A 230,686-nucleotide genomic window follows, 5' to 3' on the forward strand; every position below is an offset into this window, starting at 1 on the left:
GCCATTTTTTCTTTAAACACTTTCTTCCAGGCGTTTTTATAGGGTGTGTAGACTTTGTAGGGCGTGCCACTTAGCGTCAATATTTCGCTGCATTCAAACAGCACAGAATCCTTACATGTTGTGAAAATTAAACCTTTGCCATGTAGATATTCCTCTACTTCTTGGTCTCTGTTGCGCGCATAAGGCTCATAATCCCGGTTCGTGTACATGCCTTCCACCGCATACTCCTGCAACAGCTCTTTTATAACCTCCAGTGGCTTTCCATGCCGTACCAGTAAAGTGCTGCCCTGCTGCTCCAGCAGTTCGTGTAATTTTGCTACTGACTGGTGTATAAAGTCAACCCGTGCATCCTGCCTGTTCTCTAAGTTGTCCAGAATGTCGGAGTCAAATATAAAGAGCGGAAGCACCTTTTTTCCGCTTGTGAGGGCCTGGTATAAGCCAACGTTGTCATGAAGCCGTAAATCGCGGCGAAACCAGAAGAAAATCATCTTGTAGTGCGTAAGTAGAATGAATATTGGAAAAGGAGGGAGCAAAGGCTAAAACAGTTTTACCTTACTCATGCCACCGTCCACATGCAGCACCTGGCCAGTCATCCAGGAGGCATCGTCGGATAGTAGAAAAGTGGCAGACCAGGCCATATCCTGTGGCTGCCCCACCCGGCCAAGCGGGTGGCGCTTGCCGGCTGCTTCCGTTTTTTCCGGCGTGCTGAGCAGGGAGGAAGCAAGTGGCGTGTCTGTAAGAGAAGGGGCAATGGCATTAAACCGGATGCCTGCAGTGGCAAACTCAGCCGCTAGTGTCACGGTGAGTCCTTCTATAGCGCCTTTTGCGGTAGCAATGGAAGTATGATAGTGCATACCCAGTTGCGCCGCAACAGTGCTGAAAAGAACCACGCTGGCTCCCTCCGCTTTTTTTAGCCGGGGCATCACCGCTTTCAGCACCTGTATGGCTCCCAGCACGTTCAACTCTAGGTCATTTCTGAAATCCTCCGGTTGCAGGCGCTCAAATGGCTTTAGTTTAATACTTCCGGGGCAGTACACCATTCCATGCAATACATCCGGGAGTTCGCTGGTAAAGTTGTTGTCAAATTGCATGACATCTAGGGTAATATGTTTAAATCCTGCCTTTTCGGCTTCATCAGAATTTTTTCTGGATGCCGTGAGCACGTTGGCCCCTTTCGCTTTTAATTGGCGGGCGGTTTCAAGCCCAATGCCGGAGGTGCCTCCAATTACCAGAATATTTTTGTCTTTGAACGTCATGTTTCGCTCCTTTTCCCTTACAAAAACAGCTAATGCAGTTCAAACCTTACCAGGGCATAATTGTTCTCATAATATACTCATAACCCTATAAATAATATTTATCGTAGCTACAGGAGAAATCATCAGGCATGATAACGCATAAGGAAGATGCCTTACCACAATGCCTGCTGAAGGCACGAAAGCGGGTGCTGTAGAGTTATAATCGATAAATAAACATACCCGTGGTCAGAGAAATTAATTAAGATGGGATTAGTAAGAAAGGAAACGGCGGAGAAGATATCCTATCAGGAACTTGAAATTGCAACAGCAGCGACAGATCTACATTATAAGCTTGAACCAGGGTTAGAAAAGCGCTTTGGTAAAGTAGGTCGTAAGGCTTGCCTGCAGGGTGTGCGCAATCATCTGGCTTACCTGTCAGAAGCTATACTGGCCTCCAGTCCAGCACTTTTCAAAGATTACGTGACATGGGCGCAGGAAAAGCTGGCAGCCCGAAATATTCCTGCCAACGAGCTTGCTGTTAACCTGAACTGTGTGAAGGAGGTGCTGGCGCAGCGCCTGCCTATTGAGAATTACGTGATAGCGGCCAAGTTCATGAACAGTGCCCTGCTGCAGCTTGAAAAGAAGGTGACAAAACAATCGTCTTACCTCAGGGAAGATGCCCCTTACAGCAAACTTGCTTATGAATACCTGCAGCAACTGTTGGGAGGCGACCGAAGCAAGGCAAGCAAGCTCATTCTGAAGGAGGTGGAGGGCGGCGCCAGTGTGAAAGATATCTACCTCCATGTGTTCCAGCCGGTGCAGTATGAAATCGGCCGTCTGTGGCAGCAGGATAAGCTTTCAGTTGCCCAGGAACATTTCTGTTCAGCAGCTACCCAGCTTATTATGTCGCAACTGTACGCACATGTTTCTGGTTCAGAAAAAACCGGGCATAAACTGGTGGCTGCCTGTGTTACCGGAGACCTGCATGAAATAGGGCTTCGCATGGTATCAGACTTCTTTGAGATGGAAGGCTGGAATACTTATTACCTGGGTGCCAACACACCAAAAAGGAGTATCATTAAAACACTCCGCGAACATAAGCCTGACCTTTTGCTCTTATCTGCCACCATGACCTATCATTTACATGAGCTAACCGACCTGATTGCGTCTATCCAGGCTGACGCAGCGCTGAGCCAGGTTAAGGTAATGGTAGGAGGCTATCCTTTTAATGCTGCTACTAATTTATGGGAGGAAGTAGGGGCAGACGCCTGTGCAGCCGACGCAGCAGAGGCAGTTGAAAAGGCAAACATACTGGTTACAGATACTTCCGGGCTGGTACAAAAAAGAAAATCGAAGTGATGCTTTCCTTCTCCTCCTGTTTACATTTGTAAAGATAGATAAGGTTAACATTCCTGTCAAATAAACTATTTTCCTTTTAGTATACGTGAATCCAAATAGGTTTACAATGCCGCTCTGGAATTTCAAGGGATGATAGCCTGAGCAAGTGCTGAGAACAACAATCGAATTTCTTGTGAACGCAGCTCTTGTTTCTTTTATACCGAATGTATCCCCTTAATCTTACCTTGCCATTTCCTACAAAATAAATTATCAGATAACCTTTTCCCCATAAATCAGTTCTTATTATAGATTTGGAATTATGCTGCATGCATACTATATTTGAATGAAAGGCATGTGGGGAGGAAGGATAGCTGATCAATCGTCCTCATAATCAAGACCCATCATTTTATTGTAAGCTTGCTGCAGTTCAGAGAAAGCATGAAGATTTCCCTCTTGCCGGCTAATCCTCATTCCTTTTTTGTAGGTCTGCTCTGCAACATCGTTCTGCCCTAACTCCTCGTATAGCTTAGCAGCATGGTAATAGGTGCCGACGTAGTTCTCATGCTCCGTCAGTAGCCGCTCATAATAAGAAAGCGCTTTTTCCTTATCTGCCTGGCGGTATTCAGTAGCGATGGCGTACAATGTAAAAGGGTCGTTTGGGTCGTCTTCAAGAAACTTGAAGAGCTGCTTCAGTCTGCTTTCGTTCATTTCGGATTGACTATATTTTAATTAACTTCGCACAAATCTAAATTTAAAAAGCTAACATTTCTAACCATGAAAATATTAGTTTGCATTAGTAATGTACCGGATACTACATCCAAAATCAATTTCACAGCTGATAACAAGGAGTTTGATAAAAACGGCGTGCAGTATGTGATAAATCCTTGGGATGAGTATGCGCTGACAAGAGCCATTGAGCTGAAAGAAGCAAAAGGTGGCACTGTAACCGTATTAAACGTAGGAGAGGCCGATACAGAGCCTAACATTCGCAAAGCCCTTGCTATTGGCGCAGATGATGCCATCCGTGTAAATGCCTTCCCAAAGGATTCTTTCTTTGTTGCGCAGCAGATTGCAGCCGTGGCCAAAGAGAACAACTATGACGTTATCCTGATGGGGAAAGAGTCTATTGACTTTAATGGCTCACAGGTGCACAACATGGTGGGTGAGTTATTAGGTATACCTGCTGTGGTTCCGGCCTTTAAGCTGGATATGGTCGATGATACTACTGCCCGCCTGGAGCGTGAAATAGAAGGTGGTAAAGAGGTAGTGGAGGTAAAGCTTCCATTCATAGCCAGTGCTCAACAGCCTATGTCTGAGCCACGTATCCCGAATATGCGCGGCATTATGACAGCACGCACTAAGCCGCTGAAAGTGGTGGAGCCAACCGGTGCCGGCACAAAAGTGGAATACGTAAACTACAGCAAGCCTGAGAAAAAAGGCGGGGTGAAGATGATTGACCCTGAAAATGCTGGAGAGTTGATAAAATTCTTGAGAAACGAAGCTAAAGTACTATAATATATGTCTGTATTAGTATTTGTAGAAGGTCTTAACGGAGAGATCAAAAAGTCCTCTTTAGAGGCTGCAACTTATGGTAGCCAGGTGGCTCAGCAACTGGGTACTACTGCCACTGCCGTTGCTATTGGCGATGTGAAAGAAGATGCTCTTTCGCGCCTTGGAGAGCAGGGAATAGAAAGAGTATTGTACGATGGAGATGAGCGTCTGAACCAGTTTGTGGCGAATGCTTACGTAACCGTTATTTCGAAGGCTGTAGCACAGGAAAATGCGAGCGTACTAGTGTTTTCTAACTCTAACATCGGAGCAGCCATAGGGGCCAAACTGGCTGTGCGCCTGAACGGTTCACTGGCTACTAACGTGACGGCACTGCCGAAAACAGAGGGAGACAGCTTTATTGTGACGCGCGGGGTGTTCTCTGGAAAAGCATTTGCTGATGTGGCGCTTACAGGAGACCTGAAAATAATAGCCATCAAAAAGAATTCTATTGAAATAACTTCTGGAGGAGGCACTGCTACGGTAGACAAATTATCTGCTGAATTAACGGACGCTGATTTTTCAGAAAAGCCGAAAGAAACAGTGATGCAGGAAACCGACGGTGTGCTGTTGCCAGAGGCAGCGGTAGTGGTTTCCGGTGGACGTGGCATGAAAGGTCCTGAGAACTGGCACCTTATAGAGGACTTGGCTAAAGAACTGGGTGCTGCCACTGCCTGTTCCAAGCCTGTTTCTGATATGGACTGGCGACCGCACCACGAGCACGTAGGCCAGACCGGCATCACCGTAAGCCCGAACCTTTATATTGCTATCGGTATTTCCGGCGCTATACAGCACCTTGCAGGGGTTAACTCTTCTAAAGTAATTGTCGTTATTAATAAGGATCCTGAAGCGCCGTTTTTCAAAGCTGCTGATTATGGCATCGTGGGCGATGCGTTTGAGGTTGTTCCGAAATTAATAGAAGCCGCAAAGGCTTTAGATAAATAGAAAGAAGAAACTGTGGAGAAAATTCAGTTAGAGATACTTGGTCTCTCATCAAGCCAGTCACAGACGGGCTCTTTTGCACTTGTACTTGGGGAAAGGGATGGTAACAGGAGGTTGCCCATCATCATCGGGATGTTCGAGGCGCAGTCTATCGCTATTCAGATTGAGAAGATAAACCCGAACCGTCCCCTCACGCACGACCTGTTCAAGACTTTTGCCGAACAGATGGATGTCACTATCACAGAGATACTGATCTCTGACCTGAAGGAGGGAGTATTTTACTCGAAAATCATGTGTACGGATGGTACAAAGGAGTTTGAGCTGGACTCACGGCCTTCAGATGCCATCGCCATTGGCCTGCGTTTTGGAGTGCCCATTTATACGGTCGAGAGTGTGCTGTCGGAGGCAGGCATTATCCTGAGCGATCTGGAAGAAGATGAAGATGAAAACGATGAAATGACCATCAAAAGCACTTCATCCACTACTTCATCCAGTACAAAAGAGCCTTTGAACCTAACCTCTGTGGATGAGTTGAATAAGATGTTGAACGAGGCCCTTGAAAAGGAAGATTATGAAAGGGCTGCCAAGATACGCGACGAGCTGAACAAGCGAAACTGATTTAATCACGAAGTAACCTATACAAAAAGTCCTGAGCCGCGCCGGCTCAGGACTTTTTGTTTTATGAGTTATAAGGCTTACTTTTGGCAAATTTTGGCCCTCAGCATGTACGACATTTTTAGAGGAGTTATTGGGTTAGCTCTCTTATTAGCCATTGCATTCCTGTTCTCGAAAAACAAAAAGCGTATAGACTGGAAGCTGGTATGTTTCGGTTTGTTTCTCCAGGTTTTTTTTGGTGTTTTAGTTACCCAGGTGCCGCTAGTGGCTGATGGTTTCGCGGTTGTCAGCCGCGGTTTCGTAACATTCCTTGACTTCTCTCAGGCTGGAGCTCAGTTCTTGTTCGGCAACCTTGCCAATCCGGCAGAAAACGGAGGCTTGGGCTTTATCTTTGCCTTTAGCGTGCTTCCTACCATCATTTTTTTCTCCACTGTATCCTCCGGCTTATACTATATGGGTATCCTGCAGAAGATAGTATGGGGTATTGCCTGGGTAATGTCTAAAGGCATGCGCCTGTCCGGGGCAGAGAGCTTGTCTGCTGCAGGCAATATCTTTTTAGGACAGACGGAGGCTCCTTTGCTTGTACGGCCTTTCATCAGCAGGATGACCCGTTCGGAGCTCATGTGTTTGATGACAGGCGGTATGGCAACACTGGCTGGCGGCGTGTTGGCTGCCTATGTTGCCTTTTTAGGAGGTGATGATCCGGTTCAGAAAGCAATTTTTGCTGCACACCTGCTCACGGCTTCTATCATGAATGCACCCGCCGGAATTGTGCTGGCTAAGATCCTTGTGCCGGAAACAGAGCCGGAAAAGATTACTACTAAACTGGAGGTAAACGATGAGCAGTTAGGTGTTAACCTCGTGGATGCCCTTTCCCGTGGAGCCGCAGACGGTTTAAGACTTGCTGCCAATGTTGGGGGTATGTTACTGGCTTTTATAGCTGTAATTGCACTTGTGAACTACCTGCTGACGGATTTGATCGGTGTCTGGACAGGATTAAATGAATGGGTGATAGCCAGCACGAATGGTTCCTTCCAGGGCTTCTCGCTGCAGTACCTATTGGGGCAGATTTTCAGGATATTTGCCTTTATCATGGGGGTTCCCTGGGCAGATACGCTGCAGGTAGGTTCCTTGCTTGGCCAGAAGACAGCCATAAATGAGTTTGTGGCTTACCTCGATTTGGCTGAAATGAAGTCTGCAGGCACATTATCGCCTAAAGCGATAGTGATGGCCACTTACGCCTTATGTGGATTCTCAAACTTCAGTTCTATCGCCATACAAATTGGCGGAATAGGAAGTATGGCACCGAGCCAACAGGGAAATTTATCTAAATTAGGCTTTATTGCTTTATTGGGAGCTTCCTTAGCCTGTATGATGACGGCGACCGTTGCTGGTATGCTTTATGGCTTATAGCTTTACAGGATGGATATAGTAAAAGGCTCTCACTGCTGCAGTGGGAGCCTTTTATTCTTTTTTAGGAGACGCTGTACAATTCACTAGTTGGTACCACCCTGCTCTTCTTCAATTTTTTTCGCATCCCGCATCAGGCGGTTAGAGAATATAAACTCATTCAGCTCTTTCACATCCGTATCCAGGATATGGTCGCGGGTGCCTTCCCAAAGCTTCTTGCCTTTGTAAAGAAAGAATATTTTATCACCGATCTCAATTACCGAGTTCATGTCGTGGGTTACAATGATGGTAGTGATGCCATATTCTTCTGTAATCTCTTTGATCAGCTCATCAATCTTTAAGGCCGTCAGCGGGTCGAGGCCGGAGTTTGGCTCATCGCAGAACAGGTAGGTGCAATGGGGTGCAATGGCGCGCGCTATACCTACCCGCTTTTTCATGCCTCCACTTAGTTCAGATGGCATTTTTTTATTTGCTCCCTCCAATCCAACGCGCTTCAACACAGTATTTACGCGGTCCAGGCGCTCACTTTTTGGCATGTCACTCAACATAGTCAGCGGAAATTCAACATTCTTCTCCACTGTCATAGAGTCGAAGAGGGCAGAGCTCTGGAACAGCATCCCAATCTTTCTCCGGATTTCCTGCCTGATATCGAGTTTGTTGTTTGTAAAGTAAGTTCCGTCGAAGGTAACGCTGCCTAGATCCGGCTTTACCAGCCCTACAATACATTTCATCAGCACACTTTTTCCTGTGCCGCTGGCACCTAAGAGCAGGTTGGTTTTGCCTGTTTCAAAAACAGCACTGATGCCATCCAGCACTTTAACACCGTTGAAGGCTTTATGTATATTATGTACTTCTATCATGTTTTAAAAGCAATTAGAGAAGCGAACTGATAATGTTACAGCAGCAGATTAGCCAGTACAAAGTCAGCCAGCAGAATAGCTATCACGCTGTTCGTTACAGCTCCTGTACTTGCCCTACCCACTTCAAGGGCTCCCCCAGAGGTATAATATCCCTTAAAAGAGGAAATGGAGGAGACAAGAAAGGCAAACACGACTGATTTAATTAGTGCAAACAGCACGTTGTAAGGTATAAAGTCACTCCTTATACCTGATACGTATTCTTGAGGTGATATTTCTCCAGTCAGCACGCCAGCTACAAAGCCACCACCTATAGACAGAAACATGGCAAGAATCACGAGCATCGGAAAAACCAATAAGGCAGCTATTATTTTGGGTAGTACAAGGTAAGAGGTAGAGTTAATGCCCATTACCTCCAGCGCATCCACCTGTTCGGTTATCTGCATTGTACCCAGGCCACCTGCAATACTGGAGCCTACCTTACCGGCAAGTACAATAGAGGTGATGGTGGGGGCCAGTTCAAGAATTGTCATCTCCCTCACCATAAAGCCAATGGTGGAGCGTGGTATAAAGGCGTTGTCCAGGTTATAGGAAATTTGCACACTGGTTACCGCCCCAATGAAGGTAGACACGATCACTACAATAAAAATAGAGTTGATGCCTATCAAAATAGCCTCATCCATCGTGCGGTTAAACAGAATACGGGGCGATTCTCCCCGAAAGAAGAGGCTGGACATAAATAGTAAATACTTTCCGAAGTGTTGCAGCATAAAGGGTTGAAGGGCTGGTTAAATCATGCTATATAAAGATGATCTTAAGCAAAAATACTGTTAAATACCTATATTACGTACAAAATCCCAAAACATACTAAACTATAGATAGCAATGCAACAATACATTTTGGTAACAGGCGGCACAAAAGGAATTGGCAGGGCTGTCATAGAACAGTTTGCCAAAGAAGGCTTTCAGATAATCACCTGTTCCCGAAACGAAAAGGACTTGCAAAAGTTGAAGCTGGAGATTGAACAGAACTATACATTTTCCAATGTCTTTTACCAGGAAGCCGATCTCAGTGAAAGCAAATCCAGAAAGTCCTTCCTTGATTTTGTGAAGAAGCTGAACGTGAAAGTTGATGTGCTGGTGAACAACAGTGGCCTGTTCATACCAGGCAAGCTAACGGAAGAAGACGATGAAGCGCTGCCGTTTATGATACAGACCAACCTCTACAGCGCCTATTACTTAACAAAAGGAATAGTGCCTGACATGATTAAACGCCGCTCCGGCCATATCTTTAACCTTTGCTCTACGGCCAGTATCACCCCATACATTAACGGCGGCTCCTACTGCATTTCGAAGTTTGCCATGTATGGCATGACTAAGGTGCTGCGCGAGGAGCTGAAAGAGCATAATGTGCGGGTGACAGCTATACTTCCGGGGGCTACGCTGACCGCCAGCTGGGAGGGAGTAGACCTGCCACCAGAGCGTTTTATAAAAGCCGAAGATGTAGCGATGGCTATGTTCAATGCTTATGCTCTGTCTGATAACAGTTTGATAGAAGAACTGCTGATAAGACCACAGTTAGGCGATTTGTAGTTCAGGAATTGCTGACTGTCTCTATAAGCAAGCTGTTTTGAGGTAGCAGGATACCAGGTGCACTACAGGTACGGAACTTCATGTGTTGCTTTGTATAGCTTATTTAACTGACTGGAACCAAATATTATATAGTATGAAGAAGCTAAAGCTACTATTGTTATTGATGGCCTGCACTGCTTTATCATATGGGCAAAAGGTAGAGTTTGCCGGGCAGCTGAATACTGGAGTTGCGAAATTCGGCGGTGAATCAGCTGCCAGGACAACGGTTATTGACTACTATACCTTAGACAACTCCTGGAATCGAATCGGTAACCCTTTCGGAAAGAGATTTGCTCTTTCGTATGGCGCATCATTGCAGGTGCAACGGGTAACAGGCAACAATTTCGTGATTGGTGCACAGGCAGGGGCAGAGGTGTTGCGAAACAGAATCAGTATAGACAAAGTCTATGTACAGGATGCAGTCTATTCCAGCTACATTGAGTTGAAAGAAGTATCTGGAAAGTCTGTCGTGAAGAATAGTTTCATCAACGTGCATCCTTACCTGGGATACAGGAAAAGCATAGGTGCTGTGGACTTTGATGTTAATGTCGGGCCGGATATAGGCTTTGGCTTAAGCAGCAGTGAGAAAGCAGTGGCGATGACAGATGATGGAACAGAGTATACAATTGATAAAGAAAGAACAAAACCTGAAACAGATGTTCGGGCCCGGCTGGGTCTAGCTGCCTATTACCGTCAATTCGGCATTAGTACCAGCTAAGCCCATGGCTTCACGAATTACCTGGAAGGTTATGGTGGTGGTAACCATGGCTTGTATTCAAGGGCGATACGAGTCGGTTTGCTCTACAGGTTATAGTATGATGGCATTAGAAGTTTAAAATATATTTTGCTTCTCCCTGATAATAAGGTAGCTATCCGAAAGATGGTTTTCCTGACTGAAATCGGATGAAGCAACCATGCCCTATAACTCATTTGGCAGTATCAGTTGGTGCGCATGCTCCTGGTCTTCTAAACGGTAACTTAAAAGGGCGCTTGCAGGCCGGATAATTTTTTAGGAGGAAGGGAGATGAATTAAGGTAGAAGTGCAGAATCAGACTCAAGGTATCTCTTAAACTATAAATTGCTGATTAAGAAAATATAAAGCTATGGAATTGAAAGGTAAAATTGCAGTAGTAACGGGAGTTAGTCATGGCATTGGACTGGCAACGGTGAAGGCGTTGTTAGATAAAGGCATGGTTGTGGCTGGGTGGGGACGAACAGCCCCGAAACTGAAACATGAAAATTTTCACTTTTATGAATGTGATGTACGGTTTCCTGAGTCAGTCGACCAGGCCTTTGGTAAAACAATTGCCAAACTGGGTGTGCATGTGTCGGTGCTGGTAAACAATGCCGGCCTGGGTATACCTGCTAACTTCGAAGATCAGCAAATAGAAGACTGGCGAACCATGTTTGACACGAATGTACATGGCCTGTTTTACTGCACCCGCCTTGTGTTGCCTGGAATGAAGGAGCAGGAGGAAGGGCATATTGTTAATATTTCATCTATAGCGGGCACCACTGGGGTGCCGGGCATGTCGGGTTATGCCGCTACCAAGCATGCGGTGAAAGGCATCTCACATTCTCTCTACATGGAGGTGCGCGACTTTGGTGTTAAGGTCACCTGTATCTATCCGGGGTCTACTGAAACCAACTTCTTTGACAACATGGAAAGTTCTCCTGCAAGCCCGAACATGATGCGGCCGGAAGATATAGCCTCCACTATTTTGCACGCCCTGGAATCACACCCCAACTATCATCACGTGGATATAGAGGTTCGCCCGCTCATGCCAAAAGGGAAGCGCAAGAAATAAACGAAGAATGGCCCGGCTTTTGTAGCTTTGCGGTCTGGGTTGATAAAAAAGAGCCTGGAAGAGTAGGAGTAGGTGCGAAACCAGGTTCTTACTGCCACCTGTACCTTCTTTTTCTGTTCAGAAGGTACTAAATGGTAAAAGCTGTTTTAGCCTGCATGTTAAAAGGAATTGAGATACTAGCTTTCCTTTTTATGATTAAATGATTTGAAATTTAGCATTTTAGGCGTTGTCTGTTGAAGTAAAAAATCTCTTTAAAATCTACGGTGCCCAGCATGCGGTAGATAATATTTCTTTTTCGGTAGAGCAGGGCCAAATACTGGGTTTCCTGGGTCCGAACGGTGCCGGTAAATCCACGACCATGAAAATTGCGACCTGCTACCTCCCTCCCAGTGCAGGAACCATACTTGTTAACGGGCATGATGTGGTGCAGGACCCGATGGCAGTACGCCGTATTGTAGGTTACCTGCCCGAGCATAATCCGCTTTACCTGGATATGTATGTGCACGAATACCTTGCTTTTGTCGCCTCTGTCTATGGCCTGAAAGGTAAACGGGCAAAAGGACGGGTGCAGGAGATGGTGGAGCTGTGTGGCCTTGAGCTGGAGCAGGGGAAGAAGATTGGAGCCCTTTCCAAAGGCTACCGCCAACGGGTAGGGCTGGCACAGGCATTGGTCCACGACCCGCAGGTGCTGATACTGGATGAACCCACTACAGGTCTCGACCCGAACCAGATTGTGGAGATACGTTCGCTTATTAAGCGCATCGGGCAGAACAAGACGGTTATTTTCTCCACACATATTATGCAGGAGGTAGCCGCCATCTGTGACCGCGTCGTGATAATTAACAGGGGCAAACTGGTAGCCGACAGTGATGTGGCGAGCCTGCAGGCGGACCAAAGTAATGAAAAGGTGACCCTGGTGGAGTTTGAGCAAGCGGTAGAGGTGGAGTTGCTTCAAACGATTCCTGGTGTGCTGCGCGTAATACCATCAAACGGCTATACCTACCGTGTTACCTCCAGCCGGGATGCTGATATCAGGTCCAATGTGTTTAGGATAGCAGCGGAGCGTAACTGGCCTCTTGTAGGCTTACGACAGGAAGAAAATTCTCTAGAAAAGATATTCCAGCAATTGACCAAGAGTAGCTAAAAGTTGACAGACAAAAATTACGTGCGCGATATTAGATGTCCCTATGCTTTAACACATGCTGGCACTACAACTCGTGATTCGTAATTCGTAATTCGTAATTGAAAAAATGCTCTCCATACTTAAAAAAGAATTTAACGGCTTTCTAAACTCCCTCATCGCCTACATTGTCATCACGGTTTTTTTGGTGGCCATTGGCATGTTTATGTGGGTATTTCCTGAAAGCAGCGTGCTGGAATATGGCTTTGCCGATTTGCAGACACTGTTTAACATGGCTCCCTGGCTGTTCCTGTTCCTGATTCCGGCTATTACGATGCGTACGTTTGCAGAGGAAAAACGTGAAGGAACAATTGAGCTGCTCCTGACAAAGCCACTGACAGACTTGGAATTAATACTGGGGAAATACTTTGCCGCACTGCTGCTGGGTCTGTTTGCGCTGGTCCCTACTTTGCTGTATTACTATTCTGTTTATGAGTTAGGTAATCCGCAGGGCAACGTGGATTCTGCGGCCGTGGTAGGCTCTTATATCGGACTGATTTTCCTGGCAGGCGTTTTCGCTGCTATTGGTGTTTTTGCATCCTCCGTTTCCGACAACCAAATCATTTCATTCGTAATTGCAGTTTTTTTGTGCTACATCATCTACACAGGCTTCGATCTGATTGCTTCCATTCCTGTGTGGGGCAGCTACAGTTACCTTATTAGCCAGTTAGGCATATCCTATCACTATTCCTCCATCAGCAAGGGCTTAGTCGATTCAAGGGATGTGCTCTACTTCCTGAGCGTCATCGCGATAATGGTATTGGCGACTAAACTTGTCTTAAAGAGCAGAAAATGGTAGCAGTGCAAAATAAGAGCAGACGGGGGAGCGACATTCTGAAATTTATTTGTTGGATAGCAGGTATCATTCTGCTGAATGTGCTGGCGGCTAACTTTTTCTTCCGCATTGACCTGACAGAGGACAAGCGCTATACGATTGCTCCGGTTACGAAACAAATGCTGGGCAGCCTGGAGAACGAAGTGGTGGTGGATGTATACCTGGAGGGTGATTTTCCGGCTGGTTTCAAGCGGCTGCAGCAGTCGGTGCGCGAAACATTAGACGAGTTTCAAATCTACTCCGACGGCAACCTGCGCTTTAATTTTATAGATCCAAACGAGATTTCGGATGAGCAACAGCGGAATGAATTCATTACTAATCTGGCCAAAAAAGGCATAACCCCTACGAATCTTAGAGCGACTGAAGATGGCAAGCAGGTGGAGCGCCTGGTATTCCCAGGGGCCATTGTACGCTACAATGGCAAGGAAACAGCTGTAAACCTGCTAAAGGGAAACCTGGCCGCCTCGCCGGATGAACGCCTGAACCAGTCTGTGGAAGGGGTGGAGTATGAATTGGCCAGCGCTATCCGTAAAGTGGCTTTCCAGGGAAACAAAGTGATCGGCTACTTAACAGGCCAGGGAGAACTGGAGATGCAGCAGGTAACTGACCTGTTAGGCTCTTTACAGGAGTACTACCGTGTTGCCAGAGGTGAGTTGGGCGAAATTCCATCGCTGGAGGGGCTGGACCTCATCATTGTGGCGAAGCCTACTTCCCAGTTCACAGAGGCTGACAAGTACAAGATAGACCAGTTCATCATGAAAGGTGGTAAGGCCGTTTTCTTTGTGGATGCACTGAACGCCAACATGGACAGTGTGGGTGCAGGAGGGATGTTTGCAGTGCCTTACAACCTCAACCTCGAGGACCTGTTGTTCCGCTATGGCGTGCGCCTGAACCCGACCATGGTCATGGACCTTAACTCGGGCTTTATACCCTTAGTAACAGGATATGCCGGTGACCGGCCACAGACAGAAATGATCAACTGGCGCTTCTATCCCTTGCTGAATAACTTTAGCCAGCATCCTATAACGCGCAACCTTGATGCGGTTTATACAAAATTTGTTGGTACCATTGATACAGTAAAAGCGGAAGGAGTTAAAAAGACGCCGCTGGTATTTACCTCTCCATATTCCAGAATACTGGAGCCGCCGGTTCCAATCACGCTGGAAGAGGCACGGATGGAGGTAAAACCCGAACTGTTCCAGGATGGAGAGCAGCCTGTAGGGTATCTGCTGGAAGGAGCCTTCACTTCCCTGTTCCGCAACCGGCTGGCACCGGCTGGAGTGCAGGACACGAACGTAAAAGAGCAGGGAGTGCCTACCAAAATTGCTGTTTTCTCAGACGGAGATATGGTGCGAAACGAAATCAACTCGCGTACCGGGCAAGCCTATGAACTGGGCTTCGACCGTTATAACAACATCACTTTTGCCAACAGAGACCTTGCCATGAACACTATCCATTACCTGCTCGATTCAGAGGGGTTGATTAATGTTAGAAGCAAAGAAATTGTACTACGGCCGCTGGACAAGGTGCGCGTGCGGGAAGAGAAAACCTACTGGCAGCTGCTCAATCTAGCGGCTCCTATTGTGCTCTTAGGCCTGTTTGGTGTTAGCCGCTATTACCTGCGGAAGCGTAAATATGAACGCTTTTAAATTTTATACTGCTCTTACACAGCAGGGCACGAAAAAGGACCTGTGAAAGGCGTAGGAGAAATGCGAAATATTTATAACTTTGTCAGCATAACATTATAGGTAGAATAATGAAATTTATCGTCTCTTCATCTGCGCTTCTGAAGCAGTTATCCAGCATCAACGGAGTGGTCACTAACAACCCGGTCGTGCCAATCCTTGAGAACTTCCTGTTCGAGATCAACAACAGCACCCTTACCATCACAGCCAGTGACCTGGAGACATCCATGATTACAGAGCTGCCGGTAGAGGCGAAGGAGAACGGGCGTATCGCCGCTCCTGCTAAGATCCTGCTGGAAACACTGAAAAACCTGCCAGACCAGCCGGTAACTTTCACGATTGACGAGGAGACCTATACCATTGAAATTAGCTCTTCTAATGGCCGCTATAAACTGTCCGGTGAAAACGCTACGGATTTCCCGCGTGTGCCGGTTGTTCAGGGTGCCAATGCCATAGACATTCCATCAAATGTGCTGGCAAGAGCCATCAACAAAACAATATTTGCAGTAAGCAGCGATGAACTTCGCCCGGCCATGACGGGTATATTCGTGCAGCTGCGCCATGACAACGTGACTTTTGTTGCAACAGATGGCCACCGCCTGCTTCGCTACCGCCGCACGGATGTTGCTACAACCCAGGAAGCTTCTCTTATCATACCGCGCAAGGCATTTACGCTGCTGAAGTCTACGTTGCCCTCAGAGGCAGTGGCTGTAAGAATGGAGTTCAACCAGTCCAACGCTTTCTTTAGCTTCGATAATATCCGAATGATTTGCCGGCTCATTGATGAGCGTTATCCGGATTACGAAAACGTTATACCGGTTCAGAACCCGAACAAACTGGTGATAGATCGCCAGGATCTGTTAAGTTCAGTGAAACGTATCTCTATCTACTCCAATAAGACGACACACCAGATTCGGCTGAAGCTGAACGGCTCTGAATTGCAGGTATCTGCTGAGGACCTGGACTTCTCCAATGAAGCCAATGAGCGACTGGCCTGCCAGTATGAAGGGGAGGACATGGAAATAGGGTTCAACGCCAAATTCCTGATGGAGATGCTTAACAACCTTGACTCTGATGAGATTACCTTTGAGCTATCCACGCCAAACCGCGCCGGTCTGCTGATGCCAATCGTAAATGAAGACAGCGAAAACGTGCTGATGCTGGTAATGCCGGTAATGCTTAATAATTATGTTTAAGTAAGCCTGCATAAGGTTAACAATACTAAGTATATAACAAGAAAGGCGAGGAGTATTGCTCGCCTTTCTTGTTATACTAGGGTGATGCCATGTCTATTATAAATCACCGTACTACCTTCAACAGGAATTTTGTGTTGCAACTATAAGAGTTATACCGTTACATAAAGCTCCTTTCATAAAGCCTGGTCTTTTCTATTCGCCCACACGAATCAAAACAGATTCCAGTCTTTGGGTTGAGCGCCTAGGTTTAGGAGCCTTATAACTGGATATTTATAGGTGCTGCGGGAGCCGGCATAGCCTTGGCGCAGAAAAACTCCCAGCGCGATGCCTTTAAGAGGGCCCCTACCCCCACAACGAGGCCTCTCGGCCTAGAAAGCACATACTTAAACTATGGAAGTAGGTTTACCATCGTTGCATGAACTGAGTCTACGGTAGCTTAGACAGCATTCTTATGGAATACTATGTGCGTATTGGTATTACCTCTTCCTTTGCAACTGAATATAAACTGGAAAATGGTCACTATAGCCGCCGATGTATAAATTGCCAGAGTATGTTCGGTTCGGAGTATCCTTGTACTTCCCGAAAAGGAATTTACTAAAATCAGGAGCATGTATTCCGGCCGAGCCTCTTACGTACTGCAGTCCAGTATTATTTGTCAGCAACGACTTTGAGACCAGAATCTGGTCCAGCACCTTAAAATCCCCTTCGTTCGCGTAAGTACCAGCCCTATTTACAAAGGACAGGTAATGCGTGTTGAACAATTCTTCTTTATAAGCAGGATCTGGTCTTCCGGTTGCATTCAGTACCTCTTTCATGACGGCTGCGTCTGGTTCTGCATCAAAATCCCCTAACACAATAATTTTAGTGTTCGGATCAACCTTTTGCTGCTGCTCAATCTGCTGCCGGAGGGTTCTTGCTGCGTTTCGCAACCTGGTGTCGTCCTGCCTGCCAGAACGGGTCCTGTTGCGGGGAGGCCAGTGAGTGACATAGATGGTCACTGGTTCTCCCCTTAATTCCCCTTTAACCTGCAGGATATCACGGGATGAATAATTTCCTTCGCTGAATTTAATAGGAATAGCTTGTGTGGCAGTAGGTTTGAAATGCTTGGGCTGGTAGATGAGTGCAACATCCAGCCCCTGCTCGTCCGGCATATCGTAATGTATGACATTATAGTCGAATTTCTTGAGAGGGGACGTATTCACAAGCTCTTCTACCACTTGTTTGTTCTCTACCTCGCCCAGTCCTACTACCGCCGGGCTTCCTTTGCCTCCAATACCGGCTATAACGGAGGCTATGTTCTTAAGCTTCCTGTTATACCGTTCTTCCGTCCATTCTCTTTCGCCGGTCGGGGTATAGGCATCGTCTGCTGTCTTCGGGTCATTTTTGGTGTCGAATAACTTTTCAGTATTATAGAAGGCTATAGTGTAGAGCTTTCCTTTCTGCGTTGACAGTGGCGTTCTGGCACAACTGCCAAGGAGGATTAGGGTAAAAAAGAAGGAGAGGGTTTTAATTCCGTGGTGCATCGTGTAACTTTGTGCTCATATATTTGAATACGAATATTACGAGTTTCACACACTATAAAGTTTAAAAATTGATCAAATGAAAAAATCTGAAATATATTTTAGCATTGCCTTAGATGATAACCGCGTACCGGAAGCCATCAGCTGGCGTGCAACGGATGCGGGTGACAAGATCCATTTTGCCAAAGCAATCAACGTATCCCTCTGGGACAGAGATGAGGCGGGTACTATGAAAATTGATTTATGGACGAAAGACATGCCGGTAGATGAGATGAAGTATTTTTACATCGACACCATGGGAGCTATGGCACAAAGCATTGCTACCGCTACCAGCGACCAGGTGATGGCGAAGAAAATTCAGGCGCTATGCGAAGAACTGATGACGCATGTAGAGCAGCAACGGCAAAATAATGAGAACAAATAGCTGATAAGCAACAGGGCCGCCCCGATAACGAGGCGGCCCTGTTGCTTATATTTAAAATCTTGTGATTGTTTAGTTTGCACTAAGAGTGTTAGATCCTGTACCAGGAGTAGTAGTAGCAGTGGCATCACCGCCAGTGTCTGTTCCGTTTAACTTCGCAGTGTACTCTTTGTCCATGGCCGTATAGGCTTTACGATGGCCAAAGTAGTCGTTGTACTGCACGGTACTCAATACGTTTTCCAAAAAGCGGTCACGCTCCGCATACACTTCTTTGCTTAGTGCATCAATCTGTGCCTGATTGCCGGCATGGTTTTCTTCTATTGCTGTGATCTGCTCAGCAACCTTTAGGTTAATTTCTCTTATTTTTCCAGACTGGTAGTTGTTTAGTTGCAACCCACGAATCATCTGATCACTCAGGTGCTTCGCTCTTGAACTTGCCAAGGTGTTAGACGATTTATCACCGGGGGCTTTTGTGGCCATTTTGGATCCAGTGGCATTCGTCGCTAGAGTTGAACCAAACATCATACAAGCCATTACCAATATCTTTTTCATAAATTATGTCCTTCCTTTCGAATGTTTAGTTATCGTCTGTTTATATATACGTGTAACAGAGCAGTTTTGATAAGGCAGTGGCTGGAAAAGCAGTAAATAGATTCTACTGTGGCCACAGCAGGTATGAAAAGAATACAGACAATTAACCTCTATATAACAGGAAAGCCGCTCCTGATTGGGAGCGGCTTTCCTGTTATAGCTGGAAAAATTAAATCTTCTATCCTTGCATGGAAATTAGTTGATACTTAATGTTCTCGCTGCGGTATTGGCAGTTTCTGATGATGCTACCCCGTTACCAGCCCGAGCTTTGTCTGCGGCTTCACTCATGAATTTTCTATCAAGTGCTACCAGTGATTTACGGTCACCAAAGTATTCATTGTATTGTACCGTACTCAAAATATTTTCAAGCCTGGCATCCCGCTCAGAACAAACACCGTTACAAAGTTCATTTATTTTATCCTGATTACCTGCATACTGTGTTTCGATTGCTAACATACGCTTTGCTACATCAAGATTAATTTCGCTTACTTTCCTTGACTGATAGTTATTCAGGCCCAGGTCCCGAATCATCTCGTTCGAAAGATTTGTAGCTCTCTCCTGAGCCGAGATTACGGGTGTATCCTGTGCCGAGGCGGCAAAAGCACCACTGAATACCATGCAAGTCATTATCAATAGTTTCTTCATAATTTATTTCTTTCTATAGTTCTAGGTTCGTTCGGTTTATAAGTATCAAAACGCAGGTTGATGTGAAAAAATTCCAGCCTTTGTTGTATCACTTTAACGCTTTATATAGTGCAGATATTATGCCAAAAAAGCCAATTTTAGCTAAAAAAACGGCTTTTTCTTGTATTGCTAAACTTATTACTTACCACTCATTTTTCCACATCATAGACTCAACCGGCTTCATGGTTCGGTTGTTATATTTAGCGTCTTCTTTGGTGTTATAGTAGTTTTCAATGCCGCCTTTTACTTCAAAATATATCAGCTGCCCGATAGGCATGGCATAGTATACCCTCACCGGGTGCGAAACAGAAATTTCAAGCGTCCAGGTGTTACAGAAACCTACATCTCCTTTGCCTGCTGTGGCATGAATGTCTATACCCAAGCGGCCCACACTTGATTTTCCTTCGAGAAAAGGTACATGGGCATGTGTTTCTGTATACTCCAGCGTTACACCCAGGTACAGCGTTCCCGGCCTGAGTACGTATCCTTCTTCCGGGATTTCGGAAATGTCTATTTCATTATGCTTGCGGGCGTCCAATACTTCATCTTTGTAAGTGGCCAGGTAACGTCCCAAATGCACGTCGTAGGAGTTAGTGCCCAGGCAGTCGCGGTTAAACGGCTCTACCAGAATTGTCCCTTTGTCAATCTCAGCTAAAATCTGCTTATCTGTTAATATCATGGTGTGGCTAAAAAGTAGTCTGTAAAATAAGCAAATGTGCAGCTATAAGACAAGGTTTGCTGAAAGTTGCTGTGTAGTATGGTTGCATTCCGGCTGCTACAATGAGTAGCCCAATGCCAAAGACACCTCTGCAACCTGTATGAGGATACATGAAAAAGGAGCAGCACCTGTAGTGGTTGCTGCTCCTTTTTCATATTAATTCTACTTTTAAATTATACCTGATGCGCTTCCTGTAGGGCCTCCAGGTTTGCCTGTACGTACTGTTCTACAAGGTCTTCTGTTATAGCTGTAGATACAAACAGCGCCTCATACTGAGAAGGAGCGAGGTAGATGCCTCTTTGCAGCATACTGTTAAAGTAGCGCCCGAAAAGCGCCGTGTCAGATGTTTTTGCTGCGTCAAAGCCTGTTACCTGCTCCTGTGTAAAGAAGATGCTGAACATAGATCCGACACGGTTGATGGTATAGTTCAGGCCCAACTGCTGCATGTTCTGCTGCATTCCCGCTACCATGCTGGCAGTAATACTATCTAACTGGGTATACGTCTCCGGGTGTTCTTTCAGGTACGTCAGCATTGCCATTCCGGCTGACATGGCGATGGGGTTGCCTGATAGGGTGCCGGCCTGGTAAACAGGACCCGCGGGCGCCACGAAGTCCATTATCTCTTTCCGGCCACCATAGGCGCCAACAGGCATACCGCCTCCAATAATCTTGCCCAGCGTGCTCATGTCTGGAGTAACGCCATACAATTCCTGTGCCCCACCCGGAGCGAGTCTGAACCCTGTCATCACCTCATCAAAAATCAGCACGATGCCTTCCTGGTCGCACAGGTTGCGGAGGCCTTGCAGGAAGCCCTGCCGGGGTGTTACCAGCCCCATGTTACCGGCAACCGGTTCTATAATGATGGCAGCTACCTGGCCTTTGTTGGCGTCAGCGAGCATCTTCACAGCGTCCAGGTTGTTGTATGGTGCTGTGAGAGTATCGTTGGCAGTCCCTTTTGTCACGCCGGGACTATCAGGAACACCCAAGGTGATGGCACCACTGCCTGCGGAAATCAGGAATGAGTCGCCGTGGCCATGGTAGCAGCCCTCAAATTTTATTATCTTGTCACGGCCAGTATAGCCGCGTGCCACACGAATAGCAGACATAGTGGCCTCAGTACCAGAGTTCACCATGCGTACTTTCTCAATGCTCGGCACCATGCTCACAATCAGCTCCGCTATTTCAACCTCCTTGCGTGTTGGGGCACCAAAGGAGAGGGAGTAAGGAATTGCCTTCTGCACAGCCTCCTGCACCACTTCCGATGCATGCCCCAAAATCATAGGGCCCCAGGAATTTATCAGGTCCAGGAAACGGTTTCCATCTTCATCAAACAGGTAAGGTCCGTTGGCAGATACCATAAAACGCGGATTGCCTCCAACGGCTCTGAAAGCTCTTACAGGAGAGTTTACTCCACCTGGTATACTGTTTTGGGCACGTTTGAAGAGCTCGTTGCTAATTTCTGCTTGTATCATGTGTATCTTGTAGGTCAAAAAAACAATTTACTTAGAGAACCGGGTTTACCACCATAAGTTGCAGGTTTTCCAGCTTCGTTATAGGTACATACTGATTATCTGGCCTTACCTCGTTCCGGTTGTTCAGGTCTGTATAGCTTAAGCCAGGAAAAAATACGCCTAACTTCGTGCCGGACTGCGCCAACTGCTGATTAAACTGCGGACCATAGTTCTTCAGCATCGTGCCAAAGTGATACAGCATCTCAAAACCGGCATAAGCATATATAGAAGGCGGGAGGTTATACCGGCTGATGTACTGCTTCCTGAACCAGTCGTTGAGGGGGTTTGCCTTATTGAGATACTTCGGGCTGATGAAGTAGGCTTCCAGGTCGTCGAGCTGCCGCAGGGAAACCTGGTTGATATCCAGCCATTTGTCATAGGTGAGGAGGGGAAGCGTGCGCGCTGTGCCCTGCAGCAGGCTGGTAGCATTTACGGCTGCTGTCATCTTATCAGAGAAAACGGCCATGTGACCGGCATCCTGCAGGTTTAAGCCCCTGAAAGCAGCGGCAGTAGCAGCAGCCTGGCTTGAGTTGATCTTGTTAAAGGTTTTTACTTTACCTCCCAGCTTCTCGAAGTGCTCCCGGTAAAGGTTAGCAAAATGTGTGTCCTCTTTAGAGGCCTCGTATACTACTACAGCTGTTTTAGGAGAGAAGTTCTGATAAGCAAAAGTGGCCGCCTGCCTGGCCTGCGTTGCTATGGAAGACTCGAACAGGAACACATTGCCGTTGTCTTGCGCCATCTCCAGGTCCTGCGATAGCGGGTTGATGACGTTGATGTTGTTCTGAGCTGCAAAACGGGCCGCAATCTTTGCCGTTGATTTATAGATCGGGCCTATCAGGAGGTTCATCTGCTTCACCTCCGGCAGGTCCAGCACCCGCTTCACGCTCATGGTATCGGCACTGGTATCGTAGGTAAAGAGGTTAATGTCGATGCCCTGCTTCTGCAGCGAATCCTGCGCGAGCTTCATGCCGGCATACAAATCTGTCACAAACTGGCTTTTGCGGGCTGTCTGCTGTAAACCTTGGTTCAGCTGAAAGGGAAGGAGCAAGGCTACATTATAGCCCTGGCCACGCAAGGCACTTGCACTTAAATAACGGCTGCGGTCTAAGTTGTGTTTTGTTACAAGCCTCTCCAGCTTCTGTCGATCCTGCGGGCGGTACCAGCCCTGTATTAACTTGTCGGCATATACCTGAGCCACTGTTTTGTCATCATCGAAGCGCTGCAGCAGGCGTTCAAAGGCAGCTTTGTCATGGATTCTGTTCAGGTAAAACCGCTTCAGGCCCTGAGCGTCATTCTCCAGGGCAGAGCCCTTTAGCTCCTGCAGCTTGCTCAGGGCGCGTTCGTACGCTTCCTGCTCAAAAAGGACGTTGGCCAGCAGGTAATCTGCATCGGCCATACCGCTCCAGTTCGGATGCTCGTTCTGAAGCTGCTGCAGCATCTGGTAAGCCTCATCAGGCTTGTTGTTTTTTAAGGCAGCCAGGGCGTAGAAGTAGGAAGCTTCCGGGGCATAAAGGCTACGGGTGTCTGTAAGTGGCAGTAGTTCTGCCATTGCTAAATCGTACCGCTGCTGCTGCAGCAGGATTTTACCATTGTTGTAACTGGTGCTGGCATCCTGCACCTGCGCCTGCGCGGGCATAGCCAGTGCACTCAACAGCAAGAGGCCAGCTACTTTATTCCTAAAGCTTTGAATCATATTTATTGCTATCATAAAGGAGAAAAGACAAAAGAAAAGGTCCTGATAATGTGTCAGTTCTTTTTCCTTTGTCTTTGGTCTTTCTCTTAAACGTTATTCCCACTCAATAGTAGCAGGTGGCTTAGAGGAAATGTCGTACACTACGCGGTTCACTCCTTTTACCTTGTTTATAATTTCATTCGAAACATCTGCCAGAAAATCGTACGGTAAACGGCACCAGTCGGCTGTCATACCATCCACACTTGTTACGGCACGGAGCGCTACCACATGCTCATACGTACGCTCATCACCCATCACACCCACCGACTGCACAGGCGTCAGTATAGCTCCTGCCTGCCATACTTCGTCGTAGAGGCCGGCGCTTTTCAGGCTGCTGATAAAAATATGGTCTACCTGCTGCAGGATGTGCACCTTCTGCGGCGTAATATCGCTCAGGATACGGATGGCCAAACCAGGGCCCGGGAAAGGATGGCGGCCAATAATGGTTTCATCAATCTTAAGTGTTCTTCCTACTAAACGTACTTCATCTTTGAAGAGTGTGTTCAGTGGCTCCACTACCTGCAGTTTCATAAAATCAGGCAAGCCTCCCACGTTGTGGTGCGACTTGATGGTGGCAGATGGGCCGTTCACGCTCAGCGACTCGATGACGTCCGGGTAAATAGTACCCTGCGCCAGCCACTTTACGTCTTCTATCTGGTGTGCCTCGTCGTCGAATACCTCTATAAAGGTGCGGCCGATGGCTTTACGCTTCAGTTCAGGGTCTCTTAATCCTTCCAGAGCTGCATAAAACTTTTCTTTTGCATCAACACCCTTTACATTCAGACCCATGTGCTTATAAGAGTCAAGAACTGTTTCAAACTCATCTTTCCGCAGCAGGCCATTGTCAACAAAAATGCAGTACAGGTTCTTTCCAATCGCGTGATGAATCAGCATGGCAGCCACACTGGAGTCTACACCTCCTGATAAGCCCAGCACTACTTTATCGTTTCCTAGTTTCTCCTGTAACTGCGCTACAGTGGCTTCCACAAATTGCTCTGCTGTCCAGTCCTGCTGGCAGCCGCAGATGTGCACCACGAAATTTCGGAGCAGCGTTTTCCCTTCGTCTGAGTGTGTCACTTCCGGATGGAACTGGATGCCGTAGGTCTCCTGGCCGCGCAGTTTATAGGCTGCCACGCGCACACTTGGCGTGCTGGCGATGACCTCTATATTATCTGGTACCTCTTTTATGGTGTCACCATGCGACATCCAAACCACAGAACCCAGCGTCAGTTCCTTCAGCAGGCGGTCTGCGTTGTGCAGTTCGCTGAGGCGGGCACGGCCATACTCCCGAATGGTAGAAGGAGTTACGTCACCACCATGCTCATAGGCAATCAGCTGCGCACCGTAGCAAACGCCTAAAACAGGTTGTTTGCCCAGATAATGGCTTAAATCAATGGTAGGATGCTCTTCGTCGCGTACTGAGCAGGGGCTGCCCGAAAGTATCACGCCTTTCACCTCTTCTGTAAGGGGCGGCACATTGTTGTAAGGGTATATTTCGCAATATACATTTAGCTCGCGCACCCTTCTGGCGATAAGTTGGGTGTATTGGGAGCCAAAATCGAGAATGAGAATTTTTTCTGGCATGTGCAAAGGTAAGGTGCTTTTACAGTTTTTGCCAATTTAATTAGACAGAAGCGTCCCTGTTGGCTTTGCTTTGTTAAAATAGCACCCGGTAGGAGAGTGGTTTTGGGTTAATTAATGTAAAAGCGTAAGGCAGAGGGAACATTTTTTAAATTTTTATACTGGTTAATACCCCTGATTCTGAACGTTCTAGGGCTTTAGGTGCATGAAACAGAAATATTTTAACTATCAGGATTTGCACTGAATGACTTTTTGTGTAATTTTGCAACGGCAAATCGGCACGGCCAGCTCCTGCTGAACTCCCCCAGGACCGGAAGGTAGCAAGGGTAGGCGGTTGAGCGGCGCGATGTCGGTTTGCCACTTTTTTTTGCCCTTTCCGCAAGCTTTACGCTTTCTCCCAAATTTCCCTGCTTTACTTTCCTGATTGTCAATTAATGCGTTAGATTTGTAAGTAAATCAACATTCCAGCATTATGAAATTTTTTATCGATACTGCTAACCTGAATGACATACAGGAAGCATACGACATGGGCGTACTGGACGGTGTGACCACCAATCCATCCCTGATGGCGAAAGAAGGAATCTTTGGCCACGATAACGTGATGGCCCACTACAAGAAAATATGTGAGATTGTAGATGGCGACATCAGTGCTGAAGTTATCGCAACTGAATTTAATGAGATAGTGCGTGAAGGAGAGGCTTTAGCTGACCTGCACCCGAATATCGTGGTAAAAGTGCCAATGATTAAGGAAGGCATTAAGGCTATCCGTTACTTCAGTGATAAAGGCATCAAGACGAACTGTACACTTGTGTTCTCTGCCGGTCAGGCTTTACTGGCTGCAAAAGCAGGTGCAACCTATGTGTCTCCGTTTGTTGGCCGCCTTGATGATGTGTCCACCAATGGTCTTAGCCTGATTGAGCAGATTGTTCAGATATATGATAACTATGGCTATCAGACTGAGGTGCTTGCTGCCTCTGTTCGCCACGTGATGCACCTGGTGCAGTGTGCTGAAATCGGCGCCGATGTGGTTACTTGTCCTCTGTCTGTTATCACTGGTCTGCTGAAGCATCCGCTTACCGACAGCGGTCTGGCCACGTTCTTGGCTGACCACGCCAAAGGAAACAAGTAATTTTAATTACGAATTACGGATTACGAATTAAGAATGGGTTGTATAGCACACACATAACGCTTTATAAACCAATCTAATTCGTAATTCATAATTCTTAATTCGTAATTATCCAGATGTACATCATCAAAGTTAAAGGCAAGGCCAAAATTCCGGATTACATCCAGCTGCGTGACAGCAACTTTGTGCTGATTGCTTATTTTAGGTCTGACCGCCCGCTCAAGAACCTGGACCGCTATGGGCTGGAAGGGAAAGAAGATGCCCTGGCAGCCGTTATTGCATCGCTTGAATTCGGCAAGCTGCAGAAATTAGAAATTTAAGATTTTATGGATTTTTCCTCTAGCCCTGTAGTGTCGCTGCGCGATGTTGCTGTATACCAGGACGTAAACACCATTCTCAGCAATGTGAGCTTTGATGTTGACAAAGGAGAGTTCGTGTACCTTGTAGGGCGTACCGGAAGTGGCAAAAGCTCCCTGCTGAAGACGCTTTACGCTGACCTGCCGCTCCTGGCTGGACATGGATCTGTCGCAGATTTTAAACTAACAAAGCTTCCACGTAAGCAGGTGCCTTACCTGCGCCGTAAGATTGGCATCATTTTCCAGGATTTCCAGTTGTTGTTCGACCGCTCCGTAGCTGACAATCTTTCGTTTGTGCTGCGTGCGACGGGCTGGAAGGATAATTCCAAAATCAAGCAGCGCATTTCTGAAGTGCTGATGCGGGTAGGATTGGATTCTGCCGCAAACAGGATGCCGCACCAGCTTTCTGGTGGTGAGCAGCAGCGCATTGTTATTGCCCGCGCCCTGCTAAATGAGCCTGTTATTCTCTTTGCCGATGAGCCTACCGGAAACTTGGATCCGATGGTGGCAGATGGCATCATGAGCCTTTTCGCTGAAATAAACAACAGTGGCACGGCTATCCTGATGGCAACGCATAACTATGAAATCATTAACCGCTATCCGAAGCGCGTTTTGAAATGCATAGAGGGCAAAGTACTTGATTCAAAAGTGCAGGAATTTTCCCTGATAAACGGCTACCACTAAGTCTTTTCCTGAAGCTGAGGCTGCTTTTAATACTGTACAAAAAAAGCCAGGCAAATAAGAATTGACCTGGCTTTGGTATTTTTTGCTTTGTGACTATACGTTACCAATGTTTGCTTCTTCTCTTATCTGCAGGTAGCGGTTTTTGGCCTGCTGAATAGAGTTCTTTACAGGTGCCTGCAAGTCCCCTTCAATGGCTTGGTATCGGTTATTCAGGGAGTTCCACCAGCCTTCAATCTGGTTCCAGTCGCGTTGTTCGTACTCTCCAACGTTTTCTGAAAGCGTCGATATAAAGCGGTCGTATACATTGCCGATATTCTCAGCGGTAATATCACTCATATCCAAGTTTCTTATTTCTAAGCCGAGCAGGTCGCGGCGGAGTGTTTTACGCCTTTCCACTTCCTCATACTGCCGCTCACGGCGCTGAAGTGCCTGATTATACCGTTCGTCTAACGCCTCTACTTCGGCACGCTCTGTTTCATCCAGGTCCTCCAGGTTTTGAACAACTTCTCTGCGCTCATCATACATTTCCTGCAGGTTCAGCTTTTCAGTTTCCCAGCGCGAGTCATCTTCTGCAGATTGTTCCAGTGCCCGCATTTCAGTTTCTGTTAAGCTGTCCTGCTCAAACTCGGTTACATAGTTGCGGTATTCGGCAATGGCCTGTTCTCCTTCAGTAGCTGTCTCCGCTCTTTGTCCATCACAGGAGAATAGCAGGGGAAGGCAAAGGCACAATAACAAGTGTCTAAATTTTATCATAGTTTTCAGTTTTGTCTTAGGTTTTTTTAACGCGGTGCTGGTCTATGTGGTTACGGGGCCGTACTTCCTAAAGAAAAAGAGGCAGCAAAACCCGGATTAGTGTTTTACCCACCGGATAGTTAAGTTTACCTAAACGCATAACAGCCCAACCCACATGGAAGATATCAGAATGACAGCCACCAAAGCGCCTTATGCAAAGCTAAAGCAGGAGTTGGATGATGCCTTTAGTGCTGTTATGGAGAGCATGAACCTAGAGGAGGGGCCGCAGGCACAGCGATTTGCTGCATCTCTCGAAACTTATCTGCAGGTGCCCCTTGTGGTGCCCTGTGCCAGTGGAACGGAGGCGCTGCGGTTCGCTCTCTCGGTGCTACAGTTGCCAGCTGGCGCAGAAGTAGTAGTACCTGCTTTCGGGGATGCGTCCGTGGTGGAGGTGTTGCTGCAACTCGGATTAAAGCCTGCTTTTGCAGATGTGGACGCCGCTACCTTTACGCTTACTGCTTCCTCTGTTGAAAGCGTTTTGTCTCCTCACACAGCAGCAATTTTTGCCAGCCATCTTTTTGGCCAACCTGCTCCCATGCATGAACTGGTGCAGCTCGCACAGCAACATAAAAAATGGTTGATAGAAGATGCTACCCAGGCACTCGGGGCTGCCTGCGAAGGTCCGGATGATGTTCTGGTGAAAGCGGGTGCTATAGGGCATATCGGCCTGATGAGTTTCTTCCCGACTAAACCTATACTTAGTTCAGGTGAAGGAGGAGCTGTTATAATGCATGATAAGGAACTAACTGCCAAACTGCAAGGGAGAAATGACCGGCAGCATTTAGTTGAGTTTACTGACAGCCGACAAAGGCTTGGAGCTTTGGATGCCGCTATGCTGGATGTGAAGTTGAAGTATGTTGATGCTTTTAATGAGGGTAAAGAAAAGGTAGCCCGATACTATGATGCTGCTTTTGCTGATACGGAACTGGTACAGACTCCTTACCGTGCCTCCTACGGTTCGCACGTGTTTCATCAGTATACTATAAAGGTTACCCTGGATATAAGGGACGGGCTACAGGAGTATCTGAGTAATAATTTTATTCCAAGTGCAGTATACTACCCGGAGCCACTGCACCTGCTTGCCAATTTCGCACATCCTAGTTGTAAAGCGGGCGATTTTCCTGTTTCAGAGGAGCTTTGCAAAGGCGTGCTTTCGCTACCGATGCACACAGAACTGAAACAGGAACAGCTGGAATATATATGCCACCATGTGCTTGTTTACTTAACCCAGCTTGCTTGAAGATGTGCTTACAGGCTGATGCACAAGAAATCGCTGCCTACAGGTTATAGCCTCCATCCTGTCAGTCCATAAATTACCTTTCTCAGCCAGTCATTCATCTCAGGGTATATTTTTAAACCTATGCTCAGGCTACCGTAGATAGCAATAATCAGGAGAGAGCGCAACACCATATCTATAAATACATTCTGAAGAAAAGGAACCAGGTACGAAACACCCAATGCAACTGCCGCTATGACTACAACCTGAGCAGCAGCCCAGGAAAATGGTTGTATTCTATAGATGAACTGCACGAAGAACAGGCGGGTGACATTCATGAAGATATAGGAGAGCATAGAGGCAAAAGCTGCTCCGTTGATGCCGTAGCGGGGAATAAAATACCAGTTCGTACCGATGGTGAGTGCAGCCAGCACGATGTTGAAGCCGAGGTCCCAGCGGTACTTTTCAGAAGTCGCCAAAATTACACCGTTCAGACTGGTAGCCAGATCCACAATACGGGCAATGGAGAGAAAGAGCACCACGTATTTTCCGGCTCTGTATGTCTCCGGCATAAATGAAAAGAGGTTGTCAATATTCGCCCAGATGCCGATAAAGAGCAGCAGTCCCACAATCAGGTTCACCATGGTCACATGCCTGTACAGCTTTGCCATTCCAGCCATGTCGCTGTCTTTCCAGAAATCTGCCACCTGAGGAGAGGCAATTTTAAGTATGGACCTGGCTGGTACCAGAATAGCACTAGTCATGAAGAAGGCGGTGGTATATACGCCGTTGGCGCTCAAGCTGTAAGAGCTGATCATCACCTGGTCAACTGTGGTGATGATGGTCGTTGATAAGTTTCCTAAGAAAGTAAAGAAGCCGTAGTAGAGCATCTCCCGCATCGGGACAATGCGCAGGCCAGCCAGTGTGGGACGCAGGTAGAACTGCTTCAGCCAGATGGTATAAAAGAATAATCCCATTGCGCCGGCTGAGTTGAGGATAACGTACAGCAACACGAACTGCCTGAAATCCATAACACCTAATGCATAAACAGCTATCAGCAGTGTGGTAAGAATACGCAGCAGGAAGTCCTGCACGAATGAGGAAACGATGGTTTTGTACAAAGACCGCAGGTACGACGTGAACATGTTGTACAGCAGCGTAAAAAGCGCCAGCGGAATAATGTAGTAGTAGTATTCAAGTATCAGCGGCGATTTAGCCACATAGTATGTCACTACCAGCGGCTTCAGCAGCAGGTAAACCCCTGTTGCTACTGCAAAGCCGAGTACCGGTATAGACAGCAGCAGGAAAAGGAAACCATTGTGCTGCTTCGCTTTATCCCGGAAGTAGGGAAAGTAGCGGGTGCTCATGTTCACGAACCCCAGCGCAGAGAACTGCGCATACATCACAGATATGGTCAGCAGGAGGCGCGTGAGTCCTACCTCTGCTTCATCCAGGAAGTTAGGGAACAGCAGAATGGTGTTCACATAGCCGATTAAAATGCCGGCGTACGAGATGGCGGTGTTCCAGATTCCTTCGCGCTGTAATTTCCTCATTAACTCATATCAGAAAAGTAAAGGTAGCGGATTCTCACAATATAGGAGAAGGAACATGAGGGGAAGGCAGGTCGCAGAAGCTGTTACTTTACCACTTCAACCCAGCCTTTATAGACTTTCTGGCTGCGGCGGCTGGTAAAACAGTAATAGTAGGTGCCCGCTGACAAAGCTGATGCTGACCAGCTGTTGTCGTAATTGTCGTTCTGGTACACGGGCTTTCCCCAGCGGTTGTACAATTTTAATTGCAATGAGTTTGGCTCTACACCCTGCACCACGAAAAGATCATTTTTGCCGTCATCATTCGGAGTGATTATGTTTGGGATAACTGGGCATTCACCATTCGAAACTTTAACTTCCTTTACATAGCTGCAGTCGTTTATCGTGATGGTAACATAATAGGTTGCGGGTGTATATACAGTTATGCCTGGCGTAGACTGGCCACTGCTCCATTTATATACAGCACCTTCTGCCGTAGCATCGAGAATTACGGGTTCACCATAACAGGTAAAAACTTCTGTTGGAAGAGAAGTGACAGGTTCCATAGTGAAGGAGACCTGGATTTCGTCTTTTGCGGTGCAGCCTGCAGCATTGGTTACCTCAACAGTGTACGTTCCGCTCTTATTGACTTTAATACTGGAAGATGTTTCTCCTGTGTTCCATACAATTTTTCCAGTGCCTGTGTAGCTGGAGGTAAGTGTTGCAGTTGTACCAGAACATATTGAGGTGGGGCCACTTATTTCTACTGTTGGTGCAGCTTTACTTGTAGCGGCGAACTCACCATAGTTAGCAGATGAGTTATATAACATTATGGGTGACCCGGTAGTGTCTGCTACTAAATTCCAATTTGAGACTGTATTATCTGCCCTACGGTAAAGATTGCCTCCACAAGCCATACCATACTGCTTGAAGTATACCTTATATTTTTTGCTGGTGTCACCTACCTTAAATAAGCCATAGTATTCCCTTACCTCCTGTGGAGAACCGATACCATTTGTAGAAGCAGGAGGAGACTGAATAGAATACAGGTGAAAACCTTTTATAGCGGGATCAACCTTGAACACAGAAAAATTAGCATAGTCAGTAACCATTTCAAGAGAAGAATCCCACCTATTGGTATACCTGTAGACACTCTTGTCACCTATTGGTGCACCGGAAGGAACTGAAGCAACAGCCGGAGAGGTGTTAATGAGCTTCCCGTTCATTTTTAGGGGACTAGCATCAACAACTACGCCACCGGCAAGATTATCTAGCTTTAAATAAGCAACCAATCCCGGAGCATTAGCAGGTAGAGTTCTGCACATGTTCTGCCTAATTTCCTCTTCAGTGAGGGCTTTTTTCCAAAGTCTTACTTCATCTACCATACCTGTATAGTAGTGATTTCCCAAATACACGTAGTAGTAATTTCCTAACAAAAGTTTTTCATTGCTGTTTAAGACAGTGTTTGTATATCCCGTTACCAACTCATTTTGTAGTACGCCGTCTACATATATTCTCCAAGTCCCATTATGTACTACACCAGTTAAATGGTGCCAATTGTTATCCGCTACTATAGTAGTAGAGTATCCTGATATTCGATAGTTACCAGAGCCATCTCTACCTGCCAAACAAGCCTTTCCATTTTGAATCAGCAACTGAAAACCATTTTCTGTATCACGATCATATTTGCTTATTATGTGGTGATGCCCCATAGAGGTGGTCTTGATCCAAGCTTCCACTGTGACTTGATCTGTTATGCCCCTATTGGCGTTACTAAACTCTGCATATTCACTATTTCCACTTAGCTTTATAGCACCTAAAGCACCCTGCGCTGTGACCATAGAGGGTAAAAGCGTAATGAAAGTGAAGAGAAAAATGAAAATAGTAGAAGTTCTGTGATAGTTACTCATTTGTCTTTTATATTGACTGCCGAAGCCAAGATAAATAAAATATATAAATATTGGTATTTTATAACTGTAGAAAGGACTTGATTAAGTTCACTGCTATTTCTGAGCTTCTACCATCAAAGGCTGTACCGACAGTGGCGTTATAATATGTTGCTCTTCCGACCACATCTGGCCTGGAATGAATACGATCCTGCAGTAGTCGGAGAAGCACTTCGGAGTTTTCAGCTGTATCAACTAAGCCATGCTTGATATAGCCATAGTAGTCGGGCAAATTGTGAGAGGTGCTGAAGTCGAAGTAAATGGACCACACGTTTAGCAGCACAGCCTCCAGATGTATTCCAGATGTAGCGCTGATCTGTACATCTATCTCACGCAGGTATTCAAAAGTGGCAACAGTATGACTATCAGAGAGGCGTACTTTATCACTCAATGAAAGAAAAGCATTGAAATCACGTTTGTCACGGGGATGCGGGCGAACTAAAATCTGTAAATCAGGTAACCGCTTTGCAATTTGTTGCAGCAGTTTCTCCACCACATTAAGTTCATCCATGAGGTTGCATCCTATACCAATGGTGCTGATAATCTTGCTGCTGTTTCTATAGGGTACATATTTATCTGCTTTAGGCATACCCACCAGCTCCACTTGTCCCTGTACCGGACCGCAAAGCCTGTACTTGTCAAGCGAGTCCTGGCCTTCCAACAGGTTCAGGTTGAAGGAGAGCGGGGGAAAGATGGTGCTGACACTGGCGTGCTGTATGTATATAGTTTTAATGTTTAATGCTTTTGCTGCCAGTAGCATAGCGCGTGCATCTGCGTTATGGTCATTAGCAAAGATGATGGCAGCAGGAGAATATTTTTGTAATTTCCTGTAATACACTTCATAGAAACCTATGGCGTCGTAGAGCAAATCGAAAAAGCGGAGGGTATGCTTTTTTTTGTGTTTAAGAAAGTGCAGGAACAGGTAGGGAAACTTATAGTAGTAGAACAGCTTACGGCGCAGCGAGATCCTTTCGACTGAGGCTTTATATTTGCCAATGTGCTTACTCTGGCCAGCCACGAAAACGGTTTCAGGTAAACCCTGGTGCACAAACTGCAGGCTGTCGTAGTTGTTCTGACTCACCACATAAAGCCATACTTTTCCCAGTAGCTTTTCAGGGTTCTCCACCGACTGGAACAGGTTTCCGAATAACCGCAGAACGGTATAACCTGCCATGCGTAGCAGGCGCTGCAGTGAATTTAGAGGAGATGCTGCACTCTTAGCGCTTTCCGGCAGGTTGTAAAACCCTTCAGAAAAATGCATGTACAGGATGTTGCTATAGAGGGCGTACCATTGCTTCATGCATCACACCAGATCCCAGGACAGGGGAGTTCCCGCTTTTATATCCTGCTTTGCAATTTTACCTATCAGCCCCTCATAATACTTTGGAGCCAGCCCCAGCCCAGGACGAATGACGCGTATATTCGCCTCTGTAAAAGTCTCCCCTGCCTTCATATCTTCAGAAACATATACAGAGCGTTTAAAAAGGCGGCTCTTTTCCTCTGCCCGCTGTACCCCATACTGAATGTAGCCCAGTGCTTCCCAGGCCCTTTCAGTCTCTGTTACAAGAGAACGCAGTTCGGCAGGTTCCAGTGAAAAAGCCGCGTCCACGCCTCCGTCGGCTCTGCTTAGTGTAAAGTGCTTTTCAATTACAGTTGCTCCGAGGGCAACTGCTGCCACAGCGGCTCCTACACCCATGGTATGGTCAGAAAGCCCCACTTGTACACCAAATAAATCCCGCATATGAGGGATCGTTACTAAATTGGTATTTGCCGGCCTGGCCGGGTAGGTGCTGGTGCATTTGAGCATGATAAACTGCTCACAGCCAGCGCCACGCAATACACTTACTGCCTCGTCTAACTCTGATACAGTTGCTGCCCCTGTACTGATAATCACAGGCTTGCCCGTGGCCGCTACCTTGCGTATAAGCGGATGGTCTGTGTTTTCGAAGGAAGCAATCTTATAGGCTGGGGCGCCGAGTTCCTCTAACATGTCAACAGCCGTTTCATCGAAAGGGGAGGAGAAGGCTAAAATCCCACGCGCCCTTGCTTTTTCAAAAATTGGCTTGTGCCACTCCCAGGGTGTATAAGCTTCTTTATAAAGGTCATATAGTTCGCGGCCTTTCCATAACGAATCCTCATCCTCTATTGTAAAGGCACCAGGCAGCGTCATGGTATCGGCTGTATAAGTTTGCAGTTTAATGGCATCAGCGCCTGCGTTAGCAGCGGCATCTACAATTGCTAGTGCCCGTTCCAGCGACTGGTTATGATTACCCGACATTTCTGCTATAATAAAGGGCTTGTGGTTTGGTCCTATCATACGCCCGCCGATGCTTATTTCCTGTATCATACTTGAAGTCTATTTTCTGCCAGCTGCTAGGTCAACTGCAAAATGAAGCGGTGTGCCTGAGGGTGTTCCGGGTCTGGCTGTCCGTAATTGAAGCCCGCTTTTTCAAACGACCGAACAGAAGCAATGTTTTCGCGCTGCACCAACCCCTCTGCCTGCTCAATAGCAGGTAACTGTGCTTTAAGTGCTTGTAGTCCTTTCTGTAGTAAACGTAGCCCCAGACCCTGGCCACGAAAACCGGCATCTATCAGGTAGCTGATTAAGGCTCTTCCTTTACTAATGTTAAAGCGGATATGTGCAACAGGCTTTCCGTCTGCTTCTGCAATATACAGCAGGGTGTTCTCATCTTCCAGCACTGTGTTAAACCACAGCCTGTGTTTTTCAATGGTGATAGGGTTGGGGTTAAAAGAATTCTTGCGCACTTCCGGATCATTTGCCCACTCAAACAGCAGCAGCGTATCTTCCTCAGTAGCCTCTCTAAGGTATAAACCGGCACTGAGACTAAGCTTCCGGAACAACTGCTTCAAGCGTACGTCACTATGGCCGTCAAAGTGCTGCCGCTGTGTCTCAACCTGCTGATTAAAGTTTTTGCTTAGCCTGTTATTGTTCAGTATTTGGCTTGATTCCTGGTATTCATGGGCAATGCCGCTTTCAATCAGGAAGTTAAAGAGGCTTGCCTGGTTGTCGGCAGTTTGAAGGACAAAAAGAAGGCCTCCTACGGCAGCGTATTCATAGGCTACTCCGCTTGCAGAGGTAACAGCTACAGTACATTGCTGCATCAGGTCACGCATCTGCTCAGCAGGAAGGTTGTGGTGCAGGTTGATTTTCTTTTCTTCCTGTAGCCATGCCTGCAGTTCTACTAGGTATCGGTATGCTGCCCCCACTACTATCTCTATTCGAGCTATGTTATTGTTTTGAGCCAACTCCTTGGCTAGCTGTAGCGTTCGGTTCTTCGGGTCAGCTCCTCCCAGGCTCAGAAGTAAAGCAGGTTTACCTTGCTGTAATACTCTCACTTGTTTGGAAGCCTCCAGAAATGGAGGGCGCAGCAGCGCATACTTAGGCCCTAAAAGCAACCTGGTATAGGAGGCCACACTATACAAATGCGCTTTTACACCACCCGCCTGGTTAATAACCACTTCCGCTAAAAATTTGTAAGACTGGATATCATCTATGCAAACAAGTACACTTCCTTTCCCCTTGATACTTTCCTGATAAGCTGTATCAAAGTGATAACCGTCGAGCACCACCATTTCCGCGGCAGAAATATAAGCATCAAGCTCATGAATAAAACGTGTTTCAGAGGGTGCACACATCGGGAGAATGATAAGACCATGGCATGCCTTGCTGATTTGCAGCTGTAACTCTTTGCTTGGAGCCTGTACGGCAAACACACACTCAAACTCCTCCCTCAGCATGCAAACCAGCGACAGCGAACGCACAACATGCCCTAAGCCAATCTGGTTGTTGCCATCTGCCCTGAATATTATCCGACGCTTTTTACTCATATAATACCCTCTTTCATAGAATGGCTATACTTGATCTCTGCCAGCTTCCAGTCTGAAAGGTTATCTATGTCCTGAACTTCAAGCTCAGTTAGTTCTATGGCACCTGTGTTATCTGTAAAAAGCGCCTGCTTTTCCATAAATGTTTTCACGTTAAACCAGTAGAACTGACCTGCATCGTGAAAAGAAGCAGGTAAATCCTGGGAGCGGCTGAGTTGATGTTCTGGCCAGTTCATTCTTACCTTATGATTTTCGACTGAAAGGCTTCGCCAGATAGGGTAGCTGTACCGGATGATAGATAAAACAGTATCATACTGCCTTGCTTTTATCAGTTCGTAAGCTGCATTGATTGCTTTGACTTTAACAAGTGGCGCCGTAGGATAAAGGCAGCAGCCATAGGAAAAATTTTCTCCTGATGCAGCATATTCCTCCAGCACCTCTGACAGTACGGCTGCGGTGGTTGCTACATCATTGGAAGAAACACTGCTTCTGAAGAATGGTATTTTTGCACCATATTTTCTCGCTACTTCAGCGATTTCTTCATCATCGGTGGAAACCATCACTTCTCCAAAAAGACCTGATGCAAGGGCTGTCTCAATGGAATAAGCTATAATAGGCTTACCTAAGAATTCTTTGATGTTCTTGCGAGGTATACGTTTACTGCCTCCACGGGCCGGTATGATTGCGACACACTTCACTTTCCTATAAACTCTTTTACCTTTTGAATAACAAAAGCCTGTTCCTCCTGTGTCAGGGAGGGGTACATGGGCAGGCTGAGGCATTCTGCATAGTACTGCTCAGCTTCAGGGAAATCGCCTTTGCCGTGGCCCAGGCTGCGGTAGTATGGCATGGTGTGAACCGGTATGTAGTGCACCTGCGCAAAAATCTGGTGCTGGCGAAGGAAATCATACAGCCCCTTGCGGTCCTGTACCCGAATCACATAAAGATGATAAGCATGTCCTTTTTCACCCGCAGCGCCTAAGGCTGCTTGATTGATGTCTAAAATCCTAATGCCTTCTACTTCTTTAAAAGCCTCATCATAGATTTTAGCGATGCCTTTTCTCCTGGCCAATCCTGTATCAGCACGCTGCAGCTGCGAAATACCCAGCGCACAGAGCATATCCGGAATACGGTAGTTAAAGCCCAGTTCCTGCATTTCCATGTACCAGCCACCGTGGTTTTCCGGCATCTCGTCCGGGTCGCGGGTGATGCCGTGGGTACGAAGCCGCATTAATTTCTTGTAAAGCAGTTCATTATTGGTGGTAATCATTCCGCCTTCTCCGGTGGCAATGTGTTTTACCGGGTGAAAAGAGAAAATGGCTACGTCAGCATACTTTCCATTTCCGCACATTTGTTTTTCGTCCTTGCTGTCGTAGAAATAGCCACCTGGGGCATGGCAGGCATCCTCTATAATCCAGAGCCCATGTGCATCAGCCAGGGCTCTCAACTCTTCCATGTTCACCGGGTTGCCGGCAAAGTCTACGGGTATAATACCGCTGTAGTAGCCACGTGGCTGACTTTCCAGCAGCTGACGGACTTTGTCAGTATCCAGGAGTGCGGTATCCGGGTTGATATCAGCAAATTCTATTGTACCGCCGCAATAGCGCACGCAGTTGGCAGACGCCACAAAGGTGATAGGCGTTGTAATAACCCGCGACTCTTCGTTTACACCCAAAGCCAGCGTGCAGAGATGCAGGGCAGCCGTGCCATTTGAAACGGCCACTGCAAACTGAGCACCCACATATTCCGCAAAACTCTTTTCAAAAGCCGCAACTTTCGGTCCCTGAGTCAGGTAGTCTGACTGCAGCGTTTCTTTTACGGCTTCCATGTCAGCCTCTGTGATGTGCTGCCTGCCGTAGGGGATAGGCTTTTGAGGTATGTTTTCTGAAATCTGTGTCACGGGTGGTCGTTATTTTATATCCTGCTGCTTTACGTGTATCAGACACTAAACGCCGGGTCAACGTGCTGGCGTATTTCCTCACGCAGCTGCTCCACGCTAAGCCATTCTTCGTTCGTGCCTGAGTTATACTTGAAGCCTTCTTTTACCATCTTTCCGCCATGAGCCTTCAGGAAATCTTCCGTCGTCCAGGTAGGAGGGATGGCAGGAAGGATAACGTAGTATTTATCCAGTTCTACGGTGCTGAGAGAATCTGTTTCAGTTATCATCTCCTCATGCAGCTTTTCGCCTGGTCTCACGCCCACTACTTCCTGCCTGCAATCAGGACCTATCGCTTCGGCCATGTCGGTTATAACGTAAGAAGGTATTTTAGGCACGAAAATCTCCCCACCCCAATGATGCTCCAGAGCATGGAAAACCAGCTCTACCCCTTCTTCCAAAGATATATTGAAGCGCGTCATTTCCGGATGGGTGATCGGTAGTACACCCTCTTTTCTTTTCTTCATGAAAAACGGCACCACAGATCCCCGCGACCCGATCACGTTGCCGTAGCGGACAACAGAGAAACGGATATCGCGTTTGCCCTTCATGTTGTTTGCGGCTACAAACAGTTTGTCGGAGCACAGCTTTGTTGCCCCATACAGGTTAATGGGAGCGGCTGCTTTATCTGTAGAAAGGGCTACTACATCCTTCACCCCACAATCCAGTGCGGCATTGATGATGTTTTCTGCCCCCAGAATATTGGTCTTGATGCACTCCATTGGGTTGTACTCGGCTGCAGGCACCTGTTTCATGGCGGCGGCGTGAACAATAATGTCAATGCCTTCGCAGGCCCGCTTAAAACGCTGCCCGTCGCGCACATCCCCAATAAAATAGCGTATTGAATTGTACCTGCTATGGGGGAAAACCTGAGACATCTCAAACTGTTTCAGCTCATCGCGGGAAAAAATCACAAGTCGATTTATATGAGGGAAGCGGGCATAAACCATCTCCACGAACTTCTTGCCAAAGGAGCCTGTGCCACCTGTTATTAATATAGACTTGTTGTTTAGGTCTAAAGACATTCTGATATGTATGCTTTCTTTATACAACAGGTGTTTTCAATCACCTATTCAGCTGCAAGATACTCTTTTTTCAGCACTTCTTTTCTATGGTGCTGATGAGGCAGGCGGGTTATCTGCCCTCCATGAGCTGCTTTATTATCTGCGCCAGTTCTTCCGTGAGTGCCTGCCTGGAGTAACGGGCGTGGTTAATAGAGGGTAGATCCTGATTCGGGTTTATTTTCCAGGCGTTACTTACCTGTGTCATGTGGTCTACCATCAGGTCATAAGCTGTATAGTGGAAAAGGCGGCCGGCTCCGCACTCGTCAATAATGCGGTCGGTGTCGGAGTGAACGGGTCCCAAACAGACGATTGGCTTATTAGCTGCAAGATATTCAAACAGTTTTCCTGGTACGTTCGAGTAAAGTGTGTCCACATCTGCAATGGCCAGCAGCAGCAGCGTGCTTTCCATCAGATACCTGATGGCCTCCTCATGCGGGACATACGGCACAAATTCTGTTATACCCAGAATACCGGCTTTTTCTATTCGCTTCTTAACCCCATCTGATACCTGGCCCACAAAGCGCAGCTTGTAGTTTATCCCGCTATGCACCGAAAGCATGTGAGCCAGCACCTTCAGGAAAACATCAATGTTGTAGCTTTCCGTAATGGTGCCGACATAGGTAATAAGCAGTGTGTCCTGTGGCGGGTTGGAAGTTACCCTGAAATCTTCAGCATCATACCCATTCGGGATGACATGAATCTTGTTTTCACTAATACTCACCGGCTTGTTCAGGAAAAGGCGCTTGGTGTCTTCGCTGGTAACTATAATGGCATCCGCCTCCTCCAGTACCTCCTGCTCATACTTTTCGTCGAGGCGTTTGGCTAGGGCAGTATGGTGTAGCTGGTCGTAGTAATGTATATTGGTCCAAGGGTCACGTAAGTCTGCTATCCAGGGCAGGTTATACTTCTTCTTCAGTTTCAGGCCTATTAATTGTGTGGAGTGTGGTGGGCTGGTGGTAAGTATGGCTTTGAAAGAGCCATGCTGAAGTAGCTCTTCTGCTTTTCTCAAAGCATGTTTGTTCCAGCCGACACGTGCATCAGGTATAAACAGATTTCCACGTACAAATTTAAAGACCTTGTCTACCAGCGTATCTTTACCTTTCTGGTTTGCAAACCCGCTAAAGGGTATCTCTTTTTTGCCGGATAACTTCTTATAGTATTCGAAAGGCTCTGTGGTAGCTGTCCGGTATACCTTTAGCCCCTCCGGCACCTCTTTTTCAAAGGTTGGATCAAGAAGTGGGTAGGAGGCCTGTTTTTCATCCACAGTGAGAATGGTAGGCTGCACATTGAAATGGGGAAAATATTTGCAAAATTTTAATCCCCTTTGTACTCCAGGGCCACCGGAAGGGGGCCAGTAGTAAGAAATATATAATACGTCAGTCTTTTCGTTATTTTCCAAGGTAAATTCCTCTGCTTTGCTATCGTCTCAAATATAAAAATATTATTACGCACCTGCGCATTTGCTGTTTCTATATAAGTTTGCCTCCGCTGTGTGAGGATGTACAACTGAGCGGAATTGCTGTGACACGATTGGTGTTTATTCTATAAGCTCCGGTGGCAGCACCACAAGTATAGTATAAAACTGACAAAAACCATTTTTCAACTACTTTCAGTTGAACTTGTGATCAAGAATTCGTAATTAAAAGAGATAATGCTTATTTTTGTAAGTAAATCCAGAAATAGAGATGTTTGATAATTTAAGTAACAAATTAGACCAGGCTTTTAAAACACTTAAGGGCCAGGGAAGCATTACAGAAATCAACGTGGCGCAAACCATTAAAGAGGTGCGCCGTGCGCTCGTGGATGCTGACGTTAACTATAAAGTAGCCAAAACTGTAACCGATAAGATCAAGGATGAGGCAATGGGCCGCGATGTTTTAATCGCTGTGTCGCCGGGGCAGCTGATGGTGAAAATTGTACATGAGGAGCTGACAGCGTTAATGGGTGGTGAAAAGCAGGATATTAACCTGAAAGGTGACCCGGCTATTATTCTCATTGCAGGATTGCAGGGCTCGGGTAAGACAACCTTCACCGGTAAGCTCGCGAGTTACATCAAAAAGCAAGGCCGCAATGTGCTGGTGGCCGCCTGCGACGTGTACCGTCCGGCTGCTATAAATCAGCTGCAGGTGCTTGCAGGGCAGGTAGGTGTGGAGGCATATACTGAGCTGGAGAACAAAAATCCGGTGCAAATTGCCCTGAACGCCATTGAGCACGCCAAGAAGACAAATAAGAAAGTAGTCATCATTGATACCGCCGGCCGTTTGGCTGTGGATGAGGCAATGATGAAAGAAATAGCGGAGATAAAGAATGCTGTAAAGCCAACCGAAACGCTTTTTGTTGTAGACTCTATGACAGGCCAGGATGCGGTGAATACGGCCAAAACCTTTAACGAGCGCATCAACTTTGATGGCGTGGTGCTGACAAAGCTGGATGGTGACTCCCGCGGTGGTGCAGCCCTTTCTATCCGTGCTGTAGTAGAGAAGCCTATTAAATTTATCTCTACTGGTGAGAAAATGGAAGCGTTGGATCTGTTCTACCCGGACCGTATGGCCCAGCGTATTTTGGGTATGGGTGACGTTATCTCGCTGGTAGAGCGTGCGCAGCAGGCTTTTGATGAGGATGAGGCAAAGCGCATTAACAAGAAGATACGCAAAAACCAGTTCAACTTTGATGACTTCCTGACGCAGTTAGAGCAAATCAAGAAGATGGGTGACATCAAAGACCTTGTTGGTATGATACCCGGTGTAGGCAAGGCTTTGAAAGATGTTGAAATTGATGAAGGTGCCTTCAAACCGATTGAAGCTATTATTAAATCAATGACCCCTGCCGAACGCGAAAATCCGGATATGATCAGCGGTAGCCGGCGCCATCGTATTGCAAAGGGTAGTGGTACTGACGTGCAGCAGGTAAATAACCTGATGAAGCAGTTCAATGATATGCGTAAAATGATGCGTTCCATGAACAAGATGGCCGGTAAGCGCGGTGGCCTGGGTAACTTAGCTAATTTGATGAAGAAGTAATTCTTGTTCAGGAAACGTGTGAACATTATAAAGCAAAAGGGGCTGCACTTATGACAAGTACAGCCCCTTTTGTTTTACCTCAAAGGCAGGCATCTCCATTAGAAGTTCAGATTAAAAGGCTCAGCACAAATCTTTCTGGCCATCCACTTGAAAATGATTAGACGCTCCTCTCAATATCCTTTTTTGTTTTCGTTTTTCTCCCAGGCATCAAAGCCTTTTTTTGCTTCTTCCGGTAAGAGTTGTTGCATGGGTATTTTGCGTGCTTCTATCGGCTTTTCGATTTCATCATAGATGAGTGCGTCGTCAAAGCCAACGCGGGCGGCATCCTCGCGCGTGTTGCCATAGTACACATTCCTGAATCGGGCCCAATAGATAGCACCCAAACACATTGGGCAAGGCTCACAGCTGGTATACAGGTCACAGTCAGATAAGTCGAAGCTGCTCAACGCTGTTGATGCTTTACGAATGGCATCTACCTCGGCGTGGGCGGTAGGGTCATTTGATGCGAGCACATTGTTAAACCCACGTGAGACAATCTCTCCGTTTCGAACAACCACGGCTCCGAATGGTCCTCCAAATCCTTCTTCCATTTTTTCTACAGAAAGGCGAATAGCCTCTCGCATAAACTCTTTCCTATCCTTCATGTGCTTCCGTTTGGGTATGAATTACAGCAGGTTCTTTTAATTTAAAAATGAGCTAAAAATGCCATCAAATAGGTTCTTCTTTATTTACCTATCCATATACATCATCGTATCATTAAGAACCTGTCCTGCTTTTATACTGTGATTTTTCCATCTGTTTGCCTCCTATACGCAACACGGATAAACATGTGGCACCTTCTTTTGTGCCACCTAAAGATATTTCAGTGCAGGATACTGTTGCTATACTATAAATAATTGGTTGCTACGTGAGCGAATTTTATAAGAAGGGTAATTTCAGCCGGTAAAACCTGTAGAGCCAATACTGCTGGTGCTGTAGTCCTTGTCTGAATGATTCAAGTTTCCGGCAGCTGGTTGGCATTTATATTTAGTACATAACAGAGTCAAAAAAGCAGGAGAAACGGGAGATAAACGAGATCAGGTGCCTGAGTAGTTTGCAGGTAGGGAATATGGAGGGACCCGTAAAACTAGGCGACATGGCTTACAAGTGGCAAATCGGGAAGCAGAAATCACGTCAACTCACTCCAAGTCAACATGAATTTGGAGACCAGAAGCTGATTTTTGAACCGTCACCTCGAACGATTTTACTCAAAAATAGCTTACTCGGCACTTGTGCTTTTTATCGCATACTCGCCGTGTAAGCTACTACATCTTTGCGCTCTTCCTTAAAAGAGGTAGTTGAGTGGTGTTCTTCAACTATACTTGTTCTACGTGGCAAATCTTCAATAGTTTACGGTGCGCCTTTTTAACTATAGGCCATAAGTGATTTACCAACAGGGTTATAGCAAGACATTTAGCGTATAATATCTAATGAGGAAGCACTTGCGTATTTATGGCTGAGATTAAATTCGAACAAAAAAACAAAATCATGAAAAGAGAATTCAAGCTGTATTCGATGCTCACACTGTTTATTTGCCTCATGGCTTTTAGCAGTTGTACCACTACGAGAGAGCAGGAAATAGAAGATGAATTAGGCGAGTTCAGAACCTGGGTAAGCAAGGAAACCTCCCAACTAGCAAATAAAACCGAAGAAGACTGGAAAACCGCAAAAGAAGACTTCAGGATGCGCACGCAGGAACTCGACCAGAAAGAAGACCAGTTCACTGAGGAGCTGAAGGCAGAGTACCAGCAACTGAAACAGGAGTTTACTGAGGCTGACGAGTCTTATGAAGAGGTGCGTATGCAGGCGAGAAAGTCGGAGTGGGAGCGAAACCTCCTTGGCCGTTGGGCTGACAAGGCCACCATCAACGCAGCCAATGTACGGGAGGCTTACATTACCTTTATGGATAATGTGCGTGCGAAGAATGAAAACTGGACAGATGCCGACTGGGATATGGCAAAGTTAGTGCTGGAAGAGCTAAATGAACGGAAAAGTGAGATAGAGGGCAACATTGATACGGATACGGAGGTAAAAATCAAAGCTTTGCAAATGGAATTCCGCACACTGGAGACAGCTGCTGACATAACCGGAGATTAAACAATTATCCGACCCTCCTGGGCATTACCGTAAAGTATTGACTTCCCCTCCTGATGGCGGTAGCCACTATACCAGGCTAGCAGCGCATCAAATTGGTGCCAGTTTTGAGGTACTACCTTTAGTTGAAGATTAAAAAGGTCCTGCAGTGCCTCTGCGAAAACGGGGAGTGCTGCAGGACCTTTTTTGTAATCTGGCAGCTCTGGCAGCAACAGTCTGGCGAGTGCCGAGGGATACGTTTCTATTACGCCAACGCCCTTTTCTGCTAACTGTACCCGTAGCTTTATGGCTCGTGCCGTCAGGGCGCCGATAAACATAGGTGACATTGCCTGTAACTCGCGGTCAGCCTGGCGGTAAAAATAGTCGGAGTCAGGGTTGTGAGTTTTCTGTATATATACTTTGGGCAGCGTTAAAGGTGCATCCAGATAAAGTGTCTTAGGCTGTAGCTCCTCCACAAGTTCCAGTAACCATATATCTGAATCCTGCCCCTTAGCAGTTTGCCACACCTGTAGCTGTCCATTAATCAGCATGGCTGCCGCCGTGGTGCCTGCCAATTTTGCGCCAAAGTCCACGCCCATGTGCTGTAGCTCCTCTTCGCTCATCATTCTTTTCTTCCTGCATTGTGCCTGTAAATGCCAATTGAAACGTGGCATTTACATTTATTCTGATAAGATATTTACGAATAAAGTAGAAGTTCAACTTGAACAGTCAGGACATAAATTTAATACTCCGGCAGAAGGTATTTCTTCAGCTTCACAGTGAGTTGCTATATACTACCGTAAATGGTGTTGCCCTACCTTACTTTTCGGGAGAAAGCACAGCAAGCTTATGAGATGATGTAGCCGGAACCGGTTGAAGCCGATAGCTCTGAACCATTTTTTTATGCAGTGTTTCTGCTCCCCAATAGCCACTGGCTATGTTACGACGGATAGTATAAAGTGGCTTTTCATCGTCCATACTGTTGGCCAGTTGGAATGCTGCTGTAATGCCACGCTTCTCTAATTCAGGTATGGCTTCTTTATTCCAGAGCCCAAACGGATAAGCAAAATAGGTTACCGGTTTCCCGGTAATATCCGCCAGTACTTTACCCGGCTTCTCGACCTGCGTCACCCAAGCCTCACCTTTCAGTTTCTTCACGTTCTGATGATCCCAGGTATGGCTTCCTATGGCGTGTCCGCGATCTGACAGATCTTTAACCTGCTCTCTGCTCATATACCGCGGGCGGCCCAAAGAGACTGTCATCACAAAAAACACACCTTTGAATCCGTGTTTTTCCAAAGTCGGTGCAGCAACAGTATACTGGTCAAGGTTGGTATCGTCGAAGGTAAGCATGATGGGCTTCTCAGGTAAGGGAGCACCTGTTGTCAGGTATGCCATCAACTGATCAGGCACAATAGTGTGGTAACCGCTATCTGCCAGCATTTTCATGTGCTCTTCAAAGCGGGCAACGGGCACAATATAATCCTTGGCCTGCTTCGAATCAGAATCTTTCCAGTCACGGATCTGGTGGTAACAAAGGATGGGTACCTCTGGGCGTTCCAGAACTGTTTTAGCATCAACCTTTAGGTCTATAACCGGAACAACACTAGCAGAAGATGTCTCATTCACTTCGGGAGGAACAGTACTGGCTGCTGTGCGTGTGGCGTTCGTGTCGGGTGGTGTAGCGGCAGTTATTTTTTGTGTTTTAACCTCACCGCAGGATGTAAGAATGAAAGTAGCGGAGGCAGTAAATGTGCATAAAATGCGGGCGATATGCGTAGTCATATTATTATTGGAATATGATGTAAAATACGCATTTCTATATATCTGCAGCCTGATTCAGGAATAAAATTTTGATTTAATTTAGCTCTTCTACTATAAAAGCTCAGTTGTTTTAACACAAGAAGACAAGTAACTTTTATATAGTTCCGGCTGCTACTGTATGGTAAAGAGGGGCCTGCTGAAAATGTGCTTTGTGGCTGCTCAAACTCCCGCCTTCGCTTCAGTTGGAGAACATGCTATAATTGCGGGACTTGAAGAGTTCTGAGGTGATAACAGGGAGGGTTTGGAAGAATGGTTTCAGCAAAAAACTACTGAGATGTTATTACTTTCATACCATGCCCGAAGCAGACGCTTGTTTATACAAGTTATACCATATTGGTGCTGCCAGGCATGTGCAGAAAGCTGATGGTGAAATTTAGCTTTAACAAAGGGCTAAGAAATTAACTGATGCTTCAGTTGCTGTATTATTCTGAGGTGATGGTCAAAGTGATCCTGCAGAAATGTCAATGTTTGGGGTAATGTAAGAGGTCCTGCAAAAGGGTGCTTAAACAGACACTTATCCAGCAATTCATCAGGTGTTTCTGTCAGTACATCTTCTAAAGTAAACCGTACATCGTCCCACTCTTTTCGCAGGTCTGAAAGCACGGCTGTATCTGGAACAGTGGCTACAGGAGCAGGGGCTTTGTATTTGCGGCCAGACTGCAGCGCCAGCTTAAGCAGGAACGACTTAATGTAATTAGTAAAGGAAGAGGAGGCTAATTCCTCTTTTTTCCTCAGCTTATGTTGCACAAAGCCCATTGTTACTCTATCCACCAAAATCAGGTGTGCCACATGCTGGATTATTGACCATTTTCCTTCCTGGGTCTGGGTGTTCAGCAAACCTTCATCAAGCACTTCCAACTCATCCAAAAGCAGGTTTCGTGATTTCTCCAACCGAAGGTATTTCGCTTCAAGTTTTAAATTCATAAGCTCAATATGGCTATAAATCTCTGTACTCATGGTCTCGAAAGGTAAAAACATTGTTTAAAGCTACCGTTATTCTAGATAAAGTCAATGCAATATATAGTAAAAACTAACGTAGTATAATTGTATTTTATGAGTATTCACCAAATTCATGGTTTAGTGATTAATTGCATTATTAAAAAGCTATTTTAACTTAGAACATTTGTTCCGAACTTGCATCAAACCGACCTTACAAAATGGAAAAAGACCCTATAGGACTAGCTTTAGCAGATTATTTGAAAGGGGCGAAAGATGCTGAAGTGGTGGTTGCCAGTAACCTGACCGAGGATGATGTGATTCCGGTGCATTATCTTTTCCGAAGTCTAAAGGAAATGCCAAAGCTGGAGCTAATTGCATTGGAGGCCTGCAAGGGGGCTGTATTGGACGTAGGAGCAGGGGCTGGTAGCCATACCCTTGAACTACAAGCGCGTGGGCAGGAGGTAACGGCGTTGGATGTGTCGGCTGGGGCTGTAGATGTGATGCGGCAACGGGGAGTGAAGCAGGTGCTGCATCAGGATGTGCTTGCGCTGAAAGGACAACAGTATGATACGCTTTTGATGCTGATGAACGGTATCGGAATTGCAGGTACCCTGGTGGGGCTGGAGCACTTCCTGGAGCATGCTAAAAGAATTTTGAAACCAGGCGGCCAGATATTGCTGGAGTCATCTGATATTCTGTACATGTATGAAGACGAAGAGGGAGGCGTTTTGCTGGACCTGAACGCGGGATACTATGGTGAAGTAAAATATAAAATGCATTACAAAGAGGCGGAAAGCGGGTGGTTCGACTGGTTATTTGTTGATCCTGCAATATTGGAAGACTATTCCACTCAACATGGCTTCACTTTTGAAATTTTGTATGAAGGAGAGTTTGGTGAATACTTGGCATGCCTGGTTCTATCCGAAGTGTAGCAGCATTCCTTCCATTTTGACTTTCTTTATAGCTTGTTATACCATGACAGAATCGCCCTTCCCTTTTGTGCCCTACCATCCTGTATATTTAACAGAGGAAGAGACTCTGCAGCGCGTGCGGGAATTTTACCAGTTGATGGATAAGCGCCGCACAGTCCGTGACTTTGCAGAAAAGCCAGTTGCAAAGGAAGTGATTGAACAGCTCCTTCTAACAGCCTCCACTGCACCGTCTGGAGCACATAAGCAGCCCTGGACTTTTTGCGTAGTTGCTGATCCGTCACTTAAAAAGCAAATAAGGGCAGCCGCCGAGAAAGAGGAGTATGATTCTTACCATGGCCGCATGACGCCGGAATGGCTGGAAGACCTGGCGCCCTTAGGCACAGACTGGCAGAAGCCGTTTCTGGAAACTGCGCCTTACCTGATTGTGGTGTTCAAGAAAGCGTATGATTTTAGGCCGGACGGCACAAAGCGAAATAACTATTATGTTTCAGAGTCGGTTGGTATTGCCTGTGGTTTTCTGATAGCAGCCATTCAGCAGGCAGGCCTTGTAACCCTCACCCATACTCCTAGCCCGATGAATTTCCTTACAAAGCTGCTGAAGCGACCGGAAAACGAGCGTCCATTTTTACTTTTGCCTGTAGGTTATCCTGCCGATGCGGTACGGGTACCTGATCTGAAGCGGAAGTCCCTGGAGGAGGTGTCGGTATGGTATGATCAGAAGCCCTGTTAAAGCGTTTCCCCTTCATTTCATCGTTTATAAATTCACCTATCGGACATTGTGCCGTAATAGAAAAACTGATGCCTGCTGTTTATTCGCATTCAAGAAGCTTCAACAGGCGTGAATTTTAAATAGCTATTGCACATGAAACAGGGATTTTTAACAACTTGGGACATCATCAAGACAACCTTCAAAGAGTTTGCAGATGATAAACCCCTTGATTGGGCAGCCATCATTGGCTTTTATACTATCTTTTCCATGCCTGCAGTGCTGATTATACTTATCAGGATTGCAGGTGCCGCTTTTGGCGAGGAGGCAGTAAGGGGAGAAGTGGTGCAGCAGGTTGGCGGAATAATTGGCCGCAACAGCGCGAAGCAGATCCAGAGTATTATTGAGAACGCCAGCCAATCAGATTCAACAACCATCGGAACTATCATCGGTATTGCTACTATGGTTTTTTCTGCCACAACAGTTTTCGTGGCCCTGCAGGACTCCATCAATGCTATGTGGGAGGTAAGGGCGAAACCAGAGCGAGGCTGGCTGAAACTCATCATAGACAGAGTGCTTTCTCTGGCGCTTGTTGTGAGTTTGGGTTTCCTGTTGCTGGTGTCGCTTTCTGTAGACATTGTATTAGGTGTAATAGATGACTACCTGCGGCAGAAAGTGACAGGTGTAGCCGTCTATTTTATGACTGCCGCCAATGTTACTGTTTCTATTTTTATCAGCATTCTCATTTTTGCAGTTATTTTTAAAGTGCTACCAGATGCAAAGATAAGGTGGCGCAATGTATGGGTGGGTGCTGCTGTAACCGCAGTTCTGTTTGTGCTGGGCAAATTTGTTCTAAATATTTACTTTCAGCACGATCCGCTTACAGATTCTTATGGCGCCGCCGGTTCATTGGTGCTTATTCTGGTGTGGGTTTATTATGCCTCCGTTATTTTTCTGCTAGGAGCTGAGTTCACTCAAGTGTATTCTAAAGTGCACGACAAGGGCATCAAACCGCAGGAAAACGCAGTGAGAGTGCGCACAGAGGAGATAGAATCAGAAGATTAGGAACGGGTTGATGAATGAGATTAAAAAGCAAAAGCGAAGCTCTTTATAGGAGCTTCGCTTTTGCTTTAAGGAGCGAAACAGCTTAATTAAGCTTGCTTCTGATACATGACTTGTTTCACGGCGTCAATCGTGCGCTCTATGTTTGGAAGTGAGGCTTCTATCAAAGTAGGAGCGTAGGGAAGCGGTACATCGCGGCAGGTCACGCGCTTCACCGGGGCATCCATATAGTCAAAAGCATTGCTTTGGATGTGGTAAGCCAGTTCAGCAGAGATAGATGCCAGTGGCCAAGCTTCTTCCACCACTACCATACGGTTTGTCTTTTTAACAGACTCAATCAATGTTTTATAGTCGATAGGGCGTACTGTGCGCAGGTCAATTACCTCCGCATTCACACCGTCTTTCGCCAGTTCATCGGCAGCAGCGAGTGCTACTTTCATCATCTTGCCAAAAGATACGATCGTTACATCAGAGCCTTCGCGCTTGATGTCAGCAACGCCAATCGGTAGCAGATACTCTTCTTCAGGCACTTCGCCCTTATCGCCGTACATCTGCTCCGACTCCATAAAAATTACCGGATTGTTGTCTCTGATAGCAGACTTAAGCAGTCCCTTGGCATCATAAGGGTTGGATGGCACAATTACTTTTAAGCCTGGAGTGTTGGCATACCAACTTTCAAAGTTCTGAGAGTGCTGCGAAGAAAGCATACCGGCGCTACCAGTTGGGCCCCTGAAAACCATAGGAGCACTGTACTGGCCACCAGACATAGACATAATTTTGGCGGCAGAGTTAATCACCTGGTCAATCGCTACCAACGAGAAGTTGAAGGTCATAAACTCGATGATGGGGCGCAGCCCGTTTATAGCAGAACCCACTCCGATACCGGCAAAGCCAAGTTCGGCAATGGGTGTGTCGATAATGCGCTCCGGACCGAACTCATCCAGCATGCCCTGGCTTACTTTATAAGCTCCATTATAATCAGCTACTTCTTCACCCATCAGGTAAACGCGTTCATCGCGTCGCATTTCCTCTTGCATGGCTTCGCGGAGAGCTTCTCTAAATTGTATACTTCGCATATATAATCTTTTATGTCTTCTGTTCAGGAAGTAAAATTAAAAGAACTATGTCAATTTCCAATGTACTTGCTTGTTTTCTGCCCCTGCATTACAATTTGAATGCGTCTCTGAAAGATTCTTTCTTCCTGTAAGCATCGAACTCCGGATCTTCAAGCGCCTGCTCCATGTAAGCGCGATCTGCCTGTATTGCCCTGATCAGCCCGTGCTTCAGCAACGACTCGTTTTGCGTGCGTGCACCTATAACGGCCATGCTATAGTAGGCGAGGGCGTCGTCCGGCTTCAGTTCCAGGGCGCGGGTATAGTACCTTTCTGCACCCTCATAGTTCTCCTTCAGCATATAACTGAGGCCAAGATTCATGTTAGTCTGGTAGCTGTCGCCGGCATAGCGCAGGCTGGCAATCGCCTCGTCATACTGGCCAATCTCTATTTCCAGGGCCGCTTTATCGGCGAAAATCCGCTGGAGAACGGATTCTTCGGGGCCTAGTTTGATGGCAAAGTCATAATACTGGAGTGCCTCCAGCATATCGCCGCGCTGGTGGTAGGCGCTGGCCAGGCTGTAATACACATGTGGTGTAGGGTTACGGAAGCCGGCGAAGGAGAGGTTATGGATGGCTTTGTCCAGCAAGGCCTTCTTTGCCTCCGGCCTGTAGTCTTTGCGGGCCATCTCGTTGTAAACAACGCCCAGGTTATAGTAGGCAGGCCATTTATCTGTAGATTTAACAGCTGCCTCGTAGAACTTGCGCTTTTCCGCCAGTAGCGGTGTAAGCGTGGCTGCATATTGCAACTCTTCTTCCGTCAGTTGGTCTGCATCTGCTTTTTCCTCGGCTATTTTTTTGGCCAGGATATACAACTCATAATCAGTTTTACGGCTACGGTTGTAGTTCATTTCCACACTGGCTGTGCGAAGAGAGGGATAGATGTAGCGTTCGATGTAGCTGAAAGCCTCTGTCTGTTTCAGCCCACTAAGCTTTGCAATCTGGCTCTGATCACTACTGAGAATGGCAATGGCTTCCGCTTTTTCCTCACTTGGGAGGGCAGAGGCCTGCAGCCTCTGAAGCAACAGATCCAGGTCAGCCTTTTGTGCGCTTGTACGGATATCGACTTTCTTGCCGCTGTAATCAAGCGTCTTTATTTTTTTGCGATAGTAGTCCTCAAGGGACTCTGCCCGTTTTTCAGCCAGTTTGCTCCCGGACTCGTCCGGCGACTGGCTGGCTGTAATGGTGATGCTTTGCGCTTCAACATTATCCAGTACGTACTGGTCCAGCACCTGCAGCCTTGAGCCGAGGTTACTGCGGAGCTCTGTTTTGTTCTCCTCAAAAAAGAAGGCGAACTTAGCAGGCTGATTTGCCTTTTCTTTATAGGTATCGGGTATAAAGTCAAACTCATTATTGCGAACCAGCAGGAGTGGCGTTGTTACCAGCCCCGTAGCTACCTGCTTGTGATCCGTATAGCGAATATCACCGTCCTTGTTGTCGATGGCACGCCCCTGCACCATCAGGCGGCCTTCTTTCTTTTTAGGTGTATAAGGAAAGGAAAGCTGCCTGGTGATGGTAGGTTCGCCTTCTTCATAAATGAACTCCCCGAATTGGAAATTGTAAGTGGCAATATTTTCACGCTCCAGGCCATACTCATAGTAGATGTCAAGCTTGTAGGTTTGATTGTCTCTTACAAGCTTTTCCGGCACCTGCGCCCTCAGTTCAAAGTTAACCTGCTGGCCATTGGCTGCCAAGGGATTGGGTAGTGCCGTTACCTCCTGCTTTTTTTCGGCGGTTCTGACCATACGCTGCAATGTGCAACTGGAACTGCCAACACAGAGGGTGAACGAAAGGAGCAGAACTAAACTTTTATTCTTGTTATACTGTTGCATATCCTGATATATGCTTTGAACGTAAATAAAGTAATTAAAAACAATATCACTGTTCCGGTGTTACTTACTTTACAATTCAAGCGGGGTTGGTTTTGCTTTTGTAATACAAAGCGTAAATTAGTGATTTAAATTTAACGTAAATGAAGCGACTGCAATACTTTATCGAATCTCAGGCATTTGGCGTATGTACAATGCTGGGAGATAAGCTTGGCATTGCTACAAGTAGCATCCGCCTTTCATTTATATACCTGTCTTTTCTGACGATGGGCTCACCTGTGCTTATTTACCTGATGCTGGCTTTCTGGTTGAATGTGCACAAGCACTGGCGCCGTGAACGCAGTACCATCTGGGACTTATAACTCCTGGACTGTCCTTTTCTGCCTGATAAAATACTTCCAGACGATACTGCCTTTGTAAACGCCCGGAACGTTAGGGAAATTTCCTTTGTGCTGTTGCGCCTTCCTCTGTTTTTGCCAGTAGTGCCTGTGGCGCAGCAAATCAGCATGTGCGTCTAACACAGCCTGCGCGTCTTTCCTTTGCCCTGCTATTACCATACGCAATGCCGCAATCCAATCCAGCACTACACGTATAAGCATTGTTGTTAAAAACTCTTTTGAAGGTATGTTCTTATAAAGAAGGGCTAGACCATTTCTGAAATTCAGGTACGTTTTCCGTGGGTTTGATTTGTGCAGCGTTCCTCCGCCAACATGAAAGACCTGGCTGTGGCCGTTGTACATGACCCTGTAGCCGGCATTCTTGGCACGCCAGCAGAAGTCTATTTCCTCCATATGGGCAAAAAAAGCAGGTTCCAAGCCTCCCAGCGCATGGTATACATCTGCTCTTACAAACATACATGCACCCGTTGCCCAGAATATTTCCTGCACATCATTATACTGCCCCCTGTCTTCCTCCAGTGTCTCAAACAAGCGTCCCCGACAAAATGGATACCCTAAGGTGTCTAACATACCGCCTCCGGCCCCCGCATACTCGAAGTAACCCGGGTGCTGCCGGGCATTGATTTTTGGCTGGCAAACAGCGATGCGCGTATCAGCGTCCATCAATTCTATTATGGGCTGTAACCACCCTGCAGGCACAGACACATCAGAGTTCAAAAGCACGTAGTAAGTTGCATCTACCTGCCTGAGAGCCTTGTTATATCCTTCGCAGAAGCCATAGTTTTCTGGCAATGGAATAATGCGCACCTGCGGGAAGTGGTGCTGTAAAAAAGTGATGGAGCCGTCGGTGGAGGCATTGTCGGCTACTATTAGCTGGCAGCCCCCGCTGTGCTCCACTACCGATGGCAGAAACTCCTGTAAATACCGAAGCCCGTTCCAGTTAAGGATGACAATGGCTGTTTGAGAGGTATTATAGACCAAAGCTTCCTAAGTCTAAGCCAGGTATATTTGGCAATAGGCCTTCGGTATTTTTTTTCATTTCTTCCTGTGCACGTTCTGCGGCTGTGAGCATAGCATTGTTAACAGCGGCAACCACTAAGTCATTGACCATTTCACGGTCGCTCACATTCATAATGGTCTCATCAATCTCGATCTTCAGGAGTTTACGCTGCCCGTTTACTGTTGCCTTCACTAACCCGGCACCCGATTCAGCAGTAACGGTTATATCTTGTAGTTTGTCTTGTGCTTCCTTTAACTTGGCCTGGACTTCCTTCATTTTGCCCATCATGCCCATCATGTCAAACATAGTTTTTCTGTTTTGGTGAATGTATCTGTACGAGGTTCAGGCTGCTTTGCCTGTTGTTTCGATGCAAATATAAGCATATCAATGCTTATAAAATATTGTAGCCATGTATGGTGATGCTGCCACATTTAGCTGCCTTTTCTCAAGGGTCATGATTTTTTCCAGAAGAAATCATCTGGATAACAGCAACCCCCTTTTAACGCAGGAGAGTAATGGTGCCTGAGCGACGCTTTGTAGTACCAAAACTGTTGCGGGCTATAATTTCATATGCATATGCGCCAGTTTGTACTCTTTCTCCTTTGTAGGTTCCGTCCCAGCCAGCATCTGCTTCAGTACCTTTATAGATAACCTGCCCTAAACTATTATAGACCTTTATAGTATAGCTTTGGTATAACCTGCCTTTGATTGTGAATATATCATTCAGGCCGTCTCCGTTTGGGGTAAAGCCCGAAGGCACAACCAGCAGCAGATCCTGCTCCACAACAACCAGGTTAGAATAGGTAATTGCAACCCCATTTGCTGACGTTGCCCGGATACGGTAACGAAGCAGCGGCTGTTCATCACTAAGGGCTCTGTCGGTATAGGTGTTTCCAGTGGAGGTGTAGCTGCTGACAATGTTGTTGCTTTCATCCAGCAGTTCCACTGTATACTGCCTCACGTTCGTAGGAAAACCTTCATAACCAGTCCAGGTAAGCAACACGGCTGCACCGTTATTCTGCTTTTGCGCAGTTAAGAGAATAGGGCAGGAGACATTGCTGGTGGCGGAGGTGTTGCCGCAGGCATTTGTATAGGTGGCCCTGTAACATACCTGTTTCAAGTCAGCATTTTCGTCTGTAAAGGTTGCTTGTGGTGCCTGGCTTAAATACTGAAACGAAGCTCCTTCCATGCTTCTCTCCAAAACTACCTGCTGCGCAGTCTCTCCCTGTGGGAGCTCCAGGTTAAGCAGGACATTATTGTTCAGGTCAAAAGTGGTAAACAGGTAAGCTGCTGCTGGTAAGGTAGTAGATGTGGCCTGCACCTCCTGTCTGGCAGATACAGACAAACTGCCGTCTGAGGAAACACCCCTTATCTCATACTCATCAGGCTGTCCGCAGCTAACATCCGTGTCAACGAAAGACTGTGTGGAGGGTGGTAATGTGCGGAAAAGGGAGCCGTTTTTATATATTTCGAAAGTACCAGTAAAAGGCATGCTTTTCCAGTCCAAAGAAATCTGTTCGTTCCCTGAAGTGGCTTCCAGGGCAATCGAACTGACCTTGTTGGAGACAGGCAGACTAGTATTGCACACATCAACAGGCTTTACAAGATATTGCAAGCCTTCTGTAGTATTCACATTCTGGAGGGTATAGTTGAGGGAAGTCTGGGTCATGTTCTTCAGGGTATCTATTGTACCAAAGCTGTTCCCTTGCCACTGCTGCACAACATAACTGTACCCTGGCTGCATGTTCTGTAGCGCCAGTTGAATCTGACCGCTTTCTGCCTGCTGCACAACTGTCAGGTTGTGAATAAAAGGTTGAGGTGCGGGAGGCAATGTAATTACCTCTGTGGTACTTATGCCTGAGCATGTGCCTCCAATAAAATTCCCGATGACTGTAATAGTGTAAGTTCCCTGAGCACTATAGGTATATAATGTAGAACTCGTTGGCAGGGCACTTACTGGCGGCTGCCCGTCTCCGAAGTTTATCGTATAGCTGTCGAAACTGCTTTCGGTAATGTCAACTGACACGGTGCCGTTGGCGCAGCTTCGGGTACTAAAGACAGGAGATGGTACTTCCCGGACCTCGAACACCCTAGACACCGTGTCTGTTAAGGTATTACCCCCGTAATTAGCTATCTGCAGCACCCTATACCTTCCTGGTGTAGTATAGGTGTGGGTTTTAATGTTAGAGGATGGCGTTGGAATAGGAGACTCCTTTTTATAGTTGAAGAGGTAGTATTCGTTCTCATCCGGCACCTTGTCCCCGCAGTCCTGGAACCTTACCTGCTGGCCTACACATAGTACCTCCACTTCCTGACCCTGCTGATTATAGGCATTGAAGCACCTGTCGTTCTGTGCCCAGGAGGTAAAGGAGAAGAATAGGAAAAAGATGTACAGCAGGTGTTTCAAGTATGCGTGATGAGGGTGAAAAGAAACTAAAGATATAATGCAGCACCTGGGAATTTATTGTGTGGAATTAGTCAATGCGTACGGTTGGCTCATATAGCATCGGTTTATAATGAATAAGCCCTTAAAAAGTCAATGCTGGCTTTAATATCATTGTGCAGCACCCGATCAGTGGTAACAAAAGATACTTTTTCACGGTAGCGCGCCACCATCTCTTCCAGTACCTGAGAGGTTTTAAGTGGGCGTCTGAACTCCAGCGCCTGTGCAGCATTCATCAGTTCAATGGCCAGTATCCGCTCCAGGTTTTGTACTACCTGATATAGTTTCGTGGCAGCGTTTGCGCCCATGCTGACGTGGTCCTCCTGGTTGTTTGAAGAGGAGATGGAGTCAACAGAGGCGGGGGTACAGAGTTGCTTGCTCTGGCTCACAATAGAGGCGGCCGTGTACTGGCTTATCATGAAGCCTGAATTCAACCCTGGCTCTGCTATTAAAAACTCCGGCAGATTGCGGGCTCCCGAAATTAACTGATAGATGCGTCTCTCTGAAATGTTACCCAGTTCTGCCAGCGCGATGGCCATAAAGTCCAGCGTCAGGGCCAGTGGCTGCCCATGAAAATTCCCACCGGAGAGGACTTCATCTTCCTCCGGAAAGATATTCGGATTGTCTGTTACCGAGTTGATTTCAGTCAGGAAAACCTGCTCCGCGTATGCTAAAGCATCTTTAGAAGCGCCATGCACCTGCGGCAGGCACCGGAATGAGTAGGGGTCCTGCACATGCTGCTTTTCCTGCTGTGTCAATTCACTGCCTTCGAGCAAGTGGCGTACTGCCTCTGCTGTCTGTAACTGCCCCTTATGCGGGCGCAGGCGGTGTATAGGTTCTTGGAAAGGCTCCAGCAGCCCATCAAAAGCATCCAGTGAAAGAGCTCCAATCAAATCTGCCTGCTGCGACAACCGCCTTGCCTGCAGAAGGGCCAACACACCGTACGCAGCCATAAATTGTGTACCATTCAGCAGGGCTAATCCTTCCTTCGCTTTCAGCGCTACCGGTTCCCAACTGAACATATCCAGCACGTGCTCGCTGGCCAGTTTGTACCCTTGAAAGGAGACTTCGCCCATTCCGAGCAGGGGCAGGCACAGGTGCGCCAAAGGTGCCAGATCACCACTGGCGCCTAAAGAACCCTGCTGGTATACCACCGGGTAAATATCCCTGTTGTAAAAGTCAATGAGCCTCTTCACTGTTTTCAGCTGTACACCACTATGTCCGTAAGCCAGGGACTGAATCTTCAGCAACAGCATGAGTTTCACTACCTCCTGTGGCACTTCGCGCCCGGTGCCGCACGCATGCGACATAACCAAATTCCGTTGCAGTTGCTCCAGGTCTGTGTGAGATATCTTCTTGTTGCAGAGGGCGCCAAAGCCAGTGTTGATGCCATAGATACTCCGGCCGGGAATATTCACCTTCTGCTGCAGGTACTCGTGGCAATGCACAATGCGTTGCTCCGCCTCTTCTGACAAAGCCAATTTATGCTGCGCTGTCAGAATAACCTCAATTTTTTCCAGGCTAAGGTGCTGGTTGGAGATGTAATGAACATTTGCCATTCTCTTATTTCAGTAGGCTGATTATCTCATCAACTGTCACGTCCTGCTGCTCGCCTAATTCCATATTGCGCAGCTTTAACTTTCCACTGGCCATTTCTTCAGAGCCAATCAATATAACGTAAGGAATATTCTTTTGGTCAGCATAACCCATTTGCTTCTTCAGTTTGGCAGGTTCAGGATATAACTCTGATGCAATGCCTTCGTCACGCAGCCTCTGCAGTACTGGCAGCGCGTATTCTTCAGACTCTTTGTCGAACTGAACTATAAGCGCCTTTGTGCCAACCTGGCTACTTTCAGGGAACAGTTGAAGCTCTTCGATAACATCGTAGATGCGGTCTACACCAAAGGAGAAACCTACACCAGATACCCCCTGAAGGCCAAACATGCCCGTGAGGTTATCATAACGGCCACCACCGCTGATGCTGCCCATACTCACATTATTTACCTTCACTTCGAAAATACAGCCGGTGTAGTAGGAGAGGCCCCTTGCCAGCGTTACATCCAGCATCAGGCGCGGGTTACCAGATTCGTTCTGCGCAGTCAGCGCGCTACTATTCAGCCTGCTGAGGTAACGCCAGACATCATATAAATCCTTCAGTCCCCGCTGACCTTCTGCTGTTTCACCTAATATTGTTTGCAGCTGCTCTAAAATAGCCTTGTTACTTCCCTCTAATGTATAGAGAGGCTCTAGTTTAGTAACGGCCTCTTCTGAAATTCCACGCTCCAAGAGTTCTTTCCGCACACCTTCCTGCCCGATTTTGTCAAGTTTATCTATGGCTACGCAAATGTCTCCCTCACGCCCTTTTTCTCCAATCGCTTCCGCTATACCAGCCAATATACCTCTGTGGTTTATCTTGATGGTAAAATCCGTTAGCCCTATGGTTGTCAGCACTTCGTTTACCATTTGCACAATCTCTGCCTCACACAGCAGCGAATCGGTGCCCACCACATCGGCATCGCACTGGTAGAATTCGCGGTAACGCCCTTTTTGAGGACGATCGGCGCGCCATACAGGCTGTATCTGGTAACGTTTGAAAGGGAAGGTGATGTCATTGCGGTTCATCACCACATAGCGCGCAAAAGGCACCGTCAGGTCGTAGCGGAGGGCTTTCTCGGTAATTTTAGAAGTCAGGTGCTTGTGTCCCTGCTCAATATCTGAATGGTTTGTCTTAGCCAGAAAATCACCGGAATTCAGGATCTTAAAAATAAGTTGGTCTCCCTCATCCCCATACTTGCCTGTGAGCACCGACAGTTGTTCCATAGCGGGTGTTTCTAGGGGCAGGTAGCCAAACTTCTCAAAAGTGCGCCTGATGACGCTAAATATGTAGTTTCTCCTGACCACGACAGCCGGACCGAAATCACGTGTTCCTTTCGGTATAGATGGTTTTTCTTTACTCATGCTCATGCTGTTTTGCAGGCGCAAGTTACTAAAAGCTTAATTAATAATGTGAATGGGTATTTATTAGAAGTAGGAACATATCATAATCTACCTCCTTTTTCGTTTAGCTATAGGTTATAATGATAAGGTTAAAGCCTTCATGATAAAGTACAGATAAGAGCAGGGGGTATCAGCAACATCTAAAACTATTTGTAGATGAAGGGGGCTTTCAATATGCAAAAAATAAAGTTTTAACAATGAGTAAATATATTTTTTTAACTATACATTTATCACTTATTTTGGACCTTTAAAAGAAAGGATACAAAAGCAATTATTTATTTTATTGCTCAAGCAACCCTTGATACATGAACTGGGTCCTAGGTTTGGTGAAATAAAAGACACCTCATAGAGAAACGGTTTTAAATACCATGTTACATGAATATCACTGCCACAACCCAAACCAAACAAACAAACTTAGTTAAACCAGCTTTGTTGCAGAAGCTGCTCCTCTTCCTCTTTAGCAACAAGAAGTCTTTTGCTTTTGAAGTTACAGATAGGAAGTACCTGCTATTCACGGTTGACTTGTTGCTGATTTTGCTAGCAACCTTTATCTATAGCAGATCTTTTATATCACATTTAACGTTAGCAGAGGCTTTTCAGCAGTATTGGCCTTGGTTTATAGCCGTTACTGTCTACTGGAGCTTTTTCTCCTATGTGTTTGACCTTTATAACCTTGAGAAGGTTAATAAGTTTTACACCATAGTGAAAAACATTCTCATAGCATCTACACTAACAGTGGGGTGCTACTTGCTTCTGCCATGGTATACACCTGCGCTACCAGATTCCAGGCTATTTATATTTCTTTTTTATATCAATACAGTCTTGTCCCTCATCACCTGGAGGTATGTTTACACCCGGTTGCTCATCAGACCACTTTTTTTAAAGCGTGTAATCATTGTAGGCTCCGGTTGGCCAAGTCAGGCACTGATAGATGTTTTCGCTAACGGAGATATATTCAATTATCACCTGGGATATAAGGTTGTGGGGTTGCTAGATGAGACGGTTACTGGATCGAGCTATAAGGGTGTTCGCATACTTCAAAAAATTCATGACCTTCCAAGACTCATGAAGCGTTTGAAAGTAGATGAAATTATCGTGAGTGACTCCTTAAATGATGAAAGCAGCAATCGCTTTTTGCTTGAATTAACAAAGTGCCGCATGAAAGGTATAGATGTGACTTCGTTAAGCGATTTTTACGAAGAACTTACAGGGAGAGTACTGGTACATAATTCCGGAAGAGACTTTTATCTTTCTTTCCCTTATAACAACAAACATTTTAAAAATGCCTATCAGGTTTTCAATAGAGCCACAGATCTGGTATTCGGAATCTGTGGCGTAATGGCTTGCCTGTTTTTCCTGCCTCTTATTTACCTTGCCAATATGTTGTTTAGCAAAGGCCCGTTATTCTATTCACAGGAGCGGGTAGGGTTATATGGCAAGACCTTTAAGATTACCAAATTTCGTTCAATGGTAATTGATGCTGAAAAAGATGGCGCAGCCTGGGCTCAAAAGAACGATTGCCGTATTACACCCATAGGAAAAATTTTACGGAGATCACGTATAGATGAGTTGCCTCAAGCCTGGAGTGTGCTGAAAGGAGATATGAGTCTTATTGGACCACGGCCTGAGCGCCCTGTTTTTGTGGAGCAATTAAAGCAGGAAATTCCTTTTTACGACACGCGCCATCTGGCAAAGCCAGGCATCACTGGTTGGGCACAAGCAATTTATAAGTATGGTTCTAATACTGATGATGCTTTGATGAAGGTGCAGTATGACCTCTATTATTTGAAAAACAGGTCATTCTTGCTAGATATCAAGGTTATACTTAAAACCATAAGCGTGGTATTGCGATTTAAAGGAATGTAAACCAAAATTGACTATTATGAAAAAAGGAGCTAGTAATCTTTACTAGCTCCTTTTTTCATTCCTGATACTTCGTAGGGCGAATAGTAGAAGAAATAAAGAGCATTGAAGAGGGCATAAAATACTATCCCTTTATTTCCCTGTAGTACTGATTCTGTGAGAAAGGAGACAGAAATTATCAGTAAAAATATCTGGTATATGGTGTCGCCCCTACGAAAGGCCACTATCGAAGGGAGCAGCAGCGTCAACAATAAATAGAATGTGCCAATCAAACCAAGCATAACTCCTGTGTGGAGGTACTGGTTATGGGGGTTATAACCAAGCAGGCTATTAAGGTTTCTTTCTTCATAATGAATATCCAATGCATCCTGACCGTCTCCTGTGCCTACGCCAAATAAGGGATTCTGCTCAATTACCTCTATGGCTGTTCTCCAAAAGACCAGCCTCATCATCATGCCTGTTCCAGGATTATCGCTTTCGTAGGCTTTGCCTGCTAAGTTTATATCATTTGCAAAGCGGTGCTTTACTACGGGTACATAATTGACAATAGCAAAGAATATAAGTACCACCGTTGCACAGCCTGCTACTATACTATACCAGGATAAACGGTGCCAGACATGCTTTAATAGCAGTAATGGCAGAATAACGATGTATAAAACTATTGCTATTCGTGAGGCAAGGAAAAAAATTGAGATGGAGAGAAAAATGAATAGGAAGAGTTGCAGTGACATCCTTCGTCTGTTGAGCAAGAAGGAAGGTTGCAAGATTTGCTCCAGCAGTATACAAACAGCCAGCAGCAGATACATGGCTGCATAGGTAGGGTGCAGCCGCAACGGTGTTAAGAGTTCTGAGTATGTAATGTATTCCCATAAATCAGATGCTCCCTCATTCGCATTCTTAAACTTTTGTGTTGCCTCAAAGCCTCCATAGACAGAGAGTGTAGGAGGAATACCTTCTAGAAACCGATACACACCATGGCCTAAGCAATAAACAAGAGCTGCAACGCAGGATAGTATAAACCAGGAGTGCACCCTAGTTCTTAAATGAACATCTTTACTTACAGAACTGCTGGTCCCGATAATAAGTGGAAACAAGAGTAGCGACAACTTCTTCTCTAGGTCAAAAACACCTGCTGACAGGTTCTGGGTGTATAACAGGCTAAAGGCATGTAAAAAATAAAACCCTAAGAAAAGCTGTACCCAACTACTCTTTTTGAGTGCCTGCCATTTATATTGCCAGTTACCTTCATATACCCAAAGTAAAAGTATAATAATGCTGATGGTGCTGCTTATTTTTGTATAAAAAGGTAGAGAGGCTGCCAGTGCTGCCAAGCCATAGCCATAAAGAGTGGCAACTTTTTCTTCTTTTAACATCAGGAGGAGAGGTTAGCAAGTACAGCACTGTTGATTCTGTTTCGCTCTTTGTCAAAGAACCAGCCCCACTTATTAAAGTATATGCAGTTGCCGTGAACAGCATACCACAGCAGTTTAAGGCTTTTGTGAGAACCCTTCTCGAAATGATGGTATATAACTGCCTCCGGATAAAACAAAGTGTCAAATTGCTGATGCATTCTGCGGGAAAGGTCTGCATCTTCTGAATACATAAAGATCCGCTCATCAAACAAGCCAACCTTTTTCAATGCGGATGTTCTTAGAAACATGAAACATCCCGAAAGGTAAGGAACGCTCATCAGTTTGTTGTATCCTGTAAAGCGTAACTCAAAGGTGTGGTTGCTTTTCTCTAGTGTATCTTTGTTCCATTTCATAAAGCGCCTCAGGAAGAGATCTGAAGGAGAAGGTAGCAGCTTACACAGGTGCTGGATAGAACCGTCTGGATAAAGAACTTTGGGCATAACCAATCCTGCACCGGAGTGGGTTTGCATAAATACATATAGCTTCTCTAATGTACCGGCTTCGAAATATACATCTGGATTTAAAACAAGGTGGTATTCCGAAGAATCCATTACCAGGCGCATGGCAATATTATGTGCCGCCCCAAACCCTAAATTTGCATTGTTGAAGACATACGTGCAGCGTAAGTCTGCACAAATGTTTTTAAGTGCGTCAGTAGGGGAGTTGTCAATTATAAACAGGTGTACGGGCAATTCAGTGTTTAGAAAACTTTCTACTGCCTGCTGCAGTACCTCTCTGTTATTGTTATACGTTACAATGGAGGCTGTAATACTATACTTCACTTCCTATTAGCTTTTTGTAAGTTTCCAGATAGTTTAAGGCCATCGTCTGTGCTGTATAGCACCGGAAATATTTAGAACATATGTTTGTGGAATACTCTTTCCTGTTCTTTACTAATTTCTCAAAAGCCTGCTGCATACTATCTATATTCTCTAAAAGATAAAAAGAAACCTCTTTATCTGTGAAGGTTTCCTTAAAAACAGGTAAGTCAGATGAAAGGGTGGGCAAACCAAAAGCAGCAGCTTCTATCAGTGCAAGAGGAAATCCTTCTGACCTTGAAGTCATGGCATAGATATCAAAAAAACGGTAGTACCGAAAACCGTTGTGCCTATACCCCAGGAAAAGGCATCTGTCATGTACCTGCAACTTTATGGATAGATCAGTAAGAAATTTTTTTCTTGGCCCGTCACCAACAATTAAAAGTTTCAGTTCTGGATTCTGTGCCAGTAAGTATAGAGACTGGTCAATTCCTTTTCTATCAGTAAGTTCCGCAGCAGCACCAAGCAACAGCGAATTACCTTTGAAATTCATGATAACTTCTACATCTTCCTTCGAAATAGAAGCACTTTCTGCTTTGTTCACATTGCGTCCATTGTATATATGAGAGACTTTTTTGTTACCATAAAGGTTGAGGTAATAGTCTTTCATATGAGCTGAAAGCGCAACAAGTAGGTCATGTTTACTCAGCAAAAGTTTCCACAGCTTTGTAAATGTAAAAGAAATAATACCATTGTAGCTGTTCCTCAGATCTGCTTCAACATAATTGTGAAGGGTACTGATTCGTTTCCCTTTTATCTTCCGTTGGTGGAGGTATAAGTATGCATCTGGGCGGAGCATGTGGGAGTGCAGAATATCATATTTCTCAAAGTCAATGCTTTCGAACATGCTGATGCGGCGCGTGCTGCAACCCATTATTACTTCCTCTATTGGGTCAAAATAATAGACATCAATTTCGGCTAAGTTTTTAAGGTGAGAAACGATGTCTCTTACTACAATAACAGGTCCTTTATTGGCCAGAGATGGTAGGAAATAAGCTATTTTCAAGTGGTTCTGGTTTTGGTTTGAAAGCAAGAAGCAAACCTACTAAAAAGAAAAAATGGTATTCCGACATGTTAAACAAAAACATTCCAAACATCAGGTAAGCCCCAATTAACATGCCTAGTTGCTTTTTGAACAGCTTAAGCCATATAATTAGGAAGATGGCCGATAGCAACATGAAACCAACTAGCCCTTGTTCTGAAAGTATGTAAATGTAAAAGTTATGTGGGAAAGGAGTTTCCTCTCCACCTTCATAAAAATCAAAGAAGTTTTGTTCAAAGCCACTAAGACCCTGCCCTGTTAAAGGAGCATCAAGCCACATAGCAATGCCCATCTTCTGAAGCCCTAATCGCCCCTGCATACTTAGATCCTTATTCAGGCTAAGGCGGTCCATAAACATCTGGCTTAAGTCTAAGGCATAAACTAATATTACAGAAAAGATCAGTGTTATCAGTAAGGCTATGAGCAAGGATGGCTTTATTAGTCTAAAGCCCATGAAGTAGAAGAGGAGTATCGTGTTTACTAATATACCACTCCTGGAAAGAGAAACAATCGTCAGGAACCAAAGAAAAAACATGTACCTTCGGTTGAAGAACCTGTTTGACAGCACCATTAACAGTGAAATGGTGAAGGCGACCATATTTTTATCTGCATAGAGGAAACTTACCTTTAATGCACTGTAGAGTGCCCATACGCTTTTATCGGTCCCAATAGTGGTGTAGTAATAGAGGGAGTATACCGTGTCCAGAAGAATGGATATAATGGCTAGAAAAAAGAAGAACCTGATGGCCTTGTACTGCAAATCTGTACTTAACCTTTGGAAGAACAGATAGCCAAGAAACCCTACAAGAAATGACTTGATAACTCTGGCGTAATATAAAAGGAACTTCATGTTGTCAGGGACTTTAAAAATGCCGATCCCTTCGTAGAGAATAAAGGAAACACAGAGCCCTAATAAAAGGAGGTTGGAGACTTTTATCTTTGAAGAAAAGGAATAGGTAGCAGCTATCAGAAGCCCTATAACAATAGACACATCCGTAATGGCTATACCATATATCTTAGGGTTTTTGATAAATAAGGCGCCAAAGCACAACAGAATTATGATAAAATAACTTCTGTTGATTTTTACAACTGCATTACTATCGAATGAGGACTCCAAATTCTTCTGTTTACCTAATACATTCCAAAATCTAACTACATTTTTCTCATCGGAGAAAAATGCCTGCGGTAAAATTCATTTATGAAAGAAAGAGGAGAATTTTCCATTGATTCTGATGCTCTTCGGCGTAATACCTGCCAAAGATAAACAGCATGATGCTTTAAACTTGGCTTAAGAATTTCTTCCTTTGCTCTTTTTGTTTCTCTATAACTGTCAATCCAATTGGAGGAAAACCCTCCAAGCCTCATATTAGCAAGCGTCTTATTTACATAAATGAAAGGAACCCCTGCATGTAGTATTCTTAAGAGAAGGTGATAGTCCATTGCAAACTTATAACTGGTATCAAAAGATCCTAGCTTATGGTACACCTCCTTATCTATGAAAACGGTAGGATGATTGATAGTCATTTCCTGCTTAAGCAGGTTTGCATTGGGGGAAACATTCATCCCTCTGCTGCCATCTTCTTTCCAGTACTGTAAGTTACCGTGCAATACAATACCAGGCTTATACTTTGCTACAACTGAAGAAACTGCATCAGGCTCATACCAATCATCCGCATTTATAATACCAATAAGGTCACCTGTTGCAAAAGCAATTCCTTTATTGAATGCATCGCTTATACCTTTATCTGGCTCGCTTCTCCAGTAGGCTACTTTATCTTCATGTTTCTTTATGATTTCTAAAGTGTTGTCTGTTGAGCCACCATCTACTATAATATATTCTATGTTTTTGTAAGTCTGATTCAAAACACTTTGTATGGTATGTTCTAAATAGCTCTCACCATTATATACCACAGTTATGATAGAAACTACTAATCCATCTGATAAATTTCTGTTTGACTTAGATGGCTTGCTTAAACGGTAGCCTCCTTCTTTCATCTTTTGATTTTTATACTGTTACTGTAGAACCTGTACCTATGGGTAATCCTACAAAAAGTTTGTTTATCTAATTAAGCTCTGCTTGAGGCACCACTGAAGAACAAAAAACCCTGTCTGTACATTCAATCGAACCAGCAAATTGCAAAGGTATCGATGAAAACCAACGGAATCTAGCATGAAAGTAAATAAAGAGTCATTGTGACTTCTAGCAAGGTAGAGAGTGATAGGCTTATTCTCCAGAAGAATTCTTTAAAGAATTTATTGTGGAAATACTGTAGAAGCATTAAGGCCGCTCTACTATAGGATGAGCCACTACTAAAAATGTGTCTCTTTTTTCAGAATTACTTATCGTTGTTGTGAAGAGCTTTTTCTGTTCTACCCATGTCTTAAATTTGAGGCTTTTCAGAAATTGAATAAGTTTGATTTAAGCTCTAGTCAATTTTGGCTTCTTGTCCTCCGCTACATTTACCCTTTCTTCGACAATCGCTTTAAATTTCGTATTGAAATGACGCTGATTCCACTTCTGAAACTGTGCCAGTCCTTTTTCAGCAAGATCAAAGCACAGGGTATCATCTTCCCATAATAGCTTCATCTTAGAACTTATGTCCTGCACAGAACGCGGGTTAAAATAGAGCGCAGCATCCTGACTTTGGTCTATCATTCCGTAAATGCCAGATACTGCCATAGGACACTTCAATGCCATTGCTTCTAAGGGGGGAATGTTTGTTGGTCCAAAAAACGTAGGCAAAATCAGTGCTCTTGCACGCTTATATAAGGTGGGAATATATTTATCTTCAACATATCCTAAATGGAGTATGTTAGCCTCTAAGTCTAACTTTTTTACAATTGACATGGCTTTGCTATATCCGTTCTTTTTGCTGCCAACCAAAACCAGCTTTATGTCATTATATGTTTTCTTTACCTCAGATAAGGCATTGAAAAGATTATCATGGTTTTTATGTTCCCAAAATTGTGCAGGATAGAATAAAAATTTGTCTGGCAGTTGGTATTTTTCATTGAAGTCATCAGCCTCCTCCTCAAAAATATAAGGAGGAGCTACGTAAGGGAGAACGAAAATCTTTGATTTGTCAGTGCCATAGCTTTCTACAACCTGTTCTTTCCCGCATTCTGAATCCACTAAAACTGCCCCTGAATATTTTGCTATATTAGAAAAAAGCCTTTCCCTTAGTTGAAACTCTCCATTTTGAACTATTTCTGGGAAATCTTCATAACGGTGCATTAAATCATGAATGCTGGTTATAGCATTCACATCAAGTTGGTAGCTATAGTGGTCTTGTGTAGGAAAAACCCATAGATCACACTGCAGACTGTTAATGGTCTTATACAGGGAATGAACATATGGAGACATTTTTCTCCAGCTATTGAGAAAATAATTTCTTCCGACCCTGCTTATAAGCTTATCAACGTTACTGATGAAGACATACCTAGTTATAAAATTATATTGCTGTAGATAGTTTCGCCAGGCATCCTTGGTATAAATGACATAGACTTGATACTCCTCTTTTGGTAGACTTTCCAGCGCATCAATGATGGATTGATTGTACTGAAACACTCCACCTGAGTAGGGTTCGGAATCTAAGAATAAACCTATCTTCTTCATTTCTTCAACACAAAGCAAGCATTCCAAGAATTTAAGCCTGGTTCTTCTTCTTTCAGCCACTCGCTGAAATGGAGTAGATTAAAGTTTGCCTTTTCAAAATATAAATCAAGTTCAGGCTTGAACAAATACCGCATCCGGTGCTTTTCGGTTATCTCTGAGTATTGCCCTGTTTTTTTTTCTTTAATAATCATAGTATAATTTACATCAATCACATTTTCGTTGGGGTGCGACTGAGGCTGTGCAATTCTCTTGACTTCCAGATTTTCATTCTCCAAATGCTTTACTCTTACTACGGGCGGATCAGATAAAACACCAGGGCCATACCAGCAGTCGAAGATTAGTATTCCACCTGGCTTTAAATGGGTATAGGCTGTTTCAAAAGCACTTAGTAAATCTTCATTGGATGTCTGGTAGCTCATAACATGAAATAAAGCTAATACAACATCATATTCTCTGTTTAACTTTATTTCCCGGATGTCTCCTTCCACAAAATCTACGCTGCCTTTCAGGTTCCTTTCTTTAGCACTTTCTTTTGCTATATCAATCATGCCTGCCGACATGTCTACTCCGGTAACATCATAACCCTTCTCAGCAAAGATGTAGTCATGCTTTCCTGTTCCACATCCTAGATTCAAAATTGTCTCAGCGGTTTCATGGAAGCATTGTATAAAGTTAATGATGTAGTTTGCCTCTTTATCATACTCTTTGTCTTTATAGAGTAAGTTGTAATAAGCAGCATAATCTTTGAAAACAGGCATTTTTTATTTTTAAAGAAGTATTTGATTTATATTGAAGTTGCTTTATTGCACATTCTAAAAAAGAGCAATAGAAGAAGATTAAGATTGTAAAACCTCTTTCAGTTTTTCTGAGACCACAGCTATCTGTTCTTCTGTAATTGCTAACCCGCTGGGAACATAGAAACCACGCTCCGCTATATTTTCAGCTACAGGATATACTTCATCTTTAAACAAGCCCATCTTTTTAAAAACTGGCTGTAAGTGCATTGGATAAAAAAAAGGACGGGAACCAACACCTAAAGAAGCCAGCCGTTTCATAGCCTCTTCAGCATTATAGCCTTTTTCCTCATCCAGCACTATTCCGAACACCCAGTAAATGTTATCAGCATAGTCTGTCTTTCTTATGGGGGTTTGGATGCCGTTTGTTACTTCCAGCAGCGCGTGGTAAGAAGCTCCCATGGCACGTTTTTTCTGGACAAACTCCTCTAACCGCTCCAACTGTGCAAGTCCCAGAGCCGCCTGTAAGTTTGTCATCCTGAAGTTGAAGCCAAGTTCGTCATGGACGAACCTTTTTTCAGGTTTGAAACATAGATTCCGCAGGGATCTGCATTTCTCAGCCAGAATGGGATCATCAGTCAGTATCATTCCGCCTTCGCCGGTGGTGATGTGCTTGTTCGGATAAAAACTGAAAGTGCTTATGTCTCCAAACGAACCGCAAGGCTTACCCTTGTATGTCTGCCCATGCATCTCAGCAGCGTCCTCAATTACTTTTAATCCATGTTTGGAGGCAAGGTTCAGAATAGGATCCATATCAACTGGTAATCCATAGATGTGAACCACCATGATTGCTTTTGTTCTTTTCGTGATTTTTGTCTCTATCTGATTCACATCCATGTTCCATGTAAGCGGATCAGCGTCTACAAGCACAGGAACAGCTCCTGCTCTCACAATGGCAGCGGCACATGATATGATAGTGAAGGTAGGCATAATGACTTCGTCACCTTTTCCTATACCTAACGCTAAAACAGCAGCATCTAGAGCAACGGAGCCATTGCTCACAGCAATACCAAACTTTCTGCTTACCTGCTCGGCAACTGACTCCTCAAATTTTTTGATGAATGGACCTTCTGAAGATATCCAGCCCGTGTCTATACACTCAATCAAGTACTTCTTTTCATTGCCGTTAAGCAATGGTTCGTTTACTGGGATAAAAGCGCTCATTATTTATGCTTTAACTATTATTTCACTTACTGATGTTTTGAACCTCGTTTTATCGTGGTCTCCAGCGTAAGGTCCCTGCTTTACTTCTATCATCTCAAGTTCTTCCAGTACTTCAAAACCATGTCCGCCAGTTGCCAGTAGAATCACATCACCTGTCTCTAATATCCTGCTCTCTAAGTAATTCTGGTCATTATCGAAAAAGTCGACACGCAGCTTACCCTTTTTAATAAAAAGCACTTCCTGCGTGTAATGTACTTCTCTTGGAACAGGATTATGTACGTGAGGCTCTATAAGTTTTCCTTTCGGATGATGCATATAAGCCAGCTGTTGAGACAGTTCACCGGGAGTAAAGAAGTGGATACCTGGCTCATTGAAGTTGGAAGGTATAATGATGGCAAGTAACTGGTCGTTATATTCTATTTTTGAAATCATAGCTTGGTTCTTACAAGTATATTTTTTGTTTTGTTCGATGCACTTATTAGCAACTTCAGGATACTTTTATTCCTGTTCAAGGATCGGAAGAAAAAAGCCCAGACTCTGTGATTAGAGAAATTATCACGTGTGATTTCCTGTGAGATATCTGAAAAATTCTGTTCGATAGCTCTTAATGTTATCCAAATAATATCTAGCTGAAAATAAAGCTTTCCGAATTCAGAGATAATCTCTTCCTTAAACTTCTTTCTTATGGTGTAGTACCCTTTAATTTCTGCATAAATGTTTTTGGAAATGGTTGTGCCTTCGTGAAGATGATAAACAAAAAGTGGCTCTTTTAGATGAACAAAATTACACTGTTTAGCCAAACGTATCGTTGTATCCCACTCTTGGAATGACTTGATGTTGGTATCTAATAAGTTAATTCTTTCTAATGCTTTTTTCGAAGCTAAAATGGTTGGAAAAAGAGGGGCTGGTTGAAGTAACAGCTTTCTGTAGATGTCTTCACTGCTTCCCTCAATAACAGGAATATTGAAATCGTTGTATCTTTTTTGTGAGGTAATATACGTAATGCAGTTAGTATGAACCACTACGTTTTCATCAAAATCTAATAGTCTTAGAGCTTCAACCTGTTTTTTTAGTTTATCTTCTCTCCATTCGTCATCTGAGTCCTGAAAGGCGATCCAGTTTCCCTGCGCTCTTGTAATGCCTAAATTCCGAGCGGCCTGTGCACCTCCTTTAAAGCCCAGCGGCAGGAATTTAACCTTAGGGTTCTGATAAGATAAAATCAAACTTTCTATTTCATCTGTTGAACAATCGTCCACAATCAGAATTTCATGAGCAGGATAAGTTTGTTTCAAGATGGAGTCTATACAATACCTGATTGTTTTAGTTCTGTTATAGGTTGGTATAACAACAGATATTGAAATAAAGGAATCGAAGGACATCATAAAAGCTCTAACAGATTCTTTAATCGTCTTTTCTCAACAACCCAGCTGAACTCTTCCTGAAACTTCATTTTTGAGGCAGTACCAAATGCATGAATTAAATCCTTGTCATGTGCTAAATGAACTAACAGTCGAGCCATACCTTCTACATCTCCTTCTTCAACAAGAAAGCCGTTTATACCATTTTGAACAGCTTCGGGTATGCCTCCATGTAAAGTGGATATGACTGGTAAAGAATAGCTCATAGCTTCAAGTATAGCGACAGGTGTTCCTTCCTGATCACCAGAAACAGGATCAGTAATGCTGTGTTGTACAAAGATATCTGCTTCTTTCATTTTTTCCTTTACAAACACATTAGGTTTTTCATAATGTAAACTAACATTGTTTTGCAGGCTTTGCATGGTGATAAAATTCTCCACTTGGGGCAGCAGATCTCCTGTTCCAATATAATCGAGGTGCAAGTTCGGATAAATCTTCAATGCTATATTAAAAGCTTCTAACAGCTTTAAAGGCGCTTTTTTTGCTACCATTCTTCCTACTGCCAAACACTTAATTTTTTCCTCATTCTGGCGGAAGCTTTTCTGGAAATTAGCATCTTCGACTCCATAAGGTATAACATGAATAAGTTTTTCTTTTACACCTAACGCGATCAACTTGCCTTTCGTCAACTTATTCATAGTAATAATGCCATCAGCTTGGTTATATTTTAGGTATTCATTTCGCCAGAATGTATCCAAGAGTTTCTCTGATACATCATAACCATGAGCATGCCCAAAAAACTTTATATTTAGTTCTTTAGCAATTTTTAGCAGCCAAAGTGACTGATCAAGATATTCTCCTAGAATTACTTTTGTCTTGTTGACCAATAGAAAATCTTTGACGGCTTTTGTTCGGACGGGGTCAAGCAAACTCCTTCTATCGCCGTCGGAGATGGTTTGATAGAGTCTATTGAAAACTCTGTCTTTCAAAGGCATTTTAGCATCTAAATGAAATTTTGGCCGACTTGTATCCCAAAATAACTTGTGGTGCTGCGCTGCATATATAACTGATGTTCCTTCAGGACAAAGATCTAAAACATGTCTCTGAATAAACGTTTCAGAAGAGGCTCCCAGCACAGGAGTGAATACTGCTAAAGGATTATACATTAAATTTTCTTTCGTACAATTCCGCTTATACCTGTTATCATATTGCTTTCAATGAAATTGTCATCAACCTTATCGCTGCGTAGCAAAAGCTGGTAAAAGGGATATAATATAAAGTAGCCTATTCTTCTTCCAAAATATGGTATGTTGCTTCTCTTGAGCCATAACCCGAGCATTTGCGCTAAACTGGCATTCCAGCCTCCCAAACTTTTAAATTTCACAATTTCAAACCCATTTTTTGTAAATTCTCTCTCTAAAGCAAATGGAGTATACCGGAACTCATCATAAGGTACATCATGCAACGGCCACAGAAAAGGTACAGTGAAAAAGAGCACACCTCCAGGTTTTAATACTCTTTTGGCTTCAGACAGTAATTGGTTTAAATCAGGAACATGCTCAAAAACTTCTATAGCTATTGCACTGTCAATTGTTTCAGCATCTAGTGGAATAACATTACCATCCCAATACATGTCAGGCTTAACTGCACTATAATCATTATCTAAATCAAGCCCTATGTATTCATTAACATAAGGTTGTATGGTAGACTTATAGGGCATCTGCCCACAGCCAATATCTAAAAACGTTCCTCTGAAATGTACAGTGGCTTTCCTCAGAGCTTCATAGATTGACCTTCTTGTATGGTAAACATCAATCGTTTCAAAAGTTAATTCCAGATTTTCAAAATGATTCATTATCAGCTATTTGCTTAAGTGCTATTTTATCGCTTTTACCTATAAAAGGTGACCTTTTATAGGTAAAAGCAGGAAGTTAATACAGATAATTGACTTTATTGGTGGGAACAGTTACAAAAAAGCTATTTGTTTTTAAAGCTTATAAGTTCTTGGAACAGCGATCGGTTAAAAGAATAAATCAAGAAAATATAAACCAAACCGAAAATTGAACTGCCTAAAATTAACTGGTATAAAGCTTCTGAAGGGAACTGAATAAAAAATGAACACACAATTCCACTAAAGAAAACTGGCACCAGGGGGGCAGTGATTACTTTAATGTACTCAGAAAAAGATATAGATATGAGCGTTGAAATCAAATATCTATACAAAGGATATATGCCCAGAATAAACAGAATAATCAAAGCGAAGATTACTCCTGATACTCCCCAAAAGCTTCCAAGCCATATAGCTACGGGCATAATGGTGAAAAAGGATAAGTTCCAGTAAAAGGCCCAGTTCGCTTTTCCCCTGGCAATTAGTAAAGAGCCTATTGGATTGAATGTTGTCCGGATTAAAAAGTAGAGTGATAAGAGCCTGAAGAAATGAATTGCCTCTGTCCATTTCGCTCCATATAGAACTAAAATGATTGGTTCTGCAAGTATGAAGAATAATGCATAAATAGGAAAATTGATGGAGCATAGATACTCTAGGGTTTTTTTATATATTCTTCCTAAATAGTTTGTGTCGCTGCTGACCTTAGACATGATAGGTATGGTTACCTTGGTGATGATGGGATTTATTATGTCTATGGGTTTTATAGTAAGATTTTTTGCCAGCGTGTAGAAACCTAGCATTCCAGGCCCTAGAACTTTGCCGATGATGAGAGAGTCAAACTGAGAATTAAAGTAGTTCAAGGTGCGCTCTCCTATCTGAAAGGAGCCAAAGCTTATAAATTCTTTTATTTCCTGAAAAGAATAATAAAAAGAAGGAACATGGTACTTCCTTCCAAAATAAATCAACAACAAGCTGTTGAACAAAGATGAAAACAGGTAAGCGTATACAAGGGAGTATATCTTAAATCCATTGAAGGCTAAAATAACAGATATTAAAAAGCCAGTTCCTTGCGTTAGTATTGCAATTTTCGACAATATATCGAATTTCAATTCTTTAGACAGAAGGGCATAATATTGAATAGAAAAGCCGGAGCTTATAAAGGTGATAGAAGTAATAATGATGATCGGGGTTAACTCTTGTTCATCGTAAAATGCGGCAACAAGAGGACTGGCTGAAGATAGTATCACAAAAAGTAAAATGCCCGTAATGATGTTCAACCAATAAAGGCTGGATAGCTGCTGATGCGTTATATGTGGTTTTGAAATGATGGCATAGCTAATACCCATATCAAGAAATATTGATATAAAGCCCATAGCAATATTAGCTAGTGCCATTAAACCATAATCTTCAGGTGATAATATTCTTGCAAGTATAGCAGTCTGAATAAGTTGTATGATTACGGTAAGTCCAGTTGACAATGATGTCCATTTAACACCTCGAATTGCTTCTTTTTTAATTTCCATCTAGGTTACAGAGGATAACAAAGAAAAGTAAAATGATTATCTTGAAAAACAAGAATGGTACTTATAAGAAGCACTCATCATACAATATTCAACATTCTTAATTCATTAGGGCTTATGTTTTTGAAATGGGTTGTTCAACTTCTCGTTTTCCTTATGTGTTAAGTGCAACATAAAAAGAATATTTATCAAACATATAACTATAATAGATGCAGAGTTAAAAGCTAATGGTCAGTAGCTTTTTATATAGCAGAAAAGTGCTCAGAGAGTAAAGGTACAGCATTATTAGTAATTTATGTATGAAGAGCAGCAGGTCAAATTTCAGTTTAAATCAGTGCCTTTTGCTGATTTATTATATGATAGTACCATAGTTTGTTCGGGGCAAAAGTAGTAAATAAAATAAAATGTTATAACACTTTTATAGGCATGCAGCGCAAGACTTGTATATTTGCCAAAAACATAACATATGTATGATTTAGAGGAAAGGGACAGGCAAAGAATGTACAAAAATCAAGATGAAGTTGATTTGACGCACATTTTTAGACTGTTTGGCAGGTTCTTCCAAAAGATTGGGAACGGGATTCGATTTGCCATCATAGCCCTTTTTAGGCATTGGGTAGTAGTAAGTTTGATCCTGCTGGTAGGGCTTGGGTTTGGCTTTGCTGCTTATTACATGACGAAACCTTACTACACATCTTCCATGACCCTCGTTTTAGCAGATATCAGAAATGAGTTTGTTGAAAATCATCTGACCAATTTATCTGATATGATAAATGAAGGGAACATTTCTGCTATATCGGAAAGCTTGGATTTAGGTCCTGAAGCAGCAAAGGAAATAAAAGAGATGAAGTTTCTCAACTTGGATCAGGAAAGAATTAGTGAAGACAGCATTTTAAAGGGGTCTCCATTCATGATACAGCTTACATTATATAACAATGCTCTTTTTGAGTCAATGGAGCCGGCTTTAACTAACTACCTGGAGAATAACCGTTATTTTTCTAAGCAAAAGCTTATCAGGCAGCGAGAGGTAGAAAGCTTGATTACTAAATTAAAAGCACAGATAGAATCAATAGATAGTATTAAAACAACCGTAGTTTCTCCTAGGGGACCTGTTAACGGGTTTGTGTATGGTGAGCCCATTGATCCTACGAACCTGTACAAGGAAAGCATGACTTTATACCAGGAGCAGGTAAAGCTAGAGGCGGAGCTTGACCAACTGGATAATATTCAGGTAGTAAACGGTTTCACACCTCGGTTCAGACCTACAGGTCCCGACCTTTTAAAATTCCTTTTGATAGGTGGCGCTATTTCATTTATTATTGGTCTGATAGTAGCCTTGGTTTTAGAGTCCCGCAGGAGAAGCAGACTAGCCTACTAAGCAAATTATTTTAAAAAGAGAAGCCGCTGTCTTAACAAAAACAGCGGCTTCTCTTTTATTAATTAATGCCGTTTACTCTTCCTTCCGCGTCACCCAACTCAGGTTGTACAAATCCTTTCTGCGGTCTTTGAGATTGCGGACGCTACCGGCAGCGTTGAGGTCTTTCAGAAGGTCCAGGTCCAGGTCAGCAATCAGGGTCATCTCTGTGTTTGGTGTGGCTTCTGCTATTACTGCATCATGCGGGAAAGCGAAGTCAGAAGGGGAGAAGACAGCTGACTGGGAGTACTGGATGTCCATGTTTTCTACCTTCGGCAGGTTACCTACGCTACCCGTAATGGCCACATAGCACTCGTTCTCAATGGCGCGAGCCTGGGAGCAGAGGCGTACGCGCAGGTAGGCATTCTTGGTATCGGTCCAGAAGGGTACAAATAATATCTTCATATCCATGTCCGACAGCATTCGAGCTAGTTCAGGGAATTCCACATCATAACATATCAGGATGCCTATTTTACCAATGTCTGTATCGAAAATTTTCAGTTTATGGCCACCGCGCATACCCCAGTAATGCGACTCATCCGGGGTGACGTGTAGCTTGTACTGGCCATCGTACGTACCGTCGCGGCGGCAGAGGTAGCTCACGTTATAGAGCTTGTTATCGTAATACTCCGGCATACTACCGGAAATGATGTTGATGTTGTAAGAAAGCGCCAGGTGAATCATCCGCTCCCTGATTTCTTCGGTATACTCAGCCATACTTCTGATAGCCTCTGAAGGGGATTCTTCGTTGGTCAGGGCCATCAGCGGCGCGTTGAAGAACTCAGGGAACACCACTATGTCTGACTTATAAGAACTCACAGTGTCAACAAAAAACTCTACCTGCTGCATAAAGTCCTCCAGGTCTTTTACAGCGCGCATCTGCCACTGCACTATACCGATGCGGACTACTGTTTTGCGACCCCCAATAATTTCTTCCTTCTCCTCGTAGTACACGTTTATCCACTCCAGGAGCGTGGCATACGAACGTGATTCCTTGTCATCGGGCAGGTAGTTCTTGAGTATTTTGCGCACATGGAAGCCATTGCTGAGTTGGAAGGACAGCACCGGGTCAGACAGCTCTTTGTTACGGACCATCTCTATGTACTTGGCAGGCGTCAGTTTGTCAGCATAGTCTTTGTAGCCAGGAATACGGCCACCGGCGATGATGCCCCGCAGGTTCAGGTTTTCACAGATTTCCTTGCGTGCATCGTATAAACGACGGCCCAGGCGAAGGTTGCGGTATTCCGGGTGTACAAATACATCGATGCCATACAGCGTGGCACCATCCGGATCATGAGATTTAAACGTGCCGTTGTCAATGATTTGCTCGTAGGTGTGTTTGTCTCCGTATTTGTCGTAGTTTATGATTAAGCTAAGGGCTGCTGCTATGACGGTTCCATTGTCTTCAATGCAAATCTGCCCCTCCGGAAACTGCTTTAGCAGGTTTGAGAATTCTTTGCGGGTCCAGGCACCGTCTATATTGCGGTATACCAGGTTCATTATCTCTCTGACTTCTTTGTAATCTTTCAGCTCCAACTGGCGGAGCAGCAATCTATGTTCTGAACTTGTCTCGTTTTTTTCGCTCATGTGTGGGATTATGTCTCTTGTACTAGTAGTACCTTTATACGTGCACCAAGTATAGTTATGATATAATATAAACGGAGCAGTTTAAAGTACAAATGATTTGACATGTAAAATTAATGATTAAAAGCGCAGTATTTGGCTGCGCTTTCTGATGTGTTGCTTCACTGCTGCCAGTCTATACCTGTATCTCCGGTACATCTCCCTCTACAAGAAGATTACCGGCAGTAGCCGCTTTTATATCTTCCACACTCACGCCCGGAGCGCGTTCCAGTAGTTTGAAACCACCATCTACAACTTCCAGTACGGCTAGGTCAGTTACTATTTTCTTTACACAGTGTACTCCCGTTAAAGGGAGCGTACACTCCTTCAGGAGTTTGGAAGAACCGTCGCGAGCGGTATGCTGCATGGCCACAATGATATTTTTGGCTGAAGCCACTAAGTCCATTGCGCCGCCCATTCCTTTCACCATCTTGCCCGGAATCTTCCAGTTGGCGATGTCACCTTGTTCGGAAACCTCCATAGCTCCCAGAATAGTCAGGTCTACATGCTCCCCACGTATCATGGCAAAACTATCTGCCGAACTGAAAATGGCAGAGCCAGGTAAGGTGGTGATGGTTTGCTTCCCGGCATTTATCATGTCTGCGTCCACTTCCGCTTCTGTAGGGAAGGGGCCCATGCCCAGCAAGCCGTTCTCTGACTGTAGTACTACCTCTATACCTTCCGGTAGGTAGTTGGCCACCAGCGTCGGAATTCCAATGCCGAGGTTTACGTACATGCCGTTTTTTACTTCTTTCGCGATACGTTTCGCTATTCCGTGTTTATCTAAAGCCATTGATTTTCTTTTTAGATTAAGCCGTTCTGACAGTGCGCTGCTCTATTCGCTTCTCATAGTTTTCGCCCTGAAAAATACGCTGCACAAAAATACCTGGTGTATGAATCATGTTGGGATCGAGTTCTCCGGCTGGCACCAGTTCTTCCACTTCTGCTACCGTTATCTTTCCGGCAGTTGCCATCATCGGGTTAAAATTGCGGGCTGTGCCTTTAAAAATGAGGTTTCCGGCTATGTCGCCTTTCCATGCTTTTACAAAAGAAAAGTCTGCCCGAAGCCAGCTTTCCATTAGGTACATTTTACCATTAAACTCCCGGGTTTCCTTGCCTTCGCCTACTTCTGTTCCGAAGCCTGCAGGAGTGAAAAATGCCGGAATACCAGCACCGCCGGCACGTATACGCTCCGCCAGGGTTCCTTGCGGAATTAAATCCACTTCCAATTCACCTGATAATAGCTGGCGTTCGAACTCAGCATTTTCACCCACATAACTCGAAATCATCTTTTTTACCTGGCGCTTCTGAAGCAACAGGCCAATGCCAAAATCGTCCACGCCGGCATTGTTAGAGATACAGGTAAGGTTCTTTACTCTCAGGCGAAGCAGCTCCTGGATGGAGTTTTCCGGGATGCCGCAGAGGCCAAAGCCGCCTAGCATCAGGGTCATACCATCCTGTACGCCTTGCAGTGCCTCCTGCGCATTTTTTACTGTTTTATTTATCATAGGTTGAAAGCAGTTGTGTTGAAGGTAATTTATATATAAAAAGGGCCATATGAAACTTATCCCTCTTCGTTTTTTAGGTGAAATAGGTTTTGTAATGAGTAAAAATTGAAGCGTTATCTTCAAACGATATCGCTATGCACAAAAAAAGCAGCTGTTGTATCAGCCGCTTTCATGTTTTTTACTATGTGTTGATGTCTCAGATCTGAAGTATGACTGCTGTTGCCTCCCGGTCATTTGCCAATTGAGCCTTCAATGCTTCCAGGCTCTCGAATTTCTGCTCTTTTCGCAGCTGCTCTACAAATTCCACGGTTAAAGTTTCTCCGTAGATGTCCTGGTTAAAGTTTAGGATGTGTACCTCCAGGGTTAGCTGCTTCCCGTCTACAGTAGGGCGGAGGCCAATGTTCATCATGCCACCATATCGTGCCTCCTCTATTTTTACCCACACCGCATACACACCATGTGCCGGTATTAACTTATGGTTTCTGGGTAGTGCCAGATTTGCAGTAGGGTAGCCGATGGTGCGGCCGATTTTGTTGCCTTCCACCACCTCAGATGTAAACGTATAGTTGCGGCCCAGATAACGGTTCGCAGTATGAATATCACCGTCTTCCAAGGCTTTGCGTATTTTTGTGGAACTCACGCCAACGTCATCAATGTCCTGCCGCGGAATCTCCTCTACCTCAAATCCATACTGCGCAGCGCGTGCTTTCAGGTTTTCAAAGCTTCCTTCCCGGTTCTTGCCAAACCGGTGGTCATACCCAATCACCAGCACTTTGGTATTGATAGTTCGTACCAGCACATCTGTTATAAACTTGCGGGAGCTGGTGCGGGAGAACTCCTTTGTAAAAGGAATGATGAGCAGGTAATCTATACCGAAATTTCGAAGCTCCTCAATGCGCTCTTGGATGGTGGAAAGCAGCATCAGGTCGTTATCCTCCGGGAAAAGCACCAGGCGTGGGTGTGGCCAGTAAGTGATGACTACGCTTTGTCCATTGCTCTGCCGAGCACGCTCCATTACGCGTTTTAGAATTTTCTGATGGCCAATGTGCACGCCGTCGAAAGTGCCGCTGGTAACAACGGGGTAGCTGAGTTGCGGGAAATCGTTTATGTCACGAATTACTATCATCCGCCTCTATTTGCTTTTTTCTTATTTCCTGGATGTCTTCAATTGTAAGCGCATCAGCTAAGGAGTAGTCGCCAATGCGGGTGCGAACAAGAGACGCTAAATGAGCACCGCATCCCAGCTTTTGCCCCAGGTCGTGTGCAAGACTTCTGATGTAGGTGCCTTTGCTGCAGACAACCCTGAAGTGGACTTCGGCGCTTTCTTTCGCTGTAATGTCAAAAGCCTTTATCGTGATGGTTCGCGGCTTCAGCTCAGCTGACTTTCCTTTGCGGGCTAGGTCATAGGCTCGTTTGCCGTCTACCTGCACGGCAGAGTAGATAGGTGGTACCTGTTCTATTGTGCCGACAAACTTTGCTGCCGCCGCTTTTATTTCTTCTTCAGATAGGTGGCTGATATCCCTGGTTTCCGTTACTTCCGTTTCACGGTCATAGGAGGGGGTGGTTTGGCCTAAGCAGATGGTGCCGGTATATTCTTTTTCCTGCCCCTGTATCACATCAATGTGCTTGGTGTACTTGCCGGTGCAGAGAATGAGCAGGCCAGTCGCAAGGGGATCCAGGGTGCCGGCATGGCCTACCTTCTTCACCCGGATGGCGTTTCGCACTTTCTTTACCACATCGAAGGAGGTCCAGTCAAGCGGCTTGTTTATCAGTAGTATTTCACCAGCGGCAAAATCGTATTCCATTTTTATGCTTTTAAATCAACGCCCATGGCCAGCAATGCCAACAGCAGCACCCCCAAGGCAATACGGTAATAGCCAAACATCTTGAAGCCATACTTTGTCAGGAAGCTGATAAAAAAACGGATGGCCAGCATTGCCACAACAAAGGCTACAAAATTGCCAATCAGCAGCAGCTTGATGTCATAAGGTTGTAATACACCGAAACTGTCCTGAATCTTTACGAGGTCGAACCTGAGAAGGTCTGACAGTTCCAGCCCGAGCAGGTCTGTGATAAACTTGTAAGTAGCGGCGGCAAGCATGGTGGGTACAGCCAGGAAGAAAGAAAACTCGGCGGCCGCCTTGCGGTTTATGCCCTGTGTCATACCACCGATGATGGAGGCAGCTGAACGCGATACACCCGGGATCATGGCGATACATTGGAAGAAACCTATCACGAGCGCATTCTTATAGGAAATGGTATCATCCACAGCATGCTTGAACCACTTGTCTACATACAGGAGCACCACGCCCCCAATCACCAGCATCACCGCTGTGATTACCACGCTTTCCAGCATCGCATCAATTACATCGTTCAGGGCAAAGCCAATGACGGCGGCAGGCAGAAAAGCCAGCAGTAACTTCTGATAGAAAACAAAACTCTGCAGAAAGCGGCGCCAATACAGCACCACCACCGAAAGAATAGCACCAAACTGTATGTTTACTTCAAATACCTTGGTGATAGGAAGCTCACTGATGCCCATTAAACTGGCAGCGATGATCATGTGGCCGGTAGATGAAACAGGTAAAAACTCCGTAAGACCTTCAACAATGGCTAAAATAATAGCCTGCCAAATACTCATTTATTTCTGTGCTTTGTCCTTTGCCAGAATGGCGAATAATTCTACAACGAAACCTGCCAGTACAATGAGAGGGCCAAGCGTAATACCTAAGAAACCTAATCCGTAAGGTTCGGTGTCCAGAGTCATCACAAAGAAACCTATTGCAAGTAAGGCTATACCAACTAGCATCAGGATGTAATTTTTCCTGCCGAAGGCAAGAAGGGGTTTATTTTCTTCCATTATTTAATATAGTTCGTCTAGTGATAGGCGCAGGTACTTACGCACCGCCCTGTAAGAACTCATAAAGCCGATGATCAAGCCGATAACCACCAGGGCACCCATCAGAATATAAGTCTGTTCTTCGTCGCGCAGCAGCTGAAGTTCTGCCACCTCGCGGTAGGCATACTGCATGAGGGCAAAAAGCAGTACAGAGGCGATGATGCCGCTCATAATGCCCTGCCACACGGCACGTTTCAGAAACGGACGCTGAATAAAATAAGATGTAGCACCCACCAGTTGCATGCTCCTGATAAGGAAGCGCTGGGAGTAAAGCGCCAGCTTAATAGTATTGTTTATCAGTATAATGACCACCAGTACCAGGATTGCAGCAAAGGATAAGAGTACGATACTTATTTTCTGGATGTTGCTGTTAATGGATTCTATCAGGCTCTCAACGTACTGCACTTCGTATACCCCGTCAATTTCCTCCAGGTCCAGCTTAATACTTTTAAGGGTAGGGGAGCTGGAGTGTTCTGCATCGATGCGCAGTACATAGGCATCCCGCAGCGGGTTGTCTCCCAGGAACTCCATAAAGTCTTCGCCGGTCTCATCCAGGAATGCTTTAGCGCCCTCTTCTTTTGAAATGAAACGGACCTGGGCAGTATCTTCTTTATAGGCGATATATTCTTTGGCGGCAAATGTTTTTTGCAGGCGCACCAACTGTACCTCCGTCAGGTTACGGTCCAGGTATACCTGCATCTCAATGCTTTCCTTCACCCTCTCTGACAGTTTGCCTGCATGTATGAGCAGCAGGCCGAACAGGCCAATGACAAAAAGGGCAAGCGAAATACTAAACACCACCATGGTATGCGGATAATTGCCTAGTTTCTTCTTCTTAACGTGTTTTACTTTTGTTGCCATACCTGAACCCTTCCGTCGCAAAATTAGAAATATATTTTAAATAAGCAGGTGGTATGGTTTGTTTAACACAAAAGCCGCTGATTTATTTAGCGGCTTTTGTGTTAGAGTTCTAATCTCGGGTCAGAGTCCAGTATAATGCGGTCCCGCTCCATTTCCTGTTCGCGCAGGCGGCGTTCTCGCCTGTTGCTGCCGAAAAGTTCGCTGAGGCTGTTGAAGCGTTTCGTGTGTAGCAAACTTACACTCTGGCTTTTACGGATGCGGCCGGCTAAATCCGGTGTGGTGCTGTATTCCAGCCTGGCCCGTAGCTCTCCGCTTTGGGAAATGTAGTAATCCAGGGTCCAGTCACCGATATAGGCAGCGCTGCCTGCATCATCCTCACGTACCCCTCCGAATCCTGTCTCGTTTGTCAGGCGCAGGCGGCCATTGAAGAATGAATAACTCAGGCGCAGCTGTAAGGAAGCAAGCTGCTCCTGGCCGATACCGTCCAAACCAATATCTACCTCAAGGTTTGAGTCGATGGAGTTAAAGAGATTGTTTAACTGGCCGGAAAGTAAACTTCCTAAACTGCCGCCAACAGCTCCCGCGCCTATACTGCTGTCAAACGCCAGGGTACCCGTTGGGGACAGCCTTTGCAGTACGAGTAAACTGAAAACCTGACGGTTCAGCTCACTCGGGTCATTTTTGATGGCGTTTATGGTTCCCAACAGCAATGTCTGAATGTTCTGAGGCACTTCATCAAAGGAGAGACCTAGATCTATCTGCGGCGACAACAGTGGTCCTGTCAACTCTATCACTGCAGTGACCGGGAAGCGGCCGACCAGCGAAGAATTATCAAAGGCTGAAGTAGCCGCCGCAAGGCTGCTAAGGGAGGCCATCTGCGTATAATTTGCCGTAATGTCCATCACGCCGTTAATCGGATCTCCGTTCCAGACGATGGTGCCACCTGGCACGATGGCAAACTCTTTTGTTACCAGCCCTTCCAGTAGTTTCAGGTTATAAGCACCTTCCGTTATTTCAAAGCCGCCATACATGTTAAAATCGCCACGCGTATCAATCGTCATGCGAATTTCGCCATTGCCTGAGCCCCGGATGACGTCACCGGTGGTGCGGTCTATAATAATTTCGAAGTAGGCGTCATCTGTCACATCCAGCTCAAAGTTCATGTTGATGCCGGAAAGGTCAACGCTTTGGTTCTCAATCTCTATATCTACGCCAGTGCTGTCGGAAGGTGTCTTGTTCACAAACCTGATGAAGTCTTTGCGGGCTACGTCTGTCTGATAATCCAGGGGAAGTACAATGCGGGTATTTTCTTCGCTGCGGGCATCTACCTCAATATTCAGGTTCTCTACCGGGCCCAGCACACTGGCAGTGCCGGTGGCAAAGGCAGTACCATAGAAAAGCTCGTTCTGAGCCTCACTTGTGTTCAGAACCATGAAATTCCTGTAGCGCGCATTCATGTCAATTAGCATGTTAGCAAAGCCATCATGCGCTATACCACCTGTAACCGTAGCACTGTTTCCATAAATATCACTTAACTGTGCGTTTCGGAAGCTGATACTGTTGGGCCCGAAGTATATCCTGTCAGAGAAACGGTAGGTTGTATTGAGGTAGTCAAAAGTGAACTGGCCATTGCTTACCATGACAGAACCTTTTAGAACAGGGTAGTCAAGAGAGCCCAATATTCTGATTCTACCTTCCATAGAGCCTTCCAGGTCAGAAAAGAGCGAGGTAAGTATAGGTTGCACCAGTTTCAGGTTCGCCTGGTCCATCACGGCTAACAAATCCAGCTGGTCTTCTGCTGCCTTCGGATTATAGTTACCTGTTACAGAAAGCACTTTCATGTTGTTATGCTGTATACCGATATCCACCTCAGCCCTTTGCAGGGCATTGCTCCAGTCTGTCTTGCCCACTATATTCCCGATGTATACCTCGTCCAGGTAAAAGGAGTCCACCTGCACAGCGGCTGCCAGCAAAGAACGGTCGTAAATATCCTGTGCTACCACTTCTGCTGTTAACTCGCCTTCAATCTTCATTGAAAGGAGCGGGTTCAGGTTGTTCAACTGGAAGTTCTCCACGTTAAGCAGCAGCCGGCTATCCGGATTATCTGATAAAGTACCTTCTGCCCTGATAATCTGCTCCTTGTTCGTAAGCGCAAAGTTCTCAAATTCAATCCTTCGGCCTCCCTCACTAATGTACAGGGTATTGCCCGGCACAAAGGCCCAAGGACTTTGCTGGAGCGTGATGTTGGATTGGTCAAAGACTATCTGAATCTGGTTCTGCAAAAAGTTAAGGTCTCCCGTTATAACGGCCCTGTTATTTTGCTCGGGCTGCCGGATAGCCGTTGAAAAGTCGATGGTGCGCTCGCTCCAGATGCCTTCTACAAAAAAGTCCTCTGTTGCACCTGCACCCGGCAGGTCCTGCCGTTGAGAGGTGAACAGAGCTGCTGCCAGCACATCCGGGTTATTCTGCAGCTTAGACGTATTAAGTTCTATGCTGTTCCCGAACAAGGTATAGTCCTCATATTGAATAGTGTCTATGTCGGCGAACATTTGCAAAATAACAGTTGGGCCATAACGGAAAGAACCCTCTACGGTGGCGTTATCTGATAAGACCAGCTCAGGCAGGAACAGGTCCAGGAGCGGGTTCACTTCCTTCAGATTTATAGTGTAGGCTAAGGCATACTCAGCATCAGCATTGGCTGCCTTACGGTTATAATAGGCAGTTGTCGCCGCATCGTTACTTTCAAAGTTTAACTTGTATTCCTGCACCATGATTTTCAGGTCTTCGATCAACGTGGTATAGTCGAAGTTCCCCTCCACGCGCATCGCCAGCAGGTCTGAGTTCAGCAACAGACTTCTGTTTGCCGGAGTTATTTCTGATTGAATCAACACTGAATCTAAGGCCACCTGGTTGCCCTTATAGGCAATGTTGGCGCTGTCAAAGCTTGCTGTTCCTTCAAAGGAGTCAAGACTTAAGCCCTGGAAGTCTAAGTTGGCCTTTGCACTAACAATAAAGGGTTCTTTTGAAAGGTTAAGCGCCTGCAGGTCTACACGCTCCAGGTCAGCTGCCATGTTAAAAGCCTTTCTGCCGCTGGCAAGATTTACCTCTCCATCTGCCGAGAAAATGAGGTTGGGGTCGTTTATATCCACCTGACCTACAAATATTTGATTGCGGAGAACACCGTTTGCCTTTAAGTTCTGGTAATTATAGCCTGATAGCTGTACCTGGTTAACAGTGGCATTTACCTTTACGTTGGCATCTTTCAGAGTAAAACCAGAGCCTTCGAGGCGGCCACTCATCGATATGCTTTTTATCTGGTCTTCAGCATCTAACAACCGGCCAAGGTTGAATCCATTTGTCGTTACAAAACCATTATAGGAGGAGGAGCGGGTGTCATCATCTATCTTCAGGTTGATGTCCGATCTCAGTTTACCTAATGCAGTACTGAAGTCGCCGTTGGCTACGAAGTCGTTATAGAAACCCAGAAACCGTCCTTCTAAACTGACAGTACCTAGTCGAGCAGCCACTTCGTAAGCATCCTGCGGCAGAAACTGCTTTATGTCCCTGGCGTTGATGGTGGAAGGCTTGAGGCGCAGGTTAGCAAAGGTTTCTTTAAAATTAGGCAACCCGTCTGCGTTGATGCTCCCAACAATATGGGTGTTCTTACCATATTCCAGGTCCACATTGGTAGCAGAGAAGTTATTTGTTTTCCCCTTTAGCTCCAACGAGTTAACCAACAGGCTTTCATCGTATTCCTTTAGCTGAGGTGCAAAAATTGCGATGTCCTGAGAAAGCACGCGCGAATTCTTCAGGTTGGCTGTTATCGTCACGCTGTCTATAAACTGGCTGAAGTTTCCAATCCTGTTATAGTCGAAACGGAGGTAATTTTGCAGGTTGCTCTGCTCTACCTGCAGGTCCAGTTCATCCCACTCCCAGAAGGTAGGCGCATAGGTCATGCGGCTGTCGAGGTTGTGCAGCTGCGTGTTTGACCGTGTCTCGGTAGCTGTAAAATCACTGATTCTTACTTTAACGGTATCTTCCAGTTGTATCTGGCTAAACCTGCCGTAGACCTCGTCTAACGTCATGTGAGCATAGTCCAACCCATATTCCACACGGGGTTCATTAAAGTCGTCGTAGGTGAAGCGACCGTCCTTTACAATAAATTCGTTCAGTTGGAAGTTGAAGGGCTCGGATGGCTTCTGTGTAGTGTCTTTAGTGAAAAGATTGCTAAGCGCATTAAAGAAGGTATTCAGGTTAAGCGAGTCAGAGCCTTCATAGACAGCCAGGTTAGCGCGGGGCTGCTGTAGCTCAAGCGTATTTATTGTCAGGTTATTCGGGTTAAATATAGAGAAGGCGTCTATGTCTGCCTCAGCTCTGCAAATGTAGAGAAGCTCGTTGTTGAGGTAATCAAGCACCTTCACGTTTTCCAGCACCACGTTGCTGAAGAAGTTGATGTCTACCCGCCCAACTGTTACTTCGTGGTCCACAGCCTCAGAGAGATACGCCGCCACTTTCTGTGCGACTTTAGTCTGCACACCGGGAAAACGAATGGCCACGAAAACAGCAGCAAACAGCAACAAAAGGAACAGGATAAGCCCTAATACTATTTTTAGAATAGCTTTTCCTATAACTTTGGGGTAGTTTGTTGACTGTTCTGTTTCCAAAAGATGAATGAACCTACAATATTAGCAATAGAATCTTCCTGCGATGAGACCTCTGCTGCCGTGGTAAGCGGTGGTAAGGTCCTCTCGAATATCGTTGCCACGCAGGCCGTACATGAGCTATATGGGGGGGTTGTTCCGGAGTTAGCCTCCAGAGCCCACCAGCAAAATATTATACCTGTAGTAACCCAAGCTTTGCGTACGGCAAATGTAACAAAAAGTGATTTAAATGCAGTTGCCTTCACCCGCGGCCCCGGTCTTCTGGGAGCGCTGCTGGTCGGCTGCTCTTTTGCCAAGTCCTTTGCTCTGGGGCTAAACATACCGCTTATAGAGGTTAACCACATGCAGGCGCATATCCTGGCTCACTTTATTGATGAACCCACACCGCAATTTCCGTACCTATGTTTAACAGTTAGCGGTGGCCATACCCAGATTGTGCTCGTAAAAGACCACCTGGACATGGAAGTCGTTGGGCAGACAACAGACGATGCTGTAGGAGAGGCCTTTGATAAAACAGCCAAAATGCTGGGCCTGCCGTACCCGGGTGGTCCGATGCTTGATAAAACCGCTGCCAAAGGCAATCCGGATGCTTTTCAGTTCCCTGTGGGGAATATGCCCGGTTACAATTACTCCTTTAGCGGTATAAAGACTGCTGTGCTTTACTTCCTGCGTGATAAAACGAAAGTACAGCCTGATTTCGTGCAGGAAAACCTGGCTGATATATGCGCAAGCGTACAAAATACCCTTATAAAAACGTTACTCAAGAAGTTGGTGCAGGCATCAAAAGACCTAGGTATAAAAGAGGTAGCCATTGCCGGAGGTGTTTCGGCTAATTCAGGCTTGCGTCAGGCCCTTCAGGACTATGCCAGAAAGTACAACTGGAACGTATACATCCCCGCCTTTCAGTATTGCACTGATAATGCAGGCATGATAGCCATAGCAGCGCATTATCAGTATCTTAAAAAAGATTTTGCAACGCAATACGTTAGCCCGGAGCCAAGGCTAAAGATATGAGCTGGACTTACAGAAATAACCTGTAGCTGCCCACTGTATCTAATTACGCTAACAACGTAAGAGGATGTAAAGGAAAGCAGAATGCGCAGGAGACAAAACATCAATACAGAGGAATTGCCAGGTTCTGGCTCACAATAAGTTATAAATGGCGAAAGATAAAGACAGAATAAAAAAGCACGTTAACATTGTAAATCGCAAGGCTTCCTTCGAGTACCAGTTTATAGAGAAGTATACAGCTGGTATCATGCTGATGGGGACCGAAATCAAATCGATTCGGGAGGGACAGGTGAACATGGGGGAAGGCTACTGCGTGTTCCAGCGCAGTGAGTTGTGGCTGCACAATATGCACATTTCAACTTATACCGAAGGAACGCATTACAATCACGAGCCTACCCGCGCCCGAAAACTGTTGCTGAACAAAAGGGAGCTGCGAAAACTGGAGAACGGGGCGCAGGAGCAGGGGGTAACCATTATTCCGGTCCGTGTCTTTATCAGCGATCGGGGCTTTGCTAAAGTAGAGATTGCACTGGCACGAGGTAAGAAGCTGTACGACAAGCGACAGGACATTAAAGAGAAAGACGTTAAGCGCGAGATGGCCCGCAGCGGGTTTTAAATTTAAAGATGTAGAAGTTGATAGATGTGGTGCGCCTACTGATAAACATTATTAACATCTTCAATTTTAGAGTAATTTTCACATCTTCTCATTATCAAATCTTCAAATCAACAGAAAGTGGAACACGGAATTTGCATGCTGAGTCTGGTGCCCTTGCGTGCTGAAACATCTGACAGAGCAGAACTGGTATCGCAGCTTATGTTTGGTGAATGCTACCAGGTGATAAACACAGAAGGAAACTGGCTGCAGCTACAGCTGGCAACAGACGGATACAAAGGATGGATAGACTTCAAGCAGCATACTGCTGTTACACCTGAGTATTTCAGCAGGTGGAAAAGCAGCTCCCACGCACGTACCTTGAGCCTGCTGCAGTTCATCAGCATAAATGATTTTCAGGTTCCGGTTGGCATTGGCAGCTACCTGCCTTTTTTTGATGGCGGAAGTATACAGGTGAATGAGGTGCGGTATGGGTATAGTGGACCCGCTTCCGATACATCAGTTCTGCCGTCGAAAACGCAACTTGTAGAAGTGGCACTTAATTTCCTTAAGTTCCCTTACTTATGGGGCGGTAAGTCTATGTTTGGAATAGATTGCTCCGGCTTAACGCAGCAGGTTTTTGGTATCTGCGGCTACCAGTTGCCCCGCGACGCTTACCAGCAGGTGGCGCTTGGGCAGGAGGTGCACTTTGTGGAGCAGACCCAGCCAGGCGACCTTGCTTACTTTTCCAATGCAGAAGGGCGCATTACCCATATAGGCATTATGCTGGAGGGGCAGAAAATCATACACGCACACGGTGAGGTCCGGATTGATCAGCTGGATCATACCGGTATCTATAATGAGGGCCTGAAGCGGTACACGCACCAGCTCCGCATCATCAAAAGAATTTTACCTTCGAATGCTTAAAATTTTTTGTGAAGCTTGAAGATAATTAGGTAAATTATGCCGTACAAGTTGAGCATAAGCTCTTTAGTGCGGTCATGAAAGACAAAGTACTCATCCTTAACCAAGACTTCAGCGCCATTGCCATCTGCTCTGTGCAGCGGGCATTCCTGTTGGTGTACCTGGATAAAGCTGAGATGATTTCGAAGGCCGATGGCCATTTTCTGCATACCGTCAGCACCGTATATCCCATTCCTTCTGTTATCCGGCTGCAGCGTTATGTGCGTGTGCCTTACTATGGCATTGCCCTGAGCCGCCACAACGTGATGCGCCGCGACAATTACAGCTGCCAGTACTGTGGTGCAGTTAAAAACCTGACGCTGGACCACCTGCTTCCGCGTTCCAGAGGGGGCGAGACAGCCTGGCAGAACCTGGTAACCGCCTGCTCGCGCTGCAACTCCCGCAAAGGCGACAGAACACCCGAAGAGGCTGGCCTTAAACTTAAAAATCAGCCCAGAAGACCTTCACTGCTTAATTTCCTTCAACTACACCTGACACCCTCCAACCAGGACTGGAGCGTTTACCTTGGCCTGAAAGGGGAAAAAATGAGTTCGACGGATGCTTCCTGATGCCGATGATACTTATTCCCCAGCAGCAAATCAACCACTGGAAGTTTAGTTAAGTTATATGCCACAAAAGTAAGGGGTAGTTTGCAAAGCATTCATCTTGAAGACCATGCCTTGTTACCTGAAGCAGGAATTCTGCTGTTTCTGTACCTAAACAGTTCATTAAAAGCTTGTAACATTTAGGAACGATATAGCAATTTTCGTGTTTTATTATTACTTTTGCAGTTCATTCAAATGAATGGGGCCCAGGCAGGTGCCTGGGAGATGTTAAACTAAACCAAATCAGCTGATTGCTCTATGCTGGTGGCTACTCCAGAGCAGTATAAAGTATTATGAGTAATTCTCCAGACAATTTTGATTGGGACAAGATTGAGTCCCAGGGTTTCGGTTCAGGCTACAGCAAGTCTGAGAAGGCCGAAATGGAACAAATGTATGACGACACCCTGACAACCGTACAGGAACAGGAGGTTGTTAAAGGTACCGTTGTTGGTATCACTGATCGTGATGTGATCCTGAACATCGGTTTTAAATCTGATGGCCTGGTGCCTGTTTCAGAATTCAGGGACCTTCCTGACCTGAAAGTTGGTGACGAGGTAGAAGTATTTATCGAAGACCAGGAAGATCCGAACGGTCAGCTTATCTTGTCCCGCAAGAAAGCGAAAATCGTTAGCGCATGGGCTCGTATCTACGATGCACTTGAGAATGACAACATTCTGGACGGCGTTGTGAAGAGAAGAACAAAAGGTGGTCTTATCATGGATATCCATGGTGTGGAAGCCTTCTTGCCAGGTTCTCAAATCGACGTGAAGCCAATCCGTGACTTCGACGTGTTTGTTGGTAAGAAAATGGAAGTGAAGGTTGTGAAAATCAACGCCGCTTTCGACAACGTGGTTGTATCGCATAAGGTACTTATCGAGAAAGACCTGGAGCAGCAGCGTGCCGCTATCCTGAACAACCTTGAGAAAGGTCAGGTACTGGAAGGTATCATCAAGAACATGACAAACTTCGGTGTGTTCATCGACCTTGGTGGTGTTGATGGTCTGCTTCACATTACAGATATTTCATGGGGACGTATTAACCATCCGGAAGAAGTATTGAACCTTGACCAGAAAGTAAATGTGGTAGTTCTTGACTTTGATGAAGACAAGAAGCGTATCTCCCTTGGTATGAAACAGCTGACGCCGCACCCATGGGATGCTCTTCCTGCTGAAATCGAGGTTGGGTCTAAAGTAGAAGGTAAGATTGTTAACGTAGCTGACTACGGTGCATTCCTTGAGCTGATGCCAGGCGTAGAAGGCCTGATTCACGTTTCTGAAATGTCATGGTCTCAGCATCTGCGTAACCCACAGGACTTCATCAAGCAAGGAGATCAGGTGCAGGCAGTTGTATTGACGCTGGACAGACAGGAGCGCAAGATGTCACTTGGTATCAAGCAGCTTACAGAAGACCCTTGGACAAAAGAAAATGTGTTAACGAAATATGCAGTAGGCACCAAGCATACTGGTATAGTTCGTAACCTGACAAACTTTGGTCTATTCCTTGAGTTGGAAGAAGGTGTAGATGGCCTGGTACACGTATCTGACCTGAGCTGGACGAAGAAGATAAAGCACCCATCTGAGTTCGTGAAAGTTGGTGAGAACCTGGACGTAGTTGTTCTGGAGCTTGATGTTCCGAACAGAAGACTTGCCCTGGGCCATAAGCAACTAGAGGAGAACCCTTGGGATACTTTCGAGTCTGTATTCAACATCGGTTCTGTACACAGAGCTACTGTACTTGAGAAATCAGACAGAGGCGCTACGCTGGAGCTGCCATACGGCATAGAAGGTTTCGCTTTCCCGAAAGGTCTGACAAAAGAAGATGGTTCAACTGTTGAAGCAGGTGAAAGCCTTGACTTCAGAGTAACTGAATTCTCTAAAGAAGATCGTAAAATCATTCTTTCTCACACTGCTTCTCACTCAGAAGTTGATGCTGCAAGAACTGCCAGAGCTACTAAGAAAGCAACTCCTGGTGCTGCCCCTGCAGGTGGAGAGAAGAAAGCCTCTGCTCCAAAAGCAAAAACTGATGTAGACAAGTCAACACTTGGTGACCTGGATGCGCTGTCTGCTTTGAAAGAGCAAATGCTGGAGAATGAAAAAGAAGCAGGTGTTAAAAAATTAGAAGCTGCCGCTGCTAAAAAGTCTAACGAGACGGATGGCAACGAGGAAGCTGCTGATGATGAGACAAATGCTTAATTACTAGGCTGATTTTAGTATAGAAAAGCCCCGGGTAAACCAGGGCTTTTTTGTTTTAATACTCAAAAAACTGCTGTCATTGTTTGACAAGTATGTTTTTCTACGTATGTTTGCACTCCAATCGAACAACACGGTAACGTGGCCGAGTGGCTAGGCTCAGCTCTGCAAAAGCTGCTACAGCGGTTCGAATCCGCTCGTTACCTCAAGACCCTGCTATCCTTTAGCAGGGTCTTTTGTTTTACTTCCTGCTGCCTTTCTGCCTCCCTATGCATTTGCACAGGATTTCTTTTCTTTCACATGCCTGATTACCCGGTATAATCTTTTGTCACGTACTTCCGTACTCAATTTTACAATGACATGAAGCAAAACTGATATCACTCTGGCCGACAGACTTTGTTTCACCAGCTTCTGATAGAGATGGAAGACAACAGAGCGCAAGGCTTCGTGGTATCACGCTGAAAGAATAGTATAAGCAGGTAAAAGGCCAGCTTTGAATTGACAAACAGAAGTAGCAGACCCAGGCACCCAATCCATGAATATTGTAGACTTGCGCATTATGCGCGGACCAAACTACTGGTCAGTAAAACATCCTAAAATCATTGTCCTTAAACTGGAACTGGAAGAACTCAGCCAGAAACTCACAAATGATGTTCCTAACTTTCTCTCAAGCTTAAAAAAAATGTTTCCTGGTTTGCTGAAGCACCCCTCTGTAGAGGGTGTGGAAGGAGGCTTCTTCAAAACAGTGGAAGCAGGTACTACTTTTGCTCACATTTTGCAGCATGTGGCGCTGGAGCTTCAGACCATGGCTGGTATGGAAAGTGGGTATGGCAGGTGCTATCCGGCACATGAAGAGGGACACATGGTGGTTCTTTACTCTTACCAGGAAGAGCGCGCAGGAAAATATGCTGCCTATGCCGCTTTACGTGTCACGAAGGCCCTTGTGCAGGGCGAAAAATACAAGCTCAGCGATGACATCAGACGGCTGCACGAAATTCGGGAAGACGAGTTTTTTGGGCCAAGTACCTATTCTATTATTTCTGAAGCAGTAAGCAGAGGAATTCCCTATATTCGCCTGAACAGCCACTCATTGATACAACTCGGGTACGGCAGGTATCAGAAGCGGATTCAGGCAACGTTAACGTGTAAGACTGCTTTTTTTGCAGTAGAAATAGCCGGCGACAAAAGAGCAACAAAAGCTATTTTGGGTGAGTCAGGCGTTCAGGTGCCCAAGGGGACCACCGTTTACGATGAGGAAGAGCTAAAGAAAGCCGTTGACTGGTTAGGTTTCCCGATAGTAATAAAACCGCTTGACGGTAACCATGGAAAAGGTGCCACAATTAATATTAATAGCCTGAAAGAAGCTCAGAAAGGTTTTGCTGAAGCACGTAAATTCTCTTCCGGTATAATCGTTGAACAGTACGTCACTGGTTCTGACTTCAGGCTCCTCGTTATAAATGGCAGGTTTGTCGCTGCGGCCATGCGTACCCCTGCCATGGTAACGGGTGATGGCTCTTCTACCATCCGCCAGCTGATAAACCAGGAGAACAAAAACCCCAAGCGTGGTATAGGGCACGAGAAGCCGCTGACCAGAATTCAGATAGACAAGCATACACGAAGCTTGCTCAGGAGCCGGAACCTTACCACCGATTCTGTCCTTAAAAAAGGAGAGAAGCTTTACCTGAAGAGCACAGCCAACATCAGCACAGGAGGTACCGCAACCGATGTAACGGACCTTGTGGACCCATACAACATTCTGATGGCGGAGCGGATTGCCGGCCTTGTGGGGCTTGATGTATGCGGTATAGATGTGATGACTACTGACATTGCCATTCCACTGAACGAAACTAAAGGGGCTGTGCTGGAGGTAAACGCCGCCCCAGGTTTCCGGATGCATATATCACCAACCTACGGCTTGCCCCGAAATGTGGCAGAGCCTGTTGTGGATATGCTGTTCCCGCACAAGCAGCCGTTCCGTATCCCGATTATAGCGGTAACAGGTACTAACGGTAAAACCACAACAACCCGGCTGATTGCGCACATGGTCAAGTCGAATGGCTACCATGTAGGCTATACCACCACCGATGGCATTTACATTCAGGATAAGCTAATGGAGAAAGGTGATACGACCGGGCCATATAGTGCAGAGTTTGTCCTGAAGGATCCTACAGTGAACTTTGCCGTTTTAGAGTGTGCCCGTGGCGGTTTGCTCCGCTCCGGGCTAGGCTTTCAGCAATGCGATATCGGTATAGTGACGAACGTGAGTTCTGATCACCTGGGAATGCGGGATATCCACACACTGGAGGAACTGGCGAAGGTAAAAGCAGTGATACCCAAGAGCGTGAGCAAAGAGGGCTACGCTATCCTGAATGCAGATGATGACCTGGTATATGCGATGGCAGAGGGTTTAAAATGCAAAGTAGCGTTGTTCAGCATGGACGAGGAAAACCCACGTGTCCTGCAGCACATTGCAAGGGGAGGACTGGCGGCTGTATTCGAGAACGGCTATATCTCATTCTTTAAAAACAGCTATAAAATAAGGATAGACCGGGTTGGTGACATCCCGCTGACCTTTGGCGGCAAAGCATGCTTTAATATTGAGAATATTCTCGCGGCTTCACTGGCAGCCTATATTTCGCACTTCGATAAGGAAAACATCAAAACTTCGCTACGTACTTTTATACCCTCACCGGATAAAACACCGGGGCGCATGAATCTTTTCAAGTTCCCTGATTTTGATGTACTCATTGACTACGCCCACAATGTGGCGGGCATGAAAGCAATAGGGGAGTTTATAAACAGCCTGGATGTTTCTCAGAAGGTAGGAATAGTGGCAGGTGTGGGAGACCGCCGGGAAGAAGACCTGTATGAATTAGGCCAGGTAGTGGGGCAGCTTTTTGATAAAGTCATTGTGCGGCTGGACACGGACCTGAGGGGTAAAAAAGCAGAAGACATTACAGACCCTTTAATAAAAGGCATACATGAGAGTGGGCCGGAAATGAATCCCGAGCTCATTCCTCAGGAGATGCGGGCCATTGCGTATGCCTTAGAACACGCTTCACCTGGCTCTATCATCGCTATTTTTACTGAGGATATCACAGAAGCAGTGAAAATGGTAGAAAGCTTTAAGGTAATACAAGACAGGAAAGTCCTCTCTGAATGATGCTGTATACGCTTGAGCTTTGCCGGCTCCTTAATTTCAACACATAAGCTGCTGTTACTGTTTCTGATACATTAAAAAAACTAAAAGGCACTATATAAGAAAGGCCCTGCCAAATGCGGCAGGGGCCTTTCTTATGCAAACGAGCATCTTCTTTATTTCAGAACGAAAGAAGTTTTGCCAATCATAAAGCCATCAGTATACAGCTCCACAATGTGCTCTCCTTTTTTATAATCCGCGTTTTTGTCGTAGGTGAAGCTAAGCTGCTGCTGCGTGTTGTCGAAAACAAAATCGCGCTTGGCAGTGAAATACATATTCTCACCGTCAATCTGGAAAGAGCCAGAGCCTGTTGCCAGGTTATACAAAGCGGCGCCATCAGGTTCTATCAAACGCATGTAAACGGTTTTCGGCTCTTTAGGTGCAACGTCGTTCTTTGCAAGGTTAAACACCACCCGGATTTTGTCTACACGTCTGGCACGGAACTCATTGTCGTTGTCTTCTTTCTCTTTTCCACGCTGGTTGATGATGTTCACGTTCATGTTCTGGGCCTCTAATTTAGAAGCTACCTTCACTTTCTCACTCAGGTCGCGGTTGGTGGTCTTGACCGTGGTCAGGCTGTCAGACAGTTGGTTCTGGGTAGTCTTCAGTTCTGTATTCTCTGTGAACAATACTTCATTATCCTCCTTTAGCTTCGCTATTTCCTCGTCCTTCTGCTTCAGTTGTTGCTCGAAAGCAGTTGCTCTGTCCCGGAAGCGGCGCTGGTCAGACAAACTGTAGCTGCGTTTTCTGAAACCACGCAGTTCGTCCAGGTCAGCACCAATAGCAGCAATCTGGGTTTCCAGGGAGTCGTTCTCCAAACCCATTGCCTGCAGTTCCTGACTCTGACGCTCAAAGTCAGCCTTAAGGGCTTCATAAACTTTGATCTGGTTCTCCAGTTCGCTGTTTTTAACACGGATGATTTCGGCCTGCTCTTCCGTCTTCTCCTTTTTCTGGTAGTTCATGTAAATTAGAATACCATTAATACTGATAAGGACGACGAGCAGTCCACCAATCAAAAGCTTTCTGTTGCTTCGTTTTTCAGGTGTGTTAGCTGACATAATTTTTTTGTTGTTGTTTGTGTGAAATTTTAGCTTTATTCTCAATACAACTGATAGCTCACTTAGAGCAAGCGTCAAATATAAGGTTTTTGATTTATTAATCTAATCAGATGAAACAACAATTTAATGCCGCTTATTGGGAGCACCGTTACCAGTTAAATCAGACCGGTTGGGATGCTGGAGATGTAACGACGCCCCTCAAAGAATATTTTGATCAGGTAACAAACATGGATATACGTATTCTGATACCCGGAAGTGGCAACGGGTATGAAGCTGAGTATCTTTTCAGGCAAGGCTTTCGGCATGTATTTTTAGTGGATGTGGCGGAAGCGCCACTGCAGAACTTTGCCAAACGGGTGCCTGGTATTCCGAAGGAGCAGCTGCTGCAACAGGATTTCTTTTCCTTGAAAGGGAAATATGATTTAATAGTAGAGCAGACGTTTTTCTGTGCTATAGACCCTGCGCAACGTGCTGAGTATGCCTACCAATGTGCAGCTTTACTTCATAAGGGAGGTAAGTTGATGGGTTTGCTCTTTGATACAGAGTTTACACAAGAAGGTCCTCCTTTTGGAGGTAACCGGGAGGAGTATGCAAGTTATTTTAAACCATATTTCCATTTCCTTTATTTCAAAACAGCTTATAATTCTATTCAGCCACGGCAGGAGCGGGAACTGTTCATGCTGCTGCAGAAAATATAAAACGCTGGAACTCCACCACAACGAGATGCAAGGTGTTGCTGCTGAACATTTCACAGGGCTTAACTCGTAATTCTTAGCGGATAGTGTACCTTTGCAATGCCTATAAGCGATAAAAAGAATAAAACTATGTTCGATATACCAAAACTGAAACACACCAAAAGTGGCAACTTCTTTTTAATGGCCGGACCTTGTGCCATTGAAGGCGAGGATATAGCCATGCAAATTGCCGAACGACTTAAATTATTAACTGATTCATTGCAGATTCCGCTCATCTTTAAGGGCTCGTACCGCAAAGCTAACCGCTCACGCCTCGACTCATTTACAGGAATAGGGGATGAAAAAGCACTCCGGATTCTACAGAAAATCAGCCAGGAGTTTGATGTGCCTACTGTAACTGACATTCATGAGACTGAGGAGGCGGCTATGGCTGCTGAATACGTAGATGTGCTGCAGATACCTGCCTTCCTGTGCCGGCAGACTGATCTATTAATTGCCGCTGCCAAAACAGGAAAAGTAGTAAACATCAAAAAAGGACAGTTCCTGTCTGGTGCCGCCATGCGTTTTGCCGTTGAGAAAATAAATGATTCCGGGAACGATAAAGTGATTCTGACGGACAGGGGAAATTCCTTCGGCTATTCAGATCTTGTAGTTGATTTCCGGAACATACCTGAAATGAAGGCCATCGGTGCACCCGTGGTAATGGACGTGACGCACTCTTTACAGCAGCCCAATCAGAGTTCCGGTGTAACAGGGGGGAAGCCTGCTCTGATTGAAACAATTGCCAAAGCTGCTATTGCAGTTGGTGCAGATGGTCTTTTCATCGAGACACATCCGCAACCAAGCATTGCAAAGTCAGATGGTGCCAATATGCTCCCGCTGGATCAGTTGGAAAACCTGCTGAAGAAGCTTATACGCATCCGACAGGCTGTGCTGTAGCGTCTCGAGTAAAGGCACAGGAAGAAGGGCAAAAGAATCTTGTACAACCAAGTGTTAGATTCTTTTGCCCTTCTTTTTCCTAGGTAGCGCTTTTTAAAAACTTAAAATAAAGTGTTCTTTAGGCTGTGTTGTCCTGAAAAAAACCAATCCTACAAAAAACAGGTCTACCGTTTGCATTACCTGCGGGTGAGCCTTAATGTCTTTCCATGCCTGCTTCATTTCCCCTGACCAGTAAATGTCGTCCATCACAAATACACTATACTCGTGGTGCTTTGTGAGGCAGGTTTCAAAATACTGCATGGTGGGAGTGTAACGGTGGTTACCGTCGAAAAAGGCAAAATCCAGCTTTACAATTTTTAGCAGCTGCCTCTCCAAAGTATCATCCAGGTCGCCTTCGATGAGTTGAACCTGTTTTAGCCCCAAACGCTTAAAATTTTCGCGGGCTAACTTTGCTGTGACAGGACAGCCTTCGAAGGTATGGATGCTTGCCTGTGTGCGTGCTTCAGCTAAGTAGGAGGTGGTGATGCCAAGAGAGGTGCCTAGTTCAAAAATAGTCTCTGGCTGGAAGGAGTTTACCAACCTAAACAGCAATTGCCCATACTTGGGGGGCTTGGCAGAGGTTCGGGCAATTTCTTTTACTGCCCGTTGCCACTGTTTCAGGTTTTTGGATCCCGCTCCAAGGTCTGTCACCTGTAGCTTACGGTCATCCTGCAGCATTTTCTCCCGGAGCGACTCGACCCGATCATAGGCCGGGAAATGCCCGGTATGCAAAAGTACGTTACGGTATAAATCAAAAACAAAAGGAGAGTGGATTCCATGCAGCTTGAACGATCGTAACCGGTACAGCAGGTAATCAGCAGCTAATTGAACAGATGACACAAACAGGTTTTTGGGAGGCAGATACGGGCAGTAGAAAAGAGGCTCATTCAGAAGAATATTAAGATCTCCTTGTTCCTAATTTTCTAGCTGCTGTTCTATACTTAGTTTAGTTTATAAGGTACTACTAAAGTAAATTCCGGAATAGTGACGTGAAACTGCCGGCCATCAATCAATCGCTCCATCAGGTAGGTGCCGCGCATTTTCCCAATACCTGTCTTCAGGTTACACCCGGATACGTATTCATGCATCTCACCCGGTTCCATCACAGGCTGCTGACCTACCACACCTTCTCCCTCTACCTCGCGTACCACACCAGTGGCATCATGTATATGCCAGTGGCGGCGCAATAGCTTTACTGTAAACTCACTGTGGTTTTCGATTTTTATCTTATATGCAAAAACAAAGTGCTGTTGCACCGGACTGGAGTAGTCTGGCAGATAGTTGGCCGTAACCGTGATCTTTACTCCTTCAGTTGTTTTTGTATCCATGTTCCGTTGTTTTTTGTATACTACAAGAACCATTGCAGCGGCTGCAAGTTGCTTCAGTGGAAATATTTCCTATATTTTACTAACCCTCAAGCATGATAGCGCATGAATGTAAAGATAGAAGAAAGCTGGCAGAATGTACTGCAAGATGAATTTGAAAAGCCGTATTTCAATCAACTTGTTTCTTTTGTTAAAGACGAATACACTACACAAAAAGTTTATCCCGCGGGCAATCAAATATTTAATGCCTTTGAGAAATGTACCTTCGATAAGGTGAAGGTGGTGATACTGGGCCAGGACCCTTACCATGGTCCTAACCAAGCAAACGGTTTGGCTTTTTCTGTAAGCGACAAAGTGCGTATACCACCCTCTCTGCTTAATGTATTCAAAGAAATCAAAAGCGACCTTGGCAAAGAGATGCCTACCTCAGGAAACCTGGAGCGATGGGCAGAGCAGGGGGTACTGCTCCTTAATGCTACCCTTACTGTGCAGGCAGGCAAAGCAGGTTCACATCAGAAGAAAGGATGGGAGGAGTTTACTGATGCTGTTGTGGAGAAAGTGAATGATTTGAAGGAACACGTGGTCTTTATGCTGTGGGGAGCCTATGCTCAGAAAAAAGGTGCCTTTATTGATGAGGGGAAGCACCTGGTGTTAACAGCGGCACACCCTTCTCCTTTTGCTGCAGACAGGGGGTTTTTTGGGAGCCGCCATTTCAGCAAAGCGAATCAGTATTTGCGGGAGCATGGAAAAGAACCAATTGAATGGTGAAACCTGAAGCTTGCAACCTATAGGAAATGCAGGATAAAGAACCCATATTATTCGTTTTTTGCAAAGATCATACAGAAATAAAACTATGTTGAAGATATACCACAATAACCGTTGCAGTAAAAGCCGGCAGGCGCTGGAACTGACTAGGAATGCTGGCAAGGAGGTAGAGGTAATTGATTATCTAAAAACACCACCTACGGCTGCCGACCTGCAGGTTATTCTGCGAAAGCTGCACATGAAGCCAGATCAGTTAATCCGCAAGAACGAAGCGATCTATAAAGACAGGTTTAAAGGAAAGAACCTGACGGACGAGGAATGGATACAGGCTAAGGTTTCTTATCCTGTATTAATAGAGCGGCCGATAGTAGTGAAAGGAGAGGAAGCAGTAGTAGGCCGGCCACCAGAAAAAGTCCAGGAACTGTTATAGCAGGCTCCAAGTGCTTTAAGTTATACCAAACGCCTAAAATGTATTTTATAGGAATGTATTAAGCTACCGTAGCTGTAGTTCATCCAGGGTCATGCCTAATATTCTATAGCTGTTGCGCTGTGCTCTCCAGGCTGGAATAGCGGCCCTATATAAGAGGGAGGCCTCGTTCTGGGGGTAGTAGGGGCCCTCTTGGGCATCTCGCTGGGAATCTTCTCCGCCAGGGTGCCGCCGCTCCCACGGCACCTAAAAATCTCCCAATGCACTCTACTTAAAGACTGGAAATCATTCACTTCTTGCCAACGAAGAGAAAAAGCTTATTTTTGGAAGGAGCTTTAGGCAAATTGATATTATATACGGATTATTTAAAAGCCAAAAGCCAGAGACATGTGCTCTGGCTTTTGGCTTTTAAATAATTTCCTACTCTATTTTTTTAAACAGGCGGCTCCAGCGAATTCTGTCCAGGAAGCTGCCTTCCGGGTCAGTAGACATCCAGATCATGACAGCCTTACCGACCACGTGGTCTTCAGGTACATAACCCCAGTAGCGGGAATCAAGGGAGTTATGGCGGTTATCGCCCATCATAAAGTAGTAGTTCTGCTTAAAAGTATACTGGTTTACCTCCCTGCCATCTATAAAAAGTTTGCCGTCCTGTATCTCTGCGTTTTCGTTGCGCTCATACTCCAAGATAACCTTCTCGTAAAAAGGGAGTGTTTCAGGTGTAATGGCCACGGTTGCACCTTCCTGCGGGATATAGATAGGCCCATAGTTGTCTTTGTTCCACTCATATTTGCTTGGCATATGCGGGAACACCTCTGGATCTGCTTTGCCAGCTAAATCCTTGAGCAGTATGACTTCCTTGATGAAACTCAACTGGCCCATCTGGGCAGCCAGTTCCGGGGAAGCGTCTACCACATAGCCATTTTCATAAGGTATCACATCCCTGAGGTTAATGTTGCGGTCTTGGAAGAACTTCTCTGAAAGCTGTGTGTTCGGCACCAGCAGGTACTTGTACTGCAGGCCGGCAGGCGCCTCAACAGCTTTGCCGTTGATGTACACCTGCATGTCTTTTACCATCAGAGAGTCGCCAGGCAGACCAATGGCGCGCTTAATATAATTGGTGCGCAGGTCAGCAGGATGTTCTTCTTCCGGAGGATAATTAAATACCACCACATCGTTGTGTTTTACCTCTGAAAAACCCGGCAGGCGGTGAGGCTCCAACTGAATAGCATCTGAATAAGAGGGGATGTTGGTGCCCCAAATGGTTTGGTGCGTTAAAGGAACCTGTAGCGGCGTGATAGGAGTACGCGGACCGTAGTGCAGCTTACTTACAAAAAGGAAGTCTCCTACCAGCAGCGATTTCTCCATAGACGGAGTTGGTATAGTATAGGCTTCAAACGTTGCCCAACGAATCAAACTGGCTGCCACCACCGCAAACAGGATGGCATCGCCCCACTCGCGGGCAAAGCTTTTCTTTTTCTTAGGTGCCTTGGTTACTGGTTTCTTTTCCCAGAATTTCACATTCATCTGCAGGTGCTATAATTTACAGGTTAAGCATTTCCTTCATACCATACACCCCTTCGCGGCCGATAAGCCATTGTGCTGCCATGATGGCACCTTCGGCAAATCCAGCCCGGGTATGGGCGATATGGCTAAGTTCTATTTTGTCAACTTCAGAGGAATACGTAACAATGTGAGTGCCAACTACATCAGGTTCACGCTCTGAAACGATGTTTAATTTACTTTTTTCTTCCGGATTATCAGATACCCATCCCTCTAAATTTGTATAGCTGGATAGAATGCCCTCTGCCGCTGTGATGCCAGTGCCACTTGGTTTGTCCACCTTTTGCAAATGGTGCACCTCCTTCACAGAGACATCGTATTCTTTGTATGCCTGCATTTTGCTGGCCATGTATTCGTTGAAATGGAAGAACAGGTTTACACCTACGCTATAGTTAGAAGCATAGAAGAAGGCTCCATTCTGCTTCAGGCACAGCGCTACGGCTTCTTCAAATCTATCTAACCAGCCGGTGGAGCCGGATACCACAGGGATGCCGTGTGTCAGGCAGTAAGTAACATTACCAAAAGCAGATTCAGGGTGCGTAAACTCAATGGCTACATCTGTGTTCTCAGACGTGAAGTTTCTCAGTTCATCAGCATTATCATGGTCTATTCTGCCAATAATTTCATGGCCTTTCGCCTGGGCCATCTGCTCAATGGTTTTACCCATTTTGCCATAGCCAATCAGAAGAATTTTCATTTAGTTCGGGTGTATAAAGTAAAAGTTAAACCAGGTGACAGTGAGTTGGGAATGGTGGCAACAGGTATGATACCCGGCTGTATGCGCAAAGCCAGATTATCACTCACATCAAAATCCTTTAAGTGAGCATACACATAAGCTTCGGCAATTTGAAGGGCATGAGCGCCAATAGAAAGTAAAATAGTCAGGTCGCGGTTGCGGCGGTAATAATCGCGCCGGGCCTTCAGATTATTGTAGGCATAACTTCCAGGCGTTGTTCCATTGATGGCATTCAGTGACGGGAATTTCGGGTTGTTAGCATATTCATCTATCGTTGTGGTGTCACCATCCACGCGAAAAATGATAGCTTTTCTGTAACTCTGAAACTTGGTGTGGTTGTCTATCAGGAAGTAACCCAGAACGGCACCCATCGCATAAACAACAGGCACTTTCCAGTAAGATTTGTTATAGAACTGGCCTGCACCAGGCAATACAGCGGAGTACAGTGCTGCCTTCTCCCATTTGTCCAGATCTTTTAATCTGCCCAGAAAAAATCCCTTGCTATCAGCAAGAGAGTCGGGAGTGACAACGAGAACAGAGTCAGGACCCACCGTGATTACCTGTGCCTGTGCAGGAGCATAGCAAAATAATATACTCAACAGCAAGATAACAATACCGGTGTACAGCCTCATGTAGTGTTGTTAGTAGTTTAAAATATCAAGGATACGGTTCAACTCGTCCACAGATACAAAAGGAATTTTGATTTCGCCCTTGCCATCGTTATTTGCTTTCACCTGTATTTTAGTGCCGAACTGAGAGGACAGCCGCGTTTCAACATTCTTTAGTTCCCCATCATATTTATTGAACTGCAGCTTATGCTGTGGGTCTGGCTTCTTGTTGGCATTCTGAAGGTTACGTACCAGTTCCTCTACTTTTCGTACAGAGAGTTCTTTGGCAACTACTTCCTTGTAAACATCCAGCTGCTTCTCTACTGTATCGATATTAATGAGGGCGCGGGCATGGCCCATACTTATCATGTTGTCACGCAGTCCGATTTGGATATCAGGTGGTAACTTAAGCAAGCGCAGGTAATTGGTAACAGTGGTGCGTTTTTTCCCAACACGGTCTCCTAGTTCTTCCTGCTTCAGGCTACATTCAGATAATAAACGCTGATAGGACAGTGCAATCTCGATGGCATTCAGGTTCTCCCGCTGAATGTTTTCAATCAGTGCCATCTCCAGCATCTGCTGGTCGTCTGCCTTGCGGATATAGGCCGGTATGACAGTGAGCCCGGCAATTTTGCTGGCCTGGTAGCGGCGTTCACCGGAAATCAGCTGGTAGCTGTTCTGGTCTAGGTGCCGAACCGTGATGGGCTGAATAATGCCCTGAACTTTTATAGACTCTGCCAGTTCTTCCAGTGCAGTTTGGTCGAAGTGGGTTCGCGGCTGGAATGGGTTTGTCTGTATTTGATCTATGGCTATATCTGCGATGGTATTGACTTCGTTTAGAGTGGAAGATTCGGTTTTACCGGTGTACTTGTTGCCCTCTAAAAGAGAGCCCAGGCCCCTTCCGAGGCCACCAATGCGTTTAGCTGCTGGTTTTTTGTTGTCAGACATGTAAGGGTACTATTATTTAGCCAGCGCTACGCTGTTCTTCTCTGCAATCTCGCGGGCTAGGTTCAAATAGCTCAGGGCACCTTTGCTTTCTGCATCGTGCAGCAGGGCAGGTATACCAAAGCTTGGAGACTCGCTCAATTTTACATTTCTAGGAATGATGGTATCGAATACCATCTGCTGGAAGTGCGTTTTCACCTCTTCCACCACCTGGTTGCTCAGGCGCAGGCGTACATCATACATCGTCAGGAGGATGCCCTCAATGGCCAGGTCCGGGTTCAGGCGCGATTGGATGATCTTGATCGTGTTCAGAAGCTTGCCTAAACCCTCTAGGGCAAAGTACTCGCACTGCACCGGTATAACCACAGAATCTGCAGCAGTCAGCGAGTTTACAGTAATCAAACCCAGCGAAGGAGAGCAGTCGATGATAATAAAATCATACTTTTGCTTAAGGCTTTTAAGGGCTTCCCGCATCTTTTCCTCGCGGTTCGGCACGGTAATCATTTCTACTTCTGCACCCACCAGGTCGATGTGTGATGGGATGAGGTCGAGAAATTCGATGTTAGGCGACTGCAGAATAATATCCTCTATTTTCTCGTCTTCCACCATGCACTCATAGATGCTGCTGGTGATGGTAGCCGGATCAAAGCCAAGACCAGAGGTAGCGTTTGCCTGCGGGTCTGCATCAACAAGTAAAGTCTTGAATTCTAAAGCTGCCAGACTCGCCGCCAGGTTAATGGCGGTGGTGGTTTTACCAACCCCACCTTTTTGGTTAGCAACCGCAATTATTTTTCCCATTATCAAATCAGAGATTTATAGTTTGACCTATCTCCATCAAAATAAGTTCCTTGTCTACCATCTTCGCCACTTCCTTCACCTGGTCTTTATCTATTTTGATGTACGGGAAGGTATCATAGTGCATCCCGATAACGGTTTCTACCTGTACAAAATCAGCGGCTATCATGGCATCGTGTATGTCCATAGTAAAGTTATCGCCGATAGGAAGCAGGGCAAAGTCCAGATCAAACTGCTCAGGTATGAGCTTCATGTCGTAGGTTATAGCCGTATCGCCGGCAAAGTAAAAGGCCTGGTTTTCTGTTTCAACTACAAAGCCCGCTGCCACGCCACCGTTTGAACCGTCAGGCAAGGAACTGGAGTGCACAGCACTTACCATTTTAACTGTTCCAAAAGGAAGCGTTACCTTACCACCGATGTTCATTGGGTGCGTGTTCTCTACACCCTTGTTGCTGTACCAGGTGGCTATCTCATGTATGGCGACGATGGTAGCTTTGTTGTTATTGGCTATCTGCTCTGCATCGTGCACATGGTCCTGGTGGCCATGCGACAGCAGGATGTAATCTGCTTTGATGTCGTTAACGTCTATCTGGGAGGCAAGCTCATTAGGAGAAATGAAGGGATCAAACAAGATACGATGTTCATCTATTTCAAATAAGAAGCAGGATTGTCCGTAGTACGTTATATTCATTATTTCGCTTTTTAGAGTTTTCTTTATCTATGCAGGATACGTTAAACTTGCGCAAAGATACGTTATTTTACCCACAAAGACCTTTGCTATCCTCAACACAAGCTATATTTTTATACACATTCTGCGCGCTTTTTCTCCTGTACATAAGGTCTCAGGTTAGAAACGGAAAGCTACCTGTTTCGGTATAGTCTGCTCCAGGTATTCAGTTAAAAACAGGATGTTTACAGTTTTTTAAATTATATCGAACGTTGCATCGGCACCTGCCTGAACAGCAGGCAGATAACGTCTTTAGCTGGGAGATTGGCTTCAGGATTAAAGATATTTATTAGTATGTAAGACACAAAAGAGGCAGCTGAAATAATTCAGCTGCCCTCTTAGGTAATTCAGTTTTACTAATTAGTGCAAAACTTATTTGTTATCACGATCTCTTGTAGTATCGTTCTTTGGATTAATTTTATCTATATCCACGTCCTGCTTCTTCACAGTATCACGGATAGTTTCATCTCGTGTCGTGGTTTGCTTTCCAATATTAACTTCCTCTACTACACGTGCTTGCTTGTCTACCATGGGTACCTCTGCATGCTCAATAAACTCTTTGCTGCTATCTTTAAAAGTCGCCAAGTCTTTCTCGCTTGCTGGTCGGTTAACGGCATTACGCTCTACTCTTACGTGCTCTTCACGCAGACGAAGATGCTCTTCTACAGGCTTTTCAATAATACGGCTCCTTAACCGTACGCCACCTGTTTCTACCTCACGCTTTCCTACCTTCATTTCTTCCTGAACTACAGGTATAGAAGAGTTTATCCACTGGGCTCTCTTCTCTCGCGGCATAGATTTATACTTCTCTGCACGCTCGTCTACGTCAATAGCACCAAATTTATCAAGTAATTCGGCAGCGCGATGTGCCTGGTCTTTTGTCTCAGCATGTACTGTTACAATAGAACCGTGCTGGGCAACTTCAGAATACTTGTTCCTGTCTTCATTGTCTCCGAATAAAGAACCGAAGAAGCTGCTGTCGTTATCTGTTCTGTTTGTGTTAGCTGTAGTAGATGCTGTAGGGTTAGGCCTGTCTGCTGTTGTGCTAGCAGTAGTATCCCTGTTATCTTTTGCGCCTCTTACGGCGATATCAATTTTTTCTTCAGGTATGCCGTTTGACATTAACTGTTGTGCGGCCATTTGTGCGTCTACTCCATAATCGAATATTCCTATTACTGTCTGTGCTTTCATAGTTTGTGTATGTTTTGGTGGTACATCGTAAAGTCTGATTTTCAGACTTTGCTTGGGTTGTCGTTGTTTAAGTCAACCCGGCTTACTTTTACTTCTTCTTTACGAAGTATTATATGTTGATCTTCGTGGGTTTCGTGTCGGCGTTTCGTAACATGAAGTTCCTCTACCAGCTTCAGTCGTTTCATCACAACCAGCTCTTCTTTTAGTACAGGAATTATCATTACCTCACCCTCATATCTAACAGGAGGCGGCGGCGTGTCAACATACTGGTTTATTTCAACCCGCTCAACATTTACTTCCTCATGAACAGTCGGAACATCTACTATAACCTCTTCTTCGTGCACATCTTTTGTAACATGTACACTTCCGGTCTCTACAGTTTTCTTATCTATCCTTACCTGCTCCTCAACAACCGGAATCGTTCTGGAAGGCTGGCCGGCACGGGCATCTCGTTCTGCCATGTCGTGCTCCTTTGCCACCACATCAGGGTCTCTGACAACTGTTTTAGAGTTGCTGTTTCCTGATTCGCTTTGCCTGAGCTTCTGCTCAAACTCAGATTGTATTTTATCTGTCGATTCCTTCATTTTATTTAAGTATGGCCATATAATAATATAGCTTTGCCGAGTTTGTGTTTCTTAAACTGTCTCTATTTTTATACGGGGCTGTGTACTTATTGTTGGGAAAAATACGGAATCAGTCCAAATGGGAGCAGCAGGAGAGCGTGAACCAATGTTAATGTTACAGTACAATTTTAAAACTTTAAATGCAGTACTTATTCAAGCAAGAAATTTAGATAATACTGCCTTCAGCACTTGATTTATACTTTAAAAGATGAGCAAGAACAAAGGTGTCACGTCCGGCAGCAACTTGCCTCCATGCGAAACGGGAAAAGGGATACAAACGCCTTTAGTAGCTTTTAAACAGGGATTATACGTATTAATACCTAGGTCGCTTTTTGTCTTCAGCCAGTTCCCAAATAACCTGATGAAGCCACTCCTGAAACTGGATCAGCTGCTGCGGACCACCTTCCTCATGCTTCACACGCTTTACCTTTTTTCCAGACTCATAAAAGGTAAAGTAGGTGGAGGAGATGTCGCTCCAATTTGAGAGGTATCTATTTTGCAATTCTTTATAGTGCAGCAATGCCACTTTTTCTTTCAGTTGTTGCAGTTCGTATTCCGCCAGCTGAAGAATTAAAGTGTCTTGAGCGAGCGCGTTTTTGAACTCTGTAAACTGGATGCTGCCGTTTTCATATATGGTGGCATTGTAGGCTGGGCAGGTGCCAAAGCAGGGAGTTTTTTGAAACAACAACAGGGGTTTGGTTTCATCCGCTGATGCAAGGATTGTTTGTGCCTTGGATGTGCTGCATCCAGTTAGCAGCATCCAGAATAGTGTCAGGAATAAAGGCATAGCGTTACGTTTGATGAGTTGTTGTTGCATGCCTGTTATTTGCGCTGCTCTGGGAGCTTTTGGAATTTGTTTTCCTTAAACACGTATGCTTCCGGGGTGCAGTAGGCACATTCACCATAATTTACAGTAGAGTCAGGGGGATTGACGATGAACAGGCGGCTGTTGATGTTGAACTTTGCTCCGATGCTGCTCTGCAGCTTATCCAATATTTTTCCTGTCTCCCGATCAACCACATAATGCACCTGGCAGGTGGTGCCACAGCCTAGTGTTACCACAGTATACCTGCCTGCAAAATTAATACCTTCTTTCAGCCCCTCCGAAAGGGCAGTGCGGTAAGTACGGGTATCATCATGACTTCCTTCATCTAAAGGAGCTAATCTTCCCCGGTACATATCACCTACATCATAATTTCCGCTGTTCATGTACTCTTCCATCGTGATGCGGTAACCCTGGTAGAGTTCAAGGTTATGGCTGCCGGTGATGGGCATGGTAATGGAGTCCTCTGCCAGTTGTTCTGCCAGTTCAGGATGCGTGCTGGCAATAGACCCTTCTTCTGTATTAGACTGGCAACTGAAAACTGTTACCACACCTATCAGAAGGGCGGGCTTAATAAGTTTCGTTATTATGCTGTTCATAGTGCTTCTACATACGTAGTAAGGTAAGGGGATGGCAAATAAAAAAGCCTCTCCGCTTCCGGAAAGGCTTTTCTGCTGAGTTTATTGGTTTAGCTTATTTTTTTGCCTTGCGCTTTAGCTGCTTCTTTTCTTCTGATTGGCGCATAGCTTCCTGCATACGCTCTGCAAAAGAAGGACCGCTTGTTTTCTTCTTCTCCTTAATCTTGTGCTTGTTTTCTTCCAGTCTCGCTCTCACTTTTCCTTCATCCACAAACTTACGGATTGCAGCCTGCTGCCCGAATGTGACGATGTTCGATACGAAATAGTAGAAAGAAAGACCAGCAGGAAAGGAGTTCAGCACGAACATGAAGATAACTGGCATCAGGTAAGAGTAAAACTTCATTGGTCCCTGCATGGTATTCACTTGGTTGTTCGACCAGGTATAGAGGATGGTGGAAGCCGTCATCAGGAGTGTAAACATACTCACGTGGCTACCATAGAACGGAATCTCAAATGGAAGTCTCGCAAACACATCATAAGTAGAGAGGTCGTTTGCCCACAGGAAAGCCTCCTGGCGCAGTTCTATTGAGTTCGGGAAGAAGTTGAACATCGCGAACAGGATTGGAATCTGCAGCACCATCGGTATACAACCACTCATAGGGTTTACACCCATTTCCTGGTAGAGCTTCATGGTTTCCATCTGCGTCTTCTGCATGTCCCCGTCGTTACGCTCTTTTATGGCGTCAATCTCCGGCTTCAGCACCTTCATCTTCGCCATCGATACATACGACTTGTAAGTAAGCGGGAAGAGGATAGTCTTGATGTACAGCACCAGCAACATAATGATGATACCGTAGTTGGTCATGTAGTTCTCCAGGAAGTCAAAGGCAGGGATAATCAGCCATTTGTTCACATAAGAGAAAATGCCCCAGCCCAAGTCAAGGTTTCTGTCGAAGTCGTTGCCAATCTGCTTCAGAATATTGTAATCGTTAGGGCCGAAGTAGAACATGAATTCTCCCTTGCCAGACATCACATCCTGCGTTGGAATCAGAATCTGGGAAGCCAGCGTTTTGACAACGGTTGTGTCCGCTACGTCCACAGAGGTCTCCATTTTAGCTCCGGCAAACTGGTTGCCGGCTATAATACCCGCCGTAAAGAAGTTCTGCTTGTTGGCTACCCACTTCAGCGGTTCCTCTACGGTCATGGCTTCTGTTTCCTCAGAAATAGAAAGATAATCGTACCCTTCTTCTGTCGTCGCGAAATTGATGGTGGACTTAGCACGGTTCTGCTTCAGGTCACGCTCCAGCTGCTTTAAGCGGTCGCTCCACGTAAATGTCATGGTGTTGCCGCTTACCACGTTATCCAGACCTTCAAAGTTAAGCTTATAGCCCATCAGGAAGTTCTCTTCATAAAGCGTATACACCTGCTCAATGTACTGGCCGTTGCCCAGGTCTGCACGGAAAGCAAGTGTCTTTCCTTCAATACCGCCTTCTCCCTGTACTTCTTTTATCTCAGAAGGCTGAAAGTATAGGTCTGAAAGCTGAACTGTTTTACCATCTTTCGTGGTGAAGGTGATATCAGTATTGCTGCTTTCACTATCAAAAAGCACCAGCGGCTCGCCCTGATATGTCTTATAGTTCTTGAGAAGTACTTCTTCTACCTGCCCGCCTTTCGAGTTAAAGGTAACCTGAATGTTAGCATTCTCTAAGGCTACAGTGCTTGCCTCGCCGGTTGCGGCAGCGACAAAAGCACCCAGAGCTGATGCTCTGCGGGCCTGGGTCAGCGAGTCGTCTTCAACAACTGCTGGTTGCTGCAGTTGCTCTACCTTGGCTGTTTCTTGTTCAACCGCTAGCTGGGCTGGCTCCGGGCTCGAGAAGAAAAACGAGTAAGCCAGTAGCAAAACGGCAATCAATCCAAAGCCAATTGCTTGATTTCTATCCATTTACTAAAAATTGAAGTGTTATGTGTGCTTATTTAGATTTAGCGTGATTAATGGCCGCTTTTACAAACTTAACAAAAAGCGGGTGAGGGGCAAGGGCGGTGCTCTTTAGCTCCGGGTGGTATTGTGCGGCTACAAACCAAGGGTGGTGCTGCAGCTCAATTACTTCCACCAGGCCGGTGTCAGGGTTTATGCCGGAGGCAATCATGCCAGCCTGCTCAAAAGCTGCTAAGTACTCGTTGTTGAACTCATAACGGTGCCTGTGTCGCTCTGTAACCTTTGCCTTCCCATAAATAGAATAAGCCTTGGATCCTCTTTTTAGTTCACAGGTATAGGCACCTAATCGCATGGTGCCGCCCATTTGCTTCACTTGTTTCTGGTCCTCCATCATGTCGATGATAGGGTGCGGGGTGTCCGGGTACATCTCGGTAGAGGCGGCTCCCTCTAAGCCCAGTACGTTTCTGGCAAACTCCACAGCAGCACACTGCATGCCCAAGCATATTCCCATGAACGGTATATTATTCTCTCTTACAAAGCGGATAGCCTCTAACTTACCTGTAAAACCACGCTCCCCAAAGCCAGGTGCCACCAGTACACCATCCATATTCCGCAGCATAGTGGCCACGTTGTCGTTATTGATGTTCTCAGACTGGAACCACTTGATGTTTACTTTACACTCGTTTGCAGAGCCGGCGTGTACAAATGACTCTATAATAGACTTATACGCATCGGGGAGCTCCACATACTTACCAACCAGAGCAACATTTACCTCGGCGGTAGGGTTTTTCAGGCGACCCAGGAATTCTTTCCAGGAATCAAGGTTTAAATCTGACCTGTGTGGCAGCTTCAGCTTACTGATAACGCGTTCATCCAGCTTCTCTTTGCGCATCAGCAAAGGTACGTCGTATATGGTTTCAGCGTCCAGAGACTCAATAACGGCATTTGTTTTCACGTTACAGAAAAGGGCTATTTTCTTGCGCATTTCAGCAGGTATAGGGTACTCTGACCGGCAAACCAGTATATCCGGCTGAACACCAGCCTCAGACAACGTTCTCACAGAGTGCTGTGTCGGCTTCGTCTTCAGCTCGCCTGCAGCTCTCAGGTATGGCACCAGAGTCAGGTGAATGACAGCTGTCTCGTGCACACCCAGTTCCCAGCGCAACTGGCGCAAAGCCTCTATAAACGGCAAAGACTCAATATCACCCACACAGCCACCAATTTCTGTGATCACAATATCAAACTCGCCAGTTTGCCCTAAGAGCAGCATGCGGCGCTTGATTTCATCTGTAATATGTGGTATTACCTGGACTGTTTTACCTAAATAGGCTCCTTCACGCTCCCGCGTGATCACGGCATTGTATATGCGCCCAGTGGTAACGTTGTTTGCCTGTGAGGTAGGGGTGTTCAGGAAGCGCTCATAGTGCCCCAGGTCTAAATCGGTTTCAGCGCCGTCTTCGGTCACAAAGCACTCGCCGTGTTCGTAGGGGTTCAGCGTGCCCGGGTCGATGTTGATGTAAGGGTCAAATTTCTGGATTGTTACAGAGAAGCCTCTTGCCTGTAGCAGTTTAGCAAGAGAGGCTGAAATGATGCCTTTGCCAAGAGAGGATGTTACGCCGCCTGTAACGAATATATATTTAGTAGCCATAAGTTAGGGTAAGTCTTATGGACTGCAAAGGTACTGTATTTATTTGATTATCCTGACGAATTTCAAACAGAAGTGGGTCTCTTTAGCACATCTTTCTTATGATTTAAGCTGTTTCGTATTTATATGAATATAGCATACTTCTTATCAACAGGTTTTGTTTTAAGGATAATTGCCTCTTGCGTTGGAGCTTCCCTGGTATCGGCTACAGCCTGAGACATGTAGGCTAGTTCAACAAGAAGAACATTGTATGAAATAATATACACATCATAGCTCATGCTACTACAGCCCATGAAAAAAGTATAGCCCCGGCTAAACTGGCCGGGGCTATTAGGTAATAGTTTAACATCTATTTCTTACTAGCTTTTTGGGTCTAGAATAGCATCGATGCGAACCAAAGCATCCTGTAGGTGATACCTTGTCATCGTGTCTCTGGTCTTACCCAAAGAACTCTTAATCTGGTTGCGCAGGATATTCAGTTCACCACGCACCATCGGGCGGATATCTGACTGCGAAACGTTTATTGGCGTAGCACCCATAAAGGCACGTGCTCTGCCTGTCACTGCTGCAGGCTCTTCCTTCATCAGGTATTCCATGCGTTCGATGTAACCACGCTGCAGGTTTCGGCGATATATATCAATTGTCTTGCCGGACGAGATTTCGGACCAGATACCGGTGCGCAGGTCTGTCATCATCTCTGGCAGGGTATAGGTTTTGTCACCCATCATCGCCTGTGCCTCCAGTACACGCGCCATGCGGCCGGGCTCCAGCACGTTGTTCAGCACGTTCACCTGTGCGTTACGCACACGGTCTACTGTTCCAGCTGATTCTATTTTGCGCAGAATGTTTTCGTCCAGCATCCAAGTGGGAGTAGCAAAGCTTTGCTCATTCAGGAATCTCATGGCGCGCTGCTGCTTTTCTTTTGGCACCACGCTGTAGACGTTCCCTTTCTGATCGTAAGTTTTGTAGTTTTCATACACACCACCGATGTTACTGGTTACATGGCCCATATAGCGGTTCCACTGGCCCAGCACCTGCAGGTACATCTCCTCAAGGTCTGCGTAGTCTTTGTTGTCTTCCGCTGTCCAGGTAATCAGGTTCGGCACAATGCGCTTCAAGTTGGCTATACCGTAGGCGCTGGCCTTCATGGCATCATCGCTCAGGTCTTCTGTCTGGGAAGATGGGTCTGTTGGACGACCTGTCTGGCGCCCGAAGCGGTACATCGGGTCATTCTCATGTGCCTTTATCCAGGAAGCCAGTTTGTCCAGGTTGTCTGCTCCGTTTTTCTCAGGGAAATAAGTATAACCCCATTTCACCGCATACTTGTCGTACACACCTATTGCAGGCATCAGGGCCACACCTTTGTCTTCCGGCTGCGCCACATAGTTGAAGCGGGCATAGTCCATGATGGAAGGAGCCGTACCCATTGTTTTGGTAAACTCTGCATCACGCAGTTTCTCTACCGGGTAGGCGGCGCTGGAACCCATGTTATGCGGCAGGCCGATGGTATGGCCAACTTCGTGTGCCGCCACAAAGCGAATAAGTTCTCCCATCACCTCATCCTTAAACTTCACGCTGCGGGCATCTGGGTTCACTGCTGCCGTTTGTATGAAATACCAGTTGCGTACCAGGTTCATCACGTTGTGGTACCAGCCAATGTCACTTTCCAGTATCTCACCGGAACGTGGGTCATGCACATTAGGGCCATAAGCATTCTGCGTCTCAGAAGAGAAGTAACGTATTACAGAGTAGCGTACGTCTTCCGGGCTGAATTCCGGGTCTTCCTCAAAAGAGGGTGGGTCTTTGGCCACGATGGCGTTTTTAAAGCCGGCTGCCTCAAAGGCTTTATTCCAGTCCTCTACGCCCTGCTTCAGGTAAGGGCGCCATTTCATTGGTGTGGCCGGATCAATGTAGTATACAATCTGCTTCTTCGGCTCTACCAGTTCGCCACGGGCATAGGCAGCCTCGTCTTTAGGCTCCATTCTCCAGCGCACAATATATTTTCGGGCAGCAGCACGCTGTTCGTCTGTACCATAGTCTGTCTGGGAGATAGTGAAAAAGCCCACGCGCTGGTCATACTTACGGGCAGCCATAGGTGTTTTAGGTAGCAGCACCATCGAATGGTTCAGTTCCACGGAAATAGTACCCGTGGATGAATTTGAAGGAGCATCTGTCGCATCGTACGTCATCAGGGAACGCGCCTCGATGTTCAGCGGGAAACTCTTTACGCTTTCGATGAAAGACCGCTTGTCGTCCAGTTTTTTTACTTTATACTTTTCGCGGTTGTCTTTGTCCAGACCAAGGGCAGGCACATCTTTAGAGAAAAAGTCTGTTACCTCTACCACCTGTGTTCCCTCACCTAAGGCTTTGATATCGAAAGCCTGTATGACAGGAGCTAAGTTAGAGTTCTGTACGGAGCGGAAGATTTCAAGCGTATCGGCAGCCACGTTTTCAGTGGATACCACCCGTAGCAGCACCCGGTTGCCTTTTTTCTCCCAGCGCAGCATTTGGGTGTTGAGCTCTTCACCTCCGTAGCCCACATTGTTTGCTGTCTTCGCAATGCGGCTAACCATGAGCATGTCGCGGTTCAGAAGTGTGTCCGGAATCTCATAGAAATACTTTTCATCAATGCGGTGCACCTTGAAAAGGCCATCATCTGTCACAGCCTTCGCCGTGATAACCTCGGAATAAGGCTTTGGAGCACCTTCATCTTTTTTAGCGGCCGGAGTAGCGGCAGCGGTTGCAGTTGCCTCTTGTTTGGCCTTTTCATTTTTCTTGCCCGTTTGAGCCGTGGTGGGCGAAGCCACTGTACAACCCGCCAAAAGCAGGGCCACCAGGGGCGCATAATGTAGTTGTTTACGCATCAGGTAAAGGTTAATTAGTAATGTTTGGTTTGTGTAGAATTTTCGAAAATAGTGATAAGGGCTGAATTCTGAACTGCAGGAGCAGCATTTTGTTCAGACAGAATGGAAAGGAGAAGGTTTAACTGAGGTTTGAAATTTTATTTCTTGTGTTATCTGATCAAGAGACGGTTCAGTTTCAGCAGCTATAGGCACAACTTTGTTTATATCAAAACTCAATCGTCAGCTGATAGCCCTCCTGCTTGTCGTGTTGGTAGAGGAGTGAGGAAACGGCGATGCCGAGCAGGCGCACCGGGTAAGCAGGAAGCTGCGGGGTGCGCAGCAATTCACGGGCTATAGTATAGATAGCATCGGCAGAGCTGAACTCACTCAGGTAGGTCTTGCTGCGGGTGTTCTGCGTGAAATCGAAGTACTTTATCTTCACCGTTACTGTTTTTGCTGTTGCCTTCAGCCTGGCCATGTCAAGTGCCACTTCCTCCGCCAGGTATTCCAGGCGCTCCAGCATATCTGGTTCCTCTGTCAGGTCCATATCAAATGTACGCTCCGAGCCAATGGACTTACGAATGCGGTGGGGCTGCACCTCGCGGTCATCTAAGGCGCGGGAGATTCGGAAGTAGTAGCGGCCCACCTTGCCGAAGTTACGTATTAGCTCTTCCTCTGAGCGCTGCCGCAGATCGGCACCTGTTACGATGCCCATGCTTTGCATTTTGGCCGCTGTTACCTTGCCAATTCCATGGAATTTCTCAATTGTAAGCCCGGCCACTATCTCTTCCGCTTTGTCAGGGGTTATCAATGTAAAGCCGTTTGGCTTGTCCATATCCGAAGCAAGCTTCGCCAGGAATTTGTTATAGGACACACCTGCCGATGCTGTAAGGCCTGTTACCTCTTTAATGCGTGCTTTTATTTCTTTGGCGATGATGCTCGCAGATGGCATGCAAATCTTGTTTTCCGTCACGTCCAGGTAGGCTTCGTCCAGCGACAGCGGCTCCACGAGGTCAGTATAGGAGAAGAACACCTCCCGTATTTGCCGCGACACCGCACTGTATACCTCAAACCGTGGCTTTACAAAGATAAGCTGGGGGCAACGCTGGGCCGCAATTTTGGAGGCAAGCGCTGAATGCACGCCGTACCTGCGGGCTTCATAACTGGCCGCTGCCACCACACCCCGATCCCTTGAGCCTCCCACCGCTACTGGTTTTCCGCGTAGGTCCGGGTTGTCGCGCTGCTCCACCGACGCAAAAAAAGCGTCCATATCAACGTGAATGATCTTTCGGATTGGTGGGTTCAAAACTGGCAGGGTTAGGAGGCAAAGGTACAAATAAACAGCATTTTGACCAGAGTGATGCAGTTCGGTTTAGTTAGCCTTTGGCAGAAATGACTATTATTCATTTTATTCAACTGTAAGGCCGCTGCTTTGGATGGCGGTAAATCAGAAAGCAGATAAAGTGGCAGAAATTTCTGTTTTCATAGATTCCCCCGTATAACCGTTTTGCAACCAACCCAAATATAAAACGACATGAAAACTACAAGTATAAAACTGCCACTGCTCGCTTTACTTTCAGGATCAATTCTGTGGAGTTGCAGCGATTCCCGGCAAACGGTTAATCAGGAGGGAGATAATGCTTCTGCTGCCACGTTCAATCCTGATGCAGACACTATCACAACGGCTACAAATGAAAGTCTGATTCTTCCGGCACCGGACACCACACACAGGGCAGAGAAAAAAAGCAAAACCATAGGTTGGCCAGCCGACAAGGCGCCCACGGCACCTGCAGGCTTTATAGTATCCAGGTTTGCCACCGACCTGAAACACCCGCGCCGAATCTACATCGCACCGAACAAAGATATATTTATAGCAGAGTCAGATGACGAGGAGAAGAGCGCTAACCAGATCACGCTGATCCGGGACACAAACAACGATGGCAAACCAGACACACGGGAAGTATTCTTGTCGGGAGTGAAGCAGCCGTACGGGATGCTGGTGCTGGGCGACTATTTCTATGTGGCAATGGTAGACAAGGTGGTGCGGTACCCTTACAAGGAAGGGCAGACCAAAATGACAGCCAAAGGCGAGCAAATTTTAAGTCTGCCGGCTGGTGGCTATAACCACCACTGGACCCGTAATATCATTGCAAACCCGCAGGGCACGAAGATTTATGTATCGGTAGGCTCAGCAAGTAATGTGGGAGAGTATGGAATGAAAGAAGAAGAACGTAGGGCAAATATCCTGGAGATTAACCCGGATGGAACTGGAGAAAAGATATATGCCAGTGGTCTACGAAATCCTGTGGGTATGGATTGGGCACCCGGCACAAACGTGCTGTGGACAGCAGTGAATGAACGCGATCACATAGGCGATGAACTGGTGCCGGATTACCTGACAAGCGTGAAAGAAGGAGCTTTTTACGGGTGGCCGTATTCCTACTATGGCCAGAACATCGACCCCCGCAGAAAAGGGGAGCGACCGGACCTGGTGCAGAAAGCCGTTGTGCCCGATGTATCCTTAGGAGCACACACCGCTTCTCTTGGCCTGGCATTTTACGACGGCAACACCTTTCCTGAAAAGTATAAAAACGGAGCTTTTGTGGGCCAGCATGGCTCCTGGAATCGATCTAACTTTGCTGGCTACAAGGTGGTGTATGTGCCATTTCAGAACGGAAGGCCCAGTGGCAAACCAGAAGACTTCTTAACCGGCTTTATCGCAAACGCTGACCAGAATGAAGTTTATGGTCGGCCAGTAGGAGTAGAGGTGATGGATAATGGTGCCCTGCTTGTAGCCGATGACGAAGCGGGTATTATCTGGCATGTTTCTGCTCAGAAATAGAAGGCATACAGAAAAGTAATACTGAGAAGCAGAAAGGTGAAAATCTCGCAGCTTGTAAACTTAGAGAGTGTAGCGGTGTATAAAGTATAGAATACAAACTAAAAAACATACGCTATGAAAGTACTTTTTGTGTTAACCTCTCATGACGAGCTTGGCGATACAGGTCATAAAACCGGTTTCTGGATAGAAGAATTTGCCGCTCCATATTATGTTTTGTCCGATTCAGGCGTAGATGTTACCCTGGCGTCACCAGCTGGAGAAAAGCCGCCTATTGACCCGAACAGCGAAGCTCCCGGGGCCCAGACAGAGGCCACCAACCGCTATAATGACGATAAAGAGTTACAGGAGAAACTGTCACAGACGGTGAAGCTAAGCCAGGTGAAGGCAGATGATTACGATGCTGTTTTCTACCCGGGCGGCCACGGCCCACTGTGGGACCTGACAAACAACGAAGACTCTATCCGGCTAATTGAGGATTTTGCGAAGCAGAAGAAACCCATAGCCGCAGTGTGTCATGCTCCCGCAGTTCTGGCGAAAGTAAAAAGGGGTGACGGAGAACCACTGGTAAAGGGCAAAAACGTTACAGGGTTCACTAACTCAGAGGAAGAGGCCGTTAAACTGACAGAAGTAGTGCCTTTCTTACTTGAAGACAAATTGAAAGAACTGGGGGGCCATTACTCTAAAGTAGAAGACTGGCAGCCGCACATCGTGCGCGATGGTATCCTAATCACAGGACAGAATCCGGCTTCTTCGGAGGGGGCAGCAGAAGAACTGCTCAGATTGATGAACAGGTAAGCTAATCAACAAGTTGATACAAATTTCAATCCCACCTTGCACTTTAATTGTGAGGTGGGAGTTTTATGTTAAATAGAACGTTGCATTAATAGATTAATAGTATAGAACACCTCACTCATTTTTTTTATTATGTACTGGTAGAAGAGGTAAGGGAGTAAGCCTGCTTGTATTGCCCAATCAGAAAAAAGTATGTAGATACACGCCTTGCACTACCTGTTCCTTTATATCTTTACCTGTTTTCCAACAAACCCTTTACTTTTGTGGTTAAGGGAAATAGTATAACAGAACCTAACGCAATGGCCACTTTACTTGATTTAATTGGCAACACCCCTATGGTGGAGCTGCAGCATATAAATAAAAAACCCGGTGTAACACTATACGCTAAACTGGAAGGCAATAATCCTGGTGGAAGCGTAAAAGACCGTGCCGCTTATGGTATGATAAAAGGAGCGCTGGACCGAGGTGAACTGAAGCCGGGCATGAAACTGATTGAGGCGACGAGCGGTAACACGGGCATAGCGCTGGCTATGATAGCAAGGCTATTTGGTGTTGAGATAGAATTAGTAATGCCTGCCAACGCCACGCAGGAGCGTGTGCTGACCATGGAAGCCTATGGTGCTAAGGTCACTCTTACACATGCCGAGAGCTCTATGGAAGGAGCTATAGATTATGTGAATGAGAAGGTGGCGCAGGGTGGATACCTCTTGCTTAATCAGTTTGCAAACCAAGATAATTATATAGCCCATTATGAGTCTACAGGTCCTGAAATATGGCGGGATACTAACGGAGAAGTAACTCACTTTGTCTCGTCCATGGGTACTACCGGCACAATAATGGGTGTATCACGCTATTTAAAGGAGCAAAACAGCAACGTCCGGATTGTAGGGACACAGCCGGTAGAGGGTTCGCAGATACCAGGCATCCGACGTTGGCCGCAGGAGTACCTGCCCAAGATTTTTGAAAAAGATCGCGTGGACATTACCATCGACGTATCGCAGGAAGAAGCCACTGCCATGACTCGCCGCTTAGCCAAAGAAGAAGGGGTTTTTGCGGGGATGAGCAGTGGAGGCGCTGTGTATGCGGCAACTAAACTGATTGAAGAACTGGAGGAAGGGGTAGTGGTGTGCATCATCTGCGACCGTGGCGACCGTTACCTGTCTTCAGACCTTTTCGCATAGACAGCAACAGCATGTATAACAGGAGCCGGATGAGCAGTATTTAGCTGCCTGTCCGGCTTTTTTATTTCTAACGATAAAATTTGCAGCACTGCCTGAACAGGAATGTCAAATAGCGCTAAAACCTACTTTACAAGCTAACAGCGAAACTCCACAAATAAACTTTAAAGCCGGCAGGAGGTAAATATAATGATAACTATTTGCTTTCTTGAATGTACATACATTAACCAATGGTGAGAACACAAAGCAGATTTAAGACGATGAGAAAGATAAAACATAAGTATAAAGCCGTGAGCGCTCCCATCAGCGACCTTATTACGTACCGGGCACTGCCCACGCGGGAGGTGGAGTACATTGACCCGTTCCTGTTCCTGAACCATCACGGGCCACAGACCTATGGGCCGAATAACAGGGGACTGCCTTTTGGGCCGCACCCGCACCGTGGCTTTGAAACCCTGACATTTATTCTGGAGGGAGACATCATGCACCAAGATACCGGCGGAGGAAAAAGCGTGATTGAAAAAGGGGGCGTACAATGGATGACGGCTGGCTCCGGATTGATACATGCTGAGGTTTCTTCTGATAAATTTAAAAAGCAGGGAGGACCTTTAGAAATCTTGCAGTTGTGGTTTAACCTCCCTGCAAAGCATAAAATGGTTAAGCCAAACTATATTGGCTTGCAGCAGGACCAGATACCAACGGCTATAGAGGATAATGGAAAAGTGAAGGTAAATGTTATTTCAGGCAAATGGGGTGATGTGCAGGGACCTATAGATTCCTTAGGCGGAATAGATATAGCAAGTATAGAGCTACAGAAAAGCGGCACCTTTTCCACTTCAGTAGCAGCCGAACATAACATCTTCTTTTATGTGGTGCGCGGAAATGTAAATGTGAACAACGAGCAGGTTGAAAAGTTACACCTGGTGGAGTTTGAAAACGAAGGTGAAGAAATAACTGTTGAGGCTCTTGAAGATTCCGTGCTGCTCTTTGGTCATGCTAAACCTTTCAATGAGCCTGTTGTATCGCATGGTCCTTTTGTGATGAACACAGAACAGGAGATACAGGAAGCTTTTCGCGATTATCAGGCGGGTAAAATGGGGAGCTGGCACGAATAAGTGTAGGTTCAGTTTAATAAGCATGTGCATCGCATTCTGCGCCTGTGAGGCTTCTTATATTACCCCCTCAATCAGGGCTTGTTTTAGAAAGTTTAGATTTTCTTCCATGTGTGTTTTATCAAAATAACTTTAAAAATGCAAAGTGCCGCTGCCAAATGTATGGCAGCGGCACTTTGCTTATCCTCATACATCTATTACTCACATCCCATCACGCCACTGCCAATAGGGGCGCCAGGTGCCAGTTCTTTGTGCTGCGGCAGCTTCACGGTCTCCATGTCTGGATTATCAATTCGGTCCATAGCATAAACCAAATGAGCTTTGTAAGGGCTATCGCCCATACGGCGCGTCTGGCGCTGCAAGTAGTCTTTTAGGTTGTTCAGGGCCAGGTTCGCTACAGCGCGTGCCTGGTAAGAGGTGCTCTCGTTATTTGCCAGTGCCAGCAGGTGTGTCAGCACCACCTGCTCTGTTTGCTGCTGTACCTGACCTTCCAGACCATCTTTACGTGGTGCTTTAAAGGTATTCTTTACCAGCTGTTCCGTCACGTCTGTCAAGCCCAGGCTGTTGGTTCTTACTTGCAGCTCTATCAGCCGGGCTGCCCTCTCCGGGTGAAGCAAAAGGCTGATGGTAAAATCGGCAGAGGCTTCGGCAGCAGCCATCGGGTCGAAGGTGAGTCCGGTGCGCTTGTCGAATAACTCACGGGTGGTGCGGAAGCCGGGTGGGCGCGGCGGAATCAGTTTGATAATATGTTCCGGCACAGTGAGCACGTCCGCCTGCAGCGTAGCCAGCATCGCATCCAGCGCCTGTTGCTGTGTCTTCTTGTCGAGTGGCGCCGTTATGGTTTGTTTGTCGCCGCGCACGGCATAGGTATAGTTCACACCACCCACCAGTTTGGCAGTTGCTTCTGTCTGATAGCGGTGGTAGTTGTAGATTGGCACCAGCACATCTTCAAGTAAGGCATAAGGCAAGCCGGCTTTGATGTTATTAGGCGAAAAGTTTTGGAGGGCTTTCTGGCGCACAGCCAGCACGTTCTTCAGTTCTGCTGCTGCATCCGGTCCATTGTCCCACAGGTGGGCCTGCGGATGCGCGCCACCTGTAGCCCGCGCATCACGGTCCGAGATAAACTGCAGACCACGGTCTATACTGGCCAGCAGCAGCTTGTTTAAGGCCTGCTCCTCGTTCACTTCTTCCGGAAAATCCTGGTAACCGTACGTAACTGCTACCTTATCCCATTCGCCTATACCAGTGGCATAAGCATTAGAAAGGTTCAGGCTGCCGCCCTTGTCGAGCTGCACCAGCGGGTGCGGGTAATCCATCACAGAGGCGCGGTCGCTAACGCTGGCGGCATAATTGTGCATGATTCCCAAGGTATGACCTAGCTCATGCGCCGAAAGCTGCCTGATGCGTGCCAGCGCCATTGTCATCATTTCATCAGACTCCTGTTTGCCATCCTGGTATGGCGCCAGCAGGCCTTCTGCTATCAGGTAATCCTGGCGCACCCGCAGAGAACCTAAGGAAACGTGGCCTTTTATGATCTCACCGGTGCGAGGGTCTGTAACGGTTGCGCCGTAAGACCAGCCGCGTGTGCTGCGGTGCACCCACTGAATCACGTTATAGCGCACATCCATCGGATCGGCAGAGTCTGGCAAAACCTCTACCTTGAAAGCATTTTTATAGCCAGCCGCTTCAAATGCCTGGTTCCACCAGCGGGCACCATCCAGCAAGGCGGTTCGGATAGGTTCCGGTGCACCGTTGTCTACATAATAAATGATCGGCTCCACTGCCTCTGAACTGGCAACACCAGGGTTCTTCTTCTGCAGCCGGTGCCGTGCAATAAAACGTTTCTCAATGTCTTCGCCTACGGGAGTCGCATAGTCATAGTAGGTAATGCCGAAGTAGCCTGCCCGTGGGTCCATTTTACGGGGTGTATAGTTATTGTCCGGCAACTGTATAAAGGAGTGATGCTGGCGCATGGTTAATGCCTGCACATCAGGGGCAACCTCGCGCACGAAACGTCCGGCATCATCGCCACCTGTAAAGGTGAGCAGTGCTTCGAATTCTGTGTTCTTCGGGAAGTTTTTGGTGCGGGGCAGGTACATGGCAGAACGGCTGGCGTCGAGGCGGTAGTTGCCCTGCCTGCTGCCTTTCAGGCTTCCGATAACATCATGTGCATCTCTTAGCAGGAAGTCGGTCGCGTCAACCAAAACGCGTCCGCCTTCTTCTGCCTCGGCTTTGAACCCCCACAGCACAGACTGCGCAAAGGACTCTTCCACAGCGCGTACTTCATTTTTGTTTGTGGTGGTGGCGCGGTAACTTAAGTTCGGCTGCACCAGCATAACCTTCGGGCCAATCTTGCGGAAGTAAACAACACGTTCACCGCCCAGTTGCCCCCGGTCCAAACCGATATCGTTGGAACCTAAACCTGCAGCAAGTGAGTTAACATACAGGAAATCAGTATTTAGTCTATTTATCTCAAGCCAGATTTTGCCATTGGCCTCATCCCAGTAATAGGTAAAGTAGCCGGGGTAGCGTTTCATGCCCTCCGTTTTGGAGGCAATACTGGGCAGAGACTGGGCTATAGCCATATTGGCCATCAATGGCAGCAACAGCAGCAATAGACAGAATTTGCGTAGGGTGATTTTCATGTTCTGTTGATGGTGATAATAGATTTATCCTGAAAGATACTACTTATAAGGCATCTGAGAAAGTTTGTAAAGTTGGAGCATAAGGGAGAACTAGTAAGGAATCAAGGCGGAAAATGAGAGCAGATGCTCACTTTAAGGCTCTGGGACGGGTTCTATAGAGAATCATGCCTTCGAAGAGAAGAAAATCATGATTTGAAGTTTCCTTTTATCCTTCATCTTCATCTAAACTGTAACCTATAGGCAATGAACAGGATCTATAGCTTCTGAATATATAGATGATTGTATTTTATCTTCTCTTTCTGTAGTGAGTACTCAGATACGTTCGGCAGTATTTGCCGCTATAACTTGTTTTTGATTAATTTAAATTTTATACTTATTCGTTCATTTCTCGTGCTGCGGTTCCGGAATACCATTTTAGGATGCCCTGCGTCATTATGACACCATTGATAATAAATTAAAATCTAATAGCGAATCACCCTGAATTATGGCTGAAAATGTATATGATGCAATTGTAGTAGGTTCCGGAATTTCAGGCGGCTGGGCTGCCAAAGAACTTACTGAGAAAGGGCTAAAAACCTTAATGCTGGAGCGTGGCCGGAACATAGAACACGTGAAGGACTATGTGAATGCAACAAAGGCACCCTGGGAATTCGAACACCGCGGAGGCCGTACACAGGAGATGATAGAAAACTATCCTGTGCTGAAGCGGGACTATGTGCTGAACGAACGGAACCTGGAGTACTGGGTGAACGAGAAGGAAAGCCCTTATGTGGAGGTAAAACGCTTCGACTGGTACCGTGGTTACCACGTAGGCGGAAGGTCCCTAATGTGGGGGCGGCAAAGCTACCGGCTTAGCGACATGGACTTTGAAGCCAATGCCAAGGATGGCATTGCTGTAGACTGGCCTATCCGCTACGCCGAAATAGCCCCCTGGTACAGCTATGCTGAGAAGTTTGCCGGCATCAGTGGCTCCAAGGAAAACATCCCGCACCTGCCAGATGGCGAGTTCCTGCCTCCAATGGAAATGAACTGCGTGGAGAAGGATGTGGCTGCACGCATCAAGCAACACTATAATAATAACCGGCACATGATCATTGGCCGGGTAGCCAACCTTACGGCGGCACACCACGACAGAACCAACTGCCAGTACCGTAACGCCTGCTGGTTAGGATGCCCTTTTGGCGCATACTTCAGCACGCAGTCCGCCACTTTACCGGCTGCTATGGCAACAGGCAATCTGACGCTGCGCCCATACTCCATCGTGACGCGTGTGCTTTATGACAAAGACACGAAGAAAGCGAAAGGAGTGGAGGTGCTGGATGCGGAGACAAACCAAACCTATGAATACCTGGCTAAAGTCGTATTCTTAAACGCTTCTGCCCTTAATACAACCTGGGTGCTGATGAACTCTGCTACCGATGTATGGCCGGAAGGACTGGGCAGCAGCAGCGGCCAATTGGGAAACAACCTCATGGACCATCACTTCCGGACAGGAGCTACCGGTACTGTGGAGGGGTATGAAGATAAATATTACTATGGCCGACGTCCGAACGGTATTTATATCCCGCGTTACCGCAACATAGGAGGAGATACACGGGATTATATCCGTGGATTCGGGTACCAAGGCAGCGCAGGCCGGGAAGGTTGGAGCCGGGAAATTGCCGAGATGAATGTAGGTGGCGAGTTTAAAGACGCCTTGACAGAGCCAGGCCAGTGGACTATGGGTATCAATGGCTTCGGGGAAACTTTGCCATACCACGAAAACAAAATCACGCTGGACAAGAGCGTGAAAGATAAGTGGGGGCTTCCGGTGCTGGCAATCGATGCGGAGATAAAGGAAAACGAGCGCAAAATGCGCAAGGACATGAGTGCGGATGCCGCAGAAATGCTGGAGGCAGCCGGGCTTAAGAACGTGAAAACTTACGATGCCGGTTATGGCTTCGGTCAGGGTATCCACGAAATGGGAACAGCCCGAATGGGTAGAGACCCCAAGTCTTCGGTACTGAATGGCAATAACCAGGTATGGGATGCGCAGAACGTTTATGTAACAGATGGTGCCTGTATGACCTCTGCCGGTAATCAAAACCCTTCGCTCACTTACATGGCGCTTACTGCAAGAGCTGTAGACCATGCAGTGAAAGAGCTCAAGCGACAAAACATTTAAGCAGTATAGGTTGAATTCCTTAAAATCAAAAGCTAATATAGATTAACAGGCTATGTCTGAGAAAGAAGGATCTAATACAGCCGCTGGCAGTTCAAGAAGGAGTTTCCTGAAAGCAGGGGCTGTTGCTGCAGCGGGTTTCATGATTGTACCACGCCATGTTTTAGGCGGACCGGGCTTTCTGGCACCCAGCGATAAGCTTGTAATTGCAGGTATAGGTGTGGGTGGTAAGGGAGAAAGCGACCTGGCCAGTTTCTACAAATCAGGAAAGGCAGACATCGCCTACCTTTGCGATGTAGACGACAGGCGGGCTGCCAAATCCAGGGCAAGTTTTCCTAAGGCAAAGTACTTCAAGGACTACCGTGAGATGCTGGACAAGGAAGGGAAAAAGATAGATGCCGTTTCTATATCCACGCCAGACCATGGTCACGCCGTTCAGGCCATGGCAGCCATGCAACTGGGCAAACATGTTTATGTTCAGAAGCCTTTAACACACGATATCTATGAGGCCCGTGCCCTGACGGATGCTGCCAAGCGCTATAAAGTGGTGACGCAGATGGGAAATCAAGGTGCCTCCGGTGATGGTGTGCGGCAGTTGCGGGAGTGGTATGATGCCGGCGTAATCGGTGATGTACATACCATCTATGCCTGGACTGACAGACCTGTTTGGCCGCAGGGAATTTCCTGGCCAACTGGCAAAGGAGAAGTACCGCAAGGGTTAGATTGGAACCTGTGGCTAAATACAGCACCTTACAAGGATTATGTAGAAAAGCTGGTGCCTTTTAACTGGCGCGGCTGGTGGGACTATGGTACCGGCGCCCTGGGCGATATGGGTTGCCACCTGATTGAAGCCCCTTTTAGTGTTTTGGGCCTGCAATATGCTACTGATGTTCAGGCTAGTGTGGGCAGTGTGTACGTGGATGAGTTTAAGCGCGGGTATTTCCCTGAGAGCTGCCCTCCCTCCAGCCATGTTACCCTCACGTTTCCAAAAACAGCGAAAACACAGGGACCTATAAAACTTCATTGGATGGATGGCGGTATACAGCCGGTAAGACCAGAGGAACTGGGGCCAAACGAACTTTTCGGCGACGGTGGTAATGGTACGTTGTTTATCGGCACCAAAGGCAAGATGATGTCCAGTACCTATGCCGCTAACCCACGCTTGTTGCCGCTCTCCAGAAACGAAGAGGTGAAGGTGAAGCAAACTATTCCCCGCGTGCCAGGTGGTGCCGATGGCCATTATGCCCAGTGGGTAGAAGGTTGTATTGCTGGCTATGGTAAAAAAGAAATGAGTGCCCCCTTTGAAATTTCCGGTCCGTTAACAGAAGCTTTGCTCATGGCCAATCTCGCCATCAGGGGGTACGATATCAGAAAACCAAAGGCATCCGGTGAGGGGTATGATTATCCAGGCCGATCTGTGAAGCTGCTTTGGGATAACCAGAACATGCGTATCACCAATTTTGATGAGGTTAACCAGTTTGTGAAGCGCGACTACCGAAGTGGCTGGACACTTGGTGCTTAAGAAAAAAATGCCGGTTTATATACTTCAGGGAGCCGGGTCTGAAAATGAAAATAATCAATAACGCTGTCATTTAAAATAACATGAACAGACGAGAAGCAATATCAGCAGTAGCATGGTTAATGGGCGGTACTTTGATTAGTGCCGACCTCCTGGTATCCTGTACTTCCAGAAAACTGGAGGTAGGCGATTTATTTAAGCAGGAGCAGGTGGCGCTACTAAACGAAGTAGGAGACACTATTCTGCCTGCCACAAGCACTCCTGGAGCCAAAGCGGCTAACGTAGGTGAGTTTATGGCCGTAATGGTGCAGGATTGCTATGCCCCTGAAGATCAAAAAATATTTCTGGAGGGCATCACTAAATTGAATGAGGCCAGCGACAAAGAGTTTGGCAAAAGTTTCATGCAGTTAACCCCGGAGCAGCGTACCACTCTGGTAAGAGCATTAGATAAGGAGCAGCAGGAGCATATGCTCTCAAAAGCAGACGGTGCGCCTAACCATTATTTCAGGATGATAAAAGAGCTGACCCTACTGGGTTACTTTACCTCGGAAGTAGGCGCCACACAGGCATTACGGTTTGTTGCAGTTCCCGGGCGTTACGATGGCTGTATGCCATACAAAAAGGGCGACAGAGCCTGGGCAGTATAAAAGCACTGCACCTGCATATGCACAAAATGTTTATCCTTTGCGCTTGATAAATGTGTAAAGGATAAACATTTTATATACTATTCATTATTATAACCAAAATAAAGCTATTGTTCATTTAAAAATCTTTTGATGCATCAAAAATTAAGATTTGGAATGATCGGCGGCGGGCAAGGTGCCTTTATTGGTGCTGTACACCGCATTGCAGCTCAGATCGATAATCAATATGATTTAGTGTGCGGTGCCTTCAGCAGCAACCCCGTTAAATCTAAAGCAAGCGGCGAAGAGTTAGGTCTGAATCCGGACAGGGTATATGCCTCTTACCAGGAACTGTTCGAGAAAGAGAAGCAACTCCCGGAAAACGAGCGGGTGCAGGTCATCAGCATCGTAACGCCTAACCATGTGCACTTCGAGCCGGCTAAGCTGGCGCTTGAAAGCGGCTACCATGTTATTCTCGATAAGCCGATGACCTTCTCTTTAGCAGAAGCACTGGAACTGCGGGAGGTAGTAGCACGTACCGGAAAACTGTTTTGCCTGACGCATACCTATACCGGGTACCCGATGGTGAAAGAGGCGAAGCAAATCATTGCCTCCGGTAAGTTAGGTAAAATACGCAAGGTATATGTAGAATACCCACAGGGCTGGCTGAGCACCTTTAAGGAAGGAGGCGATAACCCACAGCTCAAGCAGGCTTCCTGGAGAACAGATCCGAAGCAAAGCGGAATTGCCGGTGGTATGGGTGATATAGGCACCCACGCTTTCAATTTGGCAGAGTACGTAAGTGGCTTAGAGGTAACGCAAATTAACGCTGATATTAATGTGGTGGTAGAAGGTCGCCAACTCGATGATGACGGTGCTGCCCTGCTTAAATTTAATAATGGAGCCAGTGGCGTTCTTTTTGCCACACAGGTTGCAGCTGGTGAAGAAAACAATGTCAAAATTAGGGTGTATGGCGAAAAAGGTGGCTTAGAGTGGCAGCAGGAAGATGAAAATACCCTGAAGGTGAAGTGGTTCGACAGACCCACTGAAATTTACCGCACTGCCGGCGGTGACTACCTATCCTCTTATGCGCAGCACAACTCCCGTACCCCAGCCGGCCATCCGGAGGGCTATTTGGAGGCGTTTGCTAACCTGTACCGCAACTTTGCCTTATGCGTAAAAGCCAATATGAATGGCGAGGAGCCGCAGCCGGAATGGCAGGACTACCCGGATGTGGAAGATGGCGTGCGCGGCATGGCCTTCATTGAAAACGTGATTGCTTCCGGCAAATCAGATAAGAAATGGATTGACTTCACTATTTAAAATAAACTATGACGACTATACAAGGACCAGCAATATTCTTAGCACAGTTTCTAGGGGATCAGCCACCCTTTAACAGCCTGGAGTCTATCTGCCGTTGGGCTAAAGGACTTGGGTATGAAGGCGTGCAGATACCAACCTGGGACACTAAATATTTTGATGTACAAAAGGCAGCAGAAAGCAAAACTTACGCTGATGAAATAAAAGGTATTGTGGAAGGGCAGGGACTGAAAATAACAGAGCTTTCCAGCCATTTACACGGGCAACTGGTTGCCGTGAATCCCGCCTACGATACACTGTTTGATGGCTTCGCTCCGGAGCAGTACCGCAACAACCCAAAAGCCCGCACCGAGTGGGCGGTGCAGCAGTTAAAGAACGCAGCGAAAGCATCTCAGAATCTGGGCCTGAATGCCCACGGTACCTTTAGCGGTGCTTTACTCTGGCACACGGTATACCCTTGGCCTCAGCGACCTGCGGGTTTGGTAGAAGCTGGCTTCAAAGAACTGGCGAACCGCTGGACACCTATACTAAATGCTTTTGACGAAGCAGGCGTGGACGTGTGCTATGAAATTCACCCTGGTGAGGATTTGCATGACGGCGTAACCTATGAGATGTTCCTGGAAGAAGTAAATAACCATCCAAGAGCGTGCCTGCTCTACGACCCGTCGCATTTTGTTCTGCAGGCCATGGATTACCTTTCCTACATCGACCACTACCATGAGCGCATCAGGATGTTCCATGTAAAAGATGCTGAATTTAACCCAACTGGCAAGCAAGGCGTTTACGGCGGCTACCAGAATTGGGTAAACAGGGCTGGTCGGTTCCGTTCACTTGGGGATGGCCAGGTTGATTTTGGATCCGTATTCAGTAAGTTGACAGCTTATGACTTTAAAGGCTGGGCGGTGCTGGAGTGGGAGTGTGCTCTCAAGCATCCGGAAGACGGTGCCCGTGAAGGAGCCATGTTCATCCAGGATCACATAATTCGCGTAACAGAGAAAGCTTTTGACGATTTTGCAGCTTCTGGCGTAGATGAAGCAAAAAATCGCACTATATTAGGCTTATAATTTAAAACAAAAGAAAAACTCATGAAAAAGATATGGATGGTTATTAGCTGCTGCACTTTTATGGCAGCATGCGGTTCTTCCGAGACCACAGAAGGTGAAGAATACTATAACAGAGATAATATAGAAACTGCAGAAGAAACACCCGTATACAGCGATGCCAATTCAGAAGCAGAAGTAAGTGCTGCAACCAAGCAGTCTGAGGTAGATACCAGTATAAATGAAATCGGAACAGATAGAGAACCTGAGGTAGCTACTGCTCCAGCCACTACCACTGGTGCTGCTACAGCAAATACCAGCACGGATGCAGCAAAAACCCCTGCAGCAAAAACGACTGCTGCTAAACCAGCTGCTGTCCAGGAGAACTACGACAAAGGCAAAAACCTGATCGCCACTTCTGACTGTCTGGCTTGCCACAAAGTGGACCAGAAATTAGTGGGCCCTGCCTATCAGGAGGTTGCCGCAAAGTATGAGTTCAACGATAAGAACATAGACTACCTTGCTGGTAAGATTATAGAAGGCGGTGCAGGCGTATGGGGACAGATTCCAATGTCGCCGCACCCTGATCTGAGCCGTGACAATGCTAAAGAAATGGCTAAGTATATTTTGTCACTGAAAAAGTAAAGGTATGATCCGTAACATCTTCTCTGCAGTACTATTGTCTGCTGCCCTGATTTCCTGCCAGTCGTCACAATCAGAGACGGAGGTTGCTGAAAACACAGAGGTACCACAAGCCACTGATGAAAACGGGGAGTGGAAGCAATTGTTTAACGGCAAGACGATAACTGGCTGGCATACATATGGTAAAAACACAGTAGGCCAGGCCTGGAAAGCTCAGGATGGCACACTGTACCTGGACCCGAATGCAGGAGAAGGTACCGGTGGCGACTTAGTAACAGATGAGGAGTACGAAGATTTTCACCTGAAACTGGACTGGAAAGTGGCAAAGAATGGTAACAGCGGGATCATCTTTTATGTAAAGGAAGATCCCGCTAAATACCAGAATACTTACAACACTGGTTTAGAAATGCAGGTGCTGGACAATGAAGGACATCCCGACGCAAAAATTGTGAAGCACCGCGCAGGCGACCTCTATGATTTAGTGACCGGAACACCTGAAAATGTAAAACCCGCCGGAGAATGGAACCAGGTAGAGATAATCAGCAAAGATGGAAGGCTTAAGCTCATCCAGAACGGGACGCAGGTGGTGGACACTACGCTTTGGGATGATAACTGGAAAGCCATGATAGCGGGTAGCAAATTTGCTGATATGCCGGACTGGGGAACCTTCAAATCAGGTAAAATCGCACTGCAGGACCATGGGGACGAAGTGTGGTACAGAAACATCATGATCAAAGAGCTTTAACTCTTTGCTGTAGCATCAAGGGGATAAAATGCTAAATCATAAGTATATGTAGCCTTTTACTTCAACCTATTGCTGTGCAGAGGGACCATTTAAGCAAAAGTGAAGCAGCTGAAAGTACCTGTTACTTTATGTGCTCTTACTTCCTGAGCTCCTTCTAATATTTACTTAAAGTAAATCCACTATCAAGTTAATCCAGAAACTATGCATCCGGTTACCCGTGTAAAGTTGTCTTTCATGATGTTCCTGGAGTTTTTCATCTGGGGCGCATGGTTTGTTACACTGGGTACTTATTTGCTATCAGAACTGGAGACCTCTGCCACACAGGTGGGGGTTGCTTTTCTGACACAATCCATCGGAGCAATTGTGGCTCCTTTTATAATTGGCCTCATCGCCGATAGATTTTTTCCTGCGCAGCGTATTCTGGGAGTGCTGCACCTCATTGGCGCTGCTCTGTTATGGTATGCCTCCGTCGTAACAGATTTCGATGCCTTTTATCCTACCATTCTGGTGTACATGATCCTTTATATGCCCACGCTGGCACTGGTCAACTCAGTGTCTTTCCGGCAGATGCAGGATCCAAGTAAGGAGTTTCCACCTATCCGGGTGTTGGGTACGCTAGGTTGGATTATTGCGGGCTTAACCATCGGATGGCTGAACTGGGAGCAGAACGGCAACCTTGGCCTTACCTTCCGGATGGCATCAATTGCCTCAGCAATTTTAGGTTTATTCTCTTTTACGCTCCCCAATACACCACCTATAAAAGGTGCAGGCAAGGCAACCATCGGTGATATGCTTGGTCTTGAGGCTATAGGCTTGTTTAAGAACCGTTCTTACCTCACATTTTTCCTGGCTTCTGTTGCCATCTGCATCCCGCTTGCCTTTTACTACAACTTCACCAACCCGTTCCTGAACGAATTGGGTATGGAGTCTGCAGCAGGTAAACAAGCCATGGGCCAAATGTCTGAACTGCTGTTTATGCTCCTGATGCCCTTGTTCTTCGTGAGGTTAGGCGTAAAAAAGATGCTGGCCATAGGCATGTTTGCATGGGTGCTGCGTTATCTCTTTTTTGCGTTTGGCGATATAGAAGGAGGCTATTGGATGCTAATTGGGGGCATTATTCTGCATGGCATCTGCTATGACTTCTTTTTTGTAACCGGGCAGATTTATACCGATAACCTCGCAGGGGAGCGCTTTAAGAGTGCTGCTCAGGGCATGATAACGCTGGCTACCTATGGCGTGGGAATGCTTATCGGCTCCCTCTTATCCGGTGTAATTGTAGATGCTTTTCAAACCTCCGGAGGCGGGCACAACTGGCAAGCCATCTGGTTAATACCATCAGGTATCGCCGCTGTTGTCCTCCTGCTGTTTTTGCTGCTGTTCAAAGACAGGGCAAACAGGCAAAACACAACAGTCCGGCAGCCTGCCGATATACCTTCGGGGCAAAGAGAATTGAAGATACGTTCTTAAGTAAAACCAAACCTTAACTTATCATAATGTCACATCACCCTAACCGTAGAACTGCACTGAAGAATGTACTTGCAGGTACTGCCGCCTTAACCGCAACAGGTATGTTAAATCCAATGATAGCGTATGCCGACACTGCACAGACCACTAAGTTGAAAGGTAACATTAATCACGCTGTGTGCCGCTGGTGCTTTAATGGGATGTCGGTGGAAGAACTCTGTGTTGCAGCAAAGAGCATGGGTATAACAGGCATCGACCTGGTTGGTCCGAATGATTGGCCGACTCTGCAAAAGCACGGGCTGCAGTCTACCATGTGCAACGGGGCAGAGATTAGCCTAACCGAAGGTTGGAATGACCCGCAGTACCACGCCAGGTTAATAAAGAACTACACCGAGATGATTCCGCGTGTGGCCAAGGCAGGATATAAGAATTTGATATGCTTTAGCGGCAACCGGAAAGGGATGGACGATGAAACGGGCCTGAAGAACTGCGCCGAAGGATTGAAGAAGATACTGCCGCTCGCAGAAAAGCACAATGTGGTGCTGGTAATGGAGCTCCTGAACAGCAAAATAAACCACAAAGACTACATGGCGGACCGCACCCACTGGGGAGTGGCCCTGGCAAAAGCAACCGGTTCTGAAAACTTCAAATTGCTGTATGATATTTACCACATGCAGATAGATGAAGGGGATGTTATACGCACCATCAAAGACAGCCATCCTTACATTGGCCACTACCACACAGCTGGTGTTCCGGGCAGGCACGAGATTGACGAGACGCAGGAACTATACTATCCAGCCATTATGAGAGCCATAAAGGATACCGGTTTCAAAGGCTATGTGGCGCAGGAGTTCATACCTGCACAGCCGGACAAGCTGGCTTCTTTAAGGGAGGCGATTCGTATTTGTGATGTTTAAATACTGCTATATTTTTGATTTTATACTATCCACTTATACTTCTAAAAGAGCATAATGAACAAAAGAAGATCATTTCTGCGAGCAGCTGGTTTATTATCAGCCGGGGTTTTTATCACTCCATCTCTCATTTCCTGTAACTCCAACACCGAAGCAACTGAAGAAACTGCTTCGACCGAAGTTAAAACAGATGCAACTACGGCGTCCAACGCTGATACGGAGCTAGGTATCCAGTTATATTCCTTGCGCGAGCAGATTGGCAAAGAGGGTATAGAGTCAGTTATTGCCAAAGTAGCTGATGCAGGCTATAAGAAAGTGGAGACCTATGGCTACTCCAAGGCAGATGGTTTCTGGGGACTGGATGCAAACCAGTTTAACGAGCTGCTCAAGAAGCACAATTTAACTAGCCCAAGCGGCCATTACGGCTTTGATCCAATCTTAGCCGGCGGCAACGATCAGATGCTAACAGACTATATCGAAGCCGCGAAAACGATAGGGCAAACATATATTACTGTTCCATATCTAGGCGATAATCTGCGCCAGAGTGCGGATGACTACAGAAAAGTAGCACAAGCCCTGAACACTGCTGCCAAAAGAGTAAACGATGAGGGACTTAAGCTGGCTTACCACAACCACGATTTCGAGTTCAAGCAATTTGGCGACACAACAGGCTACGAGATTCTGTTAAAGGAGACTGACCCTGAGTTAGTGAAGATGGAACTGGACCTATACTGGGCATATAGAGCAGAAAAAGATCCGGTAGCCATGATGCAGGAGCATCCGAATCGTTTTGTGATGTGGCATGTGAAGGACATGGACAAAACTGATCCGAAGCTGAACACTGAAATTGGCAGCGGCAGCATCGACTATAAGACACTTTTTGATAATTCTGCAAATAATGTAGAGCACATTTATGTAGAGCAGGAAAACTTTGCTGCTGGCATGGATCCTTATAACAGCATCAAACAGAGCCATGATTATATAGCTAATACATTACTTTAATTTCAGTTGATATAATGGCTATAGTTTGCTGCCGTTAGTTAAATTTAATTAAACCCCTTATACTTTCCAGGTTCTAATAACAGGGATGTATAAGGGGTTTCTGTTTTAAACTAGCCGATCAAAGAATAGATGCCCAGTAGACTGTTTACTTGGGCACCATCTCCTTTTGCAGAACCCAGGTGGTCATACTTCGGACTTGTTCTACCAAAACAGTCTTAAGTGGTTCGAGTAAGTCCGCATCTAAAGAAACTGATAAATCCTGCAGCAAGGCTTCATCTGCCAGGAACCACACAGGTCCATCCGGCATCTGGTAATGGCGCTCACTTACCTGCTGCAGCTTTCCTGCCATACCTATTGTTGTACTAAAACGACAAAAAAGCATTCCCCCTGGCTTTAGCACACGCCACAGCTCCTTTACTATCCTTCTGAAATGCTCCTCATCTCTGGCAAAATGTAACACGGCACTACACAGAACGACATCAAACTTTCCTTTAGCATAGGGTAATGCAGCTAAGTCAGAAACAATAAAATTACCTTCAATTCCGTATGATGCCTGCTTCGCCAGTTCACGCGTTTTATGTATGGCTTCTGCTGAAATATCAGCTCCATAAACTGTAACGCCAGCTTGCAGCAGGTACTGAATGTTTCTTCCGACGCCACAACCTGCATCAAGTAAGTCCATACCTTTCCTGATGCGGCCTTTCAGGAGTTGGTCGAACAGGTAAATGTCGAGGTTGCCGAAAATAGCGGGTAACGATTCAAGTGCAGGTACATACATAGTGCTCTCAAAAGTGTTCTTCTGCTCAATTTATGACACTTTAGCTATACTTTCTGAAGAAATTTTCGAATACTTGAATAGACGCATATCAAATCCTTAAAGAATGAACAAGACACCTTCAGCTTCTCAAACGGCAAGGCTCACGGTAGAGCAGTTTTTGCAGGAATACGCGAGCCACCCAACTTATACACCTCCCCCCGGAACAGAATTGCACGCTAAGAACTGGCAGGCAGAGGCAGCCTTACGCATGTTTCTGAACAACCTTTCAAAAGAAGTTGCCGAAGCGCCTGCTGAGCTGGTTGTATATGGCGGAACCGGGCAGGCAGCACGCACGCCTGAGGATGCCCGGAAGATAATTGAGGTGCTGCTGGAACTGGAGGAAGATGAGAGCCTGCTTGTGCAGTCGGGTAAGCCGGTTGGCAGGGTGCGGACACACCCGGAGGCGCCGCGGGTCATGATAGCCAACAGTAATCTGGTGCCGCATTGGGCGACTTGGGAGCATTTTAACGACCTGCGAAAGCGCGGCCTGATCATGTATGGGCAAATGACAGCCGGAAGCTGGATTTATATCGGGACACAAGGCATACTGCAGGGCACCTATGAAACCTTTGTAGCCTGCGGTGAAAAACATTTTAACGGTAATCTTCGCCATAAGCTGCTCGTTTCCGGTGGTTTGGGAGGTATGGGTGGCGCGCAGCCTCTTGCGGCTACTATGGCTGGAGCTACTTTTTTAGGAGTAGACGTTGACCCGGAGCGAATTAAAAAGCGCCTGGATACCCGCTATGTCCACAAAATGACTACAGATTACCAGGAAGCGAAGCAGTGGGTGCTGGAGGCAAAGGAGAAAGGAGAAGCGCTATCTGTGGGCCTTGTTGGCCATATAGGGGATGTGCTGGAGCGCCTGCTGCAGGATAACATCATTCCTGATATACTGACAGACCAGACATCTGCCCATGATCCGTTGAATGGCTATGTGGCGGATGGCATCTCTTTAGCTGAGGCAAGAAGCCTTCGCGCTTCTGCCCCGGACAGGTATAAGCAGCGCTCACTCAAGAGTATGGCCCGGCATGTGGGTATCATGCTGCAAATGCAGAGCAGGGGCAGCAAAGTGTTTGACTATGGCAATAACCTGCGGGAGTTTGCGCAGCAGGGCGGGGAGAAAAATGCTTTTCAGATTCCGGGCTTCGTGCCGGAGTACATTCGCCCTCTTTTCTGCGAAGGCAAAGGTCCTTTTCGTTGGGCAGCCCTCTCAGGAGATCCAGAGGATATCCGTGTCACAGATGAAGCCCTGAAAAAGCTTTTCCCGGAGAACAGGCATATGATCCGGTGGCTGAATGAGGCAGAGGAGAAGGTGGCTTTCCAGGGGTTACCCTGCCGAATCTGCTGGCTGGGTATGGGCGAACGGGAAAAGGCCGGCCTCCTTTTCAATCAACTCGTTCGGGAAGGCAAAGTTAAGGCACCCATTGTCATTGGCCGCGACCACCTCGACTGTGGCTCTGTCGCTTCTCCTTATCGTGAGACAGAAGGTATGAAAGATGGCACCGATGCCGTGTCAGACTGGCCCCTGCTTAACCTGATGGCCAATACCGGCGGAGGCGCCACCTGGGTTTCTTTTCATCATGGAGGCGGAGTAGGAATCGGATACTCTCAGCATGCCGGTATGGTCATTTTAGCAGATGGTACAGAACGCGCTGAACGTTGCCTGCGCCGGGTGCTCTTCAACGACCCAGCCTTGGGTATTTTCCGCCATGCCGATGCAGGTTATGAGTCAGCGCAGGAGAATGCAGAAAAGTTTGGCCTAAACCTATAGTTACCCTGAGCTGATGGATACAGTAGGTGAAGAAAGCGAATCCTTATACTTCTGGCAACAAGGAAAAATGAAATCCCAACATACAACAATAACGCTGATAGGACCCTTTTGCCAGATTTTACCTATGACTGGCTTACCTGAAAAGGGGCCGGTAAGTGACGGGCAGCTACAAGTGGTGGAGCAGGCGGGTGTGTTGGTTCAGGGAGAAAAAATACTGAAAATAGATGCTTACCATCGTTTACAGCAGGAAGCGCTGTCAAAAGAATATCAGATAGAAATGATTGAGGAGCCGATGGTGCTGCTGCCCGGGCTGATTGATGCCCATACTCATATCTGCTTTGCCGGCTCGCGGTCAAACGACTATGCTCTTCGGGTGGCGGGTAAATCTTACCTGGATATTGCCCATAGCGGCGGTGGCATACTAGACACCGTGCGCAAAACCCGGGAATCTAGTTTAATAGAGCTGGTAGGCCTGCTAAAGAAGCGGTGCGACAGGCATTTAATGGAGGGAGTGACTACCTGTGAAGTGAAAAGTGGCTACGGCCTTACAGTAGATGATGAATTTAAAATGCTGGAAGCTATTGCCTTGGTGCACAAGCATCATGCGCTGGACCTGGTGCCAACCTGCCTGGCAGCACACACACGTCCGTCGGAGTTTACCACTTCAGGCACCTACCTGCAGCATCTGCTGGATGAACTATTGCCCCAGGTGAAAGAGCAGGGTCTGGCCAGAAGAGTAGACATATTCGTAGAGGAATCGGCTTTCAACCAGAAGGAATCGCTGGATTACTTAATCAAGGCGAAGCGGATGGGATTTGAGCTCACCGTGCACGCAGATCAGTTTAATACCGGTGGAAGCAGGGTAGCGGCTGAAGCTGGTGCCGTAAGTGCAGACCATTTAGAGGCAAGCGATGAAGCTGCTATGCTACAGCTGGCAGATGCCGGAGTCGTGGCTACCGTTTTGCCGGGAGCCTCTCTTGGCTTAGGAATGGCATTTGCACCTGCCCGCAGGCTACTGGACCATGGTCTTTGCCTTGCCATTGCTACTGACTGGAACCCTGGTTCAGCTCCTATGGGCGATTTACTATTGCAGGCTGCTCTTATCGGAGCCGCAGAGAAACTTTCCATAGCCGAGACTTTCGCAGCCATCACCACACGTGCCGCCCGCGCACTGGGGCTCTCAGACAGAGGAGAGCTGGCAAAAGGTTACTGTGCTGACATGATAGCCTTTCAGACAGACAATTATAAAGAAATTCTATACCTGCAGGGTAAGCTAAAGCCAGCTATTGTTTGGAAAAAGGGAGATAACGTAAAGGATGCACAAGCCGTTAGAAATTCGAACAGGCGCAATTGAAAACACTTCACCCTCGTGAGTGAGGGTGGAATAAGAAGTTCTCCACCTTACAGCGTATCTATAAGAATATGTATAAACCTTCCTCTAAACAAGCCTGGAAAGGCCGGACAGATTTGCATGACGAGGAGCTGGGCTATCGTTGGCACCAGGTAATCCAGTACTTGGATTTGTCTGGAGAAGTGCCTCGTGTGGCTGACGAACGGGTTGCTGTTGCTTTTCTGGGTTTTTGCTGTGATGAAGGCGTGCGCAGGAACCAAGGCAGAACTGGCGCCGTGGACGGACCGGCAAGCCTGCGGGGCGCTATGGCCTCTTTTGCGCATCACCTGCCGCCGGAGGTAGCGCTATACGATGCCGGGGATGTACTTTGCACCAACCAGAACCTGGAGGAGGCACAAGAGCAGCTTGGTAGAAAAGTGGCGGTTCTATTGCAGTTAGGTTACAGAACCATCGTGCTTGGAGGTGGACATGAAACAGCTTTTGGCCATTTTCTGGGTCTGGAGCAGGCAACATCAAAACAGCGGTTAGGCATTCTCAACTTCGATGCTCATTTTGATCTGCGGTCCTATGAACTGCTAAGCAGCTCCGGTACTCCTTTTCTGCAAATAGCTCATAAGCTGCGTGCGCAGGAAAGGGAGTTTATCTATAACTGCATCGGAATTCAGCAGCAGGGCAACACACGCATGCTGTTTCAGTCAGCGCATAAGCTGCAGGTAGGTTATACATGTGCAGAGCAGGTAAACGGACATACTATATCCGATTTGCAGCGCAATCTGCAGGAATGGCTGGAGGAGGTGGAGGCAGTTTATGTCACGCTTGATCTGGATGTGTTTGCCGCTGCATATGCTCCCGGCGTCAGTGCAGCAAATGCATTGGGGCTTCCACCGGAGCCTGTACTGGCAATGCTGAAGAAGGTGATAGCAAGTGGCAAATTAGTGAGTATGGATGTGGCAGAATTAAATCCTTCTTATGATATTGATAACCGTACCGCCAAACTTGCCGCAGGAATCCTTTATCATGTCGTACAGGAGTGGGCGAAAGTATAACGTCTTTTAGCTACTAGACTTTCATTAGTAGAGATTTTAAGGTGAAGGGTATTGGTAAAATAAAAAAGCCTCAACAGTTTAGAGCCGCTGAGGCTTTTTTGCTTTGATTAGCGTCCTATTTCAAATTTGGTCCAGTACGTCGTGTCGCTTGTTGCTACTTCTACCAAATAGGTGCCCGGTTTCAGCTTCCCTAATTTATAGCGCCAGGAAGAGGTTTTGTTGTTGACGTTTACCGGTTTCTTGTACACAACCTTCTGTGCTGTATTTTTTATGCTTAGTATAGCATCCTCATTTAGCTTCTGTGAGAAATCCAACTGATAATTGCCTTTTCCAATATACTGAAGGTTTATTCCTGAAAGTGTTTCATAATTCGTGTCAAAATCATTTTCAGAACCTAACTGCACGTGCTGTTTATGCTGCGCCGGCAGAACTTTGTTCGTATTTTGTGCGATTGTGCTAAACGAAAGAGTGGCTGCCAGTGGTAACAAAGTGGCAAGGGCAAATACATACTTCTGCTTCATCATCATAATCCGTTCTTTAAACTACAGGTACAGCAGGGCATATGCAGTTTTAGGGCCAATCTTTAAGAATATCTACAGATTCAGGAAGAAATTTCTAAGTGCTGAGTTATAGAATTGTAGCACAGTTTGTTAGACGTGCCAATTTGGTAGCCCCCCAGCCAATGTTCTTTTGAGCTGTAAGATGAATCTCCATTTAAAACCTGAATGCCATGAGGTGTCAGCTTGTATGGAACAGTATCTAAGACGAGCGCTGGTTTGAACTGACCCAGGATGTGCAAGAGCTGCCAGTCCCCAAACCCAAACCCCGGATGCTGTTGCAAGAACTGTTGCATCAGTTGCTCCTTTGTAGTGGCACCTGTCTGTATAAGGCGAACTAATGCTTCTTCAGGAAGGCTAAGTCCGTTTCTGCACCCCGGGAAGCGGCTCAGGTGCAGTACCAATGCATTCCTGAGCTGAGGTGGCATTGTCTGATGCTGTTGTAAATAATTTTGCAGCTCCAGTGGGTCTGGTCCGGCGTATAGTTGCCAAAGTTCGTGAGCTTGCTTTAGCTGAAGGCTGTTTTGCTGCTGCCTGCCTTCAAAAAGCTGTTCTATTGCTTTGGGTTGAAGCAGCGCAATATTCTCATGCAAAGGCGGTATGCAAACTGAAACCATAGGTGGCTGAAGCTGATAAAGGCGGTGCAGCAGGTACAGGAGATTAATCTGGCACATCAAGTCCGCATCAAACCAGAGCACTATCTCAAAAAATGAACCTGCCGCATCTAATTTCGGAAGCTCATCCAGTACTTTTTGCTGATAGGAGGCTGCTGTTTCTCTATAGGTATTGTAAATGTAGGTTTGGCGCCTGAGCCAGAAAGCTTCTTCTGGTATATTGGCAACAGCAGGCCCTTCTGATAATATTTCCCGCCATACCAGTACCTGCCCCGGTAGCTTAGCAGCTTTAAAGGCCGGAAGTGAAGCATCACCATTTAATATGTGTAGGGGAGAAAGCTGTTTCATCATCATGTATGCCTACAATCCTATACGACAAAAGAAGGGCAGGATACACTATTCGTGCAGCTGCCCTTCTTTTGTCGGTTAAATGACTTAGCGTTTTCTTACCTTGTAGGCTATAACTCTGTTGTCTTTAAAAGTAGGAACCAACAACATGCCTAACCTGTCAGCATAGTTGATATCTGCAGTATTCATGTTCTGGCCCTGCGTATTTAGAACACTCCAGTTCTTGCCCTGATCGTTTACATAAAAAATTTCACCATCCCAGCTGGATACAAGGTAGTTGCCGTCACCGGATTCCGCAATGCCATCGGCCGACTTAATCCCATCCGTCCAGTCTGTGAATTTCTTTGTTTCCGGATTCAGAAAGCGGACTTTACCGCTGTTCTTAAAGGCAACTATCATGCGGTTTCCGTCTTTGTAAATGCCATTGGGGTTCTCGCGCCTGGTATTGTCTATCCAGGTGCTCACGCGGCCATTCCGAAGCTGGTAAATGTTTTTTTCATCTGAATCGGTCACAAAAACAGTTCCATCGTCATCCACGGTGATGCCGTTGAGGTTGGTGGCCTTGTCTGCTTTGTACTTACCAAGTACAGCACCTGACTGTGTGGAGATAGCTACAATTTCATCTACATCGGCTACATAGAGTACGTTGTTATGCAAGGCGGTACCCTTTGGGTCATTTAATCCGGAAACCCAGTACAATTCTTCTATCTCACCCGTTGTGCTAAGGCGGGAGATGAATCCGTCACCGTCTTTTCTTGTTCCGGAAGCTTTGTTGATATTGGATACATAGATGGTATTGCGCGCCGGGTCATGTACCACTGATTCAGGTGTGCGGAGCGTGTTATCAGATGCCCATGCCTGCACCAGTTCTACAGGAGCTTTAGAAGAAAATAGCCTGCCTGCACAGCTGTTAAGACTTAGCAGCAACAAAGTGAAACAAGCATTCTTAAGTAAAATTCGCATAATATATTATAAAGTTGATTTATATATACTACGGCTTCACGTTTCAGCTGTTATTATATGAGGGGCTAGTCTGTGTACAGGCCAAGCTTTCGCATGGTCAGCGGTCGGGATACTTTACCGGTTGCTGTTAGTGAGAAAGATGGGCTATAAATGATTTCCTTTGGTACCTCATACTTTTTGAGTAGTGTGTGCAAGTGGTTAAAAAAAACTATTTCCTGTGCCTCATTTAGAGGATCTCCCTCCATTATCAGTACAATTTTTTCGCCTAACAACTCATCGGGCTGGGCAGCTACAAAAAAAGAAGGAGATAGGGCTGCTTCAGCTAATGCAGCGGCAACGGCTACCTCTACTGTTTCTATTTGCACCTTCACGCCACCAGTATTGATGGTATTATCTGCACGCCCGATCCATCGGAAGCGGGTAGGGGTGAGAAGCTCTACAATGTCATTGGTAGACAGTAGTTGGTTCAGCGTAACATCCCCACGTATGGTCAGGCAGCCACGCTTGTCCATCCCTATCTGTATGTCGTCGAGCACCTGGTAATAATCCGTGGCTTCAGCGCCATTCAGGCGGCGCACAGCTATATGCGATGCTGTTTCTGTCATACCATAAGTGAGGCATACAGCAGGCTTAATTCGCTGGATTTCCCGTTGTAAGGTAGCGGAAATAGGTGCTCCGCCCACCAGTATGCCTTTCATGAGGTTAAGCTGCTCCAGCGCCTCCGGCGTTTCCTCCAGGATTGTCTGCAGTTGCATGGGCACAAAGGAGGCAAAGTCTATTCTCTCTTCGCGGTTAACAAGCGAAAGCGGGTTACTCACCGGGTCAACAATAATGATGCTCAAATCTGCCAGAAAAGCCCGGACCAGCATCATCATACCGGCAATATACTCCGTGTTCAGGCAAACCAAAGCACAGTCGCCTTTCTGCAGATTGAGGAGCTTTATGGTTCTGCGGGCACTGGCTTCCATCTGCTGGCGTGTCAGTGATATTGTTTTAGGAACACCCGTAGACCCCGATGTCTGGATAGGAAACTCCTGAACGCCGCTCAACCAGCTGCGGCAGAATTCAAGTGTCTTGCTTTCGTAGCCGTCCAGGGGAATGCTGTTCCTGAAAGAAAATGCTGCTATCTCGTCGTAATAGAATTTCTTGCCGTTGAGCAGAAGATACTTTTCATCCATAAATAAATCAGTTTACAGTTTACAAGGAGACCGGTTGGACCTTTGTGTGTTCCTATGGTTAAGACTTACAAAATAGTATGTAAAGTAGCTTTAAAGCAAGCAGAGCAGGCAAAGAGTTGTTTCTTCACCTGCTCTGTTTGCATTTTATTAGCTGAACTCCTGAGATTTTCAGGAGTGCCTGTTAATCATGACAGCAAATTCTATAAATCATTCTTTTAGATCCCTTTCCTTCTCACGCATCATGTAATCTGCAGAGAAGCGCCCCGAACCAAATACCAGGAAGAAGATCAGTAAGAGAAGCACAATCAGCGATGACCAAAGCTCTGTATTTTCAGAATAGAATCCCCGCTCAGGGTTAACGAAAAATACGGCCCCAAGCAGAATCGGAAGCTGGAAAAGAATGGCTACACGCGTTATGAGCCCAATGGCAATGAGTACGCCTCCTGCTAAATGAACCATGGCGACATAATGTGCCAGCCCAATGGAAACCCACGGAAATTCACTTTTGCGCAAAATGTTCATCAATGCGCCGGTGTCCTGTATAAACATAAACCCCTTAATGAACAGGAACACACCAAGGGCTACGCGTAAAAAATCAATCCAGAGCGGGTGGTGTGCATCAGACCAACGCTCTATTTGGTGCAAGTTTTGTGACAGGTTCATGGCTGTAGTGCTTTAATTAATAACTTGATTTCTAATTACTTAAACGAATCAAATTATTATTTGGACAATACACCCTGGATTGTTTTAACATCGCTTGCCTGAAGACTAGGATTCAGAACTTTCAGATAGCAGGACATGATTTTGGTCACCTGCAGCAAGTATAATTTCCAAATTCAGAGCCCATAGTTAGGCATAACCAAGTTACTGGCAAGAAACCTGAAAAGAAAGAGTAAGAGGTTGCAAAGCTGAAGGAAAATGATGAGAGAATAGATGTACAGTTTTATTATACAAAAAGCTATGGCAAAATGCATACTGCAGCGCACCAGCTTTTAATACCGAATCTTTCTAACCTCCTGCCTATAGGTGGCAAAAGCAGCTGCATTGCCAGAGCTTTCTGTGAAAACTTCTAAAATTCCGGCGCCTGCTTCTGTAGAAAAGAATTCGGGCAGTATCTCTTCTAGTTCCGCCAAGCTATGCACCGCATGATAACTCATATTGAAGTCACGTGCAGTATTTTCTGCGTTCAGCGCCTGGTGTGTCTCAAAAAAGGGCTCCAGTTCAGGCTGCTGCTTCGGGCCATCTATCAGCCGGAAGATGCCACCTGCATGGTTGTTGAGCAGCACGATGCGCAGGTTCTGGGGCAGGTAGTTGTGCCATAGCCCGTTGCGGTCGTAGAAGAAGGCAAGGTCGCCGGTGAGCAAGGTGGTGATGCCGGAACTGAGGAGGGCACAGCCAACGGCTGTGCTGTTGCTGCCATCGATGCCGCTTGTCCCGCGGTTGGCATACACCCGCACATCCTGGGTTGGTTGTAGCGCTAAGATATTGGCATAGCGCACCGACATGCTGTTGGCCAGGTGCAAATGGCTCTGCTGTGGTAAAGCCTGCAGCACACGTGCCGCAATGGCTAATTCACCATGCGCTGCTTCACCTACATGCTGCTGCAAAAAATTACCTGCCTTTTCATTCATGGCTTGCCAAACATTCTGAAACGAAGTAGTAACAGCTTTTTGTGAGCCTGCCAGGCTTGAAAAGAAGTGTGCAGGTGCACAGCGAACAACCCGGGTCAACGTTTGGAAGGTATCCGCTACGTCACCGGCAGGCTGTATGTGCCAGTGCGCTTCAGGCTTGTATTTCCGGAGGTACAGCTTCAGTCCTTTAGAAATAAAGGACTTGCCGAAGGTGATCAACAGGTCAGGTTGCAGTTCTTTTAACTTGTTTTCATCTGGTGTAGCCAGGAGAGCATCGTGGTAACGGATAATCAAACTGCTCCCCTGCACATTGCTTATGATATCCCCAACGGCTACAGCGTTTCTTGTTTCCGCATATAGATCCAGGCTATCCAGCAGCTGTTGCTCATACGTACCCTGCCCGGCAACCACCAGTACACGACTATATTGCTGCATTTCCTGCTGTAGCTGGTTTACCTGGCCAGGGTTCAGTTCAAACGTATTATGTTCCTCCTCAATTATTTTGACTCCCTTGTCAAAAGTTACTTCTTCACCAGGGCCAGGGTAAAAAGGCTCGCGTAGCGGAACATTGATGTGAACCGGACCCGCCGGAAAAGCAACAGCCTTGTTCAATGCCTCCGACACCATCCGCTCACTGTGCCACACCGCATCAGGATGAGCAAAGTCTACTGGAAAAGTATAACTCTGTTTGATGTGCTGGCCATATATGTTTTGCTGGCGAATTGTCTGCCCGTCCAGTTGGTCAATCCATTCAGGAGGGCGATCTGCCGTGAGCACCAGCAGCGGCACCAGCTGGAAAAATGCCTCCGCCACAGCAGGAGCATAATTCAAAGCTGCCGTGCCTGAAGTACATACCAGAACGGTAGGCATTCCGGTTGTCAGTGCCATACCCAGGGCAATAAACGCAGCGGTACGCTCATCGCTTACCGTACGCACCGTCAGTTTCGGGTGGCGGGCAAAGGCAATTGTAAGCGGCGCACAGCGGGAACCCGGGGAGAGAACGACATGCTCCACACCCTTACGCGCACATATCTCTGCTATGTTAACAACAGGCTGAATTATCATATTTTCGTTATGTGTTGTTCGTTACTCATTGCTCGTTTAAAGTAAGTAGAATCATTCAGGCAACTCTAAATTTCCCCCGAACAACACACAACGAGCAACGATTAACGAAATTAAAATTGCTGAAGAATCCGCTGCATAGCAACCATTTTGTGTTGCGTTTCCATCCATTCTTTTACTGGGTCAGACTCAGCAGTAACACCTGCGCCAGCGTATATAATGGCTTTGTCTTTTAATAATTGCATGCAGCGCAGGTTCACAAATAAATGGGTGCCTGCATTGCTGTTAACAGGGCCTAGGAACCCGCTGTAGTAACTACGGTCATAGCCCTCGTGCTCGAGTATAAACTCCAGTGCAGGCGCTTTGGGTAATCCGCAGACAGCAGAAGTAGGGTGCAACAAGCGCAGCATGTCTGTTCCCAGGCTCGGGAAGTCTACCTCTTTCAGATTGACTTTGAAATCGGTGCGCAGGTGCATCAGGTTGCCTGCCACCACCGTGCGCGGACCTGTTTCAGTATACTCGCGCAGGCGCAGGCTTTTAAAGCAGAGCAGTATATATCGTTCCACCATGGCTTGCTCTTCAATTTCTTTCTGTCGCCAGATAGCATCGGCTACACTCTCGGTAGCAGGCTGTGTGCCTGCCAGCGCCACTGTATGGAAAACCTGTTGCTCATTTATACTTACCAGAATCTCAGGAGAGGCTCCAGCCCATGTTCCCACACCCGGAACCGAAACCACTGAGACAAAGGCCCGTGGGTGCTTCTGGCACATCAGTTCAAAGACAGTTGAAAGATCCAGGTGCGAAGGCAATGGAAGGATGCTGTTGCGGGACAGTACCACCTTCTCCATTTGCTCCTCATTTATCGCGGCTACAGCCGCTGCTACAGCTTTCTGAAAATGCAAGTCCGACTGCTGCTGTATACAAGCGTCTGAAGTGTACCAACTCTGGTGTGGTGGGGCTGAACCAAGTTCCAGGGCTTTCATAAAATCATCCACTTCAGGGGCGGGCGCATCAGCTGCCGCAGTAAGTTTACCTGTTGCCGGACTACTATACAGATCCGCCTTAATAAAAAGATTTGGTGCTGGCTCACTTTCCTGAAAAGGGCAGAAGAGAAAGCCGAAAGGGCTGTTTTCCACAGTCGGAGGCGTTGGGGTGAAGCTATCCTGAAGCGACACCGCGACATGTGCTTCCTTTGTATGAGGCAACCGCCAGGCTGCTACTGCTTTCCCGCTACCGATAGCCGTATGGATAACAGGAGCTAAGGAGTTGATGTGTGCCTCTGCACCAGTTGCATCGCCTTCTGAAGCAGTAGCTTGTTCCATTTTTTATTATTTCTTATCGATTACGGCCACTGTCATGCGGCTGATGCAAACCAGTTCGCCGGTATCGTTTGTAATTTTTGTTTCCCAAATCTGAGTAGTGCGTCCGGTATGTATGGCCGAGGCTCTGGCGTAAACCCAGCCTTCGCGGATACCCCTGATATGATTTGCATTGATTTCTAAACCGACACAGGCCTTCTTTGTTCTGTCTACTTGAAGGGCGGCGCCTATACTTGCCAGCGACTCGGCCAACACCACGGAGGCGCCTCCGTGGAGTAAGCCCATGGGCTGGTGCGTGCGATGGTCTACCGGCATTTTTCCGCAGATATAATCAGTGCCTACCTCTGTTATTTCGATACCCAGATATTCCATCATGGTATTTTTGCACCACTGCTTTACCTGATCTAACGTACTAATATTTTCGTGTGTAGACATGTATGCCTAAATTAGGGCTTCATTTGTATAAAAGGCAAAAGTAGAAGAATTTTGAGTATTAAGAAAGTATACCTCATTCGTCACGGACAGACGGATTATAACCTGCAAAGTATAGTACAGGGCAGTGGCGTAAATTCCTCTCTCAACGAGACAGGATGGAACCAGGCCAAGCTGTTTTACCAGAAGTATAAAGACATTCCTTTTGATAAAGTGTATACTTCCACCTTGCAGCGCAGTATACAGTCGGTGCAGGGCTTTCTGGACCTGGGGCTGCCGCACGAGCAGCACGCCGGATTGAACGAAATTCACTGGGGAACCCGCGAAGGAAGCCGCATGACGCCGGAAGAGGACAAATATTACTACGACATCCTGCAGACGTGGCGTAACGGGAACTGTGACGTATGCATAGAAGGAGGGGAGAGCCCTGAACTAGTGGCAGCAAGGCAGAAACCGGTTATTGACCTGATCCTGAGCCGCCCGGAAGAAGAAACCATCCTAATCTGCATGCACGGGCGCGCCATGCGTGTGTTTCTTTGCAACCTGCTGCATTACCCGCTGCGATGCATGGACCAGTTTGAGCACCTGAACCTCTGCCTTTACCAGCTCGATTACACCGGAAGTATGTTTACTGTGAAGAAATATTGCGATGTGTCGCATCTGGTGGAGGAAGCGCCTGATTCAGTGCTCTGAACAAATAAGAACCATATAGTTTGAATAAAATATTTTTAAATCTAAATTTGGGCTGATATATCAACACGAATAGACCAACTGGGCGAATAATATAAGACGAAATTTATGGCTGAAGTTATAAGAATGCCCAAGATGAGTGACACGATGACTGAGGGGGTGATTGCATCTTGGCTTAAGAAAGAAGGCGATAAGGTGAGCTCCGGCGACATCCTGGCCGAGGTTGAAACCGACAAGGCGACAATGGAGCTGGAGTCGTATGAAGACGGTACACTTCTATACATAGGGCAAAAGAAAGGTGACACCGTTCCCGTGGATGGCGTATTGGCCATTATCGGCAAAGACGGTGAAGATATTTCTGAATTGCTGCAGGAAATAAAAGGCGGCGGCAAGCCAGCTGCAAAGGAGGAGCCAAAGCAGGAGAAACCGGTAGAGACAAAGCCCGCTGAAGCCAGAGAGGCCGCTCCTGCCAAGCCCGCTGTAGATGTGAGCGCCATCAAAGCAAACATCATCAGAATGCCGAAAATGAGCGACACCATGACTGAGGGTGTGCTGGTTTCGTGGCAGAAGAAACAAGGCGATAAAGTAAAATCAGGAGATATACTGGCTGAAGTTGAAACCGACAAGGCGACAATGGAGCTGGAGTCGTATGAAGACGGCACCTTGCTGTATATGGGTGTTAAAGAAGGCGAATCAGTAGCAGTAGATGCCATTATTGCCATTATAGGTGAGGAAGGTGCCAATTACAAAGCACTACTGGAGGCCGCTTCTTCCAACCAACAATCCCGTGAAGAAAACGCTGTAACAGACGAGGACATCCAGGCCCGTGCTGAAACAGTACAAGAGGAGAAAGTAACAGAGACAACAGTACCAGGACCTGGGTCTGCGGAGCAGGCTGATGCGGGTGCCACTTCTGAAAACGGGCGCATTAAAGCTTCCCCGTTAGCCAAAAAGCTGGCACAGGAAAAAGGATACAAGATTTCGCAGATAAAAGGTACAGGTGAGGGTGGCCGCATTGTCTTGCGCGACATCGAGAACTATACACCATCTGAAGCTGCACCGCAGCAACAGACAGCAACCTCTAAAGTGCCTGCTCCACAGGGTGCACCTGCTACTATTGCAGGGATTCCTTCAGAGGAGTACGAAGAGGTAAACGTGTCGCAGATGCGCAAGGTAATTGCCCGCCGTCTGTCTGAAAGCCTGTTCACTGCACCGCATTTCTTCCTTACAATGTCTATAGACATGGACAAGGCAATGGAAGCGCGTGTCAGCATGAACGAAGTGTCTCCGGTTAAAATCTCCTTCAACGATCTGGTTATCAAAGCTGCTGCTGCGTCCCTACGTCAGCACCCGGCGGTTAACTCCTCCTGGTTGGGTGATAAAATCCGATACAACAAGCACATTAATATTGGTGTGGCGGTAGCGGTAGAAGAAGGCCTGCTGGTGCCCGTGGTCCGCAACGCCGACTTTAAGTCGCTTTCTGCTATTTCAGCAGAAGTGAAAGACCTGGGAGGCAAAGCGAAGAGCAAGAAACTGCAGCCAGCGCAAATGGAAGGCAGCACGTTCTCCATCTCTAATCTGGGTATGTTCGGTATAGATGAGTTCACCGCTATCATTAATCCTCCGAATGCCTGTATCATGGCAGTAGGTGGTATAGCGCAGGTGCCTGTAGTGAAAGATGGACAGATTAAAATAGGCAATGTGATGAAAGTGACACTTTCCTGCGACCACCGTGTAGTGGATGGTGCAGTGGGTTCTGCTTTCCTGCAAACGTTCAAGAACCTGTTGGAGAACCCGGTGAGAATACTGGTTTAAGCTTAAATTTAAAATAAAAGAAAAGCCTTTTCTGCTCACGCGGGGGAGGCTTTTTTATGGCAATTCTGGTAGCTGGAAATAATGGAATATAACAGAGTGAAGCTGTAAGGTTCCAGGACGAGTTGCGACTTATAGTTCTGTGGCATTTACTCCTTGGAAAAAGAATTCTTAAAATCATCATAAAGCACCCGGCTATCATTCTGAAAGCATGCAGGATGCAAGGTAAAAGCCCTGATGATGCAGAAAAACTTTCTTAGGAGATTATCTCCCGTTGTGGCGGTCATACCCAGGCTTCCGGTTCATTGCCTAGGTCATCACTTTGATGTACCGCCAGGCGCAGAACTTAGCTGATACCAATTTGAGCGAAAACCTCCGGAAGCAACAGTGGCAGCCGTTAAAGATGGTACATTATGTTTTTCGGCGCCGGAAAATAAACGGCTTCATACATCATAGAACCAGGAACTGCAGGCGACGCTGAATGCGCTGAACAAAATGGACAAAACCACATATTGCCTAAAGCTCCTTCCATAAATAAGCCTTTTCTATTCGTTGGCACTAAGTGAAATTGTTTCCAGTCTTTGGTTTGAGCGCCTGAGGGAAGTGGCATTTTTTAGGAGAAATTTAGGTGCCCCGGGAGCGGGAGCGCCCTGGCGCAGAAATGCTCCCAGCACGGCGCCCAAAAGAGGGCCCCTACCCCCACTACGAGGCCTCCTGGCTTGGAGAATTAATAGCTATAGAACATTTGGTGAGATGCCGCTGGATGAACTAACAACTACGGCAGCCCAGACAGGAAAAAAATTCACTCCTATCACACCGGTTTATTCATCGGCCAGTTCAATCCATACCGGCGCATGGTCGCTGGTTTTTTCCCATCCTCGTGCAGTACGGTCAACACCCGCAGCAACAAGGCGGCTGTCAAGGTGTGGACTTAAAAGGAAATGGTCGATACGTAGTCCTGCATTTCGCCCAAAAGCATTTCGGAAATAATCAAAGAAAGTATAGATGATTTCATTTGGATAGACATTACGTATCGCATCTGTCCATCCTTGTGCAAGAAGACTTTGGAAAGCAGATCTGATTTCCGGCCGAAACAAAGCGTCTTCTACCCATCGCTCCGGCTTGTAAGCATCCAACTCCGTCGGGATCACATTATAATCTCCTGCTAACACCACAGGTGTGTCAGATGACAGTAAATCAGCCGCATGGGCTATAAATCTAGTAAACCAGCGTAGCTTGTAGTCAAATTTCGGACCGGGGGCGGGGTTGCCGTTTGGCAGGTAAAGACAGCCGATGAGAATACCGTTCACCTTCGCCTCCAGGTAGCGGCTCTGGTCATCTTCCGGTTCACCCGGAAGTTCCCGTCTTACCTCCTCCGGTTTTTCATTTCGCGCCAGAATAGCGACACCATTCCAGCTCTTTTGCCCATGCCATATAGCGTGATAACCTGCATTAGCAATAGCCTGCTCTGGAAATTTTTCATCAGGGGCTTTCATTTCCTGCAAGCAAACAACATCCGGAATCGTCATTTCAAGCCACCGGAGTAATACAGGAAGCCGGGCGTTAACTCCATTCAAATTATAAGTGGCTATTTTCATGTCTGCTTTGGTTGAGGATATCTGATGTTTAGATATTATCATCTTCTAAAAAGTCCCAGTAAGGCACTTTTCTAAAGTTGTTATCATTCGTTACGCTATCTTCCTTCAGACGTTCTGCCTTATGCAGATTTAACCAATGCACTATGAATCCAAAATAGGACCAACACTATTAAAATGAATTCTTCTTGTTACGTGTCGAGCTAGTGTTTTACAATTTCTTTAGCCTGTATCACTGATAAACCTTAGTGTTATTAACCGGATAGTTTTGTTAAATTTTAAGCACAACTACGTTAGAAGACAACTAAACTTTTGGCTCACCATTACAGCCTTTCGGGGCAGTTTGCTGGTGTCATAAAACGATTAGCGGCAGCATTCGTTCTAAGCCTTTGAGTGGTGCACAAGCATTATTTCTATATGTAGTACTGCTCCTATCCAACCAACCTAGTGCCCAGTCAGCTGAAACGCTGGCGTCTAGTATTTCTGTGAATCTAAGTAATAGATGTATGGGATTAGAGGTATATAAACAAAACTCGACTTAGATCAGAAACCAGAGCCAGAAGGGCAGGAAATCAATCGTGCCGGCAAGCCTTGTTTTGTGGTATAATGTCATGTTTCTACCAAGAAGAAGAATTGCGGGGAGATAGAATGGAGAAAGAGAAACATCGATTCATACAGAAGAGGCCGTGCAAGAAGCTGGTAGAAAAACCAAATGTAAAACAGGCAACTATGGCGGAGAAGAAAAGCAAGAGTGACAAAACAAGGATAGAGAAAGTAATAGATGGGCAGACTGTATCACTGAGTAACCAGGATAAACTATACTGGCCAGAAGAAAATATCACAAAAGGCGAGTTGGTGGAGTATTATCAATCCATAGCCGATGTGCTGATGCCGTACCTGCAGGACAGGCCGCAATCACTTTTCCGGTTTCCGAACGGCGTTACAAGGCCGGGCTTCATACAGAAAGACATTCCTAATACCCCTGCTTGGGTACGAACCATTAAGCTAACGGCAGAGTCTACGGGAGAGGAGGTGGCGTACCTGGTGTGCGACAGTGCTGCCACCCTAGCTTATATGAACAACCTGGGTTGTATTCAACTTAACCCCTGGAACTCGCGTACCGCTACCCTGGAGAAGCCGGATTATATGGTCATAGACCTAGACCCGGGGGAGAATACTTATGATGAAGTTGTAGCGGTAGCACTTGTTACGAAGGAAGTGCTGGACAAAGCAGGGGCCTCGGCTTACGCAAAGACATCCGGAGCAACAGGCATGCATATTTTCGTGCCGCTGGGAGCGAAATATGCTTTTGATCAGGCAAGGGAGTTTGCGCATGTGATAGCACAGGCCGTGCACAAAAAACTTCCGCACCTCACGAGCCTGGAGCGTAACCCTAAAGAGCGGAGAAATCAAGTTTACCTAGATTTTCTGCAGAACTCTATTGGCCAGACAGTAGCTGCGGCATACAGTGCCCGGCCACGTGCCGGAGCTACTGTCTCTATCCCTTTACTTTGGGAAGAAGTGAAGCCGGGGCTATTGCCGACTGCGTTCACAATTAAAAATATACCAGAAAGGATTCAAAAGCTAGGAGATGTTTTTAGAGGTGTGTTAGGTGAAGGAGTGAACATCGAGCAGTGCCTGACAAAACTGAAATCGTAAACTAAAGACAAGCTGATATGCGCTTAATCACTGTAAAGGCCCCGGAAGGGCAAGGAAGAAGTATCGCTGAGGTTGCCTTTGCCGCAGGAGCTGCCCAGGTGTCTATGCGGCAGGAAAGGCAGTATTCCCCTGATCACCTTGAATTGCCATTAGATGTGGTAGAGGTAGAAACAGCCACACCAAAGGCTAAACAGTTCATCGAAAACCTGATGATAGCACCCTTTTATGATCCAGTGTCCTACGCCTTCACCATTCGCCATCCGGAATCATTATTCGCTTCGCAGCCACCTGAAAAGGATACAGTGCCCTTGGTAAGGCCCACAACGGATGTGTATGAAGAGCTGTGGCAGTTTACTAAAATCACAGTGAGCTTGGTCGGCAGGGTCTTTCTCTCCTCTGTTTTGCTGGCTTATGGTATGGTAGAGGACTTTCTTCCGCTTATTATAGCTGGCCTGATGTTCCTGCCTTTTCACCACCATATGCTAGGAACAGGCCTGGGCGCTGTACTCCGGGAGTGGCGCTTTTTCGGTCAGGGTCTCCTTGCCCTCTTGACTTCTACTATTTTGATAACGCTGGCGGGGATATGTGTGGCATTATTCACAGCGCCTCCAATTAGTTGGCAATTACATGGATCACCGCTGTCTGGCTTTATTCTCTCATGCGTTATAGGTATTGCTGCAGGGCTTGCGGCAGTAGATGATGCGGGCAGACGAGAATTAATTGGCTTAGCCGCCACCGCCCACATCTCCGTCTATCCAGCCTGGTTCGGAATGAAGCTCATTTTTGGTTTTGATGAGGGAGATAAATGGCCGGAGCACCTGCTTACTTATGGTATAAACATTACCTCTTTAACACTTGCAGCAGCTCTAACGTTTGCCCTCATGCGCATGAAAGGAGAAGGGATCAATCGCTTCATTGGCAGCATGAAGCAAGAAAGGTAGTTTATTGATAGGAGTTGATATCATTATAAAGCTGGTCCAGGTGCTGATTTTTCCTGATACAAGCCCTATAGTGTACTTCAAAATTTTCAGATAATATGCAGGGAGGTCGATATGATGATGTGCATCTAAGCTTATTTTCAGCAGTTACCGTAACAGAACTCTATCTGACTAACAAATTATGAGTATTGGTTTTATAGTTCTGGGAGTGCTGCTGTTTATAGTTACAGCCATGGACATTATCCAGACAACCTTCACCACCAATGGGGGCGGCCGTATTACAGGTTTTGTGTCCGGCAACGTCTGGAGGGTTTTCTTTCTGGCTGCACGCCGAAACGGGAGAGCCACTGTGTTAGAATACGCCGGCCCGACAATCCTGATTCTTATACTTGTTGTCTGGATAGCAGGCATGTGGTTGAGCCTGTTGCTGGTGCTGCTCTCAGACTATGACTCCGTACGGGACAGCGGTACCCACACGCCTGCAGACTGGGTTGAGAAACTTTATTTTGCCGGCTTTACGCTCTCTACCCTTGGCACCGGCGACTATGTTCCGGCCAGCGACGGATGGCGTGTGGTTACCAGTCTCTCGGCATTCGCCGGTATCGCTTTTATCACAACCTCCATCACCTACTTTGTTCCTGTGCTTACAGCAGTGAATCAACAGAGCAAGATCAGCCTTTATGTCGCTAGCATGGGCAAAACGCCACAGGGTATATTGTGCAATAGCTGGAACGGGAAAGACTTTTCCTCTTTCTTTGATAACGCATCTAACCTGGCAGACATGATCATGCAGCACACCCTCAACCACCGTTCTTACCCTGTTATCCACTATTACCATAACAGCAGGGAAGATAAGTCTATCAAGCGGGCCATGGTGATGTTGGATGAAGTTCTCCTGATAATCACGCACGCCGTGTCTGATGACTCCTGCAAAGACAAATTGAAGCTCAGGATGCTCAGAACCACCCTCGACTCTTATATAAATATCGTAAAAGGAGCCTCCTCTAAAACCAGTCCCGGTAATGGAAACGCCCCGGAGCCGGATCTATGTGAGCTAAAGGATGAGGGAATTCCTTTACATCATGATGCTTCAGATTATGTGTCTAATAATGAGGTAGAGGAGCATCGGAAGGAACTGACGGCATTGCTTGAGAGTGACGGCTGGACCTGGCAGGATGTATACGGTACTGGAAATGGCGCCAAAACAAAGTAGGTCTTTTCAAGCAGTTAGGTTAACAACTCTCAATAAATATTTAAACACAACCGGCTATTCACTTGAAACTTTCAACTAGTTTCTATTCAGTAACTATCTTCTGCAACAATTTTGAAAGTTTGGTACAGTATTTGGAAATAAGCCAGTATGTATGCTGACGTGCACCAACATACGCTAACCAACTACAAAATTAAAACAGTAAAAGATATACATGAAAACGAAACAGTTTATAGCAGGCATGACTCTTTCAGCCATTTTAGGGGGAGGCATTGCAGCAGGTAGTTATAAGTTATTAGACAGTGATACAGTTTACGCCTTCCAGGAGCAGTTGCAGCCGCAGGTTCGCTACACCAGCGATTTGCGCAGCAGCACACCTATTGTACCTGAAGGACTTAACTTTTTAAAAGCAGCACAGTCAGCCACGCCAGCCGTTGTACACGTGATGACGGAATACAACTCGCATAATACAGCCAGCCGCGGTAACAGCCAGATGGACCCTTTCCTGCGCGAATTCTTTGGTGATAGAATGCCACAGGAACAGCAGATGCCGCAGGGTGTGCAGAGAGGCTCCGGCTCCGGTGTTATTATTGCCACCAACGGTTACATCGTTACGAACAACCACGTAATAGACAAAGCAGATAAAATAAAGGTAGTGCTGGACGATAAGCGCACGTATGAAGCGAAGCTTATTGGTACAGATCCTACAACAGATATAGCGCTTCTGAAAGTAGAAGCTGACAAGCTTCCTACAGTGCGTTACGGTAACTCCGACGACCTGCAGGTAGGGGAGTGGGTGCTGGCAGTAGGTAACCCAATGAACCTGACATCAACAGTAACAGCTGGTATTGTGAGCGCGAAAGGCCGTAGCATCGATATCCTTCGCTCTAACAACCCGAACCAGCGCTATAGCATTGAATCCTTTATTCAAACAGATGCTGCTGTTAACCCTGGTAATTCAGGTGGTGCCCTTGTAAACCTGAATGGTGACCTGATTGGTATTAACACTGCCATCGCCTCTCAGACTGGTTCTTTTGCAGGATATTCTTTTGCAGTTCCTTCTACTATTGTAAGTAAAGTAGTAGACGACCTGCTGAAGTATGGTGAAGTACAGCGTGCTCTTTTAGGAGCTGAAATCCGAGAGATTGATTCAGACTTTGCGAAAGAAAAAGGGTTGAAGACTTTGAATGGTGTTTACCTTGCGAACGTGGCTGAGAACAGCGGAGCCAGTGAAGCCGGTTTACGCTCAGGAGACGTAGTGACAGCCATTAATGGTGCTGCAACAAAGAAATCTTCTCAGTTACTGGAGCAGGTGGCCCGTTACCGCCCTGGCGATAAAGTAAAAGTGACTTACCTGCGTGACGGCAAAGAGAGAATGGCCAATGTAACGCTGAAGAACATGAACAACAGCACAGAGTTGGTGAAGCGTAGTAAGGCCGAGGCAGTTTCTTTTGAAGGTGCCCGTTTTGAACCAGTAGGCAAGCAGGAGATGGCGAAGCTTGGTATAACCGGAGGCGCTCAAATTGGCAATGTGAAAGGCAGCAAGTTCAGCGATTCTGGTATGAAAGACGGCTTTATCATTACCCGCATCGATAAGCAGCCGGTAAATGTGCCATCTGACGTAGAAAAATACTTGAATGACTATGACGGAGGTGTTGTCTACTTGGAGGGAGTTTATCCGGATGGTCTAAAAGCGTACTATCCAATAGGAAAAGAATAACTAATAAAACATAAGTAGTAAAAGAGCTTCTGCAGTATTGCAGAAGCTCTTTTTGTTTTACATATCTAAAACTGATTCACATAAAGCTCCTTCTATAAAGAGAGAGATTTACTATTCGTTGGCACGGAGTGAATGTATTTCCGGTCTTTAAGTTGAGCGCCTGGGGGAAGGGACCCTGTATTTGAAGGTTTTTAGGTGCCGCGAGCGGCAGCGTCCTGGCGCAGGAGAGCTCCCAGTGCGGAACCCTTAATAAGACCAAAAACATCACGATGCGGCCTCTGGGCCTGGAGAGCACAGCGCAGTAGCTATAGAACAGTAGGTTTGATGCCGCTGGATGAACTACACCTACGGCAGTTTAGACAGAATTCCTATAGAATACTCTTTTATAAGGCATTAAAAGGAGAAGTATCTCTGAAAAAGTGCCCATCAATTCATACTATCGAGTAGTAGCAAGTTGGGACGGGAGCTTATAAAACACTTAGCTTCACTTGCTGCTATTCAACCAGAACCAGCTTAGCGAACATGGGGAAATGATCAGAGTTGAAGGCTGGCAGCCGCTCTAGTTCCAGAAGTTTAAACTGCTGCGTAACAAAGAAATGGTCCAGTGGCCAACGCTGTATAGGCGATTTTGCATTAAATGTGTTGTAGAGTCCTCTGCCTAGGCGCACGTTATTCAGGTTTCCCTCTGACTGAAACAGGCGGGTTGTATGCGACCAGGAAACATCATTGTAATCGCCGGCTACGATGTTCGGTAATTTATTTTCGGCTACAATAGCGCCCACTTTCACCAATGCAATTTCTTTTTCTCCAATATTATCCGGGTGTTTTTTGCTTGGCACCGGCGGTACCGGATGTACCCCATGAAACATAAAGAGCTCCCTGGAAGGCAGCTGTACCTGTGTGTGAAAAGAAGGTACTTCAGGCTCTTGCAGAAACTTTACTTCACTTTTGCTTAATGGGTACTTCGAGTATAAAGCCATCCCATAGGTGTTGTCCAGCGGGTACAGCATGGTGTATGGGTAATCATTTTTAAGTGGCTCCAGGTGTTCCACCCACCACTTATTCGTTTCCATTGCCAGCACCATCTCCGGATCAGTATCCCGAATAATGTTTAATAAAGCGTCTGCATTTCTGTTCGGCATCAGCACATTAACTATCAGGATTCCCACGGTATTGGCATCAGTACTTTCTGACGGTTCTGCAGGAGGCACCGTTTTATCTCCTGCAAAAGTATAGGGCAGCACGTAAAAAGCTTGTAAAACTAGGGCTGAAACCAAGCCAACAGCCAGCGCTGTAGCAGGAACAGACCAGCCTTTTTTGAGCAGAGTAAAGAGTATAAGGCAAACAACAGCCAGTATCAGAAACTGCAGTCTCGCAAAGTCAAGAATCTTAATATACCAGCTGGGTACATCGTAGAGCAGCGATAAAAGCGTTCCTATGATGACAAGGACACTAACGAATATGACCAGGTAAAGAAAAATTTTCTTCATCATGTGGGTGCAGTTTTTTGATTAGGAAAATCATGGTATATGTATAGCGATAATTTTTAAATTCTGTGGAGCGTGTAGCATATATAAACAAAAGCTTCTGACTCAGCAGGCTGCGTTTGGGTTTGGGTATGCTCCCTTGTTTTCTTCTTCCCCACGGTCAAGGCACAGGAAATCTTTTTCTACCAGCAGCTCAATCCCGCGACCTTTACCAGTGTTAACTTTAGCATTAAAGCCTACCTGGTCATTGTTTGACCAATCCTCCGCCACATGTCCTGGCACATGTATAGTTACTTGGCCTAAGGCATAATCAACAGCAAATTCAGACTTAGTGGTTATTTCCAATGTAAAGCACAGCTGATTTGTCGGATCAGGTCCGAATTCAATTATTTCAGTTATTATTCCGTGCTGCTGAAAATGACTTACCTCCGGTTGCTTTAGACGGAATCGCAAAGAATTTCCAAGAATTCTGATTTTCATATTTATGGAATAAAAATAAGTAACACTCACTCAAAGCACCTTCCCGAACTGGAATTGTATTGTTTGACTTGATACGCATGAACCATTCTTGAGTACATACCTATGTGAGATTTTGATTTCTATAGCAAAAAAATCAAATAGTTTCTGGCGCAGGTTAGAGTAGCAGCACATGCGACTTTAACGTTACCTTACCAGCGCCTTTTCTTTCGCCTGCCCTGTATCTTGTTTCATGTTATTGTTCTTTTTGATGCCGAATTTTTCGCGGCCTGTATCAGAACGGTTGCTTTTAATCTCTGGGCTATAGAAGCAACACAATCTTAAGTGCTTAAAGTACATGTCCTTATCAACTAAAATTTCGTTAATACGGGTATGGTGAAATTGGGTATTTTAAAGATACAGCGTAGTGGCTGGAGGGATTGAAGCGTATATTTTAAAACGAAAATCATGGAATTTAAATCATATAAGGAAGGAGAACTTTTTTGCTACCTGAGCATTACATCACCTCGTTCGGCACAGGATGTGCCAGGAGGTGTAAGTGCAGGCAGAAGTACTAATGAAGGTGGTTCCGAGAAAAGATTAGCCTTGTACTTGAAATTAGCTGACCACTTATCAGAAGGAAAGAACCTGTGGGTGATAATAAGAGAGACGCCGGAGAGCATAAAGCACTTTGGTCAATTGCAACCCCAGCGTATCGGCTGGAAATATCAGCTTATTGCTAATGATACGGAAGGTATGGGGGTTGATAAAGGGTTTGTGCCAGTGCAGGATTCTTACAGTCCTTTAGAAAATGAACAGGGACAAGCGATGCTGCTTTTTAAGCTGCCTGACCTGGCGCCTCTTCTGGAAGTGTCAGAGGACTTGCTGGGGGATGTCACGTCACATATAACCGTACTTGCGCTAGGGGGAGAAGCAAAGAATGTTGTCGAATCACTACAGAGCACAGAGGCCCCTCCTGAACCGGAAAGTATACTTGGCACCAGTGACCTGTTTATCAACCTTACAGTGGCAAAAGAACAAGGCTACTACGACACGCTCCTGGTAAAGGCAAGGCAGGACATAGAAGAACTTCTGTCGAAACATACTTCCTGAAAAGTTTAACTCTTGGTTCAACTTAAACCAGGCAAGGAGTGAAAGCAATTTTTAGCATATGCTGCTGTTCATAAAACAGACAATTTGGCTGCTTTTACTGCTTTGGCTTTTTGTTTGATGATACCGTAGCTTTACAACATGAACCAAAAAGCCAGAAATGCCTTGCATTAAACTGGCAGCAGATAAAACCATGACCAAAATCAGATCAACTACCGTTTGTGGTATCTTCCACAATGGAGAAGTAGCGCTTGGCGCTGACGGCCAGGCTACCATGGACAAGCACATTGCAAAAAGCAATGTGAAGAAAATACGGAAACTGCTGGATGGCAAAATAGTAACAGGCTTTGCCGGTTCTACTGCCGATGCCTTTACCTTGCTGGAGCGCTTCGAAGAGAAATTGGGCGCCTACCAGAGCAACATGAAACGCGCAGCCATCGAGCTGGCCAAAGACTGGCGCAAGGACCAGTACCTGCGCAAGCTGGAAGCCATGATGGTAGTTGCCAACAAAGAAGAGCTGCTGATTATTTCCGGTACAGGCGATGTGCTGGAGCCGGACAACCAAATAGCTGCCATTGGATCTGGTAGTATGTATGCGCACGCTGCCGCCCTGGCACTTAAAAAGCACGCACCGCATTTATCTGCAGAAGAAATGGTGCGCGAGGCCCTGAACATTGCAGCCGATATATGTATTTATACCAACCACAACTTAGTGGTGGAGAAGCCGGCGCAGTAAGCCTGTTTTTCTTGTATAAGCGCTGGCAAGAAAATAATTAAATCATGAATTTTTCTGTGCAATTTATGTTATGCATCTGAAACCGGAGGTCATATACCCGGCTATCATTCCACCCGCATTTATTTGGTGTTCGAACAGCTGCTGTTTATATGCCGTAAGGTATAAACCAGTTAATTTTAATAATTTGCACAGCCATGCTGCCAGATAGAGCAGCGTTTGGAACAAATCAATAAACTATGCAGGTAACAGATTTTTTAAAGAAACACTACAAGCATTTTAACGCAGCCTCTTTGATTGATGCTGCCGAAGGTTACAAAACACACCTCAACAATGGTGGTAAAATGCTGGTGACATTGGCAGGTGCTATGTCTACAGCGGAATTGGGTATCATACTGGCAGAAATGATTCGCCAGGACAAGATACATGCAATCTCCTGTACAGGAGCTAACCTGGAAGAGGATATCTTCAACCTGGTGGCACACGATTTTTATGAACGCGTACCGCATTACCGTGAGCTTTCTGCTGCCGATGAAGAGGAGCTGTTAAGCCGCCACCTGAACCGTGTAACTGATACCTGTATCCCGGAAGAAGAAGCCATGCGTCGATTGGAGCATGTGGTGCTGAAGTACTGGGAAAATGCAGACAAGGCGGGCGAGGCTTACTTTCCGCACGAGTTCTTCTACCAGATCTTGTTGAGCGGCGAATTGGAGCAGTATTACCAGATTGACCCGAAGAACAGCTGGATGCTAGAAGCAGCAAAGAAGAACCTTCCGATAATTTGCCCGGGTTGGGAAGATTCAACCTTAGGTAACATTTATGCAGGACACGTTATCAGCGGCGACATCAAGAATGTGCATACCATGAAAACGGGTATTCAGTACATGATGGAGCTGGCTGAATGGTATACCCAAACTGCCAAAGAAGAGTCTACTATTGGTTTCTTCCAGATTGGTGGTGGTATAGCTGGAGACTTCCCGATTTGCGTGGTGCCGATGTTGCACCAGGATTTACAGCGCGAAGGTGTTCCACTTTGGGGCTACTTCGCCCAGATTTCTGACTCAACCACCAGCTATGGTTCTTACTCAGGGGCTGTGCCTAACGAGAAGATTACCTGGGGTAAGTTAGGTAAAGAAACTCCAAAATACATGATCGAGTCGGATGCTACGATTGTAGCGCCTCTGGTCTTCGCTATTGTACTGGATATGTAATAAATAACTTCCTGCTTTCTTAAGCAGGATATAGATATAAAAGCACTGGCTCATGGTGAGCTAGTGCTTTTTTTTATGAATATATCTGATAGTCGCTAAAACAAAGGGCCTCCCAGATAATGAGAGGCCTTTTGTTTTTTATATAAACTTAAGGTTTATGCAGGTACCATCATTTTTTCTTCTCGGTCCCAGTGGCGGTGTTCTTTAATAGCCTCTATAAAATGAACCACAAATTCTTTCGCCTCTGCATCGTTACCTGCAGTAACCACGCCTTTGTCTGACATGACCTTACCCGATGTTTTATCGGCGAAGTTGACGCCCAAGACCTCTGCTTTCTTGAAAAGTACTATGCCACTCCCGGAGGTCGCGATGGCTTTACAATGCTTAAATGCTTCATTTATGAAGTGCAAAGCATCTCCTTCTTTCATCAGCGCTTCTATACTCTTTTCACCGTCAGGAATGTAAATCGCATCGTACATAATAGAGCCTGTGGTAATGTGGCTCTTATCTGTTTCTATCTCCTCACCGGTGCTGGATTTGCGCATACCATGGAACTTCGATACAATTTTGGCACTGGCACCGGCATCCTTCAACGCCTGCTTCACCTGCATTACTTCGCAGTAGTCGTAGCCATCCTCGAGCAGTATCGCTACTTTTCTTGACTTTGCCGTTCTGATTTTGTCTTTCTCGATGCTCACGAACTTCGTCTCTTTCACAGACTTTCCGTTCTTCATTTTTTTGCTTGCATCATTAGCCTCATAGTTGCCCGTCGACTTTTGGTCAAAGTTTTTAGGCACTTCTACGCCTATTCCTTCCGCAACCATTTTAGCGAAGTCCATCGATACTTTAGAAAAATGACCCAGCATGCGCTGTCGTATTTCTTTCGATTCGACCTTCCCGAGTTCGAAGTGGGCGGCTTTTACAATGTGTTTCTTTTCCGGCTCAGACATAGAGTTCCAGAACATTGTTGCCTGGCTGTAATGGTCGTTAAAGCTTTCGCTTCGGGCACGGATTTTATGCCCCTCCACTCTTTCCATATAGTGTTTATAGCCACCCATGTTTTCCGGTGCCATCATCGGGCAACCGCCGCCAATTGTGTTAGGCCAGTAGTTTACTTTGCCCTTGTTTATCGTCTGGCGCATGAAGCCTGCACCATGGTGATTATGGACAGTAGTCACCGGGCGGTTTATCGGCACCTCACCAAAATTCGAACTATTAAAGCGGTTCAGTTGGGTATCAATGTAAGAGAAGAGGCGGCCTTGTAGCAGCGGGTCATTGGTTACATCAATGCCGGGCACCAGGTTGCCTGGGTGAAAAGCCACCTGTTCCGTCTCTGCGAAAAAGTTGTCCGGATTGCGGTTCAGTACCATCTTCCCAATCGGTCTCAATGGCACCAGTTCCTCAGGTATGATTTTAGTCGCGTCTAAGAGGTCAAAGTCAAATTTAAATTCGTCCTCTTCCTCCACAATCTGAACATTCAGTTCAAACTCAGGGTATTCGCCCATTTCTATGGCTTCCCACAGGTCGCGGCGCAGCCAGTCCGGGTCTTTACCCGCTAACTTCTGTGCTTCGTCCCACACCAGGGAATGTACTCCCAGCGTCGGCTTCCAGTGGAACTTCACAAAACGGGCTTTGCCTGCTTCATTGATGAATCGGAAAGTATGCACACCAAACCCGTCCATCATTCTAAAGCTTCTTGGAATGGCGCGGTCAGAAAGGACCCACATGATCATATGGTTTATCTCCGGCATCAGGGAAGCAAAGTCCCAGAAGGTGTCGTGTGCAGCAGATGCCTGCGGCATTTCATTATCCGGATCTGGCTTGATAGCGTGTACTAAGTCAGCAAATTTATTGGCATCCTGAATAAAGAAAACCGGTATATTGTTTCCTACCAGATCGTAGTTTCCTTCTTCTGTGTAAAATTTGGTTGCAAACCCCCTCACGTCGCGCACCGTGTCTGCAGACCCACGGGAACCAACCACTGTGGAGAAGCGCACAAAAACAGGTGTTCTTGTGCTCGGGTCCGTCAGGAACCTGGCTTTGGTAAATTCTTTCATGGAGTCATCGTAGGCCTGAAAATAACCGTGTGCGCCAGATCCCCTTGCATGCACCACCCGTTCCGGAATGGATTCGTGGTCGAGGTGAGTCATTTTTTCGCGGAAGTGGAAGTCTTCCATAATCAATGGCCCGCGCGAGCCCGCCCTCAGTGAGTCATCGGTGTGGTTTACCCGCACGCCCTGGTCGGTTGTCATGTACTGGTCCTTTGGATCTTCTCTGAAATCCTCCAGCTGCTTGTTTTTGCTGTTTTCGTTTACCTGGGGTTTGCTTTCCTTCTGATTCCCGTTGTCTTCTTGCTCTTTCATGTTTATAGTAGTAGTCAATTTTTAGATGAACTGTTTTGCTGATATAAGATGCATCCGACTTAGGGTGGAGCAGGAATATGCTACCAGATAGAAATAGGTATAGTGGGAGCAATTTCTTGAAGAAGTTACGGGGATAAAGAGAAAAACGTTGGTTATTTAAGTATACTATTAGTATTAAAACAAGATTAAAATAGCATTATATGCAGGATGTGGAGCAGGCGAGGAGATGTGTAAGTAGAAAAGCCTCTTTAATGATGATCTACACAAACCGGGATAAGCAAGTCTGCTATTTCCGTTAGGGTAGTCAGAGGTTTCAATTCAGGAAGAAACGGTAGAAGCGGGTTCTTTTCTTTTAGGAGAAGTGCATGAGCAGTATGGCTTCCTTGAAATTTTTTCTCATACTGTTAGGAAGATACTTACCCGCTGGTAAATTATACTTTTTCATAGTGGAGAAGCAAAGAAAAAGTTTTGTGTATAGTTCTCTTCGAAGGCGGCAGTTCCAGGGAAACAAGACTAAAAAGTGAGTAAGCAAAAAGTAGTTGCTTATGACATAGCCGGGAATTACGATAGTTTTTCCCTATAAGAAACAAGAGAATAAACCTTGTAGGAGGGCGTAATTAACTAATCAATTCTCTTTTGCCGAACCGGAATTCGTCGTCTTTCAGGAAAAAGTCACCGCATTTCTGCATAATGGTAAGGTTGTCGAGCGTTATTTCCCAGTTAAAATTGAAATCGCATAAATAAGACAGAACCGGACCAAGAATTTCAGGTGTTGTATCGCCGAGCGCAAGCGAAATATGGGGAAGCCACAAGTTCGGGTTATAATAAACACCCATTTCAGTGCTCATCTCGGCAATGTCCCGGTGCAGGCGGCCGTGCAGATCGTTCAGCGGTGGCGTGCGAAGTACGGGTATAAAGATGACGGGGTTCTTCCCCGGGAAAACGCCTAGGCCTGTTGTTCGTACAGTAATTTTCCGGGTTTCCAGGCAGGTCAGTTCCAGGTATTCCTTCAGTTCGTCCATATCCGGAACCTCAGCTGTGAGAGCCGTCAGGTGAGGGTAAGGTGTTATCTTTACCCCACTTAAACCAAATTTATCCTCGAGGTTTGATGTCAGATCAGACACGCGCTGTGAAGTGGTGTTGTCTAAAAGCGAAGCAATCGCAATCATAAGGGTACAGCTTTTAGTACTTTATTAGCTATAAGCAAAATTGCTGAGGCTATAGCATAAAGATATGAAACGTACCAGAACTATTATTGTTTAGATGTACAAGGCGGAATTATAATGCACGCATGCAAAAAGTATACTTCTGACACTTATAAAGTAAATTTTTGTATCAGGCTTTATCTATTCATAATTGTATTCAATAAAACAGCTTTATACGGTGTCCTGAAGTGGGTTGAAATAATCATTTATCATAGGACACTTAAGATAAGGTACTTCTGTTTTGTACCTCAACACGAGCTGTTATTTTACAAAATGAAAATTATTGCACCTTCAGAGGCACTGCTGTGTTTTTAAGAGACGCACAAAATTGAGTACCTTTGTTCTTCAGTATAAATTATAACATGGTTTCGATCAACAATCTCAGTTTCCACTTTGGCAGCCGCCCCTTATATGAGGATGCCAACCTGCATATAAAACCCAAAGACAAAATAGGCCTTATCGGACTAAACGGTACAGGAAAATCTACACTGCTGCGCATTATTGTAGGGGAGTATACCCCTGATAGTGGCAGCATACAGATGAGTAAGGAAACATCTATCGGCTTTCTGAACCAGGACCTGCTGAGCTATGAAACGCATGAGAGCATTCTGTCTGTGGCCATGCATGCTTTTGAGGAGGCTTTAAGCCTGCAGCAGGAGATAGACAAGGTGTTGGTGGAGTTTGAGAATAATTTTCATGACAATCTGGTAGACAAGTTGGCACACCTTCAGGAGCGTTTTGAGGCGCTTGGCGGGTATACCATGCAGGCCAGTGCAGAAGCTATTCTGGAAGGCCTTGGCTTCAGCACGGCAGAACTGCAGCAACCACTGGCTACCTTTTCAGGTGGCTGGCGCATGCGCGTAATGCTGGCCAAAATCCTGTTGCAGAAACCCTCGCTGCTGTTGCTGGATGAGCCAACCAACCACCTCGACCTTCCCTCCATTAAATGGTTGGAGTCTTACCTGGAGCGATACGAGGGGGCAGTGGTGATAGTGTCTCACGACCGGGAGTTCCTGGACCGTACCACGAACCTGACGGTGGAGGTATCGAATAGTAAGCTGAATGTATATGCAGGTAACTACTCCTTCTATATGGAGGAGAAAGTGCTGCGCGATGAAATACAGAAAGGCGCTTTTGAAAACCAGCAGGCACAAATACGGCAGGCAGAGCGCTTTATTGAGCGTTTCAAAGCCAAAGCATCCAAAGCCAAACAGGCGCAAAGCCGCATGAAGCAACTCGAGCGCATGGACCGCATAGACGATGTGGCGCCCGATGCCGCAAAGGTGAACTTCAGCTTTAAATTTAACACGCACCCGGGCCGCCACATTTTTCGCTTGGAGCACATGAGCAAGAGCTTTGGCGATAAGGTTATCTTCAAAAACACGAATGCACATATTGAGCGCGGAGATAAAATTGCGCTCATTGGGGCTAACGGTAAAGGTAAGTCCACACTGCTGCGCATTATTGCCGGTACAGAGCCTATAAAAGGCAACCGGGAGTTAGGCCATAATGTCATCATGGCGTTCTATGCCCAGCACCAGTTGGAGGCGCTGAACGTAGAAAACGAGATTCTTCAGGAAATGCAGCAGGCGGGCTCTAAGAAAACAGAGGTAGAACTGCGTACTTTGCTGGGCTCGTTCCTCTTTACCGGCGATACGGTGTTCAAGAAAATCAAGGTGCTGTCGGGAGGGGAGAAGAGCCGTGTGGCTTTGGCCAAAACACTTATCTCAGAAGCTAACTTCCTGATGCTCGATGAACCGACCAACCACCTGGACATGCAGTCGGTGAACATCCTGATACAGGCTCTTGAGCAATATGAAGGTACTTTCGTCATCATCTCGCACGACCGTTTCTTTGTGGAGAATGTGGCTACTAAAATCTGGTACATCGAAGACTATGAACTGAAGACTTACCCGGGTACATATCACGAGTATGAAGCCTGGCAGGAGAAAAGAGAGAAGGAGCAAAAGAAGGTGGAGGCAACTAGCCCGGAGCCAAAGCAGCAGGAAAAGCAGCCAAAAGAAAAAAGCGATTTCTCGCTGCTCACAAACCAGTTAAAGCAGGTGAACAAGCAGCTGAGTGACGTTGAGAAAGAAGTACAGAATCTGGAAAAGGAGAAGCAGGACTATGAGAAGCAGCTGGCTGATCCAAAAGTCTTCGGCAATATTGACCTGCTACAGGAGGTAACTCAGAAGTTCGAGGCTGTACAGAAGAAGTTGGATACCGTGCAGGAGAAGTGGGAAGAACTGATGCTTGAGATTGAAGGACTAGAAGCCAGGATTGCAAACTAAGAGAAAACCTATTTTAGTTTTAATAGAGTAAAACAGCAAAGGCCCCTGACACTTCAGGGGCCTTTGCTGTTAAAGCCGGGTTTGATAAACCAGCACACTCCAAGGGGGTAAGGTTAACATTTCCCCCTTAGCCAGCTGCTCAGCTGCTGAAAATTCCATGTTTCCCTGCTCCTGTAGCCACTGCCTCTCTTTTGAGTTCAGGACTTTACTCCAGTGAGTTCTGGTGTTCGGTAAAGTATAGCTGATTTCATTTTCAGACAAGTTGAAGAGGCAGATCAAACTTTCAGTGTGGTTATGGTTCTGGCGCATGAGTACCAAACCGTCCTGCTCCAGCGTCTGGGCTTCTACATCCGCTTTATTGAAATTTTGAAGTACAGAATTTGAGCGCCGAAGCTGAATTAGGGCTTTGTGCCAGTTGAGTAGCTTCTGGTGCTTCCCTTCTTTTCTTTTTCCCCAACCCAGCTTAGACCGCTGGAATGTATCCTCGTCCTGCGGGTCGGGGAGAGCCCCCCTGAACTTATAATCAGCAAACTCTTCTTTACGTCCTTTCTGCACGGCCTTTATGAGATCTTTATCGGAGTGGCTCACAAAGTACAGGAATGGATTATCTTCTCCGTATTCTTCGCCCATAAAGAGCATCGGAATGTAAGGCGACAGGAATACTGCCGCAGCAGCTAACTTCAACCGCTCAAAATCTACCAGCACCGACAGCCGATCGCCTTCCGGTCGGTTGCCGATTTGGTCATGGTTCTGCGCGAAGGCTATGAAATGATTACCAGGAACAGAAGCAGATGAAGTCCCGAAACTCTTTTTCCGGAATTTGACATACTCACCACTGTGCACGAAGCCATCAGTTAGGGCTTTTGAGAACTGCTCCATTTTACCGAAGTCTTCATAAAACTGCAATCCATCTTTATCCAGCAGCACATAAAGGGAGTGGTGAAAGTCATCCAGCCACTGCGCATCAAACCCAAAGCCTCCCACTTCTGTTTTTTTCACAACACGCGGGTTATTCAGGTCGCTTTCTGCAATGAGGTAGAAAGACCTGCCCATCTGCTCTGCTAGGGCCTGTATCTTGTTTTGCAGCAATTCCCAGAAAGAAACAGCGCTCTGGTCGAAAATAGTATGAATGGCATCCAGTCGAAGCCCGTCTATGTGGTAGTACTCCAGCCAATACAACGTGTTATTTGCAAAATACTCCCGGACACCGTCAGAATGAGCACCATCATAGTTAATGGCTTTTCCCCAGGGGGTACTATACTTTTCAGAGAAGTATGGCCCATACTCCTCGAAATAATTTCCTTCCGGCCCCAAGTGGTTGTATACCACGTCCAGGTATACAGCTATTCCTTTGGCGTGGCAGGCATCCACCAGTTTCTTAAGGCCATTAGGTCCGCCATAGGAGTTTTGTACTGCATAAGGGAATACGCCGTCATAGCCCCAGTTTCGGCTGCCCGGAAATTGTGCCACCGGCATGAGTTCAATTGCATTGATTCCTGTTTCCTTCAAAGCATCAAGGCGTGGGATGATGGCTTCAAAAGTACCCTCCGGGGTAAAGGTGCCCACGTGCAACTCGTAAAGCACCAGGTCCTGAAAGGGGAGGTTCTTCCAGCTGGTATCGCGCCAGGTATAAGCCCCATGGTCTACTACTTCCGATGGACCGTGCACCCCTTCCGGTTGGTAATGGGATGCAGGGTCAGGATATTCTTTTTTACCGTCAGGTTTATAGTAGTAGCGGATGTCAGGCGATGCCGGTTCTATTTCTGCACTAAAGTAACCCCACTCTGCGCAATCCATTTCTATTTCCTGTTCCTCCGGGTGCACGAGGCGCAGCATCATCTTCTTTTTTCCCGGAGCCCACACCGTAAACCGGCACCGGCCATTCCCTATATATTCAGAGCCTACTGTTTTCATCCTTTATTGACTGTAAATTGTGTAACAAAACAGCTTCTACTCATCTTCAGCGACTAAAGTTAGTGAAAGTGACGCTCTAGTCTAATTGCACTACCAGTCCCTCATCTCCGGATACACTGACATCTTTCTCTATAGACTTGCCTTCGCGCTCCGGATCAGTGGCTAACACAATTCGGCCTTTATAGGTATGGTGCTCTGAACGGAAATGGCAGGGCTTGTGGCTTAAGTTTAGTATGATCAGAAACTGCCTGCCCTCGTGCTTGCGGATATAGGAGAGCAGAGACCCACCGGAAATAACAGGAGCATAATCACCGATGTGTAGCGCAGGTTCCTTCTGGCGCAGCCTGATCAGGTTGCGGTAAAAAGTAAGCATTGAGTAGTCATCCTCGCGCTGCGCCTCTACGTTTACCCTTCGGAAGTTATCAGGGAGGCGCAGCCATGGCTTGCCATCGGTGAAACCTGCGTTCTCACTGCTGTCCCACTGCATGGGTGTGCGCTCGGGGTCCCGGCTCAAATCCTTGTCCGGCATGTTCAAACCCTGCGGGTCCTGCACCTCGTCTGGAGGAATAGGCACATCGCGCATACCCAACTCGTCTCCGTAATACATGGTGGGAGTGCCGCGCAGCGTAAGCAGCAGCATACCGGCCACTTTTGCCTGTGAATAGCCCACGCGGCTGGTAATCCGGGGCTGGTCATGGTTGCCAATCACCCAATTCGGCCAGCCTCCTTTCGGTATGGCAGCCTCATACTCAGCTATTTTGAGGGACAGTTTTTTAGCATTCCAGTCAGCATTCACAAGCATAAAGTTGAAGGGAAGGTGAACGCCGCTGTTATTTGGGCCATAGTACGTCACAAGGCGGTGAATGGGCAGATAAATCTCCCCTATGATCAGGCGCGCATCGTAGGAGTTTGTGACCTCCCGCATTTTAGCTACAATTTCATGCACCTCCGGTTGGTCTGTAGAATAAACAGGAACAACCTTCTCATAAGTTGACATGTGCTCCTGGTAATCCGGATTTGGTGGGTTATCCCGCAGTTCTTTGTCTTTTACCATGTGCCACATCACATCTACCCTGAAGCCGTCCACACCCTTATTGAGCCAGAAACGCATGACATTGAACATAGCCTGCTGCACCTCCGGGTTTCGCCAGTTCAGGTCTGGCTGCTCTTTCAGGAAGGCATGGTAATAGTACTGCTGTGTGTGTTCATCCCATTCCCAGCCGCTTCCGCCGAATACGCTCAGCCAGTTGTTTGGCTCGCTGCCGTCCTCTGCCGGATCTTCCCAGAGGTACCAGTCCCGCTTCGGGTTGTCGCGCGAGGACTTTGACTCCTGGAACCAGGGGTGCTGGTTGGAGGTATGGTTCGGCACCAGGTCCAGGATAAGTTTCATGTCGCGTTCATGTACCTGCCGCAGTAGTTCATCAAAGTCATCCATGTCGCCAAACAAGGGGTGGATGGCACAGTAATCCGATATATCATACCCAAAATCAGCCATGGGAGAGGGATAGATTGGAGAGACCCAGATAGCGGTGATGCCCAACCACTTCAGGTAATCCAACCTGCTGATAATACCCTTCAGGTCACCCACCCCATCGCCGTCGCTGTCCTGAAAAGAGCGTGGGTATATCTGGTAAATAATTCCCTCGTGCCACCATAAATGATCTTGTTCCTGCTGGTTCGCCATAGTTCTTGTTTTTATGTGTTAGAGTTGAAGTCTCCTGGATTTAGGATTGTTTGTACGGAACAAAGCGGAAGGGGATATTGGGCACGCGCGATTTGCCACACGTGCAGTGGTAAAAGTCATCTGCTGAGCGCTGCTTTATCTTTAGGACAACCTTTAAAGATGCTTCGTAATATAGAAGAGAGGAAGTAGAGGGATAGTTACGAAAAGGAGATGAAAGGGCAGGGAATTGCTCTCTCCTTTTTTTAAAAGAAAAGCCGCATTACCAAAAGGTAGTGCGGCTTTTCTTTTTGTAGCGGGGAGCAGAATCGAACTGCCGACCTCAGGGTTATGAATCCTGCGCTCTAACCATCTGAGCTACCCCGCCGAATTGTGGTGCAAATATAGGGCATTGTTTCTTAATTAAGCAAGTTGCCTTTTGAAAAAAAAATATTTTATTTTTAAGATATACGTAGATTGGGAAATAAATCTTATACTTACTCAGTTACTTATATGAATTACTATGACGAAAGCTACGAAGACTAAATTTGTTCGCGAGTACCCGATCAATGCTTCAGCAAAGCTTATTTATCCTTATCTATCTACACCTGGTGGCCTATCACAGTGGTTTTGTGATGATGTGACCGTGGATCATGACAAAGTCTACAACTTTTATTGGGATGGCGTAAACCATTATGCAGAATTAACCGGATACCGCACCAACCGTTCCATTCGGTTTCTTTTTTTGAATGAGAAGAAAATGCACATGGCTGATCCATCATATGTCGATTTCTCTATAGAGTCAAGTGAACTTACACAAGAGCAGTTTCTAAAAGTAACAGATTATTCTGACGAAGACGACACAGAGGAACTGGAGGAATTGTGGGATAACCTGATGCAAAATCTCCGGGAATTAATAGGGGGCTAGCAGGTTTACCATTGCATCTGCTTATCTTTGCATGATATTTGAGAGCCTTTCAGAAGGCCCGGGCTTTGTGGCGCCAGCCATTTTGTCCTTTGTTGTTGCTCATGAAAAAATTAGATAAGCTTATTTTAAAGGCCTTTTTCGGTCCTTTTATATTAACCTTTGCTGTGGTGGAGTTTATTCTGCTCACACAGTACATGCTCAAGTACCTCGACGAACTTGTTGGCAAAGACCTCGGTGCGGAGGTGTTCGGGGAGCTCCTTTTCTACTTTAGCATTAACATGGCCCCGGTGGCCCTGCCACTCGCGGTACTGCTGTCGTCGCTGATGACCTTTGGAACACTGGGCGAGCACCATGAGTTAACTGCTATTAAAACTTCCGGTATTACGCTTGTCAGAGTGCTTCGCCCGGTTTTTATCGTTGTTTCCCTTATCACCATCGGCGCTTTCTTTTTCAATAATCTTATTGTGCCAAAGGCAAATTTAAAAGCATACAGCCTGCTGTGGGATATACGCCAGAAAAAGCCTGCCATGAACTTTAAGGAAGGGGCCTTCTACAACGGCATTCCCGGCTACAGCATCAAGGTAAACAAAAAGATGAACGACGGGCAGACGTTGGGCGACGTCATGATATACGACCACTCCAAGGGCGGCTCCAACACCACAGTTATCTTAGCAGACTCCGGTGAGATGTACATGGCACAAAACGATAACTACCTTGTGCTGGAGCTGTACAGGGGGAACACGTATGTGGCGCAGGGCAATGCCTCCTTTAGTAGCACTTCGAATGACCAGTTTGTGCGGCAGCAATTCGATATCAGCAAGATTATTCTGAGTATGGCATCCTTTAACCTGGACCGTACCCGCGAGGAGCTGTTTTCTGACAACAAGATGATGAAGAACATCGATCAGCTCACCGTTGTCACAGACTCTTTGCGCAGGCACAGTAAACGGGAGGTTACCTTCTATGCCCCGAGCGTTGACCCTTTCTATTCCTATTTCAAGGCAGACACAGGGCAGGTGAAAAACGGGTTCCGTTTACTCGGCAAGTCCGTTGACCGGAAGCTGGCCGAACCGTCAGAGAGTGTTCTGAGCCTGGCTACTAACAAGGCCCGCAATGTGAAGAGCTTTACCAGCAGCTACCTGGAGCGCATAAAGAACACCGTGCGCGAGGCGAACAACTATGAAATTGAGATCTGGAAAAAGTACACCCAGTCAACGGCCATACTTATTATGTTCCTTATTGGGGCACCCTTAGGGGCCATTATCAAGAAAGGCGGGCTTGGTGTGCCGGTGCTCATTTCGATCATCTTCTTTATCCTGATGTACGTGATGGCCATACTAGGAGAGAAGTGGGCGCGTGAGGGGTTGGTATCGGTAGGGGCAGGTTTGTGGGCGGGTAACCTCATACTGCTGCCCATCGGTTTGTTCTTTCTTTACCAGGCCCGTAACGACTCCAGCCTGCTGGAGGTAGACTTCTGGCGCAAACTGATGGCCCGCATCCGGCGCAATAAACTATAGCTGGTTTGATATATAATTTGCTGCAAAAGTTTTTTTGTAAATCTAAATTATATACCTTTGTGGCTTGTATAGTAGTCTTTGCAAGAAAAAACAGATTGATATAATTACGCAATGAGATTAACCACTGAAGCGAAACAAGACATTTTCGAAAAGCATGGCCTTAGCAAGTCTAAGACTGATACAGGTTCTGCTGAGTCGCAGATTGCGCTGTTCACCACACGCATCGCAGATCTGACAGAGCACCTGAAAGTTCACAAGAAGGATTTCAGCACGCGCTTGGGCCTTTTGAAGCTGGTAGGTAAAAGAAGAAGACTTCTGAACTACCTGCAGAAAAACGACATTGAAAGATATAGAGCAATCATTGCGGAACTAGGTATCCGTAAGTAAGCTTTCGAGCGTTAGGGAATTTCTTCTACAGGAATTCCCTAATCTTTTTTATAGCACCCCCTTCCTTCCTCAATTGCAAGTACCGGCAGTGGCCACAATGGGTAGCCCTGTCTTTTTGATGTAAAAGATACAATGATGATGCCTTACAACGCGATAACCAAAACTATTTTACTTCCGGATGGCCGGGAGATAACAATTGAAACAGGAAAGCTGGCCAAGCAGGCCGATGGATCTGTAGTAGTGAGAATGGGAAACACTATGCTGCTTGCAGCTGTTGTTTCTAACAAAGATGCCCGTGAAGGGGTTGACTTTTTGCCTCTTTCAGTAGACTATCAGGAGAAATTTGCCTCATCCGGCAAAATACCTGGCGGTTTCCTTAAAAGAGAAGCCAGGCTGTCTGACTATGAGATTCTCGTGTCCCGCCTGGTAGATCGTATACTTCGTCCTATTTTCCCGTCTGATTATCATTCTGAAACTCAGGTATCAATAAACCTAATCTCTGCTGATAAAGAGATTATGCCGGATGCACTTGCCGCGCTTGCTGCTTCTGCTGCCTTGGCAGTGTCTGACATCCCGTTCAACGGACCTATCTCTGAGGTGCGTGTTGCCCGTGTAGATGGCCAGTTGGTAATCAACCCGACCGTAACACAGCTACAGCGTGCTGACATTGACCTGATGGTTGGTGCCTCTTTCGACAGCGTGGCCATGGTAGAGGGAGAAATGAGCGAAGTGTCTGAGGCGGAAATGCTGGAGGCAATAAAATTTGCGCACGAAGCTATTAAAGTGCAGTGCCAGGCGCAGAGGGAGCTGACCGAAATGGTTGGCAAAACCGTGAAGCGCGAGTACTCGCACGAGACACATGACGAAGAGTTACGTCAGCGTGTATACGAGGCTACCTATCAGAAAGCTTATGAAGTTGCCCGAAGAGGTGGGTCGAAATCTGAGCGTAAAGAAGGTTTCGCTGCAGTTCTGGAAGAATTTGTTTCTTCCCTGCCGGAGGATCATACCTACGACATGGGGCTGATCAAAACTTATTTCCACGATACAGAAAAAGACGCTGTCCGTAACATGGTACTAAACGAGCGTGTTCGTCTGGATGGCCGTCAGTTAGATGAAATTCGCTCTATCTGGTCAGAAGTAAACTACCTGCCAGCTACACACGGTTCCGCAATCTTTACCCGGGGCGAAACCCAATCTTTGACAACTGTAACACTGGGTACCAAAATGGACGAGCAGCTGATTGACAGCGCCATGGTATCCGGCACAAATAAGTTTTTGCTCCACTACAACTTCCCGGCATACTCTACCGGCGAGGTAAAACCAAACAGAGGCCCTGGCCGACGGGAGGTAGGTCACGGTAACCTAGCGTTGCGTGCCCTGAAGAAAGTGCTTCCGCCGGAAGACCAGAATCCGTACACAATTCGTATTGTTTCTGATATCCTTGAGTCGAACGGTTCTTCTTCTATGGCTACGGTTTGTGCAGGTTCATTAGCGCTGATGGATGCCGGCATACCTGTAAAAGGTGGCGTTTCCGGTATTGCAATGGGGCTTATAACAGACGAGAAGACTGGTAAGTTTGCCGTTCTGTCTGATATACTGGGCGATGAAGACCACTTAGGTGACATGGACTTTAAAGTGGCTGGTACCCGGAATGGTATCACTGCCTGCCAGATGGACATCAAAGTACAGGGCTTGTCTTACGAGGTGCTGGGCCAGGCACTTGCTCAGGCAAAAGCAGGTCGTGCCCATATCCTGGGTGAGATGGACAAAACGCTTGCTGCCCCTAACGCAGACTATAAGCCGCATACACCGCGTTCTTACAACATTGTCATTGATAAGGAATTTATCGGGGCCGTTATCGGACCAGGTGGTAAAGTGATTCAGCAGATTCAGAAAGACACAGGTGCCACCGTTATCATTGAAGAGAAGAACGAGAAAGGGCACGTGAATATCTTCGCTACTGACGAGGAAGCCATGAACAGTGCAATTTCTAGGATTAAAGCCATTGTAGCCCAGCCTGAGATTGGTGATACCTATATCGGTAAAGTAAAATCGATTCAGCCGTATGGTGCTTTTGTAGAGTTTATGGCCGGTAAAGATGGTTTGCTCCATATTTCTGAGATCAAGCACGAGCGCCTCGAGACAATGGAAGGTGTGCTTGAAATTGGCGAAGAATTGAAAGTGAAACTGATCGATGTGGATAAGAAGACGGGCAAATTTAAGTTGTCGCGCAAGGCTATCCTACCTAAACCAGGTGCTCCTGAACAAAATCAATAGTAATATTATCACATAAAAGAACTCTTGGTGCCTCACTTTGGTTAAGTACATGGTGCCAAGAGTTTCTTTCGTCACCAAAGCCTCACATCTAAATTTATTTGTAAGATGACAGAACTTTGCGCGATCTTATAGTGTTCAGACACCGAACTAAAATTTAAATTTTCACATTTTTTGCAATAACTATTTACTCTGATGAGACAACTCAAGATAAGCAAACAGATTACGAACCGCGAAAGCCAGTCCCTTGACAAGTACCTGCAGGAGATTGGTAAAGTAGATTTGCTTACACCGGACGAAGAGGTTTCGCTGGCTCAGAGAATCAGAGAGGGAGATCAGTTTGCACTTGAGAAATTAACAAAAGCCAATTTAAGATTTGTCGTTTCGGTGGCAAAGCAGTATCAGAATCAGGGGCTTTCCCTGGGTGACCTTATCAACGAAGGAAACTTAGGTCTGATAAAAGCAGCCAAGCGTTTCGACGAAACAAGAGGTTTCAAATTTATCTCATATGCTGTTTGGTGGATCCGTCAGTCCATTCTGCAGGCTTTGGCAGAGCAGTCGCGTATTGTTCGCCTTCCGCTGAACCGTGTTGGTTCGCTAAACAAGATTTCAAAGTCTTTCTCAGAGCTTGAGCAGAAGTTCGAGCGTGAGCCGTCGCCTGAAGAAATTGCCGAGGTACTTGAATTGACAACTGCTGAGGTAGTGGATACCCTAAAGATTTCCGGCCGCCACGTGTCTGTAGATGCGCCATTTGTGCAGGGAGAGGAAAACCGCCTGCTGGACGTACTGGAAAACGAAGACGAAGAGTCTCCGGACATGGGCCTGATGAACGACTCGCTGCGCAAAGAAGTACAGCGTGCCCTTTCTACCTTGACAAAACGTGAAGCGGACGTTATTTCCCTTTACTTCGGCTTGAATGGAGAGCATTCACTGACATTGGAGGAAATCGGCGAGAAGTTTAACTTGACACGCGAGCGTGTACGCCAGATAAAAGAGAAGGCAATCAGAAGGCTTCGCCATACATCCAGAAGCAAAGCCCTGAAGCCTTACTTAGGCTAAAGGCTCCTTCACATAAAAAGATATAGCCCTGGCCTAACAGCCGGGGCTTTTTTTATACCGGTTTGCATAGGCAAAATCAGGGTTGCATGCAGGCAGAGGCACAGAAATTTCGTATGTTTGCATCCTAATTTCTTTCGAAACACATTAGTAATGGAAATAGAAAAAGTAAAATGTTTGATAATCGGTTCTGGTCCCGCAGGTTATACTGCTGCCATCTATGCTTCCAGAGCCGGTCTTAATCCCGTTTTATACCAAGGCCTTCAGCCAGGAGGGCAGCTTACCATCACCAACGACGTTGAGAATTATCCGGGTTACCCTCAGGGAATTAACGGACCGCAGATGATGGAAGACTTTAAAACACAGGCCGAGCGGTTCGGTACAGATGTGCGCTATGGCATTGCCACAGCCGTAGATTTTTCCTCTAAGCCGCATAAAGTCACATTCGATGACCAGAAGGTTATCGAGGCGCACACAGTCATCATCTCAACAGGAGCTTCTGCCAAATGGCTGGGCCTGGAGTCGGAGGCAAGGTTGAATGGAAGCGGCGTTTCTGCCTGCGCAGTTTGTGATGGATTCTTTTACCGGGGACAGGATGTGGCCATCATCGGAGCCGGCGATACGGCAGCGGAAGAGGCAACATACCTGGCTAACCTGTGCAAAAAGGTGTACATGATTGTGCGACGCGATGAAATGCGTGCCTCTACCATTATGCAGGAGCGCGTGAAGAACACTAAAAACATTGAGATACTATGGAACTCCATCACAGATGAGATCCTGGGCAAGCATACCGTGGAGGCAGTACGTGTGAAAAATACGCTGACCGATGAGACAAGAGAGATTCCAGTAGCGGGTTTCTTTGTTGCCATCGGGCACAAGCCCAACTCCGACATCTTTGCTGATTACCTGAACCTGGACGAAAACGGGTATATCCGAACGATTCCTGGTACTACCAAGACGAATGTGGATGGCGTTTTTGCCTGCGGCGATGTACAGGACTTTACTTACAGGCAGGCTGTAACGGCAGCTGGTTCAGGCTGTATGGCCGCTCTGGATGCAGAGCGCTACCTGGCCGCTCAGGCCATACATTAATTTTGATGCCATAGAGCATCCTTAACGCTGTGCTTTCAGGCATAGGAGGGGATGAGTCACAATAAAACGGCTGTGCTTAAGTTTATAATCAGTATGCGTTACTTTTAGAGTAGCACAGCCAATTTGTATACAGAATGTTTAAGTTTAAAGCACCTTTTTCAATTGTACTGATCTTTCTCTGCATGCTATGGTATGCCGGGGGAGCCATGGCACAGGGCAAGGTGAAAGACCTGTTCAAGGTCAAGACACCTAAGATAGAGTACGTGCGCCCCGATACAACAATCCTGATCAAGTATGAGGATTTTCCGGATGAGGGTTCTGATGCGGATGCGTCCATATACTTTAATCCGAAAAAACAGCTCTCCATCGTTAGTGAAGACACCTCTGAACTTAACATGGGGGAGCAGCACATTGTGGAGATGTCAGAAGAGGTACTTGTTGACTCCAGCTGGATTAAGATTGCCAGCTATTATGCCATATGGGACACCCGCAACCTAAACCCATACAAGATGGACAGCCGGCAGTTGAAAGACACTATAGATATCAAACTCTATGACATGGCTGCCAACCGCAAGTACAACATGCCGCTTGAGAAAACCCCAATCACGAGCCATTTCGGCAGCAGGGGCGGACGCTGGCATTACGGCACTGACATAGACCTGAATACTGGTGATACTATTTTTGCGGCCTTTGACGGTGTTGTGCGCATAAATAAGTGGGACGGTGGCGGCTATGGCAATTATATTGTTGTGCGGCACTACAACGGCCTGGAGACTTTATACGGGCACATGAGCAAAGCTATTGCGCAGCCGGGACAGTACGTAAAAGCAGGCGAATTGCTTGGTCTGGGTGGTAGCACGGGTCGTTCCTCAGGTCCGCACCTTCACTACGAAGTGCGTTACCAGGGAAACCCCCTGGACCCGGAAAACATCTATGATTTCCCCGATTACCTGCTGAAGGGAGAGAATTACCAGATTACCTCTGCAGTATTCAACTATTATAACAAGGCCAAATCCGGAAGTACCAGTGCCGGGCGGCGGGTGGCTTATCACAAAGTGCGTAGTGGTGATACTCTTTCCGGTATTGCCAGGAGGTACGGCATCTCGGTAAGCCAACTGACAAAGCTGAACGGCATAAGTGCCCGCTCCACCTTACGCGTCGGAAAATCGTTGCGTATCCGTTAACAAGTAGCTAAACACATGAAATTAGATATTCTTGCCTTTGCCTCGCATCCGGATGATATTGAACTGGGTTGCGCAGGTACACTTATTGCACATGTTGCCGCTGGTAAAAAGGTGGGTATAGTGGATTTGACAGAGGGAGAACTTGGCACACGCGGCACGCCGGAAATACGGTTACAGGAAGCAAGTGATGCGGCAAACGTAATGGGAATTGCTGTACGCGAAAACTTAGGCTTCGCAGACGGCTTTTTTCAGAACGACAGGGTGCACCAGTTACAGGTCATTCAAAAGATTCGACAGTATCAGCCTGAGATAGTGATCGCCAATGCAATTTACGACCGTCACCCGGACCATGGCCGTGGTGCTGAACTCCTGACAGAGTCCTGCTTTAAGGCTGGGCTAAAGATGATCAGAACCATAGACGAGCAGGGAGAAGCGCAGGAAGCATGGCGCCCGAGGGTAGTATACCATTACATACAGGATCGTTTGATTACACCGGATATAGTGGTGGACGTGACTCCTTACTGGGAAAAGAAAATGGAAGCGATACGTGCTTTCAGGTCTCAGTTTTACAACCCGGACAGCACCTCACCAAACACTTATATCTCATCGCCTGAGTTCCTTGATTTTGTGGAGGCAAGGGCGAAAGAACTAGGCCACGCAATAGGAGTAACCTATGGCGAAGGCTTCACGAAAGAGCGCTACATTGGTGTGCGGAACCTCTTCGACCTGGTTTAACCCAAACCTCTATCACCTGTACAAGCAAAAGGCGCTGCAAAATATTTTGCAGCGCCTTTTGCTTGAGTATTACATGTAGATTTAAATCGAAACTCTATAAACTATTCTTAGCGTGTAGACAGTCATATTCAAGCTTATTTGATTCTGTTTCTTCTCCAGTTGGTGGAAGCGGCAGGTGCACCGTTCCCGTCTTCAGTTACAGTGGCTGGTTTTTTCTGGTCTACCAGCATGGCTGCCAGAACCGCTGTTATTTCTTCAATAGCCTGTTCTGGCTGCCGTTGCAGTACTTCAGGAGTAAAGTAGCGATCAATAAACTTTGTGTCGAAGTTACCGCTAACAAAAGCTTCGTGCTGCAGCACATACCTGCCAAAAGGGAGAGTGGTTTCAATGCCCGTTATCTGATATTCATCAATGGCCCGTAACATTTTGTCAATCGCTTCCTTTCGGTCATTTCCAAAAGTGACGAGCTTCGCGATCATGGGGTCGTAATAGATCGGAATCTCCATGCCCTGCTCAAATCCGTCATCTACCCGTACGCCAAGGCCCTGCGGGCGCTGGTACGTTTCCAGGCGGCCTATGTCAGGCAAAAAGTTGTTTGCTGGGTCTTCGGCATATACCCGAAGTTCCAGCGCATGCCCCTTTATGTGCAGGTCTTCCTGCCTGAAGGACAGAGGGTTGTCCTCTGCTATTAATATCTGTTCTTTCACCAGGTCCAGGCCGGTAATCTGCTCTGTTACCGGGTGCTCTACCTGCAGGCGGGTGTTCATCTCAAGGAAATAGAAGTTCAGGTTTTCATCCAGCAGGAACTCTACCGTGCCTGCCCCTATATAGTCGCAAGCTTTGGCCACGTTAACGGCACAGCGGCCCATAGCGTCGCGCAGGGCAGGAGTGAGGACAGAAGAAGGTGCTTCCTCAATTACTTTCTGGTGGCGGCGCTGGATAGAGCACTCCCGCTCAAACAGGTGGACAATATTTCCAAGCGTGTCGCCCAATACCTGTATCTCAATGTGCCGTGGCGAGCCGATGTATTTCTCTATGAAAACAGAACCGTCGCCAAAAGCCGAAGTTGCCTCGCTCACAGCCAGCTTCATCTGTTCTTCAAAGTCATGCACGCCTTCCACCACCCGCATACCTTTACCGCCGCCACCGGCGCTGGCCTTTATCAGGATCGGGAAGCCTACCTCTGCCGCGATACCCTTTGCCGCCGCTACATCCTTTATAGCCTCTTCGGTGCCAGGCACCATCGGGATGTTGTATTTTGCTACTGCAGCCTTGGCTGCCAGTTTACTGCCCATCAGTTCTATTGCCTCCGGAGACGGACCTATGAAGATGATGCCTGCTTCCTTTACCTTACTGGCAAAGCCAGCATTTTCTGAAAGGAAACCATAGCCCGGATGAACTGCATCTACGCTTAGCCGCTGGCATACCTCTATAATATAGTCTCCACGGAGGTAAGATTCACTGGACTTAGGACCGCCTACACAAACAGCCTCATCTGCAAAGCGAACATGCAAGGCATTACGATCAGCTTCGCTGTAAATGGCTACTGTTTTGATGCCCATTTCTTTCGCAGTACGCATCACGCGCAGGGCAATTTCCCCCCGGTTGGCTACCAGAATCTTGTTTATTTTTCTCATGCAGAAACTTACTTATGTTGCAGGTCAAAGAAAAGGGTTTAATGCGAAACATAAAAATGAGGTGCCGAAAAAGCAGCCTGTGCACCGTCCATAAATTGTAAATGAGGTTAATAAACCATAACTTTGCTCAGCATTTATACTTAAATTATATATTTTGCATATATTGTATAAAGCATCAGGAGAAATTATACAGATAACCTAATCATTACACAAGTGGATTTATTTGAAAAGTTGTTGACCAACAGAGGTCCTTTAGGCAGCCACTCACATTATGCACATGGCTATTTCACATTTCCGAAGCTTGAAGGTGAAATTGCGCCGCGCATGAAGTTCAGAGGCAAAGAGGTGTTAACCTGGAGCCTTAACAACTACCTTGGACTTGCCAACCATCCGGAGGTGCGCAAAGCTGACGCAGAGGGTGCTGCAGAATGGGGTATGGCAACACCAATGGGTGCACGTATCATGTCTGGTAACACCAACCTGCACGAGCAGCTGGAGTCTGAGCTGGCTGATTTTGTGCAGAAGCCGGACACTTTGCTGCTTAACTTTGGTTACCAGGGGGTAGTCTCTATCATTGATGCCCTTGTTGACCGCCACGATGTAATTGTTTATGATGCTGAATCGCATGCCTGTATTATAGATGGTGTTCGTTTGCACCAGGGAAAGCGCTTTGTGTATAACCACAACGACATGGAAAGCCTGGAGAAACAGCTGGAGCGCGCCACCCGTTGGACTGATAACACCGGTGGTGCTATCCTGGTGATAACCGAAGGTGTTTTCGGTATGTCCGGTAACTTGGGCAAGCTGGATGAGGTGGTGGCCCTGAAAGAGAAATTTAACTTCAGGCTTTTCGTTGATGATGCACACGGTTTTGGTACAATGGGTGCTACAGGCGCCGGTACCGGAGAGCACTTAGGTTGCCAGGATGGTATCGATGTATACTTCTCTACCTTTGCAAAATCCATGGCCAGCATTGGTGCTTTTGTTTCCTCTAACGAGCAGGTAGTAGAATACCTGCGCTACAACATGCGTTCCCAGATTTTCGCAAAGTCACTGCCAATGCCAATTACGGTAGGTGCACTGAAGCGCCTGCAACTGCTGCGCTCTAAGCCGGAACTGAAAGACAAGCTGTGGGAGGTGGTAAATGCCCTGCAAAGCGGCCTTCGTGAGAAAGGCTTCAACATCGGTACAACTGAGTCGCCGGTAACGCCTGTATTCCTGAACGGCCAGATTCCGGATGCCACGCAACTGACCCTGGACCTGCGTGAAAACTACAGCATTTTCTGCTCTATTGTAGTGTATCCGGTCGTTCCGAAAGACGTGATCATGTTACGCCTTATCCCAACAGCTGCGCATACGCTGGAAGATGTGAAGGAGACGATTGCGGCTTTTGAGAAAATTGCACAGAAATTGGACAAAGGCTTGTACTCAAGTCCGGCAGTTACCGTTTAATTCGCTCAGAAGCCCTATATTAAAATTCCTTAATTTTTGCTTGTTTTCATTAAATGTGTATATTAGAGGAATAAAATCAAATGTTTCACAATAATTAAAGCACAAATGAACAACAACTTTAGCAAACTCAAGGATCTAGTAATGTCGTTAGAAGGGGATTTTGAAAAATTCTACGATAAAGGAAACGCAGCTGCTGGTACGCGTGTACGTAAAGGTATGCAAGACCTGAAAAACATGGCTCAGGACATCCGTAAGGAAGTTCAGGACATGAAAAACAGCACTGAAAGCGCAAAATAACATCACTCACAACAGAGTAGAGAATAAAAAAGGTGGCCTTATGAAGCCACCTTTTTTATTTAACACGTTGGATAACAGTTAGTTAATCGTCAGGAGGTAGTAGTTTTTCTTGCCTTTCTGCACTACCAGGTATTTCTCCTGCAGCAGTTCAAAAGAAGCCGCATCATCTGGGTTTTGCACCTTCTGCCGGTTCACACTTACCCCTCCGTTCTTGATCATGCGCTTTGCCTCACCCTTCGATTCGAAAATTTCGCCACCAGTCACTTCAGATAAAAGATCGGTTACTGTGGCTGCCTCAGCGTAGTTTTCTCTGCTCACTTCTATCTGGGGCACTCCTTCGAACACAGAGAGTAAAATATCTTCCCGAAGGCCTTTTAAAGTCTCCAAATCGCCTTTTCCAAATAAAATTTCTGACGCATCTACAGCTGCCAGATAGTCTTCTTCAGAGTGCACCCGAATTGTAACATCTTTAGCTAAGGCTTTCTGCAGAGCACGCTGGTGCGGCGCTTGTTTGTGCTCTTCTGTTATGCGATTTATCTCTTCCTGCAGAAGTAAAGTATAAACTTTGATAAGTTTCCCGGCCTCCTCATCCGCTAGGTTCAGCCAGAACTGGTAAAACTTATATGGAGAGGTTAGCTCCGGGTCTAACCATACGTTGCCACCCTCTGACTTTCCAAACTTAGTGCCATCCGCTTTAGTGACCAGTTTGCCTACAAGTGCAAAGGCCTTTCCACCGTCAATGCGACGGATAAGTTCTGTTCCGGTTGTGATGTTACCCCACTGGTCTGAGGCTCCCATCTGCAGGGTTACTCCTTTGTTCTTGTACAAATGATAGAAGTCGTACCCCTGTATGAGCTGGTAGGAAAACTCTGTAAAGGAGAGGCCCTCTGCCCGGTCGCCTTCCTCGTCGGCACTTATGCGCTTCTTTACAGACTCTTTCGCCATCATGTAGTTTACTGTCAGGTGCTTGCCCACCTCGCGCAGAAAGCCAAGGAAGCTGAACTCCCTGAACCAGTCATAGTTGTTAACTATTTCAGCAGAGTTGGCGCCGCAGTTAAAGTCAAGGAATTTCTCCAGTTGCCTCCGGATTCCTTCCTGATTTGCCTTGAGGGTGTTTTCGTCCAGCAGGTTCCTTTCCGCAGATTTGCCGGAAGGGTCTCCAATCATGCCTGTGGCGCCACCGACCAATGCAATTGGCTTGTGCCCGGCGCGTTGCAGCTGCACCAGCAGCATAATGGTGGCTAGGTTTCCTATATGCAGGGATGCTGCGGTGGGATCAAAGCCGATATACCCGGCCGTCATTCCGGAAGCAAGTTGTTCTTCTGTACCCGGCATGTAATCGTGGAGCATGCCTCTCCATCTTAATTCTTCGATCAAATTCATGTAAACCAAATTCGTGTATCAGGGCAAAGATAAAAAAGAGTTCTCAGTTTGATGCTCCAACTTAGGAATAGATGTGTGACTTGTGTTTCCGGGCGAATTTCCCTAAACCTGTTTTGGAAAAGGAGCTTTGAGGTAAGATAGCATTAGAACGTTTTATGGCATCATATGTGTAAATTGCGGTTTGGTACCAGCAGAAACAGATAAATGAAGATAAGAGCAGCAGATATTGACGATCTGCCACAAGTAAGGAAAATAGATCAGCTTCTTTTTCAAGAGGAAAGCTATCCGGTTTTCGCCCTGCGCCAGTTGCTTGATATTACGAATGGCCTCATGAAGGTGGTGGAATATGGGAAGGAAATAGTAGGCTATGCGATTGGCCACTACAACAGTGAAAAGCAGGAGGCATGGTTCCTCTCCCTGGGAGTGCTGCCTGGCTACCGGGGCAGAAAGTTTGGTGAAAAGTTAACCGCCGACCTGATGGAAGAAGTAAAGGCCATGGGTGCCATGACCATCAAACTGACTGTCCATCCAGAAAACATACCTGGTATCAATATTTACCAGGCGTTGGGCTTCAAGGCACAAGAAACGGCAACCAATTATTACCTCGACCACTCGCCCCGTCTTATCATGGTGAAAGACCTGCGTTAAAACACTCATTTTTGTTGCTGCTTTTGCCTTTCCAAAATGCCTTTCCCGCCATATTATTTCTTTGACTTTCCCACCTATAGCTTAAATTTGTAGAGGAGCATTCAACAAACGGACCTCCTGAAGAAGTAATAATCAGTACCACCATGTCGCACACACCCGAGGGCATTTTAGAGCAGCTTAAGAAGAGACAATTTGCACCTGTATACTTTTTGCAGGGAGAGGAGCCTTACTATATAGATCTCATCTCAGATTATATAGAGGAGCACGCGCTGCAGGAGCACGAGAAAGGGTTTAACCAGGTGGTGGTGTATGGTAAGGATGCAGACATGTCGACTGTATTGCTGCAGGCGAAGCGCTTCCCGATGATGTCAGATAAATCGGTGGTGATCGTAAAAGAGGCGCAGAGTATTCTGGATATAGAGCGGGAGGAGGGGATGAAGCAACTGGAAGCTTACCTTAACCACCCCCTAACGTCAACCATACTTGTTTTCTGTTACAAGCACAAGACGCTGGATGGCCGCAAAGCCCTTGCAAAAGCCGTAGGTAAGCTTGCCGTTCTTCTCACTACAAAAAAACTGTACGAGAACCAGGTCCCGGCATGGGTGAACAATTACCTGAAGCAAAAAGGAGTAAAGGGCACACAACCAGCCATTCTGATGCTGAGCGAATATATTGGGGCAGACTTGTCCCGGCTAGCCAATGAGATAGACAAGCTCCTGATTAACCTGAAACCTGGCGCCACAATTGATGAGCGTGCAGTACAGGAAAATGTGGGCATCAGCAAGGAATACAACATCTTTGAGCTTCAGTCTGCACTTATTGCACGAGATGCACTGAAAGCGCACCGCATTATCCAGTATTTTGAAGCTAACCCAAAAAACAACCCACTCATACCAAATCTGAGTTTGCTCTTCTCTTTTTTTACAAAGTTACTCAGTCTGCATACAGCTGCAGATAAATCTGAGGCAGGCATACGCAAGAGCTTAGGGAACAGGGGGTTTTTAGTGAAGGAATACATGCTGGCGCTCCGGGTTTTCCCGATACAGCGCTGCATCGACATCATTCATTTTATACGTGTGGCTGACTTACAGGTGAAAGGTATAACAGGGGGCGACATGTCTGATGCCGCCATTCTGCGGGAGCTTGTTTTTAAAATGCTGCACCCGGTACCTCGGGAAATCGCTGCCTGAGAAATCTATTTTTCCACAGCACACAATATTTTAGACCGCCTGGCCATTGTATAGGTATTATACGATGTTTAAGGTGCCGGAATGATAGCAGAAATGATTTTTAGGGGCTGCTGCTATTTAAAATTTCTTAACTTTGAGTGAAGTTCAAGATCCTCAGAAGTCGCAGAAAGCCCGGTAGCACCAGGATAGGGTTTCTTATAGAGCAGAACATTTTGAAGGCCTGCAGAGGCAATTGATATACATATGAAGATAGCGTACAAAATAGCACTTGCATCCGTGTTGGCGGGCGGCTCGCATGTGGTGGCAGCCCAGCACACGCAGGTTTTTACAAACGAAGAAAGGTATTTCCATGAGGGGATTGAACTGTTTGACCGCGCCAAGTATGGTGCGGCACAGGAAGCTTTCAGTAAGTACATCGAGCTGACAGGTGACGATGCCCGTGTTGCGGACGCGCAGTATTACTATGCACTTAGTGGCCTGTACCTCTTCCACCCTGATGCAGAGCAGCTCATTTTAAACTTTGCTAGCAAATACCCATCGCACCCCAAAACTGCGCTGGCAAACTATGAGCTGGGGCTTTACTACTTCGAGAAGAAGGACTATAAAAAAGCCATTGAGCTGCTGAAGCAGGCGCCGACGCACCTGCTCAGCATCAAGCAGAACAAGGAGCTGGAGTTCAAACTAGGCTATTCCTACTTCGCTACTAAAGACTTCGACAACGCTAAAATCTACTTCGACAAGAACAAGACCAATGGTTTCCGGGAAGATGATCACCGGTTTGCCTATGCTTCAAATTACTATGCGGGTTATATAGCCTACCGCCAGGGAGACTATGCAGCAGCCAAAGCTGACCTGAAAATTGCGGAGAAGAATGAGGCTTATGCTAACATCGTTCCTTACATGATTACTGAAATCCTGTACAAGGAGAACGACATGCATGAGGTAATACGGTATGGTGAGGCCGTGCTGGCCAAAAAACCAGCCGTTCAGCAGTCTGATGAGATAGCGTTGTTAGTGGGTGACGCCTATTATCAGAAGGCGGATTACAAAACAGCAGAGAAGTATTTCAACCAGTTCGCTTCAGGCAAGCGCACACTGGAGCCGGTGGTGCAGTATAAAATAGCACTGACGGACTACAAGAACAACAATTATAAAAACGCCATCGCCAACTTTAAGGAGATAGCGCTGAAGAAAGATGCTATCGGGCAGAACGCAGCTTATTACCTTGGCCTGAGTTACCTGAAGGAAAACAACAAGCAGTTTGCCTTAACAGCGTTTGACCAAGCACGCAAAAACGACCAGGACAGTACGGTGACGGAGGCGGCCACGCTGAAGTATGCGCAGGTAAGTTATGAACTGGGTAACTTCCGAGAAGTTATCAGTGCGCTGGCAGAGTTTAATGAAAAGTATCCGGATTCTGAGCAGGGAGAGGAAGCTGACAAATTGCTGAGCGAAGCTTACTTCGGCTCCAACAACTATGCAGAAGCCATCCGCCACATTGAGAGCCTGCCGAATAAAAGCTGGCGCATCCTGCAGACCTACCAGCGGGTAACGTACCACCACGCCGTGAACCTGTTCAACGACGCTAAATTCCCGCAGGCTGTTCAGATGCTGGATAAATCGCTGCAGTACCCTTACGACAAAGAGGTTACTGCCTCCAGCCACTTTGTGAAAGGTGAGGCCTATTCCATCGGGCAGCGCTACAACGATGCTATCAATAGCTATGCGGCTGTGTTCAGAACAACGCCTTCAACCAAAGCAGACTATTATACTAAGTCACGCTATGGTTTGGGTTATGCCTACTTCAACACAAAGGAGTATGAAAAGGCCCTGCCGCACTTCAAGGCATACCTGGAGTCTATACAGCCCAGCAACCCGAACTACAACGATGCCACCGTGCGTTTGGCGGACCTGTACTATGTGAGCAAGAACTACAACGAAGCGCTCAAACTTTACGAGCGCGTACTGTCCTCTAGTTCTCCGGACCGCGATTATGCGCTGTTTCAGAAGGGGGTTGTACTGAGCATCAACAACCGGAATGAGCCTGCGAAAGCGGCACTACAGGAATTGATTAACAATTACCCAAAATCGAGGTACCTTGATGATGCCTATTACCAGCGTGCCTTAATTGACTATGAGGCAGGGAATTATCAGGAGGCTGTCAGAGGCTTCACTACCCTCATCAACTCCCAACCTACAAGTAAGCTGGTGCCAAATGCGCTGCAGAAGAGGGGTACGGCTTACCGGAACCTGGGCCAGAATGAGTTAGCCATTGCGGACCAGAAGCGGGTGCTGGATGAATATCCATCTGCGAAGGTGGCCAGTGGAGCCTTATACTCTCTACAGGAGGTATTGGGTTCGGAAAACCGCAGCAATGAGTTTGATGTGTACCTGGATAAGTTCAAGGTTGCCAACCCGGAAAGTGATGCGCTGGAAAGTGTTGAATACGAGGCCGCTAAAACCCTTTACTTCAGCCAGAAATACGACCTGGCTGTACCGAAGTTCGAGGCCTATCTGAAGTCATACCCTAAGAGCACCTTTGCTGCTGATGCCCGTTACTTCCTGGCCGACTCTTACCTTCGCCAGAATAACATGCAGGAAGGACTGCAGCGTATGAAGCTGGTCATTATAGAAAATCGCTCTGAGTATGTGAACCGGGGTATTCAGCGTGTAGCTGACCTGGAGTTTGAAGCGAAGAATTACCCGGAGGCTATCAAGTTCTACTCGCGTCTTCGTGATTTAGCGACAAACAGGAAAGAACAGCAGACTGCGCTCACAGGGTTAATGCAAAGTTACTTCCGCACAAACGACTACGATGCGACAAAGCGAGCGGCTAATGAACTCATCAGCCAGGGCAATGCTTCCCTGAACGCTTACAATTCAGCGTTGCTCTACAGGGGCAAGGCAACCTATGCACAGGGTAACCTGGACCAGGCCTTAACACAGCTGAAGGAGACAGTGGCCTCTGCATCTGACGTGAACGGCGCAGAAGCGAAATACCTCATAGCTGAGATTCTACACAAGCAGAAGAAGTACCAGGAGTCTCTGGATGTTGCCTTCGACTTCAATACCAAGTACTCTAACTATGATTACTGGTTGGGCAGGGCCTTCCTGATTATTGCAGACAACTATGCGGCACAGAACGAAATGTTCCAGGCACGTGCTACGCTAAACTCCATCATAGAGAATGCGCCGAACAAAGAGATTGTGGCCGAGGCAAAGGCGAAACTGGCTGGTTATGACGGTAAAAATTCTGGCACACAGCCACAGCAGCAGGATTCTGTCCTACAGCAGAATACAGTGCCGCAAGTTGATACCACAGGGCAGCAATAGGAAGCGAAGTTCAACATCAGTTTATTTTAGAACAGGAGTATCATCATGAAAAATAAGATAAGATTAGCCTCACTTGCTATTGTGTTGTGTGTTGGGTATAGCTATCAGAACACTGTGCAGGCACAAACGCAGGGTTGGAGCGAAGGTGCTAAATTAGAGGATGCCGAGGTAATAGTAGAGAAGAACCGTGTAATAGAATTGCCACAAGCTGCCCGCAACTTCGAGAAATTTAAAGTTGACCCGCCGGAGACCGGTGACCGCAACGTGCGCTACCGCTTTGTCGATTACCGTTTGCCTTCGCAGGACATTAACCTGCAGATGCGCGTGCTGACTATTAAGCAGGATGAGCTGACCAAACTGTATGGCAATTACCTGAAGGGGGGAATCGGTAACTACGCTTCTCTGTACCTGAAGGGCTACTTCCATAACAAACGCAGCGAAACTGCTGACGTTGGTGCTGAAGTGAGCCACATCGCTTCCGGGCGCGGCTCTGTAGACGGAGGAAACTCAGCTGTAGTTAACTCAAATTTAAGCGTGCACGGTGAGCGTTACCTTCGGGACCTAACCGTAGGTGGTAAAGCAAAATACGGTCGAGACAAATATCACTTTTATGGCTATGAGCCAGCATTGGAGGGTGACCAGGAAATAGAGAAGGACTCTATCCGGCAGGTATTCAACAGGATTTCCGCAGAAGGATTTCTGCATAACCAGACCTCAGGTGCTCCATTCCAGTTCAGGGGAGATGCGCAGTTCCGCTACCTGAACGACCGCTACGACATGAGCGAGAGCAACCTGGCTTTGAAGCTTCGCAGCGAGTACGGCATTGACGAAACGTCAGCATTCAGAGTGGATGCTGACCTTTCCTTCCTGTCGCATAAGGATTCCGCTACAGTTAGCCGTAACTTCTTTAAACTGAGCACAGCCTACGAGCGGCAGCTGAATGCTATCCGCCTTACCCTGGGAGCAAAAGTAGCTTACACCGGCGATACTGTGAGCAACGCCCGTAAGTTCAATGTATACCCGATGGTGCGAGTAGGACTAGAGCCTATCAAAGGTAACCTTCTGATATATGCTGGTTTAGGCGGCGATCTGGAAAGGGTTACTTTATATGAACTGACACAGGAAAATCCTTGGCTGGCACCGAATGTGAATGTTGCGGATATTAATAAAGGGCTGGAGATATACGGTGGTTTCCAGGCAAACCTGGCCAATTATGTGCAATTAAATGCCCGTGTTGCTTACCAGAACTACCGCAACCTGTACTTCTATAACAACTCCCCGCTAGACCCGGCCAAATTTGACCTGGTGTATGACAACGGCGTAACAAATGTGCTGAATTTTTATACCGAGGCTTCCTTTAATTATTCTGATGAAATCAGGCTGGGTGTAAAGGCTGATTATAACAGCTATAACACAGACGACTTAGAGAAACCCTTTCATCGTCCGTCGCTGATGTCGAGTATTTATGGCACCTACAACTTCTATGATAAGATTCTGTTTAATTCAGAACTTTACTATATTGGGAGTTCATTCGGGCGCGTTTATAATGCAGACGGAACCTCAGAGTTACGGGAAACAGATACAATTGTTGACCTGAACCTAAAGGCTGACTACCGCTTTACGAATAACTTTACTATTTTCCTGATGGCCAACAATCTTCTTGGGCAGAAGTACGAAAGGTTCGTGAACTACCCAACGAAAGGCATCAATCTAATAGGAGGCGTAACTTACTCATTCTAATTGCTTATGGTTGAAAAGCATATTAAGTCACTGCTCTATGATCACGACTGTGTCATCATCCCTGATTTTGGGGGACTGATCACACGATATGTGTCAGCTAAAATCAATCCGGTGAAGCACACGTTTGCTCCGCCATCCAAAAAAATTGCTTTCAATGAGAAGCTTGTTCTGAATGATGGCCTGCTGATCAGCACCATTGCTTATCATAACAACATCTCTAAAGAGGCGGCACAGCAGCTGGTGTCGGACTTTGTGCACCAGGCAAAGTCGCGCCTGCACAAAGAGAACCGCTTTGAGCTGCATGAGATTGGCGTGTTCAAGTACAGCGCAGAGCAGAAACTGGAATTTGAATATGTGGAGGGTGATAACCTGCTGGACGCAAGCTTCGGACTGCCAGAACTGGTGGCAAGGCCGGTTCGGGTAGAAGAGCCTGCTGTGTTGCGCACCCTCATTAAAGAGCGCCAGCAGGAGCGGGCACTGGAGAAGCAACCACTCCGAAAGCGACTGAAGAGAGCTTATAATGTGGCAGCTGGCCTGGCGTTAGCCGGTTTAGCAGGTTCTGCACTATACTTCCTCTCGCTTCAGGCCGATTACAACCTAAGCAGCCTGAATCCTATATCGCTGTTTAACTCGAACTATACCTTAAGCAATGCTAACCTGGTGAAGCGCTATGCAGCAGGGTATGTGCCACTTACTGAAGAAGAACGTTCCGCAACCTACGACGCTATCCTTCCTGAAAAAGCATCTGCTGTAGTTGCGGAAGAGAAACAGCCTGAACTGGCAGAACAAACCGATTGGATTGCTGATGCTGACAGTGTGGCTTTAGCATTTGCATCAGAAGAGCCGTTAAACCAGGAAGTTAAAGAAGAAGTTGTTGCCCCTGTAAAGGAAGTAAAGCCAGTAGAGCCGGTTCTCACCATAAAAGAGAAGAACGGTCGTTCTTATATTATCATCGGCGGGTATTCTACAACAGAAAACGCTGAAATAATACGTCAGAATGCCCGCAAGGCGGGGTACGATGCCAAGACTGTTCTACCTGGCCGGTACAGCAAACTGTATCGTGTGTCAGTAGCAGACTTTGCGACGCCAGAAGAAGCAAAAGCAGCCATCAACAATTATAAAAAATCATTCGGAGAAACTATTTGGGTACTTAATTACTAACATGACCTCACTCTTATTACAAATCACGACTACCGCTGCTGACACTACAGCAGCCCTTGCTGAAGGAGCCGAAACAGGACCAGAATCTGTAAGGCTAATTGACCTGGCACTGGCAGGTGGCTGGGCTATGATACCATTGGCCCTGCTTTCTCTGGCTGCCATATACATCTTCGTAGAACGCTTCCTGACCTTAAAAAAAGCCGCTAGAAATCCGGATGGCTTTAACGACCGAATCAAACGAATGGTATTGGCTGGTGACATCAATGGTGCAAAAATGCTGTGTGCCCAGACAAACACGCCGGTGTCGCATATGATTGAAAAAGGACTTACCCGTATTGGTAACCCGCTGAAGAACATTGAGACTTCTATTGAGAACGTTGGTAAGATTGAAATCAGCCGGTTGGAGAAAAACCTTTCTGCACTGGCTACCATTGCGGGTGCCGCACCAATGCTGGGCTTCCTTGGAACAGTAACCGGTATGATCAGCGCTTTTATCGCTATTGCACAGGCGGAGGGTTCTGTAAGTCCTAAGTTACTTTCTGGTGGTATTTATGAAGCTATGGTAACTACTGCAGCAGGTTTGATCATTGGTCTACCTGCTTATGTGGGCTACAACTATTTAGTGTCTAAGATAGACAGCATCGTACATGCCATGGAATACTCTTCTATTGAGTTCCTCGATCTATTACAAGAACCACAGCTTTAAGATTCGTAATGAACATACGCTCTAAAAACAGGATTAATGCCGAGTTCAGCATGTCGTCTATGACCGACATCATCTTCCTGTTGCTTATATTTTTCATGCTTACCTCTAACTTCGTAACCCCATCCGGCTTACCGGTTAGTTTACCTAGTAGCAAAACGTCTGATATTGTTATGCAGAAAATAAGTGTGACAATAACAGAGGACTTAAAGTATTACTTGAATGAGAAGCCGGTATCCCTGGAGGAGATTGAGCCGCAGCTGACAGCGCTGCTACAAGGAACAGAAGAAGGAGCCGTTGTGTTACATGTTGACAAGAGTGTGCCTGTAGAGCACCTTGTAAAGGTAGCAGGGATCGCTAAAAATCTTAATGCAAGTGTAACGCTGGCTACCGTTCCATCTGAATAAAAATAAATTATGGCAATCGCCCAAGCTCAAATACAGGAAGAAGAAAAGAACAAACGCATTGCTGCTGGTGTCAGCATCGGCATGCACGTGCTTCTTGTGCTTTTCCTGGTTTATATGCTGGCATGGCGGGCACCCGATCCGCCTGCGCCACAATTTGGTATTGAACTTAATTTCGGTATGGATGCCGTAGGTAGTGGAAACGTACAGACTACTGCTGCAGCAAATGAGTCCAAGAACGTAGAGGACAGCAAGCCTGCTCCAACACAGCCTAATCCGTTACCAGAACCAGAGCCGGTAGCCAAGTCAACGCCGCCTTCTCCGCCACAGCCTGTTGAAACCCCTAAAGTGACTACCACTACAGCAGAGGCTCCTGTATCTGTAAAAGAAGTTGTGAAGCCACAGCCAAAGCCGCAGCCAACAAAAGAGGAGGTGAAGCCGCAGCCGAAAGCAGAGCCAACAGAGGAAGTAGTGAAGAAGGAAGCTGAAAAGCCAAAGTCACTCTATCCGGGTAAACCAACAACCAGCACCGGAAACGGTAAAAATGGTTCTTCGGATGCTGCCACAGGTAATAATAATGGAGACGATGACGGGGCAGTAGGTGATAAAGGAGACCCGGAAGGAAAAGTAGATGCCAAGTCACTTTACGGTAAAGCCGGTGGTGGCGCAGGAGGATCACTGAACATGCCCGGCTGGCGCTATGACATTGAGCCACGGAAGGACCCATACAGCAACGAAACCGGAATTGTTAAATTCCAGATCAAGATCGATGCGGATGGTAACCTGACAGGAGTGACGGTTGTGGAAAGCAACGTTTCACCGCAGGTGGTGGCCTGGTATAAAGAGCAGCTGCAGAAAACAACTTTTAGCCGAACAGGATCCGGCGCCTCAACTTCCGGAGCATCTGGTACAGTTGTCTTCAGAATTACCTCCCGCTAATTAGATTTCAGTAATTACAGTTTATGACTTATCAGGAGTGCCTTGATTATTTATACCAGCAATTGCCGATGTTTCACCGCATCGGCAATGCTGCTTTTAAGAAGAGCCTGGACAATATCATCGCCCTTTGTGAGGCACTGGGGCAACCGCAACACCAGTTTAAAGCAGTACACGTAGCTGGCACGAACGGCAAGGGCAGCAGTTCTCACATGCTGGCTGCCGTTCTACAGGAGTCGGGTTACAAAACGGGCCTTTATACTTCACCACATCTAAAGTCCTTTACTGAACGCGTTCGGGTAAACGGGCAGGAGGTGCCCCAGGAGTATGTTGTCAAATTTGTGGAGCAGCATAAGCCTCTCTTCGAAAGCATTCAGCCTTCATTCTTTGAAATGACGGTAGCCCTCGCTTTTAAATACTTCGCTGATGAGCAGGTAGACATTGCTGTGATAGAAGTAGGACTTGGCGGTCGTCTGGATTCCACCAATATCATCACGCCTGAAGTGTCGCTTATCACGAACATCGGTTACGACCACCAGGCGCTGCTGGGAGACACTATCAGTGCTATTGCCACAGAAAAAGCCGGTATCATAAAAGGAGGTGTGCCAGCCGTAATCAGCACGCGCCAGCAGGAAGCCCAGGAGGTGTTTGAGGCGAAAGCAGAAGTAGTAGGAGCCCCCCTATACTTTGCACCCGATCTTTTCAGGGTTGAACGCACAGAGGCTTCCAATGAGCGACAGGTTTTCCAGGTGTATCGGCAGGAGAAGCCATTTTTGCCTGGCCTGGAACTGGACTTAGCCGGGCTATACCAGAAGTATAATTTACCAGGGGTGCTGCAGGTGCTTGTGCTGTTGCACGATAAAGGGTACGCTATCACGCATACTTCTTTAAGAAAAGGTTTAGCGAACACTAAAGCCGTTACTGGCCTGAAGGGCAGGTGGCAGGTGTTAAGTAAAAATCCTCTAACTATTTGTGATACTGGCCATAATGAGGACGGAATCAAACAAATACTTAAACAGTTGGAGGCGCTGAAGCCAAAGCAGGTACACCTGGTCTTTGGTGTTGTGAACGACAAAGATATAACGAGTATACTTCAGCTCTTACCAAAGCACTATGCTTATTACTTCTGCCAGGCCAATATACCCCGTGCCTTGCCAGTAAGTGAGCTGCAGGCAAAAGCTTCAAGCCATGGCTTGCACGGACAGGCTTTTGCGACTGTTCCGGAAGCAGTGGAGGCTGCCAAGGCAAATGCGGCACCTGATGAGGTTATTTTTATCGGAGGTAGTACCTTTGTGGTCGCAGAGATTGAAGAACTATAATCAATGGCAAGATCTAAACTAGCTAAGTTTGCCGCTATCGGTGAGCGGGAGAATGTAATTGAACCAGGCGACGATCGATACGGGCAGCTGAAAGGCAGCTGGCGCGAGCACCATTTTCAGAATGATAACCCTCTTGTACTGGAGGTAGGCTGTGGCCGCGGAGAGTATACAGTAGGTATGGCACGCCTCTTCCCCGGTAAGAACTTTGTAGGCACCGATATAAAGGGAGAACGCCTCTGGAAAGGAAGTACACTCGCAGAAGAGGAGGAATTGGAAAATGTTGCTTTCCTGAGAACATTTATCGAGCAGCTGGACGAGAACTTCGCAGAAAACGAGGTGAGTGAGATTTGGATTACTTTCCCTGACCCACGCCCCCGTGACCGTGATATCAAAAGACGTCTAACCTCTCCTCGATTCCTTAATCTGTACAGGCGAATCCTTAAGCCCGGTGGTCTCATTCACTTGAAAACTGACAACCTCGGCTTATACGAGTATACACTGGAGGTGCTACAGGAAACGAAGAAAGAAATCAAGCATCTTATACATACACCAAACCTTTACCAGTCAGACCTACAAGAGCACACCATGGGCATCTATACCACCTATGAAAAGCGTTACCTGGCTGAAGGCATTCCCATCAAGTACCTGCAGTTACAGTTCAGGTAATTAAAATCAGGCTCTGGAGCAGTGAACTTTCGAGTGCGGAAGATGGAAAGCGTCTATTTACCTTCGAATAAAAAAGGAGGAAGGGTTTTTATCTTCTCATTAACATTCATTTCGAACATGCCTGAGACGAGAGATGAAAGGGATCTGCGTCATAGTGGAAAAATCTGTTTTGTCTGAAACACTTTAACATCTCAGATTCTTCCTTTGGACGAAAAGACGCTGTTCCTTAAGCTACTTTACAATCTGAAATAGTAGTTTTAGAACTTGTTGCTCTTCATCCAGTTGATACCGCGCTCAAACCAGGCATCAGATGTTGTTGGGTTCTCCAGTCCAAAACCGTGTCCGCCTTTTTGGTAAATGTGGAGTTCTGCCGGAACGTTGTGCTCAAGCAACGCTTCGTAAAAGACGATGCTGTTTTTCACCGGAACAGCCTTGTCATCTGAAGCATGCACCAGAAAGGTAGGCGGTGTCTGTGCTGTTACCCTTTTCTCATTTGAGAATTCATTCAGCTTATCTGCCGTTGCCTCTTTTCCAACTAAGTTGTCAAAAGATCCCTGGTGCGAAAAAGATTTATCGCTGCTGATAACAGGGTAGAGGAGCATCACAAAGTCAGGGCGCAGGTTTGTTTTAGCCGGGTTGCTGATATAGGCCTGTTGAAAATGCGTTCCTGCTGTTGAGGCTAGGTGACCACCGGCTGAGAATCCCAGAATCCCCACTTTGTTCGGATCAACCTGCCATTCCTTTGCTCTTTCACGAATGATCTTGATTGCCTGCTGCGCATCCTGCACCGGAGCCACTTCCGGCTTCGAAGAGGTTTTGGCGCTTGGCAACCGGTACTTTAATACAAAAGCAGCAATTCCCTGCTCATTGAACTTTCTGGCAACATCATACCCTTCGTGCCCTGCCGCAACAATGCCGTACCCGCCACCTGGAATAACAAGGACAGCCGTGCCTGTAGCTTTCTCTTTGGGAGGAAGAAAAACAGAAAGAGTAGGCTTCCTGATTTTACTGAACCTCAGCCTGCCTCCCTCGTTGCTCGAAGTTTCTTCATCCGGACCAGGAACCTCGTTCGGAATCTGCTTGCTATATAATGGGATTTCCAGATGGTCTTTCTGACTATAAGCTTTAGAGAGCGGCATGAACGTAATTGCAAGTAAGAGCAGGAGCAGGTTTTGCCTCTTCATAGTATATAAAGTTATAGATGCATTATAGTTAATCGGCTACGGTAATTTTTAGATTAAGCTGTTTATTGGGTTGGTTGGCAGGAAAAGCTTTTAGCAAATCTTCCTATCTCAAATGAACAGGTGTCTTTTTAAACCTCAGGCTTCTTCTATTTTTTCAAAGATTTCCTGCAGCTCGTCAAAGTCTTTCAACCCGGGCTTGATTTCGTTGCCTCCCTGCAGTCCTATTCCAGCTGGCTTTATTTTATCAAGCGTTTTGGAAATGTTGTCCTTGTCTATTCCGAAGCCGATGTATACGTTAAACTGTTTAGCTATGCTTTTCAGAAACTTCACATTGGTTTCATCTACTTTCTGGAAGTCATCCGAATAAACGATAAAGGCATGTACCACCGGGCTGTACAGCTCCATCATCTCCAGTAGCTCGCTCTCTACCGTATCCTTATTAATAAATATTTTCTGGATAACCGGGCGGCTTATCTCTTCAATTTCGTCTATCAGGTAGGGCGTGTCCAACTGAATGTAATCCAAGCCAAATTCCTCTGACATATCGTTAATTATTTCCGGTTTGGCACGTGTAAACTCGCCCGCAATATTCACTCCTGATACCCAACCCGTTATTTCTTTTAAAGCGGCCGGTTGCACGCGTTCCGGATCGTCCAGTTTCAGGTTAAAGCCAATAATGTCTACACCCATGCCGGCGCAGTAGCGTGCATCACTTAAGTTATTAATGCCATTTACTATAACAGAGGTACGTAAGCCCATGTTTATATATTTTTGTGTCGTATCTAAAAATTCCTATGTTGTCTTGTTATTCAAAGTAAAAGCCTATTCCTGTACCATGCCAACTTTTTACGCTTTTTTTCTATATTGGGATGGTTTTGCGTCAGATGCAGGGGCTTCTGAATTGGATTAATTACCATCCTGAATCTTTATAACTCTCTTGTTGTTGCTATATTTGCATTAATAAAATTTTTTAAGCAGAAATACACTATATTATATAGATGAGTAACAAAGGAAGGGTATTAGTAGCCATGAGCGGCGGCATCGACAGTTCGGTGGCTGCCGTGATGCTGCATGAGCAGGGCTACGAGGTAGTGGGGATGACAATGAAAACCTGGGACTATGCCTCCAGCGGTGCCAGCAAGAAAGAAACTGGTTGCTGCAGCCTCGACTCTATAAATGATGCCCGTAACATTGCCGTACAATTAGGTTTCCCGCATTATATAATTGACATCCGTGAGGAGTTTGGCGATTTTGTGATCAACCACTTCACAGATGAGTACATTGCCGGCCGTACGCCAAACCCATGTGTGCTGTGCAACACCCATATAAAATGGGATGCACTGCTGCGTCGGGCCGACCAGCTGGGCTGTGACTTTATAGCTACCGGGCATTATGCCAATGTGCGCGAGGAGAATGGCCGGTACATCATTTCGAAAGGGCTGGATGAGAATAAAGATCAGTCTTACGCGCTTTGGGGCATCTCTCAGAAGGGTCTGAGCCGGACAATTTTCCCGCTGGGCAAATTGCATAAAACAGAAATCCGGCAGATGGCCCTGGACCGTGGTTTCACTGAACTGGTGAACAAGCCGGAGTCTTATGAGATATGCTTTATCCCGGACAATGACTACCGTGGCTTCTTGAAGCGCCGTGTGGAGGGACTGGAAGAAAGAGTGGCAGGTGGTGAGTTTGTGCTGGAAGACGGCACTGTAGTGGGTAAACACGAAGGGTATCCTTTTTACACCATTGGGCAGCGCAAAGGCCTGGGCATTGCGCTAGGCTTTCCGGCGTATGTCACCCGCATCGAAAAAGATACAAACCAGGTGGTATTGGGCAACTACGATGAACTGGCCAAAAATGCCATGACAGTAGGCAAGCTTAGTATGTCGAAATACGAGAATCTGATTGACCAGCCTATCCCGACGGTGACGAAGGTGCGCTATAACGATGCAGGCACAGAAGCTATTATTGAGCAGGTAGGTGACAAAATGAAAGTGCATTTCCTGAGAGGGGTGCATGCCATTGCTCCTGGCCAGGCAGCTGTTTTCTACGAAGGCGACGATGTAGTAGGCGGGGGCTGGATTGAGTCGAATTATAATCTTGAATATTATAAACTGGACGTGCTACAACAATGAGAAAAGCCCTGTTGCTTTTGGTCGTAATAGCGGGCTTTGTAGCTGGCTGCGACAGGAATGAAGAGGAAGTTGACCCTGCTTTAATGGGTTACGACTATTACCCGTTAGAGATTGGGGACTACCGAATCTACAAGGTAACAGACATCCGTTTTCAGCATAATGTGGGGGATACTACCCGCTTCCAGTTAATGGAACGTGTGGACACATCCTTCTACGACCAGACTGACAAGCTTAACTATAAAATCATTCGCTCTGTTCGCCCAGATGAAAACAGCGGCTGGGTAGAGGACTCCGTTTTTGTTGTTTCAAAACAGAGTACAAAGGTCATGTTAACAAAAGATAATACAAGATATGTAAAGCTTGTGTTTCCTATCAAAGATGGAGTTTCTTGGTTAGGTGATGCTTATAATGACCATAAAGCAAATATAATCAGCCGTGACCCGAATAAAAGGGCAGAGTATTATTTAGACAAAGATCCCTCCATTTATCATAATAAACGCGCTTCCTACACATTAATGGATAAGACATATCTTAATACAGTAACTGTTATTCAAGGTTATCCTTCTCATGATGGAGTTGGATTAGATGACAGAAAAGAGGTATATGCTGAAGGGGTGGGACTTATATACAAAATATTTAACCGGGTAATGTACACTCCTTGTAGTATAGAAGATTGTGTTTATGGAGAAAAGTATAAAATACATGGCCACGAGCGTCACGAAGAGCTCATCTCCCACGGAAACGAATAACTTATGCGCCAACTGCTCCTCTTCCTCAGTCTGTACCTATTGCTTGTTCCTGCTGTTTCGGCACAGGATACTGGCGGCGGTACCGGGGCAGAGGAGCATAAGCGTTTAGTATACTTCACAGACAAGAAGAACTCTCCTTATTCCCTTTTAAATCCGCTCCAGTATCTTTCTCCGAAAGCTATAGAGCGCAGGCAGCGGCAGAACATTGCACTCAAATCGCGGGACCTTCCGGTAAATCCAGCCTATGTAGCAGGCCTGAAGGCGCTGAATGTGCCGGTGTGGTATACCTCGCGCTGGTTTAATGCGGCGGTGGTGCAATGCTCTGACGATAAGTTGCAGGAGATAGCAGCACTTTCCTACGTTAGCAACACCAGAACGCTTAACCGTATTGCTGCCTCACCTGGTGAATTGAGACAGCATGTGAAGCAGGGGATGGAGGGACTGCATTTTTCTTCTCCTTCTAAAGTTTCTTTGGATAGCAGTGACTATGGCTTAGGCTATCACCAGGCGAACATGCTGGGGGCAGATGAACTGCATGCTGCCGGTTTTGCCGGAGAGGACATGACAATTGCCGTGTTTGATGCCGGCTTTCCTGCTGTGAATACCATGGATGCTTTTTCGCACCTGTTTCAAAAGGACAGGCTAAAGGGCACGTTCGATTTTGTACAGAAGCAGCAAAACGTATTTGGCGCTGATGCACATGGCACTGCCGTACTCTCTACCATGGCCGCCTATGCACCCGGCAAACTGATAGGTACGGCCTATGCTGCCAATTACCTGCTACTGCGCACGGAGGATGCCGCTTCCGAACACAACATCGAAGAAATTAACTGGTTGCTGGCTGCTGAGTATGCTGATAGCGCCGGTGCGGATGTCATTAACTCCTCGCTCGGCTATACTACCTTCGACAGTCCATCCACAAGTTATACTTACAAAGACATGGACGGTAACACCACCCTTGTTTCAAGGGCAGCAGATTTTGCGGCTGCAACAGGTATACTGGTGGTAGTGAGTGCCGGCAATGACGGGAGCAGAACTTGGCGTTACATCTCAGCGCCTGCCGATGCTGACTCTGTGCTGGCAGTAGGTGCTGTAGACTCTTTGGGTGTGAAAGCACCTTTCAGTTCTTTTGGCCCGACAGCAGACAACCAGGTAAAGCCAGATGTGGCGGCACTGGGTTCAAAGGCCTATGTGCTTACAAGGGGAGGAGCTTTGGTGCAGGCGAACGGTACCTCCTTTGCTGGGCCCATTATTGCTGGATTTGTCGCAAGCCTCTGGCAGGCGAACTACAGCAAAACAAACATGCAGATGATACAACTGTTGCGACAGATTGGAAGCAATGCTGCTTCCCCGGACAACAGCATCGGCTACGGTATTCCGGATTTTGCCAAAGTTCAGACAGTCCTTCCACAGTTGCCGCTACAAGGCACTGCCTATATTTCCAACCCGGTAAGAGACGAAGCTATCATTCTGGCGCTGAACCAGGAGTGGTGGACACAAAACGTGGAGGTGCAGGTGCTGGACGCAACAGGAAAGCAGGTATACAGGCAGTACATATCATCTGCCCGGGAAGAACAGGCACTACAACTACAGCCACAGCAGTTAAAAGCTGGTTTGTACCTGTGCCGTCTTCGCTCCGGAAGCCGTGTTGTCACGCTCAGGTTTGTAAAATTATAAGTATTTTCCGGCTACATAGCCTGAACATCCGCTGGTTTATAAAGATAAAATTACCTTTGCAGGTATGACACCAATAATTGCCCCTTCAGTACTTGCCTCTGATTTTGCCAATCTACAATTGGAGGTGGAGATGCTCAACAAGAGCCAGGCCGATTGGCTGCACATCGACATCATGGACGGCCGCTTTGTGCCGAATCTCTCCTTTGGGTTTCCAGTAATGGAAGGTATCAAGCGTTATGCCCAAAAGCCTATGGATGTACACCTGATGATTGTGGAGCCGGAACAGTACATTGAGCAGTTCAGAGCAGCCGGTGCCGACACCATCACAGTTCATTATGAAGCCTGTACGCACCTGCACCGCACTTTGCAGCAAATAAAAGCAACAGGAGCGAAGGCAGGCATCGCGCTCAACCCGCATACACCTGTTGCTTTATTAGAAGATGTGATTTCAGATGCGGACATGGTGTTGCTGATGTCTGTGAACCCTGGTTTTGGCGGACAAAAATTTATAGAAAACACCTATCGTAAAATTGAAGCACTGAAAAACCTGATCATCGCCCGCAACTCAAAGGCACTCATAGAAATTGACGGCGGAGTAAACCAGCATAATGCACCGCTGCTGCTGGAGAAAGGGGCAGATGTATTGGTGGCAGGTAGCTTTGTGTTCTCCTCTGCTGATCCCTTGCAAACTATCGCGGATCTGAAATCATCCTCTAAATAAAATCCTGTGATGTTGCGATACCTGCCGGTGTGGTTTCTGCTGCTTTTTCCTTTAGCAGTTTCAGCGCAACAGGCACGCATCACAGGCATTATACTGAACCCGGACCGCCAGCCCCTCGAAATGGCCACAGTAGCGGTAAAAGGTACTTCAATCGCCACACAAACCAGTGCAGACGGCCAGTTTGAGCTGCGCGTGCCGGCTCAGGAACTTGTGCTGCTGGTCAGGTACCTTGGCTATAAAGAACTGCAGCAAACAGTTACCCTGCAGCCAAACGAGACGCTGAACCTGCAATTGGTGCTACAGCCGAATCCGCAGCAGTTGGGTACGCTGGATGTGCGTGGAAAGAAAGAGCAGGACACACGGGAGCAGGTAAGCGTCACCAAACTGGACCCGCGCGATATCAAGACGCTGCCCTCTGCCTATGGCGATTTCAATAAAGTACTCGTGACCCTGCCCGGTGTTACCAGTAACAACGAGCTTTCCAGCACGTACTCGGTGCGCGGCGGCAATTACGATGAGAACCTGGTCTATGTCAACAACATAGAGATTTACCGGCCCTTCCTCATAACTGCGGCACAGCAGGAGGGACTCAGCTTTGTAAACCCGGACCTGGTGGAGAACATCAGCTTTTCTTCCGGGGGCTGGCAGCCGAAGTATGGCGACAAACTTTCTTCTGTACTCAGCATACAGTATAAACAACCAAAAGAAGTTGCCGGATCAGTAAGCGGTGGTTTAACAGGTGGTACTTTGCACCTGGAAACTGCCTCCAGAAACAAAAAGATATCTTACCTCTTCGGAGCCCGCCATAAGAATGGGCAGTACCTGTTGCAGGGTTTGCAGGTAGATGGCAGGTATAACCCTGTCTTCACAGATGCGCAGTTTTATGTCAGCGTAGACCTTTCTGGCGATTCCGTGCGGCGGGGTCGCACCACCTTAGGTGTATTGGGCAGCTACGCCCGGAACAACTTTAATGTAGAGCCGGAGTCGCAGGTAACCACTTTTGGAACGCGGCAGGCACCGCTCCGCCTTTCCGTGGGGTTTGATGGGCAGGAACTGATGGAGTATACCACCTACCAGGCGGGCCTGAACCTGAATCACCGATTCTCAGACAGTTATACTTCTGAAGTCATCATTTCGGCAGTGCATTCCTGGGAGCGGGAGTTCCGGGATGTGGAGGCGTATTACCGCCTTTGTGACGTGAGCACCACTGGTAACAACATAGGAGAGTGCCAGCAGGAGCTTGGTTTTGGCACCCAGTACGATCATGCCCGCAATACCCTGCTGGCCCGCATTGGTGCAGCTGAGATACGCAACTCCTGGCGTTTGAGCCAACAGAGTAACCTGCAGTTTGGTGCTAAAATCAGTTCAGAGCATATTTCAGATAAGCTGTCAGAGTATGGATTTACAGACTCAGCTGACTTTGTAAGCCAGAACGCTTTTCTGAATGCAGCACTCGACCTGAACACCCTACGCTACAGCGGCTATGTGCAGCATACATTTGAACTGGACTCCCTCAAAACCATCACCTACGGTCTCCGGGCCACTTACTGGGATTATAACCAGGAACTGAACATTTCGCCCCGCGTGCAGTATTCCTTTATCACGCGTCGTAACCCTGATCTCTCTTTCAAGGCCGCATTAGGAGTATATTACCAGCCGCCCTTTTACCGCGAGCTGCGCAATTTTGCAGGGGAGCTGAACCCTCAGCTTAAGGCCCAGCGGTCTGTACATGCCATTCTGGGCAGCGACTACCTCTTCAAATCCTGGGGCCGTGACTTCAAACTGACGGCGGAGGCTTATTATAAATGGATGACTAACGTCATACCCTACGACATCGACAATGTACGCCTGCGTTACTATGCCCGGAACAATGCCAAAGCCTATGCCGCTGGTTTTGATGTGCGTGTGAATGGCGAGTTTATACCAGGAGCAGAGTCGTGGTTGAGCCTGGGACTGATGACAACAAAGGAAAACGTATTAGGCGATTCGGTGTTCGTTTACAATGGACAGGGTGAAATAACAGGGAAGCAGGAGCAGGGCTACCTCCGCAGACCCACAGACCAACTGGTAAACATAGGTGTATTCTTCCAGGATCACCTGCCAGACAATCCCACCATCCGGATGTACCTGAACCTGGTGTATGGCAGTGGCTTGCCGTTTGGGCCACCTCGTCGCCCGGAGTACCGCAATGCCTTTGACGGGAAGTCCTATAAGCGTATTGACCTCGGCTTCTCTAAATTAATTGTACTTGAAAGTGACCTGGTAGAGCGTAAGAAAGTGTCGCTGGAGAGTCTGTGGATAGGACTGGAGGTACTGAACCTGATTGATGCCAAGAACCGCGTTTCCTATACCTATGTGAGCGACGTAAATGGGCTCACTTATGCCATTCCTAATTTCCTCACCGGTCGCCGCCTTAACTTACGCTTTGTAGCCAAGTTTTAGTTTCTTAATTTTTAAGGGAGCCGATCCACTTCATTCATAAAGATAAGTCTTAAATGCTTTTTTAATTCCCCCTCCTTATTTTCAAGGAGGGGCTAGGGGTGGTTTATTAGCTACCTGAAGTTAGCCACCTTTAAGTATAAATAGCAAAGTAAAAGGGGAGCTATACCAGGTATAGCTCCCCTTTTACTTTGCTATTTATACTTACTTCCGCTTCTTCCACTCATTATAGGCTTTCTCAATCTGGCTGGCGTACTCTTTGTAACTCTCTGGCTCTGCTGTGCCCAGCTTTATGGCTTTTGCCGTTAGCGTGGAAGCCATTTTATACTCGTTATTGTGGGCGTAGAGTTTTGCCTTTATCCAGTTGTTGAAGAAATTGTCTTTGATAGCGATAGACTTGTTTATCCACTCCAGCGCCTTTTCATGATGCTCCTTGCGTGGGAGCATGTACTCAGCGCTCTGTGCCCAGATGTACCAATCGTCTGGAGCCGCTTTGGCAAGAGCTTGATTTATGTTGGCAAGGGCTTTCTTTTCTACCTCCGTCTCTATATTAAGCGTCACCTTCATATTTTCCCAGGCCAGGTTCAACTTCCCCTTATTAGCGCTTAAATCGGAGAAGGAGAATTGCATCGTTTCAGTAAATTCATTCTTCTTCGGCTTCACCTCCAGGTATGCTACATCGTCCAATTCATTATAGCCTTCCAGACCCCACAAGCCTGTGTCTTTGTTCAGCACTACCTGCCATAGGGAGTCACTTTGCGGAAAGATAAAAAAAGAGTAGGTGCCGGCTGGAACACGCTCCTGGTTCAGAAACAGATCATCGGTGAAGGTGATAAGCGTGGCCTCATTCGCACCTGCACGCCATAGAGAGCCATAAGGCACCAGGTCCCCGAATACCTTTCTGCCTTTAACACTAGGCGCATGATAATTTACTGTGATGTCTGTTAAGCCAATCGTCTGCTTCACCATTGCTGCCGGACTTGCCTGTGGCAGCACCACCTGGGCTGAGGCAGAATAGGTACCGATGAATAGAAACAAAAGCAGACAGAACAGATAGTTTTTCATGGTGAAAAAGGTTTAGAGCACTTACACATTTACCTGTTTATGAGAAAAAACTATGCCAGATTAGATATGTTTTTTACAGGAACTACATAACATAGCGCAAAGGTAGCAAATTATTTTTCCTTAAGAGGTGCAACATAGTCACAACAACAGTTGAAGGATTTTGAGTTAGCAAAACTTAAACTTCTAATTATGATACACTTACTAACAATAATTGGGTTTATAAAAAAATTAAAAATAATATATATAAATTAATTGATTATTTATTAAAATAAATGAAACAAAAGTATTGTTTTATTGTATAATCCTAACGTAAATTTGAACTTTCAGAACAAGTAATGAGTTGAGTTCATAATAGCAGGCAATTTTATCTTAAAATCTACCTATTCATCTTCAATCATTAGAAATGTAGTCCCGGGGGTTTCCAGGCAAACCTGAGGACAATTTTATCTTTGCTTTATGCCACAGCTTTCGCCATGGTGAAGGTATTGCTGTGTACTTTCTCACCTCCTCTAAACTATTTTTCATCAACTAACACATGAATGTAAAACTTCTACAAATCAGGTGGAGTACGGGCAAAAACAGCCTTACTTACTTCACCACCGCGCTCTTCGCGATGCTGCTCATGGCCTTCAGTGGTTATGCGCAGACAGAAACGGATGCTTATACAGCAGCTGGTTTACCGGTTCCTACCGTAACATCTGATAAGGAAGACTATGCCCCAGGAGAAGTAGCCATCATCACAGGTACCGGCTGGACTTTGGATCAGCAGGTAGATGTTCATTTTGAAGAAACTCCTGCTTTCCATGCATAACATCAGCATGACTATCATGGCATATCTGTTGATGAAAAAGGCAACTGGACAATTAGATACCAGATAGAAGATCGGCATCTTGGTGTTGCATTTGATGTACATGTTGTTGGTAAGCAATCAGGTGCTAATGCGCATACTTACTTTACCGATGGTGCTGTTGTTTTCAAAGCAACGGGCTTTACTCCTGCTACTTCTATAACAGTTAGCGATATAAGCTATACTTATGTAACGGGTTCAAGTTGGAATAGACGAGAGCACTCTATAACAGAGTCAAAAACATTTACTGCTCCTTCTGGTTCTGCAAATACCTCATATTCTGTCAAAAATAATACCTCTATATCGTTTCGGTATCCAAATACAATTACGGTAGTTGACAATGGAGTGAACAAGACATATAAATTAGCTACCTCCGGTACTTACGGAATTTCTGCCTTTAGTACAAAAAATAATATTAACACTGATGTAAGGGTTGATTATAGTTCAGAAAGATGGTGGCTAACTTCTGGAGCTGACCCTGTAACTGTTACAGCTACTTATGTGCTTTCGTGTACTCCTTCTACGGCTTTCACTTCCGTGTCAGCAACACAGGCAGCCATCTGCCCAGGCGGCAGCAGCGAGCTGAGCGCTACAGGCGGCACTGTTGGTACAGGCGCAGTGACTAAGTGGTACACAAACGAAGCCGGCACCAATGCTCTTGCTTCTACTACTGTAAGCCCGACTGCCACTACTACCTACTATGTGCGTCGTGAGGGAACCTGCGGCAACACTGCCATGCAGAGCGTGACCGTGACGGTGAATACTGAGTCTACCCAGTTCACTTCCGTGTCAGCAACACAGGCAGCCATCTGCCCAGGCGGCAGCAGCGAGCTGAGCGCTACAGGCGGCACTGTTGGTACAGGCGCAGTGACTAAGTGGTACACAAACGAAGCCGGCACCAATGCTCTTGCTTCTACTACTGTAAGCCCGACTGCCACTACTACCTACTATGTGCGTCGTGAGGGAACCTGCGGCAACACTGCCATGCAGAGCGTGACCGTGACGGTGAATACCCCCGTAGCACTTGGAAACTTTACTTTCAAACAAAATGGAGCAATAGTTGCTGCACCTAACGTGAAAGTGGGCACTCCTTTAACAATTGAGATTCCCTACACAGGAACTTTGCCAGTAACTGCTTCCTTCACTCTTGAAGGCACAGGAGCAACAATTTTCATCAACGGCAATGCAATTTCAACTGCTAATGGAATGCTTTCCACTACATTTACATTCACTACAGCCCAAATAGGTGTTTATGCACTAACGGCAAATATTTCTAACTCATGTGGCCCAATCAGCAAACGTTATGAATATGTAGTAGCCTTTGAAGATGGCATGGTAACTGGTGGTGGCTGGATCAATTCACCAGTTGTTACAGAACTAGAATGTGGTACTTGTTCTTTTATGCGTGTAGGCGGTAAGGCAAACTTTGGCTTTGTAGCTAAAGCCCAAAAAGGCCAAACCATTCCTACCGGTAATACTGAGTTTCAATTCCAGGCAGGAAACTTGAATTTTAAAAGCACAGCTTATGAATGGTTAACAGTTTCTGGAACAAGAGCTCAATTTAAAGGCACAGGTTCTATCAACGGAGTAGGTAGCTACAAGTTTATGCTTACTGCCATTGATGATAACGTAAGTGGAGATCGTTTCAGAATCAGGATTACTGATTTGAATGATGTGACGGTGTATGACAATCAGGTAAATACTACTGATACAGACGGCTTAACTTCTGATAATACTCTTCTTGGTGGTGGCTCCATCGTTATTCACCAACTGAAGTCAACTTCAACCAAAGGTTTAGTTTCAGCAGGTACAGTTGCTCCTGAATCGTTTGAGACTACTAAATTCCAGAACTACCCTAACCCGTACAACGACAGAACAACGATTACTTTCTCTTCTGTGAAAGAGGAAAGCTTCGCGCTGGAAGTGTATGATGTGAAAGGTGCTTTGGTAAGAAAAGTAGACATGGGCGTGACAGAGGCTGGCAAAACTTACTCTTACGAGTTTGAAAGCCGTAACATGCCGGAGGGTATGTACTTTGCACGACTGATTACTCCTTCAGGTGTACAGACAATCAAAATGGTGCTGAAAAGATAGTACCAGGTCTTAAGCCTTATTAAAAGAGAAAGAGCCGGTGCCCGTAAGGGAGCCGGCTCTTTCTCTTTTAATAAGGCTGATTACGGAGCAAAAGCATCATTAACAATAAGTCATATTATGTATCTGATGTAGCAATAGTATTAAAGATTAGAAAAGATGCTCAATTGATGTACCTTTTTGTGAATGCTAAACTTATATAGTTTTAAGCTGCCTGATGAAACAGGATACTATAGCTTACATAGCATGTGTGAAAGAGATAACTTTTTCATTTTCAAGAGGTATAAGTGGAAAGAGGATGTTGGATAGTGGCTCTTTCTATGATAAATGCCACTTTAGGGTAGAACCATGATTGTTTGCAGATTTATATTACGAAAGCTTTTCGAGCTCATCTCTTAGCCGGTTTTCAGCTACTGCTATTGAAACAATGTGCTGCCGTTTTTGTATTAGTAGCATATTTTAAACGGGTATATTTTTATATATTCAAAAAACAGCTTTACTTTGTAGCATTCTACATGAGCGCAGATCTTACATATAGCCTTTCATCTTCTAAAGCAATACCTGTTGCTTCGGCTGCACATGTACGTTTCCATCACATCCATCATTCCTCGTAAGAGGAATAACACTATCATATTGCCCCCAGGGTTTGTGCCCGATATTGTTCTTTGCCGGAAGCAAAGGCACCTCATCCATTTTTCCATTTAGACATAAACAATATCTTGTATGCTACGATTAGCAATCCAGAAGTCCGGTAGGTTAAGCGAAGATTCGTTGAACCTTATCCGTGAATGTGGAATTTCTTTTGTTAATTCTTCTCTGAAGCTTAAAACAGAATCAACTAATTTCCCACTCGAAATTCTATACCTGCGCGATGATGACATACCCGGCTATGTGGCCGACGGTGTGGCCGACATCGGGATTGTAGGCGAAAACGTGCTGGTAGAGGAGGGGAAGCAGTCGCTGACGGTGGAAAAGCTCGGCTTCTCCAGGTGCCGTCTTTCCCTGGCTGTACCTAAAACGATGGAATATGATTCTATCCAGGACCTGAACGGGAAGAACATCGCAACGTCTTACCCAAACCTGCTGCAGGCTTACCTGCAGGAGCAGGGGGTGCAGGCAAACATCCATACCATCAGCGGTTCTGTGGAGATAGCCCCCAGCATTGGTCTGGCAGAAGCAATCTGTGATATAGTGAGCTCCGGTAGCACCCTTATCAGCAATGGCCTGAAAGAGGTTGAGCGGGTATTCAAATCAGAAGCTGCCCTTATCGCCAATGAAGACCTGAGCGAGGAGAAGCGTGAGATACTCGACAAGCTTTTGTTCCGGGTACATGCCGTGCAGCGCGCCCGCAAAAAGAAGTACATACTGCTGAATGCGCCGAATGAGAGTCTTGCTGAAATCAGGGCATTATTACCCAGCATCAAGTCGCCAACCATACTTCCGCTGGCGGAAGATGGGTGGAGCTCGTTACACTCCGTGGTAAATGAAGATGATTTTTGGGAAATCATCGAAAAGATAAAGGCAGCCGGCGCACAGGGAATATTGGTGATTCCAATCGAAAAGATGATTATATAAGCCATGCGCAAGATTATAAATCCGAAGAAGGAGCAATGGCTGGAGCTGGTGAAGCGGCCTACTAAAAACCTGGAGGAACTGGAGCAGGGCATACTGGAAACATTTAAACTGGTGAAGGAGCAGGGAGACGCTGCCTTACTGCAACTGGCCGAGAAGTACGATGACGTGAAACTGCAGGGGCTTTTAGCCACTGAAGAAGAATTTGCCGAGGCAGAGTCGAAGGTATCTGCTGAGCTGAAGGAGGCAATCCTTCAGGCTTACAGCAATATCCAGGTGTTTCATACACAGCAGGCAGAGCATGTAAAGCAAACAGAGACAATGCCGGGCGTTACCTGCTGGCGCAAGAGCGTGGCCATCGAAAAGGTAGGACTGTATATTCCCGGGGGCACTGCTCCCTTGTTCTCCACGTTACTTATGTTGGGTGTACCCGCACGGATAGCCGGGTGTAAGGAGCTGGTGCTATGTACACCTCCGGCAAAAGATGGCACAGTGCATCCTGCCATACTTTATACGGCTTCTGTACTGGGTGTGTACAGGGTGGTGAAAGCGGGTGGCGCACAGGCTGTTGCTGCTTTGGCCTTCGGTACGGAAACAGTACCTGCTGTTTACAAGATTTTCGGCCCAGGAAATCAGTACGTCACAGTTGCGAAGCAATTGGTGAGCAAGTCAGGAGTCGCCATTGATTTGCCTGCGGGCCCGTCGGAGGTGCTGGTGATGGCGGATGACTCTGCCAATCCTGCCTTTGTGGCTGCCGACCTGCTGTCGCAGGCAGAGCACGGGGCAGACTCGCAGGTGGTGTTGCTGACGAATTCTGAGAAGCTGCTGGACAAAGTAGAACAGGAGCTGGAAGCACAATTGGCGGTATTACCTCGAAAAGAATTCGCGCAGAAAGCACTGGATAACAGCCTCGGCATTTTGATGGAAAGCGTAGCGGAAATGATGGATTTCTCGAACCTGTACGCTCCTGAACACCTGATTTTGTCTATCCTCAACTTCGAGGAAGCCCTGGACAGCATTACCAACGCCGGCTCCGTATTCCTGGGGAACTATAGCCCGGAGTCTGCAGGCGACTATGCCTCCGGCACCAACCATACCCTGCCTACCAATGGCTATGCCCGTGCCTATAGTGGTGTGTCATTAGACAGCTTTGTGAAGAAAATCACTTTCCAGTACATTACACCGGAAGGCCTGCAGCAGATTGGCAGCACCATCGAAACGATGGCGGCGGCGGAAGGACTGGAGGCACACAAAAATGCAGTAAGTATAAGATTAAAGGAGGTAAACCGTGTTTAACCTGAACGATATAATCCGACCGAATGTGCAGAAGATGAAAGCCTACTCTTCGGCCCGTGACGAATTTAAAGGCGCTGCCAGTGTTTTTCTGGATGCAAATGAGAACAGCCTCGGCAGCCTTGCCGGCGAAAACTATAACCGCTACCCGGACCCGCATCAGAAGAAGCTGAAGGAGCGCATTGCTGAGTTGAAAGACGTGCATCCAAACCAGATATTCCTAGGCAACGGCAGCGACGAAGCCATAGATCTGCTGTTCCGGATGGTGTGCCGCCCCGGTGAGGATGCCATGCTGCACCTGCCACCTACCTATGGCATGTATGAGGTTTCGGCGAACCTGAATGATGTGGCCATGGAGGCTGTACAGCTGACGCCGGACTTCCAACTGCCGGTGGAGGAGTTGCTGGCACAGGTAAAATCTAATACCAAAATTATTTTTATCTGCACGCCGAATAACCCCACCGGTAATGCCATTGAAACTTCCAGTATAGAGGCGGTGCTACGCAATTTTAACGGCTTGGTAGTTTTAGATGAGGCTTATGTTGATTTTGGGGAAAGCCCAAGCTGGACCACCAGGCTAAATGAGTTTCCAAACCTGGTCGTGCTTCAAACATTTTCCAAAGCATGGGGAATGGCAGGTTTGCGCTTAGGACTGGCGTTTGCTTCTGCTGAAATCATCTCGGTGCTGGACAAGATAAAGCCGCCTTACAACATCAACGAGGCTACGCAGGAGCTGGCATTGGAAGCGCTTACGCGTACCGAAGCACTAAAGGACATGGTAGAGGAAATTGTGCAGGAGCGGACGCTGCTCATGCAAACCCTGCCTTCACTCAAGACGGTAGAGAAAGTATTTCCATCCGACGCTAACTTTATATTGGTGAAAGTAAAGGACCCCAATGGCCTGTACAAATACCTTTTAGGCGAAGGCATTGTGGTGCGCAACCGTTCCAGCCTGCCAGGCTGCGAAGGCTGCCTCCGTATTTCTGTGGGCACTCTGGAAGAAAACCAGCAGCTGATACAGGCAATTGCTGAGTTTGAATAAATTACAAAGAGCGTGTCAGGTATCACAAAAATAAAACCAAGTCGTGCTACCTGATACGTGCTAAGAACATTGAAAAGAAATGAAAAAAGCATTATTTATAGACCGTGACGGTACCATTCTGATAGAGCCGAAAACGGACTTTCAGGTAGACTCTTTCGAAAAATTTGCCTTTGTGCCGGGTTCCATCAGCAACATGGCGAAAATTTACCGTGAGCTGGATTATGAGTTCGTGATGGTGACAAACCAGGATGGTTTAGGAACTGACTCTTACCCGGAAGATACTTTCTGGCCATACCAGAACAAGATGCTGGAGATACTGGAGAGCGAGGGAATCAAATTTGATGACATCCTGATTGATAAAAGTTTCGAGCACGAGGGACTGGAGACGCGCAAGCCGGGCATCGGCATGATGAAGAAGTACCTGGCGGGACAATATGATTTGGCGAACAGCTACGTGATTGGTGATCGCCAGACGGACGTGAAATTGGCACAGAACTTAGGGGCAAAAGCCATCTTTATAGGTGATGCTTCCGCTGACGGAGCTGCCTTGAGCACAAATAACTGGGATGAGATCTATACTTTCCTCAAGCAGCCGTCAACACGTACAGCAGTTGTCAGGCGCAGCACTTCCGAAACAGATATCCTGGTAGAACTGAATCTGGAGGGTAGTGGCAAAAGCAGTTTAAAGACAGGCCTGGGCTTTTTTGACCATATGCTAGAGCAGGTGGCGAAGCACGGAAAACTGGATCTGACAGTTCAGGTAAAGGGCGACCTGCATATAGACGAACACCATACCATTGAAGATACCGGATTGGCACTAGGCGAAGCCTTCCTGCAGGCGCTGGGCGATAAGCGCGGCATCAGCCGCTATGGCTTCTTTCTGCTGCCTATGGATGATGTGCTGGCACAGGTAGCCATCGACTTCAGCGGCAGACCCTGGGCAGTATGGCAAGGAGAGTTCAAGCGTGAGAAAGTAGGGGATATGCCAACAGAAATGTTTTATCACTTCTTCAAGTCTTTCAGCGATACTTCCAGGTCAAACCTGAATGTGAAAGTGGAAGGGCAGAATGAGCATCATAAGATAGAGGCTATTTTTAAAGCGTTTGCCCGCGCCATCCGGATGGCTGTGGAGCGAAACCTCCAGGATACAACCATACCGAGTACAAAAGGCATCCTATAAAAGGAAAAATATTTAGCAGTGGAAGGGATAGTGAAAGCTATCCCTTCATTGTTTAACAGGTAGTGCGAAGCCAGTCCTTTGCCTCTTCTATGTCATCAAAAGTCTTGATATAATCCGGGGTTGGAGTATGTTTTATTGTTTTGTCTGTAGAAAGACGGCTCAGCATACTTGGGGAGTAGATCCAGGCAAAGCGCTGCAAACCGGCCTCTCTTAGCGCCGGGAACCAGAACTCTCCGCCCCATTTGGCAGCTCCGGACCACATGCCTTCCACGTATGTGTTGTCGTTCAGGATGTCCACTACCTTGTGTTCTTTGACCAGGCGCAGTATCTCCATGCAACCTGCCATTACATCATGATGGCTTACATATCCACGCCAGTTTACACACATACAGTCCTCATCATAGTTTAGCTCTATGAGAATAAAACTGTTCCGGTATAATATTTCGTTTCGCACTAACTTCATTTCACTTTTAGCTAAACACCTGATAAAAGAGGGATGCAAATCTAATACGTAAAATGTAATAACGCTACTAAATATATATTTTTTGTGATATTTAATGACCAGACTTAAGTTATATTAGAAGCAGTACAGGTAACAAGAGTAAGTAAAGAAAAGCTGTTTTTCATTCGCTTGATTTTCCGTTGTTTACAGTTGCTGCAGCCACACATAAAGTCCATGATTCTACTTAAGCAGGTACAGCTGCATCTCTAAAAATCCAAAAAAAATATTTTTCCAAATATTAATATGACTATTTCATGAGTTCGTTCTGTAGTGGTACACATACCTCTAATCTGATAGCACTGATATAAAATGACGGTGATATTAAATCAGGTGAATTGGCACTAATTATTAAGTAGAAAATTCCTAACTTTAAAAGGAATAGAATTTATGCAGTCTGCGTTGTTGCAACTAAATTACCTGCAGAAATATTATTTTTCTCTGTTCAGTGGAGTAATTCATTGATATAGAATAGTAGTGGCTTTAGGGTCTGTATTTTTAAATTGATTTGTTATTAATTTCCCTATCGCGAGGAAGAATGTCAGCATGAGGCGATTTGTTACTTTATTATCTTTATTGTTCTTTTTTAATGCCATTACTTTTGCACAGCATTCTGCTGTTACTGATGCGGCCTCAGCTGAAGTAGCTGCCGCAGCGGTTCATAAACTTTCCAAAGCCATTACCTTCCGGACTGCTTCCGATCTGAATGAAGAGGAAGTGAAGTATTCTGAATTTCTGGACCTGCACGCCTACCTGGAGGGGGCATTTCCTGCGCTACACCAACAACTGCAAAAGAAAGTGATCAACGGCTACAGCCTGCTTTATACCTGGCTTGGAACTGACCCTGACCTGCCGCCGGTATTGTTGGGCGCACACATGGATGTGGTACCTGTAGAGGAGGAGACGAAAGAAGACTGGCAGCAACAGCCTTATGCAGGTGTAGTAAAAGACGGCTACATCTGGGGCCGTGGCGCCATGGATGACAAATACCGCGTGATAGCCATTATGGAGGCTGTGGAGCAACTGCTGCAGCAGGGCTATCATCCTGAAAGAACCATTTATCTTGCTTTCGGACATGATGAAGAAGTAGGAGGTACTGCAGGTGCAGGCAAAATAAGCGAATACCTGCAGGAGCAGGAGGTGCGGCTGGAAGCTGTTTTTGATGAAGGCCTGGCCGTAGCGAAAAGTGTGCTGCCAGGCATAGACGAACCCATTGCGTTTATAGGCACAGCAGCCAAAGGAGGCATCAACCTGGAACTGAAGGTAAAAGGAGAGGGCGGTCATTCTTCTGCACCACCACGCGATACTCCCATATCTATTCTAAGTGCTGCCCTGAACCGTTTGTATGACAATCCTTTTGAAGCACGCATGATCCCGACAACAAAGGAAACGATGGAGTTGATGGCTGATAAAATGGGTGGCAAGTATAGGTTTGCCATGCGGCACTATGGGCTGTTCAAGGGAAAGGTGTTAAAGATGCTGGCGAAAGACAGAGCCACCGATGCGCTTATCCGCACGCAAATGACGCCTACGTTTTTGGAATCAGGTGATGCCTATAATGTGATGCCTCGCGTGGCTACTGCTGTCCTCAACATCCGGATTTTGAACGGAGAGGACCAGCATACCGTGCTGAAGCATGTAAAAAAGGCAATCAATGATGAACGGGTGCAGGTAGAGGTAAAGGGGGTTTACACTCCGCCATCACCTATCACTACCACAGATACCTGGACCTATGCTGCTCTGGAAAAAAGTATAAGATCGATTTTCCCTGATGTAGCACTTGTCGTACCCGCTCTTTTTCCAGGTTCTACAGATGCAAAACACTACACTTCCCTTACAAAAAACATTTACCGCTTTGCCCCACAGGTAGTGACCCGCGAAGATGCCCAGTTGGTGCATAATGTAGACGAGCGCCTGGGGGTGGAGGTATTTCTTAAAAGTATTGCCTTCTACAAGACCTTGGTTCGGAATACCTGTGGCGATTTGCCACTTCAGGTGGTGCTGCAGGAAGAGCCTATTCTTCTACCTGATGTGACAAATGATTAATAATCAATTATTCTATATACTGAGCATGAACTAGTCTCTTTCGAAGGGAGTTGGGGAACAAATGATTAACTGACTGTTTTACTTTCTAGCTAGTTCTGCCGTTGTTGGTGTTTTGACCAACAACCCCATCATCTGCAGTTTTCAAACTTATGATGCCGGTCTAACTTGCTCCTGCTTTCAAACCCTTTTCTAAGGAATAAATGAAAATTTGGAAAAGGTATAGAAGAAAAAAATATGGGCATTTGTTGGGAGTTATCGAATTTGCCTCTATTTTTGTGAAAGTGGAAGGGAAGAACATCCTTTACTGTTAAAAAAGAAAATATAAGTGAATCAGAATTTACATACTGCATGGTGGTGGCACGTTGAAAAACAGAACGTGAACAGCCTTGCTATATGATAGATGAAGAGATGATATAGCACACGATACTAAAAAAGCCCGCTGTTCACCTGAATAGCGGGCTTTTTGTTTGTTACCTTGAATAGAACGATGAAGAATTTCAAAATCAATACCACCTACAAGCGCATGCTTGCTGATACACTGACACCTGTTAGTGTGTACCTGAAACTACGCGACCGCTTCCCTAACAGCATCCTGCTGGAAAGCTCCGACTACCACGGTGCCGAGAATAGCTTTTCCTATATCTGCTGCAGCCCGATGGCCAGCATCAAGGCAGAAAACGAGGTGCTAACGGAAACTTTTCCTGACGGCAGCATCTGCCACACCAATATCACACGTGAAGTAAATGTGCCGGAGCAGCTGGCTTCTTTCGCCGGGAGTTTTGATATTGAAGAGCATAACAACTTCAGCTTCATCCATAATGGGTTGTTTGGCTATATAAACTATGATGCAGTCCGCTACTTCGAGGACATAGAACTAAACCTTCGCCCGGACCGGCAGGAGATTCCGGATCTATACTACGCCGTGTACCGGCATATCATCGCCATCAACCACTTCACCAACGAAGCTTTTATTTTTGCCCACAACTATAACCAGGGCAGCGACGATGGCATTTCGCAGCTGGAGGCCCTGCTGAACAGCCGCAATATCCCAAGCTATACCTTTAAACCTGTCGGTGAGGAAGAGCATAACATCAGCGGCAATGACTTCTTGAAGAACATTGAAAAGGCAAAGCAGCATTGTTTTCGTGGAGACGTGTTTCAACTAGTGCTTTCCCGCCGCTTTGCGCAGGCTTTTCAGGGCGATGAGTTTAATGTATACCGCGCGCTCCGTTCTGTTAACCCGTCGCCTTACCTGTTTTACTTTGATTATGGCAGCTTCAAAATCTTCGGTTCTTCGCCGGAGGCACAGCTGGTGATAAAAGACAAAAAAGCCAGCATATTCCCGATTGCCGGCACCTTCAGAAGAACAGGTGATGATGCCGCTGACGCCGCACTGGCCGAGAAACTCCTGGCTGACCCGAAAGAGAACGCAGAGCACGTGATGCTGGTGGACCTGGCGCGCAACGACATCAGCCGCAACGGCCATAGTGTAAAGGTGGAGACGTTCCGTGAAATACAGTTCTATTCCCATGTCATTCACCTGGTGTCAAAGGTATCGGGAGAACTGAACAAGCAGGAAGACTCGCTGCCGATGATTGCCAGCACCTTTCCGGCAGGTACACTCTCCGGGGCTCCCAAGCACATGGCCATGCAACTCATCGACCGCTATGAAACAACCAACCGTGCCTTTTATGGCGGCTGCATTGGCTTCTTGGACTTCAACGGGAATTTTAACTCTGCCATTATGATTCGCTCCTTTTTAAGCAAAGACTATAAATTATATTACCAGGCCGGTGCAGGCATTGTGGCCGCTTCTAACCCGGATAGCGAGCTGCAGGAGGTAGACAACAAACTGATGGCACTGCGCCGTGCCCTTCAATTAGCCCAGGAAATTAATTGATATGGAAGTTCTTGTTATAGATAACTACGATTCGTTCACTTACAACCTCGTGCACCTGCTGCAGGAGTTGGGCGCACAGGTAACGGTGCGGAGAAACGATAAAATTACACTGGAAGAAGTAGGGAAATTCCAGAAAATCATGCTCTCGCCTGGTCCGGGCATCCCGGATGAGGCAGGCATACTGAAAGATGTTATCCGCACTTACGGTTCAAACAGGAGCCTGTTCGGCGTGTGCCTCGGGCATCAAGCCATTGGAGAGGTGTATGGCGGCAAGTTGTTTAACAGCAATGAAGTATGGCACGGAGTAGCCACCCCGGTGCATGTGGTAAGCGAGGACGAGCCGCTTTTCAAAGATATTCCACAGCAGTTTGGAACAGGCCGTTATCACTCGTGGTTAGTGGAAGAAGAGATGCCGGAGTGCCTTGTGCCAACAGCCGTAGACGAGGCTGGTCGCATCATGGCGCTGCGCCACCGGGAGCACGATGTACGCGGTGTACAGTTCCACCCGGAGTCGGTGCTGACAGAGCACGGGAAGAAGATCATTAAGAACTGGCTGGAAAGCTAGAATAGACTTTTGATTTTAGACATTAGATGCTAGAGTAAGACCATTTTGAGAAATTGAGATATACGGTTTATTTCATAGAATCGAAAATCCAAAGTCTAGCGTCTGAAATCTTCAAAACTATGAAAGAAATACTCAATCACTTATTCGAGCATAAGACGCTCACCAAAGAGCAGGCACATGAAGTGCTGGTGAATGTTACCGCCGGTAAGTATAACCAGAACCAAATCGCCAGCTTCCTGACCGTGTTTATGATGCGGAGCATTACGGTAGATGAACTGGAAGGCTTCCGGAACGCCCTGCTGGACCTATGCCAACGCGTTGATTTGGATGCGTATAGTCCTATAGACTTGTGCGGTACGGGTGGTGATGGCAAGGATACCTTTAACATCAGTACGCTTTCATCTTTTGTGGTGGCAGCTGCCGGTGTACATGTAGCCAAGCATGGAAACTATGGCGTCTCCTCTTCCTGCGGTTCTTCAAATGTGTTGGAGGCGCTGGGCATTAAATTTACAACAGATACCGATGCGCTGGAGCGAAGCATCGACAAGTATAACATTTGTTTCCTGCACGCCCCCTTGTTTCACCCTGCCATGAAAAGCGTGGGGCCAATCCGCAGGGAGTTAGGCGTTAAAACATTTTTCAATATGCTTGGCCCTATGGTGAATCCAGCTTTCCCAAAGCGCCAGATGGTAGGGGTGTTCAGTTTGGAACTTGCCCGCATGTACGGTTATCTGTATCAGCAGCAACCTGATGTACACTATAGCATCATCCATACGCTGGATGGCTATGATGAAATTTCCCTGACCAGCCCTTTCAAGGTCATTTCTGATAATAAAGAATCTTTGTATGATGCCGAGACGCTGGGGCTGCCAAAGCTGCAGCACGGGCAAATCAAAGGCGGAGAGGACGTAGCCGGGTCAGCAAAACTATTCTTACAGGTGCTACAGGGTGCCGGCACGGAGGCACAGACAGCGGTGGTGGCAGCCAATGCCGGTATGGCGTTGCAGACGGCCAGACCAGAGCTGGCAACAAAAGATGCTGTAGCAATTGCGCATGAAACACTTGTCTCAGGCAGGTCTTATGACCTGTTTAACAGGCTTATAAACGATAAAGCAGTAGTGGCTGTAGGTTAAGCAGCAGAAGCTTAGAAAACACACAGCAGACTAAACAGAGCAACATCTTAAAACCATGAATATCTTAGACGAAATAATTGCCCAGAAATATAAAGAAGTAGCAGAACGTAAGGATTTATACCCAGTAAAGTTGCTGGAGAAAAGCCTTTACTTTGAGACACCCTGCGTTTCGCTGGAGCACTACCTGCTTCGCCCGGATAAAAGCGGCATCATCGCAGAAATAAAGCGTAAGTCGCCATCTAAAGGAGATATCAACCCATACGTTTCTGTGGAGCGAACCTCTATTGGTTATATGCAGGCCGGCGCATCCGCTTTGTCTATCTTGACGGACACCAACTACTTTGGTGGCAAGAATGAAGATTTGATGACGGCCAGAAAATTTAACTACTGCCCCATTCTGCGCAAAGACTTCATGGTAGATGAGTACCAGGTAGTGGAAGCGAAATCGATTGGTGCTGATGCTATTTTGCTTATTGCGGCTGCACTGGAATCTGCAAGACTAAAAGAACTGGCTGCCTTTTCCAGTACTCTAGGACTTGAAGTATTACTGGAAGTGCATAGCCTGGAAGAGCTGCAGGAAAGCATGAATGAGTATGTAACCGTAGTAGGGGTGAATAACCGCAACCTGAAAACATTCAAAACCGATGTTGGTTTGTCCTTTGAGCTGGCAAAGCATATACCGGCAGGCGTCACAAAAATTTCTGAAAGTGGCCTGAGTCAGCCGCAGACTTTGGTTGATTTGCAGGAAGCAGGCTACAATGGCTTTTTGATAGGAGAAAGCTTTATGACGAGCAGTCGACCAGAGCGTGCTGCTGCAGCCTTTATAAAAGAACTACGAGCGTTACAGGTAAAAAAGGAGACGGTGGCATGAAGGTGAAAGTATGCGGCATGCGCGAACCAGAGAACATCCGGCAAGTAGCTGCGCTACAACCTGACTTCATGGGTTTCATCTTCTACAAAGAATCGAAACGTTTTGTCGGAGACATCATCACCCCGGAACTTCTATCTTCGCTGCCTGCTTCTGTCCAGAAAATAGGGGTTTTTGTGAATGAAAGCACAGAGGTCATAAAAGAGAAAGTAAAGACCTATAACCTGAACCTGGTGCAGCTACACGGTAGCGAAACACCCCGGCAGTGCCAGGAACTGCAGGAAGCTGGCATCAGCGTTATCAAAGCTTTTTCTGTGGGAGATAGTTTCTCCTTTCAGAGTACCCTGCTCTATGAGCGGTACTGTGATTACTTCCTTTTTGACACCAAAGGAAAGCAATACGGCGGCAACGGCGTTGTCTTTGATTGGGAGTTGCTGAAGGGCCATTTGGCTGATAAGCCTTATTTCCTGAGCGGTGGTTTAACACTGAAGAACCTGCAGCGCAAGGAGTTTGAAGAGCTGAGACCAAAACCTTATGCTGTGGATGTCAACAGCGGTTTTGAACAGGAGCCGGGCCTGAAAAAGGTGGAGGAGCTGAAGCAGTTACTGGGAGAGCTGAAAGAGAAAACTTAGAGACAGTAGTAAGAAGCTAAAATTACCCTTGCCTTTGCGGTGTGTTTTCACTTGCAAGTAGAAAGCATACAGGTCCACTCATCATGGGTTCTAAGCTTTGAAAATTAAGGTTTTGTTACAGAAGTAGCGCTTTGCTGATAAGTCTCTTCCTGAATGATAGGAAAAAAAGCTGTTGGTCAAAAGACACAACAGTGGCAATGATAACATATTAACACGAGCACACGGTAGTGTTCGAAATAGCCTTTATTGGCTGAAAAATAATGTACATGATGAGACAATAAGACGGAGATGCCTTTATCTAACATCTAAATTCTAACATCTAAAAAGATGAAATACTCAGTTGACGAAAACGGCTTTTACGGTAAATTCGGTGGGGCCTATATCCCTGAAATGCTGCACCCCAATGTGGAGGAGCTACGGGAGAATTACCTGAAAATTATGCAGAGCCCTGATTTCCAGGAGGAACTCCAGGCATTGCTGAAGGACTATGTAGGTCGCCCTACACCTTTGTACTTTGCCAAGCGCCTTTCAGAAAAATACAACACGCAAATATACCTTAAAAGGGAAGATCTGAACCATACCGGTGCACACAAAATCAATAATACGGTAGGGCAGGTGCTGATGGCGCAGCGCTTAGGTAAAAAGCGCATTATAGCCGAGACAGGTGCCGGACAACATGGCGTGGCTACGGCCACAGTATGTGCCCTGATGAACTTGGAGTGCATCGTGTATATGGGCGAAGTAGACATTCTGCGTCAGGCCCCGAACGTAGCCCGTATGAAAATGCTGGGTGCTACTGTGGTACCAGCCACCAGCGGAAGCCGCACATTAAAAGATGCCACGAACGAAGCCATCCGAGACTGGATTAATAATCCGGAAGACACTTATTATATCATCGGTTCTGTGGTAGGGCCGCACCCATACCCGGATATGGTGGCTCGCTTCCAGGCAATTATATCAGAAGAGATGAAGTGGCAGCTGAAGGAGAAGACTGGCCGCGAAAACCCTGATTTTGTAGTGGCCTGCGTAGGGGGCGGCAGCAATGCAGCCGGTGCTTTTTATCATTATCTTGACACGCCGGAAGTGAAACTTGTTGCCGTGGAGGCCGCCGGAATGGGCGTGGAATCAGGTGAATCAGCAGCTACTTCAGTATTAGGTAAAGAAGGCATTATCCACGGTAGCCGCACCTTGCTTATGCAGACAGAAGATGGTCAGGTAACGGAGCCATACTCCATTTCAGCAGGACTCGATTATCCCGGTGTTGGTCCGATGCACGCGCACCTGCACGATTCCAAACGCGCCATTTTCGAGAATATAACCGATGAAGAGGCACTGCAGGCAGTCCTGGAACTGACGCGGCTGGAAGGAATTATTCCAGCACTTGAAACAGCTCACGCCATTGCTGCTCTGGATAGAATAGGCGCCAAGCCCGACGATGTGGTGGTGGTGAACCTCTCTGGCCGTGGTGATAAAGATTTGTCAACGTACTTAGATAGATTCCAATTAAATGGATAACAGAATTAAGACGCTTTTTGAGCAGAAGCCACAGGGCCTGCTATCGGTATACTTCACCGCTGGCTACCCGAATCTGGAAGACACGGTGCCCATTATCCTGGAGCTGGAGAAAAACGGGGTGGACCTGATTGAGGTGGGCATGCCTTTCTCTGACCCGCTCGCTGATGGCCCTACTATACAGCAGAGCAGTGACATTGCACTTCGGAATGGCATGACAATAACGAAGTTGTTTGATCAACTGAAAGACATCCGGCAGAAAACGCAGATTCCGCTGGTGCTGATGGGCTACCTGAACCCGGTGATGCAGTTTGGTGTGGAGCGCTTTTGCAAAATGGCAAAAGAAGTAGGCATCGACGGGATCATATTGCCTGATTTGCCGCTTGCAGACTATGTACGGGAGTATAAAGAAATATTTGAGCAGAATAACCTGAGCAAAATATTCCTGGTAACACCTCAGACTCCAGAGAAGCGCATCCGCGAGATAGACAGCCACACCAACGGATTTGTATACATGGTATCCTCTGCCTCCACTACGGGCAGCACCACTGGCAAAGCCGTTACTAATACCGATTATTTCCAGCGTGTGCGGCAGATGGAGCTCCGTAACCCTAGCCTGATTGGCTTCGGCATCCACGACAACGACACGTTTTCGCAGGCCTGTCAACATGCCAAAGGCGCCATCATCGGCAGCGCATTCATTAAAGCGCTGGCGCAGGAGGGAAGTCTACAGGAAAATATCCAGACATTTATTCAAAGCATTCGAAAGTAACCATGATCATACAATTACAGCAAGACATATCCGCTGATGTAAAACAGCATATCCTGCAGGAGATAAAGAAAGTTGGTTTCAAGGGGAACGAAGTACAAACCCAGAGCGGTCACTACATTGTAGGTATTGGTAAAAGAGAGTTCGACATCCGCAGGCTGGGCCAGTTGAAGGGAGTGGCGGACATACACCGTGTGTCTGACGAATATAAGCTTATTTCCCGCAAATGGAGAGTAGAGCCTACCCGCATCGACATAGGTGACGGCGTGGTGATAGGCGAAGGCAGCTTCAGCATCATGGCGGGGCCTTGTTCTATAGAAAGTGAGCAGCAGATTCAATTAGTGGTGGATCACCTGAAGGCAAATGATGTAAAAATTATGCGGGGCGGTGTTTTCAAACCTCGTAGTTCTCCTTACGCTTTCCGGGGCTTGGGATTGGAAGGCCTGCAGATGTTCTACCGCATCTGCCGCGAAAGTGGTATCAAAATCATCACTGAGGTGATGCAGGTGTCGCAGATAGAGGAGATGATGAACTATGTGGATGTATTCCAGGTAGGAGCCCGCAACAGCCAGAACTTTAACCTGCTCGACTCACTGGGTGAAGCGCAGAAGCCTGTGCTGCTGAAAAGAGGTATATCGGGTACCCTAGAAGAGCTATTGCAGGCAGCGGAATACATTTTCTCAAATGGCAATGAGAAAATTATGCTGTGCGAACGCGGTATTCGTTCCTATGAGAATGCCTACCGTAACGTACTCGACCTGAACGCTGTTCCGGTGCTGAAAGCGAAAACCCACCTACCTGTCATCGTAGACCCCTCTCATGGTATTGGTTTGCGCGATTATGTGGAGGAAATGTCTTTGGCAGCTGTTATGGCTGGTGCAGATGGCGTTATATATGAAACACATCAGAAGCCGGAAGAGGCGTTCTCTGATGGACAGCAAACCCTGAACTTCCAGGAGTCAGAGCGGCTGGTAAAGCGGATGCGCCAGGCGTACGCGCTGCGCGAGAGCTTCTAAAAGAATGAGTCACATGACACAAAAAAGCTCGGATCTTACCAGATTCGAGCTTTTTTGTGTCCTCTAGCCTTCATTCCTCCTTTCCCGTAGTAATAAGGGCAAAACAAAAAGTATGGATAAACTTTACTCTAAGTCTGATTTCCGGAAAGGCAGTGCTGCTATATGGAGAAGGGTTATCTCTCTTGCCACGGTACTTTTTTTGATTCTGTTGTTAAACAGCTGTGCTGGTTTGGAAGAGTCCCCGAAGTATCAGTTCTCCGAAGGGTATTACAAAGTAAAGCTGAAAGAGAAAGGAGCTGCTCGTCGCATGTATGTAGAACCTCATGAAGAGGATTCTGTTGTTCTCTACCCACTAATTATCTCTGCCCAGGGAACATCTTTGGATACATTAAACAAGATAGTGCTGAACACTTCCTCTGAAAGGGACGAGCCACTGGCCGAGCATTATACCTTTGCCGAACCCTCGTTTGACTTGGACTTGTTAACCATCCCTTTAAAGTACAGGCCAGACACAGAGGGTTTTCCGAGGCAGCTGAATACAAGCTTTCAGGCGGCTGTTTACGCCGGGCTCCGGACAGACTATTACAGGATGGGCTATACAACAACGCCTTTAGGCAATCATAAACGGCACTTTAACCATTTTGGCTTTAGTATGGGAATTTTTTCGGGCTTGGGCTCAGCTTTTATAAATGAGGGATTCACCAATGGAACAATAGCTTATGAATATGATGCTTTTGTCCTAATTGGTGGTGTAGCCGGTATAGTGGGCGTGAATAATTTCACACTGGGTTTATGTATCGGCATTGATCATTTAATGGATCAAAACCGGCAGGAGTGGATCTACCAGCACAAGCCCTGGGTGGGGCTGGCATTCGGTCTGAACCTGAACTGACTATAGATAGTAGAAGAGCATAAATGAACCAAACAAGCACCGATATCAATCTAAGAGACTTACGCCATAAACATCCGAATGACATAGCTGAAACCATTACCGAGCTAAACTCTAAGGAACGGATACTGGCTTTTCTGCTGCTTCCCGGCGATATGAAGTCTGAAGTTTTCACCTACTTCAACCATAAAGTGCAAGAGGAGGTGCTGAAAGAGCTCGGCTCTCGTGAAACTGCAGCCATGCTGGAAAATATGGCACCCGATGACAGGACAGAAATATTTGAGAACTTCCCTGACCTCCTCATAAAAGAGTCACTCAATTACCTTTCACCAGAGGAAAAAAGTATAGCGCTGAACCTGCTGGGCTACCCTGAGAAAAGCATCGCCCGCCTGATGACACCATATTATATACAGGCAAAGAAAGGCTGGACGGTAAAGCAGGCGCTGAACAACATCAGGCGGTACGGAAAAAAAGCCGAAACGCTGAACCACATTTACGTGGTAGACAAGGAAAA

199 protein-coding genes, 2 tRNA genes and 1 other RNA gene (2 of these 202 only partly in view) are annotated in these 230,686 nt (G+C 46.5%); 106 read left to right on the plus strand and 96 right to left on the minus strand.

Features of this window, described 5'->3' with window-relative positions; genetic code table 11:
• Positions 1-488: the start of a cryptochrome/photolyase family protein gene (locus tag ACFS7Z_RS00255; protein ID WP_377479088.1), read on the minus strand. The gene continues 571 nt to the left of window position 1, outside the view; the window shows 488 of its 1,059 coding nt (coding positions 1-488); the start codon lies at positions 486-488; its stop codon lies off the left edge, out of view.
• Between the two features lie 48 nt (positions 489-536).
• Positions 537-1,256 carry an SDR family NAD(P)-dependent oxidoreductase gene (locus tag ACFS7Z_RS00260; protein WP_377479091.1) on the minus strand — a complete coding sequence of 240 codons (720 nt, stop codon included), beginning with the start codon at positions 1,254-1,256 and terminating at the stop codon, positions 537-539.
• A 243-nt stretch (positions 1,257-1,499) separates the two neighbouring features.
• On the opposite strand from ACFS7Z_RS00260, the gene ACFS7Z_RS00265 reads away from it, so the two are divergent.
• The gene (locus ACFS7Z_RS00265) at positions 1,500-2,594 is read left to right on the plus strand and encodes a cobalamin-dependent protein (protein ID WP_377479094.1); all 1,095 of its coding nucleotides are present in this window, start codon (positions 1,500-1,502) and stop codon (positions 2,592-2,594) included.
• A 354-nt stretch (positions 2,595-2,948) separates the two neighbouring features.
• On the opposite strand, the gene ACFS7Z_RS00270 is transcribed toward ACFS7Z_RS00265, so the two are convergent.
• The gene (locus ACFS7Z_RS00270; protein ID WP_377479097.1) at positions 2,949-3,281 is read right to left on the minus strand and encodes a tetratricopeptide repeat protein; all 333 of its coding nucleotides are present in this window, start codon (positions 3,279-3,281) and stop codon (positions 2,949-2,951) included.
• A 66-nt stretch (positions 3,282-3,347) separates the two neighbouring features.
• Here ACFS7Z_RS00270 and ACFS7Z_RS00275 point away from each other — a divergent pair, with 66 nt between their 5' ends.
• The 4 genes from ACFS7Z_RS00275 (at position 3,348) to ACFS7Z_RS00290 (ending at position 7,091) form a co-directional block, all read left to right on the plus strand.
• A complete protein-coding gene (locus tag ACFS7Z_RS00275; protein WP_377479100.1) occupies positions 3,348-4,088 on the plus strand; it encodes an electron transfer flavoprotein subunit beta/FixA family protein in 741 nt (246 codons plus the stop codon).
• A gap of 3 nt (positions 4,089-4,091) precedes the next feature.
• Positions 4,092-5,066 carry an electron transfer flavoprotein subunit alpha/FixB family protein gene (locus ACFS7Z_RS00280; RefSeq protein WP_377479102.1) on the plus strand — a complete coding sequence of 325 codons (975 nt, stop codon included), beginning with the start codon at positions 4,092-4,094 and terminating at the stop codon, positions 5,064-5,066.
• A gap of 12 nt (positions 5,067-5,078) precedes the next feature.
• A complete protein-coding gene (locus ACFS7Z_RS00285; protein WP_377479104.1) occupies positions 5,079-5,681 on the plus strand; it encodes a bifunctional nuclease family protein in 603 nt (200 codons plus the stop codon).
• A 105-nt stretch (positions 5,682-5,786) separates the two neighbouring features.
• The gene (locus tag ACFS7Z_RS00290) at positions 5,787-7,091 is read left to right on the plus strand and encodes a NupC/NupG family nucleoside CNT transporter (RefSeq protein WP_377479107.1); all 1,305 of its coding nucleotides are present in this window, start codon (positions 5,787-5,789) and stop codon (positions 7,089-7,091) included.
• An 83-nt stretch (positions 7,092-7,174) separates the two neighbouring features.
• On the opposite strand, the gene ACFS7Z_RS00295 is transcribed toward ACFS7Z_RS00290, so the two are convergent.
• On the minus strand, positions 7,175-7,948 hold the full coding sequence (locus ACFS7Z_RS00295) for an ABC transporter ATP-binding protein (protein ID WP_377479110.1): 774 nt from the start codon (positions 7,946-7,948) through the stop codon (positions 7,175-7,177).
• A gap of 35 nt (positions 7,949-7,983) precedes the next feature.
• The gene (locus ACFS7Z_RS00300) at positions 7,984-8,715 is read right to left on the minus strand and encodes an MlaE family ABC transporter permease (protein WP_377479113.1); all 732 of its coding nucleotides are present in this window, start codon (positions 8,713-8,715) and stop codon (positions 7,984-7,986) included.
• 114 nt (positions 8,716-8,829) lie between these two features.
• Between ACFS7Z_RS00300 and ACFS7Z_RS00305 the strand changes: the two genes are divergently transcribed.
• The 7 genes from ACFS7Z_RS00305 to dnaN all read left to right on the plus strand — a co-directional run bounded on the left by ACFS7Z_RS00305 (position 8,830) and on the right by dnaN (position 16,280).
• Positions 8,830-9,537, plus strand: coding sequence for an SDR family oxidoreductase (locus ACFS7Z_RS00305; protein WP_377479117.1), 708 nt, complete (start codon positions 8,830-8,832; stop codon positions 9,535-9,537).
• Between the two features lie 133 nt (positions 9,538-9,670).
• Positions 9,671-10,294, plus strand: coding sequence for a hypothetical protein (locus ACFS7Z_RS00310; protein ID WP_377479120.1), 624 nt, complete (start codon positions 9,671-9,673; stop codon positions 10,292-10,294).
• A gap of 385 nt (positions 10,295-10,679) precedes the next feature.
• The gene (locus ACFS7Z_RS00315) at positions 10,680-11,384 is read left to right on the plus strand and encodes an SDR family oxidoreductase (protein WP_377479123.1); all 705 of its coding nucleotides are present in this window, start codon (positions 10,680-10,682) and stop codon (positions 11,382-11,384) included.
• A gap of 226 nt (positions 11,385-11,610) precedes the next feature.
• The gene (gldA, locus tag ACFS7Z_RS00320; protein ID WP_377479126.1) at positions 11,611-12,528 is read left to right on the plus strand and encodes a gliding motility-associated ABC transporter ATP-binding subunit GldA; all 918 of its coding nucleotides are present in this window, start codon (positions 11,611-11,613) and stop codon (positions 12,526-12,528) included.
• A gap of 106 nt (positions 12,529-12,634) precedes the next feature.
• Complete coding sequence (gene gldF, locus ACFS7Z_RS00325; protein ID WP_377479129.1) at positions 12,635-13,363, plus strand: gliding motility-associated ABC transporter permease subunit GldF; 729 nt, start codon at positions 12,635-12,637, stop codon at positions 13,361-13,363.
• Positions 13,357-15,048, plus strand: coding sequence for a gliding motility-associated ABC transporter substrate-binding protein GldG (gene gldG / locus ACFS7Z_RS00330; protein ID WP_377479132.1), 1,692 nt, complete (start codon positions 13,357-13,359; stop codon positions 15,046-15,048). The genes gldF and gldG overlap by 7 nt, the downstream gene beginning before the upstream one ends.
• A gap of 107 nt (positions 15,049-15,155) precedes the next feature.
• On the plus strand, positions 15,156-16,280 hold the full coding sequence (dnaN, locus tag ACFS7Z_RS00335) for a DNA polymerase III subunit beta (RefSeq protein ID WP_377479134.1): 1,125 nt from the start codon (positions 15,156-15,158) through the stop codon (positions 16,278-16,280).
• A 476-nt stretch (positions 16,281-16,756) separates the two neighbouring features.
• On the opposite strand, the gene ACFS7Z_RS00340 is transcribed toward dnaN, so the two are convergent.
• Positions 16,757-17,803 carry an endonuclease/exonuclease/phosphatase family protein gene (locus ACFS7Z_RS00340; RefSeq protein ID WP_377479137.1) on the minus strand — a complete coding sequence of 349 codons (1,047 nt, stop codon included), beginning with the start codon at positions 17,801-17,803 and terminating at the stop codon, positions 16,757-16,759.
• 76 nt (positions 17,804-17,879) lie between these two features.
• Here ACFS7Z_RS00340 and gldC point away from each other — a divergent pair, with 76 nt between their 5' ends.
• The gene (gldC, locus tag ACFS7Z_RS00345; RefSeq protein WP_377479140.1) at positions 17,880-18,224 is read left to right on the plus strand and encodes a gliding motility protein GldC; all 345 of its coding nucleotides are present in this window, start codon (positions 17,880-17,882) and stop codon (positions 18,222-18,224) included.
• Between the two features lie 69 nt (positions 18,225-18,293).
• Here the strand turns inward: gldC and ACFS7Z_RS00350 are convergent, their stop codons facing one another.
• From ACFS7Z_RS00350 to guaA, 6 genes are all read right to left on the minus strand, one after another.
• Positions 18,294-18,773 (minus strand): hypothetical protein, encoded by a 480-nt coding sequence (locus tag ACFS7Z_RS00350; protein WP_377479143.1) that lies wholly within the window; start codon positions 18,771-18,773, stop codon positions 18,294-18,296.
• 234 nt (positions 18,774-19,007) lie between these two features.
• Positions 19,008-19,457: a hypothetical protein gene (locus ACFS7Z_RS00355; RefSeq protein WP_377479147.1), complete on the minus strand. Its 450-nt coding sequence runs from the start codon at positions 19,455-19,457 to the stop codon at positions 19,008-19,010.
• Positions 19,458-19,638: 181 nt separating this feature from the next.
• Positions 19,639-20,175, minus strand: coding sequence for a dCTP deaminase (dcd, locus tag ACFS7Z_RS00360; RefSeq protein ID WP_377479150.1), 537 nt, complete (start codon positions 20,173-20,175; stop codon positions 19,639-19,641).
• Positions 20,176-20,387: 212 nt separating this feature from the next.
• Entirely contained in the window at positions 20,388-21,686 is a 1,299-nt protein-coding gene (hemL, locus tag ACFS7Z_RS00365; protein WP_377479154.1) for a glutamate-1-semialdehyde 2,1-aminomutase, read from the minus strand.
• 31 nt (positions 21,687-21,717) lie between these two features.
• Positions 21,718-23,418 carry an ABC transporter substrate-binding protein gene (locus ACFS7Z_RS00370; RefSeq protein WP_377479156.1) on the minus strand — a complete coding sequence of 567 codons (1,701 nt, stop codon included), beginning with the start codon at positions 23,416-23,418 and terminating at the stop codon, positions 21,718-21,720.
• Positions 23,419-23,511: 93 nt separating this feature from the next.
• The gene (guaA, locus tag ACFS7Z_RS00375) at positions 23,512-25,041 is read right to left on the minus strand and encodes a glutamine-hydrolyzing GMP synthase (protein WP_377479159.1); all 1,530 of its coding nucleotides are present in this window, start codon (positions 25,039-25,041) and stop codon (positions 23,512-23,514) included.
• A 264-nt stretch (positions 25,042-25,305) separates the two neighbouring features.
• Between guaA and ffs the strand changes: the two genes are divergently transcribed.
• The 4 genes from ffs to ACFS7Z_RS00395 all read left to right on the plus strand — a co-directional run bounded on the left by ffs (position 25,306) and on the right by ACFS7Z_RS00395 (position 27,204).
• An RNA gene (ffs, locus tag ACFS7Z_RS00380) (signal recognition particle sRNA small type) lies at positions 25,306-25,402 on the plus strand.
• 108 nt (positions 25,403-25,510) lie between these two features.
• A complete protein-coding gene (fsa, locus tag ACFS7Z_RS00385) occupies positions 25,511-26,167 on the plus strand; it encodes a fructose-6-phosphate aldolase (RefSeq protein WP_377479161.1) in 657 nt (218 codons plus the stop codon).
• A gap of 113 nt (positions 26,168-26,280) precedes the next feature.
• Positions 26,281-26,484 carry a fructose-6-phosphate aldolase gene (locus tag ACFS7Z_RS00390; RefSeq protein ID WP_377479164.1) on the plus strand — a complete coding sequence of 68 codons (204 nt, stop codon included), beginning with the start codon at positions 26,281-26,283 and terminating at the stop codon, positions 26,482-26,484.
• Positions 26,485-26,490: 6 nt separating this feature from the next.
• Complete coding sequence (locus ACFS7Z_RS00395; protein ID WP_377479167.1) at positions 26,491-27,204, plus strand: cell division ATP-binding protein FtsE; 714 nt, start codon at positions 26,491-26,493, stop codon at positions 27,202-27,204.
• Between the two features lie 93 nt (positions 27,205-27,297).
• Here ACFS7Z_RS00395 and ACFS7Z_RS00400 read toward each other — a convergent pair whose 3' ends face one another.
• Complete coding sequence (locus ACFS7Z_RS00400; RefSeq protein ID WP_377479170.1) at positions 27,298-27,957, minus strand: hypothetical protein; 660 nt, start codon at positions 27,955-27,957, stop codon at positions 27,298-27,300.
• 154 nt (positions 27,958-28,111) lie between these two features.
• Here ACFS7Z_RS00400 and ACFS7Z_RS00405 point away from each other — a divergent pair, with 154 nt between their 5' ends.
• Positions 28,112-29,236, plus strand: coding sequence for a DegT/DnrJ/EryC1/StrS family aminotransferase (locus ACFS7Z_RS00405; protein ID WP_377479173.1), 1,125 nt, complete (start codon positions 28,112-28,114; stop codon positions 29,234-29,236).
• A gap of 44 nt (positions 29,237-29,280) precedes the next feature.
• On the opposite strand, the gene ACFS7Z_RS00410 is transcribed toward ACFS7Z_RS00405, so the two are convergent.
• The 9 genes from ACFS7Z_RS00410 to ACFS7Z_RS00450 all read right to left on the minus strand — a co-directional run bounded on the left by ACFS7Z_RS00410 (position 29,281) and on the right by ACFS7Z_RS00450 (position 40,797).
• Entirely contained in the window at positions 29,281-30,765 is a 1,485-nt protein-coding gene (locus ACFS7Z_RS00410; RefSeq protein ID WP_377479175.1) for a lipopolysaccharide biosynthesis protein, read from the minus strand.
• Positions 30,766-30,848: 83 nt separating this feature from the next.
• On the minus strand, positions 30,849-32,651 hold the full coding sequence (locus ACFS7Z_RS00415) for a LamG-like jellyroll fold domain-containing protein (RefSeq protein WP_377479178.1): 1,803 nt from the start codon (positions 32,649-32,651) through the stop codon (positions 30,849-30,851).
• 58 nt (positions 32,652-32,709) lie between these two features.
• The gene (locus tag ACFS7Z_RS00420) at positions 32,710-33,948 is read right to left on the minus strand and encodes a hypothetical protein (protein ID WP_377479181.1); all 1,239 of its coding nucleotides are present in this window, start codon (positions 33,946-33,948) and stop codon (positions 32,710-32,712) included.
• A gap of 42 nt (positions 33,949-33,990) precedes the next feature.
• Complete coding sequence (gene pseI, locus ACFS7Z_RS00425; protein ID WP_377479184.1) at positions 33,991-35,034, minus strand: pseudaminic acid synthase; 1,044 nt, start codon at positions 35,032-35,034, stop codon at positions 33,991-33,993.
• A 26-nt stretch (positions 35,035-35,060) separates the two neighbouring features.
• Positions 35,061-36,536 (minus strand): UDP-2,4-diacetamido-2,4,6-trideoxy-beta-L-altropyranose hydrolase, encoded by a 1,476-nt coding sequence (gene pseG / locus ACFS7Z_RS00430; protein ID WP_377479186.1) that lies wholly within the window; start codon positions 36,534-36,536, stop codon positions 35,061-35,063.
• Positions 36,533-37,231 (minus strand): pseudaminic acid cytidylyltransferase, encoded by a 699-nt coding sequence (gene pseF / locus ACFS7Z_RS00435; protein ID WP_377479189.1) that lies wholly within the window; start codon positions 37,229-37,231, stop codon positions 36,533-36,535. Before pseF ends, pseG begins: the two co-directional genes overlap by 4 nt.
• A complete protein-coding gene (gene pseC, locus ACFS7Z_RS00440; protein ID WP_377480630.1) occupies positions 37,228-38,361 on the minus strand; it encodes a UDP-4-amino-4,6-dideoxy-N-acetyl-beta-L-altrosamine transaminase in 1,134 nt (377 codons plus the stop codon). The genes pseF and pseC overlap by 4 nt, the downstream gene beginning before the upstream one ends.
• A gap of 110 nt (positions 38,362-38,471) precedes the next feature.
• Positions 38,472-39,494 (minus strand): UDP-N-acetylglucosamine 4,6-dehydratase (inverting), encoded by a 1,023-nt coding sequence (pseB, locus tag ACFS7Z_RS00445; protein WP_377479191.1) that lies wholly within the window; start codon positions 39,492-39,494, stop codon positions 38,472-38,474.
• Between the two features lie 109 nt (positions 39,495-39,603).
• Positions 39,604-40,797: a glycosyltransferase family 4 protein gene (locus tag ACFS7Z_RS00450; RefSeq protein ID WP_377479194.1), complete on the minus strand. Its 1,194-nt coding sequence runs from the start codon at positions 40,795-40,797 to the stop codon at positions 39,604-39,606.
• 421 nt (positions 40,798-41,218) lie between these two features.
• Here ACFS7Z_RS00450 and ffh point away from each other — a divergent pair, with 421 nt between their 5' ends.
• The gene (ffh, locus tag ACFS7Z_RS00455) at positions 41,219-42,553 is read left to right on the plus strand and encodes a signal recognition particle protein (protein ID WP_377479197.1); all 1,335 of its coding nucleotides are present in this window, start codon (positions 41,219-41,221) and stop codon (positions 42,551-42,553) included.
• 170 nt (positions 42,554-42,723) lie between these two features.
• Here ffh and ACFS7Z_RS00460 read toward each other — a convergent pair whose 3' ends face one another.
• On the minus strand, positions 42,724-43,197 hold the full coding sequence (locus ACFS7Z_RS00460; protein WP_377479200.1) for a nucleoside deaminase: 474 nt from the start codon (positions 43,195-43,197) through the stop codon (positions 42,724-42,726).
• An 883-nt stretch (positions 43,198-44,080) separates the two neighbouring features.
• Here ACFS7Z_RS00460 and ACFS7Z_RS00465 point away from each other — a divergent pair.
• The gene (locus ACFS7Z_RS00465) at positions 44,081-44,689 is read left to right on the plus strand and encodes a hypothetical protein (RefSeq protein ID WP_377479203.1); all 609 of its coding nucleotides are present in this window, start codon (positions 44,081-44,083) and stop codon (positions 44,687-44,689) included.
• Here ACFS7Z_RS00465 and ACFS7Z_RS00470 read toward each other — a convergent pair.
• From ACFS7Z_RS00470 to ACFS7Z_RS00480, 3 genes are all read right to left on the minus strand, one after another.
• Positions 44,686-45,291 (minus strand): hypothetical protein, encoded by a 606-nt coding sequence (locus tag ACFS7Z_RS00470; RefSeq protein WP_377479206.1) that lies wholly within the window; start codon positions 45,289-45,291, stop codon positions 44,686-44,688. The genes ACFS7Z_RS00465 and ACFS7Z_RS00470 overlap by 4 nt on opposite strands.
• Before the next feature lie 193 nt (positions 45,292-45,484).
• Complete coding sequence (locus ACFS7Z_RS00475; RefSeq protein WP_377479209.1) at positions 45,485-46,450, minus strand: polysaccharide deacetylase family protein; 966 nt, start codon at positions 46,448-46,450, stop codon at positions 45,485-45,487.
• Positions 46,451-46,879: 429 nt separating this feature from the next.
• On the minus strand, positions 46,880-47,413 hold the full coding sequence (locus tag ACFS7Z_RS00480) for a DinB family protein (protein WP_377479212.1): 534 nt from the start codon (positions 47,411-47,413) through the stop codon (positions 46,880-46,882).
• 233 nt (positions 47,414-47,646) lie between these two features.
• On the opposite strand from ACFS7Z_RS00480, the gene ACFS7Z_RS00485 reads away from it, so the two are divergent.
• The 3 genes from ACFS7Z_RS00485 to ACFS7Z_RS00495 all read left to right on the plus strand — a co-directional run bounded on the left by ACFS7Z_RS00485 (position 47,647) and on the right by ACFS7Z_RS00495 (position 50,131).
• Complete coding sequence (locus ACFS7Z_RS00485) at positions 47,647-48,360, plus strand: class I SAM-dependent methyltransferase (protein ID WP_377479216.1); 714 nt, start codon at positions 47,647-47,649, stop codon at positions 48,358-48,360.
• A gap of 43 nt (positions 48,361-48,403) precedes the next feature.
• On the plus strand, positions 48,404-49,090 hold the full coding sequence (locus tag ACFS7Z_RS00490; protein WP_377479219.1) for a nitroreductase family protein: 687 nt from the start codon (positions 48,404-48,406) through the stop codon (positions 49,088-49,090).
• A gap of 132 nt (positions 49,091-49,222) precedes the next feature.
• Positions 49,223-50,131 (plus strand): YihY/virulence factor BrkB family protein, encoded by a 909-nt coding sequence (locus ACFS7Z_RS00495; protein WP_377479222.1) that lies wholly within the window; start codon positions 49,223-49,225, stop codon positions 50,129-50,131.
• Between the two features lie 86 nt (positions 50,132-50,217).
• On the opposite strand, the gene ACFS7Z_RS00500 is transcribed toward ACFS7Z_RS00495, so the two are convergent.
• Both ACFS7Z_RS00500 and ACFS7Z_RS00505 read right to left on the minus strand, forming a co-directional pair.
• The gene (locus ACFS7Z_RS00500) at positions 50,218-51,204 is read right to left on the minus strand and encodes a pyruvate dehydrogenase complex E1 component subunit beta (RefSeq protein WP_377479225.1); all 987 of its coding nucleotides are present in this window, start codon (positions 51,202-51,204) and stop codon (positions 50,218-50,220) included.
• Between the two features lie 88 nt (positions 51,205-51,292).
• Entirely contained in the window at positions 51,293-52,984 is a 1,692-nt protein-coding gene (locus ACFS7Z_RS00505; RefSeq protein ID WP_377479227.1) for a tetratricopeptide repeat protein, read from the minus strand.
• A gap of 227 nt (positions 52,985-53,211) precedes the next feature.
• Between ACFS7Z_RS00505 and ACFS7Z_RS00510 the strand changes: the two genes are divergently transcribed.
• Entirely contained in the window at positions 53,212-53,430 is a 219-nt protein-coding gene (locus ACFS7Z_RS00510; protein WP_377479231.1) for a PspC domain-containing protein, read from the plus strand.
• Here the strand turns inward: ACFS7Z_RS00510 and ACFS7Z_RS00515 are convergent.
• The 5 genes from ACFS7Z_RS00515 to hisS all read right to left on the minus strand — a co-directional run bounded on the left by ACFS7Z_RS00515 (position 53,425) and on the right by hisS (position 59,867).
• Entirely contained in the window at positions 53,425-54,447 is a 1,023-nt protein-coding gene (locus ACFS7Z_RS00515; protein ID WP_377479234.1) for a glycosyltransferase family 2 protein, read from the minus strand. The genes ACFS7Z_RS00510 and ACFS7Z_RS00515 overlap by 6 nt on opposite strands.
• A complete protein-coding gene (locus ACFS7Z_RS00520) occupies positions 54,437-54,772 on the minus strand; it encodes a YbaB/EbfC family nucleoid-associated protein (RefSeq protein WP_377479237.1) in 336 nt (111 codons plus the stop codon). Before ACFS7Z_RS00520 ends, ACFS7Z_RS00515 begins: the two co-directional genes overlap by 11 nt.
• Before the next feature lie 193 nt (positions 54,773-54,965).
• Positions 54,966-56,873: a gliding motility-associated C-terminal domain-containing protein gene (locus tag ACFS7Z_RS00525; protein WP_377479240.1), complete on the minus strand. Its 1,908-nt coding sequence runs from the start codon at positions 56,871-56,873 to the stop codon at positions 54,966-54,968.
• Between the two features lie 104 nt (positions 56,874-56,977).
• Positions 56,978-58,468 carry a histidine ammonia-lyase gene (gene hutH / locus ACFS7Z_RS00530; RefSeq protein WP_377479243.1) on the minus strand — a complete coding sequence of 497 codons (1,491 nt, stop codon included), beginning with the start codon at positions 58,466-58,468 and terminating at the stop codon, positions 56,978-56,980.
• Between the two features lie 4 nt (positions 58,469-58,472).
• Entirely contained in the window at positions 58,473-59,867 is a 1,395-nt protein-coding gene (gene hisS / locus ACFS7Z_RS00535; RefSeq protein WP_377479246.1) for a histidine--tRNA ligase, read from the minus strand.
• Positions 59,868-60,281: 414 nt separating this feature from the next.
• On the opposite strand from hisS, the gene ACFS7Z_RS00540 reads away from it, so the two are divergent.
• Positions 60,282-61,772: a sugar transferase gene (locus tag ACFS7Z_RS00540; protein ID WP_377479249.1), complete on the plus strand. Its 1,491-nt coding sequence runs from the start codon at positions 60,282-60,284 to the stop codon at positions 61,770-61,772.
• Positions 61,773-61,801: 29 nt separating this feature from the next.
• Here ACFS7Z_RS00540 and ACFS7Z_RS00545 read toward each other — a convergent pair whose 3' ends face one another.
• From ACFS7Z_RS00545 to ACFS7Z_RS00605, 13 genes are all read right to left on the minus strand, one after another.
• Complete coding sequence (locus ACFS7Z_RS00545) at positions 61,802-62,500, minus strand: O-antigen ligase family protein (RefSeq protein WP_377479252.1); 699 nt, start codon at positions 62,498-62,500, stop codon at positions 61,802-61,804.
• 641 nt (positions 62,501-63,141) lie between these two features.
• On the minus strand, positions 63,142-63,963 hold the full coding sequence (locus ACFS7Z_RS00550) for a glycosyltransferase family 2 protein (RefSeq protein WP_377479255.1): 822 nt from the start codon (positions 63,961-63,963) through the stop codon (positions 63,142-63,144).
• On the minus strand, positions 63,953-65,005 hold the full coding sequence (locus ACFS7Z_RS00555; RefSeq protein ID WP_377479259.1) for a glycosyltransferase family 4 protein: 1,053 nt from the start codon (positions 65,003-65,005) through the stop codon (positions 63,953-63,955). The genes ACFS7Z_RS00550 and ACFS7Z_RS00555 overlap by 11 nt, the downstream gene beginning before the upstream one ends.
• Positions 64,968-65,891, minus strand: a complete 924-nt coding sequence (locus ACFS7Z_RS00560) for an O-antigen ligase family protein (protein ID WP_377479263.1) — start codon at positions 65,889-65,891, stop codon at positions 64,968-64,970. The genes ACFS7Z_RS00555 and ACFS7Z_RS00560 overlap by 38 nt, the downstream gene beginning before the upstream one ends.
• Before the next feature lie 302 nt (positions 65,892-66,193).
• On the minus strand, positions 66,194-67,036 hold the full coding sequence (locus ACFS7Z_RS00565; protein ID WP_377479266.1) for a glycosyltransferase family 2 protein: 843 nt from the start codon (positions 67,034-67,036) through the stop codon (positions 66,194-66,196).
• Between the two features lie 424 nt (positions 67,037-67,460).
• On the minus strand, positions 67,461-68,657 hold the full coding sequence (locus ACFS7Z_RS00570; protein WP_377479269.1) for a glycosyltransferase family 4 protein: 1,197 nt from the start codon (positions 68,655-68,657) through the stop codon (positions 67,461-67,463).
• Entirely contained in the window at positions 68,654-69,415 is a 762-nt protein-coding gene (locus tag ACFS7Z_RS00575) for a class I SAM-dependent DNA methyltransferase (protein WP_377479271.1), read from the minus strand. Before ACFS7Z_RS00575 ends, ACFS7Z_RS00570 begins: the two co-directional genes overlap by 4 nt.
• 78 nt (positions 69,416-69,493) lie before the next feature.
• A complete protein-coding gene (locus ACFS7Z_RS00580) occupies positions 69,494-70,615 on the minus strand; it encodes a DegT/DnrJ/EryC1/StrS family aminotransferase (RefSeq protein ID WP_377479275.1) in 1,122 nt (373 codons plus the stop codon).
• A 3-nt stretch (positions 70,616-70,618) separates the two neighbouring features.
• The gene (locus ACFS7Z_RS00585; protein WP_377479278.1) at positions 70,619-71,047 is read right to left on the minus strand and encodes a cupin domain-containing protein; all 429 of its coding nucleotides are present in this window, start codon (positions 71,045-71,047) and stop codon (positions 70,619-70,621) included.
• On the minus strand, positions 71,044-71,997 hold the full coding sequence (locus ACFS7Z_RS00590; protein WP_377479281.1) for a glycosyltransferase family 2 protein: 954 nt from the start codon (positions 71,995-71,997) through the stop codon (positions 71,044-71,046). Before ACFS7Z_RS00590 ends, ACFS7Z_RS00585 begins: the two co-directional genes overlap by 4 nt.
• The gene (locus tag ACFS7Z_RS00595; protein WP_377479284.1) at positions 71,994-73,139 is read right to left on the minus strand and encodes a glycosyltransferase family 4 protein; all 1,146 of its coding nucleotides are present in this window, start codon (positions 73,137-73,139) and stop codon (positions 71,994-71,996) included. The genes ACFS7Z_RS00590 and ACFS7Z_RS00595 overlap by 4 nt, the downstream gene beginning before the upstream one ends.
• Entirely contained in the window at positions 73,139-73,828 is a 690-nt protein-coding gene (locus tag ACFS7Z_RS00600) for a class I SAM-dependent methyltransferase (RefSeq protein WP_377479287.1), read from the minus strand. The genes ACFS7Z_RS00595 and ACFS7Z_RS00600 overlap by 1 nt, the downstream gene beginning before the upstream one ends.
• A 122-nt stretch (positions 73,829-73,950) precedes the next feature.
• The gene (locus ACFS7Z_RS00605) at positions 73,951-75,384 is read right to left on the minus strand and encodes an MOP flippase family protein (RefSeq protein WP_377479290.1); all 1,434 of its coding nucleotides are present in this window, start codon (positions 75,382-75,384) and stop codon (positions 73,951-73,953) included.
• A 463-nt stretch (positions 75,385-75,847) separates the two neighbouring features.
• Here ACFS7Z_RS00605 and ACFS7Z_RS00610 point away from each other — a divergent pair, with 463 nt between their 5' ends.
• Entirely contained in the window at positions 75,848-76,759 is a 912-nt protein-coding gene (locus ACFS7Z_RS00610; RefSeq protein WP_377479293.1) for a chain length determinant protein, read from the plus strand.
• Between the two features lie 72 nt (positions 76,760-76,831).
• On the opposite strand, the gene ACFS7Z_RS00615 is transcribed toward ACFS7Z_RS00610, so the two are convergent.
• From ACFS7Z_RS00615 to ACFS7Z_RS00655, 9 genes are all read right to left on the minus strand, one after another.
• On the minus strand, positions 76,832-78,382 hold the full coding sequence (locus ACFS7Z_RS00615) for a GNAT family N-acetyltransferase (RefSeq protein WP_377479297.1): 1,551 nt from the start codon (positions 78,380-78,382) through the stop codon (positions 76,832-76,834).
• A gap of 172 nt (positions 78,383-78,554) precedes the next feature.
• Complete coding sequence (locus ACFS7Z_RS00620; protein ID WP_377479300.1) at positions 78,555-79,211, minus strand: CoA transferase subunit B; 657 nt, start codon at positions 79,209-79,211, stop codon at positions 78,555-78,557.
• 16 nt (positions 79,212-79,227) lie between these two features.
• Positions 79,228-79,926, minus strand: a complete 699-nt coding sequence (locus ACFS7Z_RS00625; protein ID WP_377479304.1) for a CoA transferase subunit A — start codon at positions 79,924-79,926, stop codon at positions 79,228-79,230.
• A gap of 196 nt (positions 79,927-80,122) precedes the next feature.
• Positions 80,123-81,052, minus strand: coding sequence for a bifunctional riboflavin kinase/FAD synthetase (locus ACFS7Z_RS00630; RefSeq protein WP_377479307.1), 930 nt, complete (start codon positions 81,050-81,052; stop codon positions 80,123-80,125).
• A complete protein-coding gene (truB, locus tag ACFS7Z_RS00635; RefSeq protein WP_377479310.1) occupies positions 81,036-81,731 on the minus strand; it encodes a tRNA pseudouridine(55) synthase TruB in 696 nt (231 codons plus the stop codon). Before truB ends, ACFS7Z_RS00630 begins: the two co-directional genes overlap by 17 nt.
• A gap of 2 nt (positions 81,732-81,733) precedes the next feature.
• Positions 81,734-82,567: an undecaprenyl-diphosphate phosphatase gene (locus ACFS7Z_RS00640; protein WP_377479313.1), complete on the minus strand. Its 834-nt coding sequence runs from the start codon at positions 82,565-82,567 to the stop codon at positions 81,734-81,736.
• Positions 82,568-82,786 (minus strand): DUF3098 domain-containing protein, encoded by a 219-nt coding sequence (locus ACFS7Z_RS00645; protein WP_377479316.1) that lies wholly within the window; start codon positions 82,784-82,786, stop codon positions 82,568-82,570. It abuts the gene before it with no gap.
• Positions 82,787-82,789: 3 nt separating this feature from the next.
• Complete coding sequence (locus ACFS7Z_RS00650) at positions 82,790-83,686, minus strand: cell division protein FtsX (protein ID WP_377479319.1); 897 nt, start codon at positions 83,684-83,686, stop codon at positions 82,790-82,792.
• A 101-nt stretch (positions 83,687-83,787) separates the two neighbouring features.
• Positions 83,788-88,350, minus strand: coding sequence for a translocation/assembly module TamB domain-containing protein (locus ACFS7Z_RS00655; protein WP_377479322.1), 4,563 nt, complete (start codon positions 88,348-88,350; stop codon positions 83,788-83,790).
• Between the two features lie 3 nt (positions 88,351-88,353).
• Between ACFS7Z_RS00655 and tsaD the strand changes: the two genes are divergently transcribed.
• From tsaD to cphA, 7 genes are all read left to right on the plus strand, one after another.
• Positions 88,354-89,361 (plus strand): tRNA (adenosine(37)-N6)-threonylcarbamoyltransferase complex transferase subunit TsaD, encoded by a 1,008-nt coding sequence (tsaD, locus tag ACFS7Z_RS00660; RefSeq protein ID WP_377479325.1) that lies wholly within the window; start codon positions 88,354-88,356, stop codon positions 89,359-89,361.
• Positions 89,362-89,506: 145 nt separating this feature from the next.
• Positions 89,507-89,974: an SsrA-binding protein SmpB gene (gene smpB / locus ACFS7Z_RS00665; protein ID WP_377479327.1), complete on the plus strand. Its 468-nt coding sequence runs from the start codon at positions 89,507-89,509 to the stop codon at positions 89,972-89,974.
• Positions 89,975-90,091: 117 nt separating this feature from the next.
• Complete coding sequence (locus ACFS7Z_RS00670; RefSeq protein WP_377479330.1) at positions 90,092-90,877, plus strand: C40 family peptidase; 786 nt, start codon at positions 90,092-90,094, stop codon at positions 90,875-90,877.
• A gap of 74 nt (positions 90,878-90,951) precedes the next feature.
• Positions 90,952-91,482 (plus strand): HNH endonuclease, encoded by a 531-nt coding sequence (locus ACFS7Z_RS00675; protein WP_377479333.1) that lies wholly within the window; start codon positions 90,952-90,954, stop codon positions 91,480-91,482.
• Between the two features lie 329 nt (positions 91,483-91,811).
• Positions 91,812-93,710 carry a 30S ribosomal protein S1 gene (rpsA, locus tag ACFS7Z_RS00680; RefSeq protein ID WP_377479336.1) on the plus strand — a complete coding sequence of 633 codons (1,899 nt, stop codon included), beginning with the start codon at positions 91,812-91,814 and terminating at the stop codon, positions 93,708-93,710.
• 132 nt (positions 93,711-93,842) lie between these two features.
• Positions 93,843-93,913, plus strand: a tRNA-Cys gene (locus tag ACFS7Z_RS00685).
• 329 nt (positions 93,914-94,242) lie between these two features.
• Positions 94,243-96,870: a cyanophycin synthetase gene (gene cphA, locus ACFS7Z_RS00690; protein WP_377479339.1), complete on the plus strand. Its 2,628-nt coding sequence runs from the start codon at positions 94,243-94,245 to the stop codon at positions 96,868-96,870.
• Positions 96,871-97,022: 152 nt separating this feature from the next.
• Here the strand turns inward: cphA and ACFS7Z_RS00695 are convergent, their stop codons facing one another.
• Positions 97,023-97,964 (minus strand): hypothetical protein, encoded by a 942-nt coding sequence (locus ACFS7Z_RS00695; RefSeq protein WP_377479342.1) that lies wholly within the window; start codon positions 97,962-97,964, stop codon positions 97,023-97,025.
• A 110-nt stretch (positions 97,965-98,074) separates the two neighbouring features.
• Here ACFS7Z_RS00695 and ACFS7Z_RS00700 point away from each other — a divergent pair, with 110 nt between their 5' ends.
• Both ACFS7Z_RS00700 and kdsA read left to right on the plus strand, forming a co-directional pair.
• A complete protein-coding gene (locus ACFS7Z_RS00700; protein ID WP_377479345.1) occupies positions 98,075-98,662 on the plus strand; it encodes a methyltransferase domain-containing protein in 588 nt (195 codons plus the stop codon).
• A 126-nt stretch (positions 98,663-98,788) separates the two neighbouring features.
• Positions 98,789-99,598 (plus strand): 3-deoxy-8-phosphooctulonate synthase, encoded by an 810-nt coding sequence (gene kdsA / locus ACFS7Z_RS00705; RefSeq protein WP_377479347.1) that lies wholly within the window; start codon positions 98,789-98,791, stop codon positions 99,596-99,598.
• Between the two features lie 93 nt (positions 99,599-99,691).
• Here the strand turns inward: kdsA and ACFS7Z_RS00710 are convergent, their stop codons facing one another.
• Positions 99,692-100,477 (minus strand): O-methyltransferase, encoded by a 786-nt coding sequence (locus ACFS7Z_RS00710; protein WP_377479350.1) that lies wholly within the window; start codon positions 100,475-100,477, stop codon positions 99,692-99,694.
• Positions 100,478-100,578: 101 nt separating this feature from the next.
• The gene (gene apaG / locus ACFS7Z_RS00715; protein ID WP_377479353.1) at positions 100,579-100,965 is read right to left on the minus strand and encodes a Co2+/Mg2+ efflux protein ApaG; all 387 of its coding nucleotides are present in this window, start codon (positions 100,963-100,965) and stop codon (positions 100,579-100,581) included.
• A 102-nt stretch (positions 100,966-101,067) separates the two neighbouring features.
• Between apaG and ung the strand changes: the two genes are divergently transcribed.
• Together ung and arsC are read left to right on the plus strand one after the other, a co-directional pair.
• Positions 101,068-101,730 carry a uracil-DNA glycosylase gene (ung, locus tag ACFS7Z_RS00720; protein WP_377479356.1) on the plus strand — a complete coding sequence of 221 codons (663 nt, stop codon included), beginning with the start codon at positions 101,068-101,070 and terminating at the stop codon, positions 101,728-101,730.
• Between the two features lie 85 nt (positions 101,731-101,815).
• Positions 101,816-102,157, plus strand: coding sequence for an arsenate reductase (glutaredoxin) (gene arsC / locus ACFS7Z_RS00725; RefSeq protein ID WP_377479358.1), 342 nt, complete (start codon positions 101,816-101,818; stop codon positions 102,155-102,157).
• A 417-nt stretch (positions 102,158-102,574) separates the two neighbouring features.
• Here the strand turns inward: arsC and lepB are convergent, their stop codons facing one another.
• From lepB to dinB, 14 genes are all read right to left on the minus strand, one after another.
• On the minus strand, positions 102,575-103,681 hold the full coding sequence (gene lepB / locus ACFS7Z_RS00730) for a signal peptidase I (protein ID WP_377479361.1): 1,107 nt from the start codon (positions 103,679-103,681) through the stop codon (positions 102,575-102,577).
• A 16-nt stretch (positions 103,682-103,697) separates the two neighbouring features.
• Positions 103,698-104,414: a 4-hydroxy-tetrahydrodipicolinate reductase gene (dapB, locus tag ACFS7Z_RS00735; protein WP_377479364.1), complete on the minus strand. Its 717-nt coding sequence runs from the start codon at positions 104,412-104,414 to the stop codon at positions 103,698-103,700.
• Positions 104,411-105,085: a DUF5683 domain-containing protein gene (locus tag ACFS7Z_RS00740; protein WP_377479368.1), complete on the minus strand. Its 675-nt coding sequence runs from the start codon at positions 105,083-105,085 to the stop codon at positions 104,411-104,413. The genes dapB and ACFS7Z_RS00740 overlap by 4 nt, the downstream gene beginning before the upstream one ends.
• Before the next feature lie 9 nt (positions 105,086-105,094).
• Positions 105,095-106,009 carry a ParB/RepB/Spo0J family partition protein gene (locus ACFS7Z_RS00745; protein WP_377479371.1) on the minus strand — a complete coding sequence of 305 codons (915 nt, stop codon included), beginning with the start codon at positions 106,007-106,009 and terminating at the stop codon, positions 105,095-105,097.
• Positions 106,010-106,021: 12 nt separating this feature from the next.
• Complete coding sequence (locus ACFS7Z_RS00750; protein ID WP_377479375.1) at positions 106,022-106,804, minus strand: ParA family protein; 783 nt, start codon at positions 106,802-106,804, stop codon at positions 106,022-106,024.
• 7 nt (positions 106,805-106,811) lie between these two features.
• Positions 106,812-107,492, minus strand: a complete 681-nt coding sequence (locus tag ACFS7Z_RS00755; protein ID WP_377479377.1) for a metal-dependent hydrolase — start codon at positions 107,490-107,492, stop codon at positions 106,812-106,814.
• A gap of 408 nt (positions 107,493-107,900) precedes the next feature.
• Positions 107,901-108,719, minus strand: a complete 819-nt coding sequence (locus ACFS7Z_RS00760) for a DUF2382 domain-containing protein (protein ID WP_377479380.1) — start codon at positions 108,717-108,719, stop codon at positions 107,901-107,903.
• 41 nt (positions 108,720-108,760) lie between these two features.
• On the minus strand, positions 108,761-109,303 hold the full coding sequence (locus ACFS7Z_RS00765) for a YsnF/AvaK domain-containing protein (RefSeq protein WP_377479383.1): 543 nt from the start codon (positions 109,301-109,303) through the stop codon (positions 108,761-108,763).
• A 352-nt stretch (positions 109,304-109,655) separates the two neighbouring features.
• Positions 109,656-110,129: a DUF6438 domain-containing protein gene (locus ACFS7Z_RS00770; protein WP_377479386.1), complete on the minus strand. Its 474-nt coding sequence runs from the start codon at positions 110,127-110,129 to the stop codon at positions 109,656-109,658.
• A gap of 35 nt (positions 110,130-110,164) precedes the next feature.
• Entirely contained in the window at positions 110,165-110,764 is a 600-nt protein-coding gene (locus ACFS7Z_RS00775; RefSeq protein ID WP_377479389.1) for a hypothetical protein, read from the minus strand.
• A gap of 94 nt (positions 110,765-110,858) precedes the next feature.
• Positions 110,859-112,685, minus strand: a complete 1,827-nt coding sequence (gene yidC, locus ACFS7Z_RS00780) for a membrane protein insertase YidC (RefSeq protein ID WP_377479392.1) — start codon at positions 112,683-112,685, stop codon at positions 110,859-110,861.
• Positions 112,686-112,713: 28 nt separating this feature from the next.
• Complete coding sequence (locus tag ACFS7Z_RS00785; protein ID WP_377479395.1) at positions 112,714-114,327, minus strand: CTP synthase; 1,614 nt, start codon at positions 114,325-114,327, stop codon at positions 112,714-112,716.
• 356 nt (positions 114,328-114,683) lie between these two features.
• Entirely contained in the window at positions 114,684-117,188 is a 2,505-nt protein-coding gene (locus ACFS7Z_RS00790; RefSeq protein ID WP_377479398.1) for a zinc-dependent metalloprotease, read from the minus strand.
• A 205-nt stretch (positions 117,189-117,393) separates the two neighbouring features.
• Entirely contained in the window at positions 117,394-118,482 is a 1,089-nt protein-coding gene (dinB, locus tag ACFS7Z_RS00795) for a DNA polymerase IV (RefSeq protein WP_377480633.1), read from the minus strand.
• A 219-nt stretch (positions 118,483-118,701) separates the two neighbouring features.
• Between dinB and ACFS7Z_RS00800 the strand changes: the two genes are divergently transcribed.
• The 4 genes from ACFS7Z_RS00800 to ACFS7Z_RS00815 all read left to right on the plus strand — a co-directional run bounded on the left by ACFS7Z_RS00800 (position 118,702) and on the right by ACFS7Z_RS00815 (position 123,094).
• Positions 118,702-120,009: a PQQ-dependent sugar dehydrogenase gene (locus ACFS7Z_RS00800; RefSeq protein ID WP_377479401.1), complete on the plus strand. Its 1,308-nt coding sequence runs from the start codon at positions 118,702-118,704 to the stop codon at positions 120,007-120,009.
• Positions 120,010-120,123: 114 nt separating this feature from the next.
• On the plus strand, positions 120,124-120,804 hold the full coding sequence (locus ACFS7Z_RS00805; RefSeq protein ID WP_377479404.1) for a type 1 glutamine amidotransferase domain-containing protein: 681 nt from the start codon (positions 120,124-120,126) through the stop codon (positions 120,802-120,804).
• Positions 120,805-121,100: 296 nt separating this feature from the next.
• A complete protein-coding gene (cysM, locus tag ACFS7Z_RS00810) occupies positions 121,101-121,982 on the plus strand; it encodes a cysteine synthase CysM (RefSeq protein ID WP_377479407.1) in 882 nt (293 codons plus the stop codon).
• Between the two features lie 257 nt (positions 121,983-122,239).
• Positions 122,240-123,094, plus strand: a complete 855-nt coding sequence (locus ACFS7Z_RS00815; RefSeq protein WP_377479410.1) for a pirin family protein — start codon at positions 122,240-122,242, stop codon at positions 123,092-123,094.
• A gap of 194 nt (positions 123,095-123,288) precedes the next feature.
• Here the strand turns inward: ACFS7Z_RS00815 and ACFS7Z_RS00820 are convergent, their stop codons facing one another.
• Positions 123,289-125,736, minus strand: a complete 2,448-nt coding sequence (locus ACFS7Z_RS00820; protein WP_377479413.1) for a zinc-dependent metalloprotease — start codon at positions 125,734-125,736, stop codon at positions 123,289-123,291.
• 484 nt (positions 125,737-126,220) lie between these two features.
• On the opposite strand from ACFS7Z_RS00820, the gene ACFS7Z_RS00825 reads away from it, so the two are divergent.
• The 10 genes from ACFS7Z_RS00825 (at position 126,221) to ACFS7Z_RS00870 (ending at position 137,166) form a co-directional block, all read left to right on the plus strand.
• A complete protein-coding gene (locus ACFS7Z_RS00825; protein ID WP_377479416.1) occupies positions 126,221-127,900 on the plus strand; it encodes a GMC oxidoreductase in 1,680 nt (559 codons plus the stop codon).
• A gap of 52 nt (positions 127,901-127,952) precedes the next feature.
• Positions 127,953-129,419 carry a Gfo/Idh/MocA family oxidoreductase gene (locus tag ACFS7Z_RS00830; RefSeq protein WP_377479419.1) on the plus strand — a complete coding sequence of 489 codons (1,467 nt, stop codon included), beginning with the start codon at positions 127,953-127,955 and terminating at the stop codon, positions 129,417-129,419.
• Between the two features lie 80 nt (positions 129,420-129,499).
• On the plus strand, positions 129,500-130,063 hold the full coding sequence (locus tag ACFS7Z_RS00835) for a gluconate 2-dehydrogenase subunit 3 family protein (protein WP_377479421.1): 564 nt from the start codon (positions 129,500-129,502) through the stop codon (positions 130,061-130,063).
• A 129-nt stretch (positions 130,064-130,192) separates the two neighbouring features.
• On the plus strand, positions 130,193-131,362 hold the full coding sequence (locus tag ACFS7Z_RS00840) for a Gfo/Idh/MocA family protein (protein WP_377479424.1): 1,170 nt from the start codon (positions 130,193-130,195) through the stop codon (positions 131,360-131,362).
• An 8-nt stretch (positions 131,363-131,370) separates the two neighbouring features.
• Positions 131,371-132,423, plus strand: coding sequence for a sugar phosphate isomerase/epimerase family protein (locus ACFS7Z_RS00845; RefSeq protein ID WP_377479427.1), 1,053 nt, complete (start codon positions 131,371-131,373; stop codon positions 132,421-132,423).
• A gap of 21 nt (positions 132,424-132,444) precedes the next feature.
• On the plus strand, positions 132,445-133,044 hold the full coding sequence (locus ACFS7Z_RS00850; protein ID WP_377479430.1) for a c-type cytochrome: 600 nt from the start codon (positions 132,445-132,447) through the stop codon (positions 133,042-133,044).
• A 4-nt stretch (positions 133,045-133,048) separates the two neighbouring features.
• Positions 133,049-133,786 carry a 3-keto-disaccharide hydrolase gene (locus tag ACFS7Z_RS00855; RefSeq protein ID WP_377479433.1) on the plus strand — a complete coding sequence of 246 codons (738 nt, stop codon included), beginning with the start codon at positions 133,049-133,051 and terminating at the stop codon, positions 133,784-133,786.
• 201 nt (positions 133,787-133,987) lie between these two features.
• A complete protein-coding gene (locus ACFS7Z_RS00860) occupies positions 133,988-135,253 on the plus strand; it encodes a nucleoside permease (protein ID WP_377479436.1) in 1,266 nt (421 codons plus the stop codon).
• 26 nt (positions 135,254-135,279) lie between these two features.
• Entirely contained in the window at positions 135,280-136,167 is an 888-nt protein-coding gene (locus ACFS7Z_RS00865; RefSeq protein WP_377479439.1) for a hydroxypyruvate isomerase family protein, read from the plus strand.
• A 54-nt stretch (positions 136,168-136,221) separates the two neighbouring features.
• The gene (locus tag ACFS7Z_RS00870; protein ID WP_377479442.1) at positions 136,222-137,166 is read left to right on the plus strand and encodes a sugar phosphate isomerase/epimerase family protein; all 945 of its coding nucleotides are present in this window, start codon (positions 136,222-136,224) and stop codon (positions 137,164-137,166) included.
• A gap of 145 nt (positions 137,167-137,311) precedes the next feature.
• On the opposite strand, the gene ACFS7Z_RS00875 is transcribed toward ACFS7Z_RS00870, so the two are convergent.
• Positions 137,312-137,944 carry a class I SAM-dependent methyltransferase gene (locus tag ACFS7Z_RS00875; RefSeq protein WP_377479446.1) on the minus strand — a complete coding sequence of 211 codons (633 nt, stop codon included), beginning with the start codon at positions 137,942-137,944 and terminating at the stop codon, positions 137,312-137,314.
• Between the two features lie 103 nt (positions 137,945-138,047).
• Here ACFS7Z_RS00875 and ACFS7Z_RS00880 point away from each other — a divergent pair, with 103 nt between their 5' ends.
• The 3 genes from ACFS7Z_RS00880 to hutG all read left to right on the plus strand — a co-directional run bounded on the left by ACFS7Z_RS00880 (position 138,048) and on the right by hutG (position 142,151).
• A complete protein-coding gene (locus ACFS7Z_RS00880; protein ID WP_377479450.1) occupies positions 138,048-139,754 on the plus strand; it encodes a urocanate hydratase in 1,707 nt (568 codons plus the stop codon).
• Between the two features lie 124 nt (positions 139,755-139,878).
• Complete coding sequence (hutI, locus tag ACFS7Z_RS00885; RefSeq protein WP_377479453.1) at positions 139,879-141,108, plus strand: imidazolonepropionase; 1,230 nt, start codon at positions 139,879-139,881, stop codon at positions 141,106-141,108.
• 68 nt (positions 141,109-141,176) lie between these two features.
• Positions 141,177-142,151: a formimidoylglutamase gene (hutG, locus tag ACFS7Z_RS00890; protein ID WP_377479455.1), complete on the plus strand. Its 975-nt coding sequence runs from the start codon at positions 141,177-141,179 to the stop codon at positions 142,149-142,151.
• 107 nt (positions 142,152-142,258) lie between these two features.
• Here the strand turns inward: hutG and ACFS7Z_RS00895 are convergent, their stop codons facing one another.
• The 8 genes from ACFS7Z_RS00895 to ACFS7Z_RS00930 all read right to left on the minus strand — a co-directional run bounded on the left by ACFS7Z_RS00895 (position 142,259) and on the right by ACFS7Z_RS00930 (position 150,258).
• Positions 142,259-142,678 (minus strand): hypothetical protein, encoded by a 420-nt coding sequence (locus ACFS7Z_RS00895; protein ID WP_377479458.1) that lies wholly within the window; start codon positions 142,676-142,678, stop codon positions 142,259-142,261.
• A gap of 74 nt (positions 142,679-142,752) precedes the next feature.
• A complete protein-coding gene (locus ACFS7Z_RS00900; RefSeq protein ID WP_377479461.1) occupies positions 142,753-143,676 on the minus strand; it encodes a DUF1835 domain-containing protein in 924 nt (307 codons plus the stop codon).
• Positions 143,677-143,757: 81 nt separating this feature from the next.
• Positions 143,758-144,633: an SMP-30/gluconolactonase/LRE family protein gene (locus ACFS7Z_RS00905; protein ID WP_377479464.1), complete on the minus strand. Its 876-nt coding sequence runs from the start codon at positions 144,631-144,633 to the stop codon at positions 143,758-143,760.
• A gap of 65 nt (positions 144,634-144,698) precedes the next feature.
• Positions 144,699-145,811: an AMP-binding protein gene (locus tag ACFS7Z_RS00910; protein ID WP_377479467.1), complete on the minus strand. Its 1,113-nt coding sequence runs from the start codon at positions 145,809-145,811 to the stop codon at positions 144,699-144,701.
• A 207-nt stretch (positions 145,812-146,018) separates the two neighbouring features.
• A complete protein-coding gene (locus ACFS7Z_RS00915) occupies positions 146,019-146,474 on the minus strand; it encodes a DoxX family protein (RefSeq protein WP_377479470.1) in 456 nt (151 codons plus the stop codon).
• A 329-nt stretch (positions 146,475-146,803) separates the two neighbouring features.
• Positions 146,804-148,507: a 2-succinyl-5-enolpyruvyl-6-hydroxy-3-cyclohexene-1-carboxylic-acid synthase gene (menD, locus tag ACFS7Z_RS00920; protein ID WP_377479474.1), complete on the minus strand. Its 1,704-nt coding sequence runs from the start codon at positions 148,505-148,507 to the stop codon at positions 146,804-146,806.
• Between the two features lie 110 nt (positions 148,508-148,617).
• Entirely contained in the window at positions 148,618-149,826 is a 1,209-nt protein-coding gene (locus ACFS7Z_RS00925) for a chorismate-binding protein (RefSeq protein ID WP_377479477.1), read from the minus strand.
• A 6-nt stretch (positions 149,827-149,832) separates the two neighbouring features.
• A complete protein-coding gene (locus ACFS7Z_RS00930; RefSeq protein ID WP_377479480.1) occupies positions 149,833-150,258 on the minus strand; it encodes a PaaI family thioesterase in 426 nt (141 codons plus the stop codon).
• A gap of 51 nt (positions 150,259-150,309) precedes the next feature.
• Here ACFS7Z_RS00930 and ACFS7Z_RS00935 point away from each other — a divergent pair, with 51 nt between their 5' ends.
• Together ACFS7Z_RS00935 and ACFS7Z_RS00940 are read left to right on the plus strand one after the other, a co-directional pair.
• A complete protein-coding gene (locus ACFS7Z_RS00935) occupies positions 150,310-150,948 on the plus strand; it encodes a histidine phosphatase family protein (protein WP_377479483.1) in 639 nt (212 codons plus the stop codon).
• Positions 150,949-151,053: 105 nt separating this feature from the next.
• A complete protein-coding gene (locus ACFS7Z_RS00940; protein ID WP_377479485.1) occupies positions 151,054-152,760 on the plus strand; it encodes a pyruvate dehydrogenase complex dihydrolipoamide acetyltransferase in 1,707 nt (568 codons plus the stop codon).
• Positions 152,761-153,578: 818 nt separating this feature from the next.
• Here the strand turns inward: ACFS7Z_RS00940 and xth are convergent.
• On the minus strand, positions 153,579-154,397 hold the full coding sequence (xth, locus tag ACFS7Z_RS00945) for an exodeoxyribonuclease III (RefSeq protein ID WP_377479488.1): 819 nt from the start codon (positions 154,395-154,397) through the stop codon (positions 153,579-153,581).
• A 684-nt stretch (positions 154,398-155,081) separates the two neighbouring features.
• Here xth and ligD point away from each other — a divergent pair.
• From ligD to ACFS7Z_RS00965, 4 genes are all read left to right on the plus strand, one after another.
• Positions 155,082-156,011 (plus strand): non-homologous end-joining DNA ligase, encoded by a 930-nt coding sequence (gene ligD / locus ACFS7Z_RS00950; RefSeq protein ID WP_377479491.1) that lies wholly within the window; start codon positions 155,082-155,084, stop codon positions 156,009-156,011.
• 17 nt (positions 156,012-156,028) lie between these two features.
• Entirely contained in the window at positions 156,029-156,952 is a 924-nt protein-coding gene (locus tag ACFS7Z_RS00955; RefSeq protein WP_377479494.1) for a hypothetical protein, read from the plus strand.
• A gap of 178 nt (positions 156,953-157,130) precedes the next feature.
• Entirely contained in the window at positions 157,131-158,162 is a 1,032-nt protein-coding gene (locus tag ACFS7Z_RS00960) for a potassium channel family protein (protein ID WP_377479497.1), read from the plus strand.
• A gap of 211 nt (positions 158,163-158,373) precedes the next feature.
• A complete protein-coding gene (locus ACFS7Z_RS00965; protein ID WP_377479500.1) occupies positions 158,374-159,879 on the plus strand; it encodes a Do family serine endopeptidase in 1,506 nt (501 codons plus the stop codon).
• A gap of 494 nt (positions 159,880-160,373) precedes the next feature.
• On the opposite strand, the gene ACFS7Z_RS00970 is transcribed toward ACFS7Z_RS00965, so the two are convergent.
• A complete protein-coding gene (locus tag ACFS7Z_RS00970; protein WP_377479503.1) occupies positions 160,374-161,372 on the minus strand; it encodes an endonuclease/exonuclease/phosphatase family protein in 999 nt (332 codons plus the stop codon).
• 99 nt (positions 161,373-161,471) lie between these two features.
• A complete protein-coding gene (locus tag ACFS7Z_RS00975; protein ID WP_377479506.1) occupies positions 161,472-161,846 on the minus strand; it encodes a DUF7009 family protein in 375 nt (124 codons plus the stop codon).
• A 444-nt stretch (positions 161,847-162,290) separates the two neighbouring features.
• Here ACFS7Z_RS00975 and ACFS7Z_RS00980 point away from each other — a divergent pair, with 444 nt between their 5' ends.
• From ACFS7Z_RS00980 to ACFS7Z_RS00990, 3 genes are all read left to right on the plus strand, one after another.
• Positions 162,291-162,935 carry a hypothetical protein gene (locus tag ACFS7Z_RS00980; protein ID WP_377479509.1) on the plus strand — a complete coding sequence of 215 codons (645 nt, stop codon included), beginning with the start codon at positions 162,291-162,293 and terminating at the stop codon, positions 162,933-162,935.
• 190 nt (positions 162,936-163,125) lie between these two features.
• Positions 163,126-163,668: an ATP-dependent protease subunit HslV gene (gene hslV / locus ACFS7Z_RS00985; RefSeq protein WP_377479512.1), complete on the plus strand. Its 543-nt coding sequence runs from the start codon at positions 163,126-163,128 to the stop codon at positions 163,666-163,668.
• A gap of 236 nt (positions 163,669-163,904) precedes the next feature.
• Positions 163,905-164,876, plus strand: a complete 972-nt coding sequence (locus ACFS7Z_RS00990) for a deoxyhypusine synthase family protein (protein WP_377479515.1) — start codon at positions 163,905-163,907, stop codon at positions 164,874-164,876.
• 155 nt (positions 164,877-165,031) lie between these two features.
• On the opposite strand, the gene ACFS7Z_RS00995 is transcribed toward ACFS7Z_RS00990, so the two are convergent.
• Together ACFS7Z_RS00995 and ACFS7Z_RS01000 are read right to left on the minus strand one after the other, a co-directional pair.
• On the minus strand, positions 165,032-167,239 hold the full coding sequence (locus tag ACFS7Z_RS00995; protein ID WP_377479518.1) for a catalase: 2,208 nt from the start codon (positions 167,237-167,239) through the stop codon (positions 165,032-165,034).
• 617 nt (positions 167,240-167,856) lie between these two features.
• Positions 167,857-168,408: a 2'-5' RNA ligase family protein gene (locus ACFS7Z_RS01000; protein WP_377479520.1), complete on the minus strand. Its 552-nt coding sequence runs from the start codon at positions 168,406-168,408 to the stop codon at positions 167,857-167,859.
• A gap of 398 nt (positions 168,409-168,806) precedes the next feature.
• Here ACFS7Z_RS01000 and abc-f point away from each other — a divergent pair, with 398 nt between their 5' ends.
• Positions 168,807-170,735, plus strand: coding sequence for a ribosomal protection-like ABC-F family protein (gene abc-f / locus ACFS7Z_RS01005; protein WP_377479522.1), 1,929 nt, complete (start codon positions 168,807-168,809; stop codon positions 170,733-170,735).
• A gap of 69 nt (positions 170,736-170,804) precedes the next feature.
• Here the strand turns inward: abc-f and treZ are convergent, their stop codons facing one another.
• The 3 genes from treZ to ACFS7Z_RS01020 form a co-directional block, all read right to left on the minus strand.
• Positions 170,805-172,649 (minus strand): malto-oligosyltrehalose trehalohydrolase, encoded by a 1,845-nt coding sequence (gene treZ / locus ACFS7Z_RS01010; protein WP_377479525.1) that lies wholly within the window; start codon positions 172,647-172,649, stop codon positions 170,805-170,807.
• A gap of 76 nt (positions 172,650-172,725) precedes the next feature.
• Positions 172,726-174,333: an alpha-amylase family glycosyl hydrolase gene (locus ACFS7Z_RS01015; protein WP_377479527.1), complete on the minus strand. Its 1,608-nt coding sequence runs from the start codon at positions 174,331-174,333 to the stop codon at positions 172,726-172,728.
• Positions 174,334-174,623: 290 nt separating this feature from the next.
• A tRNA-Met gene (locus ACFS7Z_RS01020) sits at positions 174,624-174,697 on the minus strand.
• Between the two features lie 135 nt (positions 174,698-174,832).
• Here ACFS7Z_RS01020 and ACFS7Z_RS01025 point away from each other — a divergent pair.
• The 8 genes from ACFS7Z_RS01025 (at position 174,833) to bshB1 (ending at position 183,482) form a co-directional block, all read left to right on the plus strand.
• A complete protein-coding gene (locus ACFS7Z_RS01025; protein WP_377479530.1) occupies positions 174,833-175,237 on the plus strand; it encodes an START-like domain-containing protein in 405 nt (134 codons plus the stop codon).
• Positions 175,238-175,338: 101 nt separating this feature from the next.
• Positions 175,339-176,754 (plus strand): LptF/LptG family permease, encoded by a 1,416-nt coding sequence (locus ACFS7Z_RS01030; RefSeq protein ID WP_377479533.1) that lies wholly within the window; start codon positions 175,339-175,341, stop codon positions 176,752-176,754.
• A gap of 111 nt (positions 176,755-176,865) precedes the next feature.
• Positions 176,866-177,141 carry a 30S ribosomal protein S15 gene (gene rpsO / locus ACFS7Z_RS01035; protein WP_377479536.1) on the plus strand — a complete coding sequence of 92 codons (276 nt, stop codon included), beginning with the start codon at positions 176,866-176,868 and terminating at the stop codon, positions 177,139-177,141.
• Between the two features lie 135 nt (positions 177,142-177,276).
• Positions 177,277-179,418 carry a polyribonucleotide nucleotidyltransferase gene (gene pnp, locus ACFS7Z_RS01040; protein ID WP_377480636.1) on the plus strand — a complete coding sequence of 714 codons (2,142 nt, stop codon included), beginning with the start codon at positions 177,277-177,279 and terminating at the stop codon, positions 179,416-179,418.
• Positions 179,419-179,610: 192 nt separating this feature from the next.
• Positions 179,611-180,474 carry a sigma-70 family RNA polymerase sigma factor gene (locus ACFS7Z_RS01045; RefSeq protein WP_115565947.1) on the plus strand — a complete coding sequence of 288 codons (864 nt, stop codon included), beginning with the start codon at positions 179,611-179,613 and terminating at the stop codon, positions 180,472-180,474.
• A gap of 150 nt (positions 180,475-180,624) precedes the next feature.
• Positions 180,625-181,563, plus strand: coding sequence for a thioredoxin-disulfide reductase (gene trxB / locus ACFS7Z_RS01050; RefSeq protein WP_377479539.1), 939 nt, complete (start codon positions 180,625-180,627; stop codon positions 181,561-181,563).
• Positions 181,564-181,697: 134 nt separating this feature from the next.
• A complete protein-coding gene (locus ACFS7Z_RS01055; RefSeq protein WP_377479542.1) occupies positions 181,698-182,747 on the plus strand; it encodes a peptidoglycan DD-metalloendopeptidase family protein in 1,050 nt (349 codons plus the stop codon).
• A gap of 15 nt (positions 182,748-182,762) precedes the next feature.
• The gene (gene bshB1, locus ACFS7Z_RS01060) at positions 182,763-183,482 is read left to right on the plus strand and encodes a bacillithiol biosynthesis deacetylase BshB1 (RefSeq protein ID WP_377479545.1); all 720 of its coding nucleotides are present in this window, start codon (positions 182,763-182,765) and stop codon (positions 183,480-183,482) included.
• 134 nt (positions 183,483-183,616) lie between these two features.
• Here bshB1 and accC read toward each other — a convergent pair whose 3' ends face one another.
• A complete protein-coding gene (accC, locus tag ACFS7Z_RS01065) occupies positions 183,617-185,119 on the minus strand; it encodes an acetyl-CoA carboxylase biotin carboxylase subunit (protein ID WP_377479548.1) in 1,503 nt (500 codons plus the stop codon).
• A 213-nt stretch (positions 185,120-185,332) separates the two neighbouring features.
• Here accC and ACFS7Z_RS01070 point away from each other — a divergent pair, with 213 nt between their 5' ends.
• Together ACFS7Z_RS01070 and ACFS7Z_RS01075 are read left to right on the plus strand one after the other, a co-directional pair.
• Positions 185,333-186,571 (plus strand): aminotransferase class I/II-fold pyridoxal phosphate-dependent enzyme, encoded by a 1,239-nt coding sequence (locus ACFS7Z_RS01070; protein WP_377479551.1) that lies wholly within the window; start codon positions 185,333-185,335, stop codon positions 186,569-186,571.
• A 105-nt stretch (positions 186,572-186,676) separates the two neighbouring features.
• Positions 186,677-186,868 carry a histone H1 gene (locus tag ACFS7Z_RS01075; RefSeq protein WP_115565941.1) on the plus strand — a complete coding sequence of 64 codons (192 nt, stop codon included), beginning with the start codon at positions 186,677-186,679 and terminating at the stop codon, positions 186,866-186,868.
• Between the two features lie 78 nt (positions 186,869-186,946).
• On the opposite strand, the gene tyrS is transcribed toward ACFS7Z_RS01075, so the two are convergent.
• On the minus strand, positions 186,947-188,251 hold the full coding sequence (tyrS, locus tag ACFS7Z_RS01080; RefSeq protein WP_377479555.1) for a tyrosine--tRNA ligase: 1,305 nt from the start codon (positions 188,249-188,251) through the stop codon (positions 186,947-186,949).
• Positions 188,252-188,455: 204 nt separating this feature from the next.
• On the opposite strand from tyrS, the gene ACFS7Z_RS01085 reads away from it, so the two are divergent.
• From ACFS7Z_RS01085 to trmB, 10 genes are all read left to right on the plus strand, one after another.
• Positions 188,456-188,899, plus strand: coding sequence for a GNAT family N-acetyltransferase (locus ACFS7Z_RS01085; RefSeq protein WP_377479558.1), 444 nt, complete (start codon positions 188,456-188,458; stop codon positions 188,897-188,899).
• Between the two features lie 143 nt (positions 188,900-189,042).
• Positions 189,043-190,089 (plus strand): DNA polymerase III subunit delta, encoded by a 1,047-nt coding sequence (gene holA, locus ACFS7Z_RS01090; protein WP_377479562.1) that lies wholly within the window; start codon positions 189,043-189,045, stop codon positions 190,087-190,089.
• Between the two features lie 243 nt (positions 190,090-190,332).
• The gene (locus tag ACFS7Z_RS01095; RefSeq protein ID WP_377479566.1) at positions 190,333-193,422 is read left to right on the plus strand and encodes a tetratricopeptide repeat protein; all 3,090 of its coding nucleotides are present in this window, start codon (positions 190,333-190,335) and stop codon (positions 193,420-193,422) included.
• A 45-nt stretch (positions 193,423-193,467) separates the two neighbouring features.
• Entirely contained in the window at positions 193,468-195,162 is a 1,695-nt protein-coding gene (locus ACFS7Z_RS01100; RefSeq protein ID WP_377479569.1) for a hypothetical protein, read from the plus strand.
• A 6-nt stretch (positions 195,163-195,168) separates the two neighbouring features.
• On the plus strand, positions 195,169-196,323 hold the full coding sequence (locus tag ACFS7Z_RS01105; protein ID WP_377479574.1) for an HU domain-containing protein: 1,155 nt from the start codon (positions 195,169-195,171) through the stop codon (positions 196,321-196,323).
• Position 196,324: 1 nt separating this feature from the next.
• Positions 196,325-197,029, plus strand: coding sequence for a MotA/TolQ/ExbB proton channel family protein (locus ACFS7Z_RS01110; RefSeq protein ID WP_377479577.1), 705 nt, complete (start codon positions 196,325-196,327; stop codon positions 197,027-197,029).
• An 8-nt stretch (positions 197,030-197,037) separates the two neighbouring features.
• Positions 197,038-197,433, plus strand: a complete 396-nt coding sequence (locus tag ACFS7Z_RS01115) for an ExbD/TolR family protein (RefSeq protein WP_377479580.1) — start codon at positions 197,038-197,040, stop codon at positions 197,431-197,433.
• 9 nt (positions 197,434-197,442) lie between these two features.
• Positions 197,443-198,369, plus strand: coding sequence for a hypothetical protein (locus ACFS7Z_RS01120; RefSeq protein ID WP_377479583.1), 927 nt, complete (start codon positions 197,443-197,445; stop codon positions 198,367-198,369).
• Positions 198,370-198,392: 23 nt separating this feature from the next.
• Complete coding sequence (locus ACFS7Z_RS01125; protein ID WP_377479586.1) at positions 198,393-199,685, plus strand: bifunctional folylpolyglutamate synthase/dihydrofolate synthase; 1,293 nt, start codon at positions 198,393-198,395, stop codon at positions 199,683-199,685.
• Positions 199,686-199,688: 3 nt separating this feature from the next.
• Positions 199,689-200,351: a tRNA (guanosine(46)-N7)-methyltransferase TrmB gene (gene trmB / locus ACFS7Z_RS01130; protein ID WP_377479589.1), complete on the plus strand. Its 663-nt coding sequence runs from the start codon at positions 199,689-199,691 to the stop codon at positions 200,349-200,351.
• Between the two features lie 257 nt (positions 200,352-200,608).
• Here the strand turns inward: trmB and ACFS7Z_RS01135 are convergent, their stop codons facing one another.
• Positions 200,609-201,535 (minus strand): alpha/beta hydrolase, encoded by a 927-nt coding sequence (locus tag ACFS7Z_RS01135; protein ID WP_377479592.1) that lies wholly within the window; start codon positions 201,533-201,535, stop codon positions 200,609-200,611.
• A 135-nt stretch (positions 201,536-201,670) separates the two neighbouring features.
• Positions 201,671-202,294 (minus strand): phosphoribosylanthranilate isomerase, encoded by a 624-nt coding sequence (trpF, locus tag ACFS7Z_RS01140; protein ID WP_377479594.1) that lies wholly within the window; start codon positions 202,292-202,294, stop codon positions 201,671-201,673.
• Positions 202,295-202,533: 239 nt separating this feature from the next.
• Between trpF and mnmA the strand changes: the two genes are divergently transcribed.
• From mnmA to ACFS7Z_RS01165, 5 genes are all read left to right on the plus strand, one after another.
• Positions 202,534-203,667, plus strand: a complete 1,134-nt coding sequence (mnmA, locus tag ACFS7Z_RS01145) for a tRNA 2-thiouridine(34) synthase MnmA (protein WP_377479597.1) — start codon at positions 202,534-202,536, stop codon at positions 203,665-203,667.
• Positions 203,664-204,416: a hypothetical protein gene (locus tag ACFS7Z_RS01150; protein WP_377479600.1), complete on the plus strand. Its 753-nt coding sequence runs from the start codon at positions 203,664-203,666 to the stop codon at positions 204,414-204,416. The genes mnmA and ACFS7Z_RS01150 overlap by 4 nt, the downstream gene beginning before the upstream one ends.
• A 3-nt stretch (positions 204,417-204,419) precedes the next feature.
• Positions 204,420-206,093: a S8 family serine peptidase gene (locus tag ACFS7Z_RS01155; protein WP_377479603.1), complete on the plus strand. Its 1,674-nt coding sequence runs from the start codon at positions 204,420-204,422 to the stop codon at positions 206,091-206,093.
• A gap of 64 nt (positions 206,094-206,157) precedes the next feature.
• Entirely contained in the window at positions 206,158-206,814 is a 657-nt protein-coding gene (gene rpe, locus ACFS7Z_RS01160) for a ribulose-phosphate 3-epimerase (protein WP_377479606.1), read from the plus strand.
• Between the two features lie 9 nt (positions 206,815-206,823).
• Positions 206,824-209,256: a TonB-dependent receptor gene (locus ACFS7Z_RS01165; RefSeq protein ID WP_377479609.1), complete on the plus strand. Its 2,433-nt coding sequence runs from the start codon at positions 206,824-206,826 to the stop codon at positions 209,254-209,256.
• 201 nt (positions 209,257-209,457) lie between these two features.
• Here the strand turns inward: ACFS7Z_RS01165 and ACFS7Z_RS01170 are convergent, their stop codons facing one another.
• The gene (locus tag ACFS7Z_RS01170; protein ID WP_377479612.1) at positions 209,458-210,318 is read right to left on the minus strand and encodes a DUF2911 domain-containing protein; all 861 of its coding nucleotides are present in this window, start codon (positions 210,316-210,318) and stop codon (positions 209,458-209,460) included.
• A gap of 535 nt (positions 210,319-210,853) precedes the next feature.
• On the opposite strand from ACFS7Z_RS01170, the gene ACFS7Z_RS01175 reads away from it, so the two are divergent.
• From ACFS7Z_RS01175 to hisB, 6 genes are all read left to right on the plus strand, one after another.
• The gene (locus ACFS7Z_RS01175; protein ID WP_377479615.1) at positions 210,854-211,129 is read left to right on the plus strand and encodes a hypothetical protein; all 276 of its coding nucleotides are present in this window, start codon (positions 210,854-210,856) and stop codon (positions 211,127-211,129) included.
• Between the two features lie 573 nt (positions 211,130-211,702).
• The gene (locus tag ACFS7Z_RS01180) at positions 211,703-213,259 is read left to right on the plus strand and encodes an Ig-like domain-containing protein (protein WP_377479618.1); all 1,557 of its coding nucleotides are present in this window, start codon (positions 211,703-211,705) and stop codon (positions 213,257-213,259) included.
• A gap of 711 nt (positions 213,260-213,970) precedes the next feature.
• Positions 213,971-214,831 (plus strand): ATP phosphoribosyltransferase, encoded by an 861-nt coding sequence (hisG, locus tag ACFS7Z_RS01185; protein ID WP_377480639.1) that lies wholly within the window; start codon positions 213,971-213,973, stop codon positions 214,829-214,831.
• Positions 214,832-214,834: 3 nt separating this feature from the next.
• Positions 214,835-216,124 (plus strand): histidinol dehydrogenase, encoded by a 1,290-nt coding sequence (hisD, locus tag ACFS7Z_RS01190; RefSeq protein ID WP_377479621.1) that lies wholly within the window; start codon positions 214,835-214,837, stop codon positions 216,122-216,124.
• Entirely contained in the window at positions 216,117-217,163 is a 1,047-nt protein-coding gene (hisC, locus tag ACFS7Z_RS01195) for a histidinol-phosphate transaminase (RefSeq protein WP_377479624.1), read from the plus strand. Before hisD ends, hisC begins: the two co-directional genes overlap by 8 nt.
• Positions 217,164-217,242: 79 nt before the next feature.
• Complete coding sequence (hisB, locus tag ACFS7Z_RS01200) at positions 217,243-218,343, plus strand: bifunctional histidinol-phosphatase/imidazoleglycerol-phosphate dehydratase HisB (protein ID WP_377479626.1); 1,101 nt, start codon at positions 217,243-217,245, stop codon at positions 218,341-218,343.
• Positions 218,344-218,395: 52 nt separating this feature from the next.
• On the opposite strand, the gene ACFS7Z_RS01205 is transcribed toward hisB, so the two are convergent.
• Positions 218,396-218,806, minus strand: a complete 411-nt coding sequence (locus ACFS7Z_RS01205; RefSeq protein ID WP_377479629.1) for a SpoIIAA family protein — start codon at positions 218,804-218,806, stop codon at positions 218,396-218,398.
• A 582-nt stretch (positions 218,807-219,388) separates the two neighbouring features.
• Here ACFS7Z_RS01205 and ACFS7Z_RS01210 point away from each other — a divergent pair.
• From ACFS7Z_RS01210 to mgtE, 11 genes are all read left to right on the plus strand, one after another.
• Entirely contained in the window at positions 219,389-220,888 is a 1,500-nt protein-coding gene (locus ACFS7Z_RS01210; RefSeq protein ID WP_377479632.1) for a M20/M25/M40 family metallo-hydrolase, read from the plus strand.
• Positions 220,889-221,375: 487 nt separating this feature from the next.
• Positions 221,376-222,788 (plus strand): anthranilate synthase component I family protein, encoded by a 1,413-nt coding sequence (locus ACFS7Z_RS01215; RefSeq protein WP_377479636.1) that lies wholly within the window; start codon positions 221,376-221,378, stop codon positions 222,786-222,788.
• Position 222,789: 1 nt separating this feature from the next.
• Positions 222,790-223,353 (plus strand): anthranilate synthase component II, encoded by a 564-nt coding sequence (locus ACFS7Z_RS01220; protein WP_377479639.1) that lies wholly within the window; start codon positions 222,790-222,792, stop codon positions 223,351-223,353.
• Positions 223,354-223,472: 119 nt separating this feature from the next.
• Positions 223,473-224,486 (plus strand): anthranilate phosphoribosyltransferase, encoded by a 1,014-nt coding sequence (gene trpD / locus ACFS7Z_RS01225; RefSeq protein ID WP_377479642.1) that lies wholly within the window; start codon positions 223,473-223,475, stop codon positions 224,484-224,486.
• A gap of 55 nt (positions 224,487-224,541) precedes the next feature.
• On the plus strand, positions 224,542-225,357 hold the full coding sequence (gene trpC, locus ACFS7Z_RS01230) for an indole-3-glycerol phosphate synthase TrpC (protein ID WP_377479645.1): 816 nt from the start codon (positions 224,542-224,544) through the stop codon (positions 225,355-225,357).
• The gene (locus ACFS7Z_RS01235; RefSeq protein WP_377479648.1) at positions 225,354-225,986 is read left to right on the plus strand and encodes a phosphoribosylanthranilate isomerase; all 633 of its coding nucleotides are present in this window, start codon (positions 225,354-225,356) and stop codon (positions 225,984-225,986) included. Before trpC ends, ACFS7Z_RS01235 begins: the two co-directional genes overlap by 4 nt.
• Before the next feature lie 327 nt (positions 225,987-226,313).
• Complete coding sequence (trpB, locus tag ACFS7Z_RS01240; RefSeq protein WP_377479651.1) at positions 226,314-227,501, plus strand: tryptophan synthase subunit beta; 1,188 nt, start codon at positions 226,314-226,316, stop codon at positions 227,499-227,501.
• Positions 227,494-228,270, plus strand: a complete 777-nt coding sequence (trpA, locus tag ACFS7Z_RS01245; protein WP_377479654.1) for a tryptophan synthase subunit alpha — start codon at positions 227,494-227,496, stop codon at positions 228,268-228,270. The genes trpB and trpA overlap by 8 nt, the downstream gene beginning before the upstream one ends.
• A 2-nt stretch (positions 228,271-228,272) precedes the next feature.
• The gene (gene aroF / locus ACFS7Z_RS01250) at positions 228,273-229,283 is read left to right on the plus strand and encodes a 3-deoxy-7-phosphoheptulonate synthase (protein WP_377479657.1); all 1,011 of its coding nucleotides are present in this window, start codon (positions 228,273-228,275) and stop codon (positions 229,281-229,283) included.
• Positions 229,284-229,395: 112 nt separating this feature from the next.
• Positions 229,396-230,175, plus strand: a complete 780-nt coding sequence (locus ACFS7Z_RS01255) for a hypothetical protein (protein WP_377479660.1) — start codon at positions 229,396-229,398, stop codon at positions 230,173-230,175.
• A 23-nt stretch (positions 230,176-230,198) separates the two neighbouring features.
• Positions 230,199-230,686, plus strand: the 5' portion of a protein-coding gene (gene mgtE, locus ACFS7Z_RS01260) for a magnesium transporter (protein ID WP_377479663.1). The gene runs 856 nt beyond the window's last position; 488 of the gene's 1,344 nt are visible here — the first part of the coding sequence; its start codon is at positions 230,199-230,201; its stop codon lies off the right edge, out of view.

It is taken from the genome of Pontibacter toksunensis (genome assembly GCF_042686245.1).
Classification (GTDB): domain Bacteria; phylum Bacteroidota; class Bacteroidia; order Cytophagales; family Hymenobacteraceae; genus Pontibacter; species Pontibacter toksunensis.

Bases quoted from the DNA above. Each gene is read 5' to 3' on its own strand.
- ACFS7Z_RS00260 (WP_377479091.1), bottom strand. From the start codon at position 1,256: ATGACGTTCAAAGACAAAAATATTCTGGTAATTGGAGGCACCTCCGGC.
- ACFS7Z_RS00265 (WP_377479094.1), top strand. From the start codon at position 1,500: ATGGGATTAGTAAGAAAGGAAACGGCGGAGAAGATATCCTATCAGGAA.
- ACFS7Z_RS00270 (WP_377479097.1), bottom strand. From the start codon at position 3,281: ATGAACGAAAGCAGACTGAAGCAGCTCTTCAAGTTTCTTGAAGACGAC.
- ACFS7Z_RS00275 (WP_377479100.1), top strand. From the start codon at position 3,348: ATGAAAATATTAGTTTGCATTAGTAATGTACCGGATACTACATCCAAA.
- ACFS7Z_RS00280 (WP_377479102.1), top strand. From the start codon at position 4,092: ATGTCTGTATTAGTATTTGTAGAAGGTCTTAACGGAGAGATCAAAAAG.
- ACFS7Z_RS00290 (WP_377479107.1), top strand. From the start codon at position 5,787: ATGTACGACATTTTTAGAGGAGTTATTGGGTTAGCTCTCTTATTAGCC.
- ACFS7Z_RS00295 (WP_377479110.1), bottom strand. From the start codon at position 7,948: ATGATAGAAGTACATAATATACATAAAGCCTTCAACGGTGTTAAAGTG.
- ACFS7Z_RS00300 (WP_377479113.1), bottom strand. From the start codon at position 8,715: ATGCTGCAACACTTCGGAAAGTATTTACTATTTATGTCCAGCCTCTTC.
- ACFS7Z_RS00305 (WP_377479117.1), top strand. From the start codon at position 8,830: ATGCAACAATACATTTTGGTAACAGGCGGCACAAAAGGAATTGGCAGG.
- ACFS7Z_RS00310 (WP_377479120.1), top strand. From the start codon at position 9,671: ATGAAGAAGCTAAAGCTACTATTGTTATTGATGGCCTGCACTGCTTTA.
- ACFS7Z_RS00315 (WP_377479123.1), top strand. From the start codon at position 10,680: ATGGAATTGAAAGGTAAAATTGCAGTAGTAACGGGAGTTAGTCATGGC.
- gldF (WP_377479129.1), top strand. From the start codon at position 12,635: ATGCTCTCCATACTTAAAAAAGAATTTAACGGCTTTCTAAACTCCCTC.
- gldG (WP_377479132.1), top strand. From the start codon at position 13,357: ATGGTAGCAGTGCAAAATAAGAGCAGACGGGGGAGCGACATTCTGAAA.
- dnaN (WP_377479134.1), top strand. From the start codon at position 15,156: ATGAAATTTATCGTCTCTTCATCTGCGCTTCTGAAGCAGTTATCCAGC.
- ACFS7Z_RS00340 (WP_377479137.1), bottom strand. From the start codon at position 17,803: ATGCACCACGGAATTAAAACCCTCTCCTTCTTTTTTACCCTAATCCTC.
- gldC (WP_377479140.1), top strand. From the start codon at position 17,880: ATGAAAAAATCTGAAATATATTTTAGCATTGCCTTAGATGATAACCGC.
- ACFS7Z_RS00350 (WP_377479143.1), bottom strand. From the start codon at position 18,773: ATGAAAAAGATATTGGTAATGGCTTGTATGATGTTTGGTTCAACTCTA.
- ACFS7Z_RS00355 (WP_377479147.1), bottom strand. From the start codon at position 19,457: ATGAAGAAACTATTGATAATGACTTGCATGGTATTCAGTGGTGCTTTT.
- dcd (WP_377479150.1), bottom strand. From the start codon at position 20,175: ATGATATTAACAGATAAGCAGATTTTAGCTGAGATTGACAAAGGGACA.
- hemL (WP_377479154.1), bottom strand. From the start codon at position 21,686: ATGATACAAGCAGAAATTAGCAACGAGCTCTTCAAACGTGCCCAAAAC.
- ACFS7Z_RS00370 (WP_377479156.1), bottom strand. From the start codon at position 23,418: ATGATTCAAAGCTTTAGGAATAAAGTAGCTGGCCTCTTGCTGTTGAGT.
- guaA (WP_377479159.1), bottom strand. From the start codon at position 25,041: ATGCCAGAAAAAATTCTCATTCTCGATTTTGGCTCCCAATACACCCAA.
- fsa (WP_377479161.1), top strand. From the start codon at position 25,511: ATGAAATTTTTTATCGATACTGCTAACCTGAATGACATACAGGAAGCA.
- ACFS7Z_RS00390 (WP_377479164.1), top strand. From the start codon at position 26,281: ATGTACATCATCAAAGTTAAAGGCAAGGCCAAAATTCCGGATTACATC.
- ACFS7Z_RS00395 (WP_377479167.1), top strand. From the start codon at position 26,491: ATGGATTTTTCCTCTAGCCCTGTAGTGTCGCTGCGCGATGTTGCTGTA.
- ACFS7Z_RS00400 (WP_377479170.1), bottom strand. From the start codon at position 27,957: ATGATAAAATTTAGACACTTGTTATTGTGCCTTTGCCTTCCCCTGCTA.
- ACFS7Z_RS00405 (WP_377479173.1), top strand. From the start codon at position 28,112: ATGGAAGATATCAGAATGACAGCCACCAAAGCGCCTTATGCAAAGCTA.
- ACFS7Z_RS00410 (WP_377479175.1), bottom strand. From the start codon at position 30,765: ATGAGGAAATTACAGCGCGAAGGAATCTGGAACACCGCCATCTCGTAC.
- ACFS7Z_RS00415 (WP_377479178.1), bottom strand. From the start codon at position 32,651: ATGAGTAACTATCACAGAACTTCTACTATTTTCATTTTTCTCTTCACT.
- ACFS7Z_RS00420 (WP_377479181.1), bottom strand. From the start codon at position 33,948: ATGCATTTTTCTGAAGGGTTTTACAACCTGCCGGAAAGCGCTAAGAGT.
- pseI (WP_377479184.1), bottom strand. From the start codon at position 35,034: ATGATACAGGAAATAAGCATCGGCGGGCGTATGATAGGACCAAACCAC.
- pseG (WP_377479186.1), bottom strand. From the start codon at position 36,536: ATGAGTAAAAAGCGTCGGATAATATTCAGGGCAGATGGCAACAACCAG.
- pseC (WP_377480630.1), bottom strand. From the start codon at position 38,361: ATGGAAGCCGTAAAAGAAACGCTGCAGTCAGACTACCTGACTCAGGGA.
- pseB (WP_377479191.1), bottom strand. From the start codon at position 39,494: ATGTCTTTAGACCTAAACAACAAGTCTATATTAATAACAGGTGGCACA.
- ffh (WP_377479197.1), top strand. From the start codon at position 41,219: ATGTTTGATAATTTAAGTAACAAATTAGACCAGGCTTTTAAAACACTT.
- ACFS7Z_RS00460 (WP_377479200.1), bottom strand. From the start codon at position 43,197: ATGAAGGATAGGAAAGAGTTTATGCGAGAGGCTATTCGCCTTTCTGTA.
- ACFS7Z_RS00465 (WP_377479203.1), top strand. From the start codon at position 44,081: ATGAAAAGAGAATTCAAGCTGTATTCGATGCTCACACTGTTTATTTGC.
- ACFS7Z_RS00470 (WP_377479206.1), bottom strand. From the start codon at position 45,291: ATGATGAGCGAAGAGGAGCTACAGCACATGGGCGTGGACTTTGGCGCA.
- ACFS7Z_RS00475 (WP_377479209.1), bottom strand. From the start codon at position 46,450: ATGACTACGCATATCGCCCGCATTTTATGCACATTTACTGCCTCCGCT.
- ACFS7Z_RS00480 (WP_377479212.1), bottom strand. From the start codon at position 47,413: ATGAATTTAAAACTTGAAGCGAAATACCTTCGGTTGGAGAAATCACGA.
- ACFS7Z_RS00485 (WP_377479216.1), top strand. From the start codon at position 47,647: ATGGAAAAAGACCCTATAGGACTAGCTTTAGCAGATTATTTGAAAGGG.
- ACFS7Z_RS00490 (WP_377479219.1), top strand. From the start codon at position 48,404: ATGACAGAATCGCCCTTCCCTTTTGTGCCCTACCATCCTGTATATTTA.
- ACFS7Z_RS00495 (WP_377479222.1), top strand. From the start codon at position 49,223: ATGAAACAGGGATTTTTAACAACTTGGGACATCATCAAGACAACCTTC.
- ACFS7Z_RS00500 (WP_377479225.1), bottom strand. From the start codon at position 51,204: ATGCGAAGTATACAATTTAGAGAAGCTCTCCGCGAAGCCATGCAAGAG.
- ACFS7Z_RS00505 (WP_377479227.1), bottom strand. From the start codon at position 52,984: ATGGTCAGAACCGCCGAAAAAAAGCAGGAGGTAACGGCACTACCCAAT.
- ACFS7Z_RS00510 (WP_377479231.1), top strand. From the start codon at position 53,212: ATGAAGCGACTGCAATACTTTATCGAATCTCAGGCATTTGGCGTATGT.
- ACFS7Z_RS00520 (WP_377479237.1), bottom strand. From the start codon at position 54,772: ATGTTTGACATGATGGGCATGATGGGCAAAATGAAGGAAGTCCAGGCC.
- hutH (WP_377479243.1), bottom strand. From the start codon at position 58,468: ATGGCAAATGTTCATTACATCTCCAACCAGCACCTTAGCCTGGAAAAA.
- hisS (WP_377479246.1), bottom strand. From the start codon at position 59,867: ATGAGTAAAGAAAAACCATCTATACCGAAAGGAACACGTGATTTCGGT.
- ACFS7Z_RS00540 (WP_377479249.1), top strand. From the start codon at position 60,282: ATGAATATCACTGCCACAACCCAAACCAAACAAACAAACTTAGTTAAA.
- ACFS7Z_RS00545 (WP_377479252.1), bottom strand. From the start codon at position 62,500: ATGTCACTGCAACTCTTCCTATTCATTTTTCTCTCCATCTCAATTTTT.
- ACFS7Z_RS00560 (WP_377479263.1), bottom strand. From the start codon at position 65,891: ATGAAGTTCCTTTTATATTACGCCAGAGTTATCAAGTCATTTCTTGTA.
- ACFS7Z_RS00565 (WP_377479266.1), bottom strand. From the start codon at position 67,036: ATGAAAGAAGGAGGCTACCGTTTAAGCAAGCCATCTAAGTCAAACAGA.
- ACFS7Z_RS00570 (WP_377479269.1), bottom strand. From the start codon at position 68,657: ATGAAGAAGATAGGTTTATTCTTAGATTCCGAACCCTACTCAGGTGGA.
- ACFS7Z_RS00575 (WP_377479271.1), bottom strand. From the start codon at position 69,415: ATGCCTGTTTTCAAAGATTATGCTGCTTATTACAACTTACTCTATAAA.
- ACFS7Z_RS00580 (WP_377479275.1), bottom strand. From the start codon at position 70,615: ATGAGCGCTTTTATCCCAGTAAACGAACCATTGCTTAACGGCAATGAA.
- ACFS7Z_RS00585 (WP_377479278.1), bottom strand. From the start codon at position 71,047: ATGATTTCAAAAATAGAATATAACGACCAGTTACTTGCCATCATTATA.
- ACFS7Z_RS00590 (WP_377479281.1), bottom strand. From the start codon at position 71,997: ATGATGTCCTTCGATTCCTTTATTTCAATATCTGTTGTTATACCAACC.
- ACFS7Z_RS00595 (WP_377479284.1), bottom strand. From the start codon at position 73,139: ATGTATAATCCTTTAGCAGTATTCACTCCTGTGCTGGGAGCCTCTTCT.
- ACFS7Z_RS00600 (WP_377479287.1), bottom strand. From the start codon at position 73,828: ATGAATCATTTTGAAAATCTGGAATTAACTTTTGAAACGATTGATGTT.
- ACFS7Z_RS00605 (WP_377479290.1), bottom strand. From the start codon at position 75,384: ATGGAAATTAAAAAAGAAGCAATTCGAGGTGTTAAATGGACATCATTG.
- ACFS7Z_RS00610 (WP_377479293.1), top strand. From the start codon at position 75,848: ATGTATGATTTAGAGGAAAGGGACAGGCAAAGAATGTACAAAAATCAA.
- ACFS7Z_RS00615 (WP_377479297.1), bottom strand. From the start codon at position 78,382: ATGAGCGAAAAAAACGAGACAAGTTCAGAACATAGATTGCTGCTCCGC.
- ACFS7Z_RS00620 (WP_377479300.1), bottom strand. From the start codon at position 79,211: ATGGCTTTAGATAAACACGGAATAGCGAAACGTATCGCGAAAGAAGTA.
- ACFS7Z_RS00625 (WP_377479304.1), bottom strand. From the start codon at position 79,926: ATGATAAATAAAACAGTAAAAAATGCGCAGGAGGCACTGCAAGGCGTA.
- ACFS7Z_RS00630 (WP_377479307.1), bottom strand. From the start codon at position 81,052: ATGATAGTAATTCGTGACATAAACGATTTCCCGCAACTCAGCTACCCC.
- truB (WP_377479310.1), bottom strand. From the start codon at position 81,731: ATGGAATACGATTTTGCCGCTGGTGAAATACTACTGATAAACAAGCCG.
- ACFS7Z_RS00640 (WP_377479313.1), bottom strand. From the start codon at position 82,567: ATGAGTATTTGGCAGGCTATTATTTTAGCCATTGTTGAAGGTCTTACG.
- ACFS7Z_RS00645 (WP_377479316.1), bottom strand. From the start codon at position 82,786: ATGGAAGAAAATAAACCCCTTCTTGCCTTCGGCAGGAAAAATTACATC.
- ACFS7Z_RS00650 (WP_377479319.1), bottom strand. From the start codon at position 83,686: ATGGCAACAAAAGTAAAACACGTTAAGAAGAAGAAACTAGGCAATTAT.
- tsaD (WP_377479325.1), top strand. From the start codon at position 88,354: ATGAATGAACCTACAATATTAGCAATAGAATCTTCCTGCGATGAGACC.
- smpB (WP_377479327.1), top strand. From the start codon at position 89,507: ATGGCGAAAGATAAAGACAGAATAAAAAAGCACGTTAACATTGTAAAT.
- ACFS7Z_RS00675 (WP_377479333.1), top strand. From the start codon at position 90,952: ATGAAAGACAAAGTACTCATCCTTAACCAAGACTTCAGCGCCATTGCC.
- rpsA (WP_377479336.1), top strand. From the start codon at position 91,812: ATGAGTAATTCTCCAGACAATTTTGATTGGGACAAGATTGAGTCCCAG.
- cphA (WP_377479339.1), top strand. From the start codon at position 94,243: ATGAATATTGTAGACTTGCGCATTATGCGCGGACCAAACTACTGGTCA.
- ACFS7Z_RS00695 (WP_377479342.1), bottom strand. From the start codon at position 97,964: ATGTCAGCTAACACACCTGAAAAACGAAGCAACAGAAAGCTTTTGATT.
- ACFS7Z_RS00700 (WP_377479345.1), top strand. From the start codon at position 98,075: ATGAAACAACAATTTAATGCCGCTTATTGGGAGCACCGTTACCAGTTA.
- kdsA (WP_377479347.1), top strand. From the start codon at position 98,789: ATGTTCGATATACCAAAACTGAAACACACCAAAAGTGGCAACTTCTTT.
- apaG (WP_377479353.1), bottom strand. From the start codon at position 100,965: ATGGATACAAAAACAACTGAAGGAGTAAAGATCACGGTTACGGCCAAC.
- ung (WP_377479356.1), top strand. From the start codon at position 101,068: ATGAATGTAAAGATAGAAGAAAGCTGGCAGAATGTACTGCAAGATGAA.
- arsC (WP_377479358.1), top strand. From the start codon at position 101,816: ATGTTGAAGATATACCACAATAACCGTTGCAGTAAAAGCCGGCAGGCG.
- lepB (WP_377479361.1), bottom strand. From the start codon at position 103,681: ATGAATGTGAAATTCTGGGAAAAGAAACCAGTAACCAAGGCACCTAAG.
- dapB (WP_377479364.1), bottom strand. From the start codon at position 104,414: ATGAAAATTCTTCTGATTGGCTATGGCAAAATGGGTAAAACCATTGAG.
- ACFS7Z_RS00740 (WP_377479368.1), bottom strand. From the start codon at position 105,085: ATGAGGCTGTACACCGGTATTGTTATCTTGCTGTTGAGTATATTATTT.
- ACFS7Z_RS00745 (WP_377479371.1), bottom strand. From the start codon at position 106,009: ATGTCTGACAACAAAAAACCAGCAGCTAAACGCATTGGTGGCCTCGGA.
- ACFS7Z_RS00750 (WP_377479375.1), bottom strand. From the start codon at position 106,804: ATGGGAAAAATAATTGCGGTTGCTAACCAAAAAGGTGGGGTTGGTAAA.
- ACFS7Z_RS00755 (WP_377479377.1), bottom strand. From the start codon at position 107,492: ATGAATATAACGTACTACGGACAATCCTGCTTCTTATTTGAAATAGAT.
- ACFS7Z_RS00760 (WP_377479380.1), bottom strand. From the start codon at position 108,719: ATGAAAGCACAGACAGTAATAGGAATATTCGATTATGGAGTAGACGCA.
- ACFS7Z_RS00765 (WP_377479383.1), bottom strand. From the start codon at position 109,303: ATGAAGGAATCGACAGATAAAATACAATCTGAGTTTGAGCAGAAGCTC.
- ACFS7Z_RS00770 (WP_377479386.1), bottom strand. From the start codon at position 110,129: ATGCCTTTATTCCTGACACTATTCTGGATGCTGCTAACTGGATGCAGC.
- ACFS7Z_RS00775 (WP_377479389.1), bottom strand. From the start codon at position 110,764: ATGAACAGCATAATAACGAAACTTATTAAGCCCGCCCTTCTGATAGGT.
- yidC (WP_377479392.1), bottom strand. From the start codon at position 112,685: ATGGATAGAAATCAAGCAATTGGCTTTGGATTGATTGCCGTTTTGCTA.
- ACFS7Z_RS00785 (WP_377479395.1), bottom strand. From the start codon at position 114,327: ATGGCTACTAAATATATATTCGTTACAGGCGGCGTAACATCCTCTCTT.
- ACFS7Z_RS00790 (WP_377479398.1), bottom strand. From the start codon at position 117,188: ATGCGTAAACAACTACATTATGCGCCCCTGGTGGCCCTGCTTTTGGCG.
- ACFS7Z_RS00800 (WP_377479401.1), top strand. From the start codon at position 118,702: ATGAAAACTACAAGTATAAAACTGCCACTGCTCGCTTTACTTTCAGGA.
- ACFS7Z_RS00805 (WP_377479404.1), top strand. From the start codon at position 120,124: ATGAAAGTACTTTTTGTGTTAACCTCTCATGACGAGCTTGGCGATACA.
- cysM (WP_377479407.1), top strand. From the start codon at position 121,101: ATGGCCACTTTACTTGATTTAATTGGCAACACCCCTATGGTGGAGCTG.
- ACFS7Z_RS00815 (WP_377479410.1), top strand. From the start codon at position 122,240: ATGAGAAAGATAAAACATAAGTATAAAGCCGTGAGCGCTCCCATCAGC.
- ACFS7Z_RS00820 (WP_377479413.1), bottom strand. From the start codon at position 125,736: ATGAAAATCACCCTACGCAAATTCTGTCTATTGCTGCTGTTGCTGCCA.
- ACFS7Z_RS00825 (WP_377479416.1), top strand. From the start codon at position 126,221: ATGGCTGAAAATGTATATGATGCAATTGTAGTAGGTTCCGGAATTTCA.
- ACFS7Z_RS00830 (WP_377479419.1), top strand. From the start codon at position 127,953: ATGTCTGAGAAAGAAGGATCTAATACAGCCGCTGGCAGTTCAAGAAGG.
- ACFS7Z_RS00835 (WP_377479421.1), top strand. From the start codon at position 129,500: ATGAACAGACGAGAAGCAATATCAGCAGTAGCATGGTTAATGGGCGGT.
- ACFS7Z_RS00840 (WP_377479424.1), top strand. From the start codon at position 130,193: ATGCATCAAAAATTAAGATTTGGAATGATCGGCGGCGGGCAAGGTGCC.
- ACFS7Z_RS00845 (WP_377479427.1), top strand. From the start codon at position 131,371: ATGACGACTATACAAGGACCAGCAATATTCTTAGCACAGTTTCTAGGG.
- ACFS7Z_RS00850 (WP_377479430.1), top strand. From the start codon at position 132,445: ATGAAAAAGATATGGATGGTTATTAGCTGCTGCACTTTTATGGCAGCA.
- ACFS7Z_RS00855 (WP_377479433.1), top strand. From the start codon at position 133,049: ATGATCCGTAACATCTTCTCTGCAGTACTATTGTCTGCTGCCCTGATT.
- ACFS7Z_RS00860 (WP_377479436.1), top strand. From the start codon at position 133,988: ATGCATCCGGTTACCCGTGTAAAGTTGTCTTTCATGATGTTCCTGGAG.
- ACFS7Z_RS00865 (WP_377479439.1), top strand. From the start codon at position 135,280: ATGTCACATCACCCTAACCGTAGAACTGCACTGAAGAATGTACTTGCA.
- ACFS7Z_RS00870 (WP_377479442.1), top strand. From the start codon at position 136,222: ATGAACAAAAGAAGATCATTTCTGCGAGCAGCTGGTTTATTATCAGCC.
- ACFS7Z_RS00875 (WP_377479446.1), bottom strand. From the start codon at position 137,944: ATGTATGTACCTGCACTTGAATCGTTACCCGCTATTTTCGGCAACCTC.
- ACFS7Z_RS00880 (WP_377479450.1), top strand. From the start codon at position 138,048: ATGAACAAGACACCTTCAGCTTCTCAAACGGCAAGGCTCACGGTAGAG.
- hutI (WP_377479453.1), top strand. From the start codon at position 139,879: ATGACTGGCTTACCTGAAAAGGGGCCGGTAAGTGACGGGCAGCTACAA.
- hutG (WP_377479455.1), top strand. From the start codon at position 141,177: ATGTATAAACCTTCCTCTAAACAAGCCTGGAAAGGCCGGACAGATTTG.
- ACFS7Z_RS00895 (WP_377479458.1), bottom strand. From the start codon at position 142,678: ATGATGATGAAGCAGAAGTATGTATTTGCCCTTGCCACTTTGTTACCA.
- ACFS7Z_RS00900 (WP_377479461.1), bottom strand. From the start codon at position 143,676: ATGATGATGAAACAGCTTTCTCCCCTACACATATTAAATGGTGATGCT.
- ACFS7Z_RS00905 (WP_377479464.1), bottom strand. From the start codon at position 144,633: ATGCGAATTTTACTTAAGAATGCTTGTTTCACTTTGTTGCTGCTAAGT.
- ACFS7Z_RS00910 (WP_377479467.1), bottom strand. From the start codon at position 145,811: ATGGATGAAAAGTATCTTCTGCTCAACGGCAAGAAATTCTATTACGAC.
- ACFS7Z_RS00915 (WP_377479470.1), bottom strand. From the start codon at position 146,474: ATGAACCTGTCACAAAACTTGCACCAAATAGAGCGTTGGTCTGATGCA.
- menD (WP_377479474.1), bottom strand. From the start codon at position 148,507: ATGATAATTCAGCCTGTTGTTAACATAGCAGAGATATGTGCGCGTAAG.
- ACFS7Z_RS00925 (WP_377479477.1), bottom strand. From the start codon at position 149,826: ATGGAACAAGCTACTGCTTCAGAAGGCGATGCAACTGGTGCAGAGGCA.
- ACFS7Z_RS00930 (WP_377479480.1), bottom strand. From the start codon at position 150,258: ATGTCTACACACGAAAATATTAGTACGTTAGATCAGGTAAAGCAGTGG.
- ACFS7Z_RS00940 (WP_377479485.1), top strand. From the start codon at position 151,054: ATGGCTGAAGTTATAAGAATGCCCAAGATGAGTGACACGATGACTGAG.
- xth (WP_377479488.1), bottom strand. From the start codon at position 154,397: ATGATAATATCTAAACATCAGATATCCTCAACCAAAGCAGACATGAAA.
- ligD (WP_377479491.1), top strand. From the start codon at position 155,082: ATGGCGGAGAAGAAAAGCAAGAGTGACAAAACAAGGATAGAGAAAGTA.
- ACFS7Z_RS00955 (WP_377479494.1), top strand. From the start codon at position 156,029: ATGCGCTTAATCACTGTAAAGGCCCCGGAAGGGCAAGGAAGAAGTATC.
- ACFS7Z_RS00960 (WP_377479497.1), top strand. From the start codon at position 157,131: ATGAGTATTGGTTTTATAGTTCTGGGAGTGCTGCTGTTTATAGTTACA.
- ACFS7Z_RS00965 (WP_377479500.1), top strand. From the start codon at position 158,374: ATGAAAACGAAACAGTTTATAGCAGGCATGACTCTTTCAGCCATTTTA.
- ACFS7Z_RS00970 (WP_377479503.1), bottom strand. From the start codon at position 161,372: ATGATGAAGAAAATTTTTCTTTACCTGGTCATATTCGTTAGTGTCCTT.
- ACFS7Z_RS00975 (WP_377479506.1), bottom strand. From the start codon at position 161,846: ATGAAAATCAGAATTCTTGGAAATTCTTTGCGATTCCGTCTAAAGCAA.
- ACFS7Z_RS00980 (WP_377479509.1), top strand. From the start codon at position 162,291: ATGGAATTTAAATCATATAAGGAAGGAGAACTTTTTTGCTACCTGAGC.
- hslV (WP_377479512.1), top strand. From the start codon at position 163,126: ATGACCAAAATCAGATCAACTACCGTTTGTGGTATCTTCCACAATGGA.
- ACFS7Z_RS00990 (WP_377479515.1), top strand. From the start codon at position 163,905: ATGCAGGTAACAGATTTTTTAAAGAAACACTACAAGCATTTTAACGCA.
- ACFS7Z_RS00995 (WP_377479518.1), bottom strand. From the start codon at position 167,239: ATGAAAGAGCAAGAAGACAACGGGAATCAGAAGGAAAGCAAACCCCAG.
- ACFS7Z_RS01000 (WP_377479520.1), bottom strand. From the start codon at position 168,408: ATGATTGCGATTGCTTCGCTTTTAGACAACACCACTTCACAGCGCGTG.
- abc-f (WP_377479522.1), top strand. From the start codon at position 168,807: ATGGTTTCGATCAACAATCTCAGTTTCCACTTTGGCAGCCGCCCCTTA.
- treZ (WP_377479525.1), bottom strand. From the start codon at position 172,649: ATGAAAACAGTAGGCTCTGAATATATAGGGAATGGCCGGTGCCGGTTT.
- ACFS7Z_RS01015 (WP_377479527.1), bottom strand. From the start codon at position 174,333: ATGGCGAACCAGCAGGAACAAGATCATTTATGGTGGCACGAGGGAATT.
- ACFS7Z_RS01025 (WP_377479530.1), top strand. From the start codon at position 174,833: ATGACGAAAGCTACGAAGACTAAATTTGTTCGCGAGTACCCGATCAAT.
- ACFS7Z_RS01030 (WP_377479533.1), top strand. From the start codon at position 175,339: ATGAAAAAATTAGATAAGCTTATTTTAAAGGCCTTTTTCGGTCCTTTT.
- rpsO (WP_377479536.1), top strand. From the start codon at position 176,866: ATGAGATTAACCACTGAAGCGAAACAAGACATTTTCGAAAAGCATGGC.
- pnp (WP_377480636.1), top strand. From the start codon at position 177,277: ATGATGCCTTACAACGCGATAACCAAAACTATTTTACTTCCGGATGGC.
- ACFS7Z_RS01045 (WP_115565947.1), top strand. From the start codon at position 179,611: ATGAGACAACTCAAGATAAGCAAACAGATTACGAACCGCGAAAGCCAG.
- trxB (WP_377479539.1), top strand. From the start codon at position 180,625: ATGGAAATAGAAAAAGTAAAATGTTTGATAATCGGTTCTGGTCCCGCA.
- ACFS7Z_RS01055 (WP_377479542.1), top strand. From the start codon at position 181,698: ATGTTTAAGTTTAAAGCACCTTTTTCAATTGTACTGATCTTTCTCTGC.
- bshB1 (WP_377479545.1), top strand. From the start codon at position 182,763: ATGAAATTAGATATTCTTGCCTTTGCCTCGCATCCGGATGATATTGAA.
- accC (WP_377479548.1), bottom strand. From the start codon at position 185,119: ATGAGAAAAATAAACAAGATTCTGGTAGCCAACCGGGGGGAAATTGCC.
- ACFS7Z_RS01075 (WP_115565941.1), top strand. From the start codon at position 186,677: ATGAACAACAACTTTAGCAAACTCAAGGATCTAGTAATGTCGTTAGAA.
- tyrS (WP_377479555.1), bottom strand. From the start codon at position 188,251: ATGAATTTGATCGAAGAATTAAGATGGAGAGGCATGCTCCACGATTAC.
- ACFS7Z_RS01085 (WP_377479558.1), top strand. From the start codon at position 188,456: ATGAAGATAAGAGCAGCAGATATTGACGATCTGCCACAAGTAAGGAAA.
- holA (WP_377479562.1), top strand. From the start codon at position 189,043: ATGTCGCACACACCCGAGGGCATTTTAGAGCAGCTTAAGAAGAGACAA.
- ACFS7Z_RS01095 (WP_377479566.1), top strand. From the start codon at position 190,333: ATGAAGATAGCGTACAAAATAGCACTTGCATCCGTGTTGGCGGGCGGC.
- ACFS7Z_RS01100 (WP_377479569.1), top strand. From the start codon at position 193,468: ATGAAAAATAAGATAAGATTAGCCTCACTTGCTATTGTGTTGTGTGTT.
- ACFS7Z_RS01105 (WP_377479574.1), top strand. From the start codon at position 195,169: ATGGTTGAAAAGCATATTAAGTCACTGCTCTATGATCACGACTGTGTC.
- ACFS7Z_RS01110 (WP_377479577.1), top strand. From the start codon at position 196,325: ATGACCTCACTCTTATTACAAATCACGACTACCGCTGCTGACACTACA.
- ACFS7Z_RS01115 (WP_377479580.1), top strand. From the start codon at position 197,038: ATGAACATACGCTCTAAAAACAGGATTAATGCCGAGTTCAGCATGTCG.
- ACFS7Z_RS01120 (WP_377479583.1), top strand. From the start codon at position 197,443: ATGGCAATCGCCCAAGCTCAAATACAGGAAGAAGAAAAGAACAAACGC.
- ACFS7Z_RS01125 (WP_377479586.1), top strand. From the start codon at position 198,393: ATGACTTATCAGGAGTGCCTTGATTATTTATACCAGCAATTGCCGATG.
- trmB (WP_377479589.1), top strand. From the start codon at position 199,689: ATGGCAAGATCTAAACTAGCTAAGTTTGCCGCTATCGGTGAGCGGGAG.
- ACFS7Z_RS01135 (WP_377479592.1), bottom strand. From the start codon at position 201,535: ATGAAGAGGCAAAACCTGCTCCTGCTCTTACTTGCAATTACGTTCATG.
- trpF (WP_377479594.1), bottom strand. From the start codon at position 202,294: ATGGGCTTACGTACCTCTGTTATAGTAAATGGCATTAATAACTTAAGT.
- mnmA (WP_377479597.1), top strand. From the start codon at position 202,534: ATGAGTAACAAAGGAAGGGTATTAGTAGCCATGAGCGGCGGCATCGAC.
- ACFS7Z_RS01150 (WP_377479600.1), top strand. From the start codon at position 203,664: ATGAGAAAAGCCCTGTTGCTTTTGGTCGTAATAGCGGGCTTTGTAGCT.
- ACFS7Z_RS01155 (WP_377479603.1), top strand. From the start codon at position 204,420: ATGCGCCAACTGCTCCTCTTCCTCAGTCTGTACCTATTGCTTGTTCCT.
- rpe (WP_377479606.1), top strand. From the start codon at position 206,158: ATGACACCAATAATTGCCCCTTCAGTACTTGCCTCTGATTTTGCCAAT.
- ACFS7Z_RS01165 (WP_377479609.1), top strand. From the start codon at position 206,824: ATGTTGCGATACCTGCCGGTGTGGTTTCTGCTGCTTTTTCCTTTAGCA.
- ACFS7Z_RS01170 (WP_377479612.1), bottom strand. From the start codon at position 210,318: ATGAAAAACTATCTGTTCTGTCTGCTTTTGTTTCTATTCATCGGTACC.
- ACFS7Z_RS01175 (WP_377479615.1), top strand. From the start codon at position 210,854: ATGAATGTAAAACTTCTACAAATCAGGTGGAGTACGGGCAAAAACAGC.
- hisD (WP_377479621.1), top strand. From the start codon at position 214,835: ATGCGCAAGATTATAAATCCGAAGAAGGAGCAATGGCTGGAGCTGGTG.
- hisB (WP_377479626.1), top strand. From the start codon at position 217,243: ATGAAAAAAGCATTATTTATAGACCGTGACGGTACCATTCTGATAGAG.
- ACFS7Z_RS01205 (WP_377479629.1), bottom strand. From the start codon at position 218,806: ATGAAGTTAGTGCGAAACGAAATATTATACCGGAACAGTTTTATTCTC.
- ACFS7Z_RS01210 (WP_377479632.1), top strand. From the start codon at position 219,389: ATGAGGCGATTTGTTACTTTATTATCTTTATTGTTCTTTTTTAATGCC.
- ACFS7Z_RS01215 (WP_377479636.1), top strand. From the start codon at position 221,376: ATGAAGAATTTCAAAATCAATACCACCTACAAGCGCATGCTTGCTGAT.
- ACFS7Z_RS01220 (WP_377479639.1), top strand. From the start codon at position 222,790: ATGGAAGTTCTTGTTATAGATAACTACGATTCGTTCACTTACAACCTC.
- trpD (WP_377479642.1), top strand. From the start codon at position 223,473: ATGAAAGAAATACTCAATCACTTATTCGAGCATAAGACGCTCACCAAA.
- trpC (WP_377479645.1), top strand. From the start codon at position 224,542: ATGAATATCTTAGACGAAATAATTGCCCAGAAATATAAAGAAGTAGCA.
- ACFS7Z_RS01235 (WP_377479648.1), top strand. From the start codon at position 225,354: ATGAAGGTGAAAGTATGCGGCATGCGCGAACCAGAGAACATCCGGCAA.
- trpB (WP_377479651.1), top strand. From the start codon at position 226,314: ATGAAATACTCAGTTGACGAAAACGGCTTTTACGGTAAATTCGGTGGG.
- trpA (WP_377479654.1), top strand. From the start codon at position 227,494: ATGGATAACAGAATTAAGACGCTTTTTGAGCAGAAGCCACAGGGCCTG.
- aroF (WP_377479657.1), top strand. From the start codon at position 228,273: ATGATCATACAATTACAGCAAGACATATCCGCTGATGTAAAACAGCAT.
- ACFS7Z_RS01255 (WP_377479660.1), top strand. From the start codon at position 229,396: ATGGATAAACTTTACTCTAAGTCTGATTTCCGGAAAGGCAGTGCTGCT.